This window comes from Citrobacter sp. RHB20-C16 (genome assembly GCF_013890155.1).
In the GTDB taxonomy this organism is placed as follows: Bacteria; Pseudomonadota; Gammaproteobacteria; order Enterobacterales; family Enterobacteriaceae; genus Citrobacter_A; species Citrobacter_A amalonaticus.
This window is the reverse complement of sequence record NZ_CP057630.1, coordinates 4,429,753-4,660,438: the sequence shown is the minus strand read 5'-3', so window position 1 is coordinate 4,660,438 and position 230,686 is coordinate 4,429,753. Positions and strand designations below refer to the sequence as shown.

Sequence of the window (230,686 nt, the reverse complement as noted above, 5' to 3'; positions counted from 1 at the left end):
ACTGCACTGCGTGGATTTTTTTCCATCAGGTAAAGCGCCTGTGGCCATTGAGCCCCGCTTACCTCAGTCCGCTTTTCCAGAGCATCATCATGATTTTCATGAGATTGTGATTGTGGAACATGGCACCGGTATTCATGTATTCAATGGACAGCCCTATACCATCAGCGGCGGTACGGTTTGCTTTGTCCGCGACCATGACCGGCACTTGTATGAGCATACGGACAATCTTTGCCTGACCAATGTGCTCTACCGTTCGCCCGATGCGTTCCGCTTTCTGGCAGGGTTAGATCAGTTACTGCCGCAGGAACAGGATGGCGTGTATCCCTCTCACTGGCGGGTGAATCAGAGCGCGCTACAACAGGTGCGCCAACTGGTGGCAAAAATGGAACAGGACGGCGATGAGAGCGATCTCCCCGGCGTCGCCAATCGTGAAATTCTGTTTATGCAACTGCTGGTGCTGTTGCGCAAAAGTAGCCTGATGGAAGGGGCGGACAATAACGATGCGCGCCTGAACCAGTTGATGGCCTGGCTGGAAGATCATTTTGCGGAGGAGGTCTGCTGGGAGGCGTTGGCCGATCGCTTCTCGCTTTCCCTGCGCACGCTGCACCGCCAGTTGAAACAACAGACCGGGCTGACGCCGCAGCGCTATCTTAACCGTCTGCGCTTAATCAAAGCCCGCCATCTGTTGCGTCATAGCGATGAAAGCGTCACAGAAATCGCCTATCGCTGTGGTTTTGGCGACAGTAACCACTTTTCGACCCTGTTTCGCCGTGAATTTGACTGGTCGCCGCGCGACATTCGCCAGGGACGGGATGCGTTACTTCAGTAACGCGAATGCTATCAACGTTTTTCGCCGCCAGAATGTTAATAATCATCGATCTGTGATGCCGGAAATCTTATCCGGCCTGGGTGTTGACGTAATTTGCGGGTCGGATAAGGCGAAGCCATCATCCGGCAAGGAATATTCAGGTGGCGAATCAACTGATTCTTCTAAAAGATGACTTCTTTGCGAATGCCGGACAGGCCGTCGCTGTCGCCGATCGCTATCCGCAGGATGTGTTTGCCGAACATACGCATGATTTTTGTGAGCTGGTGATCGTCTGGCGCGGCAATGGTCTGCATGTGCTCAATGACCGTCCCTATCGCATCACCCGTGGCGATCTGTTTTATATTCGCGCCGAAGACAAGCACTCTTACACCTCCGTTAACGATCTCGTGTTACAAAACATCATCTATTGCCCGGAGCGGTTAAAGCTGAATCTGGGCTGGGAGTGCGCGATCCCGGGTTTTAACGGCACACCGCGACAGCCGCACTGGCGACTGGGCAGTGTGGGTATGACGCAGGCGCGCCAGGTGATAAGCCAGCTTGAGCATGAAAGTAACCAGCACGATCCGATCGCCAACGACATGGCGGAGCTGCTCTTTGGCCAACTGGTGATGACGTTGAAGCGTCATCGCTATGCGACCGACACGCTGCCAGCGACCTCCAGCGAAACGCTGCTGGATAAACTGATTACCGCGCTGGCCGCCAGTCTGGAGCGTCCGTTTGCGCTGGATGTCTTCTGCGATCGGGAAGCGTGCAGTGAACGCGTGCTGCGCCAGCAGTTTCGTAGCCAGACCGGAATGACGATTAACCAGTATCAGCGCCAGGTTCGCGTCTGTCATGCGCAATATTTACTTCAGCACAGCCGTCTGATGATCGGTGAGATTTCGATGAAGTGTGGCTTTGAAGACAGTAATTACTTTTCTGTGGTGTTTACGCGGGAAACCGGGATGACGCCCAGTCAGTGGCGTCATCTCAGTAATTCAACGGATTAGCTTGCCATACCCAGACCGACAATGTTGGCGGCGATGATGATCACCACACATCCCAGACTCAGGACACTGACAGGACGACGCCCGGCGTTGTTCCACTCTTTCAGTACCAGACCGACAATACCACCGCACAGCACGTAGAAACTCATGTGCAGCATCCAACTGATGTAGTCATATTGCGCCGGAATGCGCGCGTGGCCCCAGGCGTAGAAAAAGAACTGCAAATACCACATCAGGCCACCCAGCGCGGACAGCAGCACGTTGGTGATGATAAGCGATTTTGCCAGCGAGAAGTCGGCTTTTACCGACAGGTTTTTCACTTTTGCCAGACGAATAAAACAGAAACCCAGGTTGACCAACGCGCCGCCGCCCATGATCACTACATAGCTCGGCAGGGCGACATACAGCGGGTCTACACCCAGCGCCGCGGCGGCTTCATGCATCGGCTTCGCCGCGTTCATCGCAAACGACATGCCCGCGGAGAAAATGCCGCACATTACCGCCAGCAACAGCCCTTTTTTCAGGTTGAAATCTTCGGCTTTGATGCCCATTTTACGCTCTTTGAGCTGGCCCGCGCGAGTGACGATCCCGACGCCAATCAGCGCAACCAGCACCCCGAGCAGCGTCATACGCCCGCCTTCGGTGTTAATCAACACATCAAAATTGCCGTTGATGATAGGGGTCATCAGCGTACCGACAATCAGCGTAATGCCGATGGCAATGCCAATCCCCATCGACATGCCGAGGTAGCGCATGGTCAGACCGTAGTTGATATTGCCGATGCCCCACATGGCGCCGAACAGAAACACCGGCAGTAGAGTGGAAAGGCTGAATGAACTGTAATAGGCCCAGAAGTCAGGCAGCAGCATGGCGCTGATGGTCCACGGGAGGATCAGCCACGAGACAATCCCACCGACCGACCACATGGTTTCCCATGACCACTGTTTCACTTGTTTGAACGGGGCATAGAAACAGGCTGCACTGGCCGCACCTATCAAATGCCAAAAAATACCCATCGTAATCGCGTTACTCATCACATCATCCTCATTGTTTTTATCGTCGTTTCTAGCCTTCCGACGTCATGAGTTTAAAAATTGCGCAGATGTATAACCTTTTGCCGATTGCCGCGATTTTCCCTTTCTGGCAAAGACCCGGTTAAGTGGGTGATATGGCTCACATAATCAGCAATAGACGTTAATGTAATAACCTTAGTAAAAGTACGGCATTGATAATCATTTTCAATATCATTTAATTAACTATAATGAACCAACTGCTTACGCGGCGTTAACACCCGGCCGCTCGACAATAATGGAGATGATTATGAGTTATACACTGCCATCCCTGCCGTACGCTTATGATGCGCTGGAACCGCACTTCGATAAGCAGACGATGGAAATCCACCATACCAAACACCACCAGACCTATGTAAACAACGCCAACGCGGCGCTGGAAAGTCTGCCTGAATTCGCTAACCTGTCTGCTGAAGAGCTGATCGCTAAACTGGATCAGGTACCGGCCGACAAGAAAACCGTTCTGCGTAATAATGCGGGCGGTCACGCTAACCACAGCCTGTTCTGGAAAGGCCTGAAAAAGGGCACTACCCTGCAGGGCGATCTGAAAGCGGCTATCGAACGTGATTTCGGCTCTGTTGATAACTTCAAAGCAGAATTCGAAAAAGCTGCCGCCACCCGTTTCGGTTCCGGCTGGGCCTGGCTGGTGCTGAAAGGCGACAAGCTGGCGGTCGTTTCAACCGCAAACCAGGATTCCCCGCTGATGGGTGAAGCGATTTCTGGTGCGTCTGGCTTCCCGATTGTGGGCCTGGACGTGTGGGAACACGCTTACTACCTGAAATTCCAGAACCGTCGTCCGGACTACATCAAAGAGTTCTGGAACGTGGTGAACTGGGACGAAGCGGCTGCGCGTTTCGCTGCAAAAAAATAAGTCTTATTTAACAAGACATCGCGTTTATATGACCCCGTCGGCGTGGCCGGTGGGGTTTTTTTGTGATCAAAATCGAGTGAAAAACAGTGATCCACAAAAATTGAAACATTGTTTTATTGTGTGGTTGGGATCACTTTTATTATTGTGCTGAATGTCTATCGTTGACACATCTTTACATCGGAAGGTGATGGAAATGCAGATTAAACGCACGATAGAAAAAATCCCTGGTGGCATGATGCTCGTCCCTCTGTTCCTGGGCGCGTTGTGTCACACGTTCTCTCCTGACGCGGGGAAATATTTTGGCTCATTCACCAACGGGATGATCACTGGCACGGTGCCTATTCTGGCCGTGTGGTTCTTCTGCATGGGGGCCTCCATCAAGCTAAGCGCGACGGGTACCGTCCTGCGTAAGTCCGGGACGCTGGTGGTGACAAAAATTGCCGTGGCGTGGGTAGTGGCAGCGATTGCCTCGCGGATTATTCCTGAACATGGCGTGGAGGCAGGATTCTTTGCCGGGCTGTCGACACTGGCGCTGGTTGCGGCAATGGACATGACCAACGGCGGGCTGTATGCGTCCATTATGCAACAGTACGGCACCAAAGAAGAGGCCGGGGCATTTGTTCTGATGTCGCTGGAGTCAGGACCGCTGATGACGATGATCATCCTCGGTACGGCCGGGATTGCGTCGTTTGAACCGCATGTGTTTGTCGGCGCAGTGCTGCCTTTCCTGGTGGGCTTTACGCTGGGTAACCTTGACCCGGAACTGCGTGAATTCTTCAGTAAAGCCGTCCAGACGCTGATCCCTTTCTTCGCCTTTGCGCTGGGTAACACCATCGATCTGAGCGTGATAGCACAGACCGGTCTGTTGGGTATTCTGTTGGGTGTGGCGGTGATTATCGTCACCGGTATTCCGCTGATAATTGCCGATAAACTGATTGGCGGCGGCGACGGTACAGCAGGGATTGCGGCGTCCAGCTCAGCAGGAGCTGCAGTGGCGACGCCGGTACTGATTGCAGAAATGGTGCCCGCGTTTAAACCGATGGCACCGGCTGCAACTTCGCTGGTCGCCACCTCGGTGATTGTGACATCAATCCTGGTGCCGATTATCACCTCCATCTGGTCGAAGAAGGTCAAAGCAAAAGTGGCGGCAGTCGACATCCAGAATGCAGTGAAATAATACAATAATGCCGGATGGCGCTACGCTTATCCGGCTTGTTTTTGCGTCATAAAAAGGCCTGGTGAATCTCACCGGGCCTTGTCTATTAACGACCAAACACCTCATCAATCGTCCGGCAATCGTGTTCGTTCAACTCGCCGCCCGCATTGCGTGAAACCCCTGTGCAATAGCCAAACTTGCGCGATACCACCGTCTTGATGGTGGTGACGAAATCTTCGCCGATGGCATAAATCGACATGTATACGCCAATTTTCTGCTGAATGTCGCGAAGGGCCGCCAGGTCACCGGCCTTGAACGCCTCACGCGCGCTGACAAACAGCTCCGGCATCACATTGTTCAGCCCAGAGATAATCCCCGCGCCGCCAGCCAGCAGATTGGGAATGAAGTACTCGTCATAGCCTGAAAGGACGGCAAAGTCGTTACGCACGGCCTGCGTTGCCTCGATCATTCTGCGGGTATGCGACTGACAGTCAACAGTATCTTTGATCCCGGCAAAGTTCGGGAACTCGCTGGCAAGCTGGGCAACCAGATCCGGCGTTAAGTCGCTGCCGGTGCGCGGCGGGAAGTTGTAGGCAAACCATTTCCCGCTGAGCTTTTGCCCCAACTGGCGGAAGTAGCTCAGCAGTTGCTTCGGCGTTTGACCGTAGTAATAGGGTGGCAGAACCATCACTGCATCGTAGCCTGTGCGATACGCTTCCTGCGCCATCCGCAAGACATCGTGGATGCAGGTGGAGGAGACGTTAGCCACCATCTTCAATGGGCTCATGCCGCGCGCCTCGCGAATCAACAGCAGGCGTTCGTCAAGGGTGAAGGAAGCGAACTCTCCGATACTGCCCATCAGCAAAATCACGTCGATTTTTGCGTCAGTGAGGCGTTGAAGGTGTTGGCTCAGACCGTTGAGATCGATATTACCATCCTGATCCATTGGCGTAATGGAGGGGCACCAGACGCCAGCAAACTGCGTTTGACCTGTCACGTTGTTGACTCCTTATTATGAAATGCCGTTTCAAAATCACTTCCATTGATAGCATGGATATTTGCGCGTCGTGTGAACCTTGCTCTCATTTTGCGCGGTTGAGGTAAAATAATTGTGGTTAAATAAGGCAAATTGATCAGGGAGAGGGCCAGATGCGATATCCAGTAGACGTGTTCAGCGGCAAGATTCAGGACTACGCGGGAAGCCGCCCCAGTGCAATTGGCAAAATTCAGGTCGATGGCGAACTGATGCTGACGGAACTGGGTCTGGAAGGTGATGAACAGGCAGAAACGAAAATCCACGGCGGGCCCGATCGTGCGCTGTGCCATTATCCGCGCGAACATTATCTGTACTGGGCGCGGGAGTTCCCCGATCAGGCGGATCAATTCGTGGCCCCGGCGTTTGGTGAGAACCTCTCTACCGATGGCCTGACGGAACACAATGTCTATATTGGCGATATTTTCCGTTGGGGCGAAGCGCTGATTCAGGTCACACAGCCGCGCTCACCGTGCTTTAAGCTTAATTTCCACTTTGGTATTAGCGATATGGCGAGCCTGATGCAGAACTGCGGCAAAACGGGCTGGCTGTGTAGTGTGATTGCGCCAGGCATGGTGTCAGCCGATGCGCCACTGGAGCTGGTTTCCCGCGTAAGCGACGTCAGCGTACAGGAGGCGATCGCCATAGCCTGGCATATGCCTTTTGATGATGAACAGTACCATCGTTTACTGTCAGCGGCGGGGCTGTCGAAGAGCTGGACGCGAACGATGCAAAAGCGCCGTTTAAGCGGCAAAATCGAAGATCAATCCCGGCGTTTGTGGGGCAAATAAGCGCTGCTATCCGGCAACGGAAAAAATGCCTGATGGCGCAACGCTTATCCGACCTACCGTTCGTGGAGATTTGTCGGCCGGATAAGGCGTTTACGCCACTATCCGGCACAATACCGTTACGAACGTTTATACAACGGCAACCAAATCACCAGCCGTAAACCGCCCAGCGGGCTGTCTTCGGCTTTCACCCAGCCGCGATGCTGCTGAATGGCGGTTTCTACAATTGCCAGACCCAGACCGGTGCCGCCGGATTCGCGATCGCGTGCTTCATCGGTGCGATAGAACGGGCGGAAAATCTGCTCACGGTCTTCCGGGCTGACGCCAGGACCATCATCATCCACCGTGATCGTAATTCCGTCTTTATCCACTGCGAAGCCGACTTCAATCTTCGAGTGTGAATAGCGCAGGGCATTACGGACGATGTTTTCCAGCGCACTTTCCAGCGCGTTCGGGTTTCCGTACAGCGGCCACGGTCCCGGCGGGAAATTCACCGTAAGCGATTTGCCCATCTGTTCGGCTTCAAAGGCGGCATTATCCAGCACCTCACCCCACAGATGATTGGCTTTCATCGTTTCGCTGACCAGCGCATTTTTCTGCTGATTGCGCGACATGACCAGCAGATCGTTGATCATGCTGTCCAGACGCTGCGCTTCCGTCTCAATACGCTCCAGCTCCTTACTTTCGCCGCTGCGACGACGCAACAGCGCGGTCCCCAGTTGCAAACGGGTGAGCGGGGTTCTCAGTTCGTGTGAGATATCAGACAACAGACGCTGTTGCGTGGTCATCATCCGCTCCAGCGCGGTCACCATCTGGTTAAAACTGGCGCCTGCGGCAAGAAATTCCTGCGGACCAGCTTCCAGTTCCGGATGCTGACGCAGGTTACCCTGAGCCACCTCATCCGCCGCGTTTTTCAACTTACGCGCCGGTTTTGCCAGGCTCCACGCCAGCCATAACAACAGCGGGGAACTGACTAACATCGTGACAATCAGCAACAACAGCGGGCGGTCAAACAGCAGGTTGATAAAATCGGATTGGGAACTGCTGGCTGGTCGAATCAGGTAAAGCTGGTAGTTATCTTCCCCGTCTCTGACGGAGAAGGGCCCCACCATTTCAACGCGACCGTACTTTTTCTTCTGCGGATGATCGGCGTTATCCGCCTGACCAATAAAGTTACGAATGATCTGCATTTCGCTGCGTTCAGCGCCGATCACGCGTCCTTCTGTAGTCACTAGCAATAACCGCTGTCCTGGCGGCGCCCACTTGTCAATCGCACGGAACAGGCGACGCCACCACATCAAATCATTGGGTGGATCGTTCGCGAGTTCAGCTTCTACGTGTTGCTCAATCATTAACCCCTGGCGCTGTTCGCTGTCCAGTAGCTCGGTCATCTGGCGTGAGTCGAGCTTGGGTAACATCAGTACCAACATCAACACCAGTGCCAGCGTCAACCAGAAGATGGCAAAGATGCGCGCGGTTAAGCTCCCTATCATGAAGCGGAAACCATCAGATAGCCGCGACCACGCAGAGTTTTAAACCACGGATGCCCGTCTTTCCGCTCCGGCAGTTTGCGCCGCAGGTTGGAGATATGCATGTCGATGGCACGGTCGAAAGGCGTCAGGCGTTTACCCAGCACTTCCTGGCTCAAATGTTCACGCGATACCACCTGGCCGAGATGCTGCGCCAGCAGATAGAGCAGGGTGAATTCGGTACCAGTTAACTCCAGCGTCTGACCATCAAAGCTGGCTTCCTGGCGGCCCGGGTTAAGGCTAAGGGCATCCACTTCCAGCGTCGGCGAGCCGTTATCGCTGCTCTGCTGCTGCTCGCTCCAGTGCGAACGACGCAGGATCGCGCGGATACGGGCGACCAGTTCACGATCGTTAAACGGTTTCGGCAAATAGTCATCTGCACCCAGCTCAAGGCCGAGTACACGATCCAGTTCGCTGCCGCGGGCGGTCAGCATAATTACGGGCGTCTGGTGTGTCTGGCGAAGCGCTTTCAACGTATCGATACCGTTTTTCTTCGGCATCATCACATCAAGCAAAAGTAAATCAATGCTGTCGTCCAGAAGCTCAAGCGCCTGCTCCCCGTCATGGGCAACCAGCACATTGAAGCCTTCCATTTCGAGCAGCTCCTTTAACAGGGAAGTCAGCTCTCGGTCATCATCAACTAACAGGATTTTATTCATTGTTTAAGTACCTCCGAGGCAGAAATTACGTCATCAGGCGTCGCTAATCCATGACTTTACGTTGTTTTACACCCCCTGACGCATGTTTGCAGCCCGAATCGTAAACTGTCTCTCGTTGAATCGCGACAGAAAAGATTTTGGGAGCAAATGATGCGCAAAGTTACCGCTGCCGTCATGGCCTCAACGCTGGCACTCAGTACGGTTAGCCATGCAGCTGAAGTCGTTACAGGCGATAACTGGCACCCGGGAGAATCCTCTGCGCCGCGCACTGTACAGAGCCATATGTTTGACGGCATAAGTTTAACCGAACATCAACGTCAACAGATGAGAGATCTGATGCAACAGGCCCGCCATGAGCAGCCGCCTGTTAATGTTAGCGAAATGGAGACGATGCATCGTCTTATTACTGCAGAAAATTTTGATGAAACCGCTGTACGCGCTCAGGCAGAAAAAATGGCGCAGGCACAGGTTGCCAGACAGGTCGAAATGGCCCGCGTTCGCAACCAGATGTATCGCCTGCTTACCCCCGAGCAGCAAGCGGTTTTAAACGAGAAGCACCAACAAAGAATGGAGCAGTTGCGCGACGTGACGCACTGGCAAAAAAGTTCTTCGTTGAAGTTATTGAGTAGTAGCAACTCACGTTCCCAGTAGTAAACCCTGTTTTCCTTGCCATAGACACCATCCCTGTCTTCCCCTCCATGATGGAGGGGTTTTTTTTATCAATAACTTACGCACTACCTCAAGTAAAAACAGCCACTTACAGAAGGCTGGAGCCAGCCTGAGCCGTTTTGAATTTCCCAGAGTGTGGACGCAATGTGGACACTCCGGGTCACTCTTATCTTAAAGCGATACGCCACCGGCGAGCGGATTTAGTGAGACGGCATTTTGCAGATAGTCTGGCGACAGATGCGCGTAAACCATCGTTTGCTGAATGCTGGCATGCCCTAAAATCTGCTGTAACGCGATAATGTTTCCTCCGTTCATCATGAAATGACTTGCGAAGGTATGACGCAGAATATGCGTTGCCTGGTTCGGCGGTATGTCTGGTTTTACCGCCTTCAACGTCAGACAAAATTTTTCATAATCCACTTTAAACAGTTTCGCGCTCGCCTCCTTCTTGATCAGCTTTTCCAGTTCGGCGGAAATTGGCACAGTGCGCTTTTTCCCGTTTTTGGTCTTCAGGAACGTCACGCGGCAATTGACGATCTGCGAGGGCTTTAATGTTGCCAGTTCAGACCATCGCGCGCCGGTACTGACTCCCAGCAGGGCAATCAATTTTGCATCACCGGTTAATGCCTTTAGCAAGCTACTGATCTCTTCCTTTTCCAGAAATGTCATTTCTGGGTTTTCTTCCGCCAGCGGTGGTAGCCCATGCACTGGATGGGTGCCGGAAAACTCTTCCAACTGAATCAACTTTGTGAACATGCCTGAAAAGCGGTACATATCACGGTTGATTGTTGATGCCTTTATTCCATCGCGAAGCCGGGTTGATCGATAGTCCATCAAAAGCCGTTTGCTCAAACGGCTAACAGGTATGTCACCGATACCGCCGATCGTCTTCGTAAGGTGGTTAAATTCCTTCTCACCGTGTTCATGGTTTTGACCGTGATACTTCCACCAGGCATCCAGTAGTTCAGATAGCGTGCGACGATCTGTTCTCTGGCCCGCCCATTCCTTCTGATTGGCGTTTGCTAATGTGTATCGCTCAAAAGCAACTGCTTCAGCCTTTCTGTCAAACTTCCGGCGGATGCGACGTCCTTCACGCCCGCGCGGTCTGATATCCACTTCATAACGCCCATCATCGAGTCTTTTGATACTCATAAGACCCTCCGAATAGAGCTTTCAAGCTTGCCCCGATCGATAGTGATAGTCCGGGGTTTCTTGCTTACTTCTTTGTGACACCGGAAGTTATATTTCCTTACAAGTAAACAACTTTTGTAGTAAATATACGCCCGGTTAATAGTTAGCCAATTTTGCGGTCTGAGGGTGACGAGGTTGTTTCGTCTGGCCCAGAGTGTGCGACGACCGGGGAGATTTGCCCGGCTTCTGGTGCTGTCTTATCGGTCATGAGCCATAGGGTGTATTTCTGAAATTGTGGATTGGTTGTTATCTTCAGCAGGGCCGTGCCGCTGGGTTCAAAGTTTCCTGTTTCGTATTTCTTTAAGGTGCTTAGTGACAAGTCAATGATCTGGCTGAATTTCGCCTGACTTAGCCCCTCCGCTTCCCTCAATGCTTTTACCTTCTCACTTAATTTCATTTGACATGGAACCTATATGTGTCCTAAATTTCCCATCAATGGAACCTATATAGGTGCCATTACGGGCGAGAGTCCAGCCGCTCAGGAACCATCCTGAGCCGTTTTGAACCGGCTGGATCTTACAAGGTTAGCATGTAACCAAATGAGAATGGAGATAGTTATGGAAGCGACTGATTACGTTATTCAGTACCCGCTAGATGCGGTGCATCCTGATAAGTTCGCGGAATTGCTGGGTAAACCGCGCACAGCCGTACAAACCATGATTGAAAAAAATAAACTGCCGGTCGTTGAGTTTCGTGATCCATCGAAACCAAACGCCCGCGCCGGTGACAAGTTGGTTTTTGTGCCGGAGTTTAATCGCGGTGTACGTGAGGCGTTTTACAACCGCCCTGTTGAACAGCGTGATGCCTGGTTGCTCTGGATGGGCCTTTAATAGCTCAAGCGAAGGGATTGATGATGCTTATCCAAATCAACAGCAAGACAGCAATCTATCGCGGCTTCACCATCGTGAAGTTACCGCGCAAAAAGCCGTATTCACGGCAGCGCTACCAAATCACCAAAGGCGGAAATTATCTGGGGCTGGACTTCGGTCTGTCTCAGGCCCGTCAGACGATTGATCAGCTTCATCGGGGGAAATAATGACTACTTCAACCGCAGCAATTCTGAACGCTCGCCAGAGCATCAACGCTTCTAGGCAGGACGGAACCCGCGCGCCGTCCCGTAGTGGCTATGGTCCAAATCATCAATACAGCAAATCGAGTAATGTTGTTCAGGGTATGGCGCTATCTGATATTGCGAGAAATGGTTTTGAGGTGCGATGCAAAGAAACAGGCATTCGTTTTTCTATTCTTCCGGGCGGTTCTATTTGCGAGGCCTTCAGCGTTGAATTAGAAAAGCACTGGAATAGCGGTGCGCGCTAATTAAATAACTGCAATCTGAATCTGTTTATTTACGGCATTTTTGCCGGGGCTTCGCTTTATCTTTTTTCAGAGGGTTGATTATGACAATTCAAACAAATGAACGTGCGCACCTGCTTGGGTTGTTACGTATCAAATTAACCTTGCTGAAAAAAGAAAAGCTGTCCATCAATGAAATTTATCGCAGCCTGGAAAACTGGATCGACAACAGAGAACAGGCCGCAGAAATCAAGGAGCAAAAAAAATGATTAACTCCCCTCTGATCTGGGCTGGCGGCAAGTCTCGCGCGATGCCTCATGTACTGGATGCTCTGCCGCAGGGTGAATGCCTCGTTGAGCCTTTTGTGGGTAGTGGTAGCGTCTTTCTGAATACTGACTATAAAACCTATATTCTGTGTGATAGCAATGCAGCTCTAATTAATTTCTTCTCTATGGTTAAGCGCAACACAGAAGCGCTTTTAACTTATGCATCCGCCTTGTTTTTGGCTGGTAATAATGAAGATGCATATTACATAAATCGTGATGACTTCAATATCTTTAACCGTGAGTACACAGGGCATAGAGAACAGTATACAAATGATGAATTAGCCAAATATGCAGCGCTGTTTCTTTATTTAAATCGTCACTGCTACAACGGTGTTTACCGCGTTAATTTAAAGAATGAATTCAATGTTCCTTTTGGTTTTCGTAAAAAACCAATTTTCCCTGTGGCTGAGATTCAGCATTTTGCAAAAAGAGCGTGGGACAAAGGGGCTATGTTCCTGCATGGTGATTTCAGAGAAACAATCCCTCTATCTATCGGGCATTCAGGCTGCGTGGTTTATTGCGATCCTCCGTACCTGCCAGCCAGCGAGACTGCCAATTTTACTGCATACGGTAAGCCTTTTACCGATGAAGACCATCGCGCCCTAGTTGCGATTCTTTCACGCCTCTACAACCAGGCAAAAATCCCTTCTGTTATTTCCGGCAGTGACACCCCGGAGACACGCCAGATTTACTACCCGTTCACCCTTAATTCATTCGAGGTCCGCCGCTCTGTAGGGGCTAAATCCCGCAACCTGGCTGGTGAGGTGATTGGTTCTCTGCGCATCTGTGACGAGTGCGGGCAAGTGGGGCGTGGTTACTGCGCCACCTGTTGCCCTGCTGTGGCATGTGATGGATATGAGTCGGGAAGCGATTCCTTCTGCTGCCGTAACTGTGAGATCTGCGATTCATACACAGCCCCGGAGGACTTCTGATGAATACCGTAGAGGCAGTAGTGACAAAGGTTTTGGACGTCCTCGCATATCGCCACTTTTGGATCACTCGCGTTGAAATTTTCAGTGAGGGGGGCTATCGCAACATCAACCTGACCACTTACTCAGAGCGTGACGCCAGAGCGATACAGCAAGGTGACACAGTTTTTGTTTGGGCTGGTTAATGTCTTCAGTTCGCCGATCTCATAGCATGACCATCATGCCGGGAGGCTCTTTAGAGCCAGCCCGGTATGCTTACGCCTGGAATGAGCCAAAAGCAGCCATCTTCGTTGATAAGGCTCCTGCTGTTGACCTATATGAACTGGGCCAAGAGCAGGAGTTTTTCGCGTGGGTAGAAGATACCCTCAAACCATTACCTACTTTCATTCGCCGCCGCATTGCTTCTTACATTAATACCGTTCACGAGGATAAAGGGCGTCATATCGCAAAACTGAAGTTGCGCGACATCGTTAAGCGCGAGCTTCCACACGTCAGAAACGTCACGAAACAATACGCTGTGCCAGAAGACAATGAGTGGATCATTTTCTCTGAACTAAACCCACTGTTTCACACGTTTGAAAATCTGCGTGAACTTGTCCGCCGCTTTAATAATCTGGCGGATTGCACGGATGAAGATATTGATTTGCTGGCTCAGGACATAGCCATTTATGCCAATACTGTTTTGGCTGAAGTGAGCGAGGGCGCGAGTGTGTTCAACGATACTGAATACACCAAACGCATGCTGCGTGAAGGCTCCAGGCTGATTGCGTATTTCAGGTTGGTGCCGCCCTGGGCGAAGAAGCGCCAGATGGCGCTTGATGAAGCGACGGCAGCAATACAAAAAACCCTTCATGATCGCTTTTGGTCACGCCTTCTGCGCAAGTACGCCCGCCGCTGGCGCGAACATTTGCACATTGCCTATGGTGATGTGCGCCGCGACGTCTCACCGTATTGCAGCAAACATCACGTTACGCAGTGGGATTCACGCCGTAAGCGTAGCCGCGCAATTATGAGCCGCCTTGAACTTGAGGATCAGGTAACTGGTGAGCGCATTTCGCTGATAGAGCAGATTGATAAGAGCATTTCTAACCCTGAAAAGCGCCGTGTTGAGTTGATGACGCGCATTGGTGGATTTGAGAAGGTGGCAACGGAAAGCGGTTTTGCCGGTAGTTTCTTCACCCTGACCGCGCCGTCTAAATATCATGCCTTTACAGCGTTCGGGCATCGCAACAGCAAATGGAACGGAGCCAGCCCCCGCAAGACACAAAACTACCTTAATCGCGTCTGGCAGTTGATTCGCGCGGAGCTTGCGCGCCGTGAGATTCCCGTTTTTGGCCTTCGTGTTGCCGAGTCTCACCATGATGGTACTCCGCATTGGCATGGCCTTCTGTTCACAGCCCCGGAACATACCGGAGAGTTACTGGAAGTGATGGAAGACTACGCCACGCGTGAAGATGCTGACGAACTCACCGGCAAGAATGGCAAACAGCCCCGCTTTGAACTTAAGCCGATAGATCCGGCTTTGGGGAGCGCTACTGGCTATGTCGTTAAGTACATATCTAAAAACATCGACGGCTATGCACTGGATGGTGAAAGCGACGATGAAAGCGGACGCCCACTTAAGGAGACAGCAAAACACGCTACTGCCTGGGCCTCATGCTGGGGCATTCGTCAGTTTCAGTTTTTGGGTGGCGCTCCGGTGTCTGTCTGGCGTGAGTTACGCCGCCTGAAGAATCAGGAAATGGCAGATCGTATCAGTCCGGTTTTCGGTGAGTTACACCGCGCCGCCCATGCGGGGAACTGGCAGGACTACATCACCTTGCAGGGTGGCCCGTTCGTAACACGGAATAGGCTTGTTTTGCGCGCCTGGTATCAATACCGGGATGAGCCGAGCAGCTACGGCGAGTTTCAGAGGGTTATCAAAGGGGTGGTCATGCCAGCATCGACCGTTCCTCCGGTTGAAACCCGCCTCCATTCTTATCGCATTGTCAAAAAGAAGCCGAAAGCAGACGACGCCGCCGGTCGAGGTTTTGACCTTAAGGGCGCGCCCGCGCCCTCTTGGACTCGTGTCAATAACTGTACCGAGTATAAAAAACATACAAATTCACCCCCTTTAAATCCGCCAGATCTGACTGTGTCAGCTGACGAAGTGCAGCCAGAGCAATTTGAAATCGGTCAATTAAGCCGAGATCAGAGAAAACAGATTGCGGAAGACATCAGAAACCACAAATCGAATCAGCGTGTTTCACCTGCTGATCAGTTTGAGGCACTCGCTTTAAGCATTACTGCCGGTGATTGCACCGACTATGACCGGGCCAGGGCCGAAAGCTATATGAAGGCCGCACATGCTATTCGCCAGGAAGAAAGCGCGGTGAGCGAGGAAGTTGAATCCCTGGCCCAGGAAATTATGGGGTGGGCGAAGCTAAGAAAAATTTCAATCAACCCGGTTCAGGCCCTGAAGCTGGCTCAAGGGGGAGAGGTGACGGCACTTGATACTAAATATCGCGCCAACCCATTAACGGGTGAATTGATTGTGACCGGTACAGATATGCACTGGCGCAAGACGCTGGCACGGCACAAGGCAGAGGCATTGATTAGCCGCTGGCGCCAGGCTGCGAGGGAAGTGTGATTCATAGGGCATACTGTAATTTCATATAGTATTCCGCTTTCCTGTTCGGTGAAAAAGTGCAATACTATAAGTAGTCCAATTGTTTGTTTTTATAATTTGTTTAAAATTAAGAGGTTACGATTAAGATGGGCGACTTAAGTGGTATTCAGTCAGATTTAGCCCAGCTAGTTAGACTGGTAATAGCTGAACAGTATGATGATGTTCGGTTGTATGTCGCTCGCTTGGTGCGCAAATATCGGGAAACTATGCCTGCTCTATCTGAGCAGCTTGATCTTTATTTACGGAACAAACCGCAGAAGCCTGCCCAAGGTCTGCGAAAGGCTACGATGCCAAAACCGACTCAGTCTCAGGTTATGCCTGTGGACGAGGATTCAAGGTTAACTTTACTGAAAGCACCAAATGAAAAGATTACCAGTAAGCCATTGCTTTCTAGTCAGATAGAAGACTCACTGGATCAGATTATTCTTGAACGTAAGCATATAGACCGTCTTAAGACCCTTGGCTTACAACCAACACGTTCCGCAATTTTTGTTGGCCCACCAGGTGTGGGTAAAACGCTTACGGCAAGTTGGTTAGCACAGAAATTAGGTGTTCCTTTCTATGTTCTGGATTTAACTGCTGTAATGAGTAGTTATCTTGGGAAAAGCGGAAATAACCTTCGTGCGGCTCTTGATTTCGCAAAGAGAGGGCCGTGTGTTCTTCTGTTAGATGAAATTGACTCAATAGCCAAAAAAAGAAGCGATGATTCTGATGTAGGAGAATTAAAGAGGCTTGTTACTGTGATACTTCAAGAGGTTGATGAATGGCCTTCTTCAAGTCTGTTGCTTGCTGCAACTAACTTTGCTGAGTTGATTGATCCGGCATTATGGAGACGTTTTGATTTGGTTCTAAATTTTGAGAAACCAAATAGTGAAAGCATTAAAGAGGCTATTAAGCGTTTTTTAGGCCCCGACTATGCCATTTTTGCTCGTTGGATAGATTTGCTTGTCATCATGTTCAAAGATGAATCATTCAGTAATATTGAGCGTTCTATTAATAAATTCCGCCGCTCAGTTGCTTTAGGCATATCTTCAGATGAGGAGTTGATTGAATCTTTCATTAAAGATGGTCTATCAGATTTAGAAAGGAATGAACGTATTGAAATAGCTGTTAACCTTAACAGACATTCTAAACTATCCCAACATGCCATATCAGACTTAACTGGGGTCAGCAGGGATACAATTAGAAAATATAGTTCTAAAAAGACTAACGCAGCATAGATAAGGAGTATGTATGGCGAAAACTAATTTTCTGATTGGACGCGGCGAGTTATTAACCAATGATATTCCCGGTCCAAAAAGAGCCCCAGGAAAAGCTGAGGTGTACTCTCTTTATGAATCGAAACAGCGCCTGTTACCGCAAATTGCATCTACGATAGAAAGTTTTGCTAAGTTACCTGGTCGGGCATGTCCTGACGATTATGCAGTAGCAAAGGTAACTATCAATCCAAGCTATATTGCGCGATCCTTTTTCCCTGCGAAGATGCTGAAATCGACCGGATTAACGTCAATTGGGAGCAGGACGGTTAGAGTTACGCCGCAAAGCTGGAAACGCAAAGTTGCTGTTTCTGAGGTTACAACAACACAGATGTTTATTGCGGGTAAAAGAGAATCATTCGAAGAGTTACCTCATTGGGTGTCTGGGCTTAAAGAGTTAACTGATGAAGCGATTGATTTTGCGCGTATAGAAAAGTTTGAAGCTTATTTGCCTGAAGAGCGTATTGTTACCGCAGGTGATATGGATACGTCGTATTTTGAGGTTGGCGTACATCTATTGGCTGAGGATGGACAAGATTTGATCCAGCAACAATTTGTTCGATTCGCGTCAACTCTGAACATCAAAGTACATACCTCTTTAGCTTTTACCGCAGGTACGTTGTGGTTCGTGCCAATTCAGGCAGATCGAATTGCTATTGATAAGCTCGCGAAATTTACATTTGTACGCGTAATTAGACCTGTACCAAAGTTACGTGGTATTAGGCCTATACAAAGGGCTTCTGGGCCATTGGCCCAGTGTAAATTGCCTACTGAAGGGCCAGTATCTTCAGAAATAAAAGTCGCTATTCTTGATGGTGGTTTACCATCAGAGCATGCTATATCTCCGTGGTTAAAATCCTATAGGGTTTTGGACGATCATGCAGAAGATGATCCTGATGGTTTAGAGCATGGTTTAGCCGTATCTTCGGCTTTTTTATTCGGGCCAATTAGTAACAAGTCAGAGGTGCAAAGGCCATACTCTTATATTGATAACTTAAGGGTACTGGATAATAAGACCTGCCAAGAAGATCCTCTGGAGTTATATCGAACGTTGGGCTTCATTGAAGAAGTATTGTTGTCTCGTCAGTATCAATTTATCAACTTAAGTTTAGGGCCGGATCTACCAATTGAAGATACGGAAGTTCACGCTTGGACCTCTGTAATAGATGATTTATTAAGTGATGGCGAAACACTAATGACTGTTGCTGTTGGGAACAATGGCGAAATGGATCGTGAGTCAGGTAATGCAAGGATTCAAGTACCATCTGATTGCGTGAATGCCTTGGCTGTTGGGGCTTGCGATAGTGTTAATGAAACTGAATGGAAACGAGCACCATATAGTGCTATTGGGCCGGGTAGAAGTCCTGGCGTGATGAAGCCTGATTTAGTTGCGTTTGGTGGCGATATCGACGAGTACTTTCATGTATTGGGAAAAGGTAAAAAACCTGTCATCACACCGCAACGGGGAACAAGTTTTGCTTCTCCTTACGCTTTGCGTGCGGCCGTTGGTGTTAGGGCGATTTTAGGAAGTGATTTGAGTCAACTGGCGATAAAAGCTTTATTGATTCATGCTTCAAAACCGCTTGATCACGCTTGCGCTGAAGTGGGTTGGGGGAAACTACCTGAGGACTTAAACGACATCATTGTCAGCCCTGATGGTGTTGCTCGTATTGTCTATCAAGGTGAATTGAAGCCAGGAAAATACTTACGCGCTTCTCTTCCCATTCCTGAAGGTGGCTTGAAAGGTAAAATAAACTTAACGGCAACTTTCTGTTATGCCACAACAACAGATCCGCAAGATTCGGCTTCCTACACAAAGGCTGGTCTTGAGATTACATTCCGCCCAAATGATTCAAGAGTTAAAGATGGTAAACAGAATGCTGAAACTAAAGGTTTTTTTGAGCTAGCCAAATACTCAACTGAAAGTGAGCGGCGCTCTGATATGGGCAAATGGGAAACTGTGCTGCACAGTTCAAAGAACATGCTGGGTTCAACTTTAAAAAATCCTGTGTTTGATATTCACTATAACGCTCGTGAAGCAGGGGCTAGCATAGCGAGTCACAAGGCGGAAAAGATAAAGTACGCTCTTATCATCACCGTGAAGGCAGCGAAGCACCAAGACCTGTATAACGAAATTTTACGTGCTTACAATCAGGTACTGGTTCCAATTCAACCTCAAACCTCCATTCCAATTCGTTCATAAATATTCATTACAACGAACCCCTCATGCGAGGGGTTTTTTATATGCACAATAGTGCGCAAAATTGCACAAAAAAATCAGCCCTTTTATTTGTGGATCTCCCAAGGATCTATGCTGGCTGACGGTGGATCTGCAAGTGCACAAAAAGACGCGTGTTTGTCGCGCGCAGGTGACGGGGGGAAAGCCCGCGCGGCGGGGTAGGTAGGGGTATCCCTCAAATATAGGGAAATTGGCGCAATTCTGGCGCGCTGCTGCGTTCTGTGTGTTGTGTGCGTGTAATGGCGTGTTTAGATGATGGGGCGCTTAGAATGGCGCTGACGCGCCGTGTGTTGAGGTGATGCGGAGAGCGCCGCCGGGATGGCGGCGGGTTGGTTATTTCATGGTTTCCAGCAGGGCGTAAGGTTTAAAGCGGATCACTTCTTCCCCCAGCCAGTCGTTGACATGCTTCAGTGCTTCCATCGCTGGCATCAGTTCGTTAATGGCAAACACGCGCGCGGCCTTCTCCACATCACCGAATGAGCCGTTGCCGTCCGGCATGGCTCCCATCAGTTGCGGTGGTACGCGGTGAGCCGCCAGGATGTCATCGCGCGTGGCTGATTTAATATTTAAAAACTCATCCTTCGCGGATATCTGGCTAAAGGGCATCAGTTGTACCCCGTCTTTTCCGCCGCCTGGCGCGTGGATCACTACGTTCTTAAATGCGCCTTTGTTCCTGGCTCCCGCCAATGTTTGCTGTATGACTTTTACGCCAGCGTCGTCCACCTGTGATGTACCTATATACAGAATGCATCCGGCATGAGATCCGTTTTCGTAATACATCTTGCGGAACATATCCGCCGAGTGTGACAGGCTGGCTGACAATAGCGCGCCCATGTACTCCGGCATTCCGTAGATCTCCTGGTGAATATCAGGGTTCATCACATGGCAGACCGTACCGGTTGGAAAAGCGCATTCGTCTTTCCATTGCCTGATAAACCAGTATGTATCCAGATCGGTGCCGCGCCGGGTGTACTTCGCCGGGGAATGGCGAAGCGGCAAGCGCCCGCCGAGCCGGTTCTTTCGTTCTTCCAGGTAGAAGTTACCAAACACAAACCAGTCAAGGGCCAGGGCGGAGAACGTCTGGCGAGACAGTAGCGGGTGTGGGATAAAGCAGCCAGCCAGCGCGTTACGCTTAAAGTACAGCGCTGACTGGTGCCAGGACGCCTTGCCGAATGAGCGCGCAAGCCCGTACCAGTCCACCGGCGTTTCGTAGTATCTGCCGTTGTCGGCGCAATACATGTTGTCGAGCAGGTCATAAGCATCAGTGACCTGATATGGTCCATCAAAGGTGAAAGCGCTAAGGGCTGGATCGCGCTTAAGTGCTTCACCAATATCATGTTGCTGTGTGCCGTCAGTAAGCATAGTCAGGCCGCTTTCGTGTGTTGTTGTGTTCATTAAAACTCTCTTACGGAACCGCCGCCGCTGCCGTTCTCACGTCCAAGCGGCTCGTTGATGACTGCCAGCATATTTGCCCAGGCTAAATCACCATGACTGACACCGCGCGCGCGATCAGTGTCATAAGTAACCATGCCGCCTGGTGTGGTGATTTTTCTGACGGCGTTGAATGCTGACACTAACGCCTGTTCACTACGGTCATACTCCCAGCGGCCCGCACGGATCACCTGCTGCATTTTGAGTACCAGGGTACGCTTTGATGACAGCGACATGATGAAACAGACCGCCGCCGGGAAGAATTTTTTGACCAGTTGCCAGACCGCTTCACCAATGCCGGTGCCGTCAATTGCGATGTGCCGGACGTTATATTTAATGGTCAGTTCTTCGATCACTTTGGCCTGTTCTTCAAACTCCATTCCGCGTAGCTGGCGCGTTTCTATCGTGCGGAACTTGCCGCCACTGACGAGGGGAGGGGCAACAACAGAAACAGCGCCGCTGTCACCGTTGCCGCTGCCGCCGTTGGCGTCGTAGCCTATCCAGACTTCACGATCACCCAGCGGGCGGGGTGCGTAGGGTTTCCAGTCCTGCCAGTCGTCGTAGCCGTCCGCGCCGCACGTCAGTAGCTGATTAAGTGAGAAAACGGATTCACCTTCTTTGACGAACTCACACATGTACAGGTTGGTGTATTCGTCCGGGGTGTTTTCGTCCTGAATTTCTTCCAGATCGGTGAACTCCCAGCCGTGGTCGATCACGTCCTTCAGGGTGACAATCTGCCGCCAGGTTTTATCCGGGCACAACAGGCCGCTGTTGAGCGTCTTCCAGCTTGTGTCGAACTCTACCCGGCTGGATTTTGCCCGCTTCTCATTCCAGCGCTTACCCGTCCAGAAGGGGTATGCTTCATGGCTTTCGCTTGATGGCGTTGAAAAATAAGTGCGCGTTAGTCCTTTCAGAGTTGCCATTGCGCCAGCCACCTTGCGGAGGTTGGTGAAGTTGCCTACCCAGAAAAATTCGTCGAAAAACAGGTTGCCGGTGTAGCTCTGTGCGGTAGCAGCAGACGTGCCGAGAAAATGCAATTCGGCCCCGTTAGACAACAAAATCTTGTCACCGCCTTTTAGCTCTACGTCGACTTCTTCGGCAACCTTCTGGATGAAGCCCCGGAACTGGTGCGCCTGGCGACGTGATGCTGACAGAAAAATCTGGTTGCGCTGATACCCGTGCTTAACGTCATCCCGCAGCGCCTGTAAAAGCGCTTCACGGGCAAAGTACCAGGTTGCGCCAATCTGGCGACTTTTCAGGATCATGCGGTTTCGTTGCTGGCGCTGTTCAAACCATCCCTGCTGATGCCAGGCCAGAGAGTCCTGAATTTTTTCCCGCAGCGCGGCGATCTGCGCTTCGGTGAAATGGTTTTTCTTTTTGCTCGCTCGCGCCTTCTTGAATGGCTGCGCCGGTTGTCCTTCTGCCAGCTTCTTCACCTGGCGCGTGAGCGCGTCAATTTCCTTCAGATCGCCGCCCGTCTTTGTCGGCTTCATGGTGAGTTGGCATAACCGGGCATCAATAGATTGCGTGACGCGCTGAATAGCTGGCGTTTCGTCCCAGTCGTCGCGCTTCTTCCACGAATAAACCGTGTTCTGACTGATACCCATCAGGCGTGAAATCTCTGCTGGCGGGTAGCCCTGCCAGTAAAGCTGCTTTGCCCTCTGCCTTACAAATGCGTCCTGGATCATGAGGTGTCCTCTCGTTTCGATGGAGAGATTAACCCGCGCGCGTGGGCCGTTCCTGCTGTTTGGGTTGTGGGTTGTCTCTGACAACTAAAACGCGTTGAGACAATGACTTAGCAACTGACATCATGGAAAAACAGAAACCAACTGGCAGGAAAGAACATGAGTGAAACCAGCAAATCTACCCGGAAGAAATTCCGCGTTGCCGTCTCCGGTGCCACCGTTGACGGTCGCGAAATTCGACCAGATCACCTCCGTGATGCTGCCGCGAGCTATAGCCCGGACGTTTACGGCGCTCGCGTGAATGTTGAGCATTATCTCTCGCCTTATCCAGGCAGTGATTTTGGCGCGATGGGTGATGTTACGGCGCTTAGCGCTGAGGACATTACTGAAGGCCCGCTAGCGGGGCGCACTGCGTTATATGCGGAAATTGAACCATCAGCGCAAATGAAGGCGCTGACAGATGCCGGTAAGAAAGTCTATTCCAGTATCGAATTGCACCCGCAATTTGCACTGAACGGTAAGGCCTACATTGTCGGCCTGGCGATGACTGATACCCCGGCAAGCCTGGGTACTGAGCGTCTGAAGTTTGCGGCCCAGCAGCGTCAGCAGGTGCAGGCGTTCAATCAGCAGCAGGGCGAAAGCGCGATGTTCTCTGATGCCATTGAAGCTGAAGTGATCGAACTGGCAGTGCAGCGAAGCGATGAAGGCAGCAAGTGGTTTAGCCGCATGAAGGAACTTTTGACCAAAAACCATAAAACCGACAGCGAGCAATTCAGCCAGGTGCGCGAAGTGGTTGAAGGTGTTGCCACGTCTCAGGCGGGCCTTATCGATCAGGTTGCGGAACTGACAAGCCAGCGCGCGGATGACGCTAAGGAAATCCAGAAGCTGACCAGTGAGCTGACCAGTCTGAAAGCTACGCTGGCAACACAGGACGCCAGCACCTTCAGCCGCCAGCCCGCACAGGGCGGTAACTCCGGCGTCGAACAGGCCGACTACTAACCACGCATACGAGATTAAAAAACATGGAAAACAGTACCCGCGTACTCTTTAACGGCTATATCGATCGCCAGGCCAATTTAAACGGCGTGCGCTCTGATGATGTTGCCAAGTCCTTCAGCGTTGAACCGTCTGTGCAGCAGCGCATGGAAAAGGCGTCGATGGAAAGTGATGATTTTCTGAAGAAAATTAACGTATTCCCGGTAAAAGCCCAGGAAGGCCAGAAAATCCAGATTGGCAGCAAAGGCCCGATCGCTAACACCAACAACAGCAGCGACGGCACCAACCGCCGCAACCCGGTGGACAATCACTCAAAAGAGCCGAGTGTTTACCGCTGCCGTAAAACCAACTACGACTCAGCCGTCAGTTATTCGCAACTGGATGCCTGGTCCATGCAACCGAATTTCCAGGCATTGATCAGCGAAGCAAACGCCCGACAGATTGCGCTGGACCGCATCATGATTGGTTTTAACGGTACGTCATACGCTGAAAAGTCTGACCGCGCAGCTAATCCGCTGTTGCAGGATTGCGGTGTTGGCTGGCTTCAGAAAATCCGCAATGAAGCCCCGCACCGCATTATCAGCAAGGTCACGCTGACCGCGCGCGATGAAGATAACAAGATTGTAGCCAAAGGCACTTACGGCAACCTGGACGCGGCTGTATTTGACGCCAAAAACACGCTGCTGGATTCGTGGCACCGCAAAGCGCCTGATCTGGTTGTGATTCTGTCGGCAGACCTGCTGACCAGCAGTTACTTCCCGAAACTGAACGCACTGAGCCAGACCAATCCGAACAGCGAACTGATCGCGGCACAGTTGATTGTGTCCAGTGAAAAAGTTGGCGGTCTGCCGGTGGTATTCGCGCCGTACATGCCTGATGACTGCGTGCTGATCACGTCGCTGAAAAACCTGTCTGTGTATTACCAGTTGGGTGCGCTGCGCCGAACCATCAAAGAAGAGCCGGAATATAACCGCGTAGCTAACTATCAGTCCTCAAACGATGACTTCGTTGTAGAAGACTACGGCAAATGCGCCTTCATTGACGGGATCACCTTCGCAGAGGCCGCCCCGGAAACCCAATCCGAAGAGCCTGACGAAAACGCGGGCGCGTAACTGAAATTGCGGGCGCTTTTGCGCCCGCCACCAGGAGACAAAAATGCTAACCCCAGCGCAAAAACACTTTCAAAAAGTGATGGCTGATCGACGCGGAGACAGCGTCGCACAACATGGCGTTGTGCGCACTGCGCATGAGCAAATTTTGCACCGTCTACGCCTCGATCAGGCTTCTCTTAAAGCGGTGCAGTCTACTGAAACAAAGGCCGTGATGAAGCGCGACATGCTGACTAATTATCAGGGCTGGATTGATGGAACGCTGGAGGGCGACAGCGGGCGACAGGATGAAGTGATCACCACGATGATGCTGTGGGCGATTGACTGCCAGGACTACCCGCAAGCGCTGAAGATCGGGCGCTACGTGGTGAAGCACGGCCTGTCTATGCGTGACGACTTCAAACGTACCGCGCCGGTGATGCTGGCTGAAGAAATCAGCAATCAGGCGCTGAACGTCGCGACGACTGACGCTGAGGCGGATATGTCGGCTTATATCACCGTACTGGATGAACTGGCGGAGATTGTCGCCGGGGCCGATATGCCGGATGAAGTGCAATCCAAGCTCTGCAAGGCCCGCGCCTTCGCACGCCGTGGAACGGCTGACAATGAGACAAAAGGTGAAGCATTAAAACTGTTTCGTCGTGCGACGGAACTGAACCCCGCCGCAGGCGTGAAACGTGAAATGCAGTCTATTTCACGCGAACTGAAGAAGCTGGCGACTCTGCAACCGGAAGTGACAGCACAACCGGAGCCTGTGCCGGTTGTCGCAGAGAAGAAAACCAAACGTAAGCCGAGCGCGGATAAAGCTGCAAAACCGGCAGCAAAAAAACGCGTACCGCGTAAAACGGCGAAAGATAAAAAAGAATCTTAACGACTTCGGCCCCGACCGACAGGAGGCACGCGCGGAGATCTGCCCGTAACTGGTCTTTTCACCGCGCGTCCACCTCCTGATTTTTCAAGGAGTGCTCATGAGTAGCCTGGTAGCCGCGAAAACGCCATTTCCGGCCAGCAGTGACGTAACTGACGTTGATGACGGTGACGCCACCGTTACTGCCGGTAGTTTCTGGCCTGTCATCAGTCTGAAAGATCTACGCATGGCGGCGCGTATCACTGGCGGCGTCACCACTACGCGACTGATGCACGTCACTACGGAGGCCGTGGGCCATGTTATTGAACAGCTTGAAGAGTGGCAGCTAAATCAGCAGACGTTGGGGTATGAGACGTTGCAGAGCGTGCCCGCCGTGGAGGTAAACGGTAAGAGCGTCAAAGTATCACGCTATCACCGTGCGGTTTATTCCATTGCCCGCGCCCTGGTGATTGAAGGGTACAGGGACGTTGATACCACGCCAAAAGGTGATAAAGACGCCGCCGCGCTGGATTTACAACGGGAAGATCTCTGGCGTGATGCTCGATGGGCTATCGCCGATATTCAGCGCAAGCTCCGCGTTTATGCGGAGTTGTGCTGATGAAAGTTACGGCGCTACAGGGTGACACGCTGGATCAGCTATGCCACCGGCACTACGGAAAAACCAAAGGCGTTACCGAAGCGGTATTAAGCGCCAATCCGGGGCTGAGTGGGCGGATTTTTTTAGATGCAGGGCAGGTGGTAGAGATGCCGGATATCGATACTCAGCCCGCACAGGAGATGGTGCAGCTATGGAGTTGAATTCGTTTCACCGGCTGTGGGACTGGCTTACCTGGGTTTCTTCAACCATCAGCGTTGGCGTTGGTGTGATGACGTGGAATGAAAAGCTGGGGGTTGCCGGTCTTGTGCTGGGCATTCTGTCCGGCTGGCGCGCCTGGGTACATCGTGCGCGAGTGGAGAAGGCACAGGACCGCCGAAACTCACTGATTGAGCAAATTCTTGATCAAGCCGAGCGCCGGGGGCTTACCGATTCTGAGCGCGTGAAGCTGGCGCAATTTCAGGCGGGCGATGATGAAGACGGTTATTAAGCGTTGCTCTATCGCCGTGATCGTTGCTCTGGGTTTCTCAATGTCACCCGATGCGCTGAGAACGTCGCCGGAAGCACAGCAAAAAATAGCGGCCTGGGAAGATTGCCGCAACACGCCTTACTACTGTACCGCCGGAGTGTTGACCGTGGGGATTGGCTCTACCGGCAATGTGCAAAAACGTGAATACAGCAATGCAGAAGTAGCGCGCCGGTGGGTTAGCGATATGCAGCATTCTGAGCGCTGTATAAACCAGAACTTTAACGGCGAAGCGATGCCGCAAAAGGTGTTCGAAAGCATGGTTGATGGTGGGCTGAATGTGGGTTGTACGGGCCTGATGTGGTTCACCGATAAGCAGGGCCGCAAACAGCGCACAACCATCTGGAAAAACGCACAGGCGCATGACTGGCGCGGCGTCTGTGATCGCTTAACAGACTTTGTGAACAGTGCCGGTAAGCGCTCGCAAGGGCTGGTCAATCGGCGCACTGACTTTCAGGCATGGTGCAGGATGGATGCGAGGGCGCAATGAAAACAGCTTTATGGTTTTTGGTACTGACTGCCGCGACTTACGTCAGCGGGTATTACCGGGGATATACGAGCGCTGTAGCTGATGACAACGAACAGAAGTTACAGAGCATGTTTGATGAAAGCGAAGCCGTGATAGGTGAAATGCGCGATCTGTCTGCTGATGCGCGCGCGGTGCTGGCTGAGGCCAGGAAGACCGAACAGGCCCGCAATACTGAAGGCGAACAACGCCGCGAAAAGATAACAGAGGGGATGCGTGATGATTCGTGTGCCGGTGCTCTTGCTCCTGCTGCTGTCGCTGATGGGTTGCTCCGAAAAAATCAGAGTGCAAACGCGGCTGATTCACGAACCGATACCGGAAAGCCTCACAAATGAAACGCCCGCGCCGGTACTGAAACCGCCGGTGACATGGGGCGGTATTGCAATCTGGGCCGATCAGCTACGTGACGCGCTTGATACCTGCAATGCGGATAAAAATGATATCAGGGCGTTAAATCTTTTGCGCATGGCGCGCCAGAAGGGAGGGGAACAATATGCTGAAAATTAACTCATTACGCCAGGCGCTCACCAGTGCTAACCCGTGGTGTCGTGCCAACCCTGAAGCCTTCAGCGTGTTTATTGAATCAGGGCACGTTGAGACGACCGGCGAAACGGCTGATTTTGTCTACGCCTACACGCTGTGCCTCTTCGTGATGAATTTTGCCGGTGATCTGGACGATTTCACGTTGCCGCTGATGGCCTGGCTATGGCAGGAACAGCCGCAACTGTTGTTGAACCCGGAGAAGAACAAAGAAATTAAGTTCACAACGGCAATCAATAACGACGACACCGCCGATCTCTTCTTCGAATTGCCCATTAACGAGCGCGTGATCGTGTCGCGCAATGAGGCTGGAAAGTTAACTGCTGAACATAAGCCAGAGCCACGCCCCCGCATGGTGCCTGAGTGGGGCGCGATGTTTAGCGCGCCGGGGAGTGACAGCCAATGAATGCCGGTGATGTTCACGCGCTGGATCAATATTTTGCCGACATCCTGGCGGGCGTGTCATCCAGCGGGCGGGCCAGAACAGCGCGCGCCGTGGGTAAGGTTTTGCGGATTAGCCAGCAGCAGCGCATCCGCGCACAGCGCAACCCAGATGGTAGCCAGTACCCGGCCCGTCGACGTAAAACGCTGCGAACCCAGCAGGGGATCGCCTTTGTCTGGGAAGGGCAGTTAAGACGGCTGAAAAACTGGCATAGCGGGCGCGGTAAATATGGGCGAACCATTACCGGCTTTGATGAAGACCGTAACGAGATCCGCACGTTCTACCGCGCCGATATTGAGCGGTTTACCGAAATTAATACTCGCGCGGGCCAGCGTCCAAAAATGGTCAAGGCTCCGATGTTCGTGAAGCTGAGAACTGCCAGATTTATGAAAGTTAAGGCATCCAGTGAGGGGGCCGAAGTGGGTTACAGCGGCATGGCGGCCCGCATTGCGCGTATTCATCAGTACGGGTTGCGTGAACAGGTTGGCCCGGGGGCGTTTGCGAAGTATACGCCGCGTGTCCTGCTGGGGATCTCTAAGGCCGATGAAGCGCTGATCCGCAGCGCGGTGATTAACAGCCTGGGGAGTGCCGGGGCATGAGTGCCGAACTGTTGCGCCTCCTGTCTAACGTGCTCCGCGTAGGTGTGGTTTTTGCCATATCAGAAGACGGTAAGAGCGTGCGGGTGCAGAGCGATGATTTGCAGACAACCTGGCTTCGCTGGACGACAACGCGCGCCGGTGCTTTCAAATTCTGGTGCCCGCCGTCGCTGGGTGAACAGGTTTTGCTGGGATGTATGGGCGGCAATCCTGAAACCGCCGTTGTGCTGGGCAGTCTGTACAGCAGTGAAAACGACGCCCCCGCCAGCAGTCTGATGCAGATGATGATCACCGCGCCTGATGGGGCTGAATTCAGCTATGACGCGGGGGCGGGTGCACTGAGTGCCGGCGGCATGAAAACCGCCACTATCCAGGCCGCGACGAAAATCACGCTTGATGCGCCAGAGGTGGAATGCACCAACCATCTGAAGGCGAAAACCTTTGATTTCACTGAAGGCGGCAAGATGACCGGCGATGTAAATCACAGTGGTGGTGCACTGACGTCAAACGGTGTCCAGGCTGACGACCATGATCATGGTGGTGTTCAGAGTGGTAACAACAGGACTAAGGGGACGGCATGACAGCGAAATATACGGGCATGAACCAGAACGGCACAGGGACGGTTTCAGATAGCGATCACCTTTGGCAATCCATGAAAGATATCTTGCTGACGCCGCTGGGGTCGCGTGTGATGCGCCGGACGTATGGCAGCTTGTTACCTGATTTGCTGGACGCCCCGAAAAACGAAACAACACGGCTTCAGCTAATGAGCGCCACCGTGATTGCGCTGACGCAATGGGAGCCGCGGATAGCATTGAACCAGGTTGATATTACGTATTCAGACGCCGGGGCTGTGACGGTTGAGTTAGGCGGATTGGTTACTGCAACAATGCAGCCTGTAAGCGGTGTTGTGAAGGTGAAGGAGTAAGGCAATGGCGACAGTTGATTTATCAGAACTCCCGCCGCCGGAGATTATCGCAACGCTGGACTATGAAGCCATTCTGAGTGACGTAATGGCGATGATCATTGCTGCGTACCCACAGGAAAAACAACCGGCAATAGCAGCGGCTATGACACTGGAGTCAGAACCTTTGACCGTGATCGCCCAGGTGTTTTCATACCGGGAATTGATGTTGCGTCAGAACATAAATGACGGTGCTGCAGCTTGTATGTTGAGCCATGCCAATGCCGGGGATCTGGATAACCTGGCAGCTAACAACAATACAGCACGCCTGACAGTGGCAGAGGCGACGGATACAACGGATGCGGTAATGGAAAGCGACTCCGCGCTGCGCTTGCGTGCGCAATCTGCTTTTGAAGGGTTGAGTGTTGCTGGTCCTACGGGTGCTTATGAATACTTCGCTAAAAGTGCGTCGGGGAAAGTTGCAGACGCCAAAGCGTCAAGTCCGGCCCCTGCCGAGGTCGTGGTGTCTGTGCTGTCTGCCGAGGGAGACGGGGCGGCTTCTGACGAACTGATCGCTACGGTTTACGCGATGTTATCCAGTGAAAGTATTCGCCCTGTTGGTGACCGGCTGACAGTCCAGAGCGCGGAGATTATCAGTTATGACATTCAGGCCACGCTCTATCTTTACCCCGGCCCTGAATCTGAGCCTGTTGTGAGCGCGGCTGAGGCTTCATTGCAAAAGTGGCTCAAAAGCCAGGGGCGGATCGGTCTTGATGTTGCGAAATCGGCAATTCTGGCGGCGCTACACGTTCAGGGGGTGCAGCGCGTAGAACTGGATCTGCCAGAGCGGATAATTATCAGTGATACCCAGGCGGCGCGGTGCGCTTCCGTCACCATCACGAGGGGTGGAACTGATGAATAACAGTCTGTTGCCACCGTCAGCCAGTGATTTTATGCGCGGCGCTGAAGCTGCAACCTGGCGCGTGAGTGATTTACCCGTAGACCTGAAAACGCTGTGGAATCCTGATGAATGCCCGGTTGCCCTGTTGCCCTATCTCGCGTGGGCGCTATCCGTTGATCGCTGGGATAAAAACTGGTCGGAGCAAACAAAGCGCCAGGTCATTAAATCCGCGTGGTTGGTACACCGGCAAAAGGGAACTATTGCGGCCCTGCGCCGGGTTGTTGAGCCGTTTGGCTTCCTGATTAAGGTTGTGGAATGGTGGCAGAACGGCGGCGAGCGGGGAACTTTCCAGCTTGAAATCGGCGTCTCAGATTCTGGGATCACAGAGGAAACCTATCTGGAGCTTGAGCGCCTGATCGCCGATGCAAAACCATGCTCACGCCACCTGACCGGTCTTGCGATCAGTATGCAAGCTAAGGGAGAGGTATACGCCCACGCCGGGTGTTATGGCGGAGACGTGATGACAATTTATCCCTATATGCCAGAAGCCGTAGAAGTTGGTGGCGGGTATTTTTCCGGGGGTGCGATTCATATTATTGATACGTTAGAGGTAACAAATGGCGGCTAAATTCTTTGCCCTGCTGACAAATCAGGGGGCGGCAAAATTATCAAATATGGCTGCGCTGGGTGAGAAGTTAGAGATCACTTCGCTTGCAGTCGGTGACGGTGGTGGCGTTTCGCCAACACCTAACCAGGCACAGACGGAACTGGTTAACGAGCGGCGACGTGCCCAGCTTAACTCGCTGTCAGTAGATGAAAAGAATACCAGCCAGATTATTGCGGAACAGATTATTCCTGAATCTGTTGGCGGGTGGTGGATTCGTGAGATCGGACTCTTTGACGCTGATGGCGTTTTGATTGCGGTGGCTAACTGCCCGGAAACGTACAAGGCCACTACGGAGGAAGGGTCGGGGAGAACGCAGGTTATCAGGATGATGCTCACGGTATCGAGCACAGACGCAGTTACCCTGAAAGTTGATCCGTCCGTTGTGCTGGCAACCCGGCAGTATGTTGATAGTGCGGTTATTGAGGTGAAAACATATGCAGATAACGTGATGAAAAAGCACGTTGCCGAAGATAATCCGCATAGCCAATACCCGCTGATTGAAAATGCCCTTAAAGAATTGGCTGATGCCGGGTTGGTTGGTGAGGTTCTCAAAAACCTTGGTTTGGGAGATGCGGCAAAAATGGACGCAGCCACGCTGGATATAACGTCAAACTCTCTTGTCGCGAAAATTCCGGTGTTGTTTTTGGGTGAGCAGAGAGCGCTTATTATCCAGGCGTCGTCACTCTCGAGTTCATCGACATCCGGGACGATTATTTTCCCGGCTGCATTTCCAAATGCCTGCATTGTCGCTTTGACACACGATTATTCCAGCGCTGGAACGGATTTATCGAACGTAAAATTTAATGTTCCGTCGCAGACATCTGTAAACTGGTATGTCCAGAACATGGGCACCGGCTCGACAAGTGTTCCGCCATCATCGTGGGGCTGGCTGGCAATTGGCTGGTAAAAAAGGAAATTAAAATGAAATTTTTCACATCTGATCCGGTGGCGCTTTACAACACTGAAATTACATCAACCGTTCCAGATTCTGCTGTTGAAATTAGTGATGACCAATATGCAACACTAATTGCTGGTCAGGAAAATGGGAAAATCATTTCAACTGATGAAAATGGCTTTCCCTGTCTTGTTGAACCGCCACAGCCGACGCAAGCGGAATTAATAGCGAGTGCTGAAGCAAAAAAAGTTGTATTACGCGCTAATGCTGATTCTGAAATCGAGTGGCGGCAAGATGCTGTTGATGCAGAGATCGCGACGGAAGAGGAAACCGCCGTCCTGGCTGACTGGAAGAAATATCGGGTCTTGCTGATGCGTGTCGATACAGCAAAACCCGTATGGCCTACACCACCGGGGGGGCAGGCCAGTTAATATCTGGTGCGGTTCCTGTATCGGTTACAGTAACCGCATCAATATAATCAAGCGTCGCATTGAGTTTATTATTTTCTGCATCACTCAACACCCGCCCTGCCTGCAATTTCAACTGAATGATACTGATAGACTGCATCGCAGCATTTATTAATTGCTGGCGCTGTAGTTCCGCTTCGGCTATGGCGTCAGCCTGTTGCTCCTCAGTATCTGTTACCCATTTTTCCCCGTCCCACGCATCGTATGGGGTAGACGGTGCAACGCTGGTGTAACCATCGTGAACGGAGCCAATATAATCAACGGTGACGGCGCTGCCGTCAGCAGTTGACCAGACCGTTTCACCGCGATGATCTTCCTCAAGTTGCCAGCCAGTACCAGTGAACAAAGAGACCTTTCCTGCAACCGCTTCACCCGGATCAATATCGGTTGAGTTGCCCGGCATACTGACACCAACATTAATATATTCATCCGACCAACCGGTATATTCACCAGTCACTGAGTCAAAATAAAAACAGCGAATATTCCCCGGTTCTTTCGCCAGACCATTTTCATCAAATACAGGTTTCATTATTTAGCCCTTATCAGGAAATTAAGTGCAATGTTTCGAGATCGTGTTTCTGTTGAAGTTCTTGCGACTCGACCAGCATCGAAATACATAGTGTTAACCCGATCATTACCGGTGGTAGCCTGAGCGTTAGGAGGAGATGTTGTCTGAGAGCCTGGATAGAATGCACCGCCCTCACCGTTAACAAGCACACTTAATTGTGCTGCCCCGGCAGTTGCTGCGCTAAAAGAACCAGTAATATTTTGTAGTGCATCGAGTTGAGCTGACAGTAATCCGCGCCCTGCATCCACCCCGCGCCCGTCGTCCCAGATGCGCAAAAATTCGCCGCGCATGTCAGGGATAACAAGCCCTGTCCAGACCTTCGCCAGTTTTGGGTATTCAGCGGCGGAGAATGATGCGCCATTGGGTTTCAGAAACACCATATTTGCCCATTCATCCATGACGGTATTTGGCATCGCCGCCAGCGGCCAGAAGAACGGAATTCCTATCGCTGGAGAGCCTGCTCCCAAACCAACGTTTGAGAAAATGCAGTTTTCCCGCCTGGCTGGCATCATTCCGGCTTTTGCGTAGGGGAAAGCAGATGCAGGTTGGCTATGTGCGCGTATCAACAAATGACCAAAACACCGCATTGCAGCGTGATGCGCTGGAGCGCTCAGGATGTAAGCTGATATTTGAGGATAAAATAAGCGGTAAAACATCAGAGAGGCCTGGTCTTAAGAGGTTATTAAAAACCTTGTCTCCGGGCGACACGCTTGTTGTATGGAAATTGGATCGTCTGGGGCGCAGTATGAGACATCTGGTTGTGCTGGTTGAGGAATTGCGCCAGCGGTCAGTAAATTTCAGAAGCCTGACGGATAGCATTGATACATCAACCCCAATGGGACGTTTCTTTTTTCATGTTATGGGTGCGCTTGCTGAAATGGAGCGTGAATTGATTGTTGAGAGGACGCGGGCGGGCCTGAAGACCGCCAGGGAACAGGGGAGAATTGACGGGCGTCGCCCAAAGCTATCTGATGAGCAGTGGGCGCAAGCGGGGCGGTTGATTTCTGCCGGTGAGACTCGCCAGCGGGTTGCCTTGCTTTTTGATGTCGGAATATCGACGTTATACAAAAAATTCCCCGCCACGGTGAAGACTGAGGCGGGGAATTGACAGCTATTAAAGCGACGATTTAGAACAGGCTGGATGCTGCGGCACTAATGCTGCTCATTGCTGAGTTGGCTGTGTTTTGTAGGTTGCCGAGTAGGTCACTCACTGATGAAGACTGGAGGCTTTCGCGAAGGTCTTCATCCTGCCTTTGAAACGTGATCGTAAACTCTATTTTCTTCGGCTCCCCATACTGGTCAAATTCAGAATCGGTGGTCTGAAGCTGTGTTATCGAATACATGCCATAGATCCGTCCGGTACCGCTGATAAGAGGCCAGGGGCGTCCGGTGTATGCCTGTGTATCGAGCACAGCTAGACTCACCTTACCGCCGGTCACTGATGGGTACAAAACGCCGGATAGTGTGATTTGATCGTCACCCGCGCCAATGTATTGCCACTTTGCCGATCGGTTTATGCGCTCGTTCTTCACATGCCGCCAGGTCTTTGACTGCTGCAACTGTTGGTGGGGAACGGTTTTTAACTCAAAGACGAACATTCCGTAAACCATCATCATTGTTTTGCTCTCCTAATCTTTGTCTCTGAAGCTGCTGCCAGTGCGGGAACGCTTGTTAAATTCTGCCCCTACTGCATCAGCCACCATCCGCGCAATGTCGCGGGCGTCGTTGCTGAAATTGCCGTGCATATGAATGTGAATATGCATTTCATCAGGCGCGGTGTTTTGAGCCAGTCTGCTGGCTTGCTTACTGGATTGCCCGCCAATAGCCTGCATTTCAGCCGCCGGTTTAATCGGTGCTGATGCCGCTGCGATAACCGGGCGCCCGCTCAGTTGGGCCAGGTTAGCGCCTAGGGTTGATTGTGCTTCTTGCCATGCACCGTGGACGGCTAATGCGCGGGGCAGATTCTTAAACACGATATCGCCTGGGCCGATCCGCTTTTTGGTTTCATCCAGCATCCCGCCGGTGTTGTCGGCAATTTTCTGTAGGCGTCGTTGTGTTCCCGTATCAGCGGCAATCACCGGTGATGGTGGCGCGATTGCTGGAGCCGTTGCCGCTTTAATGTCTCCAGTTAGAGCCCCGACTTTATCCTGCAGCATAGCCAGGCCCGCCGGTGTTAATTCCTTCTGTACTTTGTCCGCTTTTGCCTTTGCCGCTTCGATACCGGAAGGAATCAGCCCCAGCTTTTCAAGTATCCAGCCAACCATTTTGGCCAACCCGGTCAGAGGTAGCATTAGCCCCTGAATCGCCAGGCCAAACACTCTGCCAAATGTCTCCCCGGCGCTTGCGCATTTATCCAATGTCTCTTTGCTGGTCGTCATCGGTGAAAGCAGGTTACTGAACCACTGCCACAACTGAGAAACGGCGTTTGAGATCACACCAAAGATGGGGGCTAGTCCGGCAAAGGCATCCCGGAACGGTGTAAACGCCTGCATTACACCGGCAAAGAAGCCCGCAAAGAAGGCTTTGATCGGCTCCCAGAATCGCCAGATAAGCAGCCCTGTGGCAATGAAGGCCGCGCCAATCAGCCCGATCGGGCTTAACAGCAACGACAGCGCGCCGCCGAGCATTGAAACAGCAGAGGATATGCCGCCCCATAGTGCTGTAAGGCCCGTTAGTTTGCTGATGCCTTTCAGTAGGCTACCAAGTGCCGTGCCTGGTGAAATGAAAGCGGAAAGCAGCATTGCACGTAAAGGAGCCAGCACCCCTGAAATGCCACCTACATTCCCCTTAAGGGTTTTCAGTCCAGTACCTAAACCTGTAAATACTTTTCCCCAACCACCAATACCGCCAAGTGGCCCGGATATAACGCCAGACAGACGACTGAACAGTGTGACCGCGCCACCCAGCCCGCTCCCGCTGGTTAGCAGGGTGAAACCGAGTTGAAGTTTTGCCAGCGGCCCCAGAAGTAAGCCAATAGCCAGGGACGTTGCGCCAATCCCGGCGGTGAGGGCCAGCGCACTGCCGCCAACAGCCAGAAGAGTTTTTGATAGCTGCGGATTCTTATTCGCCCATTCAGTCATCACGCCGATCGTGCCGGTCAGTGCCTGGGTGAGCTTTCGCAGTGCGCCGTCTGCCAATTCTTCAATCTGGATGCGGAATGCCTCCCAGGCGCTATCGAGTTCTTTTAGATCCCCGCCCAGGTTGTCCGCCATCTTTTTTGCGACGGTGGCGGATTCACCGGCAGCGCCCTGAAGTTCTTTTGTGAGCTTTTGTAGCTCTCCCGAGCCCGCCGCCTGTACCAGTGTCTGAAGGCCCACAAAAGCCTCTTCACCGGCGATATTTTTGAAGAAAGATACCTGATCAACCTGTCCGTATTTCTGCGTAGCTTTGAAAAGGTCTAGCAGTACCGTTTCCATCGGGCGCATTTTCCCGTTTGCATCAGCGACGGCAACGCCTAATTCCTGCAATGCAGAAGCGGCGGCTTTTGGCGGTGATGCCAGTCGGGAAAGGCTGGAACGCATAGCCGTACCCGCGTCACTGCCGCGCAGGCCGTTGTTGGCAAGCATACCCGCCATTGCGGATGCTTCTTCCAGGCTAATGCCCAGATTAGCCGCCACCGGCCCCGCGTATTTCATTGTGTCGCCCAGGGCGCGCAAATCAGTATTTGTACGGGTAAATGCGGCGGTTAGCGTATCGCCAACCCTGTCCATCTGATCGGATGACAGCTTGAATTGGGTAAGAATATTTGAGCCGATATCGGCGGACTCTCCCAGATCCATGCCACCGGCTAACGCCATATTCAGAACGCCAGGCAACGCGGTCTGAATTGACTGTGGTGTAAAGCCCGCCATCGCCAGGAAGGCTTGCCCGCTGGCGGCGTCTCGCGTGGTAAATGCAGTTTCAGCGCCAAGTTTTTTGGCTTGGGCGCGCAGGGCGGCAAACTGTTCATCGCCTTTATCCAGGCGGGTCAGTGCGCCTACGCGCGACATCTCCTCATCAAAACCCACAGCAGGGGCCAGGAAGCGTCCGGCAGCGTAGCCCGCTCCCGCGCTTGCACCAATCGCCAATGCACCACCGGTGCGCAATTTGCCCGCCGTGGCGCTCAGACGGTCATAGCGAGCGCGCGCATTGGTGACTGCGGAAAGTTGTCGCCGTTCTCTTTCAAGCGTCTGGTTGTATTGCTCAGTACGCCTGATAGCGCTTTGAATTGTGCGATCGCCCCCCGCCAGTGAAACACCGTGCGCGCGTAGCGCCTGGGACGCTTGCTGGAGTTTCGCTGTCTCCTGTGACCGGATGGCATTCAGGCGATCAAGTTTCGCCGCCAGTGCCGTCATGCGCTCGCGCTGTGCGTCGGTCAGAACGGTGCCGTTCTTCTGTGCCTTATTCAGGCCGTCAAAGGCGCGCTGTGTGGTGGCGAGTTGCTGGGATGTTTTTTTAACACGCTCATTCAGGCGGTTGAATGCCTGGGATTGTGTGTCCAGATCCTTGATTGAAGATTGTGTCTTTTTGAGGGATTCAGATAAGCCGCCCACTGAGTTGCGGGCGGCATTTACCGGGCGGGTTAACTTATCAATCGCACTGAAGGCGACACGAATACTAAGGTCTTTCATCTTCACTGTTTCCGCTTCGGATAGCCGCCCGCTCACGCCAGGCTATCACCTCACTCAGGGACATAGTGAAAACCTCTGAGGGCGGCCAGTTGAAAATAACTGCGATATCAGCGACCAGATCATCGATCAGGTCGAAGTGGGGCGCGTTTACTCGCTCGCCGTCTCCGTCTCGCTCTTCTCGCCAGGCTCCTTCGGCGCTAAAAAAGGCGTTAACGCCTCGCAAAGTTCAACAAAGTCAGACGTTTCCATTTCGCTAATTTCTTTGAGCTTCAGGCGTGGGGAAGTGCAGCGGGTTAGCAGGGTGCTAATGCTGTCCACGTCCATATTCATAACGTTCACCAGGCGAAGGCCACGCAGGGTGCCAGCCTGTTTCACTTCATCAGTGATGGTGATGGTTTTGATTTCGTTGCCGTCACGGGTGAGCGGGCGGGTCAGTGTTACGGTGTTTTCTTTGGTCATCGTTTTAATCTCCGGGCGGCATCACCACGATGCCGCGCCTGTAGTGGTTGTTTGTTAGCCCATGCCCAGCGCAGACATCACGCGGGAAGGGTAAATATTTTCGCCGTTGCGTTTGTACACAAAGTTCAGCAGGTCGATTTCCCAGATGGGTTTATCGTCAATTGACAGCTTGTAGTAGGTGTTTTTGATGGCGTAGGTGACGGATGTATCTTCGCCCTGTTTGCTTTCGCCGCCGTCGATTTCGGTGAACTTGCCGCGCATTTCCACGTCAACGATCAAGCTCTCGCCGGATGTGTAATACTCCCCGGTGAAACGGATAAGCGTGCCATCCAGATCGCCGCCGTACTCCAGAAGTAGATCCTGAACTAACCCGCCTACAACCATCGTTGCATCAAGCGCGCCGCTATCCAGTCCGAGATCGACGCCAACGGAGCCAATCATCCCGCCGCCCTGATAGTCATCGGTTTTGCGGGTCAGTTTTGGCAACGTTACAGATGTCACTTTGCCGATGTTGTTCACGCTGTTCACAAAGCAGGTGAACAGCCGGAGTTTTGCTGGAATCGCCATTTAGTTGCTCCCCAGAGACGAAAACGCGCCTTCAAAATATTCATCGGTGAAGGTCTGGATCAGGGTTAAATCTTCCATCGGCGGCACTGGCGTGTACTTGTAACGGATAATCACTTTGCCCTGAATCAGGCCAGAGGTTGGGTTGTCCACGATGTCAAACCACGCCATCGCGCCAAGCAGCTTGCCAGCCGTGACCAGCGCGCTCAGCTTCTTATTAATCGCGCTCACCACGTCTTTCACATTGGTCGGGGTTAGTGGTCCGTCAATGGTTTCAAACTGTGCTTCTGCGATGGTGTCCGCCAGGATTTGCGCTGTACGGGTGTACACCTCAAAAATAAATTCATTGGTGTCCGTGGTGCGGTTGCCCCAAAAGCGGAAGCCGTTCCGTTTGATGATGGTGGTGATTTCAGCGTTGTTCAGCGTTTGTGCGTCGCTGTCTTCCGCCTGGAGCGCCCAGAAAACATCCTTCGACATGCCAAGCACGTTGCTGACGGCAACGTTAGACAGCGAGCGGTGCCAGCCGTACTGGTTATCAATAAACGCGCGCAGCCCCACCGCATAGGCCGTGGCGGGGAATACTTCATTTTTCCCAGACACCGGGTTATAGGCGATGTAGTTGGGCCAGATCGGCATGAGTTCGCGAGATGCGAAGGTTTTGCGATATTCCAGCGCCTCCGCCAGCGTGTTGCAGCCGTAACAGCTTGCGTAAACAAAAGCGCGAAGCTGTTTTGCGATGACGCAAAGCTGGGCTGTAACCTCTTCGGTGTCGAATTCCGGCACCGCCAGGATGCGCGGGCGGTACTCCGTTTTCTGTTCAGCGGTCAGCAGTGCATACATGCCAGTGTAATTACCGTCAGCATCCGATCCGCCAATAATCAGTTGCGATTGCGTTTCCGCTGTGGCGTCGCCTTCCGGCGGCTTCGCTGCGGCTACGCGTACAACAATGACTTTCGCGCTTGCCTGGTCTGAAATGGCTTTCAGCGTTTTGTACAGCGTTCCTGTTGTCCCTGCCTTGCCGAGCATCGACTGAGGCCGCGTGATAAGCGTTGGGGTGTTGAGTGGAAAAGCGTCTTCGTCTGCGTCATCAGCCACGACAATTACGCCAATGACGCTGGAGTCAATGTCGTTAATTACCTTCGTGATGTCGGTTTCTTCTTTGGTGCGGGCACCGTGAAAACGTGTCTCAGACATGTTTGTCACCATTACATTTTGTTGAGTTCGCCACCATGATTGCTGATTGACGTAATGGCTTCACGCCTTTCTGGTTGTGCTATCTCTCTGACAACTAAAACGAATTCTCCCTCGCGCGCCCGCGTGGAATTATTCAAAAAACAGGAGGGCGTATGAGTGTTTCAGTGATAAGCAGCATGATTTCTGGCGCTGCCGGCAGTGTCGATAACATCCTGACAGAGGCGTTAAAAATACCGGCATTCAGCATCCGGCAGGGCGGGAAGGTGTTAACAGAGTTATCAGATCGCGTGCTATCCATAAGCCTGACAGACAACCGGGGTTTTGACGCCGATCAGCTGTCATTAGAACTGGATGATACTGATGGAAGCGTTGCTCTTCCGCCGCGTGGTGCTGAGTTGTCTTTCTGGTTGGGGTGGATGGGTGAAGCGCTGGTTTATAAGGGCGTATACACGATTGATGAAGTAGCGCATGACGGGCCACCAGACCGTATTACCGTGACCGCCCGAAGTGCAGATTTCAGAGAAGAGTTTAACGTAAAGCGTGAAGTCTCCTGGCATGATGTGACCGTGGAACGGGTTGTGTCTGCTATCGCAAAACGGTATGACCTGACGCCGCAAATCAGCGATCTGTTGATGGATGTGGAAATTGACCACGCCGATCAGACTCAGGAAAGTGATATGTCATTTCTAACCAGGATGGCGGAAATGTTAGGGGCCATCGCCACGGTAAAAAATGGCAATCTGTTGTTTATCGTGCCGGGTGGTGGTTTCACTGCATCAGGGAAGGCTATTCCGTCGATTGCTATCACCCGCAGCAGCGGCGACCGGCACCGCTTCCGGGTTGCTGACCGTGACGCTTATACCGGCGTTCGCGCGTACTGGCTTGATCTGAATTACGGAAAAAAGAAAAAGGTCAGTGTCCGCCGCCGTGCCACAACGAAAAAAAAGGATAAGAGCAGCAGCAGGGAAGGTGACTATATTGAAGGCGCTGAAGGTAACGTTTTTATTATGCGTAAAACCTTCCAGAACGAAGAAGCAGCCAGGCGCGCAGCGGCGGCAAAGTGGCAGCAGTTACAGCGCGGTGCGGCGGAGTTTTCGATCACCCTGGCGCGCGGGCGCGCGGAGTTGTACCCGGAAATGCACGCAACGGTAATCGGCTTTAAAGCTGATATTGACGCCCAGGACTGGATAATCAGCAAGGTACAGCATGACGTTGATAGCAATGGATTTACTACACAGCTTAACTTTGAAGCAAAAATATCTGACTGGATTGCAGAAACTGAATAGAATGGCGATGAGTTCAACTCCCCAGGGGAGTCACCATTATGTTCAAATGCCCACATTGCGGCGCTACGGCCCGCACTCGCACCAGTAAGCCTCTCAGTGAAGTAACGATCCGTCAGTACCATCAATGCCAAAATATGGAATGCGGTCTGTCATTCACTACCCTTAACAGCGTAGAAAAGATTGTTACCAGACGTGAACGGCGCGAAAAATTAGCGCCTGATTTTATTCCTGCTGGCGTTTTTCCTGCCTCGCATTACGGGCGTGATCAGCTAAATTTAGCAATTTAATGAAGGCCCCGCAGATGCGGGGCTTTTTTTCGATGTGGACGATGTGTGGACATCAAATGAAACAAATCCTTTTGTTTCATGCAGTTATGGTGAAAAATAAATCACCATCCCTGTCTTCCCCCACATGACGTGGGGGTTTTTTTTGCCTGTAAATTGTCATCGTCATAATCACTGATTGTCTTACACCATCCGTTATACTACCGGCATGAAATGGCAGGAGTGTTTATGAATCAATCCTATGGGCGGTTAGTCAGTCGGGCGGCCATTGCCGCGACAGTGATGGCATCGCTGTTACTTTTGATCAAAATTTTTGCGTGGTGGTACACCGGGTCGGTGAGTATTCTGGCGGCCCTGGTCGACTCGCTGGTGGATATTGCCGCGTCGCTCACTAACCTGTTAGTGGTGCGCTATTCGCTGCAGCCCGCGGATGATGAACATACCTTTGGTCATGGCAAAGCGGAATCACTGGCTGCGCTGGCGCAAAGCATGTTTATTTCCGGTTCGGCGTTGTTTTTATTTTTAACGGGTATCCAGCATCTGATTACACCGACGCCGATGAACGAACCCGGCGTGGGGGTTGTGGTTACCATTATCGCCCTGATATGTACTGTGGTGCTGGTCTCGTTTCAGCGCTGGGTGGTGAAGCGGACGCAAAGCCAGGCAGTACGGGCGGATATGCTTCATTATCAGTCTGATGTTATGATGAACGGTGCGATTCTCGTGGCGCTCGGTCTGGCCTGGTACGGCTGGCATCGTGCAGACGCGTTGTTTGCTTTGGGGATTGGCATCTATATTTTATATAGCGCGTTACGCATGGGTTATGATGCCGTGCAGTCGTTACTGGATCGCGCATTACCCGATGAAGAACGTCAGGAAATTTTTGACATCGTGACATCATGGCCGGGCGTCAGTGGTGCTCACGATCTCCGTACGCGGCAGTCAGGGCCGACCCGCTTTATTCAGATTCATTTGGAAATGGAAGATAATCTGCCGCTCGTTCAGGCGCATGTTGTGGCTGAACAGGTAGAGCAGGCGATTTTACGGCGTTTTCCGGGCTCCGATGTCATTATCCATCAGGACCCGTGTTCCGTCGTTCCCAGGGAAGGCAAAAGGTTTGAGCTTTCGTAAGTGAGCGTAAAAAAGAGAGCCAGGCCCGCATTTTGTGTATAAATTACCGCCATTTGGCCTGACCTGAATCAATTCAGCAGGACGTGATTGTTATACTATTTGCATATTCGTTGGATCGTCTCGCTATGCAGGATCGACTTCCGGCAACAGACTTCATTTTGCATTCCAAAGTTCAGAGGTAGTCATGATTAAGAAAATCGGTGTGTTGACAAGCGGCGGTGATGCGCCGGGCATGAACGCAGCAATCCGTGGTGTGGTGCGCGCAGCACTGACGGAAGGACTGGAAGTCATGGGGATTTATGATGGCTACCTGGGTCTGTACGAAGACCGCATGGTGCAGCTTGACCGTTATAGCGTGTCCGACATGATTAACCGCGGTGGTACCTTCCTGGGTTCCGCTCGTTTCCCGGAGTTCCGTGACGAAAATGTCCGCGCCGTGGCTATCGAAAACCTGAAAAAACGTGGAATCGACGCGCTGGTGGTGATCGGCGGTGACGGTTCTTACATGGGTGCGAAACGCCTGACTGAAATGGGCTTCCCGTGCATCGGCTTGCCTGGCACTATCGATAACGATATCAAAGGCACTGACTACACCATCGGTTACTTTACGGCGCTGGGCACCGTGGTTGAAGCGATTGACCGTCTGCGCGACACCTCGTCTTCTCACCAGCGTATCTCTATCGTTGAAGTGATGGGGCGTTACTGTGGCGACCTGACGCTGGCGGCAGCGATTGCCGGTGGCTGTGAGTTCGTTGTGGTACCGGAAGTGGAATTCAGCCGTGACGATCTGGTTGCTGAAATCAAAGCGGGTATTGCGAAGGGTAAGAAACACGCTATCGTGGCAATCACTGAGCACATGTGCGATGTCGACGAACTGGCGCATTACATTGAGAAAGAGACGGGCCGTGAAACCCGCTCGACCGTACTGGGTCACATCCAGCGCGGCGGTTCTCCAGTGCCTTATGACCGCATCCTGGCTTCCCGTATGGGTTCTTACGCCATTGAACTGCTGCTGGAAGGTCACGGTGGTCGTTGCGTCGGTATTCAGAACGAAAAACTGGTTCACCATGACATCATTGATGCTATCGAAAACATGAAGCGTCCGTTCAAAGGTGACTGGCTGGATTGCGCGAAGAAACTGTACTGATTCTTTTCTGCGCCTGATGGCGCTACGCTTACCCGGCCTACAGATCGCAAGACTTGTAGGCCGGATAAGGCGTCAGCCGCCATCCGGTATACACCCTCCATATATTCCCTCACGTTATAGCCAATCTTTTTTTATTCTTTAATGTTTGGATACCTTTCTGGCACGCTTTGCTCATCACAACACAACATAAGAGAGTTGGGCGATGAACAAATGGGGCGTGGGGTTAACTTTGCTGCTGGCATCCAGCGGCGTTCTGGCAAAGGATATTCAATTACTGAACGTGTCTTACGATCCAACGCGTGAGCTGTACGAGCAGTACAACAAAGCGTTTAGCGCACACTGGAAGCAAGAAACGGGCGATAACGTGGTGATTCGTCAGTCACACGGCGGGTCAGGCAAACAGGCGACCTCGGTGATTAACGGCATTGAGGCGGATGTGGTGACGCTGGCACTGGCCTATGATGTGGATGCGATTGCCGAGCGTGGTCGTATTGATAAAAACTGGATCAAACGCCTGCCGGACAACTCTGCGCCTTACACCTCCACCATTGTGTTCCTGGTGCGTAAAGGCAACCCGAAGCAAATTCATGACTGGAACGATCTGGTTAAGCCTGGCGTTTCGGTGATCACGCCTAACCCGAAAAGCTCCGGCGGTGCACGCTGGAACTATCTGGCTGCCTGGGGTTATGCGCTGCATCACAACAACAACGATCAGGCAAAAGCGCAGGACTTTGTGAAGGCGCTGTTTAAGAATGTCGAAGTGCTGGACTCTGGCGCACGCGGCTCGACCAATACCTTTGTCGAACGCGGCATCGGCGACGTGCTGATCGCCTGGGAGAACGAAGCGCTGCTGGCGACCAATGAGCTGGGCAAAGATAAATTTGAAATCGTGACGCCGAGCGAATCCATTCTGGCTGAACCGACGGTCTCCGTTGTGGATAAAGTGACCGAGAAGAAAGGCACTCAGGCCGTGGCGGAAGCCTATCTGAAGTATCTCTACTCACCGGAAGGTCAGGAGATTGCGGCGAAAAACTACTACCGTCCGCGTGATGCAGAGGTGGCGAAGAAATACGAAAATGCGTTTCCGAAGCTGAAACTCTTTACCATTGATGAAACGTTCGGCGGCTGGACGAAAGCGCAGAAAGAACACTTCTCGAATGGCGGAACGTTCGATCAAATCAGCAAGCGTTAAGAGCTGGCAGGAGAAGAAGCCCGGGGTATTTACCGCCGGGCTTTTTTATTTGTCATCATTTTGCGTTACTCTTGCAGGCCGTTGAGATACAGGGAACGCGTTATGAAAAAAACAGGCTATGGACTACTGGCCGTTGTCGTTATTGCCGCTGCGGCAGGTTTTGGCTACTGGAAGCTGGCCGGAAACCCGGATGCGTTGCGTAAGATTGTGCTTGAGCAATGCCTGCCCAACCAGTTGCAGCATCAAAACCCTGCGCCATGTGTCGAAGTGAAGCCCGATGCCGGATATGTGGTCTTTAAAGATCGCAATGGTCCGCTGCAATATCTGCTGATGCCGACTTATCGCATTAATGGCACCGAGAGTCCGTTGCTGGTAGAACAATACACGCCGAATTTCTTCTGGCTGGCCTGGCAGGCGCGCGATTTCATGAGCCAAAAGTATGGCAAGGATATTCCGGACAGCGTCGTGTCGCTGGCAATCAATTCGCGCAGCGGACGGACGCAAAACCATTTCCACATCCATATTTCCTGCCTTCGTCCTGATGTCAGAGCGCAACTGGACGCTAACCAGACCAAAATCAGCACCCGCTGGTTACCGCTGCCGGGCGGACTGCGCGGGCATGAGTATCTCGCCCGTCGCGTGACAGAAAGCGAACTGGCGCAGCGCAGTCCGTTTATGATGCTGGCCGAAGAGGTGCCGGAAGCGCGTGAGCGAATGGGCAGCTACGCGCTGGCGCTGGCGCGTCAAAGTGATGACGCTTTTGTTCTGTTGGCCACGCAGCGCAACATGCTGGCGTTTAACCGGGCGTCGGCAGAAGAAATTCAGGATCACGACTGTAAGCTCCTGACTCAGCCCTGATCGCCACGCCGACGGTTGTCGGCGTTTTTTTGCTCAATCTCCCACTTCAGGCCAGCGAAGATGTATCGTTGGTTAAAATAATGTGAATTCGGTCAAAAGATATAAAGGTATACCTTTATATCTTTTGTGGTTCCATTACACTCCCTCATAACGCCTGATCCTGGTTTTCTGGGTCATGCGTTAATCATAAAAGCTTTTATTTCACGTAGTTACGTCATCCTTTTTTCGACATTCTTGCGCTGAACGGCGCAAAAGGAATACCGATATGAAATTGTCTATCGTGGAAAAAATAGGTTTCGGCGCCGGGGATATGGCGATCAACGTAGTGATTATTGCCATGCAGCTTCTGCTGGCATATTTCTACACGGATATTTACGGTTTACGGGCAGCGGATGTGGGTGTGCTGCTGGTGGTGGTGCGGATGATCGATGCCATTATCGATCCGGCAATGGGAATGCTGACCGACAAAGTGTCGACCCGCTGGGGACGCTATCGTCCATGGTTGTTATGGTTTGCCATTCCATTTGGCTTCGCCGTCTATCTGATGTTTATCACGCCGGATATGGCGTATATGGCGAAGCTGGCATGGGCCTATTTCACTTACATTCTGATGACGCTGGTTTATACGGCGATCACCATCCCTTACATCTCTCTGATTGGCGTTATCACGGACGATCCGGGCGAGCGTCTGAGCGCCAACGGGTATCGTTTTGTGATGACCAAAATCGCCGCGTTTCTGGTGACGATTGTGGTTCCCATGCTGGCGGTCTGGCTGGGACAGGGCAATAAAGCGCTGGGTTATCAGCTCTCTATGGGCCTGATGGGGGCGATGGGCGCCGTGCTGTTTATCTTCTGCTTTATGACCACCCGCGAACGCAGCGAGCCTGAATTGCCGTCACTGTCCGTCAAACAGCAGTTCGCGAATTTACTGCGTAACGACCAGTGGCTGATTCTGGGCGTGGTGATTATGTTGCTGATGTGCGGCTACGTGATCCGCGGTTCGGTCGCTGCCTATTACGCCAAATATTATCTGAATGGCGGTGACAGCCTGATTTCACCGTTCCTGACCGTCGGCGTGGTGGCGTCTATTCTGGCGATGATTGCGACCACGTGGGTGACTAAGTTCTGGGACAAAATAAAAATGTTCCGCTACACCCAACTGATGACCTTCGCGCTGAGTATCGGTATGTATCTTTGCGTCGGGCAGCAGAACCTGATCCTCGCCTTTGTCTTTTACTTTCTCATCAACTTCTTCTGCGACATGCAAATGCCGGTGTTCTGGTCTTCCATCGCGGAGGCCGTCGATTACGGCGAGAAGAAAACCGGGCTACGCGTTTCCGGACTGGCTTTCGGCGGCATTCTGTTCTTTCAGAAATTCGGGATGGGGATTGCCGGCGGCGTCCTTGGCTTCCTGCTGAGCCACTTCGGCTACCAGGCGGATGTCCAGCAGAGTGCAAGCTCGCTGACCGGGATTGCGCTGATGATGACGCTCATCCCTGCCGTCTTCCATCTGGTGGTTGGCGTGGTGATGAAAAAGTATCTGATCAACAACGATTATTACCGCGATATCCAGAGTGAACTGGCGCAGCGTCAGGCGTGAGGAGGAGCAGATGAGTCATCTCAAAAAAGTCTGGGTGATTGGCGACGCGTCCGTGGATCTGGTGCCGGAAGGCGCGGACACCTACCTGAAATGTCCGGGGGGTGCATCGGCTAACGTCGCCGTTTGCATCGCGCGACTGGGTGGCGACTGTGAATTTATCGGCTGTCTTGGGGAGGATGACGCCGGACGTTTTCTCCGCCAGACGCTGGCAGAAAACGGGGTAGGTGTGGGGTCATTGCGCCTCGACCCACAGCAAACCAGCGCGGTACTGATCGTCAATCTGACGCCAGAAGGCGAGCGCTGTTTTACCTATCTGGTACATCCCGGCGCGGACACTTTTGTCTCGGTGCAGGATTTACCGACTTTCAGCGCCAACGAGTGGTTTTACTTCAGCTCGATTGGCCTGACAGACAGTCCGGCGCGTGAGGCGTGTCTGGAAGGCGCCAGACGCATGAAGACGGCGGGAGGGCACGTCATGTTCGACGTTAACCTGCGCGTCAGCATGTGGCGGGATATCCAGGAAATCGTCCCCTTACTCGCACAATCTATTGCGCTGGCCTCCATCTGCAAGGTCTCTGCGGATGAGCTGTGTTGGCTGGGTAAGGTCGAACGCTGGCAGGACGCACGCTATCTGATGCGTGAACTTGGCTGTGAAACCACCGTTATCTCATTGGGCGATGCAGGGGCGTACCTGGTGACGCCAGAGGGCGAATGCGCGTTCCCTGCCGCGAAAATTTCCGTGGTGGACACCACCGGAGCGGGCGATGCCTTTGTCGGCGGGCTGCTTTATACCCTTTCACAGGCCGCTTCCTGGGACAGTCACTTGCTTGCGCAGGCGATCGGTACAGCCAATGCCTGCGGCGCAATGGTGGTCACGGCAAAAGGGGCGATGACCGCGCTGCCTTATCCTGAACAGCTCGCGGCTTTTCGCGCCAGTCATCCACTGGAAAAAATATGCTAAACCGTTAAGGAGTCATTCATGCACGTTGAAATTAACAAAATACTGGGCTGCCTGATTGGTGCCGCTGCGGCGGACGCGATGGGCGCAGCGACCGAAGTGCGTACTCAGCAACAAATTCGAGAATACTTTGGTGGCTGGGTGACCGGTTTTGAGAAACCGCCCGCCGATACGTTTGGTCGCTGTAACGAAGCCGGAATGTGTACCGATGACTTTATTCAGGCGAAGTACATCATGGACGCCCTGCTACAGCACCATCGTCAGGTGAGCGATGAAGCAATGCGTGAAGCCTTCCAGCGCTGGCTGGCCTATCCGTACTACGCCAATTTTACCGGGCCAACCACCCGAGCCGCGATGAAAGCCATCTTTAACGATAATCGCGTGTCCCTGCAGGGGGAACTGGAAGGTGAGAAACAGTCGGTACAGATTATCAATAAGGGTAATGCGGAAGCCACCAACGGCGCGGCAATGAAGATTTGGCCTGCCGCCGTACTGCATCCTGGCGACATAGAAAAAGCGATTCAGACTGCGCTGGAAATCTGCCGCTTTACCCATAATAACGTACTGGCGATGTCTGGCGCAGCGGCGATGGCGGCAGCAACCAGCGAGGCGTTACAGTCCGTGGCGAGTGCGGAAAGCATCATTGCGGCCGGGATTTACGGCGCTGACAGGGGTTATGCGCTGGCGGCAGAACAGGGCGCGATGATGGTTGCCGGGCCGTCGGTGGTGCGTCGTATTGAACTGGCGGTAGCGATCGGTAAGCGGCACGCCCATTGGGAGACGGCGATTGTTGAGATTGCCGATATCATCGGGTCCGGGTTGCACGTCAGCGAGGCGGTTCCGGCCGCGTTTGGTCTGTTCGCGTGTTGTCCGGATTCGGCCGTTGATGCTATTATTTCCGCCGTTAATATCGGCAATGACACCGATACCGTCGCCACCATGGTTGGGGCACTCTCCGGCGCCTGGCACGGTGCTGATGCTTTTCCTGCCGACTATTTAACTACCGTTAATCGTATGAATCATTTCGATTTGGCTGAACTCGCCAGACAGATTAAAGGGTAGTGCGCTGCCCTGCGGGGGCGGCGACAACCGTCCCCGACTGGCAGACTTTCGAGGTAAATGGCTTGCAGGTTGATAAAACGAGTTTCACTCCGCTGTATAAGCAGTTGTTTTATATCATCTGCCAGCAGATCCAGAACGGCACCCTGCCGCTGGGGAGTCAGTTGCCAACGCAAAAAGCGATCGCCCAAACCTATAATGTGTCGCTGATCGTCGTGAAGCAGGCGTGGAGTGAGTTGATCAACGCCGGTGTGATCACCTCTCAACGCGGAAGTGGTTCCGTGGTGAGCGCGGTGCCGGAAGGCGTCAGCTATGGTCATACCTTTCGCGGGATCACCAGCGACCTGCGTGATGCCAGCGTGGCGGTTGAGAACCGCATTCTGGAAATCGCCACACGCCGGGCGCGCGACGCGCAGGAAGATGGTTTAAGCCTGCCGGCCCATCATCACTATCTCTATATTTCTCGGGTGCGATACCTGAACGATCGCCCGTTTAACCACGAGAAAATTTATCTCGATCTCTCCTTCTTTCCGGGATTAACCCTGACAGCGGATGAACTGGCCCATACCTCGCTTTATCACCTGTTGAATGTGAAAAGCGACTCAGCGATCGAAAAGGTCGATGCCATTCTGCCCAGTCCTGATTTATGCGAGAAGCTGCAGATTGCTGAGAACAAACCACTCCTTTCCGTGGCGCGCCAGACGTTTATGGCGGGGGAAGCGCATCCCTTTGAGTATTGCCGCTACTATGTGCTGTCTGACTACTTCGGCGAAATCCATTATCACTGACCCTCTGCTTTTTTAGGGGGAGACGCGCGTTTACAGAAGGGGGATGCCCCCGTATTCTTGTTGAAAAAAACAACAGGAGACAGGCATGTCGCTCTGGTTTTCACACCCTCTGTTTCTGCCCTCGTTGGTGGTGATTGTCACCATCCTGCTCTGGGCAACCTCGCTATTACCGGAATTTATCACTGCGCTGCTGTTCTTCACGGTGGCGATGGTGGCAAAAATCGCCCCACCGGACGTCATCTTTGGCGGCTTTGCCTCCTCGGCGTTCTGGCTGGTATTCAGCGGCTTTGTGCTAGGCGTGGCGATCCGCAAAACCGGACTGGCGGACAGGGCGGCAAGAGCGTTGTCATCACGGCTGACGGAATCCTGGCCGCTGATGGTCTCAAGCGTGGTGCTGCTGAGCTATGCACTGGCGTTTGTCATGCCCTCCAATATGGGACGTATCGCGCTGCTGATGCCCGTTGTTGCAGCGATGGCGAAGCGTGCCGGGATCCTCGATGGCACCCGTGCGTGGTATGGCCTGGCGCTTGCTGTGGGTTTCGGCACTTTTCAGCTTTCCGCCACCATTTTGCCTGCTAACGTGCCGAATCTCGTGATGAGCGGGGCGGCGGAAGGATCGTACGGTATCCACCTGAACTATCTGCCTTATCTGCTGCTGCATACGCCGGTATTAGGCTGGCTGAAAGGTGGACTGTTGATTGCGCTCATCTGCTGGTTGTTTCCCGGAAAACCCCATGCGCCACGTGAATTCTCACCACCGGAGCCAATGAGCCGCGACGAAAAACGACTGGCCTGGATGCTGGCAGTCGTGCTGGTGATGTGGGTCAGCGAAAGCTGGCATGGCATTGGCCCGGCGTGGACCGGGCTGGCGGCAGCGGTCATCACCCTGTTACCGCGTGTCGGGTTCATCAATGGAGAGGAGTTTTCCACGGGGGTTAACATCCGTACCTGCATTTATGTTGCCGGTATTCTTGGACTGGCGAGTGTAGTGACGCAAACCGGTATTGGCGATGCGGTCGGTGAAGCGCTGCTGCACGTGATGCCGCTGGATCCGGAGAAACCGTTCACCAGTTTTCTCGCCCTGACCGGCATCACCACTGCGCTTAACTTCATTATGACCGCTAACGGCGTTCCGGCGCTGTATACCACCCTGGCGCAGAGCTTTTCTGAGGCAACGCAATTCCCGCTGCTGTCGGTGATTATGATTCAGGTGCTCGGGTATTCAACGCCGCTTCTGCCGTATCAGGCATCACCTATTGTGGTGGCGATGGCGTTAGGCAGGGTGCCAGCGAGAGCCGGGCTGCTCCTGTGTCTGGTGCTGGCGCTGACGACTTATCTGATCCTGCTGCCACTGGACTATGCATGGTTTAATCTATTAGGAAAATTGTAGTGTTAATTGCCTGATTATTTTAGTTTTGTGAGAGGGTGGTGAGTTTTACCTGCACGAATGACGGTTAATACTGAAACGCATACTTATGCGCAGGATACTCAAGGATTGAACCATGGATAGATTGACCCCCATTCGCGGTTGGCCCGCCATCATCTCGATGGTTATCACACTGACCATCTGGTTTATCATCCCTTGTCCTGCGGACGTGACGCCACAGGCATGGCATCTGCTGGCGCTGTTTATCGGTACGATTGCGGCCATTATCGGCAAAGCGATGCCTATCGGAGCGATTGCTGTTGTGGCGATCATGCTGGTGGCGATGACCGGTGTGACGAATCCCGGTAAGCCTGCGGCAGCGCTTAACGATGCGCTGAGTGGCTTTTCCAACCAACTGATTTGGCTGATCGGTTTATCGATCATGCTGTCGCAAAGCTTGCTGAAAACAGGACTTGGGGCGCGTATCGGCTACGGATTTATTGCGTTGTTTGGTAAGCGAACCTTAGGTATCGCGTGGGCATTAACCCTCGCGGAAACGCTGATTGCCCCCGTCACCCCAAGTAACACGGCACGCGGCGGCGGCATTATTCACCCGGTGATGCGCGCCATTGCCGACAGCCTTGGATCGCAGCCCGGCAATAGCGAAAATGGCTCAACGGGGCGCTATCTGGCGCTGGTGAATTACAACATTAACCCGATCAGTTCAGCGATGTTCATCACCGCAACCGCCCCTAACCCCCTCATTGTCACCTTTTTGTCCCAGGGAACGGATGGGGTACTGAATATGACCTGGGGGATGTGGGCCATTGCGGCGCTTCTTCCGGCGGTCGTTTCGCTGATTGTGATGCCCATCGTCATCTGGTGGCTCTATCCACCCGCCATTACCCGCACACCCAATGCGCCGCAGTTCGCCCGGCAAAAGCTGGATCTTCTCGGCCCACTGTCGCTGGCGGAAAAAATCACGCTGGCGGTGTTCATTTTGCTGCTCTGCCTGTGGGCTGGCGCTCCCGCGATGATCATGGGCAGCGGCTGGACCGTTAACCCCACCAGTGCGGCGCTGATCGGTTTATCGATTCTGTTGCTGACGGGGGTATTACACTGGGAGGACATCCTTAAGTGCCGCGGTGCCTGGGATACCATTGTCTGGTTTGCCGCGCTGGTGATGATGGCGGATTTCCTCAGCAAACTGGGACTGGTCGGCTGGCTTGCGACCAGTGTGGGGACGGCAATCAATCACCTTGGCGTCCACTGGAGTATTGCGACACTGCTGTTGATCCTGCTTTACGTCTACTCTCATTACTTTTTCGCCAGCACCACGGCGCATATCACGGCCATGTTCTCCGCCTTCTTCATCGCGGGGTTAGGTCTGGGCGCGCCACCGGCCCTGCTGGGGCTGATGCTCGGTTTCTCTTCTTCGCTGATGATGTCGCTCACCCACTACGGTACGGGCACTGCGCCGATTATTTTTGGCTCTGGCTATGCCACTCTGGCGGAATGGTGGAAGACGGGGCTGGTGATGAGTGTGGTAAACCTGACTATCTGGGCGGTGACAGGGGCTTTCTGGTGGCACTGGCTGGGATACTGGTAATACGGGGATAAGTCGGGGGAGAGGTCCCCCCGACTACACAACTTAAGCTTGTTTTGCTGCTTCAGCTGCTTTTACGATCACGGCGAAAGCGTCAGCTTTCAGAGAAGCACCGCCAACCAGCGCGCCGTCGATATCCGGCTGAGTGAACAGTTCTGCCGCGTTAGCTGCGTTTACGGAACCGCCGTACTGGATGATGACCTGCTCAGCAATTTTCGCGTCCGCTTTGGCAATATGATCACGGATAAATTTGTGAACAGCCTGTGCCTGCGCTGGCGTTGCGGATTTGCCGGTGCCGATTGCCCAAACCGGTTCGTAAGCGATAACTACGCCTTCGAATGCCGCAGCACCCTGTGTTTTCAGAACGGCGTCGATCTGACGTGCGCACACTTCTTCTGTTTTGCCCGCTTCGTTTTCAGCTTCGGTTTCACCGATGCACAGAACGGGAGTCAGACCCTGCTCTTTCAGCACAGCGAATTTTTTCGCGATCAGTTCGTCAGACTCTTTGTGGTAAGTACGACGCTCAGAGTGGCCGATGATGATGTACTGTGCGCCGATGTCTTTCAGCATTTCAGCACTTGTTTCACCGGTAAATGCGCCGGACAGGTTCAGGTCAACGTTCTGTGCGCCCAGGAGGATGTGGCTACCGGCCGCAGCATGTTTTGCCAGATCGATATACATTTCTGGCGGTGCGATCGCTACCGCACAGCCAGCGACGCCAGCCAGCTCTTTACGCAGGTTAGCAATCAGTTCGTTTACCATGTGGCGGCTGCCGTTCAGTTTCCAGTTACCCATCACTAAAGGATGTCGCATTTCTATTCTCCACGCTTTGTCAGCGAATTAAGGAAGATGGCCGCCCCGCAGGGCAGCATGGTCTGTGAAACAGTATAGAGATCACTCCCCGGAAAGGCTTTGCTTTTTATCATCAATTGGGCCCGTCCAGATTTTCAGATAACGCCAGCTTAATCGGTTCAACCGCGAAGGTCAGCCCCTTTTCGCCGTTATCTGCGACAACATAGCGAATTGCGCCTTCGGTCTCCGCGTAATAGCGCTTATTTTTCCCCGACGTAAGCAGCTTTTGCAGCTTTTTCTGGCTCTGCTCTTTGGTCAATAAGGGGGCGACCGTGCGGATCACTGCCGCCATATATTCCTGCGCTTTGGCTTTCGCCGCTTTCTGTTCCGGCCCCTGAATCGGCAGCCAGGTTATCTGCATGCTCTTAATCTTCAGCGTTCCGCGCTCAAGAGCGGTCGAGGCGTACAGGTTTTCATTTATTTTGCTGGCCGCACGGGTGAGGTTGGCTTTGTCGCGACTACTGTCGATGGCGCGGAATTCATTTAAGGTAAGCTTCGGATTTTGCGTATTAAAGTTTTCGCGAAACTGGCTGATCGAAAGGTCAAACGTGGGGGCACCGGCGAGTAAATACGGTGCGGTGGTGGCCGCCAATGGCTCAGCCGCCAGCGCCGGAGGGCTGGAGAGCATCGCAGAAAACAATAATAAAAACAGTGAACATCCTGGCTTCATCAATCTTACCTTTCGTTATGACTGTCCACGATTAAAACGATAACCGTCTGGCTTGTCAAAAGGGTAAACTGTCGAAGATAGTCATTTTAAAGGAACAGACATGACCCTACAGCAGTGGTTATTCTCATTTAAAGGGCGTATTGGACGCCGTGATTTCTGGATCTGGATTGCGCTGTGGATTGTCAGCATGGTGGTTCTGTTTTCGCTCGAGAGTCAAAAATTACTTCCCGATCAGATTGCTCCCTTTGCCCTGGTGTGTCTGCTCTGGCCGACGGCAGCGGTTACGGTGAAACGTCTGCACGATCGTGGGCGTTCGGGGCTGTGGGCGTTATTGATTATTCTTGCCTGGATGCTGTTAGCCGGTAACTGGGCTATTCTGCCGGGGATGTGGCAATGGGTGGTCGGACGGTTTGCGCCGACGCTTATCCTCATCATGACTCTTATCGACCTGGGGGCGTTTGTTGGCACCCAGGGCGAAAATAAATACGGTAAAGACACGCAGGATGTCGCGTTTAAATCAGCGCCCTGAACCGTATTACCAGTAATGCTCGGCGGTCATATGGCCTGGCCGGCGACGAAGGTGTTTCGTCATCTGCCGGGTCTCTTTCAGCAACTGCTGTGTGTCGCGAACCATTTGCGGATTTCCACACAGCATCACATGGCTGGTCTCTTTATCCATCGGTAAGCCTACCGCTTTTTCCAGTTCGCCACTTTCAATCAATGCCGGAATGCGGCCGGTCAGTGAACCCGCGACGGTCTCCCGGCTCACCACCGTCTGGATCCGCAGTTTGCCTTCGTAGCGCTTTTGCAGCGCCTGCATCAGCGGCAGGTAGCTTAAATCGGCGGCGTATCGTGCGGCGTGGACCAGTACCAGATTTTTGAAACGTTCGAGATCGTTACCCAGTTGCAGAATCGATAAATAGGGACCAATGGCGGTGCCCGTTGCCAGCATCCATAACGTGTCACAGTCCGGTACTTCGTCAAGCACAAAGAAACCGGCGGCTTCGCTCACTACCTGTACTTCGTCGCCGGGCTTGAGTGCCGCCAGACGTGGGCTTAGCTTACCGTCAGGCACGGTGACCAGGTAAAACTCCAGATCGGGATTGTCAGGGGCATTCACATACGAGTAGGCACGCTGGACGCGCTCGCCGTCAATCTCAAGACCGAGTTTGGTAAATTGACCTGCGGTGAAGGGATGAACGGGGGCGTGAACGGTCAGACTAAACAGAGCATCAGTCCAGTTCTGTACCTTTGTGACTTTGCCTGTTACCCAATCTGCCATGGTTTTCTCCTGTACGGGTCTCGTTCCCTTATCTTCGTTCGTTGGCGGAAAGATTTCCAGCCCGGAGGGGCTGGAAGGCTCGAACGAACAAATCAGTTACAGGATGTGCGCCTGCACGTCCGGGTCTTTACGGTCGAGATAGTGGATCGACTGAATACGGCGGATGGTGCGTGACTTACCGCGGATCAGCAGCGTTTCGGTGGTCGCGATATTACCTTTACGGCTGATCCCTTCCAGCAGATCGCCTTTGGTGATGCCGGTTGCGGAGAAAATAACATTATCGCTGCGCGCCATTTCATCCAGACGCAGCGCTTTACCCGCCTCGATGCCCATTGCCTGGCAGCGTGCCAGCTCTTGTTCGCCAATGCGACGGTTCTCTTCGCTGTCGCCTTTGACATCATGACGTGCCAGCAGACGACCCTGCATGTCACCATCCAGTGCGCGGATCACCGCGGCGGACACCACGCCTTCCGGTGCACCGCCAATCCCGTACAGCACATCCACTTCGCTGTCCGGCATGCAGGTCAGAATGGACGCGGCAACATCGCCATCAGGAATCGCGAATACGCGCACGCCAAGCTTCGCCATCTCTGCGATCACGTCATCATGACGCGGTTTCGCCAGAATCGTCACCGTCAGTTCGCTCAGCGGTTTGCCCAGCGCGTTGGCGACATTGCGCAGGTTCTCTTCCAGCGGCAGATTGAGATCGATGCTGCCTTTTGCGCCCGGTCCGACAATCAGCTTTTCCATATACATGTCAGGTGCGTTCAGGAAGCAACCCTTGTCACCCACGGCCAGAACGGCCAACGCGTTGGCCTGGCCCATCGCCGTCATTCGTGTGCCTTCAATGGGGTCGACGGCAATATCCACCGCGTCGCCGCGACCGGTACCGACTTTCTCACCGATGTAGAGCATCGGCGCTTCGTCGATCTCGCCTTCCCCGATCACGATGGTCCCGTCAATGTTGACCTGGTTTAGCATTATGCGCATGGCGTTAACGGCCGCGCCGTCGGCGGTGTTTTTGTCACCGCGTCCTAACCATTTGTAGCCAGCCAGCGCCGCCGCTTCGGTTACGCGGGAAAATTCGATGGCAAGTTCTCGTCTCATAGCAAACTCGTAGCAGAAAGGAATGGCGCGAAGTGTAGCACAGGGGAGAGGGGGAAATTATTGATATCAGAGGGTGAGTGTGCGGGGTTGTCCCCGCACCGTAATCTCATCCGTAGGCCGGATAAGACGCTTTCGCATCGTTATCCGGCAATTTGCGATTACTCTTCGTGGTCTTCCCACGCCAGCGCGCGTTTGACCGCTTTCTTCCAGCCGCTGTAACGGTAGTTACGCTCGGTGGTTTCGATGCCAGGGCGGAATTCACGTTCGATGACCGCTTTTTCCTGCAGTTCATCAAGGTTCTGCCAGAAACCGACTGCCAGACCGGCCAGGTAGGCCGCACCCAACGCCGTGACTTCACGCACTTCCGGACGCTCAACGCGCGTGCCAAGAATGTCAGACTGGAACTGCATCAGGAAGTTGTTGGCGACCGCGCCACCGTCCACGCGCAGGGCGTGCAGGCGAATGCCGGAGTCTGCCTGCATCGCTTCCAGTACGTCGCGGGTCTGGTAGGCAATAGATTCCAGCGTTGCACGGATGATGTGGTTGGCGTTCACACCACGGGTCAAGCCGAAGATCGCGCCACGCGCATACGGGTCCCAGTACGGCGCGCCCAGGCCGGTGAAGGCGGGGACGACGTACACGCCGTTAGTGTCCTTCACTTTGGTCGCGAAATACTCGGAATCGAAGGCGTCGCTGATGAGCTTCATTTCATCACGCAGCCACTGAATAGAAGCGCCCGCCATAAACACAGCGCCTTCCAGCGCATAGTTCACTTCCCCGGTCGGGCCGCAGGCGATGGTGGTCAACAGGCCGTTTTCGGATTTCACCGCTTTTTCGCCGGTGTTCATCAGCATAAAGCAGCCGGTACCGTAGGTGTTTTTCGCCATCCCTTCCTTCACGCACAGCTGGCCGAACAGTGCAGCCTGCTGGTCACCGGCGATACCGGAGATCGGAATACGCGTGCCGCCTTTACCGCCGATGTTGGTCTGACCGTAGACCTCGGAAGAACGGCGCACTTCCGGCAGCATGGCGCGTGGAATATCCAGCGCATCCAGCATCTTGTCGTCCCAGTCCAGCGTGTGGATGTTGAAGAGCATGGTACGCGAGGCGTTGGTGTAATCCGTTACGTGTACGCGTCCCTGGGTCATTTTCCAGATAAGCCAGGTATCAACGGTACCGAACAGCAGTTCGCCGCGACGTGCGCGCTCACGAGAGCCTTCGACGTGGTCGAGGATCCACTTCACTTTGGTGCCGGAAAAATACGGGTCAATGACCAGACCCGTGTTATTGCGGATGTACTCTTCCATGCCATCGCGCTTCAGATGTTCGCAGATATCCGCGGTACGACGGCACTGCCAGACAATCGCATTATAGATAGGTTTACCGGTCTCACGTTCCCAGACGATGGTCGTTTCACGCTGGTTAGTAATCCCGATAGCTGCAATCTGATCGGAACTGATGTCCGCTTTCGCCAGGACTTCCACCAGGGTAGAGCTCTGCGTTGCCCAGATTTCCATCGGGTCGTGTTCTACCCAGCCTGCTTTCGGGTAGATCTGCTCAAATTCGCGCTGTGAGACGCTTACGATATTGGCATCATGATCCATCACGACGGCGCGGGAGCTGGTGGTTCCCTGGTCGAGCGCAACGATATATTTTTTCTCAGTCATAATTATTTGTCCCGTAGTCACATTACAGCGAAGCTTTTTGTTGTGAAGTGGTCGTGGTTTCCTTCTCTTCCACGGCACAGATATCGCACGGCAAATGGCGACCGATCAGCTTGCGATAGGCGAAAGCGCCCAAAATAGCACCAACGATGGGGCCAAACAGCGGCACCAGGAAGTAAGGAATATCTTTGCCACCGGTGAAGGCGACATTACCCCAGCCTGCAAGCCAGGCGAACGCTTTCGGACCGATGTCACGTGCCGGGTTCATCGCAAACCCGGTCAGTGGGCCCATGGATGCGCCGATAACCGCAATCAGTAAACCAATCAACAAAGGAGCCAGCGGGCCACGCGGTACACCGTTACCGTCATCAGTCAGTGCCAGAATAAGCCCCATCAGGATAGCGGTAATCACCATTTCAACCGCGAAGGCCTGCACAAAATTGATATGTGGGTTGGGATACGTTGAGAAAGTGCCGGCCAGATCAACACTCTCAATGCTGCCACGTACAATGTGGTGCGTTTGTTCGAAGTCGGCGAAAAGATTGTAGTAAAGCCCGTAAACTAACGCCGCTGCGCAAAAGGCACCGGCAAATTGAGAAAGGATAAAAGGAACAACTTTGCGCTTGTCGAAACACGCAAACAGCCACAACGCGATAGTGACTGCCGGGTTGAGATGTGCGCCAGACACCCCTGCGGTCAGGTAGATAGCCATGGCTACCCCCAATCCCCAGATGACGCTGATTTCCCACTGTCCAAAAGACGCACCCGCGACTTTAAGCGCAGCGACACACCCCACACCGAAGAAAATCAACAACCCGGTACCGAGGAATTCAGCAATGCACTGGCCTTTTAAGGTTGATGTTTGACTCATAATCGGATCCTGAAGAGTTTAATGTTTATTGTATGCGAGGAGGTCACTGACGTCCGCGATGCCCTGTAGGCACACTGTTAATTTATCGTTAACGAGCACAAACGAGAAATATCGAACTTAAAATGTGTGTACTCCGTCAATAAAATGAGCGTTTTCGCGCCATGAGGCGCGTTTTGTTATACAAAAATAGTGTGAGCTGAATCATTTCATTAACCAAAGCGTTAACACTTAAGGGGTAGGCCGTCGATGTCTGTAAGAGTCGACTGAAAAGTGTTGCAAACCGCAATCAGCGCGGGATGCCGCTGGACAGGGAGAGCGGGGCTTCATACAATCGGCACTATATATTGTGCGCGTTCACGTGAAGCGTCGCCTTGCAATTCAGGAGAGTATGACCATGTCTTTAGAAGTGTTTGAGAAACTGGAAGCAAAAGTACAGCAGGCGATTGATACCATCACCTTGTTGCAGATGGAAATTGAAGAGCTGAAAGAGAAGAACAGCTCGCTGGCGCAGGAAGTGCAATCTGCACAGCACAGCCGTGAAGAGCTCGAGCGCGAAAATCAGTCTCTGAAAGAACAGCAGAATGGCTGGCAGGATCGTTTGCAGGCATTGCTGGGCCGCATGGAAGAAGTCTAATCCTCGTCATCTTTCACGTTATGGCGGCGTTGGCTGCGCGTATTCACCCCGGTCACGTAGTTTACTACGCTCCTGGGGATTCATTCGCTTGCCGCCTTGCCCTAAAATCTTTAGAGGATTCCTGAGCAAGTAGCTTGTAGGCCGGATAAGGCGCAAGCCGCCATCCAGTAGCCCGCGATAACCAATAAAAAAGGCACCTTACGGTGCCTTTTTCGATCACTCGATATCGAGCGGGTCTTCGGAGAGGATGATTCCGGTGTTATCGGCGTACAGATGGTCGCCGGAGAAGAAGGTCACGCCGCCGAAATTGACGCGGACATCGCTTTCCCCAATCCCTTCGCCTGCTGCACCTACCGGAATCGCGGCAATCGCCTGAATGCCGATGTCCAGCTCTTCCAGATCGTCTACCTGACGCACTGCGCCATAGATGACCAGGCCTTCCCATTCATTTTGTACAGCCAGACGCGCCAGTTCGGCATCGACCAGCGCACGACGGACAGAACCGCCGCCATCGACCAGCAGAATGCGACCACGGCCATTTTGTTCGAGCAGATCGTACAGCAACCCGTTGTCCTCGAAACATTTCACCGTGACGATTTGTCCGCCAAACGACGACCGTCCTCCAAAGTTAGAGAACAGTGGTTCCACGACGTTGACATCTTCTTGATAGATGTCACAAAGCTCGGAAGTATCGTATTTCATAGGCTTAACGTTCAGTTGCTGCGAGAATTTTTAGTATATCGCGCTATGCGTACTGTTGGCAAAATCATCAATTGTTAATTGATATTTGTCAGTTATCTTGCCCACTGACTTAAGAAAATCCCGACAACAAACAGCAGGTTAGTCAGCAACGCGGCTTTTACCGTACGTTCAAGCATTGGGCGCATCGCTGCTGGTTCCATCTGGCGCATCACGTAACGCGCCTGTTTTACCAGTACCGGTGCGGCCAGCAGGAACAACCAACCCCACGGACTTTGCAGCGAAAGCAGGTTAAACAGCGCCAGGCAGATCAGCGTGCCTATCAGCAAGCAAGCGTGGTAACGACGGGCATTTACGGCGCCGAGGCGGACAACCAGCGTGTTCTTGCCGTTTTCCCGGTCACTGTTGATATCGCGCAGGTTATTGATGTTAAGCACGGCGGTGGCCAGCAGACCGCAGGCGGTAGCCGGAAGGATTAACGCCGGGATCAGTGTATGCGCCTGCAGATACCAACTCCCCATCACGCTCAGCCAGCCAAAGAAGACCAGCACGGAAATATCGCCCAGACCGATGTAGCCATAAGGACGATTGCCCACGGTATAGGTGATGGCGGCAATGATCGACAGTACGCCAAGCACCAGGAAGCCGACAAAATCCGCCGGCGTGCGGCACGCCACCGCAACCAGCGACAGACCGGACACGCAAATGAGTACCACGGTGATGATCAGCGCGCGCTTCATCTCCTGTTGGGTGATCACCCCTTTTTGCATCCCACGCAGCGGCCCAATGCGATCCGGCTTATCACTGCCTTTAACGGCATCACCATAGTCGTTGGCGAGATTTGACAGGATTTGCAGAAGCCCTGCCGTAATGAGCGCCAGCAAGGCGACAAGCGGATCAAAATATCCCTGCCACCATGCCAGGGCAGTACCGACGATGATCGCCGCGAAGGCGAGCGGTAGAGTCTTGGGTCGTAAACTTTCCAGCCAGGCCTGGGAGCGGCTAATTTGTTGTTGTTCAGTCATATTTAGCGCCAATAAAAATGGGGCCTTTCAGCCCCATCAACAATGATGAAAATGCAGTGAACGCGATTATAGGATAAAACGGCTCAGATCTTCATCTGCGACCAGCGCATCCAGATGTTTGCTCACATAATCCGCATCAATTGTTATGCTTTGACCGTTCAAATCGCTCGCATCATAGGAAATATCTTCCATCAGACGCTCCAGAACGGTGTGCAGACGACGGGCACCGATGTTTTCGGTGGTCTCGTTAACCTGCCATGCTGCTTCAGCTATACGCTTGATACCGGATTCCGTAAACTCAATGTTGACGCCTTCGGTCGCCATTAGCGCTTTGTACTGCACGGTAACAGAAGCGTTAGGTTCCGTCAGAATACGTTCGAAGTCGCTGGTAGTCAGCGCCTGCAGCTCTACGCGAATCGGCAGACGACCCTGCAGTTCCGGGATCAGATCGGACGGTTTTGCCACCTGGAATGCGCCAGAGGCGATAAACAAAATGTGGTCGGTTTTGACCATACCGTGTTTGGTCGAGACGGTGCAGCCTTCAACCAGCGGCAGCAGGTCGCGCTGTACGCCTTCACGGGACACGTCCGGACCCGAGGATTCGCCGCGCTTACAGATTTTGTCGATTTCGTCGATAAATACGATCCCATGCTGCTCAACGGCGTCGATAGCTTCCTGTTTCAGCTCTTCCGGGTTCACCAGTTTGGCCGCTTCTTCTTCAATCAGCAGCTTCATCGCGTCTTTGATTTTCAGCTTACGCGCTTTCTGCTTCTGTCCACCCAGGTTCTGGAACATGGACTGCAGTTGGCTGGTCATCTCTTCCATTCCCGGAGGCGCCATGATTTCCACGCCCATCGGTGCGGCGGCAAGATCGATCTCGATTTCTTTATCGTCGAGCTGGCCTTCACGCAGTTTTTTACGGAACGCCTGACGCGCAGCGGACGGTTCAGACTGTTGCTCCGCCTGGCCCCAGTTATTTTTCGCCGGTGGGATCAGCACATCAAGAATGCGCTCTTCTGCCATCTCTTCCGCACGATAGCGGTTCTTTTCGATCGCCTGGACGCGAACCATTTTAATGGCGGCATCGGTCAGATCGCGGATGATAGAGTCGACTTCTTTACCGACATAACCCACTTCGGTGAATTTTGTTGCTTCCACTTTAATGAACGGCGCGTTGGCAAGCTTTGCCAGACGACGGGCGATTTCGGTTTTACCGACACCGGTTGGGCCGATCATCAGAATGTTTTTCGGTGTAACTTCATGGCGCAGCTCTTCGTCGAGCTGCATGCGGCGCCAGCGGTTACGCAGTGCAATCGCCACGGAACGCTTGGCGTTATCCTGGCCGATGATGTGCTTGTTCAGTTCGCTGACGATTTCGCGTGGGGTCATTTCAGACATGGGAGATCCTTACGCTTTAGACGGTAATTCTTCAATGGTATGGAAATGGTTGGTGTAAATGCAGATATCACCTGCAATATCCAACGCTTTTTCAGCAATGTCGCGAGCGCCGAGCTCGGTGTTTTCCAGCAGAGCACGTGCCGCAGCCTGGGCGTAAGGACCGCCGGAGCCGATGGCAATCAGATCGTTTTCCGGCTGCACGACGTCACCGTTACCGGTGATGATGAGGGAGGCGGTTTCATCCGCGACCGCCAACAGCGCTTCAAGTTTGCGCAGCATGCGATCGGTACGCCAGTCTTTCGCCAGCTCAACGGCGGCTTTAACCAGATGTCCCTGATGCATTTCCAGCTTGCGCTCAAACAGTTCGAACAGCGTGAACGCATCCGCCGTACCGCCCGCAAAGCCAGCAATGACTTTGTCGTTGTACAGACGACGCACTTTCTTCACGTTGCCTTTCATGACGGTGTTACCCAGTGTGGCCTGACCATCACCGGCGATAACCACCTGGCCGTTACGGCGTACGCTTACTATTGTTGTCACGAGCAGACCCCTTGGTTACAAATGCAGAATACAAGCCCCGCACGGTGTGCGGGGCGTAATGCAAGTATAGATGGGGGAGATTTTGGGGGTTTCAACCCCCGGAGGCGAGTCGAATACAGTTTGTGTGACCTGCCATCTTCAGACGGCTAATGGTGCTGTCGGCATTCTCTTTGCCTTTCACCGGCCCGATGACCACGCGGTTCCAGCCATTATTGGTGGTGATTTTGGAGTCAAAGCCTTCGAAAGCTAACTGTGCACGCACGGTTTCTGCCTGTTCTGCGCCTTTAAACGAACCACATTGTACCATCCAGCGACGTTCGTCTTTCTTCTCTGTCGTCGGCTTCGGTGCCTCTGGCACGCGCTCAACCGGTGCGGCTGGCTGTGTTTTTGGCTGCGATGCCGTGGTGTGCGCCGGGGTCTGCAGCAGATCCTGGTACGGTTGCGACGTCGCAGCGGGTTTCTGCGTCTGCGTGGCAGGCTTCGACGGCTGCTGCACTGGCGCCGTTTGCGCAGTACGCGTTTGCGTCTGTGGCTGCGTACGCGGCTGTTGAACCGGCGGCGTGCTGTTCCACTGCTGCTGTTGCTCAACCTGACGTTGCTGAGCCTGGCGCTGCAACGTTTGCTGACGTTGTGCCGGTGTCTGCTCGTTCCACGGCACTTCGTTGAGCTGCGTCGGTTGCTGGCGCATGTCGGCCTGCATTTGCGCAAGTAACTGGCGCTGTTCTTCAGTCAGTTGATCCGGCTTCATGACTTCACCACCGGCTGACGGTTCTGTGGGCGCACGTACGCCCGGCTGACGGCTTTCCAGCTCTTTAATATAGCGCCAGCGCTCTTCCGGCTTTGGCGGCAGCCCGTTGCCGGTCACTTTCTGACCCTGCAACGTTTCGGATTCTTCTTTTTTATGATGCGTAATGAAGTACAGACCACCGATAAAGGCCACAAGCACGGCGGCGGCAATGGCGACCATTGCGGGCGATACCGCAGACGTGTTGCGTTGCTTTTTCCGTGAGGTGCTCTTTTTGCGCCGCGAAGGTGCCGGTTGGCCGCGACGTACATAATCTCGTTGTGCCACTATCGTTTCGCTGTATTGATTCGTTCGTCAGCCCGCCATGTTACTTAAGCGGCGGGCCTTTGACCAGACACGGTGTCTGAAAGGTTTACGTTAAGGCACGCGTCGTACCCCGAAGGATTAACTCACAATCCATTAAACGCGAGCCGCTGTTGACATTTTGCCCCTGAATTTGGTCAAGCAGCAACAGCATCGCTTCGCGACCAATTTCGAAACGCGGTTGCGCAACGGTGGTCAGCGGCGGATCGCAAAACTCCGCCAGGGCGATGTTGTCGAAACCAATAATCGACAGGTCATCCGGGACGTTGATGCCCTGACGTTTGGCCCATGAGAGGGCACCAAGCGCCATAACATCGCTATGACAGAATACCGCTGTCGGTGGTTGCGGCAAGTCGAACAGTTGTTTAAGTGCATTGCCGCCAGCTTCGTAGGTAAAATCCCCACGGGCGATATAGTGCGGATCAACGGTAATACCGCAACGACGCAGCGCCTGCACGTAGCCCTGCAAGCGGTAATGACACAGCGGCATTTCTTCCGGCCCGGCAATACAGCCAATGCGCTGATGTCCCAGCTCATGCAGGTAGTTCACGGCATTGAAGGCGGCGGTCAGGTTATCGATATGGACGGTAGGCAGTTCCAGTTCCGGCGCAAACTCGTTCGCCATCACCATCGGCGGCAGATTGCGCTGCTCTTCAATACTGGCGTCAAACGGCAGACGAGAGCCCAGCAGCAGCATGCCATCAATTTGCTTGGTGATGATCAAATTGACGAAGGTTTTTTCCTGCTGGTTCTGATGCGCACAATCGCCGATCAGCACCAGATAGCCATGACTGGCGGCGGTGACCTCGATCCCACGGATCAGTTCGCTAAAGAAGGGATCGCAAATATCCGGAACAATCACCAGGATGGTTCGCGATTCATTACGTTTAACGTTGCGTCCCGCCGCCTGCGGTAAATACCCGACCTCTACAGCTGCCTGTTCAACCCGGTTTCGGGTGGACTGAGAGACTTTATCCGGGTTCATTAGCGCGCGAGACACGGTTGCCGTTGAGACTTTCGCCTTCATGGCAACATCTTTCATTGTAGCGGCAGCAACCTGCTTATTCGGTTTCACTCTTTCTCCTCGCCTGGGAAATCCGGCGCAGCACAATCCCTGTTTAAATTCACATCGGAAACATTTTTATCAGATAGCGAATGGAAACGGTTACAGAATTTTCATAAAAAGTGTGATGGGTGTTAAATTTTACGATCCGCCTCGCATCGTGAGGGGATTATCCCTCAATAGGATCGACATCCAGTACCCATTTCACCTTGCGTGAATCCGGTAAGGTATTGATGAGCGCGAGCGTTCCGCTGACGATATGTTGCAAACGAATTCGTGATGGATGTTGCAATAAAATCTGCCAGCGATAGCGTCCGCCGCGCTTCGGCGCCAGCGCCGGAACGGGGCCTAACACCCAGAGCTTGTCATCTGCCAGCGGGCTGGCCTGGATCAGATTACGCAGCTGCTGCAAAAACAGTGAAGCCTGCTGATTATTATGATCTTCAGCACGCACGATGACGTGGCTGGTCCACGGCGGCAGTTGCATCGTTTGGCGTTCGGCCAGCGCCTGTTCGGCAAATGCATCATAGCCTTTATGCAACAGAGTTTGCAGCAGCGGATGTTCCGGATGGTGAGTCTGCAAAACCACTTCCCCCTGTTTGCCTGCGCGTCCTGCGCGTCCGGACACCTGAGTATAAAGTTGGGCAAAGCGCTCCGCCGAGCGGAAGTCTGCGGAGAACAACGCGCCATCCACATCCAGCAGCGCAACCAGCGTCACATCAGGGAAGTGGTGACCTTTTGCCAGCATCTGGGTGCCGATCAGGATCCTTGCGCCGCCGCGATGGACTTCCGCCAGATGTTGCTCAAGCGATCCTTTTCGGCTGGTGGTGTCGCGGTCAATGCGGGAAATCGGCACGCCGGGAAAGAAGGGGGCTAAGGCTTGTTCAAGCTGCTCGGTGCCTAACCCGACCGGCACCATATGCGTGGAGCCGCAGGAGGGGCACTGACGCGGCACCGGGCGCTGACTGTCGCAGTGGTGGCAGCGCAAGTGGTGCTGCGCCTGGTGCAGGGTGTAGTAGTGATCGCAACGCGGACACTCTGCAATCCAGCCGCAGTCGTGGCAAAGCAACGCAGGCGCAAAACCCCGGCGGTTGAGGAATAAAATTACCTGGTTATCGGCCTGTAAATGCTGGCGCATACGGGCGATTAACGCCGGTGCCAGGCCTGCCTGCACCTGTTGACCTTTTAAATCGAGTACATGCTGAGTGGCGGGGCGTGCGTTTCCGGCACGACGCGTCAGGCGCAGCATGCGGTATTTTTTCTGCCTGACATTGCAAAGCGTCTCAAGCGCCGGCGTTGCCGAACCGAGGATAATCGGGATGCGTTCACTATGGGCGCGCCAGACCGCCAGATCGCGGGCATGGTAGCGCCAGCCTTCCTGCTGTTTATAGGAACTGTCGTGTTCTTCATCGATCACGATCACGCCAAGATTTTTAAACGGTGTAAATAAGGAGGAACGGGTGCCAATAACGATCGCGGCTTCGCCGTTTTTCGCCTTCAGCCAGGCAGAGAGGCGTTCGCTGTCGTTGAGAGCGGAGTGCAGCACTTCCACCGGCGCGTTGAAACGTTCGCGAAAGCGGGCGATGGTTTGCGGCGTCAGGCCAATTTCCGGCACCATTACCAGCGCCTGTTTACCCTGCGCGAGGACGTTTTCCAGTACGCTCAGGTAAACTTCGGTTTTACCTGAGCCTGTCACCCCGGCCAGCAGCCAGGCGGAGAAACTGTCTGACGCACTGTGAATGGCGCCAACGGCGGTGGCCTGTTCGGTGTTCAGGCGCAGACGTTCGCCGCAGACCGCGTAATTTGTGCGCCAGTCGCTAAAACCAGGCGTTTCGCTCGCCAGTTCGCACAAGCCTTTTTTACGCAGCGCCTGAAGCGCGGCATCGTTGAATTCGAGAGCAGCCACCTGATCGCGCCAGATTTTCCCCTGCCGTAACGCAGCCAGCGCCTGCTGCTGTTTGGGGGAACGCTTCAGGCTATTGAGATCAATGGCCTGACCCTCTTCGGTGGCAAACCAGTACCACATTGGCGCGTTGGTAGCAGGTTTCCCCTGACGCAACAGGATGGGCAGAGCGTGGAACAGCACATCGCCGATGGGATGATAATAATAATCCGCCGCCCAGATCAGCAGACGCCAGACAGAGGTCGAAAAGAGCGGTTCATCATCCAGCACGTCAACGATCGCTTTCAGTTCATTCAGCGGCAGCTCGCTTTTGTCGCTGACCGAAACCACGATCCCGACGCGCTCTTGCTGTTTGCCAAACGGCACGCGCACGCGACATCCTGCCTTGACGCTGCTCATGCCTTCCGGCAGAAGATAGTCAAAGGTGCGGGGAAGCGGAACGGGTAAGGCAACGCGCGCTACGGGCATAAATCGTCCTGACTTGAAATCTGGCGGGTTAGTATACACATTAGTCGTGGGTGACGAGCGAATCAGTTTGCATGAGTGGGCTAATTTCTGTATGATTCGCCGCCTTTGATGCAAATTGATTGTGTCAAACTATACTATCAACATCGCGTGGTGTCTGGCGTTAGGGCTGGAAGAGCGACGCGGCCTTAAACTGAGGTTTCCCATGAAAAAAGATATTCACCCGAAATACGAAGAAATTACTGCTACCTGTTCTTGCGGTAACGTCATGAAAATCCGCTCTACCGTTGGTCACGATCTGAACCTGGACGTGTGCGGTAAATGCCACCCGTTCTACACTGGCAAACAGCGTGACGTTGCAACCGGTGGCCGTGTTGACCGCTTCAACAAGCGTTTCAACATCCCGGGCAGCAAATAAGTTTCAGCTGTCAAAAAAAAGCGCCGACTGGCGCTTTTTTTGTCTCTGAAATTTATCTGTTCCATATATATCATTAATGTCTTGAATAAATAACGCCATGGCAAATTGAAATGGTGTTTTTAATTTATCGATAAATTGTTTCTGTTGGTGATGTCTGTCTCTCTTATCTTCCTTTTTTTGCCATGATTTTTATTTGCTGGCAAAATTTAAAAGGTTTTAACTTTCCCACTTAAATAAACTTCACTTCGTAATATAAAATTATCCTTGTTTTCATCATTGCATTTTTATCGTTGTGATGTTGATAAGGTCAGATTGTTTTTGATGTATTCTATTGAGAGGGATTGCTATGAAGCGTGGATATGCGTTATTACTTATTCCAATATTATCTGGAGCCGCTCATGCTGGCTACGTAGATTATCGTCATGAATATTATGACGACGGACGTAACTATGACCGTGTTTATATGTCCCATCGTTTTGCCAGTGGATTTGGCGTTGCGGTAGAAGCGATTTCGCGCTCTGATGATTCGGATCCAAAACATCCGGTTAATAACATGGAGACGAACGGTAACGAGTACACGGCCAGTTACCAGTTCACCTGGCAAGACCTTGTCTGGCAACCGGGACTGGCGATAGAAACAGATGAAGGTCAGGCAATCTATAAGCCGTACTTGCGTGTGCAATATAATATCAATGATAGCTGGTGGACGGCATTCCGCTATCGTTTTGAGTATACTCGTCGCAATTCAGAAGTCAGAGATGATCGAATGGTTTATCGCCCGGAGGCCTGGTTGGGCTATAACCTTCATGACTGGATGTTTGAACTGAACGGTATTTATAAAATCGCAGACAGTGAAGATTTATATAATAATAAAAAAGAAGACTATGAACTTAACTTTCGCGTTGCCTATAAAATAGGTTCCTGGATTCCTTTTGCTGAAGTGGGTAACGTCTCTTCCGGCTATAATACAGCGACAACCGACGATCGTCAGACACGTTATCGTATTGGTATTGGTTATACTTTCTGATTAATAAATTCTTCTCTATGACATATTCCTGTGCGGTAAGCGTATTTTTTTGCCGCGCGTACTTCATGCTTAATAATCAGGGAATCCAGATGAATAAGCGAAAAATAGGTCTTGTGAATTACCTCGCCTATGGCTCAGGTGATTGTCTTGGCGCAGGGACAACCGCGCTGACTGCGGCATGGTTATTATATTTTTTCACCACCTTTTGCGGATTAACACCAATAGAGGCGACGTTTATTTTTGCGATGGCGAGAATTTTGGATGCGGTGGTCAGTCCGCTGATGGGATATCTGACGGATAGCTTTGGCAATACGTGGTTGGGAAAACGATTTGGTCGACGGAAGTTCTTTATTTTACTGGGTATTCCCTGCGTTTTCTCCTATAGCCTGATGTGGATGGAGGGAATGAGCTACTGGTATTATCTGGCCGCCTATCTGTTGTTCGACGTGGTCTACACCATGATTTTGGTGCCTTATGAAACGCTGGTTCCGGAAATGACCGACGACTTCAGGCAGAAAACGAAGTTTTCCGGGGCGCGTATCGCGATGGCGCAACTGTCAGCGATCCTGGCGGCTTTTTTACCCGGTATTTTGCTGAACCATTTTGGTAAGGACAATGCCATCTCCTTCTTTTACGCCAGCCTGGTGTTCGCCATTATGTGTGCCGTGGTGCTGACTTTCGTCTGGATCTTTACCTGGGAACGTGAACGTAGTGCGGAAGAGCTGGCGGTGCAGGCGCAAAAGCTGACTCTGGGGCAGAGTCTGCATCGCCTGGTGATTGAGCTGAGCTCAACGTTTCGCATTCGAATTTTTCGTCTGCATCTCGGGATGTATCTCGGCGGCTATATTGCGCAGGACGTTTTTAACGCCGTGTTTACCTATTACGTGGTGTTCGTGCTGATGCAAAGCCCAACGCTGGCGTCCAATCTCATGGGGACGATGGCGATCCTGCAGTTTATCGCCGTGATGGCGATGATCCCGCTGTGTATCCGTTTTGGCCCGGCGCCGTCGTATCGTGTGGTGGTGCTGCTGTTTGGTCTGGGCGCGCTGTCATACTCCGCACTGTACTATAGCGGGATGAGCGACAATTCGGCGCTGTTGCTGCTGATTTCCGCGGTGGCCGGTCTGGGGCGCGGCGGCATCAATTATATCCCGTGGAACATTTATACCTATATTGCGGATGTGGATGAGGTCATCACCGGACAGCGTCGCGAGGGGATATTTGCGGGCATCATGACCCTGACTCGCAAAGCGTCTCAGGCCGGTGCCGTAATGTTGGTCGGCATTGTGATGCAGTATTCCGGTTTTGTCTCAGGACAGGCCACTCAGGTGCCGGGTGTCAGCCATACCATCATGCTGATTCTGAGTTTCGGTACGGTGGCGGTGCTCTGCATGGGATTCCTGGTTTCACTGCGTTTTCGATTAAACCTGAAAACGCACAAAGTACTGCGCGAAGAGACACTGAAAATGCGTCAGGCCGGAGGGGTTACCCCGGACGCGATCACACCTCAGGCGCGCCAGACCGTGGAGATGCTGGCTGGTATGCCGTACGAACAGCTGTGGGGAAACAATACGATTGGTTATGTAAACCGGCAGAAGGCGCAGTACCATCAGCCAGCCTGATCCGAGAGAGCCAAACCGATAATCACCATGAAAAAAAGCAGAAGCGTGGCTTCTGCTCTTTTCTGCATCAATATTCCCACGTCTCCGGGTCGATGCCCAGTTCGCGCATAATTTCTTTCGCCGCTTCCGGGATTTCATCGCTACGCTCTTTGCGCAGGTCTGCATCGTTTGGCAGGGGTTGTCCGGTAAAAGCATGCAGAAACGCTTCACACAGCAGCTCGCTGTTGGTGGCGTGACGCAGGTTGTTCACCTGACGACGCGTGCGTTCATCGGTGAGGATTTTTAACACCTTCAGAGGAATGGAAACCGTAATTTTCTTTACTTGCTCACTCTTCTTACCGTGCTCAGCGTATGGGCTGATATATTCGCCGCTCCATTCAGCCATGAGATACCTTAATCCTCTTCGTCATTAATATGGGGCAAGACCATACTATTAGTATGCCTACTCGCCGTAATTCCGCATAGTTTACCGTACAGGCGATACCGTGACACGGATTAAGCACCTGTAGTTGTGCGCTAATGCAGATAATTTTAACGGCTATTTCCGGTTTGCTCAATCTATACGCAAAGAAGTTTAGATGTCCAGATGTATTGACGTCTATTGTTAACCTGTTTACTCTGGGACCTGACTTTTCATCGACTCAGCTCAGGAACACCCTAACATGACGCGTAAACAGGCCACCATCGCAGTGCGTAGCGGGTTAAATGACGACGAACAGTACGGTTGCGTCGTTCCGCCGATTCACCTTTCCAGTACCTATAATTTTACCGGTTTTAATGAGCCGCGCGCCCATGACTACTCCCGTCGCGGTAACCCGACGCGCGATGTGGTCCAGCGTGCGCTGGCCGAACTGGAAGGCGGTGCGGGTGCAGTACTGACCAATACCGGTATGTCGGCGATTCATCTGGTGACGACCGTGTTCCTGAAGCCCGGAGATCTGCTGGTTGCGCCACATGACTGCTACGGCGGCAGCTACCGCCTGTTTGACAGCCTGGCGAAGCGCGGATGCTATCGCGTGCACTTTGTCGATCAGGGAGATGAGCAGGCGTTGCAGGCCGCGCTGGCAGAAAAACCTAAACTGGTGCTGGTAGAAAGTCCGAGTAATCCGCTGTTACGCGTGGTGGATATTGCGAAAATCTGTCAACTGGCACGTGAAGCCGGGGCCGTCAGCGTTGTCGATAACACTTTTTTAAGCCCGGCGCTGCAAAATCCGCTGGCATTGGGCGCCGATCTGGTGTTGCATTCATGCACGAAATATCTGAATGGTCACTCTGACGTCGTGGCGGGCGTGGTGATAGCCAAAGATCCGGAAATCGTCACCGAACTGGCCTGGTGGGCGAATAATATCGGCGTGACCGGCAGCGCGTTTGACAGCTACCTGCTGCTGCGCGGGCTGCGTACGCTGTCGCCGCGCATGGAAGTGGCGCAGCGTAATGCACAGGCGATCGTCGATTACCTGCAAACCCAGCCGCTGGTGAAAAAGCTGTATCACCCGTCGCTGCCAGAAAATCAGGGGCATGACATTGCCGCGCGTCAGCAGAAAGGCTTTGGCGCAATGTTGAGTTTTGAACTGGATGGCGATGAGCAGACGCTGCGTCGTTTCCTGAGTGGGCTGTCGTTGTTTACGCTGGCGGAATCTTTAGGGGGAGTGGAAAGCTTAATCTCTCACGCCGCAACGATGACGCATGCTGGCATGGCGCCAGAAGCGCGTGCGGCCGCCGGGATCTCCGAGACGCTGCTGCGTATCTCCACGGGTATTGAAGATGGCGAAGATTTAATTGCCGACCTGGAAAATGGCTTCCGGGCTGCAAACAAGGGGTAAACATGAGTGTGATTGCGCAGGCAGGGGCGAAGGGTCGTCAACTGCACAAATTTGGTGGTAGTAGTCTGGCTGACGTGAAGTGTTATCTGCGCGTCGCGGGCATCATGGCGGAATACTCACAGCCTGACGACATGATGGTGGTTTCCGCTGCGGGCAGTACGACCAACCAACTGATCAGTTGGCTGAAATTAAGTCAGACCGATCGCCTCTCTGCGCATCAGGTACAACAGACCCTGCGACGCTATCAGTGTGAACTGATTAGCGGCTTGCTTCCCGCCGACGTGGCGGAGGCATTAACCAGCCTGTTTATCAGCGATCTGGAACGTCTGGCCAATCTGCTGGACAGCGGCGTGAATGACGCCGTTTATGCGGAAGTCGTGGGCCACGGTGAAGTATGGTCAGCGCGTCTGATGTCGGCTGTGCTCAATCAGCAGGGCATGGAGTCGGCCTGGCTGGATGCGCGTGAATTCTTACGCGCTGAGCGCGCTGCGCAACCGCAGGTGGATGAAGGGCTTTCTTACCCGTTATTACAGCAACTGCTGATCCAGCATCCGCAGAAACGTCTGGTCGTGACCGGTTTTATCAGTCGTAGTAATGCGGGTGAAACGGTGCTGCTGGGCCGTAACGGTTCTGACTACTCCGCCACGCAGATTGGCGCGCTGGCGGGCGTTTCCCGCGTTACCATCTGGAGTGATGTGGCCGGCGTTTACAGCGCTGACCCGCGTAAAGTCAAAGATGCCTGCCTGCTGCCGCTGCTGCGTCTGGATGAAGCCAGCGAGCTGGCGCGTCTGGCGGCGCCGGTTCTGCACGCCCGCACGCTGCAGCCGGTTTCTGGCAGCGATATCGATCTCCAGTTGCGCTGTAGTTATACGCCAGATCAAGGTTCCACGCGCATTGAGCGTGTATTAGCTTCCGGGACCGGTGCGCGTATCGTGACCAGCCATGATGACGTCTGCCTGATTGAATTTCAGGTGCCCGCCAGCCATGACTTTAAGCAGGCGCATAAAGATATCGATCAGGTCCTCAAGCGGGCGCAGGTGCGTCCGCTGGCCGTTGGCGTCCATACCGATCGTCATCTGCTGCAGTTCTGCTATACCTCGGAAGTGGCCGACAGCGCCTTGCGAATCCTCGATGAAGCCGGTCTGCCGGGTGAACTGCGATTGCGTCAGGGGCTGGCGCTGGTGGCGATGGTGGGCGCAGGCGTCACCCGTAACCCGCTGCACTGCCATCGTTTCTGGCAACAGTTGAAAGGACAGCCGGTAGAATTTACCTGGCAGTCGGAAGAGGGCATCAGCCTGGTGGCCGTACTGCGTACCGGCCCAACGGAGAGCCTGATTCAGGGTCTGCATCAGTCCATTTTCCGCGCTGAAAAACGCATCGGCCTGGTGCTTTTCGGCAAGGGCAACATCGGCTCCCGCTGGCTTGAGCTGTTTGCCCGCGAGCAGAGCACGCTCTCGGCGCGTACCGGATTTGAATTTGTGCTGGCCGGGGTGGTGGATAGCCGTCGCAGCCTGCTGAACTACGAAGGGCTGGACGCCAGCCGGGCGCTGGCGTTCTTCAATGATGAAGCCATTGAACAGGATGAAGAGTCGCTGTTCCTGTGGATGCGCGCACACCCGTATGACGATTTGGTGGTGCTGGATGTGACCGCGAGCGAACAGCTGGCGGATCAGTATCTCGACTTTGCCAGCCACGGTTTTCACGTCATCAGCGCCAACAAGCTGGCTGGGGCGAGCACCAGCAATAAGTATCGCCAGATCCACGACGCGTTTGATAAGACCGGGCGCCACTGGCTGTATAACGCGACCGTGGGTGCGGGGTTGCCGATCAACCACACCGTGCGCGATCTGATCGACAGCGGCGACACCATCCTGTCGATCAGCGGGATCTTCTCCGGCACGCTGTCCTGGCTGTTCCTGCAGTTTGATGGCTCTGTGCCGTTTACCGATCTGGTGGATCAGGCCTGGCAACAGGGACTGACGGAGCCGGATCCGCGCGTTGACCTGTCGGGTAAAGATGTGATGCGCAAGCTGGTGATTCTGGCACGCGAAGCAGGCTACGACATCGAGCCGGATCAGGTCCGCGTTGAGTCGCTGGTTCCCGCGCATTGTGAAGAAGGCTCAATCGACCACTTCTTTGAGAATGGCGATGAGCTGAACGATCAGATGGTGCAGCGTCTGGAAGCGGCCCGTGAAATGGGGCTGGTACTGCGCTATGTGGCGCGTTTCGACGCCAATGGCAAAGCGCGTGTTGGCGTGGAAGCGGTTCGCCCGGAGCATCCGCTGGCAGCGCTGCTGCCGTGCGATAACGTCTTTGCTATCGAAAGCCGCTGGTATCGCGATAACCCGTTAGTGATCCGCGGGCCCGGTGCCGGGCGTGACGTCACTGCCGGGGCGATTCAGTCGGATATTAACCGTCTGGCGCAGCTGCTGTAGTTTTTTGCCGGATGGCGCAGTGCGCTTATCCGGCCGATGGTTCGGGCGTAATTCAGGCCGGATAAGATGCTTCAGCATCCTGTCCGGCGTGTTACCGACCAGCAAACACCTCTTTTGCGGCGAACAGACCGTTCAGCGCCGCCGGGAAACCGGCATACACTGCCATCTGCATCATGACCTCAATAATCTCCTCCTGCGTTAACCCGACATGCAGCGCGGCAGCAATGTGAACCTTCAACTGCGGTGCGGCGTTGCCCAGTGCGGTTAAGGCGGCGACGGTGGCGATTTCCCGACTGCGTAAATCCAGTCCGGGGCGGGAATAAATGTCGCCAAAAGGAAACTCAATCAGATAGCGAGCGAAGTCGGGAGCGATGTCCTTCAGGCTCTCGACGACGGCATCGCCGCCTTTGCCATCAACCTGCTGTAGCATGTTCTGACCGGTGATAAAGCGTTCTGAATGCATAGTGTCTTCCTCATCTGTTAGTGATGACGTGAGGATAGGGTGGGTGGAATGATTTGGATAATACCGTTTCCGTGATACCTTTTCGGTATGACAACACCGCTTCTGCACTCTCTGGATATTCGCCTGCTGCGTTACTTTGCCGTGGTGGCGGAAGAGAACAACATGAGCCGGGCAGCCCTGCGACTGTTTATGTCGCAACCGCCGCTTAGCCGCCATATACGCCAGCTTGAAGAACGTCTGGGGGTGACGCTGTTTGTCCGTCATACCAAAGGGTTGACGCTGACGAATGAGGGGCTGCGCGTGCTGGAGATCGTGCGTCCGCTGCTGGAACAGCAGGATAAAACCTATGCGGCCCTGAATCAGCTTGCGCCAGACGGCGTGCAGTCGTTGCGTCTGGGGCTGACGACGGCATTTGAGCAGGGCGTTTTCGCCGCGCTGGAAACGCAACTGAATACCCGTGTTGATACCCTGCGTCTTGTGCGCCAGGGCTCGCCCGATCTCATACGTCAGGTGCGACGCGGAAAACTGGATGCTGCCGTGGTGGCGTTGCCGCTGGAGACCGCAGGACTTGCCGTCACGCCGCTCGACTGGCGTGAGCCGCTCATCGCAGCGCTACCTGCCATTTGGTCAGAGGCTGGCAGTGACACCCTCTCCCTGAAAGCACTTAATCACCGGCCGCTGTTCTGGTTTAGCCGGGAACGAAATCCGGCCTTCTTTGACGCTACGCGGGCACGCTTTAGGCGTGTGGGTTACGCTCCTGCCTGTCTTGAAGAGCCGCTGGAGCATGACGTTCTGCTGGCGCGAATAGCCCATGGCGATGGTCTGAGCTTATTCCCTGCTTCCTTTGCCGCTATTCAGCGTCAGGGCGTGGTTTTTCGACCACTGAGCGAGGGTGAACTCAGCATTCAGGCGGGGCTGGCGATGTTGCCGGAGAACGCTGCCCGCTTACAATGGCTGAAAAGCATGATGCTGTCCGCTGGTATAGCCCACTAACGTGAATTTTTTTCATCTTCCCTGACTTTTCCTCACCATCAACGATGATTTTTCAGTTGACGTCATCGTGCTTTTCCGTCATTTTTACATCTGGACGTCTAAACGGATAGATGTTCACAACACAACATATAATGACAAGCGATTGATGAGGTAAGGTATGAGCTTTTTTCACGCCAACCAGCGGGAAGCCCTGAATCAGAGCCTGGCGGAAGTCCAGGGTCAGATTAACGTTTCGTTCGAGTTTTTCCCGCCGCGCACCAGTGAAATGGAGCAAACCCTGTGGAATTCCATCGATCGCCTGAGCAGCCTGAAGCCGAAGTTTGTTTCGGTAACCTACGGCGCCAACTCTGGCGAACGCGATCGCACGCACAGCATCATCAAAGGGATTAAAGATCGCACCGGTCTGGAAGCCGCACCGCACCTGACCTGTATTGATGCGACCCGCGATGAACTGCGTACTATTGCACAGGACTACTGGAACAACGGAATCCGCCACATCGTTGCGCTGCGCGGCGATTTGCCGGCAGGCAGCGGTAAGCCCGATATGTATGCTGCCGACCTGGTGAGCCTGCTGAAAGAGGTGGCCGACTTTGATATCTCCGTCGCCGCTTACCCGGAAGTGCATCCGGAAGCGAAAAGCGCGCAGGCGGATCTGCTCAACCTGAAACGTAAAGTGGATGCCGGGGCGAACCGCGCCATTACCCAATTTTTCTTTGATGTCGAAAGCTACCTGCGTTTTCGTGACCGCTGCGTCTCTGCGGGTATCGACGTGGAAATCATTCCTGGCATTCTGCCGGTCTCGAACTTTAAGCAGGCGAAGAAGTTTGCCGATATGACCAATGTGCGCATTCCGGCGTGGATGTCACAGATGTTTAATGGCCTCGATGACGATGCGGAAACCCGTAAGCTGGTGGGAGCAAATATCGCCATGGACATGGTGAAAATTTTAAGCCGGGAAGGTGTAAAAGACTTTCATTTCTATACACTTAACCGCGCTGAAATGAGTTATGCCATTTGCCACACCCTGGGTGTCAGACCCGGTATCTAAATGCCTCGGCCCTCCCCGGAGGGCTTTATTACACCTCATTTTGATCTACATCTCTGTAACTAAAAATATAAAAGGTATCGGCTATCGAATCTGTGGATTTTTTCGACTATATCTTATCTCTGTAGGTGTATATCGTAATGTAAACACTGTAAAGGGAGCATATAGATGAGCACGCCAGACGATATCCATAACCCGACGTCCGCCGGAAAATGTCCTTTTCATCAGGGCGGCCATGACCAGAGCGCTGGAGCAGGAACAACCAGCCGTGACTGGTGGCCTAACCAGCTCCGCGTCGACTTGTTAAACCAACATTCCAATCGCTCAAACCCGCTGGGTGAAGATTTCGATTACCGCAAAGAATTCAGCAAATTAGATTATTCCACGCTGAAAGGCGATCTCAGAGCGCTTCTCACCGAATCTCAACCGTGGTGGCCTGCTGACTGGGGAACGTATGCCGGTCTGTTTATCCGCATGGCCTGGCACGGGGCTGGTACCTATCGTTCCGTTGACGGACGCGGCGGCGCAGGTCGCGGACAGCAGCGTTTTGCTCCCCTGAACTCCTGGCCGGATAACGTGAGTCTGGACAAGGCGCGTCGTCTGCTGTGGCCAATCAAGCAAAAATACGGACAAAAAATTTCCTGGGCCGACCTGTTTATTCTGGCGGGTAACGTTGCGCTGGAAAACTCCGGCTTCCGTACCTTTGGTTTCGGTGCGGGTCGTGAGGACGTCTGGGAACCGGATCTGGATGTAAACTGGGGCGATGAGAAAACGTGGCTTGCCCACCGTGATCCGGAAGAGCTGGCTAAACGTCCTTTAGCCGCCACCGAGATGGGGCTGATCTATGTTAACCCGGAAGGTCCTAACGCCAGCGGTGAACCGCTTTCGGCGGCTTCAGCGATTCGTGCAACCTTTGGCAACATGGGGATGAACGACGAAGAGACCGTTGCGTTGATTGCCGGCGGTCACACATTAGGGAAAACCCACGGCGCAGGCCCGGCGACGCACGTCGGCCCGGACCCGGAAGTGGCACCGATCGAAAACCAGGGTTTAGGCTGGAAAAGTGATTTTGGTAGCGGTGTGGGCGCGGATGCGATTACATCCGGACTGGAAGTGGTCTGGACGCAAACCCCAACCCAGTGGAGCAACTACTTCTTCGAGAACCTGTTCAAATATGAGTGGGTACAGACGCGCAGTCCGGCTGGCGCCATCCAGTTTGAAGCAGTCGATGCGCCAGAAATCATTCCTGATCCATTCGACCCGTCGAAAAAACGTAAGCCGACGATGCTGGTCACCGACCTGACGCTGCGTTTTGATCCGGAATTCGAAAAAATTTCCCGCCGTTTCCTGAACGATCCGCAGGCGTTTAACGAAGCCTTCGCCCGTGCGTGGTTCAAACTGACCCACCGTGATATGGGGCCGAAAGCGCGTTACATCGGTCCGGAAGTGCCAAAAGAAGATCTGATTTGGCAGGACCCGCTGCCGCAACCCACCTTCAATCCAACGGAAGAAGATATCCTGAGCCTGAAGTCTGCCATTGCGGATTCCGGTCTCTCTGTCGGCGAACTGGTGTCCGTTGCGTGGGCGTCTGCGTCGACCTTCCGCGGGGGGGATAAACGTGGCGGGGCGAACGGTGCGCGTCTGGCATTAGCGCCGCAGCGCGGCTGGGATGTCAATGCGATTGCTACGCGTGCGCTGCCGGTTCTGGAGAAAATCCAGCGTGATTCCGCTAAAGCGTCGCTGGCCGATATCATTGTTCTTGCCGGTGTCGTGGGGGTTGAAAAAGCCGCCAGCGCTGCAGGTGTCAGCATTCATGTGCCGTTTACGCCTGGTCGTGTGGATGCGCGTCAGGATCAGACAGATATTGAGATGTTTGAGCTCCTCAAACCGATCGCCGATGGGTTCCGTAACTATCGCGGTGAACCTGGCGTGGCAACAACAGAGTCTCTGCTGATCGATAAAGCGCAGCAGTTGACTCTGACCGCACCAGAAATGACCGTGCTGGTGGGTGGTCTGCGCGTGCTTGGCGCGAACTACGACGGCAGTAAACATGGTGTCTTTACCGATCGTCCGGGTGTACTCAGCAATGACTTCTTCGTCAACCTGCTGGATATGCGTCACGAATGGAAACCGGTTGATGAGTCAAACGAACAGTTTGAAGGTCGCGATCGTCAGACAGGTGAAGTGAAATACACCGCTTCTCGTGCGGACCTGGTTTTTGGCTCTCATGCGGTGCTGCGTGCTCTGGCGGAAGTGTATGCCGGTAGCGATGCGCACGTGAAGTTCGTGAAGGACTTTGTTGCGGCATGGGTGAAAGTGATGAACCTGGACCGTTTCGACCTGCAGTAAGCCCACCCCTGATGTAATCTGACCCCACTTCAGCGACGGCTTGCAGTCGCTGAAGTGTATTTGTAGGGGTATAGTGTCCGCAGGAAACGTCAATCTATTGGATCTATCATGTCTGTCTCAGGAAAGGGCAATCCACTGGCAATCGGTGGTCTTATCTTGCTTACCCTTATCTGGAGCTATAGCTGGATTTTTATGAAGCAGGTCACGAGCTATATCGGCGCGTTCGACTTCACTGCATTACGCTGTATCTTCGGAGCCTTAATATTATTCCTCGTCCTCCTTTTGCGCGGCCGTGGCCTGCACCCGACGCCGTTTCGGTTTACGCTGGCGATTGCGCTGTTGCAGACCTGCGGGATGATTGGCTTCGGTCAGTGGGCGCTGGTCAGCGGCGGGGCGGGGAAAGTCGCTATCCTGACCTATACCATGCCGTTTTGGGTCGTTATTCTGGCGGCGCTGTTTCTGGGGGAGCGACTGCGACGCCTGCAATACGCCGCAATTGCCATTTCCGCAATAGGGTTACTGCTTGTGCTGCAACCGTGGCAACTGAATTTATCAACGTTGAAGAGCGCTCTGCTGGCGATTCTCTCCGGAGTCAGCTGGGGAGCGAGCGCCATTGTCGCTAAACGTCTTTATACCCGCCATCCACGCGTCGATTTGCTGTCGTTAACGGCCTGGCAGATGTTGTATGCCGCGCTGGTGATGAGTGCGGTGGCCTGGCTGGTGCCGCAGCGGGAAGTTGACTGGCAGCCGGTGGTCCTCTGGGCGCTGGGATATAGCGCGATTCTGGCGACGGCGCTGGCCTGGAGTTTGTGGCTGTTTGTCCTGAAGAATTTGCCTGCCAGTATCGCCAGCTTAAGCACCCTGGCGGTGCCGGTCTGTAGCGTGCTGTTTTCCTGGTGGCTGCTTGGTGAAAACCCCGGTCCCGTTGAGGGTGGGGGAATTGTGCTGATCGTTATGGCGCTGGCAATTGTCAGCCGGAAAAAGCGTGAGGTGCAGGTGGTCGAACAGGCCTGATGAGATAAGAAACACTCCCGGCGAGGCCGGGAGTGTAGAGCGTGTTATTCCCACTCTTGCAGATAGCGCTGACCGTACTGGTCGGCAACCAACAGTGCGGCATAAACCTGATCCGGCGTTGCGCCGCCAGGCATGTTGTGAATGGTTTCGCCTTCCGCGCAGGAGGCTTCTGCCACAATACGCATCTTCGCCGGGATATCCTGTTTGATATCCAGTTGCGCCAGCGTAATCGGCAGACCGACGGAATGGCACAGTGCGGCAACGGTCTCAATCTCTTCAACCGGCGCGTTTTCCAGAATCAGCTGCGTCAGCGTACCGAAGGCCACTTTTTCACCGTGATAATAGTGATGCGCATCCGGGATCGCCGTCAGACCGTTGTGAACCGCGTGCGCGGCAGCCAGACCGCCGCTTTCAAAGCCGACGCCGCTCAGATAGGTGTTGGCCTCAATCACGCGCTCAAGCGCCGGGGTCACGACATGCTGCTCGGCGGCGAGCATTGCTTTTTCACCTTCTTCGAGCAGCGTGTTGTAGCACAGTTCAGCCAGCGCCAGCGCCGCCTGAGTGCATTTGCCGCCCGCCATGGTGATCGCGCCGCTGCGTGAACACGCGCGTGCTTCAAACCACGTGGCCAGCGCATCACCAATCCCTGCGGCTAACAGACGCGCCGGGGCGCCGGCAACGATTTTGGTGTCGACGATAACCATATGCGGGTTGTGCGGTAGCAGCAGATAACGGTCAAATTCACCAGCATCGGTGTAGATAACGGAAAGTGCGCTGCAGGGCGCATCGGTTGAGGCGATGGTCGGGGCGATCGCCACAGGCAGGTTCATAAAGTGGGCAAGGGCTTTGGCGGTATCCAGCGTTTTACCGCCGCCGATGCCGAGCACCGCGCTACACTGCGCATTTTCCGCCACGCTGCGCAAACGGTCGATCTCGTTTTGCGAGCATTCACCGCCAAACGGCGCGACTTCCAGCGCCAGTCCTGCGTTTTTAAAGCTTTTTTCCAGTTCGCCCTGAGCGAAACCGAGAACAAATTTGTCGCCAACAACCAGCCAACGTTCAGCCAACGGCTTGAGGTATTCGCCAAGACGAGTGATGACATCTGCACCCTGGATGTACTTACCAGGGGATTGAATAATGCGATCCATACCTTATTTCCCTCACAGGTTGATGTTACCGAATGCGTTTTTCCAGTCTTGCTCAAACTTCTCAACAGCTGACTCTACCGCAGGGGTATCGAGCATTTGTTGCGCTACATCTAAAGGAAGGGTGATTGCTTCACAGCCCACCAGCAGACAGTCCAGCGCCTGGCGCGGGGTCTTGAAACTGGCGGCCAGCACTTTGCTTTTCGGGGCATGACGTTCCAGTAGCGTCTGTAATTCCTGAACGGTGCGAATACCGTCTCCGCCCTGGGCATCTACGCGGTTGACGTAAGGCGCGACATATTTTGCCCCCGCCAGCGCGGCAAGTAGTCCCTGAGAGGCGCTGTACACGGCGGTTCCCAGGGTGACTATGCCCTCTTTTTTCAACTGCTTGATGGCGACCAGTCCTTCAGAGGTTACTGGTATTTTCACCACAATTCCCGGAACGGCATTGTTCAGACGTTTAGCTTCGTTCACCATTCCCTGCGCATCGCGACTCATGGTCTGGGCAAACAGAACGCCGTTTTCGCCAATCACCTTTTGCAGACGCGGCAGAACATCCCAGATGGATTCTTTGCTTGCCGCGATAATACTCGGGTTGGTCGTCACCCCGGCGATAGGGAAGATGCGGGCCAGACGTTCGACTTCCGCCACATTGGCGCTATCCAGATACAGTTCCATTTTGCTTCCTCTTAAAGTTCAAGCTCATGTTGCAGCAGGCTGGCAATCGCGTCGGCAGACGCGGCATTCACCAGCGCATTGCGAAATTCTTCGTGCATAATGCGACGGGCCAGGCGTGAGAAAATACGCATGTGCTGGTCCCCCGCCGCGTGTTTGTTGAGCGTTAGCATGATGATGAACTGCGCCTCGTCATCTCCCCAGCGGACAGGCGCTTTCAGGCGTGCCACGCTGATAGTGGACTGCTCAATGTGTTCAGATTTGCTGTGCGGAATGGCGAAGCTGAAGCCCAGCCCGGTAGAGAATACTGCCTCACGAGCCCACAGATCGGCTTCCAGTTTGCGGGGGTAGCGGCAGCGGCTGGCGAGCAGCAGGTTGTCGGTCATCCCTTTGATCACCTCTTCTTTGCTGCGCCAGTCACTGTCGAGGGTGATGCACTGGGCGGTGACCAGTGGGGCATCCTGCTGTGACATGCGGAACTGCGCCAGCAGATGCTCCACTTCCAGCGACGTGCGACAGGCCATCGCCTGATTCAGCAATTGGCGGCAGGCACGACTGTCGAGTTGCGCCATTCGCGCTTTAGCGGCAGGAATGGCGGGGGCGCTCATGCTGATTTCATCCAGCCCCAACCCGACCAGCAATGGCAGAACGGAACCTTTTGCCCCGAGCTCGCCACACAGGCCGATCCATTTCCCCTGACGGTGCACCGCCTGCACCGCGAAATCCAGCGCGCGCAGAAAGGCCGGGTTCAGGCTGTTGTAGTGGCGGGTCACTTTGGCGTTATCGCGGTCAACGGCCAACAGGTATTGCGTCAGGTCATTGCTGCCAATACTAAAAAAATCAATCTCTTCACAGCACTGGTCGATGATGAACATCACTGACGGGACTTCCAGCATAATGCCGAGCGGGATCTTCTCATCAAATGGGATCTGTTCATTGCGAAGCTGCTGTTTGGCTTCCGCCAGTTTCTCTTTCACCCACAGGATCTCTTCCATTGAGGAGATCATCGGGATCATAATTTTCAGGCTTCCGTGCGCCGATGCGCGCAGGATCGACCGGAGCTGAGTGGTAAACAGCGCGGCGTACTCTTCATAGATACGCACGGCGCGATAGCCGAGGAACGGGTTGGCTTCAGCAGGAATATTCAGATAATCAACGGGCTTATCGCCGCCGATATCCATCGTACGCACAATAATGCTGCGCCCCTGTGCGGATTCCAGCGCCTGGCAAAAAATGTTGTACAGCTCGTTCTCGTCCGGAGCGCTGAGCCGATCCATATACAGCATTTCGGTGCGGAACAGGCCAACCGCCTCCGCGCCGTTGCCAAATGCCGCCTGCGCTTCCACGGAGTGAGCAATGTTGGCGGCAACTTCCATACGAATGCCGTCGGCCGTGCGCGCTTCCTGGGTCAGCCAGACGCGCTGTTGCTCGCGCAGCGCCTCGTGTACACGGGCTTCCTGCTGATAGTAGCGGCTGACCGGTTCATCAGGCGCGACCACCACCGCTCCCGCATTGCCATCGATATAAACTTCTTGCTGCAGCCACGGGGTTAAAGCGTCAATCGCGACACCGACCAGAGTGGGGATGTTGAATGAACGAGCAAGAATCACCGTGTGCGAAGTGGTGCCGCCGCTTTTCAACAGCAGTCCTTTGAGGAACGTTTTGTCCAGTTCCAGGAACTGGCTGGGCGTCAACTCATCCGCCATACAGATGGTGGGTTGGGTCAGCTTTCCCGGTGCCGGAAAGCGCTTTTCGCCGTAGATGTGTTGCAGCAACTGGAAACAGACGTCGCGAACGTCCAGCGCGCGTTCCTGCAAATAGCGACTGCTGGAACGGGCAAACTCATCGCAGAAATGGTTGGCGCTGTCGACAATCGCCTGCGCGCAGCTTAAGCCGCGAGAAACGCCTGCCAGCAAATGCTGACGTAAGGAGGTATCGCCCGCCAGCGAACGGTGGGCTTCCAGAATCGCACTGGTGGTGCCGTCGCTGTCGAGCAAACGAAACGCAATGTTTTTTACCAGCAGCGTTAAGCCGCGATCCAGCGCCGACTGCTCGCTTTCCACATCGCCTGCCACAGGGAGTTCGCCGAGCGCGTTGAGATCCAGCGAAGAGAGAAGCGTCAGGATACCGCCCGCGCTACCACTGCAAACGCTACGGGCGCGGAAAAGCTGCGGGTTCAGGTGAGTCAGTGAAGCCGGTAGTGGTTCTAATTCGCTGTTACTGGCTTCTGCCAGCGGGGCATCGCAGTGGGGGAACTCGTCGCGCAGCCACAGGCTCAGGCGCTGATGGGCATCGGCTTCATCTGCTCCTGTAATGAGCAACTGGCAGGGGTCGCCAGCCAGCGTATCCGTGCCAATCAACGCCAGTGCGCTCTTGGCGTTGCCCTTACGATCGGTTCGCAGGTTGTGCCACTCAATGTGTGAAGTAAAGGTGTTACACAGGGTCTCAACATGGCTTGCCGGGCGCGCATGGACGCCATTGGGCAGCTCACAGGTAAATTCCACAATCAGGGCCATTGCCTTTCTCCCATAACGGTTTTCTGTCTACAGCATAAAAGGCCTTGCTTGTTCGCTGCCATGTGACAATTCTGCCAAAAACTGGACAAATGTAATGTAAGGCGAAAAGTGGGAGACAGTTCACAAGTCCTCCCGGTATCCGTGAATTCTCTTATCCTTCAACTTATGAAGCGGATCGCATTTTTGTACTGACATTACAAAAATCCAGTAAATGGCCTTTTTATCCACTGTCTGCGACCTTGCGGATTGCCTATTGTTTGCCACAACAACGTTATGGATATGGGCAAACACCTGCCCGGGAGCGACTTATGAATGAGTTGGTACACATCCTGAAAAATACCCGTCAGCATCTGATGACGGGGGTGTCGCATATGATCCCCTTTGTGGTTGCGGGCGGCATCTTACTGGCAGTCTCCGTCATGCTGTATGGGAAAGGGGCGGTGCCTGATGCCGCGACCGATCCGAATCTCAAAAAGCTGTTTGATATCGGCGTGGCCGGGCTGACCCTGATGGTGCCTTTCCTTGCGGCGTACATTGGTTATTCCATTGCGGAACGCTCCGCGCTGGCACCATGCGCGATTGGTGCCTGGGTAGGCAACAGCTTCGGCGCCGGGTTCTTCGGGGCGCTGATTGCCGGGATTATCGGCGGCATTGTGGTGTATTACCTGAAAAAAATTCCGGTCCATAAGGTATTGCGTTCTGTCATGCCCATCTTCGTGATTCCTGTCATCGGGACCTTTATTACGGCGGGCATCATGATGTGGGGACTGGGCGAACCCGTTGGCGCGCTGACCGCCAGTCTGACCCAGTGGCTGCAAGGCATGCAGCAGGGCAGCATCGTGATGTTAGCCGTGATTATGGGGCTGATGCTGGCCTTTGACATGGGCGGCCCGATCAACAAAGTGGCCTACGCCTTCATGCTGATTTGTGTAGCGCAGGGGGTTTACACCGTCGTGGCCATTGCGGCGGTCGGGATCTGCGTGCCGCCGCTGGGCTTAGGACTGGCGACGCTGGTGGGGCGTAAAAATTTCTCTTCTGAAGAGCGCGAAGCCGGTAAAGCGGCGCTGGTGATGGGATGTGTGGGCGTTACCGAAGGGGCGATTCCTTTCGCTGCCGCTGACCCGCTGCGCGTCATTCCTTCCATCATGCTGGGTTCGGCCTGTGGTGCGGCCACGGCGGCATTGTTCGGCGCTCAGTGTTACGCAGGCTGGGGTGGACTGATTGTTCTGCCGGTGGTTGAAGGTAAGTTGGGTTATGTCGCCGCGGTGGCGGTAGGTGCGGTGGTGACGGCTATCTGTGTGAACGTGCTGAAAAGCCTGGCGCGCAAGAATGTCTCTCAGACCGACGAGAAAGAAGACGATCTGGATTTAGATTTTGAAATTAATTAAGTGAGGAGTGGCGTCATGACGAAAATTATTGCAGTAACCGCATGTCCTTCAGGTGTTGCACATACCTATATGGCCGCTGAAGCGCTGGAAAGTGCAGCCAAAGCGAAAGGCTGGGAAGTGAAAGTGGAGACGCAGGGCTCCATTGGTCTGGAAAATGAACTGACACCCGCTGATGTGGCACAGGCTGATATCGTCATTCTGACCAAGGATATCGGGATTAAATTTGAGGAGCGTTTTGCTGGTAAGACTATCGTCCGTGTCAACATCAGCGATGCGGTAAAACGCGCCGACGCGATTATGAACAAGATTGGCGCGCATCTGGCGCAAACCGCATAAGTTTTTTGTGTTCCGGATGGCGGCGCTGCCTTATCCGGCCTACGAATTTGTAGGCCTGATAAGCGTAGCGCCATCAGGCATTCATGCCCACAGGAGTTCCTCATGACCCACCGCATCCACCGCTTAAAAGCGGCACTCTTTCAGAACAGCAGGGAAATTTCGCTTGAGCGTGCAATGCTGTATACCGCCAGTCATCAACAGACGGAAGGGGAGCCGGTCATTTTACGTCGGGCTAAAGCGACCGCGTATATCCTCGAGCATGTCGAGATTTCGATTCGTGATGAGGAACTGATTGCCGGCAACCGTACCGTTAAACCGCGTGCGGGCATCATGTCGCCGGAGATGGACCCGTACTGGCTGCTCAACGAGTTGGATCAGTTCCCGACTCGTCCCCAGGACCGTTTCGACATCAGCGAAGACGATAAACGCCTCTATCGTGATGTGCTGTTCCCTTACTGGGAAAAACGGTCGATGAAGGATTTCATCAACGGTCAGATGACGGATGAGGTTAAGGCCGCCGTCAGTACCCAGATTTTTAGCATCAACCAGACGGATAAGGGACAGGGGCATATCATCATTGATTATCCGCGCCTGCTGAATCACGGGCTGGGTGAACTGGTGATGGAGATGCGTGCTCACTGCGAGCAGGCGCCGGATAACGCCTTTTATCAGGCGGCACTGCTGCTGCTGGAAGCGTCGCAGCGCCACATTCTGCGTTATGCCGTACTGGCGGAAGAGATGGCTGAACGCTGCCCTGACGTCACTCGTCGCCAGGAGTTGCTGACTATCGCTGCCAACTCGCGGCATAACGTGCAGCATAAGCCGCACACCTTATGGCAGGCGTGCCAGTTGTTCTGGTACATGAACATCATTTTGCAGTACGAGTCCAACGCCAGTTCGCTGTCGCTGGGGCGTTTCGATCAGTACATGCTGCCGTTTTATCAGGCGTCGCTGGCGCAGGGAGATGATCCTGCATTCCTGAAAGAACTGCTGGAATCGCTGTGGGTGAAATGCAACGACATTGTGCTCCTGCGTTCGACCAGCAGCGCACGTTATTTCGCTGGCTTCCCGACCGGCTATACCGCGCTACTTGGTGGCCTGACGGAGAATGGCCGCAGTGCGGTAAACGTGCTTTCATTCCTCTGTCTCGATGCCTATCAGAGTGTGCAGTTACCCCAGCCGAATCTGGGCGTTCGCACCAACACGCTGATTGATACGCCGTTTCTGATGAAGACTGCCGAGACTATCCGCCTGGGTACCGGTATTCCACAGATCTTTAATGATGAAGTGGTGATCCCGGCATTCCTCAACCGGGGCGTCTCGCTGGAAGATGCGCGTGATTACGCCGTGGTAGGGTGCGTGGAGTTGTCGATTCCGGGCAGAACCTATGGTCTGCATGATATCGCTATGTTCAATCTGTTGAAGGTCATGGAAATTAGCCTGTACGAGAATGAAGGTAATGGTGAGCTGACCTGGGACGGTCTGCTGGCACATATTCGCGCCAAAATCAGCCACTACATCACGCTGATGGTTGAAGGCAGTAATATTTGCGACATCGGTCATCGCGACTGGGCGCCAGTGCCGTTGCTCTCCTCGTTTATCAGTGATTGTCTGGAGAAGGGATGTGACATCACCGACGGCGGCGCGCGCTATAATTTCTCGGGTGTGCAGGGTATTGGCATCGCCAACCTCAGCGATTCTCTGCATGCGCTGAATGGACTGGTGTTTGAGCAGCAGCGCCTCCGTTTTGACGAACTTCTTGCGGTGTTAAAGGCTAACTTTGCCACGCCGGAAGGGGAAAAGATCCGCGCCAGGTTGATCAACCGCTTCCAGAAATACGGTAATGACATTGATGAGGTGGACAACATCAGCGCCGAACTGCTGCGTTATTACTGCAAAGAGGTGGAGAAGTATCAGAATCCGCGTGGCGGCCAGTTTACGCCGGGTTCTTATACCGTGTCCGCACACGTGCCGTTGGGGGCGGTGGTAGGGGCGACGCCGGACGGGCGGTTTTCCGGAGAGCAACTGGCGGATGGCGGCCTTTCGCCGATGCTTGGACAGGATATGCAGGGACCGACGGCGGTATTGAAATCGGTCAGTAAGCTGGATAACACGCTGTTGTCCAACGGGACGTTGCTGAACGTGAAGTTCACGCCCGCCACGCTGGAAGGAGAGGCAGGATTACGCAAACTGTGCGATTTCTTGCGCGCCTTTACCCAGCTCAAATTGCAGCATATTCAGTTTAACGTGGTGAATGCCGAAACGCTGCGGGAAGCGCAGCTGCGACCCCAGGATTTCGCCGGGCTGGTGGTACGCGTGGCAGGGTATAGCGCCTTCTTTGTCGAGCTGTCGAAGGAGATTCAGGATGACATCATTCGCCGCACCGCGCATCAGTTGTGAGGTTGTGGAGTCGTGCGACGAGGAGGTCGCACGCATCTTCAATATTCAACGGTATTCGCTGAATGACGGTCAGGGGATCCGCACGGTGGTCTTTTTTAAAGGCTGCCCGCACACCTGCCCGTGGTGCGCCAATCCGGAATCGATCTCGCCACGAATTGAAACGGTGCGACGGGAAAGCAAATGCCTGCACTGTACGCCGTGTCTGCGTGATGCCGACGAGTGTCCTTCCGGGGCGTTTGAGCGGATTGGCCGTGATGTCACCCTGGATGAGCTGGAACGCGAGGTGATGAAAGATGACGTTTTCTTTCGCACTTCTGGCGGCGGGGTGACGCTGTCGGGCGGAGAGGTGTTGATGCAGGCGGCTTTCGCTACGCGATTCTTACAGCGTCTGCGGCGCTGGGGTGTGCATTGTGCAATTGAAACGGCAGGCGATGCCCCCGCCCGTCGGCTGCTTCCGCTGGCGAAAGCGTGTGATGAAGTGCTGTTCGATTTAAAGATCATGGAGCCTGAACGGGCCCGTGAGATTGTGGCGATGAATATGCCACGCGTCGTGGCTAATTTGCGGATGCTGGTGGCGGAGGGCGTTAACGTGATCCCCCGTTTGCCGCTGATCCCCGGTTACACGCTCACACATGAGAATATGCAGCGCGCGCTGACGTTGCTGTTATCGCTTGGTATAAAGCAATTGCACCTGCTACCGTTTCATCTCTATGGAGAACCGAAATATCGGTTGCTCGGGCAGCAGTGGGGGATGAAGGACGTCCCTGCGCCAACGGAACAGATTATTGCCCAAATGCGTGAGATGGCGGAGAACGCGGGCTTTCAGGTCACAACAGGAGGGTAATATGTCCGTGTCAACAGGACGATTTCTGGTCGCGGTGACGGCCTGCGTAAGCGGTGTGGCCCATACCTACATGGCGGCTGAACGGCTGGAGAAGTTATGCCAGCAGGAAAAATGGACCATTAAGATTGAAACGCAGGGGGCGCTTGGTACGGAAAATCGCTTAACCGAAGAGGATATCCGTCGGGCGGATGCCGTGCTGCTGATTACCGATATCGAACTGGCGGGAGCGGAACGTTTCACTCAATGCCGTTATGTCCAGTCCGGCATTAACGCCTTTCTGCGCGAACCGCAGCGTGTCATGAGCGCGGTGCGTAAGTTGCTTTCCGCTCCGCAATATACCCATCTTATTCTGGACTGACCTGCTTTTCCGTTAGCTGGCTGTGATACTGACGACGATATTCTGACGGCGAGCGTTCGGTGTTTTTACGAAACAGGCGGCAAAAGTAGTTACTGTCCACAAATCCGCAGGTGTGCGCGACTTCTTTCACTTTTAAGTCGTAGCCTTTCAACAAGGTCTTTGCGTGTTCCAGTCGCGTATGGTTCAGGTATTCGTTAAAGCCAACCGCCCCCGTTTTTTGAAACAGATGCGAGAGATAGTTCGGCGAAATATAGAACGCCTGCGCCACCGATTCCCGGGTGAGCGGTGAGGCGTAGCGCTCGTCAATGTAGTCGCGGATAGCCTCAAACAGCGCCTGGCTGCGCGAGGCAGTCTGGATCTGGCTGCCAAGCAGGTCGCGACAGTGGCTGAGCAGACTGGCGACAATCAACCGCGCCGTTTGCTGCTCCTGCGGCTGCATTTGCATTTCATTGAGCGTCTGCAACAGAAAGGAACCGATACGCGGGCCACGGCGCGCCACGTGCTGTTTGACCAGATTCTGGTATGTTTCCCCGTCCCATTGCACCACGCTGAATCCGAGCTGTTGTTTGCCGAACAGGATACTGAGCGTAATGACCGGCACCTGCCACTGCGGAAGATTCCAGCCACCTGCTGGCACATAGAGCACATCGTATGGGGTGAGCGTGTCGGTGAGGCTGGCGTCGGTCAGTTCACCTTCCAGCACGATTTCCAGACGGGGAAAATCGACCTGATACGCCAGCGCCGGGATGGGGGTAAGCGTACTGGCAAAGAAAATCTGGCGCAGCGGCGCGGGGCCATGAATCAGGCGGGATAGAAGATGGCTGACGTCTTGATACATGATGATCCCTTGCGTTGCTCAGACAAGGAAACAGTAACTGCCAGGGTGAAAAAAGGCCACCCTAAAAAGCGTGGCCTGCTGAATGACTTACTGATTTCCGACCTGATCGCCATACGGCAGAGTGTCGTAATCAATCAGCGCATTTTTCTTGTACGGGTTACCAATCCAGCGTGTGGTTTCTTTGAACTGCGGGCTGGTGATGGAGCGCGTCGGATCGAAACCGTCGTAGGTCAGCCCGGCTAAGTCGGACCAGGTGTGGATCAGTTCCGAACTGCTGTACTTACGATTCACATCTTGTGATAAATCACGCGGATGCGCGGCCTGCCATTTGTCGGACGTCCACAACAGGAACGGCACGGTATACATGTGACGCGTCGGGTTGTCCTCGTTACGACCCTGCGTTTTATGCGGCGGGGTGTCATACACCTCTTCGCCATGGTCGGAGAAATAGAGCAGGAAGCCGTTCGGATCGGTCGCTTTATAATCCTTAATCAGGCTCGCGACGACTTTGTCGTTATACAGGTTGGCGTTGTCGTAATCGTTATACGATTCCAGCTCTTCTGCGCTCAGACCTGGCGGGACATGATCGGTACTACCGTCGAACTTGCCCTGGTCTTCCGGGTAACGGAATTTGTACTTAATGTGCGTGCCCAGCAAATGCACGATGATGAACTTTTTCGGTGCCGGATCAGCCATGATTTTCTTAAATGGCGTCAGCACGTTAGTGTCATATTCGCGCGCGCTTTGCGTACGCTGCTGGTTCATATAGAACTGCTCATCGGTCTGCTTAGAGAAAACCGTCAGCATGGTGTTACGGGCGGTCATCGTCTGCTGGTTTGTGATCCAGTAGGTCTTATACCCCGCCTGTTTCATCATGTTCATCAGCGACGGTTTCGTCAGATACAGGTCCGGGTTCTTCTCGTTCGCGAAGGTCAGCGCCTGTTGCAAGATTTCGATCGTGTAAGGACGTGAGGTCACGACGTTGTTAAACACGGTCAGATTCGGATCCGACTGATGCAATGCGTCCAGTTCCGGCGTGGTTTCACGCGGATAACCGTACAGACTCATGCGGCCACGTTGGGTGGATTCGCCAATCACCAGCACCAGCGTGCGCGGCGCGTCGCCGGAATTGTCTTTAAAATTGCTCAGCGGAGGCAAAGCGTGGTTCTGACTTAACAGGTTGTTAAGTGAGGTCAACTGGCGCTGATACTGGTAGTAACCAATGACAAACTGCCATGGTGCCGCCGGTTCCATACGTGAGGAGAGGCCGCTTAGCGTTTTTTCATACGGCGAGTTGCCAAACGCAGAACGAACCACAAACGGGTTCAGGATCAGCCCATACAGCAGCGCAAAAGAGACGAGCCAACGCCAGCGTCCGGGAATATAGACGGGGCGCAGTCGTGTCCAGAGAAACACGGCGACGACGGTATAGGCCAGCGCAATGGCGATAATCTTCAGGCTGAAGTATTGGCTCAGGTATTCACTGGCTTCGTTGGCGTTGGTCTCAAACATCACGAACAGGACGCTTTGCGAAAACTCTTGCCCGTAGATGACGTAATAGCAGAGCGTGGCCAGCGACGTCGCCCACAACACGATTCCCACCACCGCAGCAATAATGCGGGTCCGACTCGGGAACAGGAAAATTGGGATCAGCCAAAGGGAGCTGTAAAGCAACGAGTCACGCAGTCCGTTGGTACCGCTGAAACCCGTAATTAAAATAATGGCCTGTAATAAAGAGGAGAAAAACCAAAAATAGAGAAGCGCCCAGCCAAGGGCTTTCCAGCTAAATGATGGCGTAGACTGGAGGGTTGTGGATTGCATATTGTCAGCCTGTCTTTAAATGTGGTGCCAAACGTAGCGACTAAACCTTAAGAGAATCTGAAGCACCGGTGCAAAGGCACACGTTGCTCTGAAAAATCTCACGGTGGAAAAAACAGACAGAAATATAGTGAATGTGCGGAGGTTATGACAGAACTATTTCAACCCCCTCGCGCGCAATAGCACGAGAGGAGGTTAGGGGGAAAATTAGCCGGTATTACGCATACCTGCCGCCACGCCGGCAATGGTGACCATCAGCGCTTGTTCAACGCGAGGATCGGGCTCTTTGCCCTGTTGTTCCGTCAGTCGCGAGCGGTGTAAAAGCTCAGCCTGCAGGACGTTCAGCGGGTCGGTGTAGATATTCCGTAACTGGATAGACTCGGCAATCCACGGGAGATCGGCCATCAGATGTGAATCGTTGGCAATTGCCAGCACCACTTTGATGTCTTCTTCCAGCAGTTCGCGCAGCTCCTTGCCCAGCGGCCACAGCGCTTTCGCGACCAGGCGCTGATCGTAATATTCCGCCAGCCACAGATCCGCTTTCGAGAACACCATTTCCAGCATGCCGAGACGGGTGGAGAAGAACGGCCAGTCGCGGCACATCGCTTCCAGTTCGCTCTGCTTACCATCTTCCACCACCTTTTGCAGCGCGGTACCGGCACCCAGCCAGGCTGGCAGCATCAGGCGGTTCTGCGTCCAGGCGAAAATCCACGGAATAGCGCGCAGAGATTCCACACCGCCGGTCGGGCGACGTTTCGCCGGGCGCGAGCCGAGCGGCAGTTTGCCCAGTTCCTGTTCCGGCGTTGCGGAGCGGAAGTACGGGACAAAGTCTTTGTTTTCACGCACGTAGCCACGGTACACGTCACAGGAGATGACTGAAAGTTCGTCCATGATATGACGCCAGGCGTCTTTCGGCTCTGGCGGCGGCAGCAGGTTCGCTTCCAGAATGGCGCTGGTGTATAGCGACAGGCTGCTGACGGTGACTTCCGGCAGACCGTATTTGAAACGGATCATCTCGCCCTGTTCGGTCACGCGCAGACCGCCTTTCAGGCTGCCCGGTGGTTGTGAAAGCAGGGCGGCATGGGCCGGCGCGCCCCCGCGACCGATAGAACCACCGCGACCATGGAACAGCGTCAGTTCGATACCGGCTTTCTCGCAAGTTTTGATCAACGCATCCTGCGCCTGATATTGCGCCCAGGAGGCGGCCATTACGCCGGCATCTTTTGCCGAGTCGGAATAACCAATCATCACCATCTGCTTACCCTGAATCAGACCGCGATACCAGTCGATGTTCAGCAGTTGGGTCATGACGTCGTCGGCATTGTTCAGGTCGTCAAGGGTCTCGAACAGCGGGGCCACCGGCATGGCAAAGCCAATTCCGGCTTCTTTCAATAGTAGATGCACAGCCAGCACGTCAGATGGCGTTTTTGCCATTGAGATGACGTAGGCAGCAATTGACCCTTTCGGCGCTTCGGCGATGACTTTACAGGTGTCGAGCACTTCACGAGTGTCATTACTCGGCTCCCAGTTGCGCGGTAGCAGCGGGCGTTTGGAGTTCAGCTCACGGATCAGGAAGGCCTGTTTGTCCGCTTCTGACCAGCTTTCGTAATCACCAATGCCGAGGTAGCGGGTCAGTTCACCCAGCGCTTCGGTGTGGCGGGTGCTTTCCTGGCGGATATCAATACGCACCAGCGGGACGCCAAAACATTTCACACGACGCAGGGTGTCGAGCAGTTCACCGTTGGCGATAATGCCCATGCCACAAGCTTGTAACGACCGGTAGCAGGCGTACAGCGGTTCCCATAGCTGTTCGTTTTGCGTCAGCAGACCTGCCGGTTTCGGCAGCTTCTCGCCTTTCAGACGCGCTTCCAGCCAGGCCTGGGTTGCCATCAGGCGCGAGCGCAAGTTTTTCATCAGATAGCGGTAAGGCTCCGAAGCGCCTTCTTCACCGACCATCGCTAACAGTTCCGGCGTGGCATCGACCATCGACAGCTCGGAAACCAGAACCTGAATATCTTTCAGGAACAGGTCGGTTGCTTTCCAGCGGCTCAGCAGCAGAACGTGGCGGGTGATATCTGCGGTTACATTCGGGTTGCCGTCACGGTCGCCGCCCATCCATGAGGTGAAACGGACTGGAACGAAATCAACGGGTAACTGGTAGCCCAGATTATCTTCCAACTGTTCGTTCAGCTCGCGTAAATAGTTCGGTACGCCCTGCCACAGGCTGTTCTCGACCACCGCGAAGCCCCATTTGGCTTCATCAACCGGGCTTGGGCGCAGCTTACGAATTTCATCGGTGTGCCAGGACTGTGCAATCAACTGACGCAGACGGCGCATCAGCTGGTGGCGTTCGTATTCAACGATATCTTTGTTATCGAGCTGCTTCAGACAGGCGTTGATTTCGCCCATTTTGTGGATCAGTGTGCGACGGGTAATTTCCGTCGGATGTGCGGTCAGCACCAGCTCAAGAGACAACGACTCTACCGCTTTTTTGATGATGGCGTCGTTCAGCTCTGGCTGGTTTTTCAGTTTACGCAGGGTGCGGGCAATCACTTCCGGGTTGCTGGCGCCTTCGCCTTTTGGCGAACTGCTGTGATATTGCTCGGCGGTGTTGGCCAGGTTCAGGAACTGGCTAAACGCGCGTGCGACCGGCAGCAACTCGTCATTCGACAAATTCTGTAACGTGGTGAGCAACTCCTGGCGATTTGCTTCATTGCCAGCGCGTGAGGATTTAGACAGCTTACGGATTGTTTCTACGCGATCAAGAATGTTCTCTCCCAGCGCATCCTTGATGGTTTCTCCCAGCACTTTGCCGAGCATACTGACATTACTACGCAACGCGGAATATTGTTCGTTCATATTAACCCAGACACCCCATCTTTAATCTATGAGTCCTGTATCTTTCACGCCACAGCGGCGTTGGCTGCGCTCGTCCACCCAGGTCACTTACTTATGTAAGCGCCCTGGAATGGGCTTGTTTGCCGCCTTGCTGTGACACGAAATCTTTCGGACTTTGTTTAGTAGTCGTCTTTTATAAAGCCACGTAAAACCCGTGGCGTCAATTGCGGCGAAATCGGTTCAGCAAACGAATAAATGCGGGTAATTTACGAAATTTAATTCACATCCAGCCAGATAAGAAATGCTTATCGGAATGTGAAAATGCATTGCCGGATGGCGCTGCGCATATCCGGCCTACCATCGGAGGTAGGCCGGGAAAGCGGGTAGTTCGATCAGTGCCAGCAGAAGTGGTGCACGACCTGGGTGATTAACTCACGGGTGGGCTTAATAAAACGCGTCTCGAGATATTCGTCAGGCTGGTGCGCCTGATTGATTGAACCCGGTCCCAACACCAGCGTTGGGCACAGGGTCTGAATAAACGGCGCTTCGGTGCAGTAGTTCACGACATCGGTTTTTTCGCCCAGCAGTTTCTCCACTACCTCGACAAGCTGATGGTCCGGCGGACACTCGTAACCAGGGATCGGCGGATGGAGTTCGGCAACGGTCAGACGACCCGGCCAGCGTTCGCTCACTGGCGCCAGGGCTTCCGTCAGCAAACCATCCAGATCGCCCAGCGTCATGCCCGGCAGCGGACGGATATCCATATGCAGTTCACAGCAGGCACAAATTCGGTTCGACGCATCGCCACCGTGCAGACTACCCAGATTCAGGGTGGGATATGGTACGGTGAACGCGTCGTAGTGATAACGCGCTTTCAGAGTATCGCGCAGTTGCATAATGCGACCAATCGCGTCGTGCATCAGTTCGATGGCGTTCACGCCGCGTGCCGGATCGCTGGAGTGACCGGACTGGCCCATCACCCGTACCGCCGTCGAGATATGACCTTTGTGAGCGCGAATCGGCTGTAGCGACGTGGGCTCACCGATGATCGCGCAATCAGGACGAATCGACGCGTTTTCCGAGAAGTAACGCGCCCCCGCCATACTGGTCTCTTCATCTGCCGTCGCCAGGATGTAGAGCGGTTTTTTCAGTTGTGTCACATCAACGTCGCGAAGCGCGTCGAGAATAAATGCGAAGAAGCCCTTCATATCTGCGGTACCCAGACCGTAGAGCTTATTGTCATGCTCGGTAAGGGTGAAGGGATCGCGCGTCCAGCGCCCATCGTCAAACGGTACGGTGTCGGTATGACCCGTGAGCAGTAAGCCGCCTGCTCCTTGTCCGGTGCTGGCCAGCAGATTGAATTTATTGCGGGTTCCCGGGACCGGTTGAATCTCAACGTTGAAACCGAGATCGCTGAACCAACCCGCCAGCAGATTGATTAAAGACTCATTGCTCTGATCCAGTGCTTCTTCGGTAGCGCTGATGGACGGCGTGGCAATCAGCGCGCGGTAGATCTCGATAAATGGCGGTAAGTTCATTTTCATTGTTGACACACCTTAGGTCGTGATAGTATCAATATTCATGCAATAAATGTGCATAAAAATACATTAACGTTGAGCATAAAGGAACCTGATGTTGAATACGCTGATTGTAGGCGCTAGCGGTTATGCGGGCGCAGAGCTTGTAAGCTACGTGAATCGCCACCCTCATATGACCATAACCGCTTTGACCGTCTCAGCGCAAAGCAATGATGCGGGAAAGTTAATTTCTGATTTGCATCCACAGCTTAAAGGCATCGTCGATCTGCCGTTGCAGCCGATGTCCGATATCAGCGAGTTTACCGATGGCGTGGATGTGGTGTTTTTAGCCACCGCCCACGAAGTCAGCCATGACCTGGCGCCGCAATTTCTGGCTGCCGGTTGCGTGGTCTTCGACCTTTCCGGTGCCTTCCGCGTGAACGATGCCGGCTTCTATGAAAAATACTATGGCTTCACCCATCAGTATCCCAACCTGCTTGAGCAGGCGGTCTACGGTCTGGCGGAGTGGAGCGCCGACAAACTGAAAGAGGCGAATCTGATTGCGGTGCCGGGGTGTTATCCCACGGCGGCGCAACTTTCTTTGAAACCCCTGATTGATGCCGGACTGCTGGATTTGACGCAATGGCCGGTGATCAACGCGACCAGCGGGGTGAGCGGAGCGGGACGTAAAGCGGCATTGTCTAACAGCTTCTGCGAAGTGAGCCTGCAACCGTATGGCGTGTTTACCCATCGTCATCAGCCGGAGATCGCCACCCATCTGGGAACGGACGTGATTTTCACCCCGCATCTGGGCAATTTCCCGCGCGGGATCCTGGAAACGATCACTTGTCGACTGCAGCCGGGCGTGACCGCTGCGCAGGTCGCGCAGGTATTACAGCAGGCGTATGCGGATAAACCGCTGGTGCGTCTGTATGACAAAGGCGTTCCGGCGCTGAAGAATGTCGTTGGGCTGCCGTTCTGCGATATCGGTTTTGCCGTGCAGGGTGAACATGTGATCGTGGTGGCAACCGAAGATAATTTGTTGAAAGGCGCCGCCGCACAGGCAGTGCAGTGTGCCAATATCCGTTTCGGCTTTGCTGAAACGCAGTCTCTTATTTAAGGGTGCAATGATGAGTCCATTAATTATCAAGCTGGGTGGCGTATTACTGGATAGCGAAGAGGCGCTGGAGCGTCTTTTTACTGCGCTGGTGAACTATCGCGAGTCGCATCAGCGTCCGCTGGTCATTGTCCATGGCGGCGGTTGTGTCGTTGATGAGTTGATGAAAGGGCTCAACCTGCCGGTGAAAAAGAAAAACGGCCTGCGTGTGACGCCTGCTGACCAGATCGACATCATCACCGGTGCGCTGGCGGGAACGGCGAACAAAACGCTGCTGGCCTGGGCGAAGAAACACCACATCGCCTCCGTAGGCCTGTATCTTGGCGATGGCGATAGCGTAAAAGTGACCCAGCTCGACGAAGAGCTTGGCCATGTTGGACTGGCGCAGCCGGGTTCACCTACGCTGATTAACACGCTGCTGGAAAATGGTTTTCTGCCAGTCGTCAGCTCGATTGGGGTGACGGAAGAAGGGCAGTTGATGAACGTGAACGCGGACCAGGCGGCGACAGCGCTGGCGGCGACGCTGGGCGCGGATCTGATCCTGCTTTCCGACGTGAGTGGTATTCTCGACGGTAAAGGTCAGCGCATTGCTGAAATGACCGCCGCGAAAGCGGAACAGCTGATCGACCAGGGTATTATTACCGATGGCATGATTGTGAAGGTCAATGCCGCGCTGGATGCTGCACGCACGCTGGGTCGTCCGGTGGATATCGCCTCCTGGCGTCATGCCGAGCAACTCCCGGCGCTGTTCAACGGTACGCCGATCGGTACACGTATTCTGGCTTAACTATTAATGTGCCGGATGGCGGCTTCGCCTTATCCGGCCTGCATGAGTTTTGTAGGCCCGGTAAGCGCAGCGCCACCGGGCAAAAATATCAAATTAAGGAAATTCGTTATGGCACTTTGGGGTGGGCGTTTTACTCAGGCAGCAGATCAGCGGTTCAAACAGTTCAACGATTCGTTGCGCTTTGATTACCGCCTGGCGGAGCAGGATATTGTTGGCTCTGTGGCCTGGTCCAAAGCGTTGGTTACCGTTGGCGTGTTGACCGCTGACGAACAACTTCAGCTCGAAGAGGCGTTGAACGTACTGCTGGAAGAGGTTCGCGCTAATCCGCAACAGATCCTCGAAAGTGATGCCGAAGATATTCACAGCTGGGTGGAAGGCAAACTGATCGACAAAGTCGGTCAGTTAGGTAAAAAGCTGCATACCGGGCGTAGCCGTAATGACCAGGTCGCTACCGATTTGAAACTGTGGTGCAAAGAGACGGTGACCGAACTGCTTACTGCTAATCGTCAGTTGCAGAGCGCACTGGTCGAGACGGCGGAAAATAACCAGGATGCGGTGATGCCGGGGTATACCCACCTGCAACGTGCGCAGCCGGTGACGTTTGCGCACTGGTGCCTGGCGTATGTCGAAATGCTGGCGCGTGATGAAAGCCGTCTGCAGGATGCGTTAAAGCGTCTGGACGTTAGCCCATTAGGCTGTGGCGCGCTGGCCGGGACCGCCTATGAAATCGATCGTGAACAGCTGGCGGGCTGGCTGGGATTTGCATCGGCCACGCGTAACAGCCTGGACAGCGTATCGGATCGTGACCACGTGCTGGAACTGCTGTCCGACGCCTCTATCGGTATGGTGCACCTGTCGCGTTTTGCCGAAGATCTGATTTTCTTTAACACCGGTGAAGCGGGCTTTGTTGAGCTTTCCGATCGCGTGACCTCCGGTTCTTCATTGATGCCGCAGAAGAAAAACCCGGACGCGCTGGAGTTGATTCGCGGTAAATGTGGCCGTGTGCAGGGCGCATTGACGGGCATGATGATGACGCTGAAAGGACTTCCACTGGCCTACAACAAAGATATGCAGGAAGACAAAGAAGGCTTGTTCGACGCGCTCGACACCTGGCTGGACTGCCTGCATATGGCTGCGCTGGTGCTGGACGGCATTCAGGTGAAACGTCCGCGTTGCCAGGAAGCGGCGCAGCAAGGATACGCTAACGCCACTGAACTGGCGGATTATCTGGTCGCGAAAGGCGTGCCGTTCCGTGAAGCGCACCACATCGTCGGTGAAACGGTTGTTGAGGCGATTCGTCAGGGGAAACCGCTGGAAGACCTGCCGCTCGCCGATCTGCAGAAATTCAGTAGCGTCATTGGCGATGACGTATACCCGATCCTCTCTCTGCAGTCGTGTCTGGACAAACGTGCCGCGAAGGGCGGGGTGTCTCCGCAGCAGATCGCACAAGCGATCAGCTACGCGAAGGCGCGTCTGGCATAACGGGTATTCTGGCTTATCTGGCCTGGCGAGATGCCAGGCTTTTTTATGCCATCACGCGAAGATTACTGTCCGTAATAAGCATTCGCGCCGTGTTTTCTCAGGAAATGTTTATCCAGCAGTGTGGGTTGCATGGCGGGAATTTGAGGTTGTAACTGCTGAGTAAACAAATTCATATAAGCGATTTCTTCTAGTACCACGGCGTTATGCACGGCGTTAGCAGGATCAGAACCCCAGGCGAAAGGCCCATGGCTGTTGACCAGTACCGCCGGGATCTGTTCCGGTGAGAGCCCGCGCTGCGCAAAGGTTTCGATAATCACGCTGCCAGTTTCATATTCATAGCGGCCATTAATTTCCTCGTCATGCATCGGGCGCGTGCAAGGAATGGTTCCGTAAAAATAATCCGCATGCGTGGTGCCTAAAGCCATTAAGTCTTTTCCGGCCTGCGACCAGATAGTGGCGTGTCGGGAATGCGTATGTACGATGCCGCCAATCGTCGGGAAAGCGCGATAGAGCGCTAAATGCGTGTCGGTATCTGATGATGGCTTTTTATTTCCCTCAATAACGTTGCCGCTTTGTACATCCACCACCACCATATCTTCCAGACCCATATGGTTATATTCCACTCCGGAAGGTTTGATGACCATAATACCTTTTTCACGATCGATTCCGCTGACGTTACCCCAGGTAAACGTTACCAGTTTATGCGCAGGCAGGGATAAATTCGCCTCGAGAACGTGTTGTTTTAACGTATTCATTGTTGACTCCAGAATATAGGAAGCATGTTATTTAACAGCATTAATGACTTAACGATGGATAACATAAAATATGTGCCGCGTTTTTATTTAAATTACGCCGAATAAATAGGATGTAAAATGTAGTCAGGCGCGTCATGGCAAGAAAAAGTCATACTCGGTCACATTCGGGCATATTTGGTCAATCATAAGATGACCATTTATGTTTGTTTGCGTGTTTTCAGGTTACGGCAGGCGTGCAAAACAAGCGTATTTTGTGAGTTTTATCACCTTACATGTTGACTGGTTGCTGTTATTTCATTGTTTATTGTGATGAGTATCGTTCAATTGTTCGCGGGCTTTTTCAATGGAATATTTCTTGAAATTAATCACTTTAATTCCGGGTGGAAACGTTAATTATAAGACCATGTAAAATGATACTTAGCGGATCCCTATTATGCTGCAGGCAGAACGTTACAAAATGATTTGTGCCCATGTGCAAAAACAAGGGGCGGTGCGGGTAACGGAGCTGTCGCAATTATGTCAGGTATCACCGGAAACCATTCGCCGGGATCTGAGAGTATTAGAACGTAACAAACGATTGACCCGCAGCTTTGGCGGCGCGGTTTCTCTGGATGCGCCAGAGGCGACGGCAGCGGCGATAGAGGGGACGGCATGGCAGGCGAGCAGCGTGGACCGCGCCGAATCATTTCGCAAGCGTACCGAGGAACATCCTGATATCAAAACTAAAATCGCCAAGGCAGCGTTACAGTTTATCCATTCTGGCGATTGCATTCTGATGGACAACAGCAGTACCTGCTGGTTTCTGGCCCGGCAAATTCCGGACATTGATATTACCGTGGTGACCAATTCGCTACGCATTATCCAGGCGCTGGCCTGTCGGGATAAAGTGCGCATTATCGGTATTGGGGGTGAGTATTCTGAACGCCACGATGATTTCCATGGACCCGTTGCCGAGAGTGCTATTCGAAATTTTCAAATTAATAGTTTTTTCTTTTCCTGTCAGGGAGTAAATCTGGAAAATGGCATACGTGATGGCAGTGAAATAAATGCCAGATTAAAGCAGGTTATGTTACAGGTTTCCGGGCAAAAGATCCTTCTGGTGGATTCCAGTAAATTTGAACAATACGCCTTCAGTAAAATATGTATGCTGGATGAAATCGATATTATGGTAACTAATAGCTGTATTGATCAACGTTATCGTGCGCAATACCCACAGCTAAATGTGGTGGAAGTCGATAAGTAGTATGTGTTAGCCGTTATCTGAATAATCATGACACCTGTCTGGTTATTCTGCCAATGCCAGAGGAAAGTCGAAATAAATAAAAAGTCAGGCCAATTTTTATTGGGTATTCCTGGCGTCTGAAGCTATTTCTTAAGGAAATTACGATGAAAAAATTACTCTTACCCTGCCTGATTACTGTTGCATTGTCATCAACCGCCGCGTGGGCTGAACAATCCACGGCGCCGCAAAAAGCCAACAAGCCTTTTACCATGGGCGTGGTTGTGAAAGTCGGCGGGATTCCCTGGTTCAACGTGATGGAACAAGGGATTAAAGAAGAGGGCAAGGCGCTCGGCGTTAATGCCTGGCAGGTTGGCCCAACGACGGCAGACCCGGCCGAGCAGGTGCGGGCCATTGAAGATTTAATCGCTAAGAAAGTCGATGTGATTGGCGTGGTGCCGAACGATGCGAAAGTGCTGGAGCCGGTACTTAAACGTGCCCAGGAAGCCGGTATCAAAGTGATTACCCATGAATCACCTGATCAGGCTAATGCTGACTGGGATTTTGAGCTGCTGAACACCCAAACCATGGGCGCCAATCATATGAAAGATATGGCGAAGTGCATGGGGGAAGAGGGCAAATACGCCATGTTTGTCGGCAGCCTGACGGTACCGCTGGTGAATGACTGGGCCAATGCCGCGATTGCTTATCAAAAAGAACACTACCCGAAAATGACCCTGGTGGAAGATCGCTTTGGCGTGGCGGAATCGGTGGACGATTCCATGCGCACTGCGAATGACCTGATGTCCAAATACAAAGATCTCAAAGGCATTATGTCGTTCGGTTCTCAGGGCCCGATTGGCGCAGGCCGCGCGATTGATAAGCGTAAGAAAAACGATGCGATTTGCGTGTTCGGCACCTTCACTCCGGGTCAGGGCATTAAATTGCTGGAGAAAGGCGCGATTGACGGCGGCTACATTTCTAACCCGATGATCGCCGGTAAAGTTTTCGTTCAGGTCGCCACGGCGATGATGAACGGCGAACCGATTAAAGACGGCGTCAAAATCGGCGATATGGGCGAAATCAAAGTCCAGAACAACACCATCCTGAGCGATAACCCTGAAAAGCTCGATGTTGAAAATACCCGGCGTTTAGTGAAGTTAGGTTTGTAGTTTCAGGTCGCATCACCGGGCCGCCAGCCGGCCCGGAAATCCTTTGGTCGTTTTCAGGAACAGCATGATGCCGCATATTGCAGAACGAAATGCCGGTGAACCGTTGGTGACGTTTAAGTCGCTAAGCAAAAGTTTTGGCGGTCATCGGGCATTAAAGAATATTGATCTCACGTTAAATAAAGGCGAAGTCCACTGTCTGGCCGGAGCGAACGGCTGTGGTAAAAGCACGCTGATAAAAACCCTGTGCGGTGTGTATATCCCGGATGCCGGTAGCGAAATTATTATTGATGATAAATCCTGGTCAAGACTCTCGCCGGATAAAGCCCGTGAGTTAGGCATTCAGGTTATTTATCAGGATCTGTCGTTATTCCCGAACCTCACGGTCGCGGAAAATATCGCCTTTGAAGAAAATCTCAAGGGCTATTTTGGCTGGCACCGCAAAGCCCGTCTTAAAGCGCTGGCGCTAAAAATTATCCACGAATTACATTTCTCCCTCGATCCGGACGCGCAGGTTCAGCATTTACCGATTGCCCAGCGCCAGCAGGTGGCGATTTGCCGCGCGCTGGTGGCCGATGCCCGGCTGGTGATTATGGATGAGCCTACGGCGTCGCTGACGCGCACTGAAGTTAACCAGCTGCTGCGCACGGTCAATTATCTGCGCGATAAAAATATCACCGTGGTGTTTGTCAGCCATCGTCTGGATGAAGTGAAAGAGATTTCCGACCGTATTACTGTGATCCGCGATGGCGAAATCATTGGCACCTGGGCGGCGAATTTACTAACCCCGTCGCGTATTACCGAACTGATGACCGGCAGAACGATTGTCCATCAGAAAAAGCTGCCGAACAGCGTGGAAGGAAAAGTGGTGCTGGAACTGAATAAGCTCAGTCGGAAAGGGCAGTTCGAGGATATTTCACTGAAGCTTCACCAGGGTGAAGTGCTGGGACTGTGCGGATTGTTAGGCTCAGGGCGAACAGAGCTGGCGTTAAGTCTTTTTGGCATTACCCATCCGGATAGCGGAGAGATTTATCTGGAAGGGAAAAAAGTCACCATCAAAGACAATACGCAGGCCGCGAAACTGGGCATTGCCTATGTCTCTGAAGACCGCCTGACGCTGGGCGCGGTGCTCCCGCAGTCGGTCAGCGACAATATGGTGCTATCGATCCTTAACCGGTTAAAAACGCCGTGGCATGTTATTGACGAAAAACGGCAAGCTACCCTCGTTCAGGAGTGGATCCAGGATCTGGATATTAAAGTCGCCAATCCCGATAACCCGCTCTCGACGCTGTCCGGCGGCAACCAACAAAAAGTGGTGTTGGCAAAATGGATTTTAACCCGCCCCAAAGTCTTGATCCTCGATGCGCCGACCGTCGGCGTCGATATTGGCGCGAAAGACAGTATTTATCAGCTTATCCACCGCCTTTCCGGCGTCGGTATTTCCGTGCTGCTGATTACCGATGAAGCGCCAGAGGCGTATTACAACTGCGATCGTATTTTCCATATGCAGCGCGGGAAAATTATTAACGAGCTGTTGCCTGCGGACTATACCGAGCAGCAGCTGGCGGAGGTGATTAATGGCTAATGTATTGTCGCTCCGGTTTCCACGGTCGGTGGAAGGCTGGCTGGGCTGGGTCATCGTCCTGATGCTGGCGTTTTTTTCGCTGATGAGTAATGAGTTCCTGTCAATCCAGAACCTGCTCGATCTCACCGAAAGCTACGCGGTGACGGGGATATTCGCCCTCGGCTTGTTTGTGGTGCTGGTTACCGGGGGGATTGATATTTCCTTCGCCGCCGTGGCGTCGGTGGTTCAGTACGTGGTGGCGTCCCTGTTGCTCAGCGGCACCATGACCAGCCCGCTGCTGTGCCTGGGGTTTGCTATCGCGCTGGGTGTGATATTTGGCCTGATCAACGCGATCCTGATTTATTACCTCAATGTGGTTTCCATCATCATCACCATCAGTATGCAGTCGCTATTGTTCGGCATGCTGATGTGGCTGACCAACGGCCACAGCATCTATGACCTGCCGGACTGGTGGATCACCCAGCGATCGCTGTTTAGCTTTGGTTTTGAAGGAGAAACCTACCAGGTCGGGCTGCCGCTGGTGGTGATGTTGGCGATGGCCTGTTTCACCTGGATGCTGATGAACAAAACCCATATTGGCCGCCAGCTGTATGCGGTGGGCGGCAGTACCGAGTCGGCACGACGTATCGGTATCCGGGTATCGCTGATTTATCTGTTTGCCTACGGGTATCTTGGCGCCGCCGCCGCCATTGGCGGAATGCTACAGGCCTACCGCATGAGTGAAGTGGTGCCTAACGCGCTGGTGGGCGGCGAACTCGATGTGTTGGCTGCCGCCGTGCTGGGCGGAGCCAGTTTGTCCGGCGGGCGCGGTTCGGTGATCGGCACGCTAATGGGGGTCTTTCTGATCGGCATCCTCAAAAACGGTCTTAACCTGATCGGCGTCTCCAGCTACTTCGTGAATATCGTCATCGGCGTGGTGATTGTCTCGGCTATCTGCGTCACCCACTACAAAAAACGTAAAGAAACGGACGTTGGATTCGTCTGACAGGGGGCTTGAAATGAAAAAGCAGGCATTTTTACCGCTTGATGGCACCAGCTCAGGGTTGCTGGCGATCTGTTTCTTCGCCGTGGCGGCGTTCAGTCTGGCGATGCCAGGGCGTTTTTTTACCGACAACACTTTTCTGAGCATCGCTTTTCAGCTACCGGAACTGGGGCTACTGACCTTCGCGATGTTTGTCCCGATGCTGAGCGGCGGTCTGAATCTGGCGATTATCGGTACCGCGAATTTGACCAGCCTGTTTATGGCCTGGCTGCTGATCCAGTATGTGCCGGCTGACGCGTCTACCGGTATGCAACTGTGGTGGCTGTTTCTGGCGCTGCTGGGTGCGATGGCGATCGCCATGGCGATCGGCGCGCTCACCGGGACCATTATTTCCCGCGTTGGCGCGCACCCGATTCTGGTGACGCTGGGCAGCATGACCATTATCAGCGGCATCGGCGTTTACCTGACTAAAGGCGCGGCGCTAAGCGGTATGCCACCGGTGGTGCGCAGTATCGGGTCGGAAGTGATCTTTGGCATTCCGGTGCCGATGGTGATTTTTATCGTCGCTACCCTGGGTCTGGCGCTGTTCCTCGGCAAAACCCGTACCGGGAAAATCATCTATATGTGCGGCAGCAACATCAATGCGACCTGGTTTAGCGGCATTCGCACCCACCGTGTGTTAATGGCGATTTATGCGATTTCCAGCCTGCTGTGTGTGCTGGCCGGGTTGATTATGCTGGCCCGTTTTAACTCCGCCCGTATGGGCTATGGCGATTCTTATCTGCTGCTGACGGTACTGGCGATTGTGCTGGGCGGCACCGATCCCTTCGGCGGCTCAGGCAAAGTCAGCCACGTCTTTTGCGCCTTGCTGGTGCTGCAGGTGATCGCCACCGGCCTGAGCCTGTTAGGCCTCAGCCTGCATTTCAATCTGGCGGTCTGGGGTATCACGCTGATAGCAGCGCTGGCGTTTAAATTCTTTAAGCAAAAATGGCAGGCACAGCGCGCCATGAATCACAGCCGAAAAGCGTTACAACAACTGGCCACTCGTGAGGGAAGATAATGCGTAGCCACCCGTTAGGTATTTATGAAAAGGCGCTACCCGGAAACACCAGTTGGGTAGAAAAACTGGCACTGGCAAAATCCTGCGGTTTCGATTTTGTCGAAATGTCGGTGGATGAGAGCGAAGAGCGGCTGGCACGCCTCGACTGGTCTCTCGCGGAGCGCATGGAAATCATCAGCGCGATCCAGAAAACCGGGGTGCGCATTCCAACGATGTGCTTATCCGCCCATCGCCGCTTCCCGTTCGGCAGCCACGATAGCCAGACTCGCCAGCAGGCGCGCGCCATCATGCAAAAAGCGCTGCGGCTAGCGCAGGATTTAGGGATACGGACCATCCAGCTTGCCGGTTATGACGTTTATTATGAGCCACAGAATGAAGAGACTATCGCCTGGTTCGAAGATGCGATGGCCTGGGCCGCGGAGCAGGCTGCAGCTGCGCAGGTGATGTGTGCCGTGGAAATCATGGATACGCCTTTCATCAATTCCATCAGTAAATGGAAAGTGCTGGATGAAAAAATTAACTCGCCGTGGTTCACCGTTTACCCGGACGTCGGCAACTTAACTGCCTGGGGTAACGAACTGGAGAGCGAACTGGCGAAAGGCATCGACCGTATTGCCGCGATCCATCTCAAAGACACATTCCCGGTGACGCCGGATTCGCCCGGGCAATTCCGCGATGTGCCCTTTGGCGAAGGGTGTGTGGACTTTATCAAGCTGTTCAAAACGCTACGCCGCCTTAACTATCGGGGAACCTTCCTGATTGAGATGTGGACGGAAAAGTCCGCCGAGCCGTTGTTAGAAATTATCCATGCGCGCCAGTGGATAGAGAGCAAGATGCAGGCAGCTGGGTGGTATGACGAACGGCCGCTCATGGCAGGTTAAGGAGATAACGATGAGCCATTACTTTATCGGCATTGATTTGGGCGGCACAGTCACCAAAGCGGGGATTTATACCGCCGAAGGTAGAGAAGTCACCGTTGCGGCCCAAACCTTGCCGCTGCTGAGCCCACAGGTGGGGTGTTGTGAGCGCGATATGAACGCGCTCTGGGCCACCACATGTCTCGTGATTCAGCGCGCGCTGGCCGAGAGCCATATTGCGGCGGAACAGATCCGCGGGATTGGCTTTTCTGCACACGGTAAAGGACTTTACCTGGTCGATAAGTCGGGCAAACCCGTCCGTAATGGCATCGTCTCTTCAGATTCACGGGCGCAACCGCTGGTGGCAAGCTGGAAGGCGCAGGGTGTCGATCGCCAGGCGTACCCGCTCAGTTTGCAACAGCTATGGCCTTCTCATCCGGCAGCGCTGCTGGCCTGGCTGAAACAGCATGAGCCGGAGAACTACGCGCGGACGGGCCACATCCTGATGGCGCACGATTATATTCGTTACTGCCTGACGGATAACCTTGCCTGTGAAGAGACCAATATCTCCGGGAGCCAGTTGTTTAATCAGCAGCGTAATGAGTTCGATCCCGCGCTGTTCGCCCTGTTTGGCATTGAGGAGATGGTGCACTGCACGCCGGGGGTGATAGGTTCTGCCGATCTCGCTGGCTATGTGACCGCCGATGCCGCTACGTTATGCGGGTTGAAGGCAGGTACACCCGTGTTCGGCGGGGTTTTTGATGTGGTTGGCGCAGCCATCACCTCCGGTGTGCATGACAGCTCGCACCTCAGTGCGGTAGCGGGCACCTGGTCTATCGCTACCCGGGTCTTCGATCGCATTGTTCCGGCGGATTACCCCTATGTGTGGGGGAAATTCAGTGTTCCTGGGCAGTATTTTGCGCATGAAGGCAGCCCCACTTCCGCCAGTAATCTGACCTGGTTTATCAACCATTTTTTCCCGGCGTTGGCGAACGATCACGATACGCTTAACCGGTGGGTGGAGCAGGGGTATCAGAAGCCAGACAGCATTCTGTTTTTCCCGTGGCTGTACGGCTCAAACTATTGCGACTCATTAAGCGGCGGCTTTTTCGGGCTGGCAGGGCATCACGAGGCGTCAGACATGGTTTACGCCATCTATCAGGGCATTGTGTTCTCGCATTTACTGCATCAGGACCGGATGCTGCAACTCAACGGCGCAACCCAGGCGATTCGTTTTACCGGCGGGCCAACGCACTCGCGCATCTGGATGCAGATGTTTTGCGATGCCAGCAATCTGCCGCTTGAAATTGTCGATGTCGAGCAGTCCGGGTGCCGGGCGGCGGCGATGTGTGCGGCCGTTGGCGTGGGGGATTATGCAGGATTCGCACAGGCGATTAACGCCACTCTGCCGTCGGTGATCAGACTTGAGCCGAATGCCGTAAAGCACAACATACTGCGTAGCCGGTTTGCGCAATTCAAACGCGTTGCGGATGCATTGAGTGCAATATAACGCTGATTAACTTCATTCCGGCCAGGCACGATGCCTGGCTTTTTTACGCAAAAAAAATGCGGACCACGGGGTCCGCAAAAGTTCACGTTGGCTTTCGTTATTTGGGTAGAGAGAGACTCTCTGAACGGGCAGTGGCTTCAAGGGTTAAACGAGACTGCTCCGTTTCTGTGATGGATTATCAGACAGAAAGCTTGATAGGGATAATCGTTCGTTGCTATGCTACCTATCGCCATGAACTATCGTGGCGATGGAGGATGAATAATGAATATTCGTGATCTTGAATACCTGGTGGCATTAGCCGAACATCGCCACTTCCGGCGCGCGGCGGACTCCTGTCACGTTAGTCAGCCAACGCTGAGCGGACAAATCCGCAAGCTGGAAGATGAGCTGGGCGTGATGCTGCTGGAGCGTACGAGTCGTAAAGTGCTGTTCACCCAGGCGGGTTTACTGCTGGTGGATCAGGCGCGTACCGTGCTGCGTGAGGTCAAAGTGCTCAAGGAGATGGCAAGCCAACAGGGCGAAACCATGTCAGGTCCGCTGCACATTGGTTTGATTCCCACTGTCGGTCCTTACCTGCTGCCGCATATTATCCCGATGTTGCACCAGACTTTCCCGAAGCTGGAAATGTATCTGCATGAAGCGCAGACCCATCAGCTGCTGGCGCAACTGGATAGCGGCAAGCTTGACTGCGTGATCCTGGCGCTGGTGAAAGAAAGTGAGGCCTTTATTGAAGTGCCGTTGTTCGACGAGCCGATGCTGCTGGCGATCTACGAAGATCACCCGTGGGCGAATCGCGAATGCGTGCCGATGTCCGATCTGGCAGGCGAAAAACTGCTGATGCTGGAGGACGGTCACTGTCTACGCGATCAGGCGATGGGATTCTGCTTTGAAGCCGGTGCTGACGAAGACACCCACTTCCGTGCGACCAGTCTGGAAACGCTGCGTAACATGGTAGCGGCAGGAAGCGGTATTACCCTGCTGCCTGCGCTGGCGGTTCCGCAAGAACGCAAACGTGATGGCGTGGTATATCTGCCCTGCATTAAGCCTGAGCCGCGTCGTACGGTGGGGCTGGTGTATCGTCCAGGATCACCGCTGCGTAGTCGCTATGAGCAACTGGCAGAGGCCATCCGCGGTGCGATGGATGGCCATTTCGACAAGGCGTTAAAAAAGGCGGTTTAAGCCATTTAGCGCCGCTACCCGATAGGCTTCCGCCATCGTCGGGTAGTTAAAGGTGGTGTTAACGAAGTACTCAATCGTGTTACCACCACCTTTCTGCTCCATAATCGCCTGACCGATGTGAATAATCTCGGCTGCGCGTTCACCAAAGCAGTGAATCCCCAGAATCTCTTTCGTTTCCCGATGGAACAAAATCTTCAGCGTACCTACGTTCATGCCAACGATTTGCGCGCGCGCCAGGTGTTTAAACTGAGCGCGGCCCACTTCGTAAGGCACTTTCATCGCCGTCAGTTGCTGTTCGGTTTTGCCCACGGAACTGATCTCCGGGATGGTGTAAATGCCGGTCGGGATATCTTCGATCAGGTGCGCGTTCGCTTCCCCTTTCACCAGCGCCTGGGCGGCAATGCGTCCCTGGTCGTATGCTGCGGACGCCAGGCTCGGGTAACCGATCACATCACCCACCGCGTAAACGTGCGGCAGCGCGGTTTGGTACATGCTGTTGACCTTGAGCTGACCACGGCTGTCGGTTTCCAGACCGATATTCTGTAACGCCAGAGAATCGGTGTTGCCGGTACGACCATTGGCATACAACAGGCAGTCGGCCTTCAGTTTCTTACCGGACTTCAGGTGCATGATCACGCCATCGTCGCAGCCTTCGATTTTCTCATACTCTTCATTGTGGCGAATGACGACGCCGCTGTTCCAGAAGTGGTAAGAGAGGGAGTCGGACATCTCTTGATCGAGGAACGCCAGCAGACGGTCGCGGGTGTTGATGAGATCAACTTTGACCTCCATTCCGCGGAAGATCGACGCATATTCGCAGCCAATCACCCCGGCGCCATAAATAATCACATGGCGCGGTTCGTGGTGCAGACTGAGGATCGAATCGCTGTCATAAATGCGCGGGTGCGAGAAATCCACGTCTGCCGGATGATAAGGGCGCGATCCGCAGGCAATGACAAATTTCTCTGCTGTCAGGGTTTCAACCGTACCGTCATGACATTCCAGCGCCAGCGTGTGTTCGTCAACAAAATGGGCGTTACCCTGCAAGATCTCGCAGTGGTTACGCTCATAAAAACCCTGCCGCATCCGTGTTTGCTGATTAATCACGTTGTCGGCATGGTTGAGAATATCGGCGAATGAGGAACGAAGCAGGCGGGAATGATCGCTATAAAGGGGGTTCTGATTGAATTCGATAATACGACTGACTGCGTGGCGGAGCGCTTTTGACGGGATGGTGCCCCAGTGGGTGCAACCGCCGCCAACGTTGTGATAACGCTCGATAACGGCAACACGAGCTCCTTGCTTAACCAGACCCATTGCAGCGCCTTCGCCGCCGGGGCCGGAACCTATAACTATGGCATCGTAATCGTAGGAATGTGGCATGGTAAGGCTTACCTGTTCTTATACATAAAAGCAACAGAATAGTAACATCATTGCCGGGATAACCCAATTATCGTTGTGCTTTTTTGCGAAGCCGAAGCACAAACTGCGCGTAAACAATCATTCACAAAGCTGAACAAACAGATTAACTTTGAACTCTGGTATAGTGCCGGACAAGGCATACGGAAGGATTCAGACATCGTGATGGGCGTTAGAGCGCAGCAAAAAGAAAAAACCCGGCGTTCGCTGGTAGAAGCCGCATTTAGTCAACTGAGCGCGGAGCGTAGCTTCGCCAGTCTCAGTTTGCGTGAAGTCGCACGTGAAGCGGGCATTGCGCCAACCTCCTTTTATCGTCATTTCCGTGATGTTGATGAGCTCGGCCTGACCATGGTTGATGAAAGCGGTCTGATGTTGCGTCAGTTGATGCGTCAGGCTCGTCAGCGTATCGCCAAGGGCGGGAGTGTGATCCGCACCTCGGTCTCCACATTTATGGAGTTCATCGGTAACAACCCCAACGCCTTCCGTTTATTATTGCGTGAACGTTCTGGCACCTCAGCGGCGTTCCGTGCTGCCGTTGCGCGAGAAATTCAGCACTTCATCGCGGAACTTGCGGACTATCTGGAAATCGAAAACCATATGCCGCGTGCGTTTACTGAAGCGCAAGCCGAAGCGATGGTGACGATTGTCTTCAGTGCAGGTGCCGAAGCGCTGGACGTGGGCGCGGAACAGCGTCGGCAGTTAGAAGAGCGACTGGTACTGCAACTGCGCATGATTTCGAAAGGTGCGTATTACTGGTATCGCCGTGAACAAGAGAAGATGCCCCTCATTCCGGGTAACGTGAAGGAAGAGTAATGAAACAGTCAGTTCAGGATAAAGGTACGCTGCTGCTGGCGCTGGTCGCTGGCTTGTCAATCAATGGCACATTCGCGGCGCTGTTTAGCTCCATCGTGCCGTTTTCTGTATTTCCGATTATCTCGTTGGTGCTGACGGTGTACTGTCTGCATCAACGTTATTTGAATCGCACCATGCCTGTGGGTTTACCGGGTCTGGCTGCCGCCTGCTTTATTCTCGGCGTTCTGCTTTACAGCACCGTGGTGCGCGCGGAATATCCGGATATCGGTTCCAACTTCTTCCCGGCGGTGCTGTCGGTCATTCTGGTCTTCTGGATCGGCGTGAAAATGCGTAATCGCAAGCAGGAAGTGTCGGAATAAAGAGGAGAGGCCGGATGAGACGCTTTGCGTCATCATCCGGTTATGACACTCACTTCGCCGTCAACAACACCCCACACTCCATATGGTGCGTATACGGGAACTGATCAAACAGCGCCAGACGTGATACGTCATGCGTCTGGCTTAACGTTTCCAGGTTCTTGCACAGCGTCTCCGGATTACAGGAGATGTACAGAATGCGCGGATATGCCTGCACCATTTTCTCCGTTTCGCTGTCCAGACCGCTGCGGGGCGGATCGACAAAAATCGTTTCGCACTGATAGCTTTTCAGATCGATACCCTGCAAGCGGTTAAATTCGCGCACGCCGTTCATTGCCTGCGTAAACTCTTCCGCCGCCATGCGGATAATCTGCACGTTATCAATCTGATTCGCCGCAATGTTGTATTGCGCGGCGGCAACAGACGGTTTGGCGATTTCGGTGGCCAGCACACGGTCAAAATTGCGTGCCAGCGCTAAAGAAAAGTTGCCGTTACCGCAGTACAGTTCAAGCAGGTCGCCTTTCGAGCCTTTAGTGACATCCAGCGCCCACTCCAGCATCTGAATGTTCATGGCCGCATTTGGCTGCGTAAAGCTGTTCTCAACCTGGCGATAGATCATTTCTTTGCCCGCAACTGGCAAACGTTCATCAAGGTAGTCCTGATCCAGCGCGATTTTGGTTTTTGTCGCGCGGCCAATCAGATGCACGTTCAGGTTCTGCGCACGCAGGGCGTCGCGGAGCGCTTCGGCGGCTTCACGCCATTCGTCGTCCAGCTTTTTATGATACAGCAGCGAAACCACTGCCTGATTACTCATGGTGGTGAGGTAATCAATCTGGAACAGTTTATGGCGCAACACGCGGTTGTCGCGCACGCCTGCGATCATCGCGGTCATCAACTGGTTAATCAGTTCACTCGCCGCAGGGAAGCTGTCGACGCGGATTCGGCTTTTGCTCTGTTGGTCAAAAATGATGTGATAGAGGTCATCGCCATCGTGCCAGATGCGGAATTCAGCACGCATACGGTAATGACTGACCGGCGAACGAAACACTTCCGGGACAAGGCCAGAAAAGGGCGCCATCATACTCTGCAAGCGCACCACTTTTTCGGCGAGCTGCGCGTCATACTGTTCTGTCGGAAGGTGTTCGGGGGTCATGATGTATCCTGAAAAATAAAAGTACGCGGGGATTGTAGGGATTGCTCAACAGATGTCCAGTCATTGATGATCTCTCATATTTAACAAACACGCTGGACAGTAAGATGTTACAAACTGTAGCATCCGTGTGCCGGTCCTGTGAGTTAATAGGGAATCCAGTGTAAATCTGGAGCTGACGCGCAGCGGTAAGGAAAGGTGAGATGAGAGCGTAAGCAGACACTGCCTGTTGGGTGGGAAGTCTTCATCTCTTATATCCGTGGATAACCTTCCAAGCCCGAAGACCTGCCGGCTAACGTCGCAACTGGTTTTCATCATCGCGTACTATCGGTGGGACCTGCGGCATCCTTCTTATATTGTGGATGCTTTACAATGATTAAAAAAACATCGCTGCTGACGGCGCTCTCCGTCACGGCTTTTTCGGGTTGGGCACAGGATGCCACCCCTGACACGCTTGTCGTGACAGCAAACCGTTTTCAACAACCTGTTAATACCGTTCTGGCCCCGACCGATATTGTCACCCGCGAGGATATCGAACGCTGGCAGTCCCGAACCGTTCTGGATGTCATGCGCCGCCTGCCAGGCGTGGATGTCGCCCAGAATGGCGGCATGGGGCAAAGCTCTTCTCTGTTTGTGCGGGGTACCGAAGCGAAACACGTTCTGGTGTTAGTCGATGGTATTCCGGTCGCCCGTCCGGGCATTACGAATAATTCCGATATTGACCAGATCCCGGTGTCGCTGGTGCAGCGCATTGAGTATATCCGTGGCCCGCGCTCAGCCATTTATGGCTCTGGCGCGATTGGCGGCGTAGTGAACATCATCACTATGACGGGTGAGGAACGTTCGCAGATTAATGCTGGCGTGGGGTCAAAAGGTTATCAGCAATATGACGGTACGTACCGTCAGCGTTTTGGCGATACCGTGGTAACCGCGGCCGGGGCTTATCAGACCACCAAAGGCTTCGACGTTCAGCCGCGTTCCAGCTATAGCGGCGACAGCGATCGCGATGGTTATCGCAATAAACTCTTCTGGGGTGGCGTTGAGCACAAATTTAACGATCAATTCGATGGTTACTTTCGTGGCTACGGCTATGCCAGTAATGCCGATTACGACCAGGGGAACTGGGGATATGACGGCGGAAACGACGAGCACCAGAATTACACTCAGTCGTGGGATACGGGGCTGCGCTTCAATTCTGGAATCTACTCGTCACAACTGGTCGCTAACTACCAGCGAATTAAGGACTATAACTACAGCAGCCTGAATGGGCGCTATGCCACAGGTTATAGCCTTGATGATATGGAACAGCGCTACGTCCAATGGGGCAACAACGTTATTGTCGGGCACGGCGCTGTCAGTGCTGGTGTCGACTGGAAACAAGAAAAGCTGATGTCCTTCGGCGAGTATGGGACAGACAACTATAAGCGTGATAACACGGGCCTCTATCTCACCGGGCAACAGCAGATTGATAGCGTGACGCTGGAAGCGTCGGGCCGTGAAGACCATGACGACCAGTTCGGCTGGCATGGTACCTGGCAAACAGCGGCGGGATGGCAGTTTGTTGATGACTATAAAGTGACGCTTTCCTATGGCACGGGCTTCCTTGCGCCTTCACTGGGGCAACAGTTTGGTGCGGAGCGTTTTGGGATCGCCTCTAACCCAAACCTGAAGCCGGAAGAGTCGAAGCAGTGGGAAGCCGGATTAGAAGGGCTGACCGGCCCGCTTGACTGGCGTCTGTCGACCTATCGCTACAAAATTCAGAACCTGATCGACTACAACAACAATACCTACTTCAACGTCAAATCCGCGACCATCAAAGGCCTGGAATGGACCGGGAACCTGACGACCGGGCCGGTCGATCATCGCTTAACGTTGCAGTATGTTGATCCGCGTGATGATGAAACCGATCAGCCGCTTTATCGTCGCGCTAAACAGCAGGTGAAGTACGAGCTCAGCGGACAGGTCTACGATCTGGGCTGGGATGTGACCTATCAGTATATTGGCGAGCGTTACGATTACGACTACGACAATTCCCGGAAGGTGAAAATGGGCGGGCTGAGCGTGTGGGACCTCGGACTTTCATATCCAGTCACCTCACATCTCACAGTTCGTGGTAAAATAGCCAACCTGTTCGATAAAGATTACGAGACAGTTTATGGCTACCAAACTGCAGGACGGGAATACACCTTGTCTGGCAGCTACACCTTCTGATCCACGCCCCACCGTGCTGGTATTTGATTCCGGTGTCGGTGGGTTGTCGGTCTATGATGAGATTCGGCATCTCCTGCCGGATCTCCACTATATCTATGCTTTCGATAACGTGGCTTTTCCTTATGGGGAGAAGAGCGAGGCATTTATCGTTGAGCGCGTTGTTGAGATCGTGACGGCGGTACAGCAGCGTTATCCTCTTTCTCTGGCCGTTATCGCCTGTAACACGGCCAGCACGGTCTCTCTTCCTGCCTTACGTGAGAAGTTCGCTTTCCCGGTTGTGGGCGTGGTACCGGCGATCAAACCGGCGGCGCGTCTGACGGCGAACGGGGTTGTCGGGCTTCTGGCCACGCGCGGTACGGTGAAGCGCCCTTATACGCATGAACTGATCGCGCGCTTTGCCAATGAGTGCCAGATAGCCATGCTGGGGTCCGCAGAGCTGGTGGAACTGGCGGAAGCGAAGTTGCACGGCGAGCCCGTGCCGCTGGAAGAACTGCAACGGATCCTGCGCCCGTGGCTGCGGATGCCGGAGCCACCTGATACCGTGGTACTTGGCTGCACCCACTTTCCCCTGTTGCAGGAAGAACTCTTACAGGTTCTGCCTGAAGGAACGCGACTGGTCGATTCCGGGGCGGCCATTGCACGACGTACTGCCTGGCTACTGGAACATGAAGCGCCGGATGCGAAATCAGCAGATGCCAACATTGCCTATTGCATGGCGATGACGCCAGAAACTGAGCAATTATTGCCCGTTTTGCAGCGCTATGGCTTTGAATCGCTCGAAAAACTGACGGTTTAACGCTGTTTTGGGTAAATATTACGCACTCGGAAAATTATTTTAAATTTCCCCTTGTCAGCCCGAAATAACTCCCTATAATGCGCCTCCACTGACACGGAACAACGGCACGCAAGCCGCCGGGTCAGCGGGGTTCTCCGGTGAAAACCAGTGATGAACACCGACAGAGAAAAGCGAAATAAATGCTTGACTCTGAAGCGGGAAAGCGTATTATGCACACCCCGCGCCGCTGAGAAAAAGCGAAGCGGCACTGCTCTTTAACAATTTATCAGACAATCTGTGTGGGCACTCAGAGTGACATGGATTCTTAACGTCGCAAGACGAAAAATGAATACCAAGTCTCAAAGAGTGAACACGTAATTCATTACGACGTTTAATTCTAGGAGCATCAAACTTAAATTGAAGAGTTTGATCATGGCTCAGATTGAACGCTGGCGGCAGGCCTAACACATGCAAGTCGAACGGTAACAGGAAGCAGCTTGCTGCTTTGCTGACGAGTGGCGGACGGGTGAGTAATGTCTGGGAAACTGCCCGATGGAGGGGGATAACTACTGGAAACGGTAGCTAATACCGCATAATGTCGCAAGACCAAAGAGGGGGACCTTCGGGCCTCTTGCCATCGGATGTGCCCAGATGGGATTAGCTAGTTGGTGAGGTAACGGCTCACCAAGGCGACGATCCCTAGCTGGTCTGAGAGGATGACCAGCCACACTGGAACTGAGACACGGTCCAGACTCCTACGGGAGGCAGCAGTGGGGAATATTGCACAATGGGCGCAAGCCTGATGCAGCCATGCCGCGTGTATGAAGAAGGCCTTCGGGTTGTAAAGTACTTTCAGCGGGGAGGAAGGTGTTGTGGTTAATAACCGCAGCAATTGACGTTACCCGCAGAAGAAGCACCGGCTAACTCCGTGCCAGCAGCCGCGGTAATACGGAGGGTGCAAGCGTTAATCGGAATTACTGGGCGTAAAGCGCACGCAGGCGGTCTGTCAAGTCGGATGTGAAATCCCCGGGCTCAACCTGGGAACTGCATTCGAAACTGGCAGGCTTGAGTCTCGTAGAGGGGGGTAGAATTCCAGGTGTAGCGGTGAAATGCGTAGAGATCTGGAGGAATACCGGTGGCGAAGGCGGCCCCCTGGACGAAGACTGACGCTCAGGTGCGAAAGCGTGGGGAGCAAACAGGATTAGATACCCTGGTAGTCCACGCCGTAAACGATGTCTATTTGGAGGTTGTGCCCTTGAGGTGTGGCTTCCGGAGCTAACGCGTTAAATAGACCGCCTGGGGAGTACGGCCGCAAGGTTAAAACTCAAATGAATTGACGGGGGCCCGCACAAGCGGTGGAGCATGTGGTTTAATTCGATGCAACGCGAAGAACCTTACCTGGTCTTGACATCCACAGAACTTGGCAGAGATGCCTTGGTGCCTTCGGGAACTGTGAGACAGGTGCTGCATGGCTGTCGTCAGCTCGTGTTGTGAAATGTTGGGTTAAGTCCCGCAACGAGCGCAACCCTTATCCTTTGTTGCCAGCGGTTAGGCCGGGAACTCAAAGGAGACTGCCAGTGATAAACTGGAGGAAGGTGGGGATGACGTCAAGTCATCATGGCCCTTACGACCAGGGCTACACACGTGCTACAATGGCATATACAAAGAGAAGCGACCTCGCGAGAGCAAGCGGACCTCATAAAGTATGTCGTAGTCCGGATTGGAGTCTGCAACTCGACTCCATGAAGTCGGAATCGCTAGTAATCGTGGATCAGAATGCCACGGTGAATACGTTCCCGGGCCTTGTACACACCGCCCGTCACACCATGGGAGTGGGTTGCAAAAGAAGTAGGTAGCTTAACCTTCGGGAGGGCGCTTACCACTTTGTGATTCATGACTGGGGTGAAGTCGTAACAAGGTAACCGTAGGGGAACCTGCGGTTGGATCACCTCCTTACCTTAAAGAACCTGCCTTTGTAGTGCCCACACAGATTGTCTGATGAAAAACGAGCAGTAAAACCTCTACAGGCTTGTAGCTCAGGTGGTTAGAGCGCACCCCTGATAAGGGTGAGGTCGGTGGTTCAAGTCCACTCAGGCCTACCAAATTTTCCCTGAATACTGCGTTGTGAAACGACTCGCATACTTTAAGTATGCTTCGCCATTCCACGCCTTGTCTCAGGAAAAATTATCGGTACAGAGGTTCTGACTACACTGTATGGGGCTATAGCTCAGCTGGGAGAGCGCCTGCTTTGCACGCAGGAGGTCTGCGGTTCGATCCCGCATAGCTCCACCATACTGTAGAACGTAATCAAGAAAACTTCAGAGTGTACCTGAAAGGGTGCGCTGCGAAGTTTTGCTCTTTAAAAATCTGGATCAAGCTGAAAATTGAAACGACACACTGTTAATGGTGTGTTCGAGTCTCTCAAATTTTCGCAACACGATGATGAATCGAAAGAAACATCTTCGGGTTGTGAGGTTAAGCGACTAAGCGTACACGGTGGATGCCCTGGCAGTCAGAGGCGATGAAGGACGTGCTAATCTGCGAAAAGCGTCGGTAAGGTGATATGAACCGTTATAGCCGGCGATGTCCGAATGGGGAAACCCAGTGCAATTCGTTGCACTATCGTTAACTGAATCCATAGGTTAACGAGGCGAACCGGGGGAACTGAAACATCTAAGTACCCCGAGGAAAAGAAATCAACCGAGATTCCCCCAGTAGCGGCGAGCGAACGGGGAGCAGCCCAGAGCCTGAATCAGCATGTGTGGTAGTGGAACGGTCTGGAAAGGCCGGCGATACAGGGTGACAGCCCCGTACACAAAATTGCATGTGTTGTGAGCTCGATGAGTAGGGCGGGACACGTGGTATCCTGTCTGAATATGGGGGGACCATCCTCCAAGGCTAAATACTCCTGACTGACCGATAGTGAACCAGTACCGTGAGGGAAAGGCGAAAAGAACCCCGGCGAGGGGAGTGAAAAAGAACCTGAAACCGTGTACGTACAAGCAGTGGGAGCCTCTTTATGGGGTGACTGCGTACCTTTTGTATAATGGGTCAGCGACTTATATTCTGTAGCAAGGTTAACCGAATAGGGGAGCCGAAGGGAAACCGAGTCTTAACTGGGCGTTAAGTTGCAGGGTATAGACCCGAAACCCGGTGATCTAGCCATGGGCAGGTTGAAGGTTGGGTAACACTAACTGGAGGACCGAACCGACTAATGTTGAAAAATTAGCGGATGACTTGTGGCTGGGGGTGAAAGGCCAATCAAACCGGGAGATAGCTGGTTCTCCCCGAAAGCTATTTAGGTAGCGCCTCGTGAATTCATCTCCGGGGGTAGAGCACTGTTTCGGCTAGGGGGCCATCCCGGCTTACCAACCCGATGCAAACTGCGAATACCGGAGAATGTTATCACGGGAGACACACGGCGGGTGCTAACGTCCGTCGTGAAGAGGGAAACAACCCAGACCGCCAGCTAAGGTCCCAAAGTCATGGTTAAGTGGGAAACGATGTGGGAAGGCTCAGACAGCCAGGATGTTGGCTTAGAAGCAGCCATCATTTAAAGAAAGCGTAATAGCTCACTGGTCGAGTCGGCCTGCGCGGAAGATGTAACGGGGCTAAACCATGCACCGAAGCTGCGGCAGCGACACTAAGTGTTGTTGGGTAGGGGAGCGTTCTGTAAGCCTGTGAAGGTGTGCTGTGAGGCATGCTGGAGGTATCAGAAGTGCGAATGCTGACATAAGTAACGATAAAGCGGGTGAAAAGCCCGCTCGCCGGAAGACCAAGGGTTCCTGTCCAACGTTAATCGGGGCAGGGTGAGTCGACCCCTAAGGCGAGGCCGAAAGGCGTAGTCGATGGGAAACAGGTTAATATTCCTGTACCAGGTGTTACTGCGAAGGGGGGACGGAGAAGGCTATGTTGGCCGGGCGACGGTTGTCCCGGTTTAAGCGTGTAGGTGTGTGTTCCAGGTAAATCCGGTTCACTTTAACACTGAGGCGTGATGACGAGGCACTACGGTGCTGAAGCAACAAATGCCCTGCTTCCAGGAAAAGCCTCTAAGCATCAGGTAACATCAGATCGTACCCCAAACCGACACAGGTGGTCAGGTAGAGAATACCAAGGCGCTTGAGAGAACTCGGGTGAAGGAACTAGGCAAAATGGTGCCGTAACTTCGGGAGAAGGCACGCTGATATGTAGGTGAAGCGATTTACTCGTGGAGCTGAAATCAGTCGAAGATACCAGCTGGCTGCAACTGTTTATTAAAAACACAGCACTGTGCAAACACGAAAGTGGACGTATACGGTGTGACGCCTGCCCGGTGCCGGAAGGTTAATTGATGGGGTTATCCGTAAGGAGAAGCTCTTGATCGAAGCCCCGGTAAACGGCGGCCGTAACTATAACGGTCCTAAGGTAGCGAAATTCCTTGTCGGGTAAGTTCCGACCTGCACGAATGGCGTAATGATGGCCAGGCTGTCTCCACCCGAGACTCAGTGAAATTGAACTCGCTGTGAAGATGCAGTGTACCCGCGGCAAGACGGAAAGACCCCGTGAACCTTTACTATAGCTTGACACTGAACACTGGTCCTTGATGTGTAGGATAGGTGGGAGGCTTTGAAGCGCGGACGCCAGTTCGTGTGGAGCCGTCCTTGAAATACCACCCTTTAATGGCTGGTGTTCTAACGTGGGCCCGTAATCCGGGTTGCGGACAGTGTCTGGTGGGTAGTTTGACTGGGGCGGTCTCCTCCTAAAGAGTAACGGAGGAGCACGAAGGTTAGCTAATCCTGGTCGGACATCAGGAGGTTAGTGCAAAGGCATAAGCTAGCTTGACTGCGAGCGTGACGGCGCGAGCAGGTGCGAAAGCAGGTCTTAGTGATCCGGTGGTTCTGAATGGAAGGGCCATCGCTCAACGGATAAAAGGTACTCCGGGGATAACAGGCTGATACCGCCCAAGAGTTCATATCGACGGCGGTGTTTGGCACCTCGATGTCGGCTCATCACATCCTGGGGCTGAAGTAGGTCCCAAGGGTATGGCTGTTCGCCATTTAAAGTGGTACGCGAGCTGGGTTTAGAACGTCGTGAGACAGTTCGGTCCCTATCTGCCGTGGGCGCTGGAGAATTGAGGGGGGCTGCTCCTAGTACGAGAGGACCGGAGTGGACGCATCACTGGTGTTCGGGTTGTCATGCCAATGGCACTGCCCGGTAGCTAAATGCGGAAGAGATAAGTGCTGAAAGCATCTAAGCACGAAACTTGCCCCGAGATGAGTTCTCCCTGACCCTTTAAGGGTCCTGAAGGAACGTTGAAGACGACGACGTTGATAGGCCGGGTGTGTAAGCGCAGCGATGCGTTGAGCTAACCGGTACTAATGAACCGTGAGGCTTAACCTTACAACGCCGAAGCTGTTTCGGCGAAGAGATGACGCATTCAACTCAGCTTGATACAGATTAACAGAATTTGCCTGGCGGCTGTAGCGCGGTGGTCCCACCTGACCCCATGCCGAACTCAGAAGTGAAACGCCGTAGCGCCGATGGTAGTGTGGGGTCTCCCCATGCGAGAGTAGGGAACTGCCAGGCATCAATTAAGTGAAGAGCCCATCCTGACGGATGGGCTTTTTTGCGTCCGTCACCTGTCGGATCATTTTATCGAATAACGTCATCCCGCCATAATACAAGCCATACTGCGGCATATGCGGTAAACTAACCGCGATTTTGCATCAGGAAAGCCTCTATGAATCACTCCCTTAAATCCTGGAATACCTTTGGCATCGATCAAAATGCCAATGAGATTGTTTGCGCCGAAAATGAACAACAACTACTTAGCGCCTGGCAATCTGCCAATGCGTTGCATCAGCCGGTACTGATACTGGGTGAAGGGAGTAACGTCCTGTTCCTTGACGCCTTCCGCGGGACAGTGATCGTCAATCGTATCAAAGGCATTGAAGTAACAGAGCAACCAGACGCGTGGTTGTTGCATGTCGGTGCGGGTGAAAACTGGCATCATCTGGTTCAGCATACACTACAGCTTGGCATGCCGGGGCTGGAAAACCTGGCGCTGATCCCCGGCTGCGTAGGGTCTTCACCGATCCAGAATATTGGTGCTTACGGCGTGGAGCTCCAGCGAGTGTGTGATTATGTTGACTGTGTTGAGCTGGCGACAGGAAAATCGCGGCGCGTGAGTGCGGCGGAATGTCGCTTTGGCTATCGTGACAGTATCTTTAAACATGAATACCAGGATCGCTACGCGATCGTTGCGGTGGGGTTACGTCTGACTAAGCAATGGCAACCAGTGTTGACCTATGGCGACCTGACGCGTCTGGATCCGGCCACGGTAACGCCCCAGCAGGTGTTTGATTCGGTTTGCCGTATGCGTATAACAAAACTGCCCGATCCAAAAGTGATCGGTAATGCGGGCAGCTTTTTTAAAAACCCCGTCGTAGCAAAGGATGTGGTTGAGGCACTGCTGTCTCAGTTTCCGAATGCCCCTCATTACCCTCAACCTGATGGTTCAGTAAAACTGGCGGCTGGCTGGCTCATTGACCAATGTGAGTTGAAAGGCGTGGGTATCGGAGGGGCAGCCGTACATCGTCAACAGGCGCTTGTACTTATTAACGCGGCTAACGCGACAAGCGAAGATGTGGTCAATCTCGCGCACCTGGTGCGTGCGAAAGTCGGTGAGAAATTTAACGTCTGGCTGGAGCCTGAAGTACGCTTCATCGGGCAGAGTGGCGAAGTCAATGCTGTGGAGATCATTGCATGAAGGATAATACCGTTCCTCTGATGCTTATCTCCTTACTGGCCGATGGCGAGTTTCATTCCGGTGAGCAACTGGGTGAACAGTTGGGGATGAGCCGGGCGGCCATCAATAAACATATCCAGACTCTACGTGACTGGGGAGTTGATGTCTTTACCGTGCCAGGCAAAGGATACAGTTTACCGGAGCCGATTCAGTTGCTGGATTCTGACCGCATCTACAGTCAGTTGGATCGCGGCACGGTGGCTGTGCTGCCGGTTATTGATTCCACCAATCAGTACCTGCTGGACCGCATCGATCTATTGCAGTCTGGCGATGCCTGCGTGGCGGAATACCAACAGGCAGGTCGTGGACGTCGTGGACGTAAGTGGTTTTCCCCCTTTGGCGCAAACCTTTATCTTTCAATGTTCTGGCGTCTGGAGCAGGGGCCGGCCGCCGCGATCGGCTTAAGCCTGGTGATCGGTATCGTAATGGCTGAGGTTCTGCGTGATCTGGGTGCGGACAAGGTACGGGTGAAGTGGCCTAACGATCTCTACCTGTTGGATCGCAAACTGGCGGGGATCCTGGTTGAGTTAACGGGTAAGACGGGCGATGCTGCGCAGATCGTCATCGGCGCTGGCATTAACATGGCAATGCGCCGTGTGGAAGAAGGCGTGGTGAATCAGGGATGGATTACGTTGCAGGAAGCTGGGATTACGCTCGATCGCAATACGCTGGCGGCAAGGCTCATTCGTGAATTACGTACCGCGCTGGAGTTATTTGAGCAAGAAGGACTAGCTCCTTATCTTTCCCGTTGGGAAAAGCTGGATAACTTTATCAATCGCCAGGTTAAACTGATAATTGGTGACAAAGAAATATACGGTATTTCACGAGGTATCGATGCGCAGGGCGCATTACTTCTGGAACAGGATGGTATTATAAAACCGTGGGTTGGGGGAGAAATCTCCCTGAGAAGCGCTGAATAATTAAAAAGGGAGCGAAAGCTCCCTTTTTAATTATTTTCGCAGGCGAACCTGCTCGACGGCATGATTGGCGCTCTTGGTCATAATCAGACTCGCGCGCTCACGCGTGGGTAGAATATTTTGTTTTAAATTCAGCCAGTTAATTTCTTTCCATAATGAGGTGGCCGTATTGATCGCCTCCTCTTTCGTCAGTTTCGCGTAGTTATGGAAATAAGAGTCAGGGTCGGTAAACGCCCCCTCGCGGAATTTAAGAAAACGATTGATATACCATGTCTGCAGTAACTCTTCCGGTGCATCAACATAAATAGAGAAGTCGACGAAGTCCGAAACAAATACATGATGAGGGTCGTGTGGATAGTCCATCCCGCTCTGCAGAACATTGAGTCCTTCGAGAATTAATATATCGGGTTGGGCCACGGTTTTATCCCCGTCAGGGATCACATCATAAATCAGATGCGAATAAACCGGAGCGGTTACGTTTGGCACGCCGGATTTGAGATCGGAGACAAACTTGACCAGACGATGCATGTCATACGATTCCGGAAAACCTTTCTTCTTCATTAACCCACGGTCTTTTAATACCTGGTTTGGATGAAGAAAACCATCCGTGGTGATCAGTTCAACGCGACGATGTTCTGGCCAACGGCTCAGTAACGCCTGTAATACACGCGCAGTGGTACTTTTCCCCACCGCTACGCTGCCAGCAATACTGATGATATAAGGGATACGCTCACCGTTCGTGCCCAGAAACTGTTCGAGAACAGCCTGACGACGCAGGTTCGAGCTGATATAGAAGTTAAGCAAACGCGACAAGGGCAAATAGATCTCTGCAACTTCTTCCAGCGATAAATCTTCATTAATCCCTTTTAACCGTGCGATCTCTTCTTCAGTGAGGGTCATCGGCACGGAATCACGAAGCGCAGCCCACTGGTTGCGGTCAAACTGTAGGTAAGGCGTCATTAACGTTTGCTCTTTTATACTCATAAGCATGTTTCTGGCTGTCATTACACCATCAGGGCAGTGATAAAAAGCGCGTCATCCCCGGCATGCAATGGCACGTCGCATTTCAGTTAATTTGGACAATGGGCAGGAGGGTAACACCAGATGGGGGGGAATAATAAGAAAAAATCTCTTCTGAACGTCATTCCCTGAAACGCAATGTGACGGATATTCCAGATGTACAGGCGATGATTTGATGCGTTGAAGTACCACCCGATGCAGGTGGGAGGAAATGGACTGCCAGATAATGTCGAAATTTTATGCTAAGCTGACTGAAAATACGCCATTTTTTGGTCGTATAGTGCAAAATGTGAGCGATAGAACATTTTATGCAATTTTTTAGTTGCATGAGCACGCAGGTCTCCATAGAATGCGCGCTACTTGATGCCGACTTAGCTCAGTAGGTAGAGCAACTGACTTGTAATCAGTAGGTCACCAGTTCGATTCCGGTAGTCGGCACCATCAAGTCCGGTGGGGTTCCCGAGCGGCCAAAGGGAGCAGACTGTAAATCTGCCGTCACAGACTTCGAAGGTTCGAATCCTTCCCCCACCACCACTTTCTGGCAGCAATTGCTGTCTGAGCTGGTTACGAAAATAATCGGCTCGAATAAGAAAAGAGACTTGTCTCTTTTTTTGTTACAGAAAGAACTGGGTAGCCGAGTTTCAGGATGCGGGCATCGTATAATGGCTATTACCTCAGCCTTCCAAGCTGATGATGCGGGTTCGATTCCCGCTGCCCGCTCCAGACGTGCTGATATGGCTCAGTTGGTAGAGCGCACCCTTGGTAAGGGTGAGGTCCCCAGTTCGACTCTGGGTATCAGCACCACTTCACTTCTCCTCCCCGTGTTTTCTCTGTAACGACTCAATGATTCAACAGTTCAGGCATATCGCCTGGTTGATGTGGTGATATCACCGATTTATCCGTGTCTTAGAGGGACAATCGATGTCTAAAGAAAAGTTTGAACGTACAAAACCGCACGTTAACGTCGGTACTATCGGCCACGTTGACCATGGTAAAACAACGCTGACCGCTGCCATCACTACCGTACTGGCTAAAACCTACGGCGGTGCTGCTCGCGCATTCGATCAGATCGATAACGCGCCGGAAGAAAAAGCTCGTGGTATCACCATCAACACTTCTCACGTTGAATATGACACCCCGACTCGCCACTACGCACACGTAGACTGCCCGGGCCACGCCGACTATGTTAAAAACATGATCACCGGTGCTGCGCAGATGGACGGCGCGATCCTGGTTGTTGCTGCGACTGACGGCCCGATGCCGCAGACTCGTGAGCACATCCTGCTGGGTCGTCAGGTAGGCGTTCCGTACATCATCGTGTTCCTGAACAAATGCGACATGGTTGATGACGAAGAGCTGCTGGAACTGGTAGAAATGGAAGTTCGTGAACTTCTGTCTCAGTACGATTTCCCGGGCGACGACACCCCGATCGTTCGTGGTTCTGCTCTGAAAGCGCTGGAAGGCGACGCAGAGTGGGAAGCGAAAATCATCGAACTGGCTGGCTTCCTGGATTCTTACATCCCGGAACCAGAGCGTGCGATTGACAAGCCGTTCCTGCTGCCGATCGAAGACGTATTCTCCATCTCCGGTCGTGGTACCGTTGTTACCGGTCGTGTAGAACGCGGTATCATCAAAGTGGGCGAAGAAGTTGAAATCGTTGGTATCAAAGAGACTGCCAAGTCTACCTGTACTGGCGTTGAAATGTTCCGCAAACTGCTGGACGAAGGCCGTGCGGGTGAGAACGTTGGTGTTCTGCTGCGTGGTATCAAACGTGAAGAAATCGAACGTGGTCAGGTACTGGCTAAGCCGGGCACCATCAAGCCGCACACGATGTTCGAATCCGAAGTGTACATCCTGTCCAAAGACGAAGGCGGCCGTCATACTCCGTTCTTCAAAGGCTACCGTCCGCAGTTCTACTTCCGTACAACTGACGTGACTGGCACCATCGAACTGCCGGAAGGCGTTGAGATGGTAATGCCGGGCGACAACATCAAAATGGTTGTTACCCTGATCCACCCGATCGCGATGGACGACGGTCTGCGTTTCGCAATCCGTGAAGGCGGCCGTACGGTAGGCGCAGGCGTTGTTGCTAAAGTTCTCAGCTAATCGCTGATAACATTTGACGCAATGCGCATTAAAAGGGCATCATTTGATGCCCTTTTTGCACGCTTTCGAACCAGAACCTGGCTCATCAGTGATTTTATTTGTCATAATCATTGCTGAGACAGGCTCTGAAGAGGGCGTTGAGCCCGGAATGCCCCAATGCATTTCGGCACAAGGTTGACTGGTTAGCCTCGCATTCGCGGGGTGAAATTATTTGTAGAATACTTCTGACAGGTTGGTTTATGAGTGCGAATACCGAAGCTCAAGGGAGCGGGCGTGGCCTGGAAGCGATAAAGTGGATCGTGGTTGTGGCATTGCTGCTCGTGGCAATTGTTGGCAACTATCTTTATCGTGACATGATGCTGCCGCTGCGTGCGCTGGCCGTAGTAATTCTGATTGCTGCAGCGGGTGGTGTCGCGCTGTTGACGACAAAAGGTAAAGCTACCGTTGCTTTTGCCCGCGAAGCGCGTACTGAAGTACGTAAGGTCATTTGGCCGACTCGCCAGGAAACATTGCACACCACGTTGATTGTGGCTGCGGTTACCGCAGTAATGTCACTGATCCTGTGGGGACTGGATGGTATTCTGGTTCGCCTGGTTTCCTTTATCACTGGCCTGAGGTTCTGAGATGTCTGAAGCTCCTAAAAAGCGCTGGTACGTCGTTCAGGCGTTTTCCGGTTTTGAAGGCCGCGTAGCAACATCGCTGCGTGAGCATATCAAATTACACAATATGGAAGAGTTGTTTGGCGAAGTCATGGTGCCGACCGAAGAAGTGGTTGAAATCCGTGGTGGTCAGCGCCGTAAGAGCGAGCGTAAATTCTTCCCGGGTTACGTGCTGGTTCAGATGGTCATGAATGACGCGAGCTGGCACCTGGTGCGTAGCGTACCGCGTGTGATGGGCTTTATCGGCGGTACATCTGACCGTCCGGCGCCGATCAGCGACAAAGAAGTTGATGCGATTATGAATCGCCTGCAGCAGGTGGGTGATAAGCCGCGGCCGAAAACGCTGTTTGAACCGGGTGAGATGGTGCGTGTCAACGATGGTCCGTTTGCTGACTTTAATGGCGTCGTTGAAGAAGTGGACTATGAGAAGTCCCGCCTGAAAGTATCCGTTTCTATCTTCGGTCGTGCGACCCCGGTAGAACTGGACTTTGCACAGGTTGAAAAAGCCTAAGTAGCGATCAAAAAAGCGGCGATTTAATCGTTGCACAAGGCGTGAGATTGGAATACAATTTCGCGCCTTTTGTTTTTATGGGCCTGGCCCGTAGAACGAATTTTTATATCACGGGGAGCCTCTCTGAGGCGCTATCACCCAACAGAGGAAATTGAGAATGGCTAAGAAAGTCCAAGCCTACGTCAAGCTGCAGGTTGCAGCTGGTATGGCAAACCCGAGTCCGCCGGTTGGTCCTGCTCTGGGTCAACAGGGTGTTAACATCATGGAATTCTGCAAAGCGTTCAACGCTAAGACTGATTCCATCGAAAAAGGTCTGCCAATTCCGGTTGTTATCACCGTTTACGCTGACCGTTCTTTCACCTTCATTACCAAAACGCCTCCGGCAGCCGTTCTGCTGAAGAAAGCGGCTGGTATTAAGTCTGGTTCCGGTAAGCCGAACAAAGACAAAGTAGGTAAAATTTCCCGCGCTCAGCTGCAGGAAATCGCGCAGACCAAAGCTGCCGACATGACTGGTGCCGACATTGAAGCGATGACTCGCTCCATTGAAGGTACTGCACGTTCCATGGGCCTGGTAGTGGAGGACTAAGAAATGGCTAAACTGACCAAGCGCATGCGTGTGATCCGTGAGAAAGTTGATGCGACCAAACAGTACGACATCAACGAAGCTATCTCTCTGCTGAAAGAACTGGCTACCGCTAAGTTCGTTGAAAGCGTAGACGTTGCCGTTAACCTCGGCATCGATGCGCGTAAATCTGACCAGAACGTACGTGGTGCAACTGTACTGCCGCACGGTACTGGCCGTTCCGTTCGCGTAGCTGTATTTACCCAGGGTGCAAACGCTGAAGCTGCTAAAGCTGCTGGCGCTGAACTGGTAGGTATGGAAGATCTGGCTGAGCAGATCAAGAAAGGCGAAATGAACTTTGACGTGGTTATTGCTTCTCCGGATGCAATGCGCGTTGTTGGCCAACTGGGCCAGGTTCTGGGTCCGCGTGGCCTGATGCCAAACCCGAAAGTGGGTACCGTAACGCCGAACGTTGCTGAAGCAGTTAAGAACGCTAAAGCGGGTCAGGTTCGTTACCGTAACGACAAAAACGGCATCATCCACACTACCATCGGTAAAGTGGATTTTGACGCTGACAAACTGAAAGAAAACCTGGAAGCTCTGCTGGTTGCGCTGAAGAAAGCAAAACCGACTCAGGCGAAAGGCGTGTACATCAAGAAAATCAGCATCTCCACCACCATGGGTGCTGGTGTTGCCGTTGATCAGGCTGGTCTGAGCGCTTCTGCGAACTAAGATTAGCTTTACGTGGGCGGTGGATTTGTCTACAATTCTACCCCCACGTTTCTGTTGAAAGAGACAGACACTCTGCAAGTCATTTGAATTGCGGTTCGAAAGACGAAGCATAGAACAGATTTGTTCGTTGGAGCCTGGCCTAATCCAGGCCTCCGTCGAAGACCGCAGGTGTTTCGTAAGAAACTTAATCCCCTGCGTAGACGGTGACAGAACGCTAAGATTATTTTTGGATACTCTGGCTTGTTTCTGCTCACCGTATTAAGACGCTCTTTTCGTTGGAAAGAGTGAAGTGAGTTCCGGAACATGAGTTCCGGCAAACATCCAGGAGCAAAGCTAATGGCTTTAAATCTTCAAGACAAACAAGCGATTGTTGCTGAAGTCAGCGAAGTAGCCAAAGGCGCGCTGTCTGCAGTAGTTGCGGATTCCCGTGGCGTGACTGTAGATAAAATGACTGAACTGCGTAAAGCAGGTCGTGAAGCTGGCGTTTACATGCGTGTTGTTCGTAACACCCTGCTGCGTCGTGCTGTTGAAGGTTCTCCGTTCGAGTGCCTGAAAGACACGTTTGTTGGTCCGACCCTGATTGCATACTCTATGGAACACCCGGGCGCTGCTGCTCGTCTGTTCAAAGAGTTCGCGAAAGCGAATGCAAAATTTGAGGTCAAAGCCGCTGCCTTTGAAGGTGAGCTGATCCCGGCGTCTCAGATCGACCGCCTGGCAACTCTGCCGACCTACGAAGAAGCAATTGCACGCCTGATGGCAACCATGAAAGAAGCTTCGGCTGGCAAACTGGTTCGTACTCTGGCTGCTGTACGCGATGCGAAAGAAGCTGCTTAATCGCAGTTATCTTTTTAAAGCATCTGCTTACGTATAAACTTATTCTGATATTCAGGAACAATTTAAATGTCTATCACTAAAGATCAAATCATTGAAGCAGTATCCGCTATGTCCGTAATGGACGTTGTAGAACTGATCTCTGCAATGGAAGAAAAATTCGGTGTTTCCGCTGCTGCTGCTGTTGCTGTAGCTGCTGGCCCGGTTGAAGCTGCTGAAGAAAAAACTGAATTCGACGTAATTCTGAAAGCTGCTGGCGCTAACAAAGTTGCTGTAATCAAAGCAGTACGTGGCGCAACTGGCCTGGGTCTGAAAGAAGCTAAAGACCTGGTAGAATCTGCTCCGGCCGCTCTGAAAGAAGGCGTGAGCAAAGATGACGCAGAAGCACTGAAAAAATCTCTGGAAGAAGCTGGCGCTGAAGTTGAAGTTAAATAAGCCAACCCTTCCGGTTGCAGCCTGAGAAATTAGGCTGATGGCTGGTGACTTTTTGGTCACCAGCCTTTTTGCGCTGTAAGGCGCCAGTAGCGTTTCACACTGTTTGACTACTGCTGTGCCTTTCAATGCTTGTTTCTATCGACGACTTAATATACTGCGACAGAGCGTCCGTTCTGTGTAAATCGCAATGAAATGGTTTAAGCGTGATAGCAACAGGCATTGCGGAAAGTATTCGATTTTCCGGTCAACAAAATAGTGTTGCACAAACTGTCCGCTCAATGGACAGATGGGTCGACTTGTCAGCGAGCTGAGGAACCCTATGGTTTACTCCTATACCGAGAAAAAACGTATTCGTAAGGATTTTGGTAAACGTCCACAAGTTCTGGATGTGCCTTATCTCCTTTCTATCCAGCTTGACTCGTTTCAGAAGTTTATCGAGCAAGATCCTGAGGGGCAGTATGGTCTGGAAGCCGCCTTCCGTTCCGTATTCCCGATTCAGAGCTATAGCGGTAATTCCGAGCTGCAATACGTCAGCTACCGTCTTGGCGAACCGGTGTTTGACGTTCAGGAATGTCAGATCCGTGGCGTGACCTATTCCGCACCGCTGCGCGTAAAACTGCGTCTGGTGATCTACGAGCGCGAAGCGCCGGAAGGCACCGTTAAAGACATTAAAGAACAAGAAGTCTACATGGGCGAAATTCCGCTCATGACCGACAACGGTACCTTTGTTATCAACGGTACTGAGCGTGTTATCGTTTCTCAGCTGCACCGTAGTCCGGGCGTCTTCTTTGACTCCGACAAAGGTAAAACCCACTCTTCGGGTAAAGTGCTGTATAACGCGCGCATCATTCCTTACCGTGGTTCCTGGCTGGACTTCGAATTCGATCCGAAGGACAACCTGTTCGTACGTATCGACCGTCGCCGTAAACTGCCTGCGACCATTATTCTGCGTGCGCTGAACTACACCACTGAGCAGATCCTGGATCTGTTCTTCGAAAAAGTGATTTTCGAGATTCGCGACAACAAGCTGCAGATGGAGCTGGTGCCTGAACGTCTGCGTGGTGAAACCGCCTCCTTCGATATCGAAGCGAACGGTAAAATCTACGTTGAAAAAGGCCGCCGCATCACTGCGCGTCACATCCGCCAACTGGAAAAAGACGATATCAAACATATCGAAGTTCCGGTTGAGTACATTGCGGGCAAAGTGGCTGCGAAAGATTACGTTGACGAATCCACTGGCGAGCTGATCTGCCCGGCGAACATGGAGCTGAGCCTGGATCTGCTGGCTAAGCTGAGCCAGTCTGGCCACAAACGTATCGAAACCCTGTTCACCAACGATCTGGATCACGGCCCGTACATTTCTGAAACCGTACGCGTCGACCCAACTAACGATCGTCTGAGCGCGCTGGTAGAAATCTACCGCATGATGCGCCCGGGTGAGCCGCCGACACGTGAAGCGGCTGAAAGCCTGTTTGAGAACCTGTTCTTCTCTGAAGACCGTTATGACCTGTCTGCGGTCGGTCGTATGAAGTTCAACCGTTCTCTGCTGCGCGACGAAATCGAAGGTTCCGGTATCCTGAGCAAAGACGACATCATCGAAGTGATGAAGAAGCTCATCGATATCCGTAACGGTAAAGGCGAAGTCGATGATATCGACCACCTCGGCAACCGTCGTATCCGTTCCGTAGGCGAAATGGCGGAAAACCAATTCCGCGTTGGCCTGGTACGTGTTGAGCGTGCGGTGAAAGAGCGTCTGTCTCTGGGCGATCTGGATACCCTGATGCCTCAGGACATGATCAACGCCAAACCGATTTCTGCAGCAGTGAAAGAGTTCTTCGGTTCCAGCCAGCTGTCTCAGTTTATGGACCAGAACAACCCGCTGTCTGAGATTACGCACAAACGTCGTATCTCTGCCCTCGGCCCAGGCGGTCTGACGCGTGAGCGTGCTGGCTTTGAAGTTCGAGACGTACACCCGACGCACTATGGTCGCGTATGTCCAATCGAAACGCCTGAAGGTCCGAACATCGGTCTGATCAACTCCCTGTCCGTGTACGCACAGACTAACGAATATGGCTTCCTCGAGACGCCGTATCGTCGCGTGGTTGATGGCATTGTGACAGATGAGATTCATTACCTGTCTGCTATTGAAGAAGGTAACTTCGTTATCGCTCAGGCGAACTCCAACCTGGATGACGATGGCCACTTCGTAGAAGATCTGGTGACCTGCCGTAGCAAAGGTGAATCCAGCCTGTTCAGCCGTGACCAGGTTGACTACATGGACGTTTCCACTCAGCAGGTGGTTTCCGTCGGTGCGTCCCTGATCCCATTCCTGGAACACGATGACGCCAACCGTGCATTGATGGGTGCGAACATGCAACGTCAGGCGGTTCCGACTCTGCGCGCTGATAAGCCGCTGGTAGGTACCGGTATGGAACGTGCTGTTGCCGTTGACTCCGGTGTTACTGCGGTGGCTAAACGTGGCGGTACCGTTCAGTACGTGGATGCTTCCCGTATCGTTATCAAAGTTAACGAAGACGAGATGTACCCGGGCGAAGCGGGTATCGACATCTACAACCTGACCAAATACACCCGTTCTAACCAGAACACCTGTATCAACCAGATGCCGTGTGTCTCTCTGGGCGAGCCGGTTGAACGTGGTGATGTACTGGCAGACGGTCCGTCCACCGACCTCGGTGAACTGGCGCTCGGTCAGAACATGCGCGTCGCGTTCATGCCGTGGAACGGTTACAACTTCGAAGACTCCATCCTCGTTTCCGAGCGTGTTGTCCAGGAAGACCGTTTCACCACCATCCACATTCAGGAACTGGCGTGCGTGTCCCGTGACACCAAGCTGGGGCCGGAAGAGATCACTGCTGACATCCCGAACGTGGGTGAAGCTGCGCTCTCTAAACTGGATGAATCCGGTATCGTTTACATCGGTGCGGAAGTGACCGGTGGCGACATTCTGGTGGGTAAGGTAACGCCGAAAGGTGAAACCCAGCTGACGCCAGAAGAAAAACTGCTGCGTGCGATCTTCGGTGAGAAAGCGTCTGACGTTAAAGACTCTTCTCTGCGCGTACCAAACGGTGTTTCCGGTACGGTTATCGACGTTCAGGTCTTTACTCGCGATGGCGTAGAAAAAGACAAACGTGCGCTGGAAATCGAAGAGATGCAGCTGAAGCAGGCGAAGAAAGACCTGTCTGAAGAACTGCAGATCCTCGAAGCTGGCCTGTTCAGCCGTATCTATGCTGTGCTGGTTGCCGGTGGTGTTGAAGCTGAGAAGCTCGACAAACTGCCTCGCGATCGCTGGCTGGAACTCGGCCTGACCGATGAAGAGAAACAAAATCAGCTGGAACAACTGGCTGAGCAGTACGACGAACTGAAACACGAGTTCGAGAAAAAACTCGAAGCGAAACGCCGCAAAATCACCCAAGGCGACGATCTGGCACCGGGCGTGCTGAAGATTGTTAAGGTCTATCTGGCCGTTAAACGCCGTATCCAGCCTGGTGACAAGATGGCAGGTCGTCACGGTAACAAGGGTGTCATTTCTAAGATCAACCCGATCGAAGATATGCCGCACGATGCTAACGGTACGCCGGTAGATATCGTACTGAACCCGCTGGGCGTACCGTCTCGTATGAACATCGGTCAGATTCTGGAAACCCACCTGGGTATGGCTGCGAAAGGTATCGGCGATAAGATCAACGCCATGCTGAAACAGCAGCAGGAAGTCGCGAAACTGCGCGAGTTCATCCAGCGTGCGTACGATCTGGGCGCTGATGTTCGTCAGAAAGTTGACCTGAATACCTTCAGCGATGAAGAAGTTCTGCGTCTGGCTGAAAACCTGCGCAAAGGTATGCCAATCGCAACGCCGGTGTTCGACGGTGCGAAAGAAGCGGAAATTAAAGAGCTGCTGAAACTGGGTGACCTGCCGACTTCCGGTCAGATCACGCTGTTCGACGGCCGTACGGGTGAGCAGTTCGAGCGTCCGGTAACCGTAGGTTACATGTACATGCTGAAACTGAACCACCTGGTCGACGATAAGATGCACGCTCGTTCCACCGGTTCCTACAGCCTGGTTACTCAGCAGCCGCTGGGTGGTAAGGCGCAGTTCGGTGGTCAGCGCTTCGGGGAGATGGAGGTGTGGGCGCTGGAAGCATACGGCGCGGCATACACCCTGCAGGAAATGCTCACCGTTAAGTCTGATGACGTGAACGGCCGTACTAAGATGTATAAGAACATCGTAGATGGCAACCATCAGATGGAACCGGGCATGCCGGAATCCTTCAACGTACTGTTGAAAGAGATTCGTTCGCTGGGTATCAACATCGAACTGGAAGACGAGTAATTCTCGCTCAAACAGGTCACTGCTGCCGGGATAACACCCGGCAGCGGAATGTGCTAACTCCGACGGGAGCAAATCCGTGAAAGACTTATTAAAGTTTCTGAAAGCGCAAACTAAAACCGAAGAGTTTGATGCGATCAAAATTGCTCTGGCTTCGCCAGACATGATCCGTTCATGGTCTTTCGGTGAAGTTAAGAAGCCGGAAACCATTAACTACCGTACGTTCAAACCTGAGCGTGACGGCCTTTTCTGCGCCCGTATCTTTGGGCCGGTAAAAGACTATGAGTGCCTGTGCGGTAAGTACAAGCGCCTGAAACACCGCGGTGTGATCTGTGAGAAGTGCGGCGTTGAAGTGACCCAGACTAAAGTACGCCGTGAGCGTATGGGCCACATCGAGCTGGCGTCCCCGACTGCTCACATCTGGTTCCTGAAATCTCTGCCGTCCCGTATCGGCCTGTTGCTCGATATGCCGCTGCGCGATATCGAACGCGTACTGTACTTCGAATCCTATGTGGTTATCGAAGGCGGTATGACCAATCTGGAACGCCAGCAGATCCTGACTGAAGAACAGTATCTGGATGCGCTGGAAGAGTTCGGTGACGAATTTGACGCGAAGATGGGTGCGGAAGCGATCCAGGCCTTGCTGAAGAGCATGGATCTGGAGCAAGAGTGTGAAACTCTGCGTGAAGAGCTGAACGAAACCAACTCCGAAACCAAGCGTAAGAAGCTGACCAAGCGTATTAAGCTGCTGGAAGCGTTCGTTCAGTCTGGCAATAAGCCGGAGTGGATGATCCTGACCGTTCTGCCGGTTCTGCCGCCAGATCTGCGTCCGCTGGTTCCGCTGGATGGTGGTCGTTTCGCCACGTCGGATCTGAACGATCTGTATCGTCGCGTGATCAACCGTAACAACCGTCTGAAACGTCTGCTGGATCTGGCTGCGCCGGACATCATCGTACGCAACGAAAAACGTATGCTGCAGGAAGCGGTTGACGCCCTGCTGGATAACGGTCGTCGCGGTCGTGCGATCACCGGTTCTAACAAACGTCCTCTGAAATCTTTGGCCGATATGATCAAAGGTAAACAGGGTCGTTTCCGTCAGAACCTGCTCGGTAAGCGTGTTGACTACTCCGGTCGTTCTGTTATCACCGTAGGTCCATACCTGCGTCTGCACCAGTGCGGTCTGCCGAAGAAAATGGCACTGGAGCTGTTCAAACCGTTCATCTACGGCAAGCTGGAACTGCGTGGCCTCGCCACCACCATCAAAGCCGCGAAGAAAATGGTTGAGCGTGAAGAAGCTGTCGTTTGGGATATCCTGGACGAAGTGATCCGCGAACACCCGGTACTGCTGAACCGTGCACCAACACTGCACCGTCTGGGTATCCAGGCGTTTGAACCTGTTCTTATCGAAGGTAAAGCTATCCAGCTGCACCCGCTGGTTTGTGCGGCATATAACGCCGACTTCGATGGTGACCAGATGGCTGTTCACGTACCGCTGACGCTGGAAGCCCAGCTCGAAGCGCGTGCGCTGATGATGTCTACCAACAACATCCTGTCCCCGGCGAACGGCGAACCTATCATCGTTCCGTCTCAGGACGTTGTACTGGGTCTGTACTACATGACCCGTGACTGTGTTAACGCCAAAGGCGAAGGCATGGTGCTGACTGGCCCGAAAGAAGCTGAGCGTATTTATCGCGCTGGCCTGGCCTCTCTGCATGCGCGCGTTAAAGTGCGTATCACCGAATACGAAAAAGATGCTAACGGCGAGTTCGTTGCGAAAACCAGCCTGATTGATACGACGGTAGGTCGTGCAATCCTGTGGATGATCGTACCGAAAGGTCTGCCTTTCTCCATCGTCAACCAGGCGCTGGGTAAGAAAGCGATCTCCAAAATGCTGAACACCTGTTACCGCATTCTGGGTCTGAAGCCGACCGTTATCTTCGCTGACCAGACAATGTATACCGGCTTTGCTTATGCAGCGCGTTCAGGTGCATCCGTTGGTATCGATGACATGGTCATCCCGGAGAAAAAACACGAGATCATCTCTGAAGCGGAAGCTGAAGTGGCTGAGATCCAGGAACAGTTCCAGTCTGGTCTGGTTACCGCCGGCGAACGCTATAACAAAGTTATCGATATCTGGGCTGCGGCGAACGATCGTGTATCCAAAGCGATGATGGATAACCTGCAAACCGAAACCGTGATTAACCGTGACGGTCAGGAAGAGCAGCAGGTTTCCTTCAACAGCATCTACATGATGGCCGATTCCGGTGCGCGTGGTTCTGCTGCACAGATTCGTCAGCTGGCGGGTATGCGTGGTCTGATGGCGAAGCCGGATGGCTCCATCATCGAAACGCCGATCACCGCGAACTTCCGTGAAGGTCTGAACGTACTCCAGTACTTCATTTCCACGCACGGTGCGCGTAAAGGTCTGGCGGATACCGCACTGAAAACAGCGAACTCCGGTTACCTGACGCGTCGTCTGGTTGACGTTGCACAGGATCTGGTTGTTACCGAAGACGACTGTGGCACGCTGGAAGGTATCACCATGACCCCGGTTATCGAGGGTGGTGATGTTAAAGAGCCATTGCGCGATCGCGTTCTGGGTCGTGTAACCGCAGAAGACATTCTGAAGCCGGGTACGGCGGATATTCTGGTTCCGCGCAACACGCTGCTGCATGAACAGTGGTGTGATCTGCTGGAAGCGAACTCCGTTGACTCTGTGAAAGTTCGCTCTGTTGTATCCTGTGACACCGACTTTGGTGTATGTGCGCACTGCTATGGTCGTGACCTGGCGCGTGGCCACATCATCAACAAAGGTGAAGCTATCGGCGTTATCGCGGCACAGTCCATCGGTGAGCCGGGTACACAGCTGACGATGCGTACGTTCCACATCGGTGGTGCGGCATCTCGTGCGGCTGCTGAATCCAGCATCCAGGTGAAAAACAAAGGTAGCATCCGTCTGAGCAATGCGAAGTCGGTTGTGAACTCCAGCGGTAAACTGGTGATCACCTCCCGTAACACTGAGCTGAAACTGATCGACGAATTCGGTCGTACCAAAGAAAGCTATAAAGTGCCTTACGGCTCTGTGATGGCGAAAGGTGATGGTGAGCAGGTTGCCGGCGGTGAAACCGTAGCAAACTGGGATCCGCACACCATGCCGGTTATCACGGAAGTGAGTGGTTTTGTCCGCTTCACTGACATGATCGACGGCCAGACCATTACGCGTCAGACCGACGAGTTAACCGGTCTGTCTTCTCTGGTGGTTCTGGATTCCGCAGAACGTACTACCGGTGGTAAAGATCTGCGTCCTGCACTGAAAATCGTTGATGCTCAGGGTAACGACGTACTGATCCCGGGTACCGACATGCCTGCGCAGTACTTCCTGCCGGGTAAAGCGATTGTTCAGTTGGAAGATGGCGTACAGATCAGTTCTGGTGACACCCTGGCGCGTGTTCCGCAGGAATCCGGCGGTACCAAGGACATCACCGGTGGTCTGCCGCGCGTTGCGGACCTGTTCGAAGCACGTCGTCCGAAAGAGCCGGCAATCCTGGCTGAAATCAGCGGTATTATTTCCTTCGGTAAAGAAACCAAAGGGAAACGTCGTCTGGTTATCACCCCGGTAGACGGTAGCGATCCGTACGAAGAGATGATTCCGAAATGGCGTCAGCTCAACGTGTTCGAAGGTGAACGTGTAGAACGTGGTGACGTGGTTTCCGACGGTCCGGAAGCGCCGCACGACATTCTGCGTCTGCGTGGTGTTCATGCTGTAACTCGTTACATCGTTAACGAAGTTCAGGACGTATACCGTCTGCAGGGCGTTAAGATTAACGATAAACACATCGAAGTTATCGTTCGTCAGATGCTGCGTAAAGCCACCATCGAAAGCGCTGGTAGCTCCGACTTCCTGGAAGGCGAACAGGTTGAATACTCCCGCGTCAAGATCGCTAACCGCGAACTGGAAGCGAACGGCAAAGTGGGCGCCACGTTCTCCCGCGATCTGCTGGGTATCACCAAAGCGTCTCTGGCAACCGAGTCGTTCATCTCTGCCGCATCGTTCCAGGAGACCACGCGTGTCCTGACCGAAGCAGCCGTTGCGGGTAAACGCGACGAACTGCGTGGCCTGAAAGAGAACGTTATCGTAGGTCGTCTGATCCCGGCGGGTACCGGTTATGCGTACCACCAGGATCGTATGCGTCGCCGTGCTGCGGGTGAACTTCCGGCTGCACCGCAGGTGACTGCAGAAGATGCCTCTGCCAGCCTGGCAGAACTGCTGAACGCAGGTCTGGGTGGTTCTGACAACGAGTAATCGTTGACTGCCTGACAGTAAAAAACCCGCTTCGGCGGGTTTTTTTATGGCGTTTTTGTAGGCCCGGTAAGCGTAGCGCCACCAGGCTTTTTTATCAGTTTGCCAGCGGGATTCGGCGATACAGTTCAATCATGTCACCTGCCAGATCCTGAATCACCATCGCGTTCATCAGATGGTCCTGCGAGTGGACGGTGATCAGATTCACCGGCAGCTTACCGGTTCCTTCATCGATCCCGATCAGTTGCGTCTGGATTTTATGCGCCAGTTTGACGTAATCGCGTGACTCTTCCATCGCCTGTTCGGCACCGGCAAAGTCGCCTTTGCGAGCCAGTTGCAGGGCGGTCAATGCCTGGCTTCGTGCGGCTCCGGCATTAACCAGCAGTTCCATAATGATGGTTTCTAACTCTTCCATGTTAGGGCTCCATCAGCTTCAGGGCTTTTTCCAGCACGGCATCGCCTTTCATCATGCCGTAATCCATCATGTCGATCACGGCGACTTTCTTACCGAGCGGATCGGCCAGCGCCTGCAATTTTGCCTGCTCATACTTGACCTGTGGGCCGAGCAGAACGATGTCCGCCGTGGCAATATTCTCTTTAAACTCTGCGACAGGCACAGCCTTGATCGTCACTTCGATCCCTTTCTTCTGAGCGGCATCTTTCATTCGTTGTACCAGCATGCTGGTGGACATACCGGCGGCACAGCATAAAACGATATTCTTCATAGTTCGCTCTCACGGTTCCATTGATACTTCATCTTTAGTCCGACCGAGTGATGAGAACAACCGCCTTACCGCGAATGTGTGTAAAGCATCACAAAGAAATCGCACAAATAATGAAACCGGTTGCGGTTTTTCTCAAAATGAAAAAAAGCCCGTCATAACGGGCGTTGCAGAGAGGGGATGATCAGCGATTCGCGACAATAATCCGGTTTTTTCCTTCCTGTTTGGCTTTGTATAGCGCTTCATCTACACGCATGATCAGCTGTTCCTGCGCTTCCAGATTCCATTCCCCGAGTCCGGCGCTAAAGGTGACGTGCAGACCCTCTTCACGCCATGAGCGCTGCGCGACCTCAATGCGCCAGCGTTCCAGTAGGGTATGCGCGTTGTTCAATTGCTCACCCGAGAACAGCACGGCAAACTCCTCACCGCCATAGCGATAGACAGAAACGGCGGCGGGTTGCATGATCTGAATCCCTTCGCGCGCGACGTTACGCAGGACGATGTCGCCATTCAAATGTCCCCAGGTATCATTGATAAATTTAAAATTATCAATATCCACCAGTGCCAGAACGAACGGTTGGTGATCGTTCATCAGCGCGGCGATATCGCTGTCAAAAGCGCGGCGGTTTTTACAACCGGTCAGGGCATCAATGGTCGCCTGTCGAACGTAAGCCAGTTCGCGCTCCTTATTGGACTCGATAGCTTTGCTCAGCATTGCTTCAAGGCGCGGTGCGCGTTTCACATCGCCGGTCTTGATTGCGTTGATGATATTCATCAGCACCGTGCGTGAAGCGTGGCGAAGATAGAGACCAAACAGCGCAATGATGATCGCCGCAAGGGCAAATCCCCAGACCACAATGTTGGTCTCATGACGTGTCAGATCGACGAGGGTTGTATCTGAAACCCGATAAATCACAAACCAGTCCGGGTTGGTGAACGAATAGTAGTAGTACCAGTCCTGAGTGTCCGGGTCGTACAGATGTCCTTCACCGCTGGTCATCCGGCTCATGGTTTTTTTACTGACATACTGTTTAAACAGCGCGCCTGTATCCGGATGCAGTACCACTTTTCCATCACGGTCGACCACATAGAACTCGCCCTGGACGGGAGCCACCATCTGGCGCAATGCGTAACCCATTGACGTCAGATCAAGATGAAACGCAATCGTACCTTTCATTTTCCCTTCGGGAGAGATGACCGGTTTGTAGATCGTCACCGTAGGGTGGTGCGTAAAATAGTCAATGTAGGGGGCGGTATAGTTGCTAAAGGTACTGGCTTCAGCCTGATCCATAAACCAGGGACGCGATTTCACGTCGAATGTTGTGCTGCGTTCGGTATTTAGCACCTGGGGCGCGCGCAGGTAATGGCCTTCTATATCTACCAATGAGATCGAGGAGACTGAGGGCATCAGCGTCTGCAATTGCATGATGGTTTTCAGACCCTGTTCCGGGTCAAGGTTAACCGTGTCGTTCAGGTGGTCATTACGAGAAAAGTAGGTCGCCGCCCGGCCAAGGATATAATCATTTTCGCGTAGCAAAGACTCGGTATAGTTCACCGCCAGGTTATGGGTGAAGTTCCGATTTATGCCATGATAATCTTCAAGAAAATCATTCTTCTGCGTAAAAGTTATGAATATGGCGATCAATAAAAAGCTGAGTATGATCCCCGTAAAGCTCACCAATATTGGCGTCGTGAATGAAAGTTTTCTGTTATGACGTGCCATTACTGTACTTATCCAGAAAGTGTAAATCCCGAAGAGAAGTGCGAAGTGAAGCCAACAATGTGGCTCTGCATATCAGGAAGAATGTAGGCAATTATAATCTCGCTGATATAAGTCGAGGTGATTTATCTTAAGAAGTGTACACCCCAGTGGCCATTTTTGGCTGAAATTGGTGTTTTATCTCGCTGATTTCGGTGAAGGCAGGGCGAAACGAGGAAGAAGCTCTTCGCCCTGGACAGCGTTAAGGCTGACGGTGATACGTTAAAAAAGTGAGAGGCTAACAACAACCTCTCATTTTCTCTCTTTCGTCGCGGCTCGTAAAATGGTTACCCGTTTGCAAGGCGGTTCATCGCCTTTGCGAAGCGCGCCCCAGATACGCATCCCAGTCTTTCCATACCGGCTGAAGCCCCTGCGCGGAAAGCGCATCGGCGACAGTTTCGGGACGGCGGTTGTCATGTGGCGCGAACTGTTCCAGTTCAGGATGATTGTCCGCATACCCGCCAGGCTGGGTTTTCGAGAACGCGCTGACGTTGTTAATCGCCAGCGGGATCACGTGGTCTCGAAACCAGGGCGACTCCCGCGTCGACAACGACAGCTCAATTTCCGGTGCCAGCAGACGGAACGCGCAAATGGTTTGTACCAGTTGGCGCTCATCCATGATTGAGGCGGGCTCAATACCGCCAGCGCACGGACGCAGGCGCGGGAACGAAATCGAGTAGCGGCTTTGCCAGTAGTGCTGCTGAAGCCACAGCAAATGCTCTGCAACCATATAGCAGTCCACCCGCCAGTTGTCGGAAAGACCAATCAGCGCCCCGAGGCCGATTTTGTCGATACCGGCGCGCCCCAGTCGGTCCGGGGTTTCCAGCCGCCAGAAGAAATCCTGTTTTTTCCCCTTCAGATGGTGCTGCGCGTACATCGCGTCGTGATACGTTTCCTGATAGACCATCACGCCGTCGAGTCCCAGCGTTTTCAGTTCGGCATATTCCGCCTCGGCTAACGGTTGAACTTCCATCTGTAATGACGAAAACTGCTGGCGAATGGTGGGCAAGTGGCGACGGAAATAGTCCATTCCGACCTTTGCCTGATGCTCGCCGGTGACCAGCAGGAGATGTTCGAAACCCAGCTCGCGGATCGCCGCACACTCCCGGATAATGTCCGTTTCATTCAGCGTCTTGCGCTTGATGCGGTTACTCATCGAAAAACCGCAGTAGGTACAGTCGTTAGCGCACAGATTGGAGAGATACAGCGGGACGTAAAAACTCACCGTATTGCCGAAGCGCTGGCGGGTCAGCGTCTGCGCCCGCTGTGCCAGCGGTTCAAGGTATGCGCTCGCGGCAGGTGACAGCAGTGCCATCATATCGTCGCGGCTGGGGTGGGGGGCATTTAGCGCCCGCTCAACGTCAGCGGACGTTTTGCTGTTGATGCGCAGGCGGATGTCGTCCCAGTCGAGTTGCTGCCAGCGGTCGGTGAACGTTTTCATACCGGGATCTCCAGAAAACCGGTCAGTGGGCTGGTGGCCTGCGCCTGACGGCTGCGACTACCCGGTCCTGCCTGACGCGCCAGAAGGCCGGCTTCTACCGCCAGACGGAAAGCGCGGGCCATCATCACCGGATCGTCCGCCACGGCAATCGCCGTATTCACCAGCACGGCGTCCGCGCCCATTTCCAGCGCCTGCGTGGCGTGGCTGGGTACGCCGATTCCGGCATCCACCACGACCGGAACGGTGGACTGCTGGATAATAATCTCCAGCATGGCCCGGGTTTCCAGCCCCTGATTAGAGCCAATCGGCGCGCCGAGCGGCATTACTGCCGCACAGCCCACCTCTTCCAGCCGTTTACACAGCACCGGATCCGCACCGCAGTAAGGCAGCACCACAAATCCTTGTTTTACCAGTGCCTCGGCGGCTTTCAGCGTTTCAATGGGGTCCGGCAGCAACCAGCGCGCATCGGGATGAATTTCCAGCTTCAGCCAATGGGTACCGAGCGCCTCGCGCGCAAGCTGTGCGGCAAAGATTGCCTCTTCTGCCGTTTTCGCCCCGGAGGTGTTGGGCAACAGCGTGACGCCCGCGTCGATAAGAGGAGCCAGGATGGCGTCATTATGCTGGCGCAAATCCACTCGCTTCATGGCCAGCGTCACCAGTTGGCTACCGGAGGCGCGGATCGCGTCAATCATTAATGCTGGTGATGCAAACTTACCCGTGCCCGTGAACAGATGCGAATCAAACGTTTTATCTGCAATTCGTAACATTTCAACCCCCCGCGATAACCTGAAAAAGCAGGATCTGGTCGCCTTCCTGCACGATGTGCTGCTCCCACTGCTCGCGGGGCAGGATCTGTTGATTCAGCGCCAGTGCGGCGCCGGGTTTTAACTGATTCAATTGCGTCAGCAGTGTATGCACGGAGAGTCCTTCTGCACACTGCATTGGCTCATCATTGAACTGTATTCGCATGTCGCCCTCCACACACTGGGCACCCGCTGGCGCGGCGTAATGCCAGGCTGCGCCACTGGCTGGTTTTGCCGTCAAACAGGCGCAATTCGCCGCCGGGTATCTCCATACCGCTTAGGAGCTTGATTGCCTCGAGTGCCTGCAGGGTCCCCATCATCCCGACGACGGGGCCGACAACGCCTGCGGTACGGCAATTGCGTTCGGGTTCCGCGTCATCCGGCCATAAGCAGCGATAGCAGCCTTGTGACCAGGGCGGCGTCAACACCATCAACTGGCCGCCAAAACCGACCGCGCTGGCGGTGATCAGCGGGGTATCGAGCGCCACGCAGGCGGCGTTAATTTCCTGACGCGTCGCCATGTTGTCGGTGCAGTCGAGCACGACATCCGCTTGCGCCACTGCATGCCTGAGCGCCTCTCCACTCAGACGCTGCGTCAGCGAGAGCAGTTCGATATCCGGATTGAGTCGTGCCAGCCGCTGCTGTGCAACCTGCGATTTAGCGCGGGCAATGTCATCCGTGGTGAACAGGATCTGCCGCTGCAGGTTGCTGAGATGAACCTCATCGTCGTCAGCCAGCACCAGCGTGCCGACACCGGCTCCTGCCAGATACAGCGCGGCCGGTGAGCCTAATCCGCCCAGCCCGACGATCAGCACACGGCTGGCAAGCAGCTTTTGCTGACCGTCAATGGCGATATCGCCCAGCAGGATCTGACGGCTATAGCGCATAAAGTCACGGTCATTCATCGCCTGCTCCTGCTATCGCCAGCAATTGCGCGGTGGCCGCCCGCCAGTCTTCGGCCTGGGTAATGGCGCTGACCACCGCAATACTCCCTACACCAGTCGCCAGCACGGCGGGGGCGCGCTCCAGGCTGATACCGCCAATGGCGACGGTAGGATAATCATTCAGACGATTGATATGCCGTGCGAGTTGTTCCAGTCCTTGCGGCGCGGACGGCATCTGCTTAGTCTGCGTCGGGAAAACGTGGCCCAGCGCGATGTAGGAGGGACGTGCCGCCAGCGCTACGTCGATCTCCATATCGTCGTGTGTCGAGACGCCCAGGCGTAATCCCGCCGCCTGAATCGCCTTCAGTTCGGTGGTTTCCAGATCTTCCTGACCCAGATGCACGCCATAGGCGCGGTGTTTGATCGCCAGCCGCCAGTAATCGTTAATAAACAGACGGGCGTTGTATTTCCGCCCCAGTTTGATGGCGGCCACCACATCGGCTTCCACCTCTTCATCACGCTTATCTTTGATGCGCAACTGGAGCGTACGCACGCCCGCATCCAGTAGGCGTTCAATCCACGTTACGCTGTCGACAACCGGATAGAGGCCCAGGCGAAAAGGAACCGTTGGGAAATCGGGTTGAATCATCAGACTTCCTCCCGCTTGAGGTAGATTTCTCCGCCTTTGGCGCGGAAGTTTTCTGACATATCCGCCATCCCCACTTCGATGGTCTGCGCGGCGGCGTAGTCACGGACTTCCTGACTGATTTTCATTGAGCAGAATTTCGGGCCGCACATGGAGCAGAAGTGCGCGACTTTGCCGGATTCCTGCGGCAGGGTTTCATCGTGGTAAGCGCGGGCGGTAAACGGATCGAGCGCCAGATTAAACTGGTCTTCCCAGCGGAATTCAAAGCGCGCTTTGGACATCGCGTTATCACGGATTTGCGCCCCCGGATGCCCTTTCGCCAGATCGGCGGCATGGGCGGCAATCTTGTAGGTAATCAGCCCCTGTTTCACATCTTCTTTGTTTGGCAGGCCAAGGTGTTCTTTCGGGGTGACATAGCAGAGCATCGCGCAGCCAAACCAGCCGATCATCGCTGCGCCAATTCCCGAGGTGAAATGGTCGTAACCCGGTGCGATATCAGTGGTCAGCGGGCCTAAGGTGTAGAATGGCGCTTCATGACAGTGCTCCAGCTCTTCGGTCATGTTGCGACGGATCATCTGCATCGGCACATGGCCCGGACCTTCAATCATCACCTGCACGTCATACTCCCAGGCGATTTTGGTCAGTTCGCCCAGTGTGTGCAGTTCTGAGAACTGTGCCTCGTCGTTGGCGTCCTGAAGGGAACCCGGACGCAGGCCATCGCCGAGCGACAGCGACACGTCATAGGCAGCGCAGATTTCACAAATCTCGCGGAAGTGCTGGAAGAGGAAGTTCTCTTTGTGATGAGAGAGACACCATTTCGCCATAATGGACCCTCCGCGCGAGACAATCCCTGTCAGGCGTTTCGCGGTCATCGGCACATAGCGCAGCAGCACTCCGGCATGAATGGTGAAGTAGTCCACCCCCTGTTCGGCCTGCTCCAGCAGCGTATCGCGGAAGGCTTCCCACGTCAGATCTTCGGCGATCCCGTTGACCTTCTCCAGCGCCTGGTAGATCGGAACGGTACCGATCGGCACCGGGCTGTTGCGCAGGATCCATTCGCGGGTTTCATGGATATAGCGACCGGTGGAGAGGTCCATTACGGTGTCCGCTCCCCAGCGCGTTGACCACACCAGTTTCTCCACTTCTTCTTCGATGGAGGAGGTGACGGCAGAGTTGCCGATATTGGCGTTCACCTTCACCAGGAAATTACGCCCGATAATCATCGGTTCCGATTCCGGGTGATTGATGTTGGCGGGGATGATAGCTCGTCCAGCGGCCACTTCATCACGCACAAATTCCGGCGTGATGTTCTCCGGCAGGCGTGCGCCAAATCCTTCACCCGGATGCTGCTGGCGTAACACTTCACTGCGGATGCGTTCACGGCCCATGTTTTCACGAATGGCGATAAACTCCATTTCCGGGGTTACGATACCCTGGCGCGCGTAGTGCAGTTGCGTCACGCATTTGCCTGCTTTCGCGCGTTTTGGCGTCAGCAAACCGGTGAAACGCAGTTCATCCAGACCGTCGTCGGCCAGACGTTCTTTGGTATAGACAGAGCTGCGGTCAGTTAAGGCTTCGCTGTCGTTACGCGCATCAATCCACGGCTGGCGCAGCTTTGTCAGCCCCTGCTGGACGTTAATTGCCACATCCGGATCACCATACGGACCGGAGGTGTCGTACACCGGAATCGCTTCGTTCTCTTCAAACTGCGGTTCCGCTTTGCTGCCGCCGATGAGCGTTGGGCTAAGCTGAATTTCCCGCATCGGGACGCGAAGATCGTGTTGTGAACCGGTGATGTAGATCCGTTTTGAGTTCGGGAAGGCTGTGCCTTCCAGCGTATCGATAAAGTGTTGTGCTTGCGCGCGCTGTTCGCGGCGGGACAATTTAGGGGTAGTTGCAGACATAGCTCATTCCAAAAAAGTAAGGAGATGGCTTGTCAGACGACGGATGAGTAATAGGTGTGCGACGCCCGTTAAGGCTTACGCATAAAGCAGAATTACTCTTGTTCCCTTCGCAGGTTTTAACCTGATCAGGTTCCGCGGATCCCGAATTAACGGTCTCAGCCGGTGTTTTCACACCAGGCACTCCGACAAGATGTAACCTCTGATAAGAGGCAATAGGGGTAAACTACGCGTTCTGTGCGCCGAACTCAAGCAGGACGTTTGATAACCGCATTGTCATGCATGGCGTCAAAGACCAGCATGATCAGCTTATCTTCTAGCGCAAATCGGGCTTCCAGCGCTTCGCCGAGATCGGATAAAACTTGTTGAAACTCCAGGCAGTTATCGTGATCAATCGCCGTTTCCAGACTGGAGTCATAGTAGTCCATGATGCGTTGTGTGTTAGCTTCCAGTAGCGGCCAAATTTTTGTCGCTTTTAAAAGCTGCCCGTTACCTTCCAATTTATGCAGAATACGTTCATAAATACTGAAGTGTCCGGTGGAGAGGTAGTCGACCAGGCTCTGACAAAAATCATCCAGCGCTTTTTCATTCAGTTGCATGTACGATTCTTTGCCAGGCTTAATGCCAACCAGATTGTAGTAAGCCACGAGCAGATGCTTACGTACATGTAGCCAGCGATCAACCAGTTTGTTACTTCCTCTGACGCGCTCTGTCAGGTCTTCCAGCTGGTTTAGCATGATTGACTCCGCAAGTGTAGATTTAAAAACTGCTCACGCAGGAATTGTAAAAATAATGTTATCAACATGCCAGTGAAGCAAAGGTAGTGCAAGAGCTATGGATCGTATAATTGAAAAATTAGATCACGGCTGGTGGATCGTCAGCCATGAGCAAAAATTATGGTTGCCTCATGGCGAATTGCCACACGGCGATGCGGCAACTTTCGATCTTGTCGGGCAGCCAGCGCTGCAAATCGGAGAGTGGGAAGGCGAACCCGTCTGGCTGGTGCAACAGCATCGGCGTCACGAGATGGGATCGGTTCGTCAGGTGATCAATCAGGATGTGGGGCTGTTTCAACTGGCGGGGCGCGGGGTACAGCTGGCTGAGTTTTATCGATCGCATAAATTCTGTGGCTACTGCGGGCACCTGATGCATCCGAGTAAAACCGAGTGGGCGATGCTCTGTACCCACTGCCGTGAACGTTACTATCCGCAAATCGCCCCCTGCATTATCGTCGCCATTCGCCGTGAGGATTCGATCCTGCTTGCCCAACACGTTCGCCATCGTAACGGCGTACATACCGTACTTGCCGGATTTGTTGAGGTGGGCGAAACCCTGGAACAGGCGGTGGCGCGTGAGGTGATGGAAGAGAGCGGCATTAAAATTAAAAACCTGCGCTATATCACCTCGCAGCCGTGGCCTTTCCCGATGTCGCTGATGACTGCGTTTATGGCGGAGTATGACAGTGGCGAGATTGTCATCGACCCGAAAGAGCTGCTGGAGGCTAACTGGTATCGCTACGATGATTTACCGCTCCTGCCGCCGCCTGGCACCGTCGCACGGCGTCTGATCGAAGATACCGTGGCAATGTGTCGGGCTGAGTATGAATGACATGATACACTGACGGCCTGACGCAATAAGGAACTGCAAAAATGACCGAACTGAAGAACGATCGTTATCTGCGTGCGCTGCTGCGCCAGCCCGTTGATGTCACCCCGGTATGGATGATGCGCCAGGCGGGCCGCTATTTACCGGAATATAAAGCCACCCGCGCAGAGGCGGGCGATTTTATGTCGCTGTGCAAAAATGCCGAGCTGGCCTGCGAAGTGACGCTCCAGCCGCTGCGCCGTTATCCGCTTGATGCGGCGATCCTCTTCTCGGATATCCTGACCATTCCGGATGCGATGGGGCTGGGGCTCTGGTTTGAAGCCGGCGAAGGTCCGCGTTTTACTGCACCGGTCGCCTGCAAAGCCGATGTCGACAAGCTGCCGGTTCCCGATCCGGAAGATGAACTGGGCTACGTGATGAACGCGGTACGCACGATTCGTCGCGAGCTAAAAGGCGATGTGCCGCTGATTGGCTTCTCCGGCAGTCCGTGGACGCTGGCGACCTACATGGTGGAAGGCGGAAGCAGCAAAGCCTTTACCGTGATTAAAAAGATGATGTATGCCGACCCGAAAACGCTGCATGCGCTACTTGATAAGCTGGCGAAGAGCGTCACGCTGTATCTGAATGCTCAAATCAAGGCGGGCGCGCAGTCGGTGATGATTTTCGACACCTGGGGTGGCGTGCTGACCGGACGCGATTATCAGCAGTTCTCGCTGTATTACATGCACAAAATTGTTGATGGCCTGCTGCGTGAAAACGACGGTCGCCGCGTGCCGGTGACGCTGTTTACTAAAGGTGGCGGACAGTGGCTGGAAGCGATGGCGGAAACCGGCTGCGATGCGCTCGGACTCGACTGGACCACCGATATTGCCGATGCACGTCGTCGCGTGGGACACAAGGTTGCTTTACAGGGCAACATGGATCCTTCCATGCTCTATGCGCCTACGGCGCGGATCGAAGAAGAAGTGGCGTCTATACTTTCTGGTTTCGGCCAGGGGGAAGGCCACGTCTTTAACCTCGGTCACGGCATCCACCAGGACGTGCCGCCAGAACATGCTGGCGCCTTTGTGGAGGCGGTGCACCGGCTGTCCGCGCAATACCACCGCTAAGGAGACCATATGGACCTCGCGTCGCTACGCGCTCAACAACTTGAACTGGCCTCATCTGTAATCCGCGTGGATCAACTTGATAACGATCCGCCGGATCTGATCGGCGGGGCAGACGTGGGGTTTGAACAGGGCGGAGAGGTGACGCGGGCGGCGATGGTTTTGCTGAAATATCCCTCGCTGGAACTGGTTGAATACAAAGTGGCGCGCATCGCCACCACCATGCCTTATATCCCCGGCTTTCTCTCCTTCCGTGAATATCCCGCGTTGCTGGCAGCGTGGGAGCAACTCTCGCAAAAACCCGATTTGCTCTTTGTGGATGGTCACGGTATTTCCCATCCGCGCCGTCTCGGCGTGGCCAGCCATTTCGGACTGTTGGTGGATGTGCCGACCATTGGTGTGGCGAAAAAACGATTGTGCGGCAAGTTCGAACCACTCTCTGCTGAACCTGGCGCACTGGCGCCGCTGATGGACAAAGATGAGCAACTGGCATGGGTCTGGCGCAGCAAAGCACGCTGTAATCCGCTGTTTATCGCTACGGGCCATCGTGTCGGGTTGGACAGCGCCCTGGCGTGGGTGCAGTGCTGTATGAAAGGCTACCGCCTGCCGGAGCCAACCCGCTGGGCGGATGCGGTGGCATCGGAACGTCCAGCATTTATGCGATGGCAGGAAATTCAGCCCTGATTGCGGTACACTGCCGCTAATTTCTGATTCGAGAATTCATCATGTTACAAAACCCGATTCATCTGCGTCTGGAACGTCTGGAAAGCTGGCAGCACGTCACGTTTATGGCCTGCCTGTGTGAGCGCATGTACCCGAACTATGCCATGTTCTGCCAACAGACCGGGTTTGGCGACGGACAGGTGTACCGCCGTATTCTGGACCTGATCTGGGAAACGCTGACGGTCAAAGACGCGAAAGTGAATTTCGACAGCCAACTGGAGAAGTTTGAAGAAGCGATCCCGGCGGCAGACGATTATGACTTGTATGGGGTTTATCCGGCCATTGATGCCTGCGTGGCGTTAAGCGAGCTGGTTCATTCCCGTTTGAGCGGTGAGACGCTGGAACACGCCATTGAAGTCAGCAAGACGTCCATCACTACGGTTGCGATGCTGGAAATGACCCAGGCAGGTCGAGAAATGAGCGATGAAGAGCTCAAAGATAACCCGGCGGTGGAGCAAGAGTGGGATATTCAGTGGGAAATATTCCGACTTTTAGCTGACTGTGAAGAACGCGACATTGAGCTGATAAAAGGGCTTAGAGCAGACCTGCGTGAGGCTGGCGAGAGCAATATCGGTATAAATTTGCAGCAGTAAGACACGAAAACGTGATTTAACTTCTGAATTGTCGTACCTGAAGGCTTCCCTTCCGCCCCCCGTCTGGTCTACATTTGGAGGGCGAAAAAAAGTGGCTATCGGTGCGTGTATGCAGGAGAGTGCTTTTCTGGCATTTCCGTCGCACTCGATGCTTAGCAAGCGATAAACACATTGTAAGGATAACTTATGAACAAGACTCAACTGATTGATGTAATTGCAGACAAAGCAGAACTGTCCAAAACCCAGGCTAAAGCTGCTCTGGAATCCACTCTGGCTGCTATTACTGAGTCTCTGAAAGAAGGCGATGCTGTACAACTGGTTGGTTTCGGTACCTTCAAAGTGAACCACCGTGCTGAGCGCACTGGCCGCAACCCGCAGACCGGTAAAGAAATCAAAATCGCCGCAGCTAACGTACCGGCGTTTGTTTCTGGTAAAGCACTGAAAGACGCAGTTAAGTAAGACCGCGTGGCTGTGAACAGTTTTAATGAAGGGGCGGCTTCGCCCCTTTCGTCTGTCTGGCGTCGCACGTTGACGTTAGCAGGCGTGCTGTTGCTAACGGCCTGTAGCCATAACGCCTCTCTTCCGCCGTTTACCGCCAGTGGGTTTGCTGACAACCAGGGTGCGGTGCGTATCTGGCGTAAAGACGCATCAGACGGCGTCCATATGCTTTCGGTGTTCAGTCCGTGGCGTAATGGCAGTACCACAACCAGCGAGTACCGCTGGCAGGGTGATTCCCTTTCACTGATAGAACTCAATATTTATGGCGAACCGCCGGAGCATATCCGCGTGCGTTTTGACGATCGCGGCGAACTGAGCTTTATGCAGCGCGAAGTCGATGGTCATAAACAGCAGTTGTCGAACGACCAAATCGAATTGTACCGTTACCGTGCCGAGCAGATCCGCCAGACCAGCGATGCATTGCGACAGGGGCGGGTGGTCTTGCGTCAGGGACGCTGGCATGCCGCTGAACGTACGGTTACCACCTGCGAAGGCGAGACGATTAAACCGGATTTAGATGCCTGGGCGATGAGTCACATTGAGCGCCGCCAGAGCCATTCATCTGTTGACGTCAGCGTGGCATGGCTGGAGGCGCCCGAAGGGTCACAGCTTCTGCTGGTGGCGAATTCCGACTTCTGCCACTGGCAGCCAAAAGAAAAAACGTTTTGATGGGTGCCGGATGGCGGCTTACATCAGACATTCTGTAGGCCTGATAAGCGTCGCGCCATCAGGCAAAACATTACCAGTGTCCCATTCCCATGTGGCCGCCACGACCACCGCATCCGCCGTAACCCATCCCCATACCGCCAGGGACACCGGCCTGAGCCATGGCAACATCCCGTTTCACCCGTTGTTCATCCAGTGACTGTCTTAAGGATTCCATCTCTTTCGCCACCGCATTGATTTTGGCGGTATCCGGCGGATTCGTCGCTAACAGCGCGTTGTATTCATAGCGTTTGGACATCAGTTGTTGGCGTAGGGCGTTAGTCTGGTTGTAAAAGTCATTATGGATTTTTTGCGCGGCAGCCTGCTGCTCTGCGTTCAGTCCACTGCCATTTTGTTGCCACATGCCGCCGCCGTTCCCCCAGTGATGCCGCGCCAGGGCGGGGCTGGAGCCCAGCACCATCAAAGAGAGGGCGATCAGCGCCAGGCCTGCTTTCGTGTTCCGTTTCATCATTTATCCTCCAGTGGGTGGTCTTATCTTCTGTATTGCATCTTCCGTGCCAGACTGATTCTTCCCGCCTGGCGCGGGTTCTGGCGATGCACAGGCCAGCAAAGCGAGTAAAAATGACTCGCCGGAAGGACGCAGTGGGTCATTTTTACCCGGCGGTGTCGGCAGTTTGTGTGGCAAGACCGGGATACGAGCCGCGAAAAGTGGCATGATTTCTGCTGAAAAGAAGGGATTGAGTCACTCAGAGCTGATGAGAATGATGCGAGAACATAAGGATACGGTAGCCCGATGGTTGAGCGGGGTGCTACCCGCCATCATCCTGATTCTGGTTGGGCTATTTGCCGTGATGGTGATCCGTGATTACGGGCGTGAAAGTGACGCAGCGCGGCAGACGCTGCTGGAAAAAGGTAGTGTGCTAATCCGTGCACTGGAGTCGGGGACGCGCGTCGGGATGGGCATGCGGATGCATCATGCTCAGCAGCAAACGCTGCTCGAAGAGATGGCGGGGCAGCCAGGCGTGCTGTGGTTTGCCGTGACCGATGCGCAGGGCAACGTTGTCATGCACAGCGATCCTGCCCTGGTCGGGAAAACGCTCTACTCGCCAGCAGAGATGCACACATTACACCCAGGAGAAGAGGCGCGCTGGCGTGCGCTTGACGCGACGGATGCGCAGGGGGAGACCGTTCCGGCGCTGGAGATCTATCGTCAGTTCCAGCCGCTGTTTTTCCCTGGACGACACGGGATGCGTGGGATGTCGCGTGGTAATGGCGCAATGCCGGGTTCTGCTCATCAGTTCATTTTTATCGCCTTTGATGCCAGTGAGTTGGCCATGACGCAGGCGCGTGAGTGGCGTAATACGCTGATTATGCTTTTCGCGCTGACCACCGTGCTGTTGGCAACTCTCCTGACGTTTTTCTGGTACCGGCGATACCTGCGTTCTCGCCAGCTGTTGCAGGATGAGATGAACCGTAAAGAGAAGCTGGTGGCGATCGGGCATCTGGCCGCAGGCGTCGCGCATGAGATTCGAAATCCGCTCTCTTCCATCAAAGGACTGGCAAAGTACTTTGCTGAACGCGCGCCAGCGGGCGGTGAAGCGCATGAACTGGCGCAGGTGATGGCGAAAGAGGCCGATCGTTTAAACCGGGTGGTCAGTGAACTGCTGGAACTGGTGAAGCCCGCGCACTTGTCCTTGCAGTCGGTGGATCTCAATGCGGTAATTGACCACTCTCTGCAACTGGTCAGCCAGGACGCGCAGAGTCGGGCGATTGAGCTGCAATTTGTGTCTGACCCTGCGCTGCCGCCCGTTCAGGCTGACCCGGACCGGCTGACGCAGGTGTTGCTGAATCTTTATCTGAACGCGATTCATGCCATCGATCGGCAGGGGACCATCCGCGTTGAGGCAAGCACAAGCGGAGCCGATCGCGTTAAAATCACCGTTGCAGACAGCGGGAAAGGGATTGCGGCGGAACAGCTGGCCGCCATTTTCACCCCTTATTTCACGACGAAAGCGGACGGTACGGGACTGGGGCTGGCGGTGGTACAGAACATCATTGAACAGCATGGCGGGACGATCCAGGCGGATAGCCTGCCAGGTAAAGGCGCAACGTTCACCCTCTGGCTCCCGGTGACGTTAACACGTAAGGATTCACAAGGATGATTCGCGCAAAGATCGATATTCTGGTGGTGGATGACGACGTCAGCCACTGCACTATTTTACAGGCATTACTGCGAGGATGGGGCTATGACGTCGCGCTGGCCTACAGCGGGCGAGCCGCACTCGAGCAGGTGCGTGAACACGTCTTTGACCTCGTGTTGTGCGATGTACGCATGGCGGAGCTGGACGGCATCGAAACGCTGAAAGAGATCAAGACGCTGAACCCGGCAATTCCGGTGCTGATCATGACGGCGTTTTCCAGCGTGGAGACGGCGGTAGAGGCGCTAAAAACCGGCGCGCAGGATTACTTAATCAAACCGTTGGATTTTGATAATCTGCAAACGACGCTGGAAAACGCGCTGGCGCATACGCGAGCATCCGCCAGCGAGCTGCCGTCAGTTTCCGCCTCGCAGTTTGGGATGGTCGGCGAAAGCCCGGCGATGCGACAACTGCTGAGTGAAATTGCGATGGTTGCGCCTTCCGATGCAACGGTATTGATTCATGGAGATTCTGGCACCGGGAAAGAGCTGGTGGCGCGCGCGCTGCATGCCTGCAGTGAGCGGAGCGACAAACCGCTGGTAACGTTGAACTGCGCGGCGCTCAACGAGTCGCTACTGGAATCTGAGCTGTTCGGTCATGAAAAAGGCGCATTTACCGGTGCCGACAAGCGCCGGGAAGGGCGTTTTGTCGAAGCCGATGGCGGCACGCTGTTTCTTGATGAGATTGGTGATATCTCGCCGATGATGCAGGTGCGGTTACTGCGGGCGATTCAGGAACGCGAAGTTCAGCGTGTGGGCAGCAACCAGACGATCTCGGTCGATGTCCGCCTGATTGCCGCGACTCATCGCGATCTGGCACAAGAGGTGCAAGCCGGACGTTTTCGTCAGGATCTCTACTATCGCCTGAACGTAGTGACCATTGAAACGCCGTCGCTGCGTCAGCGGCGGGAAGATATCCCCCTGTTGGCTGACCACTTTCGCCAGCGGTTTGCTGAACGTAACCGTAAGGCGGTGAAAGGGTTTACCCCACGGGCGATGGATCTGCTGATTCACTACGACTGGCCGGGGAATATCCGTGAGCTGGAAAATGCGATTGAGCGTTCAGTGGTCCTGCTGACCGGAGAGTATATTTCTGAGCGCGAGCTGCCGCTGGCGATCGCGAGTCAGCCCCTGCCGCTCATGACGGAGCAGGCCATTCAGCCGCTGGTGGAAGTCGAAAAAGAGGTGATTCTGGCGGCGCTGGAAAAAACGGGCGGCAACAAAACGGAAGCCGCCCGTCAGCTAGGGATTACGCGAAAGACGCTGCTGGCGAAACTGTCGCGTTAGTTCTGTTCACGCTCAATGGCGCGCCAGCCGATGTCTTTACGGCAGAAACAGTCGTCCCAGTGGATATCGGTCATTAAGGCATAGGCGCGTTTTTGCGCCTCTGCCACCGTATCCCCCAGCGCAGTGACGCACAGCACGCGACCACCGCTGGTGATAACCTGCTCGTTATCGTCCAGTCGGGTGCCGGCGTGGAACACTTTGCCATCTGCCACTTCTTCCAATGGCAAACCGTGGATCACGTCGCCGGTGCGATAATCGCCAGGATAACCGCCCGCTGCCATCACCACGCCAAGCGAGGCGCGATCATCCCACTCTGATTTTTGCTCGTCCAGTTTGCCTTCGCAGGCAGCAAGGCAAAGCTCAACCAGATCGGATTTCATACGCAGCATGATGGGCTGGGTTTCCGGATCGCCAAAGCGGCAGTTAAATTCGATCACCTTCGGATTGCCCTGTTTGTCGATCATCAGACCGGCATACAGGAAACCGGTATAGGTGTTACCTTCTGCCGCCATGCCTTTGACGGTTGGCCAGATGATGCGTTCCATCGTGCGCTGATGGACGTCATCCGTCACCACCGGCGCCGGAGAATAGGCACCCATCCCGCCGGTGTTCAGGCCGGTATCACCATCGCCTACGCGCTTATGATCCTGACTGGTCGCCATCGGCAAGACGTGCTCGCCGTCGACCATCACGATAAAGCTGGCTTCTTCGCCGTCGAGGAACTCTTCAATCACGATGCGATGACCCGCGTCGCCAAACGCGTTGCCAGCCAGCATATCATGTACGGCGGCTTCGGCTTCTTCCAGCGTCATTGCGACAATCACACCCTTACCGGCAGCCAGACCGTCAGCCTTAATGACGATCGGCGCGCCTTTCTCACGCAGATAAGCGAGAGCTGGTTCGATCTCCGTAAAGTTCTGATATTCGGCCGTCGGGATCTGGTGACGTGCAAGGAAATCTTTGGTGAACGCTTTTGAACCTTCCAGTTGTGCCGCGCCTGCGGTTGGACCGAAGATTTTCAGGCCCGCCGCACGGAAGGTATCGACCACGCCTTTCACCAGCGGCGCTTCCGGGCCGACGATCGTCAGGTCAATCTTTTCACTCTGGGCAAAGTTCAGCAGTGCCGGAATATCGGTTGCGCCGATCGCGACGTTTTGCAGCGTCGGTTCCAGCGCGGTGCCGGCGTTACCCGGTGCAACAAATACGGTTGCCACTGTTGGTGACTGAGCGGCTTTCCACGCCAGAGCGTGCTCGCGCCCGCCGTTTCCGATAACTAATACTTTCATGTCTCGCTCCATTAATGGCGGAAGTGGCGCATGTCGGTGAAGATCATCGCAATGCCGTGTTCGTCAGCAGCGGCAATGACTTCATCATCACGGATGGAACCGCCTGGCTGGATCACGCAGCTCACGCCAACAGCGGCAGCAGCATCAATACCATCGCGGAACGGGAAGAAGGCGTCGGACGCCATCGCGGAACCTTTCACTTCCAGACCTTCATCCGCGGCTTTGATCCCGGCAATTTTAGCGGAGTAGACGCGGCTCATCTGGCCTGCGCCAATACCGATAGTCATGTTCTCTTTGGCGTAAACAATGGCGTTGGATTTAACGAACTTCGCGACTTTCCAGCAGAACAGCGCGTCGCGCAGTTCCTGTTCGGTCGGCTGGCGCTTCGTCACCACGCGCAGCTCACCAGCAGTGACCATACCCAGATCGCGATCCTGTACCAGCAGACCGCCGTTAACACGTTTGAAGTCCAGGCCCGGCACGCGCTCAGCCCACTGACCGCAGGTCAGAACGCGCACGTTTTGCTTGGCAGCGGTGATTTTCAGCGCCTCATCGGTCGCTGATGGAGCGATGATCACTTCGACAAACTGACGGGAGATGATGGCCTGCGCCGTTTCAGCATCCAGTTCGCGGTTAAAGGCGATGATGCCGCCGAAGGCAGATGTTGGGTCGGTTTTGTAGGCGCGATCGTAGGCATCCAGAATAGAGGTGCTTACGGCAACGCCGCATGGGTTCGCGTGCTTGACGATAACGCAGGCTGGCTCGCTGAACTCTTTCACACATTCCAGCGCGGCGTCGGTATCGGCGATGTTGTTATAGGAGAGCGCTTTGCCCTGAACCTGCTGAGCGGTTGCAACGGAGGCTTCTTGTACGTTCTCTTCTATATAGAATGCAGCCTGCTGGTGGCTGTTTTCACCGTAGCGCATATCCTGCTTCTTAATGAAGTTCAGGTTCAGCGTCCGCGGGAAGCGACCCGCGGCGTCTTTGCTTTCACCGTGATAGGCCGGAACCATGCTGCCAAAATAGTTGGCAATCATACTGTCGTAAGCGGCGGTGTGTTCGAAGGCTTTAATCGCGAGGTCGAAACGGGTATCGAGGGTCAAAGAGCCGTCGTTGGCATCCATCTCTTTAATAATGGCGTCGTAGTCGCTGCTCTTTACAACGATTGCGACATCTTTATGGTTCTTTGCGGCAGAGCGCACCATTGTCGGCCCGCCGATGTCGATGTTCTCTACAGCATCTTCCAGTGAGCAGCCTTCGCGGGCAACGGTCTGGGCGAACGGATAAAGGTTAACAACCACCATGTCGATGGGGGCGATGCCGTGCTGTTCCATAATCCCGTCATCCTGACCGCGACGACCGAGAATGCCGCCGTGTACTTTAGGATGCAGGGTTTTGACGCGTCCATCCATCATTTCCGGGAAACCGGTGTAATCGGAAACTTCGGTCACCGGCAGACCTTTCTCTGCTAACAGACGGGCAGTGCCCCCTGTCGACAGCAGATCCACACCACGTGCGGAAAGTGCCTGGGCGAATTCGACGATACCGGCTTTGTCAGAAACACTGAGCAGAGCGCGGCGGACTGGACGACGTTGTTGCATGGTAAATCCCCTGGATTTGACGATAACAGAGAGCGTTAGCTGAATTTTTCGTGAAAAACTTAGCTAACGCCCCTTACGGGGCATCCTTGTTTTGCGGGGGCATTGTAACGAAAACGTTTGCGCAACGCTCGCGAATTTTTCTTTTTCGATTCTGGTTCTGATTTTCTCTCTATATAGATCGTTAACGGCAGGGAAGATCCGCTCAAAGATCCCGACGATTGTGGATAAGTCTGTGTATAAAAGGGTATAAGGCGGGATTTTGCTGGGGAATGCAGCAGTCAGTCATTTTTCTGCAACTTTTCTATTGCGGATGCCCGGGAACTCCCTATAATGCGCCTCCATCGACACGGCGGATGTGAATCACTTCACACAAACAGCCGGTTCGGTTGAAGAGAAAAATCCTGAAAATCAGGGTTGACTCTGAAAGAGGAAAGCGTAATATACGCCACCTCGCGACAGAGCGCTAAAGCGCGTCGCAACTGCTCTTTAACAATTTATCAGACAATCTGTGTGGGCACTCAGAGTGACATGGATTCTTAACGTCGCAAGACGAAAAATGAATACCAAGTCTCAAAGAGTGAACACGTAATTCATTACGACGTTTAATTCTAAGAGCATCAAACTTAAATTGAAGAGTTTGATCATGGCTCAGATTGAACGCTGGCGGCAGGCCTAACACATGCAAGTCGAACGGTAACAGGAAGCAGCTTGCTGCTTTGCTGACGAGTGGCGGACGGGTGAGTAATGTCTGGGAAACTGCCCGATGGAGGGGGATAACTACTGGAAACGGTAGCTAATACCGCATAATGTCGCAAGACCAAAGAGGGGGACCTTCGGGCCTCTTGCCATCGGATGTGCCCAGATGGGATTAGCTAGTTGGTGAGGTAACGGCTCACCAAGGCGACGATCCCTAGCTGGTCTGAGAGGATGACCAGCCACACTGGAACTGAGACACGGTCCAGACTCCTACGGGAGGCAGCAGTGGGGAATATTGCACAATGGGCGCAAGCCTGATGCAGCCATGCCGCGTGTATGAAGAAGGCCTTCGGGTTGTAAAGTACTTTCAGCGGGGAGGAAGGTGTTGTGGTTAATAACCGCAGCAATTGACGTTACCCGCAGAAGAAGCACCGGCTAACTCCGTGCCAGCAGCCGCGGTAATACGGAGGGTGCAAGCGTTAATCGGAATTACTGGGCGTAAAGCGCACGCAGGCGGTCTGTCAAGTCGGATGTGAAATCCCCGGGCTCAACCTGGGAACTGCATTCGAAACTGGCAGGCTTGAGTCTCGTAGAGGGGGGTAGAATTCCAGGTGTAGCGGTGAAATGCGTAGAGATCTGGAGGAATACCGGTGGCGAAGGCGGCCCCCTGGACGAAGACTGACGCTCAGGTGCGAAAGCGTGGGGAGCAAACAGGATTAGATACCCTGGTAGTCCACGCCGTAAACGATGTCTATTTGGAGGTTGTGCCCTTGAGGTGTGGCTTCCGGAGCTAACGCGTTAAATAGACCGCCTGGGGAGTACGGCCGCAAGGTTAAAACTCAAATGAATTGACGGGGGCCCGCACAAGCGGTGGAGCATGTGGTTTAATTCGATGCAACGCGAAGAACCTTACCTGGTCTTGACATCCACAGAACTTGGCAGAGATGCCTTGGTGCCTTCGGGAACTGTGAGACAGGTGCTGCATGGCTGTCGTCAGCTCGTGTTGTGAAATGTTGGGTTAAGTCCCGCAACGAGCGCAACCCTTATCCTTTGTTGCCAGCGGTTAGGCCGGGAACTCAAAGGAGACTGCCAGTGATAAACTGGAGGAAGGTGGGGATGACGTCAAGTCATCATGGCCCTTACGACCAGGGCTACACACGTGCTACAATGGCATATACAAAGAGAAGCGACCTCGCGAGAGCAAGCGGACCTCATAAAGTATGTCGTAGTCCGGATTGGAGTCTGCAACTCGACTCCATGAAGTCGGAATCGCTAGTAATCGTGGATCAGAATGCCACGGTGAATACGTTCCCGGGCCTTGTACACACCGCCCGTCACACCATGGGAGTGGGTTGCAAAAGAAGTAGGTAGCTTAACCTTCGGGAGGGCGCTTACCACTTTGTGATTCATGACTGGGGTGAAGTCGTAACAAGGTAACCGTAGGGGAACCTGCGGTTGGATCACCTCCTTACCTTAAAGAACCTGCCTTTGTAGTGCCCACACAGATTGTCTGATGAAAAGTAAAAAGCAAGGCGTTTACGCGTTGGGAGTGAGGCTGAACAGAATAAGGCCGCTCGCTTTCTATTGATGAAAGCTCACCCTACACGAAAATATCACGCAGCGCGTGATAAGCAATTTTCGTGTCCCCTTCGTCTAGAGGCCCAGGACACCGCCCTTTCACGGCGGTAACAGGGGTTCGAATCCCCTAGGGGACGCCACTTGCTGGTTTGTGTGAGTGAAAGTCGCCGGCCTTTGTATCTCAAAACTGACTCAGCGAGTCATGTTTGAGATATTTGCTCTTTAAAAATCTGGATCAAGCTGAAAATTGAAACGACACACTGTTAATGGTGTGTTCGAGTCTCTCAAATTTTCGCAACACGATGATGAATCGAAAGAAACATCTTCGGGTTGTGAGGTTAAGCGACTAAGCGTACACGGTGGATGCCCTGGCAGTCAGAGGCGATGAAGGACGTGCTAATCTGCGAAAAGCGTCGGTAAGGTGATATGAACCGTTATAGCCGGCGATGTCCGAATGGGGAAACCCAGTGCAATTCGTTGCACTATCGTTAACTGAATCCATAGGTTAACGAGGCGAACCGGGGGAACTGAAACATCTAAGTACCCCGAGGAAAAGAAATCAACCGAGATTCCCCCAGTAGCGGCGAGCGAACGGGGAGCAGCCCAGAGCCTGAATCAGCATGTGTGGTAGTGGAACGGTCTGGAAAGGCCGGCGATACAGGGTGACAGCCCCGTACACAAAATTGCATGTGTTGTGAGCTCGATGAGTAGGGCGGGACACGTGGTATCCTGTCTGAATATGGGGGGACCATCCTCCAAGGCTAAATACTCCTGACTGACCGATAGTGAACCAGTACCGTGAGGGAAAGGCGAAAAGAACCCCGGCGAGGGGAGTGAAAAAGAACCTGAAACCGTGTACGTACAAGCAGTGGGAGCCTCTTTATGGGGTGACTGCGTACCTTTTGTATAATGGGTCAGCGACTTATATTCTGTAGCAAGGTTAACCGAATAGGGGAGCCGAAGGGAAACCGAGTCTTAACTGGGCGTTAAGTTGCAGGGTATAGACCCGAAACCCGGTGATCTAGCCATGGGCAGGTTGAAGGTTGGGTAACACTAACTGGAGGACCGAACCGACTAATGTTGAAAAATTAGCGGATGACTTGTGGCTGGGGGTGAAAGGCCAATCAAACCGGGAGATAGCTGGTTCTCCCCGAAAGCTATTTAGGTAGCGCCTCGTGAATTCATCTCCGGGGGTAGAGCACTGTTTCGGCTAGGGGGCCATCCCGGCTTACCAACCCGATGCAAACTGCGAATACCGGAGAATGTTATCACGGGAGACACACGGCGGGTGCTAACGTCCGTCGTGAAGAGGGAAACAACCCAGACCGCCAGCTAAGGTCCCAAAGTCATGGTTAAGTGGGAAACGATGTGGGAAGGCTCAGACAGCCAGGATGTTGGCTTAGAAGCAGCCATCATTTAAAGAAAGCGTAATAGCTCACTGGTCGAGTCGGCCTGCGCGGAAGATGTAACGGGGCTAAACCATGCACCGAAGCTGCGGCAGCGACACTAAGTGTTGTTGGGTAGGGGAGCGTTCTGTAAGCCTGTGAAGGTGTGCTGTGAGGCATGCTGGAGGTATCAGAAGTGCGAATGCTGACATAAGTAACGATAAAGCGGGTGAAAAGCCCGCTCGCCGGAAGACCAAGGGTTCCTGTCCAACGTTAATCGGGGCAGGGTGAGTCGACCCCTAAGGCGAGGCCGAAAGGCGTAGTCGATGGGAAACAGGTTAATATTCCTGTACCAGGTGTTACTGCGAAGGGGGGACGGAGAAGGCTATGTTGGCCGGGCGACGGTTGTCCCGGTTTAAGCGTGTAGGTGTGTGTTCCAGGTAAATCCGGTTCACTTTAACACTGAGGCGTGATGACGAGGCACTACGGTGCTGAAGCAACAAATGCCCTGCTTCCAGGAAAAGCCTCTAAGCATCAGGTAACATCAGATCGTACCCCAAACCGACACAGGTGGTCAGGTAGAGAATACCAAGGCGCTTGAGAGAACTCGGGTGAAGGAACTAGGCAAAATGGTGCCGTAACTTCGGGAGAAGGCACGCTGATATGTAGGTGAAGCGATTTACTCGTGGAGCTGAAATCAGTCGAAGATACCAGCTGGCTGCAACTGTTTATTAAAAACACAGCACTGTGCAAACACGAAAGTGGACGTATACGGTGTGACGCCTGCCCGGTGCCGGAAGGTTAATTGATGGGGTTATCCGTAAGGAGAAGCTCTTGATCGAAGCCCCGGTAAACGGCGGCCGTAACTATAACGGTCCTAAGGTAGCGAAATTCCTTGTCGGGTAAGTTCCGACCTGCACGAATGGCGTAATGATGGCCAGGCTGTCTCCACCCGAGACTCAGTGAAATTGAACTCGCTGTGAAGATGCAGTGTACCCGCGGCAAGACGGAAAGACCCCGTGAACCTTTACTATAGCTTGACACTGAACACTGGTCCTTGATGTGTAGGATAGGTGGGAGGCTTTGAAGCGCGGACGCCAGTTCGTGTGGAGCCGTCCTTGAAATACCACCCTTTAATGGCTGGTGTTCTAACGTGGGCCCGTAATCCGGGTTGCGGACAGTGTCTGGTGGGTAGTTTGACTGGGGCGGTCTCCTCCTAAAGAGTAACGGAGGAGCACGAAGGTTAGCTAATCCTGGTCGGACATCAGGAGGTTAGTGCAAAGGCATAAGCTAGCTTGACTGCGAGCGTGACGGCGCGAGCAGGTGCGAAAGCAGGTCTTAGTGATCCGGTGGTTCTGAATGGAAGGGCCATCGCTCAACGGATAAAAGGTACTCCGGGGATAACAGGCTGATACCGCCCAAGAGTTCATATCGACGGCGGTGTTTGGCACCTCGATGTCGGCTCATCACATCCTGGGGCTGAAGTAGGTCCCAAGGGTATGGCTGTTCGCCATTTAAAGTGGTACGCGAGCTGGGTTTAGAACGTCGTGAGACAGTTCGGTCCCTATCTGCCGTGGGCGCTGGAGAATTGAGGGGGGCTGCTCCTAGTACGAGAGGACCGGAGTGGACGCATCACTGGTGTTCGGGTTGTCATGCCAATGGCACTGCCCGGTAGCTAAATGCGGAAGAGATAAGTGCTGAAAGCATCTAAGCACGAAACTTGCCCCGAGATGAGTTCTCCCTGACCCTTTAAGGGTCCTGAAGGAACGTTGAAGACGACGACGTTGATAGGCCGGGTGTGTAAGCGCAGCGATGCGTTGAGCTAACCGGTACTAATGAACCGTGAGGCTTAACCTTACAACGCCGAAGCTGTTTTGGCGGATTGAGAGAAAATTTTCAGCGTTGATACCGGATTGTAGTGCGCAATAGTTTGCGCAGCGGCAAGGCGGCAAATGAAGCGACGGAAGGAGCATACACAGGTATGTGACTGACGTTCACGAATGCAGCCAACGCAGCTGATGCGATAAAATATTGCGTACAGAGCACCAAGAATTTGCCTGGCGGCTGTAGCGCGGTGGTCCCACCTGACCCCATGCCGAACTCAGAAGTGAAACGCCGTAGCGCCGATGGTAGTGTGGGGTCTCCCCATGCGAGAGTAGGGAACTGCCAGGCATCAATTAAGTGAAGAGCCCATCCTGACGGATGGGCTTTTTGCGTTTCTGCGCTGCAAATTTGGAGTGTGGCTTTGCCTTATCTGGCCTGTAGGCCTGACAGGCGCAGCGCCTCAGGCAGACCGCACCACTGCCGGATGGCGGCTTTGCCTTATCCGGCCTGCTGTCAGGACGAGGCTTTGTGGTAACGCAAATGCAATAACGGATATGGCTGCCCAAGATCGTCGACCTCTGCGCGCCCCGTCACCCTGAATCCCATCTTCTTATAGAATCCCACAGCTTGTTCATTCTGCTCGTTCACGTTAGTCGTCAACGCGGGCGCTAGCGAAAGCGCATGCTCTATCAACAGTTTACCCACGCCACAGCCCCGAATATCGGGATCAACAAACAGCGCATCCATATGCTCTCCAGTGAGCAACATAAACGCGACGGGCTCATCCTGCTCATTCGCGGCAACCCAAAAAGGGGCTTCGGGTAAAAACGAGCGGACCAGCTCCTCCAGCTTGATGCGGTACTCTTTAGACAGAAAATCATGCGTGGCGTCGACCGAACGGCACCAGATTGCAATCAGTTTGTTCCCTTCATCATGCCGCGATCGGCGTATGTTAATAACCATATTCTCTCCTTTTCGTTATGCTTATATTCTAACGTATCCGTCGTCGTGAAACTTTCTCACCTTTAACATGCAGGCTCGACATTGGCGTGATTTCTGAGTATCTTCAGCTATCTGGATGTCTAAACGTTTAAACGTATGTAGTGAGGTTATCAGGTTATGCCGATTCGTGTGCAGGACGAGCTACCCGCCGTCAATTTCTTACGTGAGGAAAACGTCTTTGTTATGACGACTTCCCGTGCTTCAGGTCAGGAAATTCGTCCGCTAAAGGTACTCATCCTCAACCTGATGCCGAAGAAAATCGAAACGGAAAATCAGTTTTTGCGGCTGCTGTCGAACTCTCCGTTGCAGGTGGATGTACAGTTACTGCGCATTGATGCACGTGAGTCGCGTAATACGCCAGCAGAGCATCTGAACAACTTCTACTGTAACTTTGAGGATATCTGCGATCAGAACTTCGATGGCTTGATCGTCACCGGCGCGCCGCTGGGTCTGGTGGAGTTCAATGATGTTGCCTACTGGCCACAGATCAAACAAGTGCTGGAGTGGGCGAAAGATCATGTCACCTCAACGCTGTTTGTCTGTTGGGCGGTCCAGGCAGCGCTTAATATCCTCTACGGTATTCCGAAACAGACCCGCACTGATAAGCTTTCTGGCGTTTATGAGCATCATATTCTTCACCCTCATGCACTGCTGACGCGGGGTTTTGATGATTCGTTCCTGGCCCCGCATTCACGCTATGCTGATTTCCCGTCAGTGTTGATCCGTGACTACACCGATCTTGAGATCCTCGCCGAGACTGAGAATGGTGATGCCTATCTTTTTGCCAGCAAAGATAAACGCATTGCGTTTGTCACGGGCCATCCGGAATATGATGCCAACACATTAGGTAGCGAATATTTCCGCGATGTAGAAGCCGGATTAAACCCCGACGTTCCCTACAATTATTTCCCGCAAAACGATCCCCAAAACAAACCTCGCGCTACCTGGCGAAGCCACGGTAATTTGCTGTTCATCAACTGGCTCAACTATTACGTCTACCAGATCACACCATATGATCTGCGTCACATGAATCCAACGCTGGATTAATCGTCTGTCGCTGACGATCCTAAAGCGTTTCAGCATAGTGAATCAGGCACCTTCGGGTGCCTTTTTTATTTCCGAAATGCACTTCAACTTGTGATTAAACTTTATTTTTATTGTTATCAACAGGTTAATTGATAATTAAATTAAAAATGGAAATTGTTTTTGATTTTGAAATTTAAATGAGTAGTCTTAGTTGTGCTGAACGAAAAGCGCACAACGATCCTTCGTTCGCATTGGGAATGCTTTGTTATCAATGACGAGGAGTTACAGAATGAATCAACAGGCAACGACTACCGATGAATTGATCTTTACCAGGCCCCATGGTGAGCCAGAGAAGCAGATCCTGACCGATGAAGCGGTCGAATTTCTCACTGAACTGGTGGCGCGCTTTACGACGAAGCGCAATAAGCTGCTCGCGGCTCGTATTCAGCAGCAGCGGGATATCGACAACGGTATATTGCCTGATTTTATTTCGGAAACTGTTTCCATTAGAAACGGAGACTGGAAGATTCGCGGCATTCCGGAGGATTTACAGGATCGTCGGGTCGAAATCACCGGACCGGTTGAACGCAAGATGGTCATCAATGCGTTGAACGCGAATGTGAAGGTTTTTATGGCCGATTTCGAAGATTCGCTGGCACCGGAATGGAGCAAAGTGATCGACGGGCATATCAACCTGCGTGACGCGGTAAACGGCACCATCAGCTACACCAATGAAGCTGGCAAAATCTATCAGTTGAAGCCCAATCCGGCATTACTGATTTGCCGTGTGCGTGGTCTGCACCTGCCGGAAAAACATGTGACCTGGCGCGGTGAAGCGATCCCCGGCAGCCTGTTCGATTTTGCCCTCTATTTCTTCCATAACTACAAAGCGTTGCTGGCCAAAGGCAGCGGTCCCTATTTCTACCTGCCGAAAACGCAGGCCTGGCAGGAAGCGGCCTGGTGGAGTGAAGTCTTCAGCTATACCGAAGATCGTTTCAATCTGTCGCGCGGTACGATTAAAGCTACGCTGCTGATTGAAACCCTGCCGGCCGTGTTCCAGATGGACGAGATCCTGCACGCGCTGCGTGACCATATTGTCGGGCTGAACTGTGGTCGCTGGGATTACATCTTCAGCTATATCAAAACGCTGAAGAATCATCCGGATCGCGTTCTGCCGGACCGCCAGGTGGTGACGATGGATAAGCCTTTCCTTAGCGCCTATTCGCGTCTGCTGATTAAAACCTGTCACAAACGTGGTGCCTTCGCGATGGGCGGTATGGCGGCATTCATCCCGAGCAAAGACGCTGAACGCAATAATCAGGTACTCAGCAAGGTGAAAGCGGATAAAGCGCTGGAAGCCAATAACGGCCACGACGGCACGTGGATTGCGCATCCGGGACTGGCGGATACCGCGATGGCAGTCTTCAACGAGGTGCTCGGCGAGAACAAAAACCAGCTGTTTGTGACCCGTGATGAAGACGCGCCGATTACCGCAGAACAATTGCTGGCGCCATGTGAAGGCGAGCGTACGGAAGAGGGGATGCGCGCCAATATTCGCGTTGCGGTGCAGTACATCGAAGCGTGGATCTCCGGCAACGGCTGCGTGCCGATTTATGGCCTGATGGAAGATGCGGCGACAGCGGAGATCTCCCGTACGTCAATCTGGCAGTGGATCCATCACGAGAAAACCCTGAGCAACGGCAAACCGGTCACTAAGGCGCTGTTCCGCCAGATGTTGGCTGAAGAGATGCGGGTCATCCAGGACGAACTGGGTGAACACCGTTACAGCAGCGGCCGATTTGATGATGCCGCGCGCCTGATGGAGCAAATCACCACTTCTGACGAATTAATCGATTTCCTGACATTGCCAGGCTACCGCCTGCTGGCGTAAATGCCCAGGCTATTTTGTTCGCCATTTTGGCCCCGGGCCGTGCTCAAAATCCTCACGTACGATAAGTACGCTCCGGTTTTTGCGCGGCTTCCCGTGACCAAACTGCCTTCACCAATAACGCCTGGGAAGCCAGGAGAATAATATGGAGCATCTGCACATGAAAACCCGTACCCAACAGATCGAAGCGTTACAGAAAGAATGGACACAACCACGCTGGGAAGGCATCCGTCGCCCGTACAGCGCGGAGGAAGTGGTGAAATTACGCGGCTCGGTTAACCCGGAATGCACGCTGGCGCAGCTGGGCGCAGCCAAAATGTGGCGTCTGCTGCACGGCGAATCGAAAAAAGGTTACATCAACAGCCTTGGTGCGCTGACCGGTGGTCAGGCGTTACAGCAGGCGAAAGCGGGTATCGAAGCGGTGTATCTGTCGGGGTGGCAGGTTGCGGCGGATGCCAACCTGGCGTCCAGTATGTACCCGGATCAATCGCTCTACCCGGCGAATTCTGTTCCGGCAGTGGTGGATCGGATCAACAACACCTTTCGCCGTGCGGATCAGATCCAGTGGTCCAGCGGTATTGAGCCCAACGATCCGCGCTATGTGGATTACTTCCTGCCAATCGTCGCCGATGCGGAAGCCGGGTTTGGCGGCGTACTGAATGCGTTTGAGCTGATGAAGTCGATGATTGAGGCCGGTGCAGCGGCTGTTCACTTCGAAGATCAACTGGCCTCGGTGAAGAAATGTGGTCATATGGGCGGCAAAGTGCTGGTGCCAACTCAGGAAGCGATTCAGAAACTGGTGGCTGCGCGTCTGGCGGCAGACGTTATGGGCGTCCCGACGCTGGTGATTGCGCGTACCGATGCGGATGCGGCGGATCTGATCACCTCCGACTGTGACCCGTACGACAGCGAATTTATTACCGGCGAGCGCACCAGTGAAGGATTCTTCCGTACGCATGCCGGCATTGAGCAGGCGATCAGCCGTGGCCTGGCCTACGCCCCGTATGCCGATCTGGTGTGGTGTGAAACCTCGACGCCGGATCTGGAACTGGCGAAGCGTTTTGCCGATGCGATTCATGCGAAATTCCCAGGCAAACTGCTGGCCTATAACTGTTCGCCGTCGTTCAACTGGCAGAAGAATCTGGACGATAAGACCATCGCCAGCTTCCAGCAGCAGTTGTCCGATATGGGTTACAAATACCAGTTCATTACCCTGGCAGGTATTCACAGTATGTGGTTCAACATGTTCGACCTTGCGCACTCCTACGCGCAGGGTGAAGGCATGCGCCACTATGTTGAGAAGGTTCAGCAGCCGGAATTTGCGGCGGCTAAAGACGGTTACACCTTCGTGTCCCATCAGCAGGAAGTAGGGACAGGCTACTTTGATAAAGTCACCACCATCATTCAGGGCGGCACTTCCTCGGTGACCGCGCTGACCGGCTCGACCGAAGAATCACAGTTTTGATTAATGCCCGGTGGCGCTGCGCTTACCGGGCCTACGAAGGGATGTAGGCCGGATAAGCAGACGCGCTATCCGGCATGACGTTGTGCCGGATGAGGAGAAGCGATGACGCGTGGCCTGGAGTTACTGATTGCTCAGACGATTTTGCAAGGTTTCGACGCCCAGTATGGTCGATTTCTGGAAGTGACCTCCGGCGCGCAACAGCGCTTTGAACAGGCTGACTGGCATGCCGTGCAGCAGGCGATGAAAAGCCGTATTCACCTCTACGATCACCACGTGGGTCTGGTGGTGGAACAACTGCGCTGCATCACTGGCGGCAAAAGTACCGACGCCGCATTTTTGCTGCGTGTAAAAGAGCATTACACCGGGCTCCTGCCGGATTACCCGCGCTTCGAGATTGCGGAGAGCTTTTTTAACTCCGTATATTGTCGGTTATTTGACCACCGCTCGCTCACTCCCGAGCGGCTCTTTATTTTTAGCTCCCAGCCGGAACGTCGTTTCCGGACGATCCCGCGTCCGCTGGCAAAAGATTTCTTCCCGGATAGCGGTTGGGAACCGCTGCTCACCCGCATTCTCAGCGATCTGCCGTTGCGCCTGCCCTGGCAGAACAAAGGGCGCGATATTCGCTATATCATTGCACATCTGCGTGAAACCTTTGGTGAGGAGACGTTGCAGCAGTGCCATCTACAGGTGGCTAACGAGCTGTTTTATCGCAATAAAGCCGCATGGCTGGTCGGCAAACTCATCACGCCATCCGCCACGTTGCCCTTTTTGCTGCCGATTCATCGCACCGATGAAGGTGAACTGTTTGTGGATACCTGCCTGACCACCACGGCAGAAGCCAGTATCGTGTTCGGTTTCGCTCGTTCCTATTTTATGGTGTACGCGCCGCTGCCCGCCGCGCTGGTGGAATGGTTGCGCGAGATCCTGCCAGGAAAAACCACCGCTGAGTTATACATGGCGATTGGCTGTCAGAAACATGCGAAGACCGAGAGCTATCGCGAGTATTTGTTGTATCTGCGCAGCTGCGATGAGCAGTTCATTGAAGCGCCGGGCATACGTGGCATGGTGATGCTGGTCTTTACGCTGCCGGGGTTCGACCGGGTTTTTAAAATTATTAAAGATAAGTTCGCGCCGCAAAAAGAGATGTCTGCCGCCCACGTTCGCGCCTGCTATCAACTGGTGAAAGAGCACGATCGCGTGGGACGCATGGCAGATACCCAGGAGTTCGAAAATTTCGTGCTGGATAAACGTCAGATCGATCCGGCATTGATGGCGCTGTTACTTGAGGAAGTGCCGGAAAAGATAACCGATCTTGGTGAGCAGATTGTCATCCGTCATCTCTATATTGAGCGGCGGATGGTGCCGCTCAATATCTGGCTTGAGCAGGTCGAAGGTCAGCAACTGCGGGATGCGATTGAGGAGTACGGCAACGCGATTCGCCAGCTTGCCGCCGCCAATATTTTCCCCGGCGACATGCTGTTCAAAAACTTTGGCGTCACCCGTCATGGTCGCGTGGTGTTCTACGATTACGATGAAATCTGCTACATGACGGAAGTGAATTTCCGGGACATCCCGCCGCCGCGCTACCCGGAAGATGAGATGAGTGCCGAGCCCTGGTATAGCGTATCCCCTGGCGATGTGTTTCCTGAGGAGTTTCGCCACTGGTTATGCGCCGACCCACGCATCGGACCGCTGTTTGAGGAGATGCACGCCGATCTGTTTCGTGCCGATTACTGGCGCGCATTACAGACGCGCATTCGGGAAGGGCATGTTGAAGATGTTTACGCATATCGCCGTCGCCAGCGATTCAGCGTGCGTTATGAAACCGACCGGGCGCTTGCGCCGCCATCCGGCAATGTGCGCCGACCTGCCTGATGGCACGACGCTTATCAGGCCTGCCGAAAATGTTCCTGAGGGGGATTTTGTTTAACGAATCCCGCCGTATGCCAGCGTCACCTCTTTCGCCGCCTTGATCACCATCGCGCCAAACTCGGTCACGCGGTCGTCCGTGATGCGCGAAATCGGGCCAGAGATAGAGATTGCCGCGAACGGCTCGCGGTGTTCGTCATAAATGCACGACGCGACACAACGCAGACCGAGCGCATGTTCCTCATCATCAAAGGAATAACCGCGCTTGCGGGTCTGGGCGAGGTCGTCCTTCAGATGAACCGGGGAGACCAGCGTCGCGTGGGTGTATGCATGCAGCCCTTTGCGGTGCAGCAGCTGGGTCACCTGTTCTTCGCTCAGTTGTGCTAAAAACGCTTTGCCTGCGCCAGAGGCGTGCATCGGCAGCTTACCGCCAATCGGCGCGGACATACGCATCAGTTGGGTACACTGTACCTGGTCAATGATAATTGCCTGATGATCACTTTGATCCAGTACCGCCAGATTCACCGTTTCGCCGGAATCTTCCATCAGTTTGCGCAGAATAGGGTGGACGATCGCCAGCAAATTGCGGCTCTGTAAAAAGCTGCTGCCGACGATGAACGCATGTGCGCCTATCGCCCAGTGTCCAAGGTCACCCACCTGACGCACAAAGCCCTGTTGCTGCATAGTGGTCAGTAAGCGATGAGTCGTGGAGTTCGGCAGGCCAGCCTGCTGTGCCAGTTCGGTCAATGCCACGCTGCCGTTGGATTCCGCGATCCATTCCAGCAGTTTCAGGCCACGGGTCAGCGACTGAACCTGTCCGGCAGCGGGGGTGGTCGTCGCGGCGGGTTTTCTGCCGCGTTTGGCGGGAACGGGTGCAACCATAGCGCATTCCTTTTCTGTATCGTGGAAATCATTTTCGTTTTATTCAATTATAATGCAAGAAGTCTTGTACTGATCGGATGAGTGAAGCTGAACATGTCTCATGTTGCCCGTTGTTGGCTTTTCCGTCAGCCCTGTTTATGCCACTATGTTTTGTTGACTTTTTCGGTCTGGTTAAGCGTTGTCGGGAGCAAGTGTGAGCAGCAAAGTTGAACAACTGCGTGCGCAGTTAAATGAACGTATTCTGGTGCTGGACGGCGGTATGGGCACGATGATCCAGAGCTATCGTCTGAGTGAAGAGGATTTCCGTGGTGAACGCTTTGCCGACTGGCCGTGCGACCTGAAAGGCAACAATGACCTGCTGGTGCTGAGTAAGCCAGAGGTGATCGCCGCGATTCATAACGCGTACTTTGACGCGGGCGCGGACATCATTGAAACCAACACGTTTAACTCCACCCCCATCGCGATGGCGGATTACCAGATGGAATCCCTGTCGGCGGAGATCAACTTTGCCGCCGCGAAACTGGCGCGTGCCTGTGCCGATGAGTGGACTGCCCGTACCCCGGAAAAACCGCGCTATGTTGCGGGCGTTCTCGGCCCAACCAACCGGACCGCATCGATCTCGCCGGATGTGAATGACCCGGCATTTCGTAATATCACCTTTGATCAGCTGGTGGCTGCTTACCGCGAATCCACCAAAGCGCTGGTGGAAGGTGGCAGTGACTTGATTTTGATCGAAACCGTCTTCGATACGCTGAACGCGAAAGCGGCGATTTTTGCGGTGAAAGAAGAGCTGGAAGCGCTGGGCATCGACCTGCCGATCATGATTTCCGGCACCATCACCGATGCTTCTGGACGTACCCTTTCCGGGCAAACGACAGAGGCGTTTTACAACTCCCTGCGCCATGCTGAACCTCTCACTTTCGGCCTCAACTGCGCGCTGGGGCCGGATGAACTGCGTCAGTATGTGCAGGAACTGTCTCGCATTGCTGAATGTTACGTGACTGCACACCCGAACGCCGGGCTGCCCAACGCTTTCGGTGAATACGATCTCGATGCCGATACGATGGCAAAACAGATCCGCGAATGGGCCGAAGCGGGCTTCCTGAATATCGTTGGCGGCTGCTGCGGCACCACACCGGAACACATCGCGGCAATGAGCAGGGCGGTCGAGGGACTGGCACCGCGCCCGTTGCCGGAGATCCCGGTGGCCTGCCGCTTATCCGGTCTCGAACCGCTGAATATTGGCGACGACAGCCTGTTTGTAAACGTCGGTGAGCGTACCAACGTTACCGGCTCCGCCAAATTTAAGCGCCTGATCAAAGAAGAAAAATACAGCGAAGCGCTGGACGTTGCCCGTCAGCAGGTAGAAAGCGGCGCACAGATTATTGATATCAACATGGATGAGGGGATGCTCGACGCCGAAGCGGCGATGGTGCGCTTTCTCAACCTGATCGCCGGTGAGCCTGACATTGCTCGTGTGCCGATCATGATTGACTCCTCAAAATGGGACGTCATTGAGAAAGGGCTGAAGTGCATCCAGGGGAAAGGCATCGTTAACTCCATCTCGATGAAAGAGGGGATTGAAACCTTTATCCATCATGCGAAGCTGCTGCGCCGCTACGGTGCGGCGGTGGTGGTGATGGCCTTTGATGAGCAGGGCCAGGCGGATACGCGTGCGCGTAAAATCGAGATTTGCCGCCGGGCGTACAGGATCCTCACCGAGGAGGTGGGCTTCCCGCCGGAAGACATCATTTTCGACCCGAATATTTTCGCAGTAGCAACCGGGATCGATGAGCACAACAACTACGCGCAGGACTTTATCGGTGCCTGTGAAGACATCAAACGCGAGCTGCCGCATGCGTTGATCTCCGGCGGCGTGTCCAACGTGTCATTCTCGTTCCGTGGCAACGATCCGGTGCGCGAAGCCATTCACGCGGTGTTCCTCTACTATGCCATTCGTAACGGTATGGACATGGGGATTGTCAATGCCGGGCAACTGGCGATTTACGACGATCTCCCTGCCGAGCTGCGCGATGCGGTGGAGGATGTGATCCTCAATCGGCGTGATGACGGCACCGAACGATTGCTGGAGCTGGCGGAGAGATATCGCGGTAGCAAGAGTGATGAGGCGGCCAACGCGCAACTGGCGGAGTGGCGCACCTGGGAAGTGAAAAAGCGCCTCGAATACTCGCTGGTTAAAGGCATCACCGAGTTTATCGAGCAGGACACCGAAGAGGCGCGTCAGCAGGCGGCCCGCCCGATTGAGGTGATTGAAGGGCCGCTGATGGACGGGATGAACGTCGTCGGCGACCTGTTCGGCGAAGGAAAAATGTTCCTGCCGCAGGTGGTGAAATCCGCCCGCGTAATGAAACAGGCGGTGGCGTATCTCGAACCGTTTATCGAAGCCAGTAAAGAGAAAGGCTCCAGCAATGGCAAAATGGTCATCGCCACCGTGAAGGGCGATGTCCACGATATCGGCAAAAATATCGTTGGCGTGGTCCTGCAATGTAACAACTACGAAATTGTCGATCTTGGCGTGATGGTGCCGGCGGAGAAAATTCTCCGAACCGCCAAAGAGGTGAATGCGGATCTGATAGGCCTTTCCGGGCTGATTACCCCGTCGCTGGACGAAATGGTCAACGTGGCGAAAGAGATGGAGCGTCAGGGCTTCACCATACCGCTGCTGATTGGCGGCGCGACGACCTCGAAAGCGCACACGGCGGTGAAAATCGAGCAGAACTACAGCGGCCCTACGGTGTATGTGCAGAACGCTTCGCGCACCGTCGGCGTGGTCGCCGCGTTGCTTTCTGATACCCAGCGCGATGACTTTGTCGCCCGTACCCGTAAAGAGTATGAAACCGTGCGCATCCAGCATGGGCGTAAGAAACCGCGCACGCCGCCGGTGACGCTCGCCGCCGCGCGGGATAACGATCTGGCGTTTGACTGGGAAAGCTATACCCCGCCAGTGGCGCACCGTCTGGGTGTGCAGGAGGTCGAAGCCAGCATCGAAACGCTGCGTAACTACATCGACTGGACGCCGTTCTTTATGACCTGGTCGCTGGCCGGGAAGTATCCGCGCATTCTGGAAGATGAAGTGGTAGGTGAAGAGGCGAAGCGCCTGTTTAAAGATGCCAACGACATGCTGGATAAACTGAGCGCAGAGAAGGCGCTGAATCCGCGCGGTGTGGTGGGGCTGTTCCCGGCAAACCGCGTGGGTGATGACATCGAAATCTATCGTGACGAAACGCGAACGCACGTGCTGACGGTCAGCCATCATCTGCGTCAACAGACTGAAAAAGTGGGCTTTGCTAACTACTGTCTGTCTGACTTCGTGGCGCCGAAGCTGACCGGCAAAGCGGACTACATCGGTGCTTTTGCGGTGACCGGTGGTCTGGAGGAGGACGCGCTGGCGGATGCGTTTGAAGCGCAGCACGATGATTACAACAAGATCATGGTGAAAGCGCTTGCCGACCGTCTGGCGGAAGCCTTCGCGGAATACCTGCATGAGCGCGTGCGTAAGGTCTACTGGGGCTATGCGCCGAACGAAAATCTCAGCAATGAAGAGCTGATTCGCGAAAACTACCAGGGAATTCGTCCGGCGCCGGGGTACCCGGCCTGTCCGGAGCATACCGAGAAAGGCACCATCTGGCAGTTGCTGGAAGTGGAAAAGCACACCGGCATGAAGCTTACCGAATCCTTCGCCATGTGGCCTGGCGCATCGGTTTCCGGCTGGTACTTCAGCCATCCGGACAGCAAGTATTACGCGGTTGCACAGATTCAGCGCGATCAGGTGGAAGACTACGCGTTCCGTAAAGGGATGAGTGTTTCTGACGTTGAGCGCTGGCTGGCCCCTAACCTGGGCTATGACGCCGACTGATTCACGAAACTGTCATCTTTCCTTACAACTAACAGGGTGCTTGTCGGGCACCCTGTCTCTTTCTTGCGTTTAAACCCTTATACTGGAAGAAGGCTATGACCTCTCTGGTTATATTTTTACACGCAATCATTCAAGTTGCGTCGAGGCGGCAAGCCTGGGAATCTCCAGGAGCTTACTGAAGTAAGTGACTGGAGTGAGCAGGCGCAGCCAACAAAGAGGCAGCTTGAAGGATAAAGTGTAAATGATAAGGAGTACCTGATTCCGTGCTAACCCTGCTCCACCTGCTTTCTGCTGTCGCCCTGCTGGTCTGGGGTACCCATATTGTGCGTACTGGCGTGATGCGTGTGTTCGGCGCCCGCCTGCGAACCGTGCTTAGCCGTAGCGTCGAAAAGAAACCGCTCGCCTTCTGCGCGGGAATTGGCGTCACTGCGCTGGTGCAGAGCAGTAATGCCACCACCATGCTGGTAACCTCGTTTGTTGCTCAGGATCTGGTCGCACTGACGCCTGCGCTGGTGATTGTGCTTGGTGCAGACGTAGGGACCGCGCTGATGGCGCGTATCCTCACCTTCGATTTATCGTGGCTCTCGCCGCTGCTGATTTTTATCGGCGTGATCTTCTTCCTCGGCCGTAAACAGTCACGCGCCGGACAACTGGGGCGCGTGGGGATCGGCCTTGGCCTGATCCTGCTGGCGCTGGAACTGATTGTCCAGGCCGTCACCCCTATAACCCAGGCCAACGGCGTACAGGTCATTTTTGCCTCGCTGACCGGCGATATCATGCTGGATGCGCTCATTGGCGCGATGTTCGCGATCATCAGTTATTCCAGCCTGGCGGCGGTACTGCTCACGGCCACCCTGACCGCGGCGGGGATCATCTCCTTCCCGGTGGCGCTGTGTCTGGTGATTGGCGCCAACCTCGGTTCCGGCCTGCTGGCGATGCTCAACAACAGCGCGGCTAATGCCGCGGCTCGTCGCGTGGCGCTTGGCAGTCTGTTGTTTAAGCTGGTGGGCAGCCTGATTATTCTGCCATTTGTCCATCCGCTGGCGAATCTGATGGATGAATTGCCGCTGGCGAAATCCGAGCTGGTGATCTATTTCCATGTTTTCTACAACCTGGTCCGCTGCCTGGCAATGATTCCTTTTGCCGAGCCGATGGCGCGCTTCTGTAAGCGCATCATCCGCGACGAGCCTGAGCTGGATGCGCATCTCAAGCCAAAGCATCTGGACGTTAGCGCGCTGGATACGCCGACCCTTGCGCTCGCCAATGCCGCCCGTGAGGCGCTGCGCATCGGCGATGCGATGGAACAGATGATGGAAGGGCTGAAGAAGGTGATGCATGGCGAGCCGCGCGAAGAGAAGGAGCTGCGCAAAATCGCGGATGACATCAACGTGCTCTACACTGCCATCAAACTCTATTTGGCGCGGATGCCGAAAGAGGAACTGGCGGAAGAGGAGTCGCGGCGCTGGGCGGAGATCATCGAGATGTCGCTTAACCTTGAACAGGCGTCGGATATTGTGGAGCGCATGGGGAGCGAGATTGCTGATAAATCGCTGGCGGCGCGGCGGGCGTTTTCTATTGAGGGGTTAAAAGAGCTGGATGCGCTGTACGACCAGTTGCTCAGCAACCTGCAACTGGCGATGTCGGTCTTCTTCTCCGGCGACGTGACCAGTGCCCGGCGGTTGCGCCGTAGCAAGCATCGTTTCCGCATACTGAATCGCCGTTACTCGCATGCGCACGTTGATCGTCTGCATCAGCAGAACGTACAAAGTATCGAGACCAGCTCCCTGCACCTGGGATTATTGGGGGATATGCAACGTCTGAACTCGTTGTTCTGTTCCGTGGCTTACAGCGTGCTGGAACAGCCGGACGAAGATGACGAGCGGGATGATTACTAACAGGCGGTAAGGCCGGATAGCGCTTATCCGGCCTACCAATTGCGCTCATTGCAGGCCGGATAAAGCATTTACGCTGCCATCCGACAACGTCGGTTAAAAGCAGTGACCTGCCTCAACGGCAACGGCGTCTTTACCGGCTTCGAACACGTAGGTGGTGTTCGGACCGCCAAGCACCGCCTGACCCTTACTCACTTTAATCCAGTTGCCTTCCGGCAGACCGATCACCGTCAGTTCAGGCGCGACAACCAGCAGCTCGCGAATACGCTGTTCACGCGTTTCGCCTTTGTGTCCTTCCGGCAGCGCGTTAGTGAAATGCGGGTTAATCTGCAACGGGAACAGGCCCAGCGCATCAAAACCTTGCGGATCAACAATCGGCATGTCGTTGGTGGTGCGGATGGTCTTGCAGGCGAGGTTGGCACCCGCACTCCAGCCAATGTACAGCGCACCGCGTTTAACCACGTCAACAATCGGTGCCAGCAACCCGCGCTCGCGGCTCTCTTTCAGTAACTGAAAAGTATTACCGCCGCCGACAATCACCACTTCCGCATTTTCAATGGCCGCCACCGGATCAGTCACGGTGTGAATACCCACCACCTTGACGCCCATCGGGGCGAAGATTGCAGCCGTTTTTTCTGTGTATTCATCCCAGGTTTGCGTGACGCCTGCAAAGGGTATAAATACTGCCGAACGGCGCCCCTCAAGTTGCTCCGCAATCAGCGGCAGCGCATGCTCCATCCAGCCTTTACCCGGCAGTGTCGAGTTACTCAATAAAAGCAGTTCCATTCTTTCTCCCTGTAATCAGTAAATGACAAAACGCGGTCATGCTATCACTGACAGTGTAGCGCCTTACTGACATGGCTCACGATGTTGGAAGGGGGTGTAGAAAGGACCACTGACTCAATGATGAAAAATGCACGATGTGCGTATTAAAGCGAGTGAAGATATTTCTCACTCTGCCAGTATGAACATGTAACGCCTTGATAATACAATAAACCAGGCGTGATTGAATTTATCGTAGTTGAGATGTTTATTCACTCTTTATGAAAAGTGAGAAGGGGATTTTTAAATTTTGACGGTTACTAATTTAAAACAGCAACATTGCGGCATTGCCCTGGATTTATCCCGAACAGGCTTAAGCGTATTGCGATAAGCACTATGAGGTTTCTGGCCCATGCTGAAGCATTGGCGTCTGTCCTCTGATCAACAACAGTGTCGCTATTTTCATTATTATGTAACTAAACATTTCAATTCGAATGGAAAAATTATTGTAACTCACTGAAATATAGGATTTTTACCAAAAATTAAAATTTATGTATCTTTTTGTTTTACTTACAAACAGTAAGGTAAATTCCGAAAAAAAGATCGATTACAACGATCGATACCTTTCAAGTGATAGCCTTTAACTATTGATTTTGTTTTATCGATCAGGTTTGACAATCAATATTGCTCATGTACTATTCTGTTTGAATCAATATTATACCGACAGCAGCAGAGTGGGTGTGCCGGACATCGTCAGAATAAATAACCTCGCCGGATAATAAATACCCCCTGAAAATAAAAATCAGGCTGTCCAGGATATAGGGAGCATCATCTGTATGACAAAGGAATATGTAAAGAAGAGCCATATTGCCAGTTGGCCTGAAAATGATGTTTATTTTTCCACGGGTATCTCTGCGCTGGCCAGAAAAGTGACTAATTCTCATTCCGGCCCAGACTATCTGTTTATTAATCTTAATAGTTATACCTTAAAGCTTTTTTTTCGATCGTTCTCTCAATTGAGCAAGAGTGGTTATCAGTTGATTATTATTTCAACCCAACGACTCATGCCGCTGGCTTTTTTCTGGCACCTGAAATGTCACGCCGTCAGCGCAATCTTCGAATCGCGTTGCTCTGTTCATGATGTTATTCGCGGTCTGGATACTGTCGCGACCGGGCGGCAGATCGTCTGGTCCTTCCCGGGGCCTGCCTGTTTACTCTCTTCAAGAGACGTTTTACTTCTGCGGCATTATCTTGAAGGGGGAAGTATGGGCTATTTACAAGAGAAACACTGCCGCGCGTATTCCACCTTACAGGGATGGAAGACTACAGTCGCGCGGAAATTTAAAGTACGAAAACTCGAACATCTCCTTATTTCGAATTAATAATCATTGTCCAGTATGAATATTTCTGATGCCTGAGCGTCCAGTGGAATATTTATAAGCAAGATAGAACTGCCCGTTTAATAGGGATCTTATTAACTATGGATGTAGATATGAAACGCGTTTTTTACCATGCTTTTTTCCCCGCGTTATGTTTAACCGCGTACCCACTGACTGCGGCGGAAATGCTTCCCACACCTTATCCACCCGTGCAAACTACCACGATGCCGGACGACTTATTATTGAATTCGAATTATACGAATCACTGGGATTGGGTGAAAGAAACCTGGGAGAAAGGCTATTCCACTTTTTCCATCAAAGATAAAAAATATATTGCTAACCAGGAAATTACGCTGATCAATCCTGCTTTTTCTAAACAGGTCGTGACGTTATTAAATGAGTCGTATAGTTATAACAATACGTTGAATTCTGTGCAGCTTAATATCGGTGACGGTATATACGATGCCGCCGGTTCTGAAGCCGTGAATACCACGGTGAAAGGGGAATACACCAATAGTAAAGGGAATATTGAAACAGGTGTATTGCAACTTAATGGCGACGGGAAAGCCTTCCATACGCTGGTTGAGAATAACGGTGCCCTGACGATGAATGGTGATTCACAGGCGTATGACACCGTGGTGAAAGCCGGTGGTCGACAGACTGTTGGAGGCCGTGCTTATGCTCAGGCGAATCTCATCGATGGCGGTATTCAGGTGCTCTCAGTCACCAGTACGGCGTTGGCTGAAGATACCATTGTGCAAAATGGCGGCCAGCAAATCATTTATAACGGGACCGCGAAAAACTCGCACATTGGCGCCAACAGCTATCAGCTTGCCAGTGGTCTGGCTTTGGATACATACCTGTATAACGGCGCATTCCAGCAGGTGTTTAGCGGTAAAGGCGAAGAGTTCGTTGCGGACCGCAATACCACCGTTTATGCCGGTGCGCGACAAACGATAACCTCGGGTATTTCAGAAAATGCGCAGGTCTATGGCACGCAGGTGATTACCGGCGTAGACGGTCAATGGAGTGATGGAGACTGGGTTTCCGACAGTAATTCCAACGTTCGTGTCAACGGGCAGCAGGCGAAGGACGCCACCATCCATGCCGGTGGTTTGCAACGTATTCAAACCGGCAATGCCGATGGCACACAGGTCTATGGCACTCAACTTGTCAATGGTCAGAAAGGTGGCTGGGTTGGGGGAAGCTGGGTGGAGCAATCTGGATGGACCGGTGGCATTCGCGCTAACGCGACAAATACGACCGTTCATGCGGGCGGCCTTCAGCAACTTGCCTGGTACGGTGAAGCCAGTAATACGGTTATCGATGGCGGCCGTCAGGAAGTGCTTGCGCTGGGGCATATCTCGAACACAACGCTTCGCAATGGCGGGAGCAGCCTGATTGCCTATGGAGGCTATTCAACGGGGACACTGACGGTAGAAGACGGTTCACTGACTATGGAAGGGGGAAGTGTACACGACTGGACGGGAAATCTGGGTAAGGGTGCCTGGGCCGCGTCGGTGGACTTACAAGGCCCTTCTTCCGTTCTGTACTTAAAACACAACGCGGATACTGCGGAATCCGTCACGACGATTAAAGCCTTAACGCATAATGGTGTGGTCAATTTTAGTGCGCCAGAGGGACGCAACGCGGGGCAATTTAACCGTCTTGAACTCACCACGCTGGAGGGGACCGGGACTTTCGTTATGAACACCAATCTGTCCGGCGGGATTGGGGATTTTCTGAACGTTTCCGATGCCGTGACGGGGCAATTTAAGGTCACGGTGCATGATTCCGGAAGTGAGTTACGCAGTCGAGCGGCTACTCCTTATCACTTAATTTATGCGAATGGGAGCGGGGCAGACACCTTTGCGATGACCAACGGCAGCGTCGATCTTGGTGCGTACAAATACTATCTGGTGCATGGCGCCGATAGCGATAAGGATAACTGGTATTTGTCACCGCAGGCGAATACGCCAGAACCTGAGCCAGGCCCGGATCCTGAGCCGGGTCCGGGACCTTCGCCTGAACCGAATCCTGAACCGGGAGTTAAGCCGGATTTATCAGAAAGCGCGAAAGCGGTTATTGCCATGGCGAATGTGACACCCACTTTGTGGGACGCTGAGTTGTCAACGCTGCGAACCCGTCTCGGTGAAATTCGTCAGATGCGTGACTACGAAGAGGGTGCATGGGGCAAATACATCAGTAGCCGCTACCGCGTTTCCACAGAGCACGTGGCTTACCGTCAGGATGTGAACGGTGTGATGCTCGGTGGTGATAAGCGTTTTGATTTAGAAAATAGCGCACTGATTATGGGCAGTATGGCTTCCTATACGCGTGCGGATCTCGACTCATCCAGTACCAACGGCAAAGCGGACAGTTACGGCATTGGACTGTACACGACCTGGTTACACAACAGCGGTTATTACATCGATGGTGTGTTGAAAGCCAACTATTTCCGTACGGAGAACAACCCCTACTTCAACGGCGGACGCACCCATACGAAAGATAATACCGTTGGCGGCGGGGCTTCAGTCGAGATCGGTAAGCATATTGCGCTTGAGACGTGGTTTGTTGAACCCTATCTCCAGGCATCATGGTTTATTGGCGACCAGACTCACTACAAACTCGACAGTGGCATGTCGGTTAAAGCGGATGCTGCGCGATCGTTAAAAGGGGAAACCGGGTTAACCTTCGGTAAGAATGTGACACTGGTAGATGGGACACTGTTACAGCCGTATGCGAGAGTGGCCGTTCGTCATGAGTTTATGAAGAACAACGACGTCGTCATTAACCACACTGAGAAGTTCAAAAATGACCTGTCGGGGACAAGCGGCAAATATGGCCTGGGGATGACCGCGAAGCTAAACGATCGGTGGTCCGCATGGGGAGAAGTCAGCTACGAAAAAGGCCAACATATCGAGACGCCTTATAGTGGTCAACTGGGTATCCGCTACAGTTTCTGAACGTTGTGATTACGCGTTTAATAACCCTCCTCAGCGTCATCAGAGGAGGGTTATTTGCACATGTTACCCCGCCCGGGCAAATTCAGCGGCTTCACTAATCAGCGCGTCATCCGGGCGTACGCCGGTGTACATTGCGAACTGCTCAACGGCCTGCAACGCAATTACTTCTGCGCCGCTGATGGTCTTTTTACCCAGCTTCTGCGCCAGTTTGATCACCGGGGTATCCGGCGGCAGGGCAACGACATCGAACACTACGCTGGCGCTGGCGACCATGGCTTCGCTGTACGCCAGCTCATCGCTCTCTTTACCTCCGGCCATGCCGACGGGCGTGACATTGACCAGAATGTCGCAGGCAATGCCTTCCGGCAGCGGCTGCCACTGAAAGCCATACTGTTTCGCCAACGCCGGACCGCTGTCCCGGTTACGAGCGGCGACGATCACATCGCGAAAACCGGCGTCGCGAAAGGCGGCAATCACCGCTTTGCCCATCCCGCCGCTGCCGCGAATCATCACCCGCGCAGTGGTGTCGAGCTGGTGGCTGGCAATCAGGCTTTTTACAGCAATATAATCGGTGTTGTAGCCCGTCAGTCTGCCGCCGTCATTGACGATGGTATTGACGGAATCAATGACTTTTGCCGATGGATCGACCGCGTCGAGAAACGGCATACAGCTCTCTTTAAACGGCATCGATACCGCGCAGCCACGAATGCCTAACGCGCGAACCCCTTTCACCGCCGCTTCAATATCCTGGGTGGTAAACGCCTTGTAGATGAAATTTAAACCCAGCTTTTCATACAGATAGTTGTGAAAGCGGGTACCAAAGTTGCCGGGCCGACCGGCAAGCGACATGCACAACTGGGTGTCGCGGTTAATCATGTTAAATCTCCTCGGCGTGCGACAGTAAATACTGTTCGGCTTCCTTAGACCAAATCCCGTGATGGCGTTCCAGAATAGCGCACAGCGCGGGATCGTCAATCTGGCTGAGAGCGGTTAGCGGTAACGCTTTCCCGGTATAGACCAGCTTTTTACCGCCGCCCACTTTCGGCAGCTCCAGCGTGGTTTCTCCTGCGGCATTCAGCCCAAGAATGTGCGTGACCACTTTGGCGGCCTGCACTTTCTTCTCTTCAATCAGTTTAACCGCCGTGCGCATATCGTCAGTGTTCCCACCCGAGGTGCCCACGTAGTGAGTGAAGGCGTAATGCACATCGTAGAAGTTGATTGGGGCGCTGAACTGCTTGTCCTGCGGGCCGGCAAAGAAGTTCATACAACCGTCGGGGGCGAGCAGGGAAGAGGCCAGGGTGACCAGTTGTTCGTTCGGCACGAAGACAAAAATATCATCAAAACCGTGGCCGCCGGTCAGCGCCATCAGCGTGTCGTAAGCGGCATCCTGTGCGTGCAGGTAGTGGATCAACGTTTGCGGTTCAGAAGGATAGTGTTTACGGGCATAGCTCAGCTTGTCGTGGTTAGTATCGGTCACCACCAGTAACGCCGGGTTGATCGGGCCATGCAGCGCATAGTCGATCGCCAGCAGCCCCATTGGCCCCGTCCCGCCGAGGATCAGCGTGCGACCCTGTGGACGAATCCCCATGTTGTGGTTATAGGTGCCTTCCTGCAGGTGATAGTTGGCGTTGAATGCGCCGATCACGCAGGAGAGCGGCTCGACCAGCGATCCTTCAAAGTACGTTTCGCCTTCGTAAGCCAGCAGGCAGTCCTGTTCCATCACCACATTGGGGATCACGACGTGTGTGGCTTCGCCGCCTACCCACGGGAAGGAGTAACCGGGGCAATCCGGGCGATCCGCCAGTTGCAGGTTCGCCTGAATCACATAGCGCTGGCCGGGCTGGAACTTGTGCTGCCACTTTTTCCCCACGGCGATAATATCGCCGCAGAACTCGTGGCCGATGATGATCGGGTGGGTCGCTACATCGTCCGGCACCTTTTTATGATCCTCACCCTGATTAGCCTCTTTCCAGGAGGAGAGGCACAGGCTGTCGGTGACCACGGTAGCCAGAATTTCATCGTCCTGCATCTCTGGAAGTTCGAACGTTTCCAGGCGCAGGTCGCGTTTGCCATAAAGGCGTAGAGCTGTTGTTAACATATATTCCACCTCATGTTGAGCGATAGCCCCGGCTGACCACCGGGGCGAAAAAATCAGGACAGGAAGCCCAGTGCGTTACCCATAATCCCCAGACCAAACAGGGCGAAGATCAGCCATACCGGGTTAATTTTCTTGTTGAGCAAACGGACCATCAGCATCGTCAGGCCCAGCGCCAGCAGGCCGGGGCAGAGCTGATCGAGGATGTTCTGCACGGTCATCGTGACGGTGCCGCCGTCCGCGCCGGGGGTTTGCGATACCACCAGTGGCACGTTGATGCTGGTCCACTTGGTGACCAGCACCCCCATCACAAACAGGCCGAGAATCGATGCGCCTTCAGTTAGTTTTTGCAGCAAGTTGCCGCCCATGTCACTGACGATGTTGACCCCTTTATTGAAGCCAATTTGCAAGCCGTACCATTTCATCGCCAGACGGACTGCGTTGAAAATAAAGAAGAACAGCAGCGGGCCGAGCACGTTGCCGGACAACGCCAGCGACGCGCCGAGCGCGGCGGTGATCGGTCGCAACGTGCCCCAGACTAACGGGTCGCCAACGCCCGCCAACGGCCCCATCAAACCGACTTTGATGCCGTTGATCGCGCCATCATCGATTTCCGCCCCGTTCGCTCGCGCCTCTTCCATCGCGGCGGTCACGCCAATCACCGGGCCGCACACCGCGGGCGTGGTGTTGAAGAACACCAGATGACGCTTGAGTGCCGCCACCTGATCTTCTTTCAGCGGGTACAGGCGCTTGATGGCGGGGATCATGTCGTAGCAAAAACCCAGCCCATGAATACGTTCAAAGTTGAAAGACGCCTGCTGCAGGTTGGAGCGAACAAACATGCTAAACAGGTCAGATTTGGTCAGTTTTTTCTGTTCCATGATGGGCTCCGTTAGTCATCAAGCTGGTCAAGAGCGGTGGAGGAGGAGGTCTGCGTCTGCGGTTCGGCCTTACGCCACTGTGGGTTCAACTGGATATAGACCAGCGCAATAATCGCGCCGACGCCGCCAAAGGCCAGCAGACTCAGGTCGAGGTAACCACCGGCGATAAAACCGAGGAAGAAGAAGGGCATCAGGTACTTCACGCCCATCATGCGCAGCACCATGGCGTAACCGACCACCACGATAAAGCCACCGGCAATCTGCAGGCCGCGAGTGACGAATTCCGGGATGGCGTTGAGCATATTGCTGACCATATCTGCACTGACAAACAACGAGACAATTAACGCCGGGATGGCGACGCGTAACGCCTGGACGCCCAGCGCAGAGACATGGAGGATGTCGATGGTGCGAAAACGCGCATCTTCTGCGGCCTTATCCGCCGCATGCTGGAACACCACGGTGATAGTCCGGGCGAAGACGGTCAGGACCTGGCCTGCCGCCGCGACCGGCAGTGCGATGGCGATACCGGTCGCGATGCTCTGTTGGCCGACGATAACCAGAATGGCGGAGATAATACTGGCGAGCGCGGAGTCCGGAGATTGCGCGGCACCAACGTTCATCCAGCCAAGCGCGATCAGCTCCAGCGTTCCGCCGAGCATCACCCCGGTTTTTAAATCACCGAGGATCAGGCCGATAACCGTACAGGCAATGAGCGGGCGGTGGGTCTGAAATTCATCCAGCACGCTGCCCATTCCGGCAATACAGGAAAATATAAATATGGCGATAATTTGTAGGGTACTGATTTCCATAATGGGTCACCTTAAAATGTGAACATCCCTGCCTGTTAAAGCATTTACACGTCGTCCTTCAGGCTGCCTCGTTGTTGGCTGAATTACTCGTCTCATCCATGAGACTCGCCCTGACGGGCCGTCGCTTCGCAACGTTCAAATCTGTTCCCGACAGATTTGTGACTCACCCCCAGTCACATCGTTATTTATGTTCCTGTGGATTCACTCATTTGCCGCCGTGATGCTTCCAGAATGACTGTGTAATAAATACAGGCGCTTTTATTTATTCCGCGAACGACTGTTCTTTTATTTTTTCGAGAATATTAATGGAGGGATCGGAGGCGACCACTCGTAAATCCAGCGTGACGCCAAATTTATCCAGTTCGCGAAACGCATTAATATCATCGTCATCTAAGGATACGGCTTTGGTTAATTGTTTTTTACCCGGTCGCCAGGCCATGCCGCCAATATTTAAGGTGGCAATTTTTACGCCCTGTTTGACCATCGCCAGCGCATCCTGTGGGCGGGTAAATAAATAAAATACAGTCTCGTCCTGATACTGTGGATTATGATAAACCGCGACGGCTTTTTCGATATTCACCACGTTGACCTTCATTCCCGGTGGGGCGGCCTGGCGTAATAATGTCCGGCGCACTTCATCGTTATAAACGTCGTCATTACAGATTATAATCCGCTGGGCATTCGCCACCTTCGACCAGACGGTGGTGACCTGACCGTGGATCAAGCGGTCATCAATACGGGCAAGGGTAATATTCATCAGAAATCCTCTTCGGTCGTTTCCAGATGCTGCCAGACCACGCAGGTTTGTTGTGCAATGGTCGTCAGGTGTTCGCACAATTCATCCACATTCATACTGCTCTGGTTATCTACCAGTTCCAGCGCCAGCGGCAGGGAAAGCCCGCTGATCACCCGGATGGCCGGATTGCGCATCGCCAGCGTTGCCGCGGCGTTCCACGGACTGCCGCACTGCAGGTCTACGGCAATCAGCCATTCGCCATTAATGTGAGCACTCACTAACTTTTCCAGCTTTGTGACGATGTCGCTGGCGTTTTCGCCGGGGACAAAGGCGACCGCCTCAACGTTGGCGTCACCGTAGACCATGTGCACCGATTCCAGCATGGCGCAGGCCAGTTTGCCGTGAGCACAGAAGATTGCATTGACCATAACGTCTCCTTAGCCGCGCGTTTTTCCGCCCGCAATGTTAGTGGTTACTCCGGTAATGTAGCTGGCACGTTCAGACAGAAGATAACAAACGAAATCAGCAACTTCGCTCAGGCGTCCCGAACGGCCAATCGGAATCGCGTTCTTGCTATAGCCTTCACGCAGCTGATCAACGGTGATATTGCGGGTCCAGGCCAGCGCTTCTTCATATTCCGGCGTGCGCAGTCCCGTTTTTTCCAGAATCCCGGGTGCAATGCCGACCACGCGAATGCCGTGTTTACCCAGCTCTTTTGACCAGGAACGGGTGAAGCTATTCAGCGCCGCCTTCGTTGCGGCATAGCAGCTCTGGCCTTCTGACCCTTCCAGCCCGCTTTCCGAAGAGACATTGACGATAACGCCGTTACGCTGTTTCACCATTTGGCGCGCCACTGCCTGTGACATTAAAAACACGCCTTTCTGGTTGATATTGACCATTTTTTCAAACGCGGCTTCGTTTAATTCATACTTTCCTGCAGGCGCTTTTTCATCGACCAACAGGCGAGGAAAGTTAACGCCAGCGTTATTGACCAGACCGTCAATACGACCAAAGCGCTGGATGATTTCATCCACGGTGTGATTAACCTCTTTGGCGCTGGAAATATCTGTCGGCCAGAAGTGATAGTCGTTATTACCTTCATGCTTTGCTTCGCCGCCATGAATATCCGCCATCTGGACATTCGCGCCTTGTGCTAATAATTCTTCGACAATGGCTAAGCCAATTCCGGATGCGCCGCCGGTTACAATAATGACTTTATCCTGTAGATTTAACCACGTTTGCATAATTAACTCCCAAATTCAGAGAAGGGGATCCTACATAAAATAAATTACGTCAGGATCAAGATGAGTATATTTACTTCAACAATAATTCAGCGGTATGGCTATTAGTGACCAGAGCATTAATATAGTTTCCACGTAATGCGCCGAGAATGCCGCTAAGCTTTTCTTCACCCATTGCGATGCCGATGGAATAACGCGCTTGCTTTAATTTGTTGGTTTCGATGGAGAGCGTTTTTTCGCTCATCGTGGTCTCTACCGTCACGCCGTTAATATCGTAAAAGCGCGAGCAAATGTCTCCGGCAACCTGCCGGGCATGCAGGTCGTCACTCTCTTCGCTGCCGTAAAAGGCATGCCAGTTTGCACCGTCGCGAATTGCCGGAGAACCGATCCCTACCAGCGCAACATCCAGATTGTCCCAGTAGGCAGAAATCGAATTAAAGTGCTGGGACTGCATAATACCGTTGCGAATCGATGGATTTTCCAGCAGTGCCGGAAAATCAGCCAGATGTGATTCGCCTTTCAGCTTTGCCGCCGCGCCGTAGGTCAGCGTATTGACGTGATAGCGGCTCTCGAGCTTCCCGGATGGCCCGCCGATAATCGGCACGCAGATCAGCTGGCGTGACTGGCTGGCGACAACCCTTCGACCAGTGCGCGTACTGCGCGTCCCCAGGAAAAACCAATGATGTCGCCGGGTTCCAGTAAACGTTCCAGCAACTGCGCGCCGTGCACGCCCATCATGGCAAGTTGTTCCTCTTCCTGCTCGTTGTCGCAGGTGATCACCACCGCTTCTTTGAGGCCGAATCGTTGTTTAAGCTGCTGTTCCAGCCACAGGTTTTCGTTGTAATCGTAGTTGATGGCGATAGTGACGATGCCTTGTTCACGACCGCGTTTCAGCAGGCGGCTAATGGTGGTGCGATAAATCCCCAGTTCACGGGCGATCTGCGCTTGTGTCATATCCTGTTCGTAATAGAGCTGCGCTATTTTTACGATCAGGCGGATATCATCACTGTTTTCCATCGCCATTTGTAGACTCCTGCACATTTGTGCAAATCACCAATCTGCCCTCTTGATCTGATATAACCTCATAAAAGGGGGAGTTCAAAGAGATTTTCTCTTCTTTGTGCGTCATGGGCTGGCGATTAATGTTGCACATATGATGTGCGGAGCGCTCGTTGTTGGCACAGATGTGCACATAATCCTAATGTCTTGATTCTGTTAATTTTCATTCAACAAAATTGCACGTAAAGATCGGAGACACTTTTGTGTCGAAAGGTGTGGCGGATCACAAATAGCGCTGAGGCCAATTTGCACGATTATTTTTTATCGCCAGCAAGGTAAGGTATATTCCGCATTCAAAGGAGAAATTATGCTGCCCGACTCATCATCAACACGACTCAACAAATACATCAGTGAAAGCGGAATCTGCTCGCGCCGCGAAGCGGATCGCTTCATTGAGCAAGGGAATGTCTTCATTAATGGCAAACGCGCCACCATTGGCGACCAGGTGATGCCTGGCGACGTCGTGAAAGTGAATGGTCGGTTGATTGAGCCGCGTGAAGCGGAAGATCTGGTCTTTATCGCGCTGAACAAGCCGGTGGGGATCGTGAGCACCACCGAAGACAGCGAGCGTGACAATATTGTTGATTTCGTTAACCACAGCAAGCGCATATTCCCGATTGGCCGTCTGGATAAAGATTCCCAGGGACTGATCTTCCTGACCAACCACGGCGATCTGGTGAATAAGATCCTGCGTGCCGGTAACGATCATGAAAAAGAGTATCTGGTCACGGTCGACAAACCGGTTACGGATGAGTTTATTCGTGGGATGAGTGCCGGCGTGCCGATTCTGGGTACTGTCACAAAAAAATGTAAGGTGAAGAAAGAGGCGCCGTTTGTATTCCGGATTACCCTGATTCAGGGGCTGAACCGTCAGATCCGCCGCATGTGCGAACATTTCGGTTATGAAGTGGTGAAGCTTGAACGCACGCGCATCATGAACGTTGGCCTGTCCGGTCTGCCACTGGGAGAATGGCGTGACCTGACGGATGATGAGCTAATTACGCTGTTTAAGCTTATCGAAAACTCTTCTTCAGAAGCGAAACCGAAGGCGAAAGCGAAGCCGAAAACCGCGGGAATCAAGCGTCCGGTGGTGAAAATCGAAAAGACGGCGAACAAAGAGAAAGCGCGCCCGGCGGCAAACGGCAAACGCTTTACCTCGCCGGGGCGTAAGAAGAAAGGACGTTAACGTCTGCCGCGCGTTGGCGTATTCGCAGACCAGGAAAAAGAGGCTTCAGCATCCGGTTTATAAGCCTGCTTTTTCTTCAACTGGCGGGCTTTTTTTGCCTCGGCTTCGCGCAAGGCCATCAGCTTATCAATGTACTCTTTTTTCACGCTGTTGGTCTCTGCGTTGGTCAATTGACGACCATGCGCGATACGGGCGCGATCCAGCAGCGTTTTCAGTTCGCGCTGTTCGCGCTCGGTCATCTCTTTTTGGGTAATGCGGGGGAGTGCCATACGGGTGCCCTCTGTCTGCCTGGTGATTTCAGTGTACGGCAATACGCCTCGGGCGGATAGCGCTCAGTCAGCAATACGCAGTTTTCCTGCGAAATCCTGTTGTGTATAACCCGTTGTTTTAAATCCCTTATCCGTAATGATGTAATCGATCTCTTTGAGAGTCGCGATACACATCACGCCGTCCTGACCAAATTTAGTATGGTCAGCGAGAATCACGGATTTTTTACTCATCGCAATCATCGCTTTGGCAACGTATGCCTCGTCAAAGCTCTTCACGAGTACACCATGCTGCGGCGAAATGCCACCCGCACCGATAAAGCAAATATCAGCGTGAATCGCATTAATCTGCTGGCACACAGAGACGCCCAGATTGGCGCGGAAATGGTAATCGTATTCACCGCCTAAGACATAGACTCGCGCCTGGAGATTATGCTCTTTTATTTTATCGGCAATTAAGGCGGAATTGGTAATAACGGAAAACGCGAGAGGGGGTAAGTGTTCGGCAAGAATAAGATTCGTGGTACAGGAATCAATAAATAGCGTATCGCGCTCGCTGACCATTCCCGCCGCCACTTTGCCAATCGCCATTTTTTCTTCGCGATGGGCATCAATTCTCGCGCCAAATGCATCTTCCTGAACAACCTGTTTTTTGACCGCGCCACCGTGAATTTTGGTGATTTGACCTTCAGACTCCAGCAAAGAGAGATCGCGGCGAATGGTTTCCGAGGTCACGTTCAGCGTTTCTGATAATTTAATAACGGTCACTTCACCGAACTTGTTTAATTCATCAAGAATATGCTTTCTTCTTTTAATCGGGTTCATTATTTTCCGCCAGGGTCGAACTTTGCCGCATGGTAACTGGATGCGCAGAGCAACGCAACCACTCCAGCGCGCAGACGATACCCTCATCATCATTGGTGGTGGTTACATACCGCGCCTGATCTTTCACGCTATCTGGCGCGTTGCCCATTGCGATGCCGAACCCGGCAACGGCGAACATGCTGATGTCATTCTGTTGATCGCCAATGGCGGCAATCCCGGTGGGTGACAGGTTTAATTGTCGGGCGATTTCATTTAGCGCATAGCCTTTATTTATTTCGCTACGTTGAATATCAATATAATTCCCACCGGTGATTGTCGCCTTATAGTCATTGGGTAACTGACGACTTATTTCCCGACAGAGATCGTCGATCCTGGCGTGTTCTGCGACCAGCGTAATTTTAAATATATCGCGACGATTAAAGATATTCCCTGGTGCGGCGCTAATAAGCGGTAACGCAAATAAACTGGCCTCATAGGATGTCCACGGGGCGATAAGGCGATCGTCGCGGTGATAAATCGCCTGGGCAGTAAAAAAATGGTGAGGATAACGGGACAGCGAAATATGGCGGTCAATCTCTCTGAGATCCATCCGGGTAAGGGCCGCAGAATGCAGAATGCGGTGTGACGCCAGTTCAAGGATCTGTCCGCCGTTGAAGCCGGCGCACCAGCCAAACAGTGTTGCCACTTGCTGCTGTTGTAACAGGCGCGCCATTGAGGAGACCGGTCTGGCGGAACAGGCGGCCAGCAGACCGCCGCGCTGACGAAAGTCAACCAGCGCCTGACGTGTGCGTGGCGTGATAGTCTTCTGCGACGTCAGCAATGTTCCATCCAGATCGGTAACCAGTAGCATTATTGTTCTCTGTCGTTAGGCATGAGCGATAAACGGGGTCACGGCCTCTTTGGCGGCATTGCAGACCATATTGTCGATTGCCGTACCGACGACCAGGATATTAACCCCGGTGTCCTTAAACGCTTTGGCATTGGCGAGGTTAATGCCTCCTTCCGCCAGCGTCGGGACGTCCACCGCGCCAACCAGCGCCCGAAGACGGTCTTTAATCATCTGCGGGATATCGCCTGCCGCCACGCCTTCATAGCTCATGCCGGTCATCAGGCCGATCATATCGACGCCAATTTCCTGCATACGCTTCGCTACGCTGGCGACCTCTTCCGGGGTGCGTGCCGGAATACCGAAGGTATGCAAATCATCCGGATGACCAATGTAGGCATCCACGGTCAGGCCATACTGATGGGCGAGGTTGACGATGTCCTGCAGGTCGTCCCAGTCTGATTTATGGGTATGTAAACCGTCAGCTCCGGCGCGGGCAATCTCCAGAATCTCTGTTTCGCTGAGCGGGACGGGCAGCGTTTCGGTAAAACCGCCCGCAATGCCCACGGTGATGAAGATGTCGTCCGGGACCACATTACGCACGCCGTGCACGGCTTCTGCCATCTGACCGTTGGTGATTTCGTGGCGGATTTGCTCCGCCGCGTGCATGTTACTCACCCCTTTGTGTCCGCGCGCCAGCGCCAGCGCAGGATGGTTCGGTTCGAGCAGTTTCACGCCTGCCTCACAGACCGCTTTTGCCAGGCGCGCATCGTCGCCGGTGATCCCCGTGCTGAGGATGGTTTGCCCACCGTGCAGCGCGATGGCATCTTTCACTTTCTGTAACGCTTTGGCGCGTTTTTTATTCATATCGCCTTTAAACATGGTGTACCTCTGGTGTTGGTGCATTTATTAACGGGCAGACGCCACAGATTCACTCTGTACGACAGCCTTAAAACGGTTCGCAATGATGGTGGTGATACAGGTCATTGCCATGACAGTGAACATCACAATCGCCATCTGTAATGCGTTGCTGGATAAGAACGGTGAGGCGAACGCCGGGACGTAGGCCACCCCTTTGACGTTAAAGAAGCCGAGCATCATGCCGCCCATTCCGGCCCAAAAGATGGCGGAACCAAAGACGATTTTGTTGGCGAACATGAAGGGGTAGGCGGATTCCACAAACGTTCCGAAGCCCAGGTTGATAAGCAGGCCCGGTGTGGCGACGGCCGCTTCGCTTTTTTCGCGTGGTGCGATGACGTTAGCCAGGTTGATGCCGGCAGCAACCATCACCAGACCCACCATATCCACAGCGCCGAGGAAGCTGACGCCGGATTTCTCCATCTCCAGCAGCACCAGCGGTAGAATGACCGCGTGATAGACACCGCCCAGAATGGCTGGCCAGATCACCAGACCGGCCAGCAGCCCGGCAAGAATCGGACTGAATGCCAGCGTGCTTTCGATAGCCAGCTTGATGTAGTTACCGGCGGAGAGCGCCAGGGGACTCAGCAGATAATGCATGATCAGGCCAGCAGTCAGACCCGAAATCCCGCCGGCAACGATGTTGACGGTGGTCATCGGGAAACGCCAGTTCAGGCACAGCTCAAACAACCAGCGCACAAAAATCCCGGCCATCAGACCGCCGATAATCCCCCCGATCAGGCCGCCTTCAACGGAAAGCACCCCGGCGACGACCCCGGCTACAATGGAGACTTCATCAAGTTCGGAGATCTGTTTTGCCGCCAGCACGGCAACCAGCACCGGCAGACCCTTCAGCAGGATTTCAAAGATATCGTTGAGTTTTTCCAGCCCGGGGATGTGGCTCAGGGCGAGTACGATCGCCATCGCGATAAAGCCTGGCAGCGCCGGGATCATGATGCTGCGGATGTTAAAGCGCTTAAGCAGACTCTTTCCGGAACCGCCTTGTGCAGGCGACGCGCTGCCCAACTGGGGTTTGTATTTGATACCCCAGTATTTACACAGCGAGGCGACGAAAGAGACCGCGCGAGTGCGGCTGGTGGTCCCCGTGGTGCCTGAGGTGGCGACCACATTGGCGCCCTTTGCGGCGACCAGCGCCATCGAGGTGCCGCCGGTGCCGACAATCGGGGTTTTCATTTCTACGGCGGCATCAAAAACGGCCTGGTTAGCTTTTACCGGATCGGCGCTCATCACTACGATCCCGTCGATCTCACCGCGGCGGATCATCCCGGCTATCTGGCGATCGCTCTCGACGACGGAGGCATTCACCTCGGAGAGTTTACCCTGGAAGATACGTTGTGGTTTTGTGTTGTTTTCTGTGGTTAAGGCATAGACGGCTGCTGGGGTGTCAGGTTTGGCGACATCCATCGACGCCTCTGCTGCAATGAACTGCACGGCAGCGACGGTGACACCCGCGGCTTCACACTGCTGATAAATCTCCTGGAGTAACTTCTCTGGCTCAGCGCCACCCAGGTTGTAGAGGTTGCCTCCACTGCTTCCAATAATCGCAATTTTTTTCATAGCGGCCTCAAAGAAAAGATAGGGTAGGGGGTTATCTGTGTTGTAGTGGGATCATATTCCCAAGCAAAACAAAATAAAGCAACATTAAAAGAACGAATACAGCTCTCGATAAAATAATAAATTTATAATAATTAACTGAAAATAAAGGTATTAATTATATTTTTGTTTTGTGTTGATATTTGTTGTTTTGTGATGAGGTTCAAACAAGGAAGGCAAGGAATGGGGGAAATCCCCCATTCGCAGGGGATCAATTTTCTTTGACATCACTCTGCTGTTCATCAATCGGTTTACCGGACCAGTACCCTGCCAGCAGAGAGCCGGAAAGGTTGTGCCAGACCGAGAACAGTGCGCCGGGGAGGGCCGCGAGCGGGCCGAAGTAGATTTTACCCAGCGCGGCGGCGAGACCGGAGTTTTGCATTCCCACCTCGATCGCCAGCGTGCGGCAGGTTGACTCGTCAAAGCCAAACAAGCGCCCGCCCCAGTAACCGCCGAGCAGGCCGATGGTGTTGTGTAGGATCACCGCGATAATCACCACGAAGCCGACGGACGCGATATGCGCGGCGGAACCGGCAACCACTGCGCTGATGATCGCCAGAATGCAGACCATCGAAAACGCGGGCAGGTAAGGCTCAACTGCCTTCACGACGCGCGGGAACAGATGATGGATCACCAGACCCAGCGCAATTGGGATCACCACAATTTGCAGGATGCTGAGCAGCATCCCCATCACATCCACCTGAATGTGCGCATCGACATACAGACGCGTCAGCAGTGGTGTGGCGACGACGCCCACCAGAGTGGAGACGGAAGAGATCGTTACCGAGAGTGCGACATCGCCTTTCGCCAGATAGATCATGACGTTAGATGCCGTGCCGCTGGCGACGCTTCCGACCAGCACCATCCCGGCGGAGAGTTCCGGCGGCATGTTAAATGCCATCGCCAGTACCCAGGCCGCCAGCGGCATCACCAGATAGTGCAGGAAAATTCCCGCCGCAACCGGTGCCGGGCGTGAGAGCACACGTTTAAAATCATCCACTTTCAGGTGGACGCCCATGCCGAACATAATCAGCATCAACAATGTGGCCACCCACGGACCGACAGGCGTAAAAGTGGATGGCGTGTAATACGCAATAGCAGAGAGCAGCAGCGCCCATAACGGGAACAGCCTGGTGAGAGTGGCGAGCATGTTGTTTTCCTTGCACGTATGTTGTGTTTGCTTGTTATTCACGGGTTGGGATCGAGCCCAACCATCATTATTGTGTATCGTGTGAAGAGGTATTATTCAAACAAATTATGCTTATGTTCTGACTTTGAGATTTTCCCAGCTCAGACCAAACCGAGCCAGGTACTTACGCAGACGGTCGGCATCGTTGGGATTGGCTTTCTTTTGTCGTGAGACGGCGAAGAGTTCACGTCCGGCTTCGGACAACGATGCGCTGCGGCGACAGACCTCAAGCACGGTTTCCAGTTGGCGGCGGTCAAAGAGGTCGAGTTCCATCTCCAGTTCCGGTTGCGACGGCGCCCCTCCCCAGCTCTCCTGCAAAAGCGCAATCTCTTCGTCGACAAGGGCCTGCGTGATACGTCCTTGCTCGGCCAGCGTCGCCATTCGCGCGACGGAGGAACTCAGTTCGCGGAAATTGCCGCGCCACTGCGCCTGAGGTGAACAGGCAAACGCCAGATAGCGTTCACGCGCCTCCTTATCAAAACGAATCTGATTCTGTCGGCTGCGGGAGAAGCGTTGCAGCTCATACTCCACGTTAGGGGCGATGTCTTCACGCCGCTGTGCAAGGCCGGGCAGGGCAAAGCGCCACATGTTTATCCGTGCGTAGAGATCTTCGCGAAAACGCCCTTCGGCGACCCACTGCGGCATATCGCGATGGGTTCCGGCTATCAACTGGAAATCGCTGTACACCTCTTTATCTGAGCCAAACGGGAAGAAGGTTTTCTCCTCGATCGCTTTCAGTAGCATGGCCTGTTCATCCAGCCCCAGTTCCGCGATCTCATCCAGAAACAGCACCCCGCCGTCGGCTTCACGTAACAGTCCCGTTCGTGACGACAGTGCGCCCGTAAACGCACCTTTCACATGACCAAACAGCGTCGACATGGCGTTATCGCCGCGCAACGTCGCGCAGTTCACTGCCACCAGTTTTCCACCCACCAGATGCCGTGACTGACGAAGCTGAAAAATCCGTTTTGCGAGGAAGGATTTCCCCGCACCGGTGGGGCCAGTGAGCAGGATAGGATCGCCAGAGCGCAAGGCAACGCGCTCAATACGGTCAATCAGTTTATTGAACGTGGCATTGCGCGTCTCGATACCGCCTTTGAGGAAGGAGATCGATTGTTGCTGCTCACGCTGAAAGCGACTGGTGAGTGTGGCATAGCGGCTTAAATCAAGATCGATCACCGAGCAGGTGCCAGCGGCAATATCCTCCTGCGGAGCGCCCTTCGGTGCGGGTCCGGTTTGCAGAAGGCTGGCGGGCAGATAGCGGGCTTCCGTCAGCAGGAACCAGCAAATTTGCGCCACATGAGTGCCGGTCGTGATGTGCACCAGATACTCTTCATTCTCGGTATCGAAAGTGTAATGAGTAGCAAAGTCGAGGAACGCGGCGTAGACCTCTTCGAAATCCCAGGGATCGGTAATGGGGATGGCATGTGGACGAACCTCAGTATGTGGCGAGAGCAGGCTAATATCTTCCGCTAACTGCTGACACATCCCGGCATCGCGTGGCTGGTGGATAAGCTCCAGCCGATCGATCGGGAAATCCGGCTGTTGGCACAGTCCGACCGTGGGCCGCCATTTCTTTAACCGGTTTGCCCGTTTGCCGCGTTTATCCAGCACCGTGCCCAGTACACCAATCACCACCCGTCGTTTTTTCATGTTTATCCAAAAAGATAAAGTTCGATAGGTAAGGATAAAAAACAGGCGAGACGTCTGCAATCATCATTTTTGATGGTGAAAATTAATTCCTTACTAATCAATTAACTAAAAAATAATTTCGTCATTTTCTCGTTTTGGCACGCTTCTGGCAATAACCCTCTCGTCAACACGTTGAAAACGCAGGGGGTTAAACCCCGCCGGCACATCAGGAACGGCTGAGGCTGTATTCCGGAGGTGTTCCGTCAACCGATGACACCTGAACAATGGGTTCGATTCCCGATTCATTCTCCCAATGAAACTGGTTGTTAATCAAAGAAATAAAAACGGGCACTGCGCAGTTAACAGGCCCCAAAACAGGTCGCCGGTCACGATGCCGCGCCGCAGGCAAAAGGGAATTCCCCTGTGGCCTCGCCTCCGCACCCGCACCTGACTTGATAAGGAAAAAAGAAAAATGACGAAGAAAATCACGATCCGTAAAGGGCAATTAGGTCTGTTAGCCAAAAACGGCGACTACTATCAGGTTCTGGAGGCGGGTGAACACCGTCTGCCGTGGTTCAACACGCCAGAGGTGCTGGTGGTTAATCTGGACGGCAGCGAAGTGCCGGAAGCGCTGGCGAATTATTTACGCCGCTTTCAGCCAGACTGGGTAACACGTTATGCCCTGGCCGTTGATCTTAACGACAGCGAAGCGGGCGCGTTATACATGAATGAGGTGTTGCAGGAGATCCTGCCGCCGTCAACGCGCCGTTTGTACTGGCGGGCCGACGAGGCGTTGAAACTGGTACGGATGGATACGCGTCAGGTTCAGGTGCCTGCTGAGGTGATGAATGCGGTTCTGCAACCGCGACGTAGCGGCGCGGTAAAAGGTCGTGAAGCGATGCTTACCGTACAGGTGCCTGCCTGGCACGCCGGAGTGTTGAAAATTGATGGCGAGACGCAGGCACTGCTGCCGCCGGGTCTGACGGCGTACTGGAAAGTGAATCATCTGGTTGACGCTGAAGTGGTGGATACCCGTTTGCAGGTGCTGGAAGTGGGCGGTCAGGAAATTTTGACCAAAGATAAGGTCAATCTGCGCCTGAACCTCGCGGCGAACTGGCGTTACCGCGATGTGTTGCTGGCGTTTGCACAGCTCACTAAACCGCTCGATCATCTGTACCGCGAACTGCAGTTTGCGCTGCGGGAGGCCGTCGGGACGCGCACGCTCGATGAGCTGCTGGAAGACAAACAGGTAATTGATGAGGTGGTCAGCGCACAGGTGAAAGACCGGATGGCACCGTATGGCATCGACGTGGCGTCGCTGGGTGTGAAGGACATTGTGTTGCCGGGGGATATGAAAACGATTCTGTCCCGTCTGGTTGAAGCGGAAAAATCGGCGCAGGCCAACGTGATCCGCCGTCGTGAAGAAACGGCAGCGACGCGCTCGTTGTTGAATACGGCGAAAGTGATGGAAAACAACCCGGTGGCTTTGCGTTTAAAAGAGCTGGAAACCCTCGAAAGAGTGGCAGAGCGTATCGATAAAATCTCGGTATTCGGTGGTCTGGACCAGGTTCTGCACGGCTTAGTGAACATTAAAGGATAAGAAACATGGCACATCACGACTATGCGCTGTTGACGTCGCAGAACGCGGCGCCGGTGAAAATGTGGACGCACGGCGTCCCGGTGGAACCCGAGGCACGCCAGCAATTGCTGAACACGGCGAAGATGCCATTTATTTTTAAACACCTGGCGGTCATGCCGGATGTGCATCTGGGGAAAGGGTCAACGATTGGCAGCGTGATTCCGACCAAAGGAGCGATTATTCCGGCAGCAGTGGGGGTGGACATCGGCTGTGGGATGATTGCGGTACGTACCTCGCTGCTGGCTGGCGATCTGCCGGATAACCTCAGCGGGTTGCGGAGCGCGATTGAGCAGGCCGTTCCCCACGGGCGAACCAATACGCGATCCCGTTGCGATAAAGGGGCGTGGGACACGCCGCCAGAGGAGGTGAGTACTCACTGGGGGACATTGGCACCGCGCTTTACGCGCCTGACTGACAAGTATCCCTCGCTGCTGAAAACCAATAACTATAAGCATCTCGGAACGTTGGGAACCGGTAATCACTTCATTGAAGTGTGTCTGGATGAGCAGCAGCGCGTCTGGGTGATGTTGCACAGTGGTTCGCGTGGTGTGGGGAATGCCATCGGCAACGTCTTTATCACGCTGGCGCAGCAGGATATGCAACAACATATCGCGAATTTGCCTGACCGAAACCTGGCGTATTTCCAGGAAGGGAGTCGGCACTACAACGACTACATTGAAGCGGTGGAATGGGCGCAGGATTTTGCCCGACAAAACCGGGAGGTCATGATGTCCCGCGTGCTGGCCGCGCTGTCGCGTAGCGTGAGTAAACCGTTTATCACGCAACAAGAAGCAGTGAATTGCCACCATAACTACGTGCAAAAAGAGCGTCATTTTGGTGAAGAGGTGCTGGTAACGCGTAAAGGTGCCGTTTCCGCACAAAAAGGTCAGATGGGGATCATCCCCGGATCGATGGGGGCGAAAAGCTTCATTGTGCGTGGGTTGGGAAATGAAGAGAGCTTCTGTTCCTGCAGTCATGGTGCGGGAAGAACCATGAGCCGAACGGCGGCTAAAAAACGCTTTACCGTAGCGGATCAGATCCGCGCGACGGCCCACGTTGAATGCCGTAAAGACAGCGAGGTGATTGATGAAATTCCGCTGGCATACAAAGACATTGATGCCGTGATGGCGGCGCAGTCTTCGCTGGTAGAAATTGTGCATACGCTACGACAGGTGGTGTGTGTAAAAGGATAAATAAGATGACCAAAAATGCAGTGAGTGCCGCAATGTGCGAACGGGTCATGCGGCAGCTCAAAGAGATAGAAACCCGCTACGGCGTCAGGGTGCTGTATGCCTGCGAATCGGGGAGTCGTGGCTGGGGATTTGCCTCGTCGGATAGCGATTACGATGTGCGGTTTTTGTATGTTCATCCGCCGGAGTGGTATCTGCGGGTTGATGCGCCGCGTGACGTGATCGAGCTGCCAATCGACGATGAGCTGGATGTGTGCGGCTGGGAGTGGCGTAAAGCGCTGGGTCTGCTGAAGGGCGCTAACCCAACGCTGATCGAGTGGCTGGATTCACCGGTGGTTTATCAGCAGGATGATGCTACGGTCAGTGCGCTTAAAGCGATGATACCGCAGTGGTTCTCTCCGCTTCGTGCGCGCTGGCACTACTACTCGATGGCGCGAAAAAACTTTCGTGGCTACTTGCAGGGGGAAACGGTGCGTCTGAAAAAGTACTTCTACGTCCTGCGTCCGCTGTTGGCGGTGCGTTGGGTTGAAGCAGGAAAAGGCGTTCCGCCCATGCGGTTTGCCGAACTGCTGGCGGGAAGCGATCTGGATGCGCCGTTACGTCAGGAAATAGATGAACTGCTGGTGCGCAAACAGCGGGCTGGGGAGGCGGAGTATGGTCCGCGTCGTCCGCTGCTACATACGTTTATCCACGCCGAACTGGCGCGAGGCGAAATCCCGCCAACGTTACCGGATAGCCGCGAAGGCGACGTGAAGGCACTGGATCGACTGCTTTACGAGACGGTGATGTCATGACTGTGTTGCCCGATGATGCTCACGCTTATCGGGCCGACACCGGCTGGCCTCCAGGCCGGATAAGGCGTTTCATCGCCATCCGGCATTCAGGCCTGTCTCACTCAAACAAATTATGGTGCAGTTTCTGTACCACCTGTTCTGCTTCGGTGCCAGGCACCAGGAAACAGAGGTTATGGCTGGAAGCGCCATAGCAAATCATGCGGATATTGAACGGTTCCAGTACGCCGAACACCTCTTTGCCGACACCGCAGGCTTTCGACAGATCGTTACCAATCAACGCGACCAGCGCGAGACCTTCTTCCACTTCCACCCGACACAAGGCCGACAGTTCCATTAGCAGCGACTGCGTCAGCAGCGTATCGCCGGTGGAGGTGGAACCGGTGGTGTCCAGCGTCAGCGCCACGCTCACTTCAGAGGTGGTGATCAAATCTACGGAGATATTATGGCGCGCCAGAATGCCGAACACTTCAGCCAGGAAACCGCGCGAGTGCAGCATATTCAGGCTGTGCAGGGTCAGCAGCGTCTGCTTACGACGCAGCGCCAGCGCGCGGAACAGCGGTGGATTCTGCGTTTTGTTACAAACCAGCGTGCCGCCTGCTTTCGGATCTTTACTGGATCCAACGAAGACCGGGATATCGCTGCGCACCGCCGGCAGCAGGGTGGCCGGATGCAGCACTTTCGCGCCGAAGGTGGCCATTTCCGCCGCCTCTTCAAAGGCGATTTCATCGATACGCTGGGCGGCAGGCACCACGCGAGGATCGGTGGTATAGATGCCCGGAACATCCGTCCAGATATCGACACGCGCCGCATGCAGCGCTTCGGCCAACAGGGCGGCTGTGTAGTCGCTGCCGCCGCGTCCGAGTGTGGTGGTACGCCCTTTGCCTTCGCTGCCGATGAACCCTTGCGTGATCACCAGCCCTTCGCTCAGACGCGGGGTCAGTTGCAATGTCGCCAGCTCCGCCAGCGCCGCTACGTCAGGTTCGGCACGGCCAAAGCGATCGTTGGTTCGCATCACTTTACGCACATCAAACCACTGCGCCTGAACGTTACGCTCACGCAGGATCTCAACAAACAGCAGGGTGGACATCAGTTCGCCGTGGCTGACCAGTTCATCCGTCAGTGCCGGGGAGGTGGCTAATGAGGCCGCTTCTGCCAGCGTGGTGATATTTTCCAGCAGGCGTTCAATCTCTTCACGAATGACGTTGGGATAACGCAGACGCTCCAGGATATCGAACTGAATTTTTCGGATGGCGTCGAGCTTCTCAAAGCGAGCCTGTGGTTCCAGTCCTTCTGCCAGCGCCACCAGCAGATTGGTGATGCCAGCAGAAGCTGAGAGCACCACTACGCGCACGTTTGCATCGGAAAGCACCACGTCGGCGCTGCGGTTCATGGCATCAAAATCAGCGACGCTGGTACCGCCAAATTTGGAAACAACGATTTCTGTCATAACAACCTCGTGTCAGGGAGTGAGAAAGCGACCTGGGCACAAAGGCAGAACAGAAACCGGTGCAGGCGCAAATACCGTATTTATAAATAAAATGTGCAGACGACACTGTCAACGCCGGGATTATGCGGATTTTTCATGCTGGCAAGTGGCTGAGTAACCGTACTTATAACAACGCTGTTTTTTCACTGTATTTGACCGAAGCCAGGGCAACGGCACTAAAACAATCACACTTTTCTGTGACTGGCGTTACAATCGATCACAGTCACAATTCTCAAATCAGAAGAGTATTGCTAATGAAAAACATCAATCCAACGCAGACCTCTGCCTGGCAGGCACTACAAAAACACTTTGACGAGATGAAGGACGTTACCCTCGCGGATTTGTTCGCGAAGGATAACGATCGCTTCAGCAAATTCTCCGCAACGTTTGACGATCTGATGCTGGTGGATTACTCCAAAAACCGCATCACCGAAGAGACGCTGGCGAAACTGCAGGATCTGGCGAAAGAGACCGATCTGGCGGGCGCCATCAAGTCCATGTTCTCCGGCGAGAAAATCAACCGTACGGAAGATCGTGCCGTGTTGCATGTGGCGTTGCGTAACCGTAGCAATACCCCGATTATGGTTGACGGCAAAGATGTGATGCCGGAAGTCAACGCGGTGCTGGAGAAGATGAAATCTTTCTCCGAAGCCATTATTTCGGGTCAGTGGAAAGGTTATACCGGTAAAGCGATCACCGACGTGGTCAACATCGGTATTGGCGGCTCTGACCTCGGCCCGTTCATGGTGACCGAAGCGCTGCGCCCATACAAAAATCACCTGAATATGCACTTTGTTTCTAACGTCGACGGTACCCATATCGCCGAAGTGCTGAAGAAAGTGAATCCGGAAACTACCCTGTTCCTCGTGGCGTCCAAGACCTTCACCACGCAGGAAACCATGACCAACGCCCACAGCGCGCGTGACTGGTTCCTGAAAACCGCCGGTGATGAAAAACACGTTGCGAAACACTTCGCTGCACTGTCTACCAATGCGAAAGCGGTTGGTGAGTTCGGTATTGATACCGCCAACATGTTCGAGTTCTGGGACTGGGTGGGCGGTCGTTATTCTCTGTGGTCAGCGATTGGTCTGTCGATCATCCTGTCTGTCGGCTACGACAACTTTGTGCAACTGCTGTCCGGCGCGCATGCGATGGATAAGCACTTCTCGACCACGCCTCTGGAGAGCAACCTGCCGGTGCTGCTGGCGCTGATCGGCATCTGGTACAACAATTTCTTCGGTGCTGAAACCGAAGCCATCCTGCCGTACGACCAGTATATGCACCGTTTCGCGGCCTACTTCCAGCAGGGCAATATGGAGTCCAACGGGAAATATGTTGACCGTAACGGCAACCCGGTGGATTACCAGACGGGTCCGATCATCTGGGGTGAGCCGGGAACCAACGGTCAGCACGCGTTCTACCAGTTGATTCATCAGGGAACCAAAATGGTGCCTTGTGACTTTATCGCCCCGGCGATTACCCATAACCCGCTGTCCGATCACCATCCGAAGCTGCTGTCTAACTTCTTCGCCCAGACTGAAGCGCTGGCGTTCGGGAAATCCCGCGAAGTGGTGGAGCAGGAATACCGTGACCAGGGTAAAGATCCGGCCACGCTGGAACACGTGGTACCGTTCAAAGTGTTTGAGGGCAACCGCCCGACTAACTCCATCCTGCTGCGTGAAATCACCCCGTTCAGCCTGGGGGCGCTGATCGCCCTGTATGAGCACAAAATCTTTACACAGGGCATCATCCTGAACATCTTTACCTTCGACCAGTGGGGCGTTGAGCTGGGTAAACAGCTGGCAAACCGTATTCTGCCGGAGCTGAAAGATGATAAGGCGATCGAAAGCCACGACAGCTCGACTAACGGATTGATTAACCGTTATAAAGCCTGGCGTTAATCTGCCAGCGTGCCGGATGGCGGCGAATGCCTTATCCGGCAAATTAATAATGAAATCAGCCGATATTATTATCGGCTTTTTTTATAAGATAATTCCGGTTGTTCGTGTTGTTCTCCACCGTTCTATATTGAGCATAATCCTAAAATAATAAATAACCGGAAAATAACGCCGTGTTATTTTAGGATAATACGGATCGTCCAGATGTCATGTTTTAATGATAACTAATTGTTTTTAATGTTTATTGTTATTTTAATTAAAGTAAATAATTCAACAAAAGTCCAATTATCCTAAAACCATTCCGCTATTTCCCCCTACCGTAATTCGCATGCTTTAGTTGTGTATACTCGATCCCGCCCGAAACGCTTTTGGGCAAATCTCCATTCATTCAATGAAGGGAAATTGTTATGAAAAAAGTTCTGTATGGCATTTTTGCCATATCTGCGCTTGCGGCGAGTTCTGTCTATGCAGCCCCCGTTCAGGTGGGTGAAGCAGCAGGTTCGGCAGCAACGTCGGTGTCGGCGGGTAGCTCCTCGGCATCCAGCGTGAGCACCGTAAGTTCGGCGGTGGGTGTCGCTCTGGCGGCAACCGGCGGCGGTGACGGTTCCAATACCGGGACCACCACCACAACCACCACCAGTACCCAGTAACACCGGTACGTTTAACTCTAACCACACTTCGGTGTGGTTATTTTGCCCTTCTGGAGAAGAGTCGTGAAGCGACCTGCGCTCATATTACTTTGCCTGCTGTTACAGGCCTGCTCAGCCACCACAAAGCAGCTGGGCAACTCACTGTGGGACAGTCTGTTTGGCACGCCCGGCGTCCAGCTAACGGACGATGATATCCAAAACATGCCCTACGCCAGCCAGTACATGCAGCTCAACGGCGGGCCGCAGCTGTTTGTGGTGCTCGCTTTCGCAGAGAACGGGCAGCAGAAATGGGTGACGCAGGATCAGGCCACTCTCGTGACCCAGCATGGTCGTCTGGTGAAAACGTTGCTTGGCGGCGACAACCTTATCGATGTGAATAACCTCGCAGATGACCCGCTGAGTAAACCGAATCAGATCGTCGACGGTGCCACCTGGACCCGCACGATGGGCTGGACGGAATACAAGCAGGTGCGCTATGCCACCGCGCGCTCCGTCTTTACATGGGATGGCAACGACACGGTAAAAGTCGGTAGCGAAGAGACGCCGGTTCGCGTGCTGGACGAAACTGTCACGACCGATCAAGCGCGCTGGCATAACCGTTACTGGATCGATAACGAAGGGCAAATTCGCCAGTCGGAGCAGTATCTGGGCGCGAACTTCTTCCCGGTGAAAACCACGCTGATTAAGGCGGCAAAATCATGATGAAACGGACTCTTGCAGCGCTGATCTTCAGTCTGAGCGCGTCATCTGTTTTTGCTGCGGGGACCGTTAAGGTCTTTAGCGCCGGTAGCACAGAGCCGAAAACGCTTACCGGCGCTGATCATCTTATCGATCTGGTGGGACAGCCCAGACTGGCGAACAGCTGGTGGCCTGGCGCGGTGATCGCTGAAGAGAAAGCGACCGTGAAAGCGCAGGGCCAACAGCAGGCGCTGCTGGCGCGCCTGGCGGCGTTAAGCGCCAACGCAAGCGGGGACGATGCCGCCGCCATTAACGCGTTGCGCCAGCAAGTTCAGGCGCTGAAGGTGACGGGTCGACAGCTGGTGAATCTCGATCCGGACATCGTGCGGGTCAGCGAACGCGGCAATCCGCCGTTGCAGGGCAACTACACGCTGTGGGTCGGCGGGCAGCCGACGGACGTCACGCTCTTTGGCCTGATAAGCCGTCCCGGAAAACAGCCGTTTATGCCCGGACGCGACGTCGTCAGCTATCTCGATGGACAAGACCGGCTCAGCGGCGCGGATCGCAGCTATGCGTGGCTTGTTTATCCCGATGGCCGAACGCAGAAGGTGCCGGTGGCGTACTGGAATAAGCGTCACGTTGAACCGATGCCTGGCAGCATCATTGTTGTCGGGCTGGATGATTCTCTCTGGAGCAGCGAACCGGAAGCGCTGAACGCCGACATTCTTCATACCCTGACGCAGCGGATACCTGAATAATGAAAAAAACATATCTGCTCAGCTTACTGGCGCTGGGCATCAGCGCAGCCTGCCATGCCGAAACGTATCCGGCGCCGATTGGACCCTCTCAGTCGGATTTTGGCGGCGTGGGATTATTACAGACCCCAACCGCGCGCATGGCGCGTGAAGGGGAGTTGAGCCTCAACTATCGTGATAACGATCAGTACCGTTACTACTCCGCCTCCGTGCAGCTTTTCCCCTGGCTGGAAACCACGCTGCGCTACACCGACGTGCGGACCAAAAAGTACAGCAGCGTCGAATCGTTTTCCGGCGATCAAACCTACAAAGATAAAGCGTTCGATCTGAAGTTACGCCTGTGGGAAGAGAGCTACTGGATGCCGCAGGTGTCGGTCGGTGCGCGAGATATCGGCGGGACTGGCCTGTTTGATGCGGAATACCTCGTGGCGAACAAAGCCTGGGGACCGTTTGATTTCTCACTCGGCCTCGGCTGGGGATATCTGGGAACCAGCGGCAACGTCAGTAACCCGCTCTGTTCGTACAGCGATAAATATTGCTACCGCGATAACCGCTATAAACAAGCTGGCTCCATTGATGGCAGCCAGATGTTCCACGGCCCGGCATCGTTGTTTGGCGGCGTTGAGTACCAGACGCCGTGGCAGCCCCTGCGGCTGAAGCTGGAATATGAGGGCAATAACTACCAGCAGGATTTTGCGGGCAAGCTGGAACAGAAAAGCAAGTTTAACGTCGGCGCCATTTACCGCGTCACCGATTGGGCCGACGTTAACCTCAGCTATGAACGTGGTAACACCTTTATGTTTGGGGTAACGCTGCGGACTAATTTCAACGACTTACGCCCATCGTATAACGATAACGCGCGGCCGAAATACCAGCCGCAACCGCAGGACGCGATCCTGCAACACTCAGTGGTGGCGAATCAGTTGACGCTGCTGAAATACAACGCCGGACTGGCAGATCCGCAGATTCAGGTGAAAGGCGACACGCTGTACGTGACCGGCGAGCAGGTGAAATACCGCGACTCGCGTGAAGGTATTGAACGGGCGAATCGGATCGTGATGAACGATTTGCCAGAGGGGATCCGCACGATCCGCGTGACGGAAAACCGTCTCAACCTGCCGCAGGTCACCACCGAAACGGACGTCAGCAGCCTGAAACGCCATCTGGAAGGCGAACCGCTGGGACAGGAAACGCCGCTGGCGCAACAACGCCTTGAGCCGATAGTGCCGGAACGCACTGAGCAGGGCTGGTATATCGACAAGTCGCGCTTCGACTTCCACCTCGATCCGGTGCTGAACCAGTCCGTGGGCGGACCGGAAAACTTCTACATGTACCAGTTGGGTGTGATGGCGACGGCGGATCTGTGGGTGACCGATCACCTGCTGACCACCGGAAGCTTGTTTGGAAATCTCGCCAATAACTACGATAAATTCAACTACACCAATCCGCCGAACGATTCGAAGCTGCCGCGTGTGCGTACCCGCGTGCGTGAATATGTGCAGAACGACGTTTATGTGAACAACCTGCAAGCTAACTATTTCCAGTACTTGGGTAATGGTTTCTATGGTCAGGTCTACGGGGGTTATCTTGAAACCATGTATGGCGGGGCGGGGGCAGAAGTGCTGTACCGTCCGGTCGACAGCAACTGGGCGTTTGGTCTGGATGCAAACTACGTGAAACAGCGTGACTGGCGCAGCGCGCAGGACATGATGAAATTCACCGACTACAGCGTGAAGACCGGACACTTGACGGCCTACTGGACGCCGTCATTCGCCCAGGACGTGCTGGTGAAAGCAAGCATCGGTCAGTATCTGGCGGGGGATAAAGGCGGCACGCTGGATATCTCTAAACGCTTTGACAGCGGCGTGGTGGTGGGTGGTTACGCCACGCTTACCAACGTCTCGCCGGATGAGTATGGCGAAGGGGATTTCACCAAAGGCGTCTACGTGTCGATTCCGCTGGATCTCTTCTCTTCCGGCCCGACCCGCAGTCGTGCGGCCATCGGCTGGACGCCGCTGACGCGTGATGGGGGTCAGCAGCTCGGACGTAAATTCCAGCTCTATGACATGACCAGCGATAAAAGTGTGAATTTCCGCTGAGTTAACGTGGTTTTATCCAGCCGGAAGACGGCGTAATAATCTGGCTGGATTACCCGCATATACGCCTTTTTCGGTGATTGATTTGGTCACCACGCTACCCGCACCGATAACTACACCATCGCAGATACTGACCGCCAGTATTGTCGCGCCGCTACCAATGGAGACATCGTCACCAAGAGTAATTCGTCCCCAACTGCTGCGGTCGGCATTGGGTTTTCCTTCCCGAAACATATCGTTAGCGAACATGACGCCGTGGCCGATAAAGCAGCGGGAACCGATGGTGACATATTCGCAAATGAAGGTATGCGACTGGATTTTTGTCTCTGCGCCAATCTGCGTATTTCCCTGAATTTCGACAAAGGGGCCGACAAAAACGTTGTCGCCAAGCCGGCAGTCGTAGAGATTGGCGGGTTCATAAATCACCACATTTTCACCACAGGTGACATTGCGGAGGGTGGACTGACGAATCGTTGCCATTTTGGGTCTCTCAGAGCGGTTTTTCCATGACGTGAAGCGTAGTGGTCTGCGACGTGGTGGAAAAAAAAGTGTTTTTCACAAAGGTCATTCCCTGTTGTTCATAGAACTGACGTGCCCGGGGGTTATCCGCCAGTACCTCCAGCCAGATCCGTGTTTCCCCTTGCGCTTTGGCCTGACGGACCACTTCGGCAAAAAGCTGTTCACCGTACTGTTTGCCAGTTTCGCCCGGCAGAAGGTAGATCTTATGCAGCAATGTCCCCGGCGGGTCTTGTGGCTCAAGGGCCTGATGTAACGAATACTTCGCAAAACCAATCGGGACGTCAGTAAAAGCGATCAACCAGAAGGTGCCCGCTTCTGCGAGACTTCTGGCGATGGCGGGCAGAGAATATTCCTGCTCAAGATACGCCGCCAGTTCGTCATCGTTTTTCCACAGATGGGCAAAATGATGACGATAGCTGGTATATCCCATTGTGCTCAACAGGCTGGCATCGTCTTGTATTGCCATTTGAAACCGAAGCATTTCGCCTTCCTTTCAGAATGTTAGGGTTGAAAGGATTGTCACACCCTTTTCTGATTGCACAAAACATAAACAAAAAATATAGATCTCCGTCACATTTTTGCGTTATACAGGAACCTCACCACTGAGAAAGAGGTGCTGTTATGACGTCACTATCTCGTCCGCGCGTGGAGTTTATCTCTACGATCCTACAGACCGTGTTGAACCTTGGGCTGTTGAGTCTGGGCCTGATCCTGGTCGTATTCCTCGGCAAAGAGACACTGCATCTGGCTGATGTGCTTTTCGCGCCTGAACAAGCCAGCAAGTATGAGCTGGTGGAAGGGCTGGTTGTCTACTTTCTCTATTTCGAATTTATCGCGCTGATTGTGAAGTACTTTCAGTCAGGCTTTCACTTTCCGCTGCGCTATTTCATCTATATCGGGATCACCGCGATTGTCCGGCTGATCATCGTCGATCACAAATCGCCAATGGACGTGTTGATCTATTCGGCGGCGATCCTGCTGCTGGTGATCACCCTCTGGATGTGTAATTCGAAACGCCTGAAGCGTGAGTAAAAAAAGGGCGCTCCGTGGAGCGCCGAATTACAGTCACAAGTTGGATAAAACAAGTTGAGGGTGCAGTGGCATTACAGGTACTTCGATGAAACTTAACCTTTGACTCCGCCCGCCGTCAGGCCGTTGACCAGCCAGCGCTGCGCCAGCAGGAAGACCAGAGTGATTGGAATCGCGGACAGCACGGCGGCAGCGGCAAAATCGCCCCACAGATAGTTTTGTGGGTTGAGGTACTGCTGCATCCCGACCGCCAGGGTGTAGCTGTTCACATCACGTAGCAACAGTGAGGCAACCGGTACTTCGGTGATGGCGGCAATGAACGACAGAATAAAGACCACCGCCAGAATGGGCACCGACAGCGGCAGCAACACCAGACGGAACGCCTGCCATGGGGTTGCTCCATCCAGTGCGGCCGCTTCTTCCAGCGAGCCGTCGATGGTTTCGAAATAGCCTTTGATGGTCCACACATGCAGTGCGATACCGCCGAGATAGGCGAAGATCACCCCGCCGTGGGTGTTCAGACCGATAAACGGAATGTACTGACCGAGGCGATCGAACAACGCGTACAACGCGACCAGCGACAGCACCGCCGGGAACATCTGGAAAATCAGCATTCCTTTGAGCAGCGTGGCTTTGCCAGGGAAGCGCATACGGGCAAAAGCGTAGGCACAGGTAGTGGACAGCGCCACGATACCCATTGCGGTGATCCCGGCGATTTTCACCGAGTTCCACAGCCATAACAGTACCGGGAAGGGGGGCGGCGTGACGCGGCCATCAGCGTGTTCAACGCTAAAGCCCAGCGCCAGCCGCCAGTGCTCCCAGGAGATTTTTTCCGGGATCAGGCTCCCGGTCGCAAAGTTACCTTCACGCAGCGAGATGGCGATAACCATCAGCAGCGGGAACATGATCGCCGCGATAAATATCAGCAGCAGCAGGTGCGTGATAAAGAGGCGCAACTTTTGAGATTTCGGTTGGACCATAGCCATAATTTTTCTTCACTCCTTAATACCGCTCCAGGCTATTTCACTTGCCATTCTGAATGCTGGCAGCATCCAGACTGGCGGCGCCAATGACGCCTGGTGATGCTGATTAATCAAATTTCATGCGTGTGGCTTTCAGGTTCACAATCGCCAGGGCGCCGACCAGCAGGAAGATCAGCGTGGCGATTGCCGCCGCCAGACCAAAGTCCTGACCGCCGCCGCCTTCAAAGGCGATGCGATAGGTGTAGCTCACTAACAGGTCGGTATACCCGGCTGGCGTGGTCGTTCCGAGGCGATCCGGACCGCCGTTGGTTAACAGTTGAATCAGCACGAAGTTGTTAAAGTTAAAGGCGAAGCTGGCGATCATCAGCGGCGTCAGCGGCTTGATCAGCAGCGGGAGCGTAATCTTAAAGAAGTTCTGGAACGGGCCTGCGCCATCCATTGCCGAGGCTTCGTACAGGTCGTCCGGAATCGCTTTCAGCAAGCCCATGCACAGGATCATCATGTACGGATAACCGAGCCAGGTGTTGACGATAATAATCATCGAACGGGCAGTGGTCGGATCGCTGAACCACGCTGGTTTGATGCCAAACAGCGCGCTCAGCATCATGTTGATTTCACCAAAGCTCTGGTTGAACAGCCCTTTGAAAATCAGAATTGAGATAAACGACGGCACAGCGTACGGCAGGATCAGCAGGACGCGGTAAATGGCCTTACCTTTCAGCGATTCCCACTGCACCAGACACGCCAGCACCATCCCCACGGCGACGGTCAGAATCACGGTCAGCACTGAGAAAACCACCGTCCACACGAAGATGGCGAAGAATGGCTTCTGGATCCCTTCGTCCGTAAAGACGCGGGTAAAGTTATCCCAGCCGATGGTCACGGTGTAGCCTGGACTCAGCTTCTCATCACCCCAGTTGCCGTCCGCATTGATGGACTGGTAATAGCCGATGTCGTTATTGGGACGGTATTTCACGCCGCTCTGGTTGTTGGTCAACATGCCGTCATCAGCGAGGGTGTACAGCGGCTGCGTACCGGAGAACTGGCGCAGCGAGCTCATGATCACTTTACTGCCATCGGGCATCACGGCGGTAATCTGATTCAGCGCCTGGCGATTCTGGGTGATGATGCGCAGCGTTGCGCGTTCACCGGTCGGCAGGGCGTCTGTCTCTTTCAGCGCCAGCTTTTGCTCGCCACCAAATTTAAAAGCGTCGGAGAGGTAATTCTTTCCGGTTTCGCCGTCGGTGAGAGCCAGTTGCCACTCTTCACCGGCAGGATATAGCCCGAAGTTAAAGGATTTACCCGCCTGATAAGAGCGGTCCATCAGCACCTCTTGGGCGCGTTCGAAAGTGAGCTGGTTGGTGCTGCTGTAGTTGGTAAAGGCAATGGCGATGGTGCAAATCAGCGGAAACAGGACAAACAGCCCCATACCAGCCATGCCTGGGTAAACGTAGCGCCAGGCGTAGGTCTTACGGTTGGCAAAAATGTACAGGCCAGCAGAGCTTAAAATCAGCGTCATGATGGCGAACAGGTACTCCCCCTGTGCATACATTAAAACAACAAGGTAACCCACCAGCAGGCCCAGCAGACCTATCACTGACCATTTCAGCGTGTCGCTTTGCCACCAATGTTTCTTTTTAATGACATCCATGGGGATCTTCCTCTACAACAGTGAAATCTTGTCGTGAATGTGCCGGATGGCGACATAAATGCCTTATCCGGCCTACAGACGTTTGTAGGCCTGATAAGCGCAGCGCCATCAGGCACATCGACAGCATTACTTGGTGATACGGCCCTGCGCGTCTTTCAGTGCTGCGTCAACGGTCTGACGACCGCTGGCGGCGTTGATGACCGCCGTACGAACCGCGTACCAGAACGCAGACATCTGCGGGATGTTCGGCATGATTTCGCCTTTCTGGGCGTTATCCATGGTGGCGGCGATACGTGGATCTTTCGCTAACTGATCCTGATAGGATTTCAGCGCCACGGCGCCCAGCGGTTTGTCCTTGTTCACTTCTTCCAGACCTTGATCGGTCAGCAGGTAGTTTTCCAGGAACTCTTTTGCCAGTTCTTTATTCGGGCTGGCGGCGTTAATACCGGCACTCAGCACGCCGACGAACGGTTTAGACGGTTTGCCTTTGAAGGTTGGCAGCAGGGTGACGCCGTAGTTCACTTTGCTCTTATCGATGTTCGTCCATGCCCACGGACCGTTGATGGTCATCGCCGTATCGCCTTTGTTAAAGGCCGCTTCGGCGATGGAGTAGTCGGTGTCGGCGTTCATGTGTTTGTTCTTGATGAGGTCAACCAGGAAGCCCAGACCCGCTTTCGCGCCTGCGCTGTCGACGCCCACGTCTTTCACGTCGTACGTGCCGTTTTCAAACTTGAACGCGTAACCGCCGTCGGCAGCAATCAGCGGCCAGGTGAAGTACGGCTCTTGCAGGTTGAACATCAGCGCGCTCTTACCTTTCGCCTTCAGCTCTTTATCCAGTGCCGGAATTTCTTCCCAGGTCTTCGGCGGGTTTGCCACCAGGTCTTTGTTGTAAATCAGCGACAGCGCTTCAACCGCGATCGGATAGGCGATCAGTTTGCCGTTGTAACGCACGGCATCCCAGGTGAACGGATAGAGTTTGTCCTGGAACGCTTTATCCGGCGTGATTTCAGCCAGCAGGCCAGACTGTGCGTAACCGCCAAAACGATCGTGCGCCCAGAAAATGATGTCCGGACCGTCACCGGTTGCCGCGACCTGCGGGAATTTCTCTTCCAGCTTGTCCGGGTGCTCGATGGTCACTTTGATACCGGTGTCTTTCTCGAATTTTTTACCCACTTCGGCCAGGCCGTTATAGCCTTTGTCGCCGTTAATCCAGATAACCAGTTTACCTTCTTCAATTTTGGCCAGAGCCGGTGCGGAAATCATCATTGCTGCGAGGGCGGACAATGCGAAAACGCGTGCGCCAGTCTTGATCTTCATATCTGCCATCCTTTTGGTGATGTGCTCGTGGTAAGACTTCAGTGGTTCAACGTGACTCAGTCTCCTTATTTGACATCCTCTTTCCATCCTCCTTACCCCTACGCCCCACCCGCTCTTTATGTGATCTGTGTTGCAGAAATATGAGTAATGCGTACTGGCGCACATAAAAACAGACTCATTTTTGCGGGGAACATCACGAAATTACGCGATGTCCCCCGGCCAGGGTCTCAGACTTCCTTCCCTCATCCTCCCGACTCCTCCCCCATAAAAAAGCTGGGGGGTGGAGGATTCATGCTCGCAGTGAATCCCGCATAGTCGGGCCATCATGAATGTTGCTGTCAATGACAGGTTGTAACGAAGGGAGAAGGCATGGCGAGCGTACAGCTGCGAAATGTAACGAAAGCCTGGGGTGATGTGGTGGTATCGAAAGATATCAATCTCGACATTCACGAAGGGGAATTCGTGGTGTTTGTTGGACCGTCAGGCTGCGGCAAATCGACCCTGCTCCGTATGATTGCCGGACTTGAAACGATTACCAGCGGAGACCTCTATATTGGGGAAACCCGCATGAACGATATCCCCCCTGCGGAACGTGGCGTCGGGATGGTCTTCCAGTCCTACGCGCTCTACCCCCATTTATCCGTTGCCGAAAATATGTCGTTTGGCCTGAAACTGGCGGGCGCGAAAAAAGAGGTAATGAATCAGCGTGTTAACCAGGTTGCCGAAGTGCTGCAACTGGCGCATCTGCTGGAGCGTAAACCGAAAGCCCTTTCTGGGGGACAGCGCCAGCGCGTGGCGATTGGCCGTACGTTGGTGGCGGAACCGCGTGTGTTCCTGCTCGATGAACCCCTCTCCAACCTTGATGCCGCGCTGCGCGTGCAGATGCGTATCGAAATCTCCCGTCTGCATAAACGCCTGGGTCGCACGATGATCTACGTCACCCACGATCAGGTCGAAGCGATGACGCTGGCCGACAAAATCGTGGTGCTGGATGCCGGTCGCGTCGCGCAGATTGGCAAGCCGCTGGAACTGTATCACTACCCGGCAGACCGCTTCGTCGCGGGTTTTATTGGTTCACCGAAGATGAACTTCCTGCCGGTGAAAGTCACCGCAACCGCCATCGACCAGGTGCAAGTGGAACTGCCGAACCGTCAGCACGTCTGGCTACCGGTCGACAGCCGTGATGTGCAGGTCGGCGTAAATATGTCGTTAGGTATTCGTCCGGAGCATTTGCTGCCCAGTGATATCGCCGATGTCACGCTGGAAGGCGAGGTTCAGGTCGTCGAACAGCTTGGTCACGAAACACAGATTCATATTCAGATCCCCGCCATTCGTCAAAACCTGGTGTACCGCCAGAACGACGTGGTGTTGGTAGAAGAGGGCGCCACATTCGCTATTGGCCTGCCGCCAGAGCGTTGTCATCTGTTCCGTGAAGATGGCACCGCATGTCGTCGGTTGCATAAAGAGCCCGGTGTTTAAGGTGTCCCATTAAAAAAAAGCGCAAAACCCTACGGTGAAGCGTGCAAAGAAAAGCAATGATCTCAGGAGATAGAATGATGATTACTCTGCGCAAACTCCCCCTGGCGGTTGCCGTCGCAGCAGGCATTATGTCTGTTCAGGCAATGGCAGTGGATTTCCATGGTTATGCTCGTTCCGGTATCGGCTGGACGGGTAGTGGCGGCGAACAACAATGTTTCCAGGCAACCGGTGCTCAAAGTAAATACCGTCTTGGCAACGAATGTGAAACGTACGCGGAACTTAAACTGGGCCAGGAAGTCTGGAAAGAGGGCGATAAGAGCTTCTATTTTGACACCAACGTTGCCTACTCCGTGGCACAGCAGAATGACTGGGAAGCCACCGACCCGGCATTCCGTGAAGCGAACGTACAGGGTAAAAACCTGATCGACTGGCTGCCTGGCTCCACCATCTGGGCAGGTAAGCGCTTCTATCAGCGTCATGACGTTCACATGATCGACTTCTACTACTGGGATATTTCAGGTCCTGGCGCCGGTATCGAAAATATCGATCTGGGCTTCGGTAAACTGTCTCTGGCCGCCACCCGTTCTCAGGAAGCCGGCGGCTCTTACATCTTCAGCAGCAATGATATCTATGACCGTTACAAAGACACGGCGAACGACGTTTTCGACGTGCGTTTAGCCGGTCTGGAAACGAACCCGGACGGCGTGCTGGAACTGGGTGTTGACTACGGTCGTGCGAACAAAACTGACGGTTACAGCTATGCCGACGGTGCCACTAAAGACGGCTGGATGTTCACCGCTGAACACACGCAAAGCATGCTGAAAGGCTACAACAAGTTTGTCGTTCAGTACGCTACCGACGCAATGACGACTCAGGGTAAAGGGATCCCGCAGGGCTCCTTCACGGGTAACAACTACAACCCAGATACGGAAATTGGCGTCGTTAACAACGAAATCAACAACAACGGTAGTCTGGTGCGTATCCTCGACCACGGTGCTATCTCTCTGGGCGACCGTTGGGACCTGATGTACGTCGGTATGTATCAGGATATCGACCGTGACGATAACAACGGTTCAACCTGGTACACCGTCGGTGTGCGTCCGATGTTCAAATGGACACCGATCATGAGCACCCTGATGGAAATCGGCTACGACAACGTGAAGTCTCAGCGTACCGACGACACCAACAACCAGTACAAAATTACCCTGGCGCAACAGTGGCAGGCTGGCGACAGCATCTGGTCCCGCCCGGCTATTCGTGTCTTCGCGACCTACGCGAAGTGGGATGAGAAATGGGGTTACGACAACGGCATCGCCTACAGCGATACCAGCGCGCGCACCTACAGCCGTGGCGACAACGATGAGTGGTCCTTCGGTGCTCAGATGGAAATCTGGTGGTAATCCGGCACTAACCTGACGTAGCGAGGGGCGTAAGCCCCTCTGTTTCTCGCGGTTTAGCGCGCTATTGCCTGGCCACCGCTGAACCCACGCTTTCTGAGGTGATAACAATGAAAATGAAGAAAAGTCTCGTCGCCCTTTGTTTATCCGCAGGGTTAGTTGCCAGTGCGCCGGGCATCAGCCTGGCTGACGTGAATTACGTTCCACAGAATACCAGCGCTGCACCGACGATTCCGACGGCGGCACTCCAGCAGTTAACCTGGACGCCGGTTGACCAGTCCAACACGCAAACCACACAGCTTTCGACCGGCGGTCAGCGTCTTGATGTCGCGGGCATCTCCGGTCCGGTTGCCGCTTACAGCGTACCGGCGAACATAGGGGAGCTAAACATAACGCTCACCAGCGAAGTGAACAAACAAACCAGCGTCTTCGCGCCCAACGTCCTGATTCTCGATCAGAACATGACGCCTTCTGCGTTCTTCCCCAGCAGCTATTTCACCTACCAGGAACCGGGCGTGATGAGCGCGGATCGTCTGGAAGGGGTGATGCGCCTGACGCCAGCGCTGGGCCAGCAGAAGCTTTATGTTCTGGTCTTTACGACCGAGAAAGATCTTCAGCAGACCACCAAACTGCTCGATCCAGCGAAAGCCTACGCCAAAGGCGTGGGTAACTCGGTGCCGGATATTCCGGATCCGATCGCCCGCCATACCACCGACGGTCTGCTGAAGCTGAAAGTGAAAACCAGCAGCAGTTCCAGCGTGCTGGTGGGGCCATTGTTTGGTTCTTCCGGCCCGGGTCCGGTGACGGTGGGCAATACCGCCGCTCCTGCGCCGACCTATGCTGCACCTGCTGCCGCGCCGGTGGTTGCACCTGCGCCCGCGAAGAAAAGCGAGCCGATGTTGAACGACACCGAAAGCTACTTTAACAAAGCGATTAAAGACGCCGTCGCGAAAGGTGACGTTGATAAAGCGCTGAAACTGCTTGATGAAGCTGAACGTCTGGGATCAACTTCTGCCCGTTCCACCTTTATCAGCAGTGTAAAAGGCAAGGGGTAATTTCTCCCCACATTGCTGATTTGCAACAACTGGTGCGTCAACTGGCGCACCTTTTTTTTAGCATTTCCTGCGACTTGTTACGTTTCTGTTGCGTAACAGATCACTTAATTATGTTTCCATCTTCCGTAAGCGCTTTTCTGCGATACAATGCCTTTCAGTTATGAAACGGAGAGTCAGGCATGTCACACCCCGCGTTAACGCAACTGCGTGCGCTGCGCTATTTTGAAGAGATTCCCGCCCTGGATCCAGAACAGCTCGACTGGCTGCTACTGGAAGATTCCATGACAAAACGTTTTGAACAACAGGGAAAACGGGTCACTGTGACCCTGATCAGGGAGGGATTTGTCGGTCAAAATGAGGTGGTGGAAGAGCTGACGCGACTGCCAAAAGAATCCCGCTACTGGCTGCGTGAAATCCTGCTCTGTGCCGATGATGAACCCTGGCTGGCTGGACGCACCGTGGTGCCTGAATCCACGCTGTCCGGCCCCGAACTGGCCTTACAACACTTAGGCAAAACCCCGCTGGGGCGTTATCTGTTTACATCATCGACGTTGACCCGAGATTTTATTGAGATTGGTTGTGATGCCGGGCTGTGGGGACGTCGTTCCCGCCTGCGACTGAGCGGTAAGCCGCTAATGCTGACCGAACTGTTTTTACCTGCATCGCCGTTGTACTAAGAGGAAAATAAAATGGAGTGGAGTCTGACGCAAAATAAGCTGCTGGCGTTTCACCGCTTGATGCGTACGGATAAGCCCATCGGCGCCTTACTGCTGCTCTGGCCGACGCTGTGGGCTCTGTGGGTAGCGACCCCTGGCGTCCCTCAAGGGTGGATCCTTGCGGTGTTTGTCGCCGGGGTCTGGCTGATGCGTGCCGCCGGATGCGTGGTTAATGACTATGCCGATCGAAAATTTGACGGACACGTAAAACGCACGGCGAACCGCCCATTACCTAGCGGCGCAGTGACGGAGAAAGAAGCCCGGACGCTGTTTGTGGTGCTGGTACTGCTCGCTTTTCTGTTGGTATTAACGCTCAACACCATGACCATATTGCTGTCGGTTGCAGCACTGGCGCTGGCGTGGGTCTATCCGTTTATGAAGCGCTACACCCACCTGCCGCAGGTAGTGCTGGGGGCGGCGTTTGGCTGGTCGATCCCGATGGCCTTCGCGGCGGTGAGTGAGTCGGTACCCTTGAGCTGCTGGCTGATGTTCCTGGCCAATATCTTGTGGGCGGTGGCCTACGACACGCAGTACGCGATGGTTGATCGCGATGACGATCTGAAAATCGGCATTAAATCGACGGCCATTCTGTTTGGCGAACATGACAAGCTGATTATCGGTATCTTGCAGGTGGCGGTGCTGGCGCTGATGGCGCTGATTGGCTGGCTGAACGGTCTGGGGCTGGGTTATTACTGGTCTGTGCTGGTCGCGGGCGCGCTGTTTGTTTATCAACAGAAACTGATTGCCAACCGCGAACGCGAGGCCTGCTTTAAAGCATTCATGAACAATAACTACGTCGGGCTGGTGTTGTTTATCGGTCTGGCAATGAGCTACTGGCACTTATAAAGCATCTTGCCCGGTGGCGCTGCGCTTATCGGGCCTACCAAACCGTAAGCCGATGTAGGCCGGATCAGGCGGAACGCCGCCATCCGGCAATCTAACATAAAAAAGCCGGTCATCTTGACCGGCTTTTTCTTTACTCGCTCTGCGTCGCGCTTTCGATGGTGAGGCGTACATCCGACGTGATGAGTTCCGCCAACATCTGATACACCTTCATCGTTTCGTCCGGCTCCGCATCGCCGGTATCGCTGATGTAACCCTCGTCACGCAGAGTCAGCACCAGTGAGCTGAACACCGCCTTGTCGAAGAATTCCGGCGCGTTAATACCGTGCAGCACAGACAGACGCTGCGCCACGGTGCGGCTTTCTTTCTCCAGCGTCCCGCGGTTGATCGACGGGTTAGCGCTCAGCAGCCAGAAGGTGATGGCATAACGCTGCAGCGTTTCGCGCGCACCCGCGGCCAGCAGTTGCAGCGTACGGGAATGAGCCGGATTGATATGCAGTTCATCATCCTGAACGGTAATCAGCCCCTGACGCTGCATTTCAGCCGTCAGCGCATCAATCACGTCTGCCAACTCATCGCGCTCCCAGCGCAGGAACAGCTCGGCTTTCAGCATCGGGTAGAGCACGTCAACGTGTTGCAGCAACGCTTCGCGGGAAATATGACGATGCTGGGTGACGATCGCCGCCATCAGTGACGGTAGCACCAGCATATGCGCGATGTTATTGCGATAGTAGGTCATCAGGACCGCCTGCTCGCGCGGCAGAATGATGATATCGCCAATGGTATCCTTCTCGACTTCGAATTTGTTCATCTGCAACGCGTGATCGATAAGATCGCTGGCGTTGACAGACGGCACGGTCGAATCAGAGGAATACGGCACGTTGCGCATCAGATCCAGGTAACAGTTGAGCTGCTCGGTCAATTGTTCGCGGGTCAGCGAACGCTGGCGAGACGCTAACAGCGCGGTGCAGCACAGGTTCATGGCGTTCGCCGCACCCGCATTGTTAATACGCACCATCAGCTCCGCCGCAATCCCGTTTACCGTCGGCGTCAGCCAGGCTGGACGCACGGCTTCGATCGGATCGATAGACTCGCGCCACTCCGGCACGTGGTGATTCAGGTAGGTCATCAATGGCATTGGCTCGCCAAAGTTGACGTAGCCCTGACCGAGATTACGCAGCTTGCTCAGGCCACGCAGCATCTGCGGCAGGCTCTCTTTCTCTTTGGTCGCGCCGCGCAGCTCTTTGGCATAGGTTCCCACTTCCATCACGTGCTCGTAACCGATGTAAATCGGCACCAGGGTGATCGGACGGGTGCCGCCGCGCAGCATCGCCTGGATGGTCATCGACAGCGTGCCAGTTTTTGGGTCCAGCAAACGGCCGGTACGGGAACGACCACCTTCGACAAAGTATTCAACCGAGTAGCCGCGGCTGAACAGTTCGCCCAGATACTCACGGAAAACCGTGGAATAGAGCTTATTGCCCTTAAAGGTACGACGAATAAAGAACGCGCCCAGGCGGCGGAAGATCGGGCCTGCCGGCCAGAAGTTCAGGTTGATACCTGCAGCGATGTGCGGCGGCACCAGCCCCTGGTGATAGAGCACGTAGGAGAGCAGCAGGTAGTCCATGTGGCTGCGGTGGCAGGGAACATAAACAATTTCGTGCCCGTCGTGCGCCAGTTGGCGAACGCGTTCTGCGTTGTGAACGTTAATCCCCTGATACAGCCGGTTCCAGGTGAAGCCCAGAATACGGTCGGTCAGGCGAATCATCTCGTAAGAGAAGTTGGCGGCGATCTCTTCCATCAGCGCAATGGCGTTTTGCTGCGCCTTTTCATGGGAGATTTTCTTGCTGCGCGCTTCGTCTTCCACCGCGCGGGCAATCGCTTTGGAGGCCAGAAGCTTGTTGAAGAGATCCTGACGCGCAGGTAGACGCGGCCCCACCGCGGCCAGGCGCTGACGGGCGAAGTGCATACGCGCCACGCGAGCCAGTTTCTGCGCAATGGTTTTATCCGTGCCGTGCTCATCGGCCATTCGGCGCAGAGAGACGGAAGGCGAGAAGCGGACAAAGCTGTCGCGGCCAAGCCAGGAGACGGCAAAGAATTTCTGAATGCCATTAAGCATGCGCAGCGGCGGGTTAACCTCGCCCTTTTCACGACCCGGAGAACGTCCAAACATCACCGACACCGGCACCATTTGCACATCCAGATCCGGATTGCTGCGATGCAGGTCGAGATAGTTATGGAACAGCTTGATGGACTCTTCTTTCGGCGTGTAATAGGTGAAGACACGCGGTCCGCCGTGAATGAACACATAGCGTGGCAACTGTGTGCCATCGATCTCCAGCGGTTCTAACGGGTCGGGGAGATCGTGCGCCAGACATTGCGCGCGCAGCGTCAGCAAGTCCGCTTTGGAGTTGTACGGCAAAACGTACATAATTGGGCGAGAGGTGTCGAGTCCCAATTCCGGGGCAGGATCTGCCGGAATAGACTTGCTTTTTACCAGTACACTTAATGGTAAATTCAGGATTTTGTAGTAAATTCGTGGCCAGCCGGACATAAACGATGTAAAGCCTCTGGTTAATAATGCAATTGCGTTGCAAGGATATCAGAAAGTCATGTGAATTTCTGGTCTATCCCGTCATACTTCGCGCCGCGTTGCCCTAACTCGAATTACATGAGTTAACAAGACAATGTCATTGACGCCAATAATGCAAAAAGGTTCTTTTAATGGCTAATAATACCACTGGATTCACCCGAATTATCAAAGCTGCAGGCTATTCCTGGAAAGGTTTTCGCGCCGCGTGGATTAACGAGGCCGCGTTCCGTCAGGAAAGCGTGGCGGCGCTGCTGGCCGTGGCTATCGCCTGCTGGCTGGACGTGGATGCCATTACGCGCGTTCTGCTGATAGGCTCTGTCATGCTGGTCATGATTGTTGAAATCCTGAACAGCGCCATCGAGGCGGTAGTGGACCGTATCGGCTCTGATTATCACGAACTTTCTGGTCGCGCAAAAGATATGGGGTCGGCGGCGGTACTGCTTTCTATCATTGTGGCGCTGATCACCTGGGGACTCCTGTTGTGGCCACATTTTCGCTAACGTTTTTCGACCCTGATTCCATAACCGGCTAAATCTGCTGTCGAATGTGTAGTTTGTGGTTCCAAAATCACCTTTAGCTGTATATACTCACAGCATAACTGTATATACACCCAGGGGGCGGAATGAAAGCGTTAACGGCCAGGCAACAAGAGGTGTTTGATCTCATTCGGGATCACATCAGCCAGACAGGTATGCCACCGACGCGTGCGGAGATCGCACAGCGTTTGGGGTTCCGTTCCCCAAACGCGGCTGAAGAACACCTGAAGGCGCTGGCACGTAAAGGGGCGATTGAAATCGTCTCCGGTGCTTCTCGCGGCATTCGACTGCTGCAGGAAGAAGAGGAAGGGTTACCGCTCATCGGTCGCGTTGCGGCGGGCGAGCCGCTGCTGGCGCAGCAGCACATTGAAGGCCATTATCAGGTGGATCCATCTTTGTTTAAGCCGAACGCCGATTTCCTGCTGCGCGTCAGCGGAATGTCGATGAAAGACATCGGCATTATGGATGGCGATCTGCTGGCGGTACACAAAACCCAGGACGTGCGTAACGGTCAGGTGGTTGTAGCGCGTATCGACGATGAAGTGACGGTCAAGCGCCTGAAAAAACAGGGCAATAAAGTTGAACTGCTGCCCGAAAACAGCGAATTTAAACCAATCCTGGTTGACCTTCGCGAACAGAATTTTACCATCGAAGGACTGGCCGTTGGCGTCATCCGTAATGGTGAATGGCTGTAGTACTTCTTTAGGCCGGATAAGGCGTTTACGTCGTTATCCGGCACTCTCACCATTCTCGTTATGACCTCTTCTCAGGCTCGTCTCCATGCCTTTTTTTGTTTCTGCTGACAAAGCACTCTGGCGCCTCGCCTTACCGATGATTTTCTCCAATATCACCGTTCCGCTGCTGGGACTGGTGGATACGGCGGTCATTGGTCACCTGGACAGCCCCGTCTATCTCGGCGGTGTGGCGGTGGGCGCAACCGCAACCAGCTTTCTGTTCATGCTACTGCTCTTCTTACGGATGAGCACCACCGGGCTGACGGCGCAGGCATTCGGCGCGAAGAATCCTCAGGCGCTGGCGAGGGCTCTGGTGCAACCGCTGATCCTGGCTTTGGGCGCAGGGACATTGATTGCTATCTTCCGCACGCCGATTATCGACCTGGCGCTACACATTGTCGGCGGCAGCGAAGCGGTGCTGGAACAGGCGAGGCGATTCCTGGCCATTCGCTGGCTGAGCGCGCCGGCGTCACTGGCGAATCTGGTTCTGCTCGGTTGGTTACTGGGCGTGCAATACGCGCGTGCGCCAGTGATCCTGCTGATTGTCGGCAATATCCTGAACATTGTGCTCGACCTCTGGCTGGTAATGGGGCTGCATATGAACGTGCAGGGGGCCGCACTGGCGACGGTGATTGCGGAATATGCGACGTTGCTGATCGGTTTGTTGATGGTGCGTAAGGTCTTGCACTTGCGGGGCGTCTCTCTCGTCATGCTCAGGCAGGCCTGGCGCGGCAACTTTCGTCGCCTTCTGGCGCTTAATCGCGACATCATGCTGCGTTCGCTGCTGCTGCAACTCTGTTTTGGTGCCATTACCGTGCTGGGGGCCAGACTGGGTAGCGATATCATCGCCGTTAACGCCGTGTTGATGACGTTGCTGACGTTTACGGCCTATGCGCTGGATGGCTTTGCCTACGCCGTGGAGGCGCATTCCGGTCAGGCCTATGGCGCCCGCGATGGCAGTCAGTTGCTGGAGGTCTGGCGCGCGGCGTGCCGTCAGTCAGGTATTGTCGCACTGCTGTTCTCAGTGGTTTATCTGCTCGCGGGCGAACAGATCGTCGCGCTGCTGACATCACTTCCGCAAATCCAGCAACTGGCCGATCGCTATCTGCTCTGGCAAGTGATTTTGCCGTTGGTCGGCGTCTGGTGCTATCTGCTGGATGGTATGTTTATCGGTGCAACGCGGGCGGCTGAAATGCGTAACAGTATGGCGGTCGCGGCTGCCGGGTTTGCGCTGACCTTGCTGACCCTCCCCGTGTTGGGGAATCACGGTTTGTGGCTGGCGCTGGCGGTTTTCCTGGCGCTGCGCGGACTGTCATTAGCCTGGATCTGGCGGCGCCACTGGCGGAATGGGACCTGGTTTTCGGCTTCGTGATGGTTAAAGATTCTGAATAGTGAATTGAACCTAGAATCTCTGACTACACTTAATCTCACGTCCAGCAGAAAACGAACGCAGTTGGGCGGTTTACTCTCACTATTCACAGCCTAATAAAGAGGACTTTATGATGAATAAAGACGAAGCCGGCGGTAACTGGAAACAATTTAAAGGTAAAGTGAAAGAGCAGTGGGGCAAACTGACCGATGACGATATGACAGTCATTGAAGGTAAGCGTGATCAACTGGTCGGTAAGATTCAGGAACGTTATGGTTACGAGAAAGACCAGGCGGAGAAAGAGGTCGATAGCTGGGAAAAACGCAACGACTATCGGTGGTAAGCTACCCTCATACCCGTGAGTACAAGGATGTAAGCCCCTCTGTTTGCTTCGGGCGGCATAGCATGCCGCCCACTTCATTAACGGGGTTTCTTTTTAACCTGAATCGAATGATCGTGCTGACACTCGCCAGGGTGACGGCAGGCTTCCACTTCCACGCAGGCTGAGCATAATCCGTGTGCTTCAATTACATTGTGGCGCAGGGCAAACCCCATCTTCGCCGCCAGCGTATGCATAATATCTTCCACGCCCTCCGCACACTCTTCTTTCACCGCACCACAGCGGTCGCAGATAAACATCGCGGAAGTATGAGTTGGCTGATCGAACAGGTAACACAGCACGTAGCTGTTGGTGGATTCAACCTTATGCACAAACCCTTGTTCAAGCAGAAAATCAAGTGCGCGATAGACCGTTGGCGGCTTGGCCTGCGGTTCTGATTCACGCAGCAGGTCGAGCAGATCGTAAGCGCTAATTGCGCCTTCCTGAAGGCTCATCAGACGCAACACCTCAAGGCGCTGTGGGGTCAGGCGCACATTGCGTTGCGCGCACAGTTTTTCAGCTTGCGCCAGCAACTCTTGCGTTGTGGTCTTTTCCATTGGGCACCTCGGATCGCGTGAAGTAAGAAAACCCTCACTTTATCATGTTATGGGAGAAACGCCGAGATCCAGGCCGGCACGATAAATCGCCTGCTAATCTTTCCCTGTTTCGCATTCTCTTCTATACATATTGATGGCTGTCACATAATAAAAACGTTCCAGCAAGTTCTGCATGGAGCGAATAGCGTGATCTTCACCCATTTTATCACAGCAATAGTCCTACTCAGCCGCGTTGATACTGGCTGAGGCATTATTTCACCTGCAAATAAAATAGGTTTACTGTGAATAAAAATTTTAATTTTTCGGTGGTGGCAATTGCGGTCTCGTTCCTGGTTTCCCAACAGGCGAACGCGGCGAATACCTGGGCGGAAGCGCGTAACGACGCGATGGGCGGAACGGGCGTGGCGTCGGCAAATTATGGTAGCGGGGTTCTCATTAACCCGGCGTTGCTGGCGAAAGCGAAGCCTGAAGACAGCGTTACCGTGATTCTTCCGGCGGTCGGTGCACAAATCACCGACAAAGATAATCTTCAGGATGAAATTGATGAGATCAGCGACAAAATCGATTACTACGATGAGGTGGTTGATAATCTGACGCCGCAGGAAGTTTTGCTCAACCCGCGCGGCGTGTTGAATCAGTTTCAGGGCGCGGCACGCGATCTTGCCGATGAACTCGAATACCTGAAAGGGAAAACGGCACGCGCCAATGCAGGGGCGGGACTGGCGGTGAGCATTCCCAATGAGACGCTTTCCCTGGCTTTCGTGGCGAAGGGC

At 53.8% G+C, this 230,686-nt stretch carries 202 protein-coding genes, 7 tRNA genes, 6 rRNA genes, 2 pseudogenes and 2 riboswitches (2 of these 219 running past the window's edge); of the genes and pseudogenes, 135 read left to right on the top strand and 82 right to left on the bottom strand.

The window, feature by feature from the left end:
• Together rhaS and rhaR are read left to right on the top strand one after the other, a co-directional pair.
• Positions 1–829, top strand: partial view of an HTH-type transcriptional activator RhaS gene (gene rhaS, locus HVX64_RS22285; RefSeq protein ID WP_042998898.1) — the 3' portion only. 8 nt of this gene lie to the left of the window's left edge; the window shows 829 of its 837 coding nt (coding positions 9–837); its start codon lies beyond the left edge, outside the window; its stop codon occupies positions 827–829.
• A gap of 140 nt (positions 830–969) precedes the next feature.
• Positions 970–1,818 carry an HTH-type transcriptional activator RhaR gene (rhaR, locus tag HVX64_RS22280; protein WP_044257450.1) on the top strand — a complete coding sequence of 283 codons (849 nt, stop codon included), beginning with the start codon at positions 970–972 and terminating at the stop codon, positions 1,816–1,818.
• Here rhaR and rhaT read toward each other — a convergent pair.
• Entirely contained in the window at positions 1,815–2,849 is a 1,035-nt protein-coding gene (rhaT, locus tag HVX64_RS22275; protein WP_042998900.1) for an L-rhamnose/proton symporter RhaT, read from the bottom strand. The two genes, rhaR and rhaT, sit on opposite strands and share 4 nt — an antisense overlap.
• Before the next feature lie 286 nt (positions 2,850–3,135).
• Between rhaT and sodA the strand changes: the two genes are divergently transcribed.
• The gene (gene sodA, locus HVX64_RS22270) at positions 3,136–3,756 is read left to right on the top strand and encodes a superoxide dismutase [Mn] (protein WP_044257452.1); all 621 of its coding nucleotides are present in this window, start codon (positions 3,136–3,138) and stop codon (positions 3,754–3,756) included.
• Between the two features lie 193 nt (positions 3,757–3,949).
• Positions 3,950–4,933, top strand: coding sequence for a 2-keto-3-deoxygluconate transporter (gene kdgT, locus HVX64_RS22265; RefSeq protein ID WP_042998902.1), 984 nt, complete (start codon positions 3,950–3,952; stop codon positions 4,931–4,933).
• 85 nt (positions 4,934–5,018) lie between these two features.
• Here kdgT and HVX64_RS22260 read toward each other — a convergent pair whose 3' ends face one another.
• Complete coding sequence (locus HVX64_RS22260) at positions 5,019–5,909, bottom strand: dihydrodipicolinate synthase family protein (RefSeq protein ID WP_044257454.1); 891 nt, start codon at positions 5,907–5,909, stop codon at positions 5,019–5,021.
• A 152-nt stretch (positions 5,910–6,061) separates the two neighbouring features.
• On the opposite strand from HVX64_RS22260, the gene yiiM reads away from it, so the two are divergent.
• Positions 6,062–6,736 (top strand): 6-hydroxyaminopurine reductase, encoded by a 675-nt coding sequence (yiiM, locus tag HVX64_RS22255; RefSeq protein ID WP_042998904.1) that lies wholly within the window; start codon positions 6,062–6,064, stop codon positions 6,734–6,736.
• A gap of 116 nt (positions 6,737–6,852) precedes the next feature.
• On the opposite strand, the gene cpxA is transcribed toward yiiM, so the two are convergent.
• Together cpxA and cpxR are read right to left on the bottom strand one after the other, a co-directional pair.
• Positions 6,853–8,226 (bottom strand): envelope stress sensor histidine kinase CpxA, encoded by a 1,374-nt coding sequence (cpxA, locus tag HVX64_RS22250; protein WP_044257455.1) that lies wholly within the window; start codon positions 8,224–8,226, stop codon positions 6,853–6,855.
• Positions 8,223–8,921, bottom strand: coding sequence for an envelope stress response regulator transcription factor CpxR (cpxR, locus tag HVX64_RS22245; protein ID WP_001033731.1), 699 nt, complete (start codon positions 8,919–8,921; stop codon positions 8,223–8,225). The genes cpxA and cpxR overlap by 4 nt, the downstream gene beginning before the upstream one ends.
• Positions 8,922–9,071: 150 nt before the next feature.
• Between cpxR and cpxP the strand changes: the two genes are divergently transcribed.
• The gene (cpxP, locus tag HVX64_RS22240) at positions 9,072–9,572 is read left to right on the top strand and encodes a cell-envelope stress modulator CpxP (protein WP_043001792.1); all 501 of its coding nucleotides are present in this window, start codon (positions 9,072–9,074) and stop codon (positions 9,570–9,572) included.
• 189 nt (positions 9,573–9,761) lie between these two features.
• On the opposite strand, the gene HVX64_RS22235 is transcribed toward cpxP, so the two are convergent.
• Entirely contained in the window at positions 9,762–10,742 is a 981-nt protein-coding gene (locus HVX64_RS22235) for a tyrosine-type recombinase/integrase (protein ID WP_181825190.1), read from the bottom strand.
• 142 nt (positions 10,743–10,884) lie between these two features.
• Positions 10,885–11,178, bottom strand: coding sequence for a helix-turn-helix transcriptional regulator (locus tag HVX64_RS22230; RefSeq protein WP_181825189.1), 294 nt, complete (start codon positions 11,176–11,178; stop codon positions 10,885–10,887).
• Positions 11,179–11,338: 160 nt separating this feature from the next.
• Between HVX64_RS22230 and HVX64_RS22225 the strand changes: the two genes are divergently transcribed.
• The 9 genes from HVX64_RS22225 to HVX64_RS22190 all read left to right on the top strand — a co-directional run bounded on the left by HVX64_RS22225 (position 11,339) and on the right by HVX64_RS22190 (position 19,456).
• Complete coding sequence (locus HVX64_RS22225; RefSeq protein ID WP_181825188.1) at positions 11,339–11,611, top strand: Cox family DNA-binding protein; 273 nt, start codon at positions 11,339–11,341, stop codon at positions 11,609–11,611.
• A 20-nt stretch (positions 11,612–11,631) separates the two neighbouring features.
• A complete protein-coding gene (locus HVX64_RS22220) occupies positions 11,632–11,817 on the top strand; it encodes a DUF4761 domain-containing protein (protein WP_233471372.1) in 186 nt (61 codons plus the stop codon).
• Positions 11,817–12,098: a hypothetical protein gene (locus HVX64_RS22215; RefSeq protein ID WP_181825187.1), complete on the top strand. Its 282-nt coding sequence runs from the start codon at positions 11,817–11,819 to the stop codon at positions 12,096–12,098. Before HVX64_RS22220 ends, HVX64_RS22215 begins: the two co-directional genes overlap by 1 nt.
• A gap of 80 nt (positions 12,099–12,178) precedes the next feature.
• Positions 12,179–12,343 (top strand): hypothetical protein, encoded by a 165-nt coding sequence (locus tag HVX64_RS22210; protein WP_181825186.1) that lies wholly within the window; start codon positions 12,179–12,181, stop codon positions 12,341–12,343.
• Entirely contained in the window at positions 12,340–13,332 is a 993-nt protein-coding gene (locus HVX64_RS22205) for a Dam family site-specific DNA-(adenine-N6)-methyltransferase (protein ID WP_181825185.1), read from the top strand. Before HVX64_RS22210 ends, HVX64_RS22205 begins: the two co-directional genes overlap by 4 nt.
• On the top strand, positions 13,332–13,514 hold the full coding sequence (locus tag HVX64_RS24015; protein ID WP_220186620.1) for a hypothetical protein: 183 nt from the start codon (positions 13,332–13,334) through the stop codon (positions 13,512–13,514). The genes HVX64_RS22205 and HVX64_RS24015 overlap by 1 nt, the downstream gene beginning before the upstream one ends.
• A gap of 26 nt (positions 13,515–13,540) precedes the next feature.
• A complete protein-coding gene (locus HVX64_RS22200) occupies positions 13,541–15,958 on the top strand; it encodes a replication endonuclease (protein ID WP_249418890.1) in 2,418 nt (805 codons plus the stop codon).
• A gap of 125 nt (positions 15,959–16,083) precedes the next feature.
• Positions 16,084–17,217 carry an ATP-binding protein gene (locus HVX64_RS22195; RefSeq protein WP_040118242.1) on the top strand — a complete coding sequence of 378 codons (1,134 nt, stop codon included), beginning with the start codon at positions 16,084–16,086 and terminating at the stop codon, positions 17,215–17,217.
• Positions 17,218–17,230: 13 nt separating this feature from the next.
• Positions 17,231–19,456: a S8 family peptidase gene (locus tag HVX64_RS22190; RefSeq protein WP_181825184.1), complete on the top strand. Its 2,226-nt coding sequence runs from the start codon at positions 17,231–17,233 to the stop codon at positions 19,454–19,456.
• A gap of 369 nt (positions 19,457–19,825) precedes the next feature.
• On the opposite strand, the gene HVX64_RS22185 is transcribed toward HVX64_RS22190, so the two are convergent.
• Both HVX64_RS22185 and HVX64_RS22180 read right to left on the bottom strand, forming a co-directional pair.
• A complete protein-coding gene (locus HVX64_RS22185; RefSeq protein ID WP_249418909.1) occupies positions 19,826–20,854 on the bottom strand; it encodes a phage portal protein in 1,029 nt (342 codons plus the stop codon).
• Positions 20,855–20,886: 32 nt separating this feature from the next.
• Positions 20,887–22,611: a terminase family protein gene (locus HVX64_RS22180; RefSeq protein ID WP_181825182.1), complete on the bottom strand. Its 1,725-nt coding sequence runs from the start codon at positions 22,609–22,611 to the stop codon at positions 20,887–20,889.
• A 156-nt stretch (positions 22,612–22,767) separates the two neighbouring features.
• Here HVX64_RS22180 and HVX64_RS22175 point away from each other — a divergent pair, with 156 nt between their 5' ends.
• The 16 genes from HVX64_RS22175 (at position 22,768) to HVX64_RS22100 (ending at position 32,604) form a co-directional block, all read left to right on the top strand.
• On the top strand, positions 22,768–23,607 hold the full coding sequence (locus tag HVX64_RS22175) for a GPO family capsid scaffolding protein (protein ID WP_181825181.1): 840 nt from the start codon (positions 22,768–22,770) through the stop codon (positions 23,605–23,607).
• A gap of 23 nt (positions 23,608–23,630) precedes the next feature.
• The gene (locus HVX64_RS22170; protein WP_181825180.1) at positions 23,631–24,716 is read left to right on the top strand and encodes a phage major capsid protein, P2 family; all 1,086 of its coding nucleotides are present in this window, start codon (positions 23,631–23,633) and stop codon (positions 24,714–24,716) included.
• A gap of 43 nt (positions 24,717–24,759) precedes the next feature.
• Complete coding sequence (gene gpM, locus HVX64_RS22165) at positions 24,760–25,584, top strand: phage terminase small subunit (RefSeq protein ID WP_181825179.1); 825 nt, start codon at positions 24,760–24,762, stop codon at positions 25,582–25,584.
• 97 nt (positions 25,585–25,681) lie between these two features.
• Positions 25,682–26,179, top strand: coding sequence for a head completion/stabilization protein (locus tag HVX64_RS22160; RefSeq protein ID WP_181825178.1), 498 nt, complete (start codon positions 25,682–25,684; stop codon positions 26,177–26,179).
• Positions 26,179–26,379, top strand: a complete 201-nt coding sequence (locus tag HVX64_RS22155) for a tail protein X (RefSeq protein WP_181825177.1) — start codon at positions 26,179–26,181, stop codon at positions 26,377–26,379. The genes HVX64_RS22160 and HVX64_RS22155 overlap by 1 nt, the downstream gene beginning before the upstream one ends.
• The gene (locus HVX64_RS22150; RefSeq protein ID WP_181825176.1) at positions 26,370–26,666 is read left to right on the top strand and encodes a phage tail protein; all 297 of its coding nucleotides are present in this window, start codon (positions 26,370–26,372) and stop codon (positions 26,664–26,666) included. The genes HVX64_RS22155 and HVX64_RS22150 overlap by 10 nt, the downstream gene beginning before the upstream one ends.
• On the top strand, positions 26,650–27,192 hold the full coding sequence (locus HVX64_RS22145) for a lysozyme (RefSeq protein WP_181825448.1): 543 nt from the start codon (positions 26,650–26,652) through the stop codon (positions 27,190–27,192). Before HVX64_RS22150 ends, HVX64_RS22145 begins: the two co-directional genes overlap by 17 nt.
• Entirely contained in the window at positions 27,189–27,563 is a 375-nt protein-coding gene (locus HVX64_RS22140; protein WP_181825175.1) for a hypothetical protein, read from the top strand. The genes HVX64_RS22145 and HVX64_RS22140 overlap by 4 nt, the downstream gene beginning before the upstream one ends.
• Positions 27,564–27,721: 158 nt before the next feature.
• Positions 27,722–28,174 (top strand): phage tail protein, encoded by a 453-nt coding sequence (locus HVX64_RS22135; RefSeq protein WP_181825174.1) that lies wholly within the window; start codon positions 27,722–27,724, stop codon positions 28,172–28,174.
• Positions 28,171–28,809: a phage virion morphogenesis protein gene (locus HVX64_RS22130; protein ID WP_181825173.1), complete on the top strand. Its 639-nt coding sequence runs from the start codon at positions 28,171–28,173 to the stop codon at positions 28,807–28,809. The genes HVX64_RS22135 and HVX64_RS22130 overlap by 4 nt, the downstream gene beginning before the upstream one ends.
• Positions 28,806–29,387, top strand: coding sequence for a phage baseplate assembly protein V (locus tag HVX64_RS22125; protein ID WP_181825172.1), 582 nt, complete (start codon positions 28,806–28,808; stop codon positions 29,385–29,387). The genes HVX64_RS22130 and HVX64_RS22125 overlap by 4 nt, the downstream gene beginning before the upstream one ends.
• A complete protein-coding gene (locus HVX64_RS22120; protein WP_181825171.1) occupies positions 29,384–29,734 on the top strand; it encodes a GPW/gp25 family protein in 351 nt (116 codons plus the stop codon). Before HVX64_RS22125 ends, HVX64_RS22120 begins: the two co-directional genes overlap by 4 nt.
• A gap of 4 nt (positions 29,735–29,738) precedes the next feature.
• Positions 29,739–30,632, top strand: coding sequence for a baseplate J/gp47 family protein (locus HVX64_RS22115; RefSeq protein WP_181825170.1), 894 nt, complete (start codon positions 29,739–29,741; stop codon positions 30,630–30,632).
• Positions 30,625–31,239 carry a phage tail protein I gene (locus tag HVX64_RS22110; RefSeq protein WP_181825169.1) on the top strand — a complete coding sequence of 205 codons (615 nt, stop codon included), beginning with the start codon at positions 30,625–30,627 and terminating at the stop codon, positions 31,237–31,239. The genes HVX64_RS22115 and HVX64_RS22110 overlap by 8 nt, the downstream gene beginning before the upstream one ends.
• The gene (locus tag HVX64_RS22105) at positions 31,229–32,185 is read left to right on the top strand and encodes a phage tail protein (protein ID WP_181825168.1); all 957 of its coding nucleotides are present in this window, start codon (positions 31,229–31,231) and stop codon (positions 32,183–32,185) included. The genes HVX64_RS22110 and HVX64_RS22105 overlap by 11 nt, the downstream gene beginning before the upstream one ends.
• 14 nt (positions 32,186–32,199) lie before the next feature.
• Positions 32,200–32,604 carry a tail fiber assembly protein gene (locus HVX64_RS22100; RefSeq protein WP_181825167.1) on the top strand — a complete coding sequence of 135 codons (405 nt, stop codon included), beginning with the start codon at positions 32,200–32,202 and terminating at the stop codon, positions 32,602–32,604.
• On the opposite strand, the gene HVX64_RS22095 is transcribed toward HVX64_RS22100, so the two are convergent.
• Both HVX64_RS22095 and HVX64_RS22090 read right to left on the bottom strand, forming a co-directional pair.
• Positions 32,576–33,169 carry a tail fiber assembly protein gene (locus tag HVX64_RS22095; RefSeq protein ID WP_047660148.1) on the bottom strand — a complete coding sequence of 198 codons (594 nt, stop codon included), beginning with the start codon at positions 33,167–33,169 and terminating at the stop codon, positions 32,576–32,578. The two genes, HVX64_RS22100 and HVX64_RS22095, sit on opposite strands and share 29 nt — an antisense overlap.
• Entirely contained in the window at positions 33,169–33,720 is a 552-nt protein-coding gene (locus tag HVX64_RS22090; protein ID WP_249418889.1) for a tail fiber protein, read from the bottom strand. The genes HVX64_RS22095 and HVX64_RS22090 overlap by 1 nt, the downstream gene beginning before the upstream one ends.
• Positions 33,721–33,746: 26 nt before the next feature.
• Here HVX64_RS22090 and HVX64_RS22085 point away from each other — a divergent pair, with 26 nt between their 5' ends.
• Positions 33,747–34,316 carry a recombinase family protein gene (locus HVX64_RS22085; RefSeq protein ID WP_181825166.1) on the top strand — a complete coding sequence of 190 codons (570 nt, stop codon included), beginning with the start codon at positions 33,747–33,749 and terminating at the stop codon, positions 34,314–34,316.
• A gap of 19 nt (positions 34,317–34,335) precedes the next feature.
• On the opposite strand, the gene HVX64_RS22080 is transcribed toward HVX64_RS22085, so the two are convergent.
• The 6 genes from HVX64_RS22080 to HVX64_RS22055 are packed head-to-tail and all read right to left on the bottom strand — an operon-like array spanning position 34,336 to position 40,035.
• A complete protein-coding gene (locus HVX64_RS22080; protein ID WP_181825165.1) occupies positions 34,336–34,824 on the bottom strand; it encodes a phage tail protein in 489 nt (162 codons plus the stop codon).
• Positions 34,825–34,836: 12 nt separating this feature from the next.
• Positions 34,837–37,818 (bottom strand): phage tail tape measure protein, encoded by a 2,982-nt coding sequence (locus HVX64_RS22075; protein WP_181825164.1) that lies wholly within the window; start codon positions 37,816–37,818, stop codon positions 34,837–34,839.
• Positions 37,805–37,945, bottom strand: coding sequence for a GpE family phage tail protein (locus HVX64_RS22070; protein ID WP_032237403.1), 141 nt, complete (start codon positions 37,943–37,945; stop codon positions 37,805–37,807). Before HVX64_RS22070 ends, HVX64_RS22075 begins: the two co-directional genes overlap by 14 nt.
• Before the next feature lie 20 nt (positions 37,946–37,965).
• A complete protein-coding gene (locus HVX64_RS22065) occupies positions 37,966–38,277 on the bottom strand; it encodes a phage tail assembly protein (RefSeq protein ID WP_181825163.1) in 312 nt (103 codons plus the stop codon).
• 54 nt (positions 38,278–38,331) lie between these two features.
• Positions 38,332–38,844 (bottom strand): phage major tail tube protein, encoded by a 513-nt coding sequence (locus HVX64_RS22060; protein ID WP_181825162.1) that lies wholly within the window; start codon positions 38,842–38,844, stop codon positions 38,332–38,334.
• A complete protein-coding gene (locus HVX64_RS22055; RefSeq protein ID WP_181825161.1) occupies positions 38,845–40,035 on the bottom strand; it encodes a phage tail sheath family protein in 1,191 nt (396 codons plus the stop codon).
• A gap of 176 nt (positions 40,036–40,211) precedes the next feature.
• On the opposite strand from HVX64_RS22055, the gene HVX64_RS22050 reads away from it, so the two are divergent.
• The 12 genes from HVX64_RS22050 to HVX64_RS21995 all read left to right on the top strand — a co-directional run bounded on the left by HVX64_RS22050 (position 40,212) and on the right by HVX64_RS21995 (position 53,313).
• Positions 40,212–41,321: a phage late control D family protein gene (locus HVX64_RS22050; protein WP_249418908.1), complete on the top strand. Its 1,110-nt coding sequence runs from the start codon at positions 40,212–40,214 to the stop codon at positions 41,319–41,321.
• 38 nt (positions 41,322–41,359) lie between these two features.
• Complete coding sequence (locus tag HVX64_RS22045) at positions 41,360–41,608, top strand: ogr/Delta-like zinc finger family protein (RefSeq protein ID WP_181825159.1); 249 nt, start codon at positions 41,360–41,362, stop codon at positions 41,606–41,608.
• A 225-nt stretch (positions 41,609–41,833) separates the two neighbouring features.
• Positions 41,834–42,736 carry a CDF family cation-efflux transporter FieF gene (fieF, locus tag HVX64_RS22040; RefSeq protein ID WP_042998907.1) on the top strand — a complete coding sequence of 301 codons (903 nt, stop codon included), beginning with the start codon at positions 41,834–41,836 and terminating at the stop codon, positions 42,734–42,736.
• Positions 42,737–42,920: 184 nt separating this feature from the next.
• Positions 42,921–43,883 carry a 6-phosphofructokinase gene (gene pfkA / locus HVX64_RS22035; protein WP_042998908.1) on the top strand — a complete coding sequence of 321 codons (963 nt, stop codon included), beginning with the start codon at positions 42,921–42,923 and terminating at the stop codon, positions 43,881–43,883.
• Between the two features lie 202 nt (positions 43,884–44,085).
• Entirely contained in the window at positions 44,086–45,075 is a 990-nt protein-coding gene (gene sbp, locus HVX64_RS22030) for a sulfate/thiosulfate ABC transporter substrate-binding protein Sbp (RefSeq protein ID WP_044257458.1), read from the top strand.
• Positions 45,076–45,177: 102 nt separating this feature from the next.
• Positions 45,178–45,933: a CDP-diacylglycerol diphosphatase gene (locus HVX64_RS22025; RefSeq protein ID WP_042998910.1), complete on the top strand. Its 756-nt coding sequence runs from the start codon at positions 45,178–45,180 to the stop codon at positions 45,931–45,933.
• Between the two features lie 265 nt (positions 45,934–46,198).
• Positions 46,199–47,533 carry an MFS transporter gene (locus HVX64_RS22020; RefSeq protein WP_042998911.1) on the top strand — a complete coding sequence of 445 codons (1,335 nt, stop codon included), beginning with the start codon at positions 46,199–46,201 and terminating at the stop codon, positions 47,531–47,533.
• A gap of 10 nt (positions 47,534–47,543) precedes the next feature.
• Positions 47,544–48,494: an aminoimidazole riboside kinase gene (locus tag HVX64_RS22015; protein ID WP_044257460.1), complete on the top strand. Its 951-nt coding sequence runs from the start codon at positions 47,544–47,546 to the stop codon at positions 48,492–48,494.
• Positions 48,495–48,512: 18 nt separating this feature from the next.
• Positions 48,513–49,553, top strand: coding sequence for an ADP-ribosylglycohydrolase family protein (locus tag HVX64_RS22010; RefSeq protein ID WP_044257462.1), 1,041 nt, complete (start codon positions 48,513–48,515; stop codon positions 49,551–49,553).
• A gap of 62 nt (positions 49,554–49,615) precedes the next feature.
• A complete protein-coding gene (locus HVX64_RS22005; protein ID WP_043001793.1) occupies positions 49,616–50,338 on the top strand; it encodes a GntR family transcriptional regulator in 723 nt (240 codons plus the stop codon).
• Positions 50,339–50,423: 85 nt separating this feature from the next.
• Positions 50,424–51,728 (top strand): SLC13 family permease, encoded by a 1,305-nt coding sequence (locus HVX64_RS22000; RefSeq protein ID WP_042998914.1) that lies wholly within the window; start codon positions 50,424–50,426, stop codon positions 51,726–51,728.
• Between the two features lie 112 nt (positions 51,729–51,840).
• Positions 51,841–53,313, top strand: coding sequence for a DASS family sodium-coupled anion symporter (locus HVX64_RS21995; RefSeq protein WP_044257464.1), 1,473 nt, complete (start codon positions 51,841–51,843; stop codon positions 53,311–53,313).
• A gap of 42 nt (positions 53,314–53,355) precedes the next feature.
• On the opposite strand, the gene tpiA is transcribed toward HVX64_RS21995, so the two are convergent.
• Both tpiA and HVX64_RS21985 read right to left on the bottom strand, forming a co-directional pair.
• Complete coding sequence (gene tpiA / locus HVX64_RS21990) at positions 53,356–54,123, bottom strand: triose-phosphate isomerase (RefSeq protein WP_042325562.1); 768 nt, start codon at positions 54,121–54,123, stop codon at positions 53,356–53,358.
• A 112-nt stretch (positions 54,124–54,235) separates the two neighbouring features.
• Entirely contained in the window at positions 54,236–54,832 is a 597-nt protein-coding gene (locus HVX64_RS21985; protein ID WP_044257465.1) for a YiiQ family protein, read from the bottom strand.
• 100 nt (positions 54,833–54,932) lie between these two features.
• Here HVX64_RS21985 and HVX64_RS21980 point away from each other — a divergent pair, with 100 nt between their 5' ends.
• Positions 54,933–55,361 carry a DUF805 domain-containing protein gene (locus tag HVX64_RS21980; protein ID WP_042998919.1) on the top strand — a complete coding sequence of 143 codons (429 nt, stop codon included), beginning with the start codon at positions 54,933–54,935 and terminating at the stop codon, positions 55,359–55,361.
• A gap of 6 nt (positions 55,362–55,367) precedes the next feature.
• Here the strand turns inward: HVX64_RS21980 and fpr are convergent, their stop codons facing one another.
• From fpr to glpF, 4 genes are all read right to left on the bottom strand, one after another.
• On the bottom strand, positions 55,368–56,114 hold the full coding sequence (gene fpr / locus HVX64_RS21975; protein WP_044257466.1) for a ferredoxin--NADP(+) reductase: 747 nt from the start codon (positions 56,112–56,114) through the stop codon (positions 55,368–55,370).
• Positions 56,115–56,210: 96 nt separating this feature from the next.
• Positions 56,211–57,221 (bottom strand): class II fructose-bisphosphatase, encoded by a 1,011-nt coding sequence (gene glpX, locus HVX64_RS21970; protein WP_042998921.1) that lies wholly within the window; start codon positions 57,219–57,221, stop codon positions 56,211–56,213.
• 158 nt (positions 57,222–57,379) lie between these two features.
• On the bottom strand, positions 57,380–58,888 hold the full coding sequence (glpK, locus tag HVX64_RS21965) for a glycerol kinase GlpK (protein ID WP_044257467.1): 1,509 nt from the start codon (positions 58,886–58,888) through the stop codon (positions 57,380–57,382).
• 22 nt (positions 58,889–58,910) lie between these two features.
• The gene (glpF, locus tag HVX64_RS21960) at positions 58,911–59,756 is read right to left on the bottom strand and encodes a glycerol uptake facilitator protein GlpF (protein WP_042998923.1); all 846 of its coding nucleotides are present in this window, start codon (positions 59,754–59,756) and stop codon (positions 58,911–58,913) included.
• Positions 59,757–60,144: 388 nt separating this feature from the next.
• On the opposite strand from glpF, the gene zapB reads away from it, so the two are divergent.
• Positions 60,145–60,390: a septal ring assembly protein ZapB gene (gene zapB, locus HVX64_RS21955; RefSeq protein ID WP_090050665.1), complete on the top strand. Its 246-nt coding sequence runs from the start codon at positions 60,145–60,147 to the stop codon at positions 60,388–60,390.
• A gap of 216 nt (positions 60,391–60,606) precedes the next feature.
• Here zapB and rraA read toward each other — a convergent pair whose 3' ends face one another.
• From rraA to priA, 7 genes are all read right to left on the bottom strand, one after another.
• Positions 60,607–61,092, bottom strand: a complete 486-nt coding sequence (gene rraA, locus HVX64_RS21950; RefSeq protein ID WP_042998924.1) for a ribonuclease E activity regulator RraA — start codon at positions 61,090–61,092, stop codon at positions 60,607–60,609.
• Positions 61,093–61,184: 92 nt separating this feature from the next.
• Positions 61,185–62,114 (bottom strand): 1,4-dihydroxy-2-naphthoate polyprenyltransferase, encoded by a 930-nt coding sequence (gene menA, locus HVX64_RS21945; protein ID WP_042998925.1) that lies wholly within the window; start codon positions 62,112–62,114, stop codon positions 61,185–61,187.
• 66 nt (positions 62,115–62,180) lie between these two features.
• A complete protein-coding gene (gene hslU, locus HVX64_RS21940) occupies positions 62,181–63,512 on the bottom strand; it encodes an HslU--HslV peptidase ATPase subunit (RefSeq protein WP_044257468.1) in 1,332 nt (443 codons plus the stop codon).
• Between the two features lie 9 nt (positions 63,513–63,521).
• Positions 63,522–64,052, bottom strand: a complete 531-nt coding sequence (gene hslV, locus HVX64_RS21935) for an ATP-dependent protease subunit HslV (protein ID WP_044257469.1) — start codon at positions 64,050–64,052, stop codon at positions 63,522–63,524.
• Positions 64,053–64,143: 91 nt separating this feature from the next.
• Complete coding sequence (gene ftsN, locus HVX64_RS21930) at positions 64,144–65,124, bottom strand: cell division protein FtsN (protein ID WP_042998927.1); 981 nt, start codon at positions 65,122–65,124, stop codon at positions 64,144–64,146.
• Between the two features lie 85 nt (positions 65,125–65,209).
• Complete coding sequence (gene cytR, locus HVX64_RS21925; protein ID WP_044257471.1) at positions 65,210–66,235, bottom strand: DNA-binding transcriptional regulator CytR; 1,026 nt, start codon at positions 66,233–66,235, stop codon at positions 65,210–65,212.
• 157 nt (positions 66,236–66,392) lie between these two features.
• A complete protein-coding gene (gene priA / locus HVX64_RS21920) occupies positions 66,393–68,594 on the bottom strand; it encodes a primosomal protein N' (RefSeq protein ID WP_044257473.1) in 2,202 nt (733 codons plus the stop codon).
• A 202-nt stretch (positions 68,595–68,796) separates the two neighbouring features.
• Between priA and rpmE the strand changes: the two genes are divergently transcribed.
• The 3 genes from rpmE to HVX64_RS21905 all read left to right on the top strand — a co-directional run bounded on the left by rpmE (position 68,797) and on the right by HVX64_RS21905 (position 71,658).
• Positions 68,797–69,009, top strand: coding sequence for a 50S ribosomal protein L31 (gene rpmE / locus HVX64_RS21915; RefSeq protein WP_042325590.1), 213 nt, complete (start codon positions 68,797–68,799; stop codon positions 69,007–69,009).
• Positions 69,010–69,355: 346 nt separating this feature from the next.
• Positions 69,356–70,036 (top strand): oligogalacturonate-specific porin KdgM family protein, encoded by a 681-nt coding sequence (locus HVX64_RS21910; RefSeq protein ID WP_044257475.1) that lies wholly within the window; start codon positions 69,356–69,358, stop codon positions 70,034–70,036.
• An 89-nt stretch (positions 70,037–70,125) separates the two neighbouring features.
• The gene (locus HVX64_RS21905; RefSeq protein WP_044257477.1) at positions 70,126–71,658 is read left to right on the top strand and encodes an MFS transporter; all 1,533 of its coding nucleotides are present in this window, start codon (positions 70,126–70,128) and stop codon (positions 71,656–71,658) included.
• A gap of 67 nt (positions 71,659–71,725) precedes the next feature.
• On the opposite strand, the gene metJ is transcribed toward HVX64_RS21905, so the two are convergent.
• Positions 71,726–72,043 (bottom strand): met regulon transcriptional regulator MetJ, encoded by a 318-nt coding sequence (gene metJ, locus HVX64_RS21900; RefSeq protein ID WP_042325599.1) that lies wholly within the window; start codon positions 72,041–72,043, stop codon positions 71,726–71,728.
• Between the two features lie 277 nt (positions 72,044–72,320).
• Between metJ and metB the strand changes: the two genes are divergently transcribed.
• Together metB and metL are read left to right on the top strand one after the other, a co-directional pair.
• A complete protein-coding gene (metB, locus tag HVX64_RS21895) occupies positions 72,321–73,481 on the top strand; it encodes a cystathionine gamma-synthase (protein ID WP_044257479.1) in 1,161 nt (386 codons plus the stop codon).
• 2 nt (positions 73,482–73,483) lie between these two features.
• A complete protein-coding gene (gene metL, locus HVX64_RS21890; RefSeq protein ID WP_042998933.1) occupies positions 73,484–75,916 on the top strand; it encodes a bifunctional aspartate kinase/homoserine dehydrogenase II in 2,433 nt (810 codons plus the stop codon).
• 91 nt (positions 75,917–76,007) lie between these two features.
• On the opposite strand, the gene HVX64_RS21885 is transcribed toward metL, so the two are convergent.
• A complete protein-coding gene (locus HVX64_RS21885; RefSeq protein ID WP_042998934.1) occupies positions 76,008–76,379 on the bottom strand; it encodes a carboxymuconolactone decarboxylase family protein in 372 nt (123 codons plus the stop codon).
• 87 nt (positions 76,380–76,466) lie between these two features.
• Here HVX64_RS21885 and HVX64_RS21880 point away from each other — a divergent pair, with 87 nt between their 5' ends.
• The 4 genes from HVX64_RS21880 to HVX64_RS21865 all read left to right on the top strand — a co-directional run bounded on the left by HVX64_RS21880 (position 76,467) and on the right by HVX64_RS21865 (position 81,780).
• Positions 76,467–77,372 (top strand): LysR family transcriptional regulator, encoded by a 906-nt coding sequence (locus HVX64_RS21880; protein ID WP_044257480.1) that lies wholly within the window; start codon positions 76,467–76,469, stop codon positions 77,370–77,372.
• Between the two features lie 157 nt (positions 77,373–77,529).
• Complete coding sequence (gene metF / locus HVX64_RS21875; protein ID WP_042998936.1) at positions 77,530–78,420, top strand: methylenetetrahydrofolate reductase; 891 nt, start codon at positions 77,530–77,532, stop codon at positions 78,418–78,420.
• Positions 78,421–78,585: 165 nt separating this feature from the next.
• Positions 78,586–80,766, top strand: a complete 2,181-nt coding sequence (katG, locus tag HVX64_RS21870) for a catalase/peroxidase HPI (RefSeq protein WP_044257482.1) — start codon at positions 78,586–78,588, stop codon at positions 80,764–80,766.
• 108 nt (positions 80,767–80,874) lie between these two features.
• On the top strand, positions 80,875–81,780 hold the full coding sequence (locus tag HVX64_RS21865) for a DMT family transporter (RefSeq protein ID WP_044257484.1): 906 nt from the start codon (positions 80,875–80,877) through the stop codon (positions 81,778–81,780).
• A 44-nt stretch (positions 81,781–81,824) separates the two neighbouring features.
• Here the strand turns inward: HVX64_RS21865 and HVX64_RS21860 are convergent, their stop codons facing one another.
• From HVX64_RS21860 to ptsP, 3 genes are read right to left on the bottom strand one after another with little or no spacing between them, the layout of a single operon-like run.
• Entirely contained in the window at positions 81,825–82,928 is a 1,104-nt protein-coding gene (locus HVX64_RS21860) for a glycerol dehydrogenase (RefSeq protein ID WP_042998939.1), read from the bottom strand.
• A 12-nt stretch (positions 82,929–82,940) separates the two neighbouring features.
• Positions 82,941–83,603 (bottom strand): fructose-6-phosphate aldolase, encoded by a 663-nt coding sequence (gene fsa, locus HVX64_RS21855; RefSeq protein ID WP_042998940.1) that lies wholly within the window; start codon positions 83,601–83,603, stop codon positions 82,941–82,943.
• An 11-nt stretch (positions 83,604–83,614) separates the two neighbouring features.
• Entirely contained in the window at positions 83,615–86,116 is a 2,502-nt protein-coding gene (gene ptsP / locus HVX64_RS21850) for a phosphoenolpyruvate--protein phosphotransferase (protein WP_044257486.1), read from the bottom strand.
• 308 nt (positions 86,117–86,424) lie between these two features.
• Between ptsP and HVX64_RS21845 the strand changes: the two genes are divergently transcribed.
• The 5 genes from HVX64_RS21845 to HVX64_RS21825 all read left to right on the top strand — a co-directional run bounded on the left by HVX64_RS21845 (position 86,425) and on the right by HVX64_RS21825 (position 91,442).
• The gene (locus HVX64_RS21845; protein ID WP_044257488.1) at positions 86,425–87,504 is read left to right on the top strand and encodes a PTS fructose transporter subunit EIIC; all 1,080 of its coding nucleotides are present in this window, start codon (positions 86,425–86,427) and stop codon (positions 87,502–87,504) included.
• Positions 87,505–87,519: 15 nt separating this feature from the next.
• Positions 87,520–87,840 carry a PTS fructose-like transporter subunit IIB gene (locus HVX64_RS21840; protein ID WP_044257490.1) on the top strand — a complete coding sequence of 107 codons (321 nt, stop codon included), beginning with the start codon at positions 87,520–87,522 and terminating at the stop codon, positions 87,838–87,840.
• 102 nt (positions 87,841–87,942) lie between these two features.
• Entirely contained in the window at positions 87,943–90,240 is a 2,298-nt protein-coding gene (locus tag HVX64_RS21835) for a formate C-acetyltransferase (RefSeq protein ID WP_044257492.1), read from the top strand.
• Positions 90,206–91,084, top strand: coding sequence for a [formate-C-acetyltransferase]-activating enzyme (locus HVX64_RS21830; RefSeq protein WP_044257494.1), 879 nt, complete (start codon positions 90,206–90,208; stop codon positions 91,082–91,084). The genes HVX64_RS21835 and HVX64_RS21830 overlap by 35 nt, the downstream gene beginning before the upstream one ends.
• A gap of 1 nt (position 91,085) precedes the next feature.
• The gene (locus HVX64_RS21825) at positions 91,086–91,442 is read left to right on the top strand and encodes a PTS fructose-like transporter subunit IIB (RefSeq protein ID WP_042998943.1); all 357 of its coding nucleotides are present in this window, start codon (positions 91,086–91,088) and stop codon (positions 91,440–91,442) included.
• Here HVX64_RS21825 and HVX64_RS21820 read toward each other — a convergent pair.
• From HVX64_RS21820 to argE, 4 genes are all read right to left on the bottom strand, one after another.
• The gene (locus HVX64_RS21820; protein WP_042998944.1) at positions 91,429–92,280 is read right to left on the bottom strand and encodes an AraC family transcriptional regulator; all 852 of its coding nucleotides are present in this window, start codon (positions 92,278–92,280) and stop codon (positions 91,429–91,431) included. The genes HVX64_RS21825 and HVX64_RS21820 overlap by 14 nt on opposite strands.
• Before the next feature lie 87 nt (positions 92,281–92,367).
• Complete coding sequence (locus HVX64_RS21815; protein ID WP_044257495.1) at positions 92,368–94,101, bottom strand: phosphoethanolamine transferase CptA; 1,734 nt, start codon at positions 94,099–94,101, stop codon at positions 92,368–92,370.
• A 204-nt stretch (positions 94,102–94,305) separates the two neighbouring features.
• Positions 94,306–96,957 carry a phosphoenolpyruvate carboxylase gene (ppc, locus tag HVX64_RS21810; RefSeq protein ID WP_042998946.1) on the bottom strand — a complete coding sequence of 884 codons (2,652 nt, stop codon included), beginning with the start codon at positions 96,955–96,957 and terminating at the stop codon, positions 94,306–94,308.
• 371 nt (positions 96,958–97,328) lie between these two features.
• Positions 97,329–98,480 (bottom strand): acetylornithine deacetylase, encoded by a 1,152-nt coding sequence (gene argE, locus HVX64_RS21805; protein ID WP_044257496.1) that lies wholly within the window; start codon positions 98,478–98,480, stop codon positions 97,329–97,331.
• Between the two features lie 88 nt (positions 98,481–98,568).
• Between argE and argC the strand changes: the two genes are divergently transcribed.
• From argC to argH, 3 genes are all read left to right on the top strand, one after another.
• Positions 98,569–99,573, top strand: coding sequence for an N-acetyl-gamma-glutamyl-phosphate reductase (gene argC, locus HVX64_RS21800; RefSeq protein ID WP_054176980.1), 1,005 nt, complete (start codon positions 98,569–98,571; stop codon positions 99,571–99,573).
• Between the two features lie 7 nt (positions 99,574–99,580).
• On the top strand, positions 99,581–100,357 hold the full coding sequence (gene argB / locus HVX64_RS21795) for an acetylglutamate kinase (RefSeq protein WP_086512777.1): 777 nt from the start codon (positions 99,581–99,583) through the stop codon (positions 100,355–100,357).
• 108 nt (positions 100,358–100,465) lie between these two features.
• Positions 100,466–101,839 (top strand): argininosuccinate lyase, encoded by a 1,374-nt coding sequence (gene argH, locus HVX64_RS21790; protein WP_042998950.1) that lies wholly within the window; start codon positions 100,466–100,468, stop codon positions 101,837–101,839.
• A gap of 62 nt (positions 101,840–101,901) precedes the next feature.
• On the opposite strand, the gene araD is transcribed toward argH, so the two are convergent.
• The gene (gene araD / locus HVX64_RS21785) at positions 101,902–102,594 is read right to left on the bottom strand and encodes an L-ribulose-5-phosphate 4-epimerase (protein WP_044257499.1); all 693 of its coding nucleotides are present in this window, start codon (positions 102,592–102,594) and stop codon (positions 101,902–101,904) included.
• 433 nt (positions 102,595–103,027) lie between these two features.
• Here araD and HVX64_RS21780 point away from each other — a divergent pair, with 433 nt between their 5' ends.
• The 8 genes from HVX64_RS21780 (at position 103,028) to oxyR (ending at position 112,155) form a co-directional block, all read left to right on the top strand.
• On the top strand, positions 103,028–103,837 hold the full coding sequence (locus HVX64_RS21780) for a DeoR/GlpR family DNA-binding transcription regulator (protein WP_042998952.1): 810 nt from the start codon (positions 103,028–103,030) through the stop codon (positions 103,835–103,837).
• A gap of 143 nt (positions 103,838–103,980) precedes the next feature.
• The gene (locus HVX64_RS21775; RefSeq protein ID WP_042998953.1) at positions 103,981–104,985 is read left to right on the top strand and encodes a substrate-binding domain-containing protein; all 1,005 of its coding nucleotides are present in this window, start codon (positions 103,981–103,983) and stop codon (positions 104,983–104,985) included.
• Positions 104,986–105,052: 67 nt separating this feature from the next.
• Positions 105,053–106,567 carry a sugar ABC transporter ATP-binding protein gene (locus HVX64_RS21770; RefSeq protein WP_086512779.1) on the top strand — a complete coding sequence of 505 codons (1,515 nt, stop codon included), beginning with the start codon at positions 105,053–105,055 and terminating at the stop codon, positions 106,565–106,567.
• Complete coding sequence (locus HVX64_RS21765; RefSeq protein WP_042998956.1) at positions 106,560–107,552, top strand: ABC transporter permease; 993 nt, start codon at positions 106,560–106,562, stop codon at positions 107,550–107,552. Before HVX64_RS21770 ends, HVX64_RS21765 begins: the two co-directional genes overlap by 8 nt.
• Positions 107,553–107,565: 13 nt before the next feature.
• Complete coding sequence (locus tag HVX64_RS21760; RefSeq protein WP_042998957.1) at positions 107,566–108,609, top strand: ABC transporter permease; 1,044 nt, start codon at positions 107,566–107,568, stop codon at positions 108,607–108,609.
• Positions 108,609–109,490 (top strand): L-ribulose-5-phosphate 3-epimerase, encoded by an 882-nt coding sequence (locus HVX64_RS21755; RefSeq protein WP_042998958.1) that lies wholly within the window; start codon positions 108,609–108,611, stop codon positions 109,488–109,490. The genes HVX64_RS21760 and HVX64_RS21755 overlap by 1 nt, the downstream gene beginning before the upstream one ends.
• 10 nt (positions 109,491–109,500) lie before the next feature.
• Positions 109,501–110,976 carry an FGGY-family carbohydrate kinase gene (locus tag HVX64_RS21750; protein WP_044257503.1) on the top strand — a complete coding sequence of 492 codons (1,476 nt, stop codon included), beginning with the start codon at positions 109,501–109,503 and terminating at the stop codon, positions 110,974–110,976.
• A gap of 261 nt (positions 110,977–111,237) precedes the next feature.
• A complete protein-coding gene (gene oxyR / locus HVX64_RS21745; protein WP_042998960.1) occupies positions 111,238–112,155 on the top strand; it encodes a DNA-binding transcriptional regulator OxyR in 918 nt (305 codons plus the stop codon).
• Here oxyR and sthA read toward each other — a convergent pair.
• The gene (gene sthA, locus HVX64_RS21740; protein ID WP_042325654.1) at positions 112,138–113,538 is read right to left on the bottom strand and encodes a Si-specific NAD(P)(+) transhydrogenase; all 1,401 of its coding nucleotides are present in this window, start codon (positions 113,536–113,538) and stop codon (positions 112,138–112,140) included. The genes oxyR and sthA overlap by 18 nt on opposite strands.
• A 198-nt stretch (positions 113,539–113,736) precedes the next feature.
• Between sthA and fabR the strand changes: the two genes are divergently transcribed.
• Together fabR and HVX64_RS21730 are read left to right on the top strand one after the other, a co-directional pair.
• Positions 113,737–114,387, top strand: a complete 651-nt coding sequence (fabR, locus tag HVX64_RS21735; RefSeq protein WP_043001797.1) for an HTH-type transcriptional repressor FabR — start codon at positions 113,737–113,739, stop codon at positions 114,385–114,387.
• Positions 114,387–114,746 (top strand): YijD family membrane protein, encoded by a 360-nt coding sequence (locus HVX64_RS21730; RefSeq protein WP_042998961.1) that lies wholly within the window; start codon positions 114,387–114,389, stop codon positions 114,744–114,746. The genes fabR and HVX64_RS21730 overlap by 1 nt, the downstream gene beginning before the upstream one ends.
• 49 nt (positions 114,747–114,795) lie before the next feature.
• Here HVX64_RS21730 and trmA read toward each other — a convergent pair whose 3' ends face one another.
• Positions 114,796–115,896, bottom strand: coding sequence for a tRNA (uridine(54)-C5)-methyltransferase TrmA (gene trmA, locus HVX64_RS21725; protein WP_044257505.1), 1,101 nt, complete (start codon positions 115,894–115,896; stop codon positions 114,796–114,798).
• A gap of 114 nt (positions 115,897–116,010) precedes the next feature.
• A riboswitch (cobalamin riboswitch) is annotated at positions 116,011–116,201 on the top strand.
• Positions 116,202–116,265: 64 nt separating this feature from the next.
• On the opposite strand from trmA, the gene btuB reads away from it, so the two are divergent.
• From btuB to birA, 9 genes are all read left to right on the top strand, one after another.
• A complete protein-coding gene (gene btuB / locus HVX64_RS21720) occupies positions 116,266–118,104 on the top strand; it encodes a TonB-dependent vitamin B12 receptor BtuB (protein WP_042998963.1) in 1,839 nt (612 codons plus the stop codon).
• Positions 118,049–118,900, top strand: coding sequence for a glutamate racemase (gene murI, locus HVX64_RS21715; RefSeq protein WP_042998964.1), 852 nt, complete (start codon positions 118,049–118,051; stop codon positions 118,898–118,900). The genes btuB and murI overlap by 56 nt, the downstream gene beginning before the upstream one ends.
• Positions 118,901–119,293: 393 nt before the next feature.
• A 16S ribosomal RNA gene (locus HVX64_RS21710) occupies positions 119,294–120,835 on the top strand.
• A gap of 69 nt (positions 120,836–120,904) precedes the next feature.
• A tRNA-Ile gene (locus HVX64_RS21705) sits at positions 120,905–120,981 on the top strand.
• A gap of 114 nt (positions 120,982–121,095) precedes the next feature.
• A tRNA-Ala gene (locus HVX64_RS21700) sits at positions 121,096–121,171 on the top strand.
• Positions 121,172–121,352: 181 nt separating this feature from the next.
• Positions 121,353–124,258: ribosomal RNA gene (locus HVX64_RS21695) — 23S ribosomal RNA — on the top strand.
• Positions 124,259–124,328: 70 nt separating this feature from the next.
• Positions 124,329–124,444: ribosomal RNA gene (rrf, locus tag HVX64_RS21690) — 5S ribosomal RNA — on the top strand.
• Together the 16S, 23S and 5S rRNA genes with 2 tRNA genes alongside form the textbook arrangement of a ribosomal RNA operon.
• A gap of 154 nt (positions 124,445–124,598) precedes the next feature.
• Positions 124,599–125,627, top strand: coding sequence for a UDP-N-acetylmuramate dehydrogenase (gene murB, locus HVX64_RS21685; protein WP_042998965.1), 1,029 nt, complete (start codon positions 124,599–124,601; stop codon positions 125,625–125,627).
• Entirely contained in the window at positions 125,624–126,586 is a 963-nt protein-coding gene (gene birA / locus HVX64_RS21680; protein ID WP_042998966.1) for a bifunctional biotin--[acetyl-CoA-carboxylase] ligase/biotin operon repressor BirA, read from the top strand. Before murB ends, birA begins: the two co-directional genes overlap by 4 nt.
• A gap of 30 nt (positions 126,587–126,616) precedes the next feature.
• Here the strand turns inward: birA and coaA are convergent, their stop codons facing one another.
• Together coaA and HVX64_RS24200 are read right to left on the bottom strand one after the other, a co-directional pair.
• The gene (gene coaA / locus HVX64_RS21675) at positions 126,617–127,567 is read right to left on the bottom strand and encodes a type I pantothenate kinase (protein WP_061069505.1); all 951 of its coding nucleotides are present in this window, start codon (positions 127,565–127,567) and stop codon (positions 126,617–126,619) included.
• Positions 127,568–127,826: 259 nt separating this feature from the next.
• A pseudogene (locus HVX64_RS24200) lies at positions 127,827–127,949 on the bottom strand (hypothetical protein); the annotation flags it as partial.
• Between the two features lie 19 nt (positions 127,950–127,968).
• Between HVX64_RS24200 and HVX64_RS21670 the strand changes: the two are divergent.
• From HVX64_RS21670 to rpoC, 13 genes are all read left to right on the top strand, one after another.
• Positions 127,969–128,044: transfer RNA gene (locus tag HVX64_RS21670), tRNA-Thr, on the top strand.
• Positions 128,045–128,052: 8 nt separating this feature from the next.
• Positions 128,053–128,137: transfer RNA gene (locus tag HVX64_RS21665), tRNA-Tyr, on the top strand.
• 114 nt (positions 128,138–128,251) lie between these two features.
• Positions 128,252–128,326: transfer RNA gene (locus HVX64_RS21660), tRNA-Gly, on the top strand.
• Positions 128,327–128,331: 5 nt separating this feature from the next.
• Positions 128,332–128,407: transfer RNA gene (locus HVX64_RS21655), tRNA-Thr, on the top strand.
• Between the two features lie 117 nt (positions 128,408–128,524).
• Positions 128,525–129,709 carry an elongation factor Tu gene (gene tuf / locus HVX64_RS21650; RefSeq protein ID WP_042998968.1) on the top strand — a complete coding sequence of 395 codons (1,185 nt, stop codon included), beginning with the start codon at positions 128,525–128,527 and terminating at the stop codon, positions 129,707–129,709.
• Between the two features lie 239 nt (positions 129,710–129,948).
• Positions 129,949–130,332 carry a preprotein translocase subunit SecE gene (gene secE / locus HVX64_RS21645; RefSeq protein WP_012907759.1) on the top strand — a complete coding sequence of 128 codons (384 nt, stop codon included), beginning with the start codon at positions 129,949–129,951 and terminating at the stop codon, positions 130,330–130,332.
• A 1-nt stretch (position 130,333) separates the two neighbouring features.
• Entirely contained in the window at positions 130,334–130,879 is a 546-nt protein-coding gene (nusG, locus tag HVX64_RS21640; protein WP_003862341.1) for a transcription termination/antitermination protein NusG, read from the top strand.
• Positions 130,880–131,036: 157 nt separating this feature from the next.
• On the top strand, positions 131,037–131,465 hold the full coding sequence (rplK, locus tag HVX64_RS21635; RefSeq protein ID WP_012133815.1) for a 50S ribosomal protein L11: 429 nt from the start codon (positions 131,037–131,039) through the stop codon (positions 131,463–131,465).
• A 3-nt stretch (positions 131,466–131,468) separates the two neighbouring features.
• Positions 131,469–132,173: a 50S ribosomal protein L1 gene (rplA, locus tag HVX64_RS21630; protein ID WP_042998969.1), complete on the top strand. Its 705-nt coding sequence runs from the start codon at positions 131,469–131,471 to the stop codon at positions 132,171–132,173.
• 336 nt (positions 132,174–132,509) lie between these two features.
• Positions 132,510–133,007, top strand: coding sequence for a 50S ribosomal protein L10 (gene rplJ, locus HVX64_RS21625; RefSeq protein WP_042293041.1), 498 nt, complete (start codon positions 132,510–132,512; stop codon positions 133,005–133,007).
• Positions 133,008–133,073: 66 nt separating this feature from the next.
• A complete protein-coding gene (gene rplL, locus HVX64_RS21620) occupies positions 133,074–133,439 on the top strand; it encodes a 50S ribosomal protein L7/L12 (RefSeq protein WP_012133812.1) in 366 nt (121 codons plus the stop codon).
• Positions 133,440–133,758: 319 nt separating this feature from the next.
• Positions 133,759–137,787 (top strand): DNA-directed RNA polymerase subunit beta, encoded by a 4,029-nt coding sequence (rpoB, locus tag HVX64_RS21615; RefSeq protein ID WP_044256801.1) that lies wholly within the window; start codon positions 133,759–133,761, stop codon positions 137,785–137,787.
• Between the two features lie 76 nt (positions 137,788–137,863).
• On the top strand, positions 137,864–142,087 hold the full coding sequence (gene rpoC, locus HVX64_RS21610; RefSeq protein WP_042998971.1) for a DNA-directed RNA polymerase subunit beta': 4,224 nt from the start codon (positions 137,864–137,866) through the stop codon (positions 142,085–142,087).
• Between the two features lie 94 nt (positions 142,088–142,181).
• Here rpoC and HVX64_RS21605 read toward each other — a convergent pair whose 3' ends face one another.
• The 10 genes from HVX64_RS21605 to HVX64_RS21560 form a co-directional block, all read right to left on the bottom strand.
• Positions 142,182–142,499: a PTS lactose/cellobiose transporter subunit IIA gene (locus HVX64_RS21605; protein WP_042998972.1), complete on the bottom strand. Its 318-nt coding sequence runs from the start codon at positions 142,497–142,499 to the stop codon at positions 142,182–142,184.
• A 1-nt stretch (position 142,500) separates the two neighbouring features.
• Positions 142,501–142,809: a PTS sugar transporter subunit IIB gene (locus tag HVX64_RS21600; protein WP_042998973.1), complete on the bottom strand. Its 309-nt coding sequence runs from the start codon at positions 142,807–142,809 to the stop codon at positions 142,501–142,503.
• A gap of 181 nt (positions 142,810–142,990) precedes the next feature.
• Positions 142,991–144,529 carry a sensor domain-containing diguanylate cyclase gene (locus tag HVX64_RS21595; RefSeq protein WP_044256802.1) on the bottom strand — a complete coding sequence of 513 codons (1,539 nt, stop codon included), beginning with the start codon at positions 144,527–144,529 and terminating at the stop codon, positions 142,991–142,993.
• Between the two features lie 343 nt (positions 144,530–144,872).
• Positions 144,873–146,006, bottom strand: coding sequence for a 2-iminoacetate synthase ThiH (gene thiH, locus HVX64_RS21590; RefSeq protein ID WP_044256803.1), 1,134 nt, complete (start codon positions 146,004–146,006; stop codon positions 144,873–144,875).
• A complete protein-coding gene (gene thiG / locus HVX64_RS21585; protein ID WP_044256804.1) occupies positions 146,003–146,773 on the bottom strand; it encodes a thiazole synthase in 771 nt (256 codons plus the stop codon). The genes thiH and thiG overlap by 4 nt, the downstream gene beginning before the upstream one ends.
• A 1-nt stretch (position 146,774) precedes the next feature.
• Positions 146,775–146,975: a sulfur carrier protein ThiS gene (gene thiS / locus HVX64_RS21580; RefSeq protein ID WP_042998977.1), complete on the bottom strand. Its 201-nt coding sequence runs from the start codon at positions 146,973–146,975 to the stop codon at positions 146,775–146,777.
• The gene (locus tag HVX64_RS21575) at positions 146,956–147,714 is read right to left on the bottom strand and encodes a HesA/MoeB/ThiF family protein (RefSeq protein WP_042998978.1); all 759 of its coding nucleotides are present in this window, start codon (positions 147,712–147,714) and stop codon (positions 146,956–146,958) included. The genes thiS and HVX64_RS21575 overlap by 20 nt, the downstream gene beginning before the upstream one ends.
• On the bottom strand, positions 147,707–148,342 hold the full coding sequence (gene thiE / locus HVX64_RS21570; RefSeq protein WP_042998979.1) for a thiamine phosphate synthase: 636 nt from the start codon (positions 148,340–148,342) through the stop codon (positions 147,707–147,709). Before thiE ends, HVX64_RS21575 begins: the two co-directional genes overlap by 8 nt.
• Entirely contained in the window at positions 148,342–150,243 is a 1,902-nt protein-coding gene (thiC, locus tag HVX64_RS21565) for a phosphomethylpyrimidine synthase ThiC (protein WP_044256805.1), read from the bottom strand. The genes thiE and thiC overlap by 1 nt, the downstream gene beginning before the upstream one ends.
• Before the next feature lie 85 nt (positions 150,244–150,328).
• Positions 150,329–150,438: riboswitch (TPP riboswitch) on the bottom strand.
• A 50-nt stretch (positions 150,439–150,488) separates the two neighbouring features.
• Positions 150,489–150,977 (bottom strand): Rsd/AlgQ family anti-sigma factor, encoded by a 489-nt coding sequence (locus tag HVX64_RS21560; protein WP_042998981.1) that lies wholly within the window; start codon positions 150,975–150,977, stop codon positions 150,489–150,491.
• A 97-nt stretch (positions 150,978–151,074) separates the two neighbouring features.
• Here HVX64_RS21560 and nudC point away from each other — a divergent pair, with 97 nt between their 5' ends.
• From nudC to HVX64_RS21530, 6 genes are all read left to right on the top strand, one after another.
• Positions 151,075–151,848, top strand: a complete 774-nt coding sequence (gene nudC / locus HVX64_RS21555) for an NAD(+) diphosphatase (RefSeq protein ID WP_044256807.1) — start codon at positions 151,075–151,077, stop codon at positions 151,846–151,848.
• 41 nt (positions 151,849–151,889) lie between these two features.
• Positions 151,890–152,954: a uroporphyrinogen decarboxylase gene (gene hemE, locus HVX64_RS21550; RefSeq protein ID WP_042998983.1), complete on the top strand. Its 1,065-nt coding sequence runs from the start codon at positions 151,890–151,892 to the stop codon at positions 152,952–152,954.
• A gap of 9 nt (positions 152,955–152,963) precedes the next feature.
• Entirely contained in the window at positions 152,964–153,635 is a 672-nt protein-coding gene (gene nfi, locus HVX64_RS21545) for a deoxyribonuclease V (RefSeq protein WP_181825158.1), read from the top strand.
• Between the two features lie 41 nt (positions 153,636–153,676).
• The gene (locus HVX64_RS21540) at positions 153,677–154,267 is read left to right on the top strand and encodes a YjaG family protein (RefSeq protein ID WP_042998985.1); all 591 of its coding nucleotides are present in this window, start codon (positions 153,677–153,679) and stop codon (positions 154,265–154,267) included.
• Positions 154,268–154,453: 186 nt separating this feature from the next.
• Positions 154,454–154,726 (top strand): nucleoid-associated protein HU-alpha, encoded by a 273-nt coding sequence (gene hupA / locus HVX64_RS21535; protein WP_001044509.1) that lies wholly within the window; start codon positions 154,454–154,456, stop codon positions 154,724–154,726.
• A 12-nt stretch (positions 154,727–154,738) separates the two neighbouring features.
• Positions 154,739–155,434: a DUF1481 domain-containing protein gene (locus HVX64_RS21530; protein ID WP_043001799.1), complete on the top strand. Its 696-nt coding sequence runs from the start codon at positions 154,739–154,741 to the stop codon at positions 155,432–155,434.
• Between the two features lie 70 nt (positions 155,435–155,504).
• Here the strand turns inward: HVX64_RS21530 and zraP are convergent, their stop codons facing one another.
• Positions 155,505–155,939, bottom strand: coding sequence for a zinc resistance sensor/chaperone ZraP (gene zraP, locus HVX64_RS21525; protein WP_044256818.1), 435 nt, complete (start codon positions 155,937–155,939; stop codon positions 155,505–155,507).
• Between the two features lie 247 nt (positions 155,940–156,186).
• Here zraP and zraS point away from each other — a divergent pair, with 247 nt between their 5' ends.
• Positions 156,187–157,593: a two-component system sensor histidine kinase ZraS gene (gene zraS / locus HVX64_RS21520; RefSeq protein ID WP_044256811.1), complete on the top strand. Its 1,407-nt coding sequence runs from the start codon at positions 156,187–156,189 to the stop codon at positions 157,591–157,593.
• Positions 157,590–158,915 (top strand): sigma-54-dependent response regulator transcription factor ZraR, encoded by a 1,326-nt coding sequence (gene zraR, locus HVX64_RS21515; protein WP_044256813.1) that lies wholly within the window; start codon positions 157,590–157,592, stop codon positions 158,913–158,915. Before zraS ends, zraR begins: the two co-directional genes overlap by 4 nt.
• Here the strand turns inward: zraR and purD are convergent.
• Both purD and purH read right to left on the bottom strand, forming a co-directional pair.
• The gene (purD, locus tag HVX64_RS21510) at positions 158,912–160,201 is read right to left on the bottom strand and encodes a phosphoribosylamine--glycine ligase (RefSeq protein WP_044256815.1); all 1,290 of its coding nucleotides are present in this window, start codon (positions 160,199–160,201) and stop codon (positions 158,912–158,914) included. The genes zraR and purD overlap by 4 nt on opposite strands.
• Before the next feature lie 11 nt (positions 160,202–160,212).
• Positions 160,213–161,802, bottom strand: coding sequence for a bifunctional phosphoribosylaminoimidazolecarboxamide formyltransferase/IMP cyclohydrolase (gene purH, locus HVX64_RS21505; protein WP_044256817.1), 1,590 nt, complete (start codon positions 161,800–161,802; stop codon positions 160,213–160,215).
• A gap of 625 nt (positions 161,803–162,427) precedes the next feature.
• Between purH and HVX64_RS21500 the strand changes: the two genes are divergently transcribed.
• The 4 genes from HVX64_RS21500 (at position 162,428) to rrf (HVX64_RS21485) (ending at position 167,633) form a co-directional block, all read left to right on the top strand.
• A 16S ribosomal RNA gene (locus HVX64_RS21500) occupies positions 162,428–163,969 on the top strand.
• Between the two features lie 171 nt (positions 163,970–164,140).
• Positions 164,141–164,216: transfer RNA gene (locus tag HVX64_RS21495), tRNA-Glu, on the top strand.
• 196 nt (positions 164,217–164,412) lie between these two features.
• A 23S ribosomal RNA gene (locus tag HVX64_RS21490) occupies positions 164,413–167,318 on the top strand.
• Positions 167,319–167,517: 199 nt separating this feature from the next.
• A 5S ribosomal RNA gene (gene rrf / locus HVX64_RS21485) occupies positions 167,518–167,633 on the top strand.
• A gap of 165 nt (positions 167,634–167,798) precedes the next feature.
• Here rrf (HVX64_RS21485) and HVX64_RS21480 read toward each other — a convergent pair.
• Positions 167,799–168,248 carry an acetyltransferase gene (locus HVX64_RS21480; protein WP_044253422.1) on the bottom strand — a complete coding sequence of 150 codons (450 nt, stop codon included), beginning with the start codon at positions 168,246–168,248 and terminating at the stop codon, positions 167,799–167,801.
• Positions 168,249–168,404: 156 nt separating this feature from the next.
• On the opposite strand from HVX64_RS21480, the gene metA reads away from it, so the two are divergent.
• From metA to aceK, 4 genes are all read left to right on the top strand, one after another.
• The gene (metA, locus tag HVX64_RS21475) at positions 168,405–169,334 is read left to right on the top strand and encodes a homoserine O-succinyltransferase (RefSeq protein ID WP_042998991.1); all 930 of its coding nucleotides are present in this window, start codon (positions 168,405–168,407) and stop codon (positions 169,332–169,334) included.
• Positions 169,335–169,602: 268 nt separating this feature from the next.
• Entirely contained in the window at positions 169,603–171,204 is a 1,602-nt protein-coding gene (aceB, locus tag HVX64_RS21470) for a malate synthase A (protein ID WP_042998992.1), read from the top strand.
• Between the two features lie 157 nt (positions 171,205–171,361).
• Positions 171,362–172,666 carry an isocitrate lyase gene (gene aceA, locus HVX64_RS21465; RefSeq protein WP_043001801.1) on the top strand — a complete coding sequence of 435 codons (1,305 nt, stop codon included), beginning with the start codon at positions 171,362–171,364 and terminating at the stop codon, positions 172,664–172,666.
• Between the two features lie 102 nt (positions 172,667–172,768).
• Positions 172,769–174,541, top strand: a complete 1,773-nt coding sequence (aceK, locus tag HVX64_RS21460) for a bifunctional isocitrate dehydrogenase kinase/phosphatase (protein ID WP_042998993.1) — start codon at positions 172,769–172,771, stop codon at positions 174,539–174,541.
• Between the two features lie 51 nt (positions 174,542–174,592).
• Here the strand turns inward: aceK and iclR are convergent, their stop codons facing one another.
• The gene (gene iclR / locus HVX64_RS21455; protein WP_042998994.1) at positions 174,593–175,417 is read right to left on the bottom strand and encodes a glyoxylate bypass operon transcriptional repressor IclR; all 825 of its coding nucleotides are present in this window, start codon (positions 175,415–175,417) and stop codon (positions 174,593–174,595) included.
• A gap of 193 nt (positions 175,418–175,610) precedes the next feature.
• Here iclR and metH point away from each other — a divergent pair, with 193 nt between their 5' ends.
• Together metH and HVX64_RS21445 are read left to right on the top strand one after the other, a co-directional pair.
• Entirely contained in the window at positions 175,611–179,294 is a 3,684-nt protein-coding gene (gene metH / locus HVX64_RS21450) for a methionine synthase (RefSeq protein WP_044253418.1), read from the top strand.
• Positions 179,295–179,557: 263 nt separating this feature from the next.
• Entirely contained in the window at positions 179,558–181,189 is a 1,632-nt protein-coding gene (locus HVX64_RS21445; protein WP_042998996.1) for a Na/Pi cotransporter family protein, read from the top strand.
• A gap of 93 nt (positions 181,190–181,282) precedes the next feature.
• Here the strand turns inward: HVX64_RS21445 and pepE are convergent, their stop codons facing one another.
• Positions 181,283–181,972, bottom strand: coding sequence for a dipeptidase PepE (pepE, locus tag HVX64_RS21440; protein ID WP_044253414.1), 690 nt, complete (start codon positions 181,970–181,972; stop codon positions 181,283–181,285).
• A gap of 812 nt (positions 181,973–182,784) precedes the next feature.
• Here pepE and HVX64_RS21435 point away from each other — a divergent pair.
• Positions 182,785–183,330, top strand: a complete 546-nt coding sequence (locus HVX64_RS21435; RefSeq protein WP_044253412.1) for a hypothetical protein — start codon at positions 182,785–182,787, stop codon at positions 183,328–183,330.
• Positions 183,331–183,602: 272 nt separating this feature from the next.
• The gene (locus HVX64_RS21430) at positions 183,603–186,293 is read left to right on the top strand and encodes an autotransporter outer membrane beta-barrel domain-containing protein (RefSeq protein ID WP_228530469.1); all 2,691 of its coding nucleotides are present in this window, start codon (positions 183,603–183,605) and stop codon (positions 186,291–186,293) included.
• A gap of 63 nt (positions 186,294–186,356) precedes the next feature.
• Here the strand turns inward: HVX64_RS21430 and HVX64_RS21425 are convergent, their stop codons facing one another.
• The 8 genes and pseudogenes from HVX64_RS21425 to HVX64_RS21390 form a co-directional block, all read right to left on the bottom strand.
• Positions 186,357–187,169, bottom strand: coding sequence for a shikimate 5-dehydrogenase (locus HVX64_RS21425; protein WP_042999000.1), 813 nt, complete (start codon positions 187,167–187,169; stop codon positions 186,357–186,359).
• Position 187,170: 1 nt separating this feature from the next.
• Entirely contained in the window at positions 187,171–188,391 is a 1,221-nt protein-coding gene (gene sorE / locus HVX64_RS21420; RefSeq protein ID WP_044253408.1) for an L-sorbose 1-phosphate reductase, read from the bottom strand.
• 53 nt (positions 188,392–188,444) lie between these two features.
• The gene (locus HVX64_RS21415) at positions 188,445–189,269 is read right to left on the bottom strand and encodes a PTS system mannose/fructose/sorbose family transporter subunit IID (RefSeq protein ID WP_042999002.1); all 825 of its coding nucleotides are present in this window, start codon (positions 189,267–189,269) and stop codon (positions 188,445–188,447) included.
• An 11-nt stretch (positions 189,270–189,280) separates the two neighbouring features.
• Entirely contained in the window at positions 189,281–190,078 is a 798-nt protein-coding gene (locus HVX64_RS21410) for a PTS mannose/fructose/sorbose transporter subunit IIC (protein WP_042999003.1), read from the bottom strand.
• Between the two features lie 262 nt (positions 190,079–190,340).
• Positions 190,341–190,835, bottom strand: a complete 495-nt coding sequence (locus HVX64_RS21405; protein WP_042999004.1) for a mannose/fructose/sorbose PTS transporter subunit IIB — start codon at positions 190,833–190,835, stop codon at positions 190,341–190,343.
• Positions 190,835–191,242 (bottom strand): mannose/fructose/sorbose PTS transporter subunit IIA, encoded by a 408-nt coding sequence (locus HVX64_RS21400; RefSeq protein ID WP_044253406.1) that lies wholly within the window; start codon positions 191,240–191,242, stop codon positions 190,835–190,837. Before HVX64_RS21400 ends, HVX64_RS21405 begins: the two co-directional genes overlap by 1 nt.
• A 9-nt stretch (positions 191,243–191,251) precedes the next feature.
• A complete protein-coding gene (locus HVX64_RS21395; RefSeq protein ID WP_042999006.1) occupies positions 191,252–192,058 on the bottom strand; it encodes an SDR family oxidoreductase in 807 nt (268 codons plus the stop codon).
• A gap of 70 nt (positions 192,059–192,128) precedes the next feature.
• Positions 192,129–193,009: pseudogene (locus HVX64_RS21390) on the bottom strand (sugar-binding transcriptional regulator).
• Positions 193,010–193,421: 412 nt separating this feature from the next.
• On the opposite strand from HVX64_RS21390, the gene rluF reads away from it, so the two are divergent.
• Complete coding sequence (gene rluF / locus HVX64_RS21385) at positions 193,422–194,300, top strand: 23S rRNA pseudouridine(2604) synthase RluF (RefSeq protein ID WP_044253404.1); 879 nt, start codon at positions 193,422–193,424, stop codon at positions 194,298–194,300.
• Here rluF and HVX64_RS21380 read toward each other — a convergent pair.
• The 7 genes from HVX64_RS21380 to rtcR all read right to left on the bottom strand — a co-directional run bounded on the left by HVX64_RS21380 (position 194,297) and on the right by rtcR (position 201,591).
• The gene (locus tag HVX64_RS21380) at positions 194,297–194,569 is read right to left on the bottom strand and encodes a DUF3811 domain-containing protein (RefSeq protein WP_044268573.1); all 273 of its coding nucleotides are present in this window, start codon (positions 194,567–194,569) and stop codon (positions 194,297–194,299) included. The two genes, rluF and HVX64_RS21380, sit on opposite strands and share 4 nt — an antisense overlap.
• Positions 194,570–194,632: 63 nt before the next feature.
• Entirely contained in the window at positions 194,633–195,391 is a 759-nt protein-coding gene (locus HVX64_RS21375; RefSeq protein WP_044253400.1) for a DeoR/GlpR family DNA-binding transcription regulator, read from the bottom strand.
• Entirely contained in the window at positions 195,378–196,241 is an 864-nt protein-coding gene (locus tag HVX64_RS21370) for a Cof-type HAD-IIB family hydrolase (RefSeq protein WP_044253398.1), read from the bottom strand. The genes HVX64_RS21375 and HVX64_RS21370 overlap by 14 nt, the downstream gene beginning before the upstream one ends.
• Before the next feature lie 15 nt (positions 196,242–196,256).
• Positions 196,257–197,099: a histidine biosynthesis protein gene (locus HVX64_RS21365; protein ID WP_044253395.1), complete on the bottom strand. Its 843-nt coding sequence runs from the start codon at positions 197,097–197,099 to the stop codon at positions 196,257–196,259.
• A 27-nt stretch (positions 197,100–197,126) separates the two neighbouring features.
• Positions 197,127–198,713: a PTS sugar transporter gene (locus HVX64_RS21360; protein WP_044253392.1), complete on the bottom strand. Its 1,587-nt coding sequence runs from the start codon at positions 198,711–198,713 to the stop codon at positions 197,127–197,129.
• Positions 198,714–198,960: 247 nt separating this feature from the next.
• Entirely contained in the window at positions 198,961–199,899 is a 939-nt protein-coding gene (gene panS / locus HVX64_RS21355) for a ketopantoate/pantoate/pantothenate transporter PanS (protein WP_044253390.1), read from the bottom strand.
• Positions 199,900–200,010: 111 nt separating this feature from the next.
• Entirely contained in the window at positions 200,011–201,591 is a 1,581-nt protein-coding gene (rtcR, locus tag HVX64_RS21350; protein ID WP_044253387.1) for an RNA repair transcriptional activator RtcR, read from the bottom strand.
• 451 nt (positions 201,592–202,042) lie between these two features.
• On the opposite strand from rtcR, the gene HVX64_RS21345 reads away from it, so the two are divergent.
• From HVX64_RS21345 to HVX64_RS21335, 3 genes are read left to right on the top strand one after another with little or no spacing between them, the layout of a single operon-like run.
• Complete coding sequence (locus HVX64_RS21345) at positions 202,043–203,170, top strand: slipin family protein (RefSeq protein WP_042999015.1); 1,128 nt, start codon at positions 202,043–202,045, stop codon at positions 203,168–203,170.
• Positions 203,171–203,175: 5 nt separating this feature from the next.
• Complete coding sequence (locus HVX64_RS21340) at positions 203,176–204,402, top strand: RtcB family protein (protein ID WP_044253384.1); 1,227 nt, start codon at positions 203,176–203,178, stop codon at positions 204,400–204,402.
• Between the two features lie 5 nt (positions 204,403–204,407).
• A complete protein-coding gene (locus tag HVX64_RS21335) occupies positions 204,408–205,193 on the top strand; it encodes a nucleotidyltransferase domain-containing protein (protein ID WP_044253381.1) in 786 nt (261 codons plus the stop codon).
• A 97-nt stretch (positions 205,194–205,290) separates the two neighbouring features.
• Here the strand turns inward: HVX64_RS21335 and lysC are convergent, their stop codons facing one another.
• On the bottom strand, positions 205,291–206,640 hold the full coding sequence (lysC, locus tag HVX64_RS21330) for a lysine-sensitive aspartokinase 3 (protein ID WP_042999018.1): 1,350 nt from the start codon (positions 206,638–206,640) through the stop codon (positions 205,291–205,293).
• Positions 206,641–206,933: 293 nt separating this feature from the next.
• On the opposite strand from lysC, the gene pgi reads away from it, so the two are divergent.
• The 5 genes from pgi to HVX64_RS21305 all read left to right on the top strand — a co-directional run bounded on the left by pgi (position 206,934) and on the right by HVX64_RS21305 (position 212,759).
• Entirely contained in the window at positions 206,934–208,580 is a 1,647-nt protein-coding gene (pgi, locus tag HVX64_RS21325; RefSeq protein ID WP_044253378.1) for a glucose-6-phosphate isomerase, read from the top strand.
• Between the two features lie 404 nt (positions 208,581–208,984).
• Positions 208,985–209,227, top strand: coding sequence for an exopolysaccharide production protein YjbE (yjbE, locus tag HVX64_RS21320; RefSeq protein ID WP_042321038.1), 243 nt, complete (start codon positions 208,985–208,987; stop codon positions 209,225–209,227).
• Positions 209,228–209,290: 63 nt separating this feature from the next.
• Positions 209,291–209,929 (top strand): YjbF family lipoprotein, encoded by a 639-nt coding sequence (locus HVX64_RS21315; protein ID WP_042999020.1) that lies wholly within the window; start codon positions 209,291–209,293, stop codon positions 209,927–209,929.
• Entirely contained in the window at positions 209,926–210,663 is a 738-nt protein-coding gene (locus HVX64_RS21310; protein ID WP_042999021.1) for a capsule biosynthesis GfcC D2 domain-containing protein, read from the top strand. Before HVX64_RS21315 ends, HVX64_RS21310 begins: the two co-directional genes overlap by 4 nt.
• Entirely contained in the window at positions 210,663–212,759 is a 2,097-nt protein-coding gene (locus HVX64_RS21305; RefSeq protein ID WP_044253375.1) for a YjbH domain-containing protein, read from the top strand. Before HVX64_RS21310 ends, HVX64_RS21305 begins: the two co-directional genes overlap by 1 nt.
• A 12-nt stretch (positions 212,760–212,771) precedes the next feature.
• Here the strand turns inward: HVX64_RS21305 and HVX64_RS21300 are convergent, their stop codons facing one another.
• Positions 212,772–213,236 carry an acyltransferase gene (locus HVX64_RS21300; protein ID WP_042999023.1) on the bottom strand — a complete coding sequence of 155 codons (465 nt, stop codon included), beginning with the start codon at positions 213,234–213,236 and terminating at the stop codon, positions 212,772–212,774.
• 10 nt (positions 213,237–213,246) lie between these two features.
• On the bottom strand, positions 213,247–213,756 hold the full coding sequence (locus tag HVX64_RS21295; protein WP_044253372.1) for a GNAT family N-acetyltransferase: 510 nt from the start codon (positions 213,754–213,756) through the stop codon (positions 213,247–213,249).
• Positions 213,757–213,896: 140 nt separating this feature from the next.
• Between HVX64_RS21295 and psiE the strand changes: the two genes are divergently transcribed.
• Entirely contained in the window at positions 213,897–214,307 is a 411-nt protein-coding gene (gene psiE, locus HVX64_RS21290; RefSeq protein WP_042999025.1) for a phosphate-starvation-inducible protein PsiE, read from the top strand.
• A 92-nt stretch (positions 214,308–214,399) separates the two neighbouring features.
• On the opposite strand, the gene malG is transcribed toward psiE, so the two are convergent.
• From malG to malE, 3 genes are all read right to left on the bottom strand, one after another.
• Entirely contained in the window at positions 214,400–215,290 is an 891-nt protein-coding gene (malG, locus tag HVX64_RS21285) for a maltose ABC transporter permease MalG (RefSeq protein WP_044253369.1), read from the bottom strand.
• Between the two features lie 103 nt (positions 215,291–215,393).
• Positions 215,394–216,938 carry a maltose ABC transporter permease MalF gene (malF, locus tag HVX64_RS21280; protein WP_044253367.1) on the bottom strand — a complete coding sequence of 515 codons (1,545 nt, stop codon included), beginning with the start codon at positions 216,936–216,938 and terminating at the stop codon, positions 215,394–215,396.
• A 126-nt stretch (positions 216,939–217,064) separates the two neighbouring features.
• Positions 217,065–218,255: a maltose/maltodextrin ABC transporter substrate-binding protein MalE gene (malE, locus tag HVX64_RS21275; RefSeq protein WP_042999028.1), complete on the bottom strand. Its 1,191-nt coding sequence runs from the start codon at positions 218,253–218,255 to the stop codon at positions 217,065–217,067.
• Between the two features lie 369 nt (positions 218,256–218,624).
• Between malE and malK the strand changes: the two genes are divergently transcribed.
• The 5 genes from malK (at position 218,625) to ubiA (ending at position 223,748) form a co-directional block, all read left to right on the top strand.
• Entirely contained in the window at positions 218,625–219,734 is a 1,110-nt protein-coding gene (gene malK / locus HVX64_RS21270) for a maltose/maltodextrin ABC transporter ATP-binding protein MalK (protein ID WP_042321056.1), read from the top strand.
• 74 nt (positions 219,735–219,808) lie between these two features.
• The gene (locus HVX64_RS21265) at positions 219,809–221,134 is read left to right on the top strand and encodes a maltoporin (protein WP_042999029.1); all 1,326 of its coding nucleotides are present in this window, start codon (positions 219,809–219,811) and stop codon (positions 221,132–221,134) included.
• A gap of 107 nt (positions 221,135–221,241) precedes the next feature.
• Positions 221,242–222,186 carry a maltose operon protein MalM gene (malM, locus tag HVX64_RS21260; protein ID WP_044253364.1) on the top strand — a complete coding sequence of 315 codons (945 nt, stop codon included), beginning with the start codon at positions 221,242–221,244 and terminating at the stop codon, positions 222,184–222,186.
• Between the two features lie 179 nt (positions 222,187–222,365).
• Complete coding sequence (ubiC, locus tag HVX64_RS21255; protein ID WP_042999031.1) at positions 222,366–222,863, top strand: chorismate lyase; 498 nt, start codon at positions 222,366–222,368, stop codon at positions 222,861–222,863.
• 12 nt (positions 222,864–222,875) lie between these two features.
• The gene (gene ubiA / locus HVX64_RS21250) at positions 222,876–223,748 is read left to right on the top strand and encodes a 4-hydroxybenzoate octaprenyltransferase (protein ID WP_044253361.1); all 873 of its coding nucleotides are present in this window, start codon (positions 222,876–222,878) and stop codon (positions 223,746–223,748) included.
• A gap of 130 nt (positions 223,749–223,878) precedes the next feature.
• On the opposite strand, the gene plsB is transcribed toward ubiA, so the two are convergent.
• Positions 223,879–226,299, bottom strand: coding sequence for a glycerol-3-phosphate 1-O-acyltransferase PlsB (gene plsB / locus HVX64_RS21245; protein ID WP_044253357.1), 2,421 nt, complete (start codon positions 226,297–226,299; stop codon positions 223,879–223,881).
• Positions 226,300–226,469: 170 nt separating this feature from the next.
• On the opposite strand from plsB, the gene HVX64_RS21240 reads away from it, so the two are divergent.
• The 4 genes from HVX64_RS21240 to HVX64_RS21225 all read left to right on the top strand — a co-directional run bounded on the left by HVX64_RS21240 (position 226,470) and on the right by HVX64_RS21225 (position 229,320).
• Entirely contained in the window at positions 226,470–226,838 is a 369-nt protein-coding gene (locus HVX64_RS21240; protein WP_042999034.1) for a diacylglycerol kinase, read from the top strand.
• Between the two features lie 122 nt (positions 226,839–226,960).
• Complete coding sequence (gene lexA / locus HVX64_RS21235) at positions 226,961–227,569, top strand: transcriptional repressor LexA (protein ID WP_042321072.1); 609 nt, start codon at positions 226,961–226,963, stop codon at positions 227,567–227,569.
• Positions 227,570–227,654: 85 nt separating this feature from the next.
• On the top strand, positions 227,655–228,980 hold the full coding sequence (dinF, locus tag HVX64_RS21230) for an MATE family efflux transporter DinF (protein WP_044253354.1): 1,326 nt from the start codon (positions 227,655–227,657) through the stop codon (positions 228,978–228,980).
• Between the two features lie 130 nt (positions 228,981–229,110).
• Positions 229,111–229,320 (top strand): CsbD family protein, encoded by a 210-nt coding sequence (locus HVX64_RS21225; protein ID WP_043001802.1) that lies wholly within the window; start codon positions 229,111–229,113, stop codon positions 229,318–229,320.
• A gap of 77 nt (positions 229,321–229,397) precedes the next feature.
• Here the strand turns inward: HVX64_RS21225 and zur are convergent, their stop codons facing one another.
• A complete protein-coding gene (gene zur / locus HVX64_RS21220; protein WP_042321076.1) occupies positions 229,398–229,913 on the bottom strand; it encodes a zinc uptake transcriptional repressor Zur in 516 nt (171 codons plus the stop codon).
• A gap of 281 nt (positions 229,914–230,194) precedes the next feature.
• On the opposite strand from zur, the gene traF reads away from it, so the two are divergent.
• A protein-coding gene (gene traF, locus HVX64_RS21215) for a conjugal transfer protein TraF (RefSeq protein WP_044253349.1) crosses the window boundary here: on the top strand, positions 230,195–230,686 show its 5' end (the start). It continues 819 nt past the right edge of the window; the window shows 492 of its 1,311 coding nt (coding positions 1–492); it begins with the start codon at positions 230,195–230,197; its stop codon lies beyond the right edge, outside the window.

Coding starts and splice junctions, on each gene's coding strand:
- rhaT (WP_042998900.1), bottom strand. CDS start 2,849: ATGAGTAACGCGATTACGATGGGTATTTTTTGGCATTTGATAGGTGCG.
- sodA (WP_044257452.1), top strand. CDS start 3,136: ATGAGTTATACACTGCCATCCCTGCCGTACGCTTATGATGCGCTGGAA.
- kdgT (WP_042998902.1), top strand. CDS start 3,950: ATGCAGATTAAACGCACGATAGAAAAAATCCCTGGTGGCATGATGCTC.
- yiiM (WP_042998904.1), top strand. CDS start 6,062: ATGCGATATCCAGTAGACGTGTTCAGCGGCAAGATTCAGGACTACGCG.
- cpxA (WP_044257455.1), bottom strand. CDS start 8,226: ATGATAGGGAGCTTAACCGCGCGCATCTTTGCCATCTTCTGGTTGACG.
- cpxR (WP_001033731.1), bottom strand. CDS start 8,921: ATGAATAAAATCCTGTTAGTTGATGATGACCGAGAGCTGACTTCCCTG.
- cpxP (WP_043001792.1), top strand. CDS start 9,072: ATGCGCAAAGTTACCGCTGCCGTCATGGCCTCAACGCTGGCACTCAGT.
- HVX64_RS22235 (WP_181825190.1), bottom strand. CDS start 10,742: ATGAGTATCAAAAGACTCGATGATGGGCGTTATGAAGTGGATATCAGA.
- HVX64_RS22230 (WP_181825189.1), bottom strand. CDS start 11,178: ATGAAATTAAGTGAGAAGGTAAAAGCATTGAGGGAAGCGGAGGGGCTA.
- HVX64_RS22225 (WP_181825188.1), top strand. CDS start 11,339: ATGGAAGCGACTGATTACGTTATTCAGTACCCGCTAGATGCGGTGCAT.
- HVX64_RS22220 (WP_233471372.1), top strand. CDS start 11,632: ATGATGCTTATCCAAATCAACAGCAAGACAGCAATCTATCGCGGCTTC.
- HVX64_RS22215 (WP_181825187.1), top strand. CDS start 11,817: ATGACTACTTCAACCGCAGCAATTCTGAACGCTCGCCAGAGCATCAAC.
- HVX64_RS22210 (WP_181825186.1), top strand. CDS start 12,179: ATGACAATTCAAACAAATGAACGTGCGCACCTGCTTGGGTTGTTACGT.
- HVX64_RS22205 (WP_181825185.1), top strand. CDS start 12,340: ATGATTAACTCCCCTCTGATCTGGGCTGGCGGCAAGTCTCGCGCGATG.
- HVX64_RS24015 (WP_220186620.1), top strand. CDS start 13,332: ATGAATACCGTAGAGGCAGTAGTGACAAAGGTTTTGGACGTCCTCGCA.
- HVX64_RS22200 (WP_249418890.1), top strand. CDS start 13,541: ATGACCATCATGCCGGGAGGCTCTTTAGAGCCAGCCCGGTATGCTTAC.
- HVX64_RS22195 (WP_040118242.1), top strand. CDS start 16,084: ATGGGCGACTTAAGTGGTATTCAGTCAGATTTAGCCCAGCTAGTTAGA.
- HVX64_RS22190 (WP_181825184.1), top strand. CDS start 17,231: ATGGCGAAAACTAATTTTCTGATTGGACGCGGCGAGTTATTAACCAAT.
- HVX64_RS22185 (WP_249418909.1), bottom strand. CDS start 20,854: ATGCTTACTGACGGCACACAGCAACATGATATTGGTGAAGCACTTAAG.
- HVX64_RS22180 (WP_181825182.1), bottom strand. CDS start 22,611: ATGATCCAGGACGCATTTGTAAGGCAGAGGGCAAAGCAGCTTTACTGG.
- HVX64_RS22175 (WP_181825181.1), top strand. CDS start 22,768: ATGAGTGAAACCAGCAAATCTACCCGGAAGAAATTCCGCGTTGCCGTC.
- HVX64_RS22170 (WP_181825180.1), top strand. CDS start 23,631: ATGGAAAACAGTACCCGCGTACTCTTTAACGGCTATATCGATCGCCAG.
- gpM (WP_181825179.1), top strand. CDS start 24,760: ATGCTAACCCCAGCGCAAAAACACTTTCAAAAAGTGATGGCTGATCGA.
- HVX64_RS22160 (WP_181825178.1), top strand. CDS start 25,682: ATGAGTAGCCTGGTAGCCGCGAAAACGCCATTTCCGGCCAGCAGTGAC.
- HVX64_RS22155 (WP_181825177.1), top strand. CDS start 26,179: ATGAAAGTTACGGCGCTACAGGGTGACACGCTGGATCAGCTATGCCAC.
- HVX64_RS22150 (WP_181825176.1), top strand. CDS start 26,370: ATGGAGTTGAATTCGTTTCACCGGCTGTGGGACTGGCTTACCTGGGTT.
- HVX64_RS22145 (WP_181825448.1), top strand. CDS start 26,650: ATGAAGACGGTTATTAAGCGTTGCTCTATCGCCGTGATCGTTGCTCTG.
- HVX64_RS22140 (WP_181825175.1), top strand. CDS start 27,189: ATGAAAACAGCTTTATGGTTTTTGGTACTGACTGCCGCGACTTACGTC.
- HVX64_RS22135 (WP_181825174.1), top strand. CDS start 27,722: ATGCTGAAAATTAACTCATTACGCCAGGCGCTCACCAGTGCTAACCCG.
- HVX64_RS22130 (WP_181825173.1), top strand. CDS start 28,171: ATGAATGCCGGTGATGTTCACGCGCTGGATCAATATTTTGCCGACATC.
- HVX64_RS22125 (WP_181825172.1), top strand. CDS start 28,806: ATGAGTGCCGAACTGTTGCGCCTCCTGTCTAACGTGCTCCGCGTAGGT.
- HVX64_RS22120 (WP_181825171.1), top strand. CDS start 29,384: ATGACAGCGAAATATACGGGCATGAACCAGAACGGCACAGGGACGGTT.
- HVX64_RS22115 (WP_181825170.1), top strand. CDS start 29,739: ATGGCGACAGTTGATTTATCAGAACTCCCGCCGCCGGAGATTATCGCA.
- HVX64_RS22110 (WP_181825169.1), top strand. CDS start 30,625: ATGAATAACAGTCTGTTGCCACCGTCAGCCAGTGATTTTATGCGCGGC.
- HVX64_RS22105 (WP_181825168.1), top strand. CDS start 31,229: ATGGCGGCTAAATTCTTTGCCCTGCTGACAAATCAGGGGGCGGCAAAA.
- HVX64_RS22100 (WP_181825167.1), top strand. CDS start 32,200: ATGAAATTTTTCACATCTGATCCGGTGGCGCTTTACAACACTGAAATT.
- HVX64_RS22095 (WP_047660148.1), bottom strand. CDS start 33,169: ATGAAACCTGTATTTGATGAAAATGGTCTGGCGAAAGAACCGGGGAAT.
- HVX64_RS22090 (WP_249418889.1), bottom strand. CDS start 33,720: ATGATGCCAGCCAGGCGGGAAAACTGCATTTTCTCAAACGTTGGTTTG.
- HVX64_RS22085 (WP_181825166.1), top strand. CDS start 33,747: ATGCAGGTTGGCTATGTGCGCGTATCAACAAATGACCAAAACACCGCA.
- HVX64_RS22080 (WP_181825165.1), bottom strand. CDS start 34,824: ATGATGATGGTTTACGGAATGTTCGTCTTTGAGTTAAAAACCGTTCCC.
- HVX64_RS22075 (WP_181825164.1), bottom strand. CDS start 37,818: ATGAAAGACCTTAGTATTCGTGTCGCCTTCAGTGCGATTGATAAGTTA.
- HVX64_RS22065 (WP_181825163.1), bottom strand. CDS start 38,277: ATGACCAAAGAAAACACCGTAACACTGACCCGCCCGCTCACCCGTGAC.
- HVX64_RS22060 (WP_181825162.1), bottom strand. CDS start 38,844: ATGGCGATTCCAGCAAAACTCCGGCTGTTCACCTGCTTTGTGAACAGC.
- HVX64_RS22055 (WP_181825161.1), bottom strand. CDS start 40,035: ATGTCTGAGACACGTTTTCACGGTGCCCGCACCAAAGAAGAAACCGAC.
- HVX64_RS22050 (WP_249418908.1), top strand. CDS start 40,212: ATGATTTCTGGCGCTGCCGGCAGTGTCGATAACATCCTGACAGAGGCG.
- HVX64_RS22045 (WP_181825159.1), top strand. CDS start 41,360: ATGTTCAAATGCCCACATTGCGGCGCTACGGCCCGCACTCGCACCAGT.
- fieF (WP_042998907.1), top strand. CDS start 41,834: ATGAATCAATCCTATGGGCGGTTAGTCAGTCGGGCGGCCATTGCCGCG.
- pfkA (WP_042998908.1), top strand. CDS start 42,921: ATGATTAAGAAAATCGGTGTGTTGACAAGCGGCGGTGATGCGCCGGGC.
- sbp (WP_044257458.1), top strand. CDS start 44,086: ATGAACAAATGGGGCGTGGGGTTAACTTTGCTGCTGGCATCCAGCGGC.
- HVX64_RS22025 (WP_042998910.1), top strand. CDS start 45,178: ATGAAAAAAACAGGCTATGGACTACTGGCCGTTGTCGTTATTGCCGCT.
- HVX64_RS22020 (WP_042998911.1), top strand. CDS start 46,199: ATGAAATTGTCTATCGTGGAAAAAATAGGTTTCGGCGCCGGGGATATG.
- HVX64_RS22015 (WP_044257460.1), top strand. CDS start 47,544: ATGAGTCATCTCAAAAAAGTCTGGGTGATTGGCGACGCGTCCGTGGAT.
- HVX64_RS22010 (WP_044257462.1), top strand. CDS start 48,513: ATGCACGTTGAAATTAACAAAATACTGGGCTGCCTGATTGGTGCCGCT.
- HVX64_RS22000 (WP_042998914.1), top strand. CDS start 50,424: ATGTCGCTCTGGTTTTCACACCCTCTGTTTCTGCCCTCGTTGGTGGTG.
- HVX64_RS21995 (WP_044257464.1), top strand. CDS start 51,841: ATGGATAGATTGACCCCCATTCGCGGTTGGCCCGCCATCATCTCGATG.
- tpiA (WP_042325562.1), bottom strand. CDS start 54,123: ATGCGACATCCTTTAGTGATGGGTAACTGGAAACTGAACGGCAGCCGC.
- HVX64_RS21985 (WP_044257465.1), bottom strand. CDS start 54,832: ATGAAGCCAGGATGTTCACTGTTTTTATTATTGTTTTCTGCGATGCTC.
- HVX64_RS21980 (WP_042998919.1), top strand. CDS start 54,933: ATGACCCTACAGCAGTGGTTATTCTCATTTAAAGGGCGTATTGGACGC.
- fpr (WP_044257466.1), bottom strand. CDS start 56,114: ATGGCAGATTGGGTAACAGGCAAAGTCACAAAGGTACAGAACTGGACT.
- glpX (WP_042998921.1), bottom strand. CDS start 57,221: ATGAGACGAGAACTTGCCATCGAATTTTCCCGCGTAACCGAAGCGGCG.
- glpK (WP_044257467.1), bottom strand. CDS start 58,888: ATGACTGAGAAAAAATATATCGTTGCGCTCGACCAGGGAACCACCAGC.
- glpF (WP_042998923.1), bottom strand. CDS start 59,756: ATGAGTCAAACATCAACCTTAAAAGGCCAGTGCATTGCTGAATTCCTC.
- zapB (WP_090050665.1), top strand. CDS start 60,145: ATGACCATGTCTTTAGAAGTGTTTGAGAAACTGGAAGCAAAAGTACAG.
- rraA (WP_042998924.1), bottom strand. CDS start 61,092: ATGAAATACGATACTTCCGAGCTTTGTGACATCTATCAAGAAGATGTC.
- menA (WP_042998925.1), bottom strand. CDS start 62,114: ATGACTGAACAACAACAAATTAGCCGCTCCCAGGCCTGGCTGGAAAGT.
- hslU (WP_044257468.1), bottom strand. CDS start 63,512: ATGTCTGAAATGACCCCACGCGAAATCGTCAGCGAACTGAACAAGCAC.
- priA (WP_044257473.1), bottom strand. CDS start 68,594: ATGCCCGTAGCGCGCGTTGCCTTACCCGTTCCGCTTCCCCGCACCTTT.
- rpmE (WP_042325590.1), top strand. CDS start 68,797: ATGAAAAAAGATATTCACCCGAAATACGAAGAAATTACTGCTACCTGT.
- HVX64_RS21910 (WP_044257475.1), top strand. CDS start 69,356: ATGAAGCGTGGATATGCGTTATTACTTATTCCAATATTATCTGGAGCC.
- HVX64_RS21905 (WP_044257477.1), top strand. CDS start 70,126: ATGAATAAGCGAAAAATAGGTCTTGTGAATTACCTCGCCTATGGCTCA.
- metJ (WP_042325599.1), bottom strand. CDS start 72,043: ATGGCTGAATGGAGCGGCGAATATATCAGCCCATACGCTGAGCACGGT.
- metB (WP_044257479.1), top strand. CDS start 72,321: ATGACGCGTAAACAGGCCACCATCGCAGTGCGTAGCGGGTTAAATGAC.
- metL (WP_042998933.1), top strand. CDS start 73,484: ATGAGTGTGATTGCGCAGGCAGGGGCGAAGGGTCGTCAACTGCACAAA.
- HVX64_RS21885 (WP_042998934.1), bottom strand. CDS start 76,379: ATGCATTCAGAACGCTTTATCACCGGTCAGAACATGCTACAGCAGGTT.
- HVX64_RS21880 (WP_044257480.1), top strand. CDS start 76,467: ATGACAACACCGCTTCTGCACTCTCTGGATATTCGCCTGCTGCGTTAC.
- metF (WP_042998936.1), top strand. CDS start 77,530: ATGAGCTTTTTTCACGCCAACCAGCGGGAAGCCCTGAATCAGAGCCTG.
- katG (WP_044257482.1), top strand. CDS start 78,586: ATGAGCACGCCAGACGATATCCATAACCCGACGTCCGCCGGAAAATGT.
- HVX64_RS21865 (WP_044257484.1), top strand. CDS start 80,875: ATGTCTGTCTCAGGAAAGGGCAATCCACTGGCAATCGGTGGTCTTATC.
- HVX64_RS21860 (WP_042998939.1), bottom strand. CDS start 82,928: ATGGATCGCATTATTCAATCCCCTGGTAAGTACATCCAGGGTGCAGAT.
- fsa (WP_042998940.1), bottom strand. CDS start 83,603: ATGGAACTGTATCTGGATAGCGCCAATGTGGCGGAAGTCGAACGTCTG.
- ptsP (WP_044257486.1), bottom strand. CDS start 86,116: ATGGCCCTGATTGTGGAATTTACCTGTGAGCTGCCCAATGGCGTCCAT.
- HVX64_RS21845 (WP_044257488.1), top strand. CDS start 86,425: ATGAATGAGTTGGTACACATCCTGAAAAATACCCGTCAGCATCTGATG.
- HVX64_RS21840 (WP_044257490.1), top strand. CDS start 87,520: ATGACGAAAATTATTGCAGTAACCGCATGTCCTTCAGGTGTTGCACAT.
- HVX64_RS21835 (WP_044257492.1), top strand. CDS start 87,943: ATGACCCACCGCATCCACCGCTTAAAAGCGGCACTCTTTCAGAACAGC.
- HVX64_RS21830 (WP_044257494.1), top strand. CDS start 90,206: ATGACATCATTCGCCGCACCGCGCATCAGTTGTGAGGTTGTGGAGTCG.
- HVX64_RS21825 (WP_042998943.1), top strand. CDS start 91,086: ATGTCCGTGTCAACAGGACGATTTCTGGTCGCGGTGACGGCCTGCGTA.
- HVX64_RS21820 (WP_042998944.1), bottom strand. CDS start 92,280: ATGTATCAAGACGTCAGCCATCTTCTATCCCGCCTGATTCATGGCCCC.
- HVX64_RS21815 (WP_044257495.1), bottom strand. CDS start 94,101: ATGCAATCCACAACCCTCCAGTCTACGCCATCATTTAGCTGGAAAGCC.
- ppc (WP_042998946.1), bottom strand. CDS start 96,957: ATGAACGAACAATATTCCGCGTTGCGTAGTAATGTCAGTATGCTCGGC.
- argE (WP_044257496.1), bottom strand. CDS start 98,480: ATGAAAATGAACTTACCGCCATTTATCGAGATCTACCGCGCGCTGATT.
- argC (WP_054176980.1), top strand. CDS start 98,569: ATGTTGAATACGCTGATTGTAGGCGCTAGCGGTTATGCGGGCGCAGAG.
- argB (WP_086512777.1), top strand. CDS start 99,581: ATGATGAGTCCATTAATTATCAAGCTGGGTGGCGTATTACTGGATAGC.
- argH (WP_042998950.1), top strand. CDS start 100,466: ATGGCACTTTGGGGTGGGCGTTTTACTCAGGCAGCAGATCAGCGGTTC.
- araD (WP_044257499.1), bottom strand. CDS start 102,594: ATGAATACGTTAAAACAACACGTTCTCGAGGCGAATTTATCCCTGCCT.
- HVX64_RS21780 (WP_042998952.1), top strand. CDS start 103,028: ATGCTGCAGGCAGAACGTTACAAAATGATTTGTGCCCATGTGCAAAAA.
- HVX64_RS21775 (WP_042998953.1), top strand. CDS start 103,981: ATGAAAAAATTACTCTTACCCTGCCTGATTACTGTTGCATTGTCATCA.
- HVX64_RS21770 (WP_086512779.1), top strand. CDS start 105,053: ATGCCGCATATTGCAGAACGAAATGCCGGTGAACCGTTGGTGACGTTT.
- HVX64_RS21765 (WP_042998956.1), top strand. CDS start 106,560: ATGGCTAATGTATTGTCGCTCCGGTTTCCACGGTCGGTGGAAGGCTGG.
- HVX64_RS21760 (WP_042998957.1), top strand. CDS start 107,566: ATGAAAAAGCAGGCATTTTTACCGCTTGATGGCACCAGCTCAGGGTTG.
- HVX64_RS21755 (WP_042998958.1), top strand. CDS start 108,609: ATGCGTAGCCACCCGTTAGGTATTTATGAAAAGGCGCTACCCGGAAAC.
- HVX64_RS21750 (WP_044257503.1), top strand. CDS start 109,501: ATGAGCCATTACTTTATCGGCATTGATTTGGGCGGCACAGTCACCAAA.
- oxyR (WP_042998960.1), top strand. CDS start 111,238: ATGAATATTCGTGATCTTGAATACCTGGTGGCATTAGCCGAACATCGC.
- sthA (WP_042325654.1), bottom strand. CDS start 113,538: ATGCCACATTCCTACGATTACGATGCCATAGTTATAGGTTCCGGCCCC.
- HVX64_RS21730 (WP_042998961.1), top strand. CDS start 114,387: ATGAAACAGTCAGTTCAGGATAAAGGTACGCTGCTGCTGGCGCTGGTC.
- trmA (WP_044257505.1), bottom strand. CDS start 115,896: ATGACCCCCGAACACCTTCCGACAGAACAGTATGACGCGCAGCTCGCC.
- btuB (WP_042998963.1), top strand. CDS start 116,266: ATGATTAAAAAAACATCGCTGCTGACGGCGCTCTCCGTCACGGCTTTT.
- murI (WP_042998964.1), top strand. CDS start 118,049: ATGGCTACCAAACTGCAGGACGGGAATACACCTTGTCTGGCAGCTACA.
- murB (WP_042998965.1), top strand. CDS start 124,599: ATGAATCACTCCCTTAAATCCTGGAATACCTTTGGCATCGATCAAAAT.
- birA (WP_042998966.1), top strand. CDS start 125,624: ATGAAGGATAATACCGTTCCTCTGATGCTTATCTCCTTACTGGCCGAT.
- coaA (WP_061069505.1), bottom strand. CDS start 127,567: ATGAGTATAAAAGAGCAAACGTTAATGACGCCTTACCTACAGTTTGAC.
- tuf (WP_042998968.1), top strand. CDS start 128,525: ATGTCTAAAGAAAAGTTTGAACGTACAAAACCGCACGTTAACGTCGGT.
- secE (WP_012907759.1), top strand. CDS start 129,949: ATGAGTGCGAATACCGAAGCTCAAGGGAGCGGGCGTGGCCTGGAAGCG.
- nusG (WP_003862341.1), top strand. CDS start 130,334: ATGTCTGAAGCTCCTAAAAAGCGCTGGTACGTCGTTCAGGCGTTTTCC.
- rplK (WP_012133815.1), top strand. CDS start 131,037: ATGGCTAAGAAAGTCCAAGCCTACGTCAAGCTGCAGGTTGCAGCTGGT.
- rplA (WP_042998969.1), top strand. CDS start 131,469: ATGGCTAAACTGACCAAGCGCATGCGTGTGATCCGTGAGAAAGTTGAT.
- rplJ (WP_042293041.1), top strand. CDS start 132,510: ATGGCTTTAAATCTTCAAGACAAACAAGCGATTGTTGCTGAAGTCAGC.
- rplL (WP_012133812.1), top strand. CDS start 133,074: ATGTCTATCACTAAAGATCAAATCATTGAAGCAGTATCCGCTATGTCC.
- rpoB (WP_044256801.1), top strand. CDS start 133,759: ATGGTTTACTCCTATACCGAGAAAAAACGTATTCGTAAGGATTTTGGT.
- HVX64_RS21605 (WP_042998972.1), bottom strand. CDS start 142,499: ATGGAAGAGTTAGAAACCATCATTATGGAACTGCTGGTTAATGCCGGA.
- HVX64_RS21600 (WP_042998973.1), bottom strand. CDS start 142,809: ATGAAGAATATCGTTTTATGCTGTGCCGCCGGTATGTCCACCAGCATG.
- HVX64_RS21595 (WP_044256802.1), bottom strand. CDS start 144,529: ATGGCACGTCATAACAGAAAACTTTCATTCACGACGCCAATATTGGTG.
- thiH (WP_044256803.1), bottom strand. CDS start 146,006: ATGAAAACGTTCACCGACCGCTGGCAGCAACTCGACTGGGACGACATC.
- thiG (WP_044256804.1), bottom strand. CDS start 146,773: ATGTTACGAATTGCAGATAAAACGTTTGATTCGCATCTGTTCACGGGC.
- thiS (WP_042998977.1), bottom strand. CDS start 146,975: ATGCGAATACAGTTCAATGATGAGCCAATGCAGTGTGCAGAAGGACTC.
- HVX64_RS21575 (WP_042998978.1), bottom strand. CDS start 147,714: ATGAATGACCGTGACTTTATGCGCTATAGCCGTCAGATCCTGCTGGGC.
- thiE (WP_042998979.1), bottom strand. CDS start 148,342: ATGATTCAACCCGATTTCCCAACGGTTCCTTTTCGCCTGGGCCTCTAT.
- thiC (WP_044256805.1), bottom strand. CDS start 150,243: ATGTCTGCAACTACCCCTAAATTGTCCCGCCGCGAACAGCGCGCGCAA.
- HVX64_RS21560 (WP_042998981.1), bottom strand. CDS start 150,977: ATGCTAAACCAGCTGGAAGACCTGACAGAGCGCGTCAGAGGAAGTAAC.
- nudC (WP_044256807.1), top strand. CDS start 151,075: ATGGATCGTATAATTGAAAAATTAGATCACGGCTGGTGGATCGTCAGC.
- hemE (WP_042998983.1), top strand. CDS start 151,890: ATGACCGAACTGAAGAACGATCGTTATCTGCGTGCGCTGCTGCGCCAG.
- nfi (WP_181825158.1), top strand. CDS start 152,964: ATGGACCTCGCGTCGCTACGCGCTCAACAACTTGAACTGGCCTCATCT.
- HVX64_RS21540 (WP_042998985.1), top strand. CDS start 153,677: ATGTTACAAAACCCGATTCATCTGCGTCTGGAACGTCTGGAAAGCTGG.
- hupA (WP_001044509.1), top strand. CDS start 154,454: ATGAACAAGACTCAACTGATTGATGTAATTGCAGACAAAGCAGAACTG.
- zraP (WP_044256818.1), bottom strand. CDS start 155,939: ATGAAACGGAACACGAAAGCAGGCCTGGCGCTGATCGCCCTCTCTTTG.
- zraS (WP_044256811.1), top strand. CDS start 156,187: ATGAGAATGATGCGAGAACATAAGGATACGGTAGCCCGATGGTTGAGC.
- zraR (WP_044256813.1), top strand. CDS start 157,590: ATGATTCGCGCAAAGATCGATATTCTGGTGGTGGATGACGACGTCAGC.
- purD (WP_044256815.1), bottom strand. CDS start 160,201: ATGAAAGTATTAGTTATCGGAAACGGCGGGCGCGAGCACGCTCTGGCG.
- purH (WP_044256817.1), bottom strand. CDS start 161,802: ATGCAACAACGTCGTCCAGTCCGCCGCGCTCTGCTCAGTGTTTCTGAC.
- HVX64_RS21480 (WP_044253422.1), bottom strand. CDS start 168,248: ATGGTTATTAACATACGCCGATCGCGGCATGATGAAGGGAACAAACTG.
- metA (WP_042998991.1), top strand. CDS start 168,405: ATGCCGATTCGTGTGCAGGACGAGCTACCCGCCGTCAATTTCTTACGT.
- aceB (WP_042998992.1), top strand. CDS start 169,603: ATGAATCAACAGGCAACGACTACCGATGAATTGATCTTTACCAGGCCC.
- aceA (WP_043001801.1), top strand. CDS start 171,362: ATGAAAACCCGTACCCAACAGATCGAAGCGTTACAGAAAGAATGGACA.
- aceK (WP_042998993.1), top strand. CDS start 172,769: ATGACGCGTGGCCTGGAGTTACTGATTGCTCAGACGATTTTGCAAGGT.
- iclR (WP_042998994.1), bottom strand. CDS start 175,417: ATGGTTGCACCCGTTCCCGCCAAACGCGGCAGAAAACCCGCCGCGACG.
- pepE (WP_044253414.1), bottom strand. CDS start 181,972: ATGGAACTGCTTTTATTGAGTAACTCGACACTGCCGGGTAAAGGCTGG.
- HVX64_RS21435 (WP_044253412.1), top strand. CDS start 182,785: ATGACAAAGGAATATGTAAAGAAGAGCCATATTGCCAGTTGGCCTGAA.
- HVX64_RS21425 (WP_042999000.1), bottom strand. CDS start 187,169: ATGATTAACCGCGACACCCAGTTGTGCATGTCGCTTGCCGGTCGGCCC.
- sorE (WP_044253408.1), bottom strand. CDS start 188,391: ATGTTAACAACAGCTCTACGCCTTTATGGCAAACGCGACCTGCGCCTG.
- HVX64_RS21415 (WP_042999002.1), bottom strand. CDS start 189,269: ATGGAACAGAAAAAACTGACCAAATCTGACCTGTTTAGCATGTTTGTT.
- HVX64_RS21410 (WP_042999003.1), bottom strand. CDS start 190,078: ATGGAAATCAGTACCCTACAAATTATCGCCATATTTATATTTTCCTGT.
- HVX64_RS21405 (WP_042999004.1), bottom strand. CDS start 190,835: ATGAATATTACCCTTGCCCGTATTGATGACCGCTTGATCCACGGTCAG.
- HVX64_RS21400 (WP_044253406.1), bottom strand. CDS start 191,242: ATGGTCAATGCAATCTTCTGTGCTCACGGCAAACTGGCCTGCGCCATG.
- HVX64_RS21395 (WP_042999006.1), bottom strand. CDS start 192,058: ATGCAAACGTGGTTAAATCTACAGGATAAAGTCATTATTGTAACCGGC.
- rluF (WP_044253404.1), top strand. CDS start 193,422: ATGCTGCCCGACTCATCATCAACACGACTCAACAAATACATCAGTGAA.
- HVX64_RS21380 (WP_044268573.1), bottom strand. CDS start 194,569: ATGGCACTCCCCCGCATTACCCAAAAAGAGATGACCGAGCGCGAACAG.
- HVX64_RS21375 (WP_044253400.1), bottom strand. CDS start 195,391: ATGAACCCGATTAAAAGAAGAAAGCATATTCTTGATGAATTAAACAAG.
- HVX64_RS21370 (WP_044253398.1), bottom strand. CDS start 196,241: ATGCTACTGGTTACCGATCTGGATGGAACATTGCTGACGTCGCAGAAG.
- HVX64_RS21365 (WP_044253395.1), bottom strand. CDS start 197,099: ATGTTTAAAGGCGATATGAATAAAAAACGCGCCAAAGCGTTACAGAAA.
- HVX64_RS21360 (WP_044253392.1), bottom strand. CDS start 198,713: ATGAAAAAAATTGCGATTATTGGAAGCAGTGGAGGCAACCTCTACAAC.
- panS (WP_044253390.1), bottom strand. CDS start 199,899: ATGCTCGCCACTCTCACCAGGCTGTTCCCGTTATGGGCGCTGCTGCTC.
- rtcR (WP_044253387.1), bottom strand. CDS start 201,591: ATGAAAAAACGACGGGTGGTGATTGGTGTACTGGGCACGGTGCTGGAT.
- HVX64_RS21345 (WP_042999015.1), top strand. CDS start 202,043: ATGACGAAGAAAATCACGATCCGTAAAGGGCAATTAGGTCTGTTAGCC.
- HVX64_RS21340 (WP_044253384.1), top strand. CDS start 203,176: ATGGCACATCACGACTATGCGCTGTTGACGTCGCAGAACGCGGCGCCG.
- HVX64_RS21335 (WP_044253381.1), top strand. CDS start 204,408: ATGACCAAAAATGCAGTGAGTGCCGCAATGTGCGAACGGGTCATGCGG.
- lysC (WP_042999018.1), bottom strand. CDS start 206,640: ATGACAGAAATCGTTGTTTCCAAATTTGGCGGTACCAGCGTCGCTGAT.
- pgi (WP_044253378.1), top strand. CDS start 206,934: ATGAAAAACATCAATCCAACGCAGACCTCTGCCTGGCAGGCACTACAA.
- yjbE (WP_042321038.1), top strand. CDS start 208,985: ATGAAAAAAGTTCTGTATGGCATTTTTGCCATATCTGCGCTTGCGGCG.
- HVX64_RS21310 (WP_042999021.1), top strand. CDS start 209,926: ATGATGAAACGGACTCTTGCAGCGCTGATCTTCAGTCTGAGCGCGTCA.
- HVX64_RS21305 (WP_044253375.1), top strand. CDS start 210,663: ATGAAAAAAACATATCTGCTCAGCTTACTGGCGCTGGGCATCAGCGCA.
- HVX64_RS21300 (WP_042999023.1), bottom strand. CDS start 213,236: ATGGCAACGATTCGTCAGTCCACCCTCCGCAATGTCACCTGTGGTGAA.
- HVX64_RS21295 (WP_044253372.1), bottom strand. CDS start 213,756: ATGCTTCGGTTTCAAATGGCAATACAAGACGATGCCAGCCTGTTGAGC.
- psiE (WP_042999025.1), top strand. CDS start 213,897: ATGACGTCACTATCTCGTCCGCGCGTGGAGTTTATCTCTACGATCCTA.
- malG (WP_044253369.1), bottom strand. CDS start 215,290: ATGGCTATGGTCCAACCGAAATCTCAAAAGTTGCGCCTCTTTATCACG.
- malF (WP_044253367.1), bottom strand. CDS start 216,938: ATGGATGTCATTAAAAAGAAACATTGGTGGCAAAGCGACACGCTGAAA.
- malE (WP_042999028.1), bottom strand. CDS start 218,255: ATGAAGATCAAGACTGGCGCACGCGTTTTCGCATTGTCCGCCCTCGCA.
- malK (WP_042321056.1), top strand. CDS start 218,625: ATGGCGAGCGTACAGCTGCGAAATGTAACGAAAGCCTGGGGTGATGTG.
- HVX64_RS21265 (WP_042999029.1), top strand. CDS start 219,809: ATGATGATTACTCTGCGCAAACTCCCCCTGGCGGTTGCCGTCGCAGCA.
- malM (WP_044253364.1), top strand. CDS start 221,242: ATGAAAATGAAGAAAAGTCTCGTCGCCCTTTGTTTATCCGCAGGGTTA.
- ubiC (WP_042999031.1), top strand. CDS start 222,366: ATGTCACACCCCGCGTTAACGCAACTGCGTGCGCTGCGCTATTTTGAA.
- ubiA (WP_044253361.1), top strand. CDS start 222,876: ATGGAGTGGAGTCTGACGCAAAATAAGCTGCTGGCGTTTCACCGCTTG.
- plsB (WP_044253357.1), bottom strand. CDS start 226,299: ATGTCCGGCTGGCCACGAATTTACTACAAAATCCTGAATTTACCATTA.
- HVX64_RS21240 (WP_042999034.1), top strand. CDS start 226,470: ATGGCTAATAATACCACTGGATTCACCCGAATTATCAAAGCTGCAGGC.
- lexA (WP_042321072.1), top strand. CDS start 226,961: ATGAAAGCGTTAACGGCCAGGCAACAAGAGGTGTTTGATCTCATTCGG.
- dinF (WP_044253354.1), top strand. CDS start 227,655: ATGCCTTTTTTTGTTTCTGCTGACAAAGCACTCTGGCGCCTCGCCTTA.
- HVX64_RS21225 (WP_043001802.1), top strand. CDS start 229,111: ATGAATAAAGACGAAGCCGGCGGTAACTGGAAACAATTTAAAGGTAAA.
- zur (WP_042321076.1), bottom strand. CDS start 229,913: ATGGAAAAGACCACAACGCAAGAGTTGCTGGCGCAAGCTGAAAAACTG.